The following is a 230,686-nucleotide window of genomic DNA, read 5'->3' as shown; positions in this document are numbered from 1 at the left end:
CGGGAACTCCCACGGGGACCGGTTGCAGCCGGGAGTCGAGCACCAGTTCCGTCACCCCGCGGATCGGGCCGCCGATGGTGATCGGGTTTCCGGGAACCATCGGCTCGCTGATGTTGGACATGATCGTCGTCTCGGTCGGTCCGTACGCGTTGTACAGCCGACGGCCCGGCGCCCAGCGGGCGACGAGTTCGGGTGGGCAGGCCTCGCCGCCGAACACCAGGTCCGTGAGATGCACCAGCCCGGCCGGATCGAGTGACGCCAGCGCAGCGGTGGTGATGAACGCGTGGGTGACGCGCCGGTCGGCCAGCAGCCTCGCGAGTTCCTCACCGCCGAACACGGTGGGCGCCGCGATCACCATCGTCGCGCCGGCACCGAAGGCCTGCAGGTACTCGAACACCGACCCGTCGAAACTCGGCGTGGAGAAGTGCAGAGTCCGGGACTGCGGTGTCGCCCCGAAACGTTCGAGCTGGTCGAGTGCGAAGTTGTCGAGTCCGCGATGGGTGACCACTACGCCCTTGGGCACACCCGTGGATCCCGACGTGTAGACGGCGTACGCGGCGGTGTCCAGCGTGACCGGACCGCTCCGGTCGGCATCGGTCACGGGTGCCCCCGCGCGCTCGGCGCACTCGATCGCGAAGGCGGGTTCGTCGAGCACCAGCCAGTGCGCGGCGCCCGGGAGCCGGTCACGGTGTGCGGTCGTGGTCACGCCGAGGGTGACTCCGGAATCGACGAGCATGTGGGTGATGCGCTCGTCGGGGTAGTTCGGGTCGATCGGCACGAACGCCGCACCGGTCTTCGCCACCGCCCACACCGACAGTATCGAGTCGAGGGACCGCGGTATTCCGATGGCCACGAACGTCTCCGGGCCCGCACCACGGGCGATGAGTGCGCGCGACAGGCGATTCGACCGCTCGTCCAGGTCGCCGTAGCTCACGTCGCCGTCCTCGGAGGACAGTGCGATCGCGCCCGGATCGAGCGCGGCTCCCTCGGCGAGAATCTGGGGCAGCGTGCGTATCGACCCACCCGGACGGCCGCGGACCGGCACCAGGTCGGCGCGCTCCCGGTCGGTCAGCAGCGACAGCGCGGCCAGCGGCCGGTCGGGACGAGTGCAGGCGTCGAGCACCCGCAGCACGCGCCCGGCGATGTCGTCGATGGTGTCCGCGTCGAAGATGTCCGGCAGGTACTCGAATTTCAGGCGAAGACGAGAGTCGACGGATGCCACGAGACTCAGCGGATAATGGGCCGCATCGCGCGCATCCACTCCGGTGACGCGCATTCCGGCGATGTCGGTCTCGGTGGAGAGCCCGGCGCGATCGACGGGGTACGACTCGAACACCGTCAGCGTGTCGAACCCGACCTCCGGCCCGGCGGCACTCTGAATCTCGGCCAACCCGAGGTAGTGGTGATCCAGCAACGCCGCCTGCTCGGCCTGCACGCGCTCCAGCAGGGCACCCACCGTGTCGTCGGGGCGCAGCCTGACCCGGACGGGCAAGGTGTTGATGAACAGTCCGACCATCGTCTCGATGCCGGCCAGTTCGGGAGGCCGCCCCGAGACGGTGGCACCGAACAGCACGTCGTCGCGGGCGGTCAACGTACCCAGCACAATCCCCCACGCGACCTGAACGAGCGTATTGACCGTCAGGCCACGCGACCGCGCGACGTCACGCAGGCGGGTGGTGTGGTCCTCGTCCAGGTCGAAGACGAACTCGTCGGACATCGTGGACAGCCGTCGTCCCGGATCCGAGCGGGCCAGCAACGTCGGTCCGTCCACCCCGGCGAGGGCCCGCCCCCACACCTCCCGGGAGGCGCCGTGATCTCGGCGGCTCATCCACGCCAGGTAGTCGCGGTACCCGCGGACGCGGGGCAGCGGCGACGGGTCCCCGTCGGTGGCGTAGAGCGTCAGCAACTCCCGGACCAGCAACGGCATCGACCAGCCGTCGAGGAGGATGTGGTGGTTGGTCGACACCAGCCGATAACGGTTCGGGGCGGTCGCGATCAGCATGAACCGGATCAGCGGGGCACGTGTCAGGTCGAACGGGCGGACCCGGTCCTCGGCCAGCAGTCGCGCGACCTCGGCCGCCGCGGCGTCCTCGTCCAGAGCCGTGAGTTGGACGTCGCGCCAGGGCGCCTCCACCCGTCGCCGGATCACGTGGACGGCGTTGCCCTGCGCGTCGTGCAGGAAGCCGGCCCGCAGATTGGCGTGCCGGTCCAGCAGCGCATCGGCCGCGCGGCGCAGTCGACGCGGATCCACGGTGCCCTCGAGTTCGAGGCTCACCTGCACCAGGTAGACATCGAGGGAGTCGTCGGCGAGTTCGGAGTGGAACAGCATGCCGGACTGCAGGGGCGACAGCGGCCACACGTCCGTCAGGTCCGGACACACGTGTTCGAGGTCCTCGATCGCATCCTGCCGCAGTTCGACGAGATCGAGATCCGACGGTGTGAACCCGCCGCCGCCCGACTCCGCATGCGCGCCGAGAGCAGCGAGTGCCTGCACCCACAGCTGCGCGAGTTCCTCGACCTCCTCGCGGGTGAGGACGCCCGGCGGGTACGTCCACGTGGAGTTCAGCTGGGGGCCGTCGCCCGAGTCGACGGTCATCGCGTTGACGTCGACGACGGCCGCGACGGGCACCGCCGACTTCTCGCGCAGTCCGGGTTCGTCGACCGGCACCCACCCCTCCGCGGTCGCCGTGGCGGTCGGGCCCATCCTGCCGAGATAGTTGAAACTGACCTGAGGCATCGGCAGCGGCGAAAGAACCTGCGCCGTCTCGTCGTTCAGATACCGGAGAAGCCCGAAACCGATGCCGTGGTCGGGAACGGCGAGGAGTTGCTCCTTCACGGTCTTCACCGCGGCCCCCGCGGACGGGCCCGCGGCGAACGCGTCGTCGAGGTCCACCCCGCTCAGATCGAGTCGCACCGGGAAGATCGTCGTGAACCAGCCGATCGTGCGTGCGAGATCAGCGCCGGGCGCCAACTGCTCCTCGCGACCGTGTCCCTCGAGACTGACCAGCGCGCCGGACAGTTCGATCCCGCGTCGTCGCCGCCAGCTCGTCAGCGCCATGGTCAGCGCCGTCAGCAGCGCATCTCCCACGCTGCCGTGGAAGGCCCGCGGCACGGTCGTCAGGAGCGTCTCGGTCAGCGGGGCCGGAACCCGTACCGCGATGTCCGCGGCCGTCGCGGCGGTGTCCGACGGGGTCACCCGGCGCGATCCCAGCAGCGGGTCGGGCGCGTTCAGCATTCCCTGCCAGAGTTCGACCTCGGCGGTGCGCAGGGGTTCACGCGCGGCGTCGGCGAGTGCGTGCGCCCACCGGCGCATCGACGTCCCCGGTGGCTCCAGCGCCGGTGCCGCGCCGGACTGCAGTTGCGCGCACGCCGCCGCGAGGTCGGGGATCAGGATCCGCCAGGACACACCGTCCGTCACCAGATGATGGACGACGATCAGCACGCGAGCCGGATGTTCGGCCCGGTCCAGCCAGACCGCCTGCATCATCACGCCCGATTCCGGGTCGAGCCGGTGGAGGGCGCTGTCCAGTTCGGCGCCGACATCGTCCATCCGCCCCCGGCGGAGAACGGTCGTCGCCCGCACCGATCCTTCGGCCTGCACCTCCATCGACCAGCCCTCTTCGGTGCGGGACGTGCGGTACAGCCGGGCCCGCAACAGGTCGTGCCGATCCAGCACGGCCTGCAGAGCTTCCGTCAGGGTGCGTTCGTCCACCGTGGCGGGCAGCGTGAACAGTGCGGACTGCGAGTAGCGGCGGAAATCCCCGCCCCGGGCGAGCATCCACCGCACGATCGGGGTCAGCGGAATCTCGCCGATCCCGCCTCCCGGCAGCTCGTCGAGAACCACCGTCCCGTCTTCCGTCCCGGCAGCCGCGGCCAGCCCGGCAACGGTTTTGCGCTCGAACACCTCGCGCGGCGAGATCAGTATCCCGGCGCCCTTGGCGCGGGTGACCAGTTGGATGGACATGATCGAATCCCCGCCGAGGGTGAAGAACGAATCGTCGACCCCCACCGAGTCGAGGCCGAGGACCTCCGCGAACAGGTCGGCGAGGATCCGTTCGGTCTCGGTGACCGGGCCGCGGCCCGCCGTCACCCGCTGTCCGAAGTCCGGTTCGGGCAGGGCTTTCCGATCGAGTTTGCCGTTCACCGTCCGCGGCAGCTCGTCGAGAACCACCACCGCGGCCGGCACCATGTGCGACGCCAATCGCACCGCGGCCGCATCGATGATCGCGGCCGGGTCGATCGCGGCGCCGGTCTCCGGCACCACGTACCCCACCAACCGGTCCCCGCGTGCAGTCACGACCGACTGCGCCACCCCCTCGCACGCGCGCAGCGCCGCTTCCACCTCCCCGAGTTCGATCCGGTAGCCCTTCACCTGCACCTGGAGGTCGTTGCGGCCGAGGTACTCCAGCTGTCCGTGCCCGTTCCACCTGCCCAGGTCGCCGGACCGGTACATGCGGGCCCCGGGAGTGAAGGGGTCGGCGACGAATCGGCCGGACGTGAGGGCGGCCCGGCCCAGGTAGCCGCGCGAAACCTGCGCACCCGAGACGTACATCTCGCCGACCACGCCCGGCGGCACCGGATGGAGTCGTCCGTCGAGCACGTACACGCGCAGTCCGGGCAGTCCCCGGCCGATCACCGATGCGGACTCCTCCGCGACGAGGTCCCGGTGGATCGGCAGGTGGCTGACGTGCACGGTCGTTTCCGTGATGCCGTACATGTTGACCAGGACCGGTGCGGCGTCGCCGCGGCGTGCGTACCAGCGCCGCAACTGGCCGAATTCGAGGGCCTCCCCGCCGAAGATCACGTATCGCAGCGACAGGCCGGGACCACCGGCGAGGCGATCGGCCTCCGCCAATTGGTAGAAGGCGGTGGGGGTCTGATTCACGACCGTGACGGTTTCACCGCGCAGGAGTTCGAGGAACCTCTCGGGTGAGCGCGCCGTGAAATAGTCCACCAGCACCAGCCGGCCACCGTGTGCGAGCGCTCCCCACACTTCCCACACCGAGAAGTCGAACGCGGCGGAATGGAACATGGTCCACACGTCGGCCGGTCCGAATCCGAACAGCGTCTGGGTGTTCGCCAGCAACGTGATCACGTTGCGGTGCGAGACCTGCACGCCCTTCGGCTGCCCGGTGGAACCGGACGTGTAGATCACGTATGCCACCGAGTCCAGGTGCAGTGGAGTACGACGGTCGTCGTCGGTCACCGGCAGCGACGAGAACTGCTGCAGCGCAGTCACGGTCTCGGGGTCGTCCAGCACCACCACCGGGACCCCGGCGCCGCGGAAGGTCTCGGCGTCCGCGGTCGTGGTGAGCACACACTCCGGCCGGGCGTCGCCGAGCACGAATGCCAACCGCTCGGCAGGAGAGGCCACATCCACCGGAAGGTACCCGGCGCCCGCCTTCACCACTGCGAGCAGCGCCACGACGAGGTCGATCGACCGCGTCATCCCCACCGCCACCAGCGTTTCCGCACCTACCCCCTGCGCCACGAGAAGTCGCGCGAGCCGGTTGGCCCGGTCGTCGAGTGCGCGGTACGTCATCGACGCGCCGTCGCAGCGCACCGCGACGGCGTCGCCCGCGGATGCCACCATGCGATCGAACGCGTCCACGAGCGACAGCGGCGGGACGTCGGTCCCCGGCCGATGCGCGGCGGTGAGCACGAGTTCGCGTTCGGGCGCGTGCAGGATGTCGATGTCCCCGACGGGTGTGGCCGGGTCGGTGGTCACGGCCTCGATCACGCGCACGAAGCGCTCCGCGAAACTCTTTACCGACGCACGATCGAACACGTCGGTCGCGTAGCGGAGGCCGGCGCCGATCCCGGCCGGAACCCCCTGCTCGTCGACCCGCTCCACCAGGCTCAGCTGCAGATCGAACTTCGCGACGTCCAGATCGACGTCGAGCGACCGGGCGGTCAACCCGGGCAGTTCCAGGTGGGTGCGGGTGGCGTTCTGGAATTCGAGCAACACCTGGAACAGGGGTGAGTGCGCGGTGGACCGCTCGGGTGCGAGTTGGTCCACCAGACGCTCGAAGGGGAGGTCTGCGTGCTCGAACGCGCCAAGGTCGACCGACCGCACGTCGGTGAGCACGTCGGCGAACGACGCCCCTGGTGCCACCGCTGTGCGAAGCACCAGCGTGTTGACGAACATTCCCACGACGTCGTCGAGTGCCGCGTGGCCCCGGCCCGCGATCGGGGTTCCCACCACCACGTCGTCCGATCCCGATACTCTCTCGAGCAGCACGGCCAGCGCGGCGTGCACCACCATGAACAAAGTCGAATTGTACTGGCGTGCAAGCTCGGTCAGAGCTTTGTGAACGGAGGGCGGGATGTCGAACGGGACGACGTCCCCGAGGAACGACCGCTGGAGGGGTCGTGGCCGATCCAGGGGCAGTGGCAGCACGTCCGGGATGCCCGACAACGTCCGCGCCCAGTAGCCGAGCTGCCCGGACATCATCGAATCGGGCTGCTCTTCGGTGCCCAGAGCCGCTCGCTGCCACAGGCTGTAGTCGGCGTACTGCACGGGCAGCGGCGCCCAGCCGGGTGCCTGCTGCTGTGCGCGGGCGGTGTAGGCGAGCATCACGTCCCGCGCCAGGGGTGCCATGGAGAAGCCGTCGGCCGCGATGTGGTGCGCGACGAGGGCGAGGACGTGCCGCTCGGGAGCGAGTTCCCACAGTCGCACCCGGATCGGAAGGTCCTCGGTGACATCGAATCCCACGCCGAAGAATGCGGTGAGCGAGTCGCGAAGGGCCCCTTCGGCAACCGGGACCGGATCGAGTTCGGGGGTCGCGAGCGCGGAATCGACGATCACCTGCCGGGGTCCGTCGGCGGAACCGGGAAACACGGTCCGCAGCGACTCGTGCCGTTCCATGACGTCGCCGAGTGCCGCTTGTAGCGCAGTCAGGTCCACCGCGCCGTCCAAGTCCAAGGCGACCGGGATGTTGTAGGCCGGTGAGGAGGTGTCGAATTGGTTGACGAACCACATGCGCTGCTGCGCGAGGGAAAGGGGAATCCGTTCGGGCCGCGCCGTCGCGGTGAGTGCCGGGGAGGCGGAACTCGTCCTCACGTCCGAGTCGATCCGGACGGCCAGATCGGACACCACGGGTGCGTCGAACAGCGCGGCGACACCCAGAGCCGTGTCCAGTGCGCTGTTGATGCGTCCGACCGCGCGGGTGGCACTGAGCGAGTCTCCCCCGAGGTCGAAGAAGCTGTCGTCGGCCCCGACGCGATCGACCCCGAGGACGGCGGCGAAGGCCGTGGCGATCGCTTCCTCCGCGGGTGTGGTGGGGGCGCGATATCCGATCGTGCGCGTGCCGAAGTCGGGTTCGGGCAGCGCTTTGCGGTCGAGTTTGCCGTTCACCGTCACCGGCAACTCCGCCAGCACCACCACCACCGACGGCACCATGAACCCCGGCAACGCCACCGCAGCCGACTCCCGCACCACCCGCTCGTCCACCACCGCCCCGGCCACCGGCACCACATACCCCGCCAGATACTCCCCCGACGACCCATCCCCGCGCAGCACCACCACCGCCTGCGCCACATCCTCCCGGCGCAACAACACCGCCTCGATCTCCCCCAACTCGACCCGCTGACCCCGCAACTTCACCTGAAAATCCGTACGCCCCAAATACTCCAACTCACCGGACGGCAACCACCGGACCCGATCCCCCGTCCGATACAACCGCCCCGTACCGAACGGATTCGCCACAAAACGATCCGCCGTCAGGTCTGCTCGCCCCTGATACCCCCGCGCCAACTGCACGCCCCCGAGATACAACTCCCCCGCCACCCCCACCGGCACCACCCGCAACCGCCCGTCCAGCACATAGGTCTGCGTATTCCACACCGGCGCCCCGATCGGGACCACAGTCCGATCCGACCCGGAGACCTCGTGGAACGTCACGTCGACCGCAGCCTCGGTCGGACCGTACAAGTTGTGCAGCTCCGCCCCGCTCACCCCGCGCAGACGTGCCGCAGTTGCCGACGGCAAGGCCTCACCGCTGGTGAACACCCGGCGCAGCGCACCGCACCCCTCCACGTTCGCCCCCGCCAGAAACACCTCGAGCATCGACGGCACGAAATGCACTGTCGTGACCGACTCCTCGCGGATCACCCGTTCGAGGTACGCCGGGTCGCGGTGCCCGTCCGGCTCCGCGATCACCAACCGCGCACCGACGATCAACGGCCAGAACAACTCCCACACCGACACATCGAACGTCACCGGCGTCTTCTGCAACACCACATCATCCGACGCCAACCCATACCGATCCTGCATCCACAACAACCGATTCACGACACCCTCGTGCGGAACCGCCACACCCTTAGGCCGACCCGTCGACCCCGACGTGAAGATCACATACGCCGGATTCTCCGGCCGCACCGGACCCGATCGATCGCCGTCCCCCACCGGACCCGCCGAAAACCCCGACACATCCAGGGTGTCCAACTCCACCACCCGCACACCCGCAGGCACCACCACCCGATCCGCCGACGACGTCAACACCAGCACCGGATCCGCAATCCCCACCACATACCCCACCCGCTCGGCAGGCAGATCCGGATCTATCGGCACATACGCCCCACCCGCCTTCACCACCGCGTAAATCCCCACCAGCATCTCCACCGAACGACGCACGGCCACACCCACCGACGACTCCGGACCCACCCCCGCCGCGATCAAGAACCGCGCCAGCCGATTCACCCGCGCATCGAACTCCCCATACGACAACACCACATCCCCACACACCACCGCCGCAGCACCAGGAGTCCGCCCCACCTGCGCGTCGAGCAGGTCGACGAGGGTGGTGTGCGGCACCGGGTGACCCGTCGCATTCCACGAACCCACCACCAACGCCCGCTCACCCGGCCCCAGAACCTCCACATCACCGACCGCGGTGTCCACATCGCCGGCGATCGTCACGAGAATCCGGACGAGGCGGTCGGCGAGCGCTCCGGCATCGTCCCGGTCGACGGCTCCGGGTTGGTAGCGCAGACTCAATCGCAGCCGTGGTTCGAGGATCGACAGCAGCGTGAGCGGATAGTGCGTGGCGTCGCGGGCATCGAGACCGGTCACCCGCATGCCCCCGATGTCGGTGTTCTCGTCCAGTCCGGACGTGTCGATCGGGAACGACTCGAACACCGACAGCGTGTCGAACAGATTGCCCACACCCACCCGCGACTGAATCTCGCCGAGGCCGAGATGATGGTGGTCGAGTAGGGACGTCTGCTCGTCCTGCAGGCAGACGAGTAGCCGCGCGACGCTCTCGTCCGGGTCCACCCGCACTCGCACGGGCACCGTGTTGATGAACAGTCCCAGCATGTTCTCGACACCGGGCAGCTGCGGTGGACGACCGGACACGGTGGCACCGAAGACCACGTCGTCGCGGGAAAGTAACCGGGACAGCAGCATCCCCCACGCCGCCTGAATCACCGTGTTCACGGTGACGCCGGCGCGCTCCGCCGCCGCCGCGAGTCCGCCCCGCACCGGGGCGGGCAGTTCGACGTCGAGTTCGTGGGGCACACCGTAGAGCGCCGGGGACGCGTGGGGCGCCACCAGCGTCGGCTCCTCGACACCGTCGAGCGCTCGTTCCCAGGCCCGCACCGACGCCTCCGCGTCCCGGGTCGCTACCCAGTCCAGATACGTGCGGTACGAGGGCGGCTCCGGCAGCCCGGCCGGGTCGCCGTCGGCGGCATAGCGAACCAGCAGTTCCCGCACCAGCAGCGGCATCGACCAGCCGTCCAGGATGATGTGATGATTCGTGACCGCCAGCACGAAGCGCTCCGGTGCGGTGTGGAACAGGGTCAGCCGGACTAGCGGCGGCCGGGTGAGGTCGAATCGGGCACTGCGGTCCTCGTCGAGCAGGCGCGCGAGTTCCGTGTCGGGGGCCGGCCCGTCGAGCGTGAGATCCACCTCCCGCCACGGCACGTCGACCGTGTCGACCACCAGTTGTGCGGGCACCCCGTCGTCGTAAACGAACGCGGTCCGCAGGCTGGGATGCCGGGCCAGCAGTCCCGCGGCGGCGGCGCGCAGACGTTCGGCGTCGACCGCGCCCTCGAGGTCGATGCGCAGTTGCGCTGTATAGACGTCCATCGACTCCGCGGCCAGGGAAGCGTGGAACAGCAATCCCGATTGCAGCGGAGACAGCGACCACACGTCCCGCAGCGCCGGGAAACGCTCCTCCCAACGCTCGATCTGCTGCTGGTTCGCCGACACCAGCGGCAGGTCGGACGGTGTCAGCCCGCCCGCATCCGGTCGTGATGCGTGCGCGGCAAGTCCGTCGAGGGCGCGGCGCCACAGATCCACGAACGCCGCGACCTCGGTGTCGCGGAGAACCCCCGCAGGAAAGGCGAACGACGCCCTCAGCCGGGGTCCCTCGGGACTGTCGGCGACGACGGCGTTGATGTCGATCACAGACGCGACCGGCAGGTCGGGGTTGCGCGTGCCGCCGAGCGTGCTCTCCACCGGCAGCCAGTCCTCGGTTCCGTCCGTGGTGGTCACTCGACCGAGATAGTTGAAACTCACCTGCGGAGTGGGGAACCGGCGGAGGGACTCCACCGTCTCGTCGCCCAGGTAGCGCAATAGACCGTAACCGATCCCGTGATCCGGGATCGCCAGCAACTGCTCCTTGACGGCCTTGACTGCTCGCCCTGCCGCGACACCACCTGCCATCGCGTCGTCGACATCGATTCCAGTGAGGTTCAACCGCGCCGGATACACGGTGGTGAACCAGCCGACGGTGCGGGACAGGTCCGCGCCGACGACGATCTGCTGCTCGCGGCCGTGGCCCTCGAGGGTGATCAGAGCGTCCGAGACGGAGACGCCCCGATCCCGTCGCCAGGCGATCAGTGCCAGCGTGACGGCGGCGAGCAGTCCGTCGCCCACACTCCCGTGGAACGCGGCCGGAAGCGTGGTGAGCAGGGCGTCGGTCACCGCCGACGGCACGTCGACCGTGACGGTGCCGACGGCGGCGTCGACATCGATCGCGGGATCCAGTGGCCGCGAACCGATCAGCGGGTCCGGGCCGTCCAGGATCTTCTCCCACGATGCCAGTTCGCCGGCCCGGTGCCGAGCAGCGTCGGACAGGCCGTGCGACCACCGCCGCATCGACGTTCCGACTGCCGGCAGTCCCGGCGGGAGACCGGCCTGGAGTTGGCTGCACGCCGACGCGAGATCCGCGACGAGGATGCGCCACGAGACACCGTCGACCACGAGATGGTGCACCACCACGAGCAGTCGCCCGGCGCCGTCCGGGACGTCGAACCAGACCACCCGCAGCATGCGGGCCGCGGCAGGGTCCAGGTGGTCGACCGCAGCATCGAGTTCTGCGGTCGCGAGTGCGGTGAAGCCGTCGCCCACCACCGTGTCGACCGGCACCCGGTGGACCAGTGCTTCCGCCGGCACCGCGCCCGCAGGCAGCACGTCCATGTCTTCCCCGGACACACGCGCGCGGAGCATGTCGTGCCGGTCCACTACCGCCTCGACGGCGCGGACGAGGACCTCACGGGTGAGACCGGCGGGGGCCGCCAGCAGCAGTGCCTGCGTGAACCTGTCGAGCCGTCCGCCGCTGCGCTCGAACATCCAGCGCGCGACGGGTGTCAGCGGCAGGGGGCCGACACCACCGCCCGACAGCTCGTCGAGAGCCACTGCGCCGTCGCTGTCGAATCGCGCCGACGCGGCGAGACCGGCGACCGTCCGGTGGTCGAACACGTCTCGGGGAGAGAGGATCACACCGGCGGCTCGTGCGCGGGCCACCAACTGGATCGACATGATGCTGTCGCCGCCGAGGGCGAAGAACGAGTCGTCCACGCCCACCGAGTCCAGGCCGAGCACCTCCTCGAACAGTCCGGCGAGAAGCGCCTCGGTCTCGGTTTGCGGCGGCCGACTCTCGGAACCCGAGAAGTCGGGGGCCGGAAGCGCTGTGCGGTCGAGCTTTCCGTGCACCGTCAGCGGAAGCGATTCGAGTATCACGAGCGCCGCCGGCACCATGTACGACGCCAACCGGCCCCCGACGAAGTCGAGGACAGCCCTCGCATCGACCGTCGCACCCGGTTCGGGCACCAGGTAACCGATCAGCCGATCGCCGCCGCCGTCCCCGTTCCATACGCCGGCGACCGCGTGGGCCACGGAGTCGTGGGCGAGCAACGCCGACTCGACCTCGCCGAGTTCGATCCGGAAGCCCCGGATCTTCACCTGGGAATCGGTGCGCCCGAGGTACTCCAGCTGACCGTCGGACAGCCAGCGCGCGCGGTCGCCGGTGCGATACATCCGGCTTCCCGGCGGGCCGAAGGGGTCGGCGACGAATCGTTCGGCGGTCAGCGGGAACCGCCGGCGGTACCCGCGTGCGAGAGCGGGGCCTGCGAGATACAACTCCCCCGCGACACCGGCAGGCACCGGGTGCAGTCGCGAGTCCAGCACGACCTCGGCGAAACCGAGCGTGGGCGTGCCGATCGTGATCGGAGCCCCCGGTACCAGTTCGTCGCTGATACTCGACACGACGGTCGACTCGGTCGGCCCGTACGCGTCGAACATGCGACGGCCCGGCGCCCACCGCGCGACCAGTTCGGGCGGACACGCTTCGCCGCCCGTCACCACACACTCGAGCGCGGTGAGACCTGTGGGGTCGACCGACGCGAGCGCCGCCGGAGTGACGAAGCAGTGCGTGACCCGCTCGGATTCCAGCAACTGCGCCAGTTCGGCACCGCCGTAGACGGACGGCGGTGCGATCACCATCGTGGCTGCCGCGCCGATCGCCAGCAGCAGTTCGAGAACGGACGCGTCGAAGCTCGGTGACGCGAAGTGCAGCGTCCTGGATTCGGGCGTCGTGCCGAACGTCTCCCTCTCCTGGGTGGCGAAGGCGGCGAGACCGCGGTGGGTGGTGACCACGCCCTTGGGCCGGCCGGTGGACCCCGAGGTGTAGATGAGGTAGGCGGGATTGTCGATCCGAATCGCCTCTGTCCGCTCGTCATCGGTGACCGGCGACGACGGATAGTGCGACAGCCGATCGTCCAAGCCTGGGTCATCGAGCACCAGCCACGGCACCGCGTCCGGAAGTGCGCCGCGCTGCGCCGACCCCGTCACGCCCCACACGGCACCGGAGTCGTTGAGCATGAAGTCGATCCGTGCTGCCGGATGGTCCGGATCCACCGGAAGGAAGGCGGCCCCCGACTTGACCACCGCCCAGACGGCCAGGACGGATTCGACGGACCGCGGCACACACACTGCGACGACGGATTCCGGGCCGACACCGCGCTCGATCAACATGCGGGCCAGCTGGTTCGATCGCCTGTCGAGGTCCCCGTAGCGCACGTCGCGTCCGTCGAAGACCAGCGCCGTGGCCTCCGGATCGTTCGCGGCCGCCTCGGCCATCAGATCCGGCAGCGTTCGTGCTTCGACCGCCGCACCGCCCGTTACCGGGGCCAGTACGGCACGCTCCAGTGGTCCGAGAATGTCGATGTCTCCGACCCGGGCGCCGGGGTCGGCCGTGACTGCTTCGAGAATGCGCACGAGCCGTTCCGCGAAGCCGAGCACCGTGTCCTCGTCGAACAGATCGGTCGCGTAACCCAGTCCCGCCGCGATGCCGGTGGGGTTGCCGTCGGCGTCGACGTTCTCGGCCAGGGTCAACTGCAGATCGAAGTTGACGGTGTCGATCTCGAGGTCGATGTTCCGGACCTGCAGATCCGGCAATTCCAGCGTGGGGCGCTCGATGTCCTGGAACTCCAGCATCACCTGGAAGAGCGGCGCGTACGCCGTCACCCGGGAAGGACTCAGGACTTCCACCACCCGTTCGAACGGGACCTCCGCGTGGGTGAAGGCGCCCAGATCGGTTTCTCGAACACCGGCCAGGAACTCGGAGAAGGTGGCGCCGCCGTCGACGTGGGTGCGCAGGACGAGGGTGTTGACGAACATGCCCACCACGTCGTCGAGTTCGCGTTCGCCGCGGCCGGCGATCGGCGTCCCGACGGCGATGTCGTCCGCGCCGCTCACCCGTGCCAGCATGATCGCCAACGCGGCATGCAACGTCATGAACACCGTTGTGGTGTGGTGCCGCGCCAGCCTGACCACACCGGCATGAACTTCCGGATCGATCACGAACTCGACGTGGCCGCCGCGAAGTGACCGCACGGTGGGACGGGGACGGTCGGTGGGCAACTCCAGCACTTCGGGCAGATCCGACAGCGCGGTGGCCCAGTAGGTCAGCTGTCGCGAAATGGGTGAATTCTCGTCGGATTCCGATCCCAGCCACTCGCGCTGCCACAGAGCGTAGTCGGCGTATTGCACCTCGAGCGGGGCCCAGTCCGGGGCCGACCCGTTCACCCGGGACACGTACGCGTCCATGACGTCGCGCGCGAGGGGGGCCATCGAGAAGCCGTCGGCCGCGATGTGGTGCACCACCACCGCCAGCACGTGCACGTCCTCGTCGAGTCTGAACAGTTGTGCGCGCAACGGCACCTGCGTCGTGACGTCGAATCCGGCGGACAGCACTCGCCGCGACTGTTCGCGGAGCTCGGATTCCCCCGACACCGCGATCGGTTGGAGGTCGGGCACCGCGCTCGCCGCGGGCAGGATCACCTGGCGCGGACCGTCGTCGGTGAGCGGGAACAGGGTGCGCACGGCCTCGTGCCGTTCGATGACGTCGGCCACCGCTACCTGGAGCGCATGCAGGTCGAGCCGACCCTCGAGCCTCAACGCGAACGCGACGTTGTATGCGGACGAGGAGGTGTCGAACTGGTTGACGAACCACATCCGCTGCTGGGCCGGCGACACGGGGACTTCGGCGGTACCTTCCCTCGGCTTCAGCGGTGGCCGGGCCTCCAGCCCCTCGTGCGACTCCGCCAGTGCCGCCAAACCTGCCACGGTGGGGGCGTCGAACACGTCGCGAATGCCGATCCGGTCTCCGACGGCGGCATTGATCCGCGCGACCAGCCTGGTGGCGATCAGAGAGTTTCCGCCGAGGGCGAAGAAGTCGTCGTTCATGCCTACCCGCGGGAGGCCGAGCAGGTCGGCGCACACGGCGGCCACTATCCCCTCGATCGGGGATCGGGGAGCGACGAAACCCACCGCGGTGCTGACGAAGTCGGGTTCGGGCAGGGCTTTGCGGTCGAGTTTGCCGTTCACCGTCACCGGCAACTCCGCCAGCACCACCACCACCGACGGCACCATGAACCCCGGCAACGCCACCGCAGCCGACTCCCGCACCACCCGCTCGTCCACCACCGCCCCGGCCACCGGCACCACATACCCCGCCAGATACTCCCCCGACGACCCATCCCCGCGCAGCACCACCACCGCCTGCGCCACATCCTCCCGGCGCAACAACACCGCCTCGATCTCCCCCAACTCGACCCGCTGACCCCGCAACTTCACCTGAAAATCCGTACGCCCCAAATACTCCAACTCACCGGACGGCAACCACCGAACCCGATCCCCCGTCCGATACAACCGCCCCGTACCGAACGGATTCGCCACAAAACGATCCGCCGTCAGGTCTGCTCGCCCCTGATACCCCCGCGCCAACTGCACGCCCCCGAGATACAACTCCCCCGCCACCCCCACCGGCACCACCCGCAACCGCCCGTCCAGCACATAGGTCTGCGTATTCCACACCGGCGCCCCGATCGGGACCACAGTCCGATCCGACCCGGAGACCTCGTGGAACGTCACATCCACCGACGCCTCCGTCGGACCATACAGATTGTGAATCCGGGTGCCGGGCACCAACGCCCGCATCCTCGATGCCGTCTGTGCGGGCAATGCCTCACCCGACGCGAACACCCGCCGCAGGCTCGTGCATCGCGTCACTGCCGGTTCCGCGGCGAACACGGCCAACATCGAAGGAACGAAATGCACTGTCGTGACCGACTCCTCGCGGATCACCCGTTCGAGGTACGCCGGGTCGCGGTGCCCGTCCGGCTCCGCGATCACCAACCGCGCACCGACGATCAACGGCCAGAACAACTCCCACACCGACACATCGAACGTCACCGGCGTCTTCTGCAACACCACATCATCCGACGCCAACCCATACCGATCCTGCATCCACAACAACCGATTCACGACACCCTCGTGCGGAACCGCCACACCCTTAGGCCGACCCGTCGACCCCGACGTGAAGATCACATACGCCGGATTCTCCGGCCGCACCGGACCCGATCGATCGCCGTCCCCCACCGGACCCGCCGAAAACCCCGACACATCCAGGGTGTCCAACTCCACCACCCGCACACCCGCAGGCACCACCACCCGATCCGCCGACGACGTCAACACCAGCACCGGATCCGCAATCCCCACCACATACCCCACCCGCTCGGCAGGCAGATCCGGATCTATCGGCACATACGCCCCACCCGCCTTCACCACCGCGTAAATCCCCACCAGCATCTCCACCGAACGACGCACGGCCACACCCACCGACGACTCCGGACCCACCCCCGCCGCGATCAAGAACCGCGCCAGCCGATTCACCCGCGCATCGAACTCCCCATACGACAACACCACATCCCCACACACCACCGCCGCAGCACCAGGAGTCCGCCCCACCTGCGCGTCGAGCAGGTCGACGAGGGTGGTGTGCGGCACCGGGTGACCCGTCGCATTCCACGAACCCACCACCAACGCCCGCTCACCCGGCCCCAGAACCTCCACATCACCGACCGCGGTGTCCGGATCCGCAACCAGACCCGCCAGAATCCGGAGGAACCGTTCCCCGAATCCCGTGACCGTGTCCGGATCGAACACGTCCGACGCGAACGTGAACGACGCGTCGATACCTGCCGGCGTCCCGGACGCGTCGTAGCGTTCCGCGAGCGTCAACTGCAGATCGAATTTGGACACACCGGAATCGACATCGAGGATCTCCACCGTCAGTCCCGGCAGGTCGAGGTGCGCCGGGGCGGTGTTCTGGAACTCCAGAAGAACCTGGAACAGCGGTGAGTACGCTGTCGAGCGGGTCGGTGCGACCGTGTCCACCACGCTCTCGAACGGCACCTCGGCATGACCGAACGCTGCCAGATCCGCCTCCCGTGCCCGCGACAGCACCTCGGCGAACGTTGCTGCGGGCTCGACGGTCGTCCGCAGGACCAGAGTGTTGACGAGCATCCCCACCACGTCGTCGAGTGCTTCCTCGCCGCGCCCGGCGATCGGCGTCCCGATCGCGATGTCTCCGGAACCACTCAGCCGCGCCGCCAATACCGCCAGCACCGCGTGCATCACCATGAACATCGTGGAGTTGTGCTGCCGCGCAATGCGCAGAAGCGCCCGATGCTGTTCCGCCGACACCGCGAACCGGACGATCCCACCCCGTAATGCTCTGTCCGCGGGTCTCGGTCGATCGAGGGGAAGATCTATCGCGTCGGGGAGGCCGGACAGCGTCTGCTTCCAGTATTCCAACTGCGCCGACATCACGCTGTCGGGGTTCTCGTCACTGCCGAGGGCCGCCCGCTGCCACAGGCTGTAGTCGGCGTACTGCACCGGGAGTGGCCGCCAGTCCGGCGCCTGCTGCTGTATCCGCGCCGAGTAGGCCACCATCAGGTCGTGCGCGAGCGGGGCCAGCGACGCTCCGTCCGCCGAAATGTGGTGCACCACCAGCACGAGGACGTTCTCGTCGTGGCCGGTCCGGAACAGGGCACCACGTACGGGCACCTCGGTGCTCACGTCGAAGCCCCGAGCGGTCAATTCGGCGATCCGCGCGCGCACCGCGTCCTCGTCTTCGCAGACCGTCGGCTCCAGATCCGGAATCACCTCCCCCGGTGGCAGGATCACTTGTTGCGGTCCGTCCACCGACGCCGGATACACCGTGCGCAGCGATTCGTGTCGTTCGAGGACGTCCGCAACCGTGGCCCGGAGCGCCTCCACGTCGAGCGTTCCGGACAGTCGGAGCGCCATCGGAATGTTGTAGGCCGGCGACGAGGTGTCGTACTGATTGACGAACCACATACGTTGCTGGGCGAGCGAAAGCGGGATCCGGTCGGGACGTGTCTGCGCCACCAGGTCCGGGCGGTCGGGGCGCCTCGCGTGAGTACCCTCGATCCGGTCTGCCAGTGCCTCCACCGTCGGTGCCTCGAACAGGGTCCGCACCACGAGGTCGATGCCGAGTGCGGCGTTGACCCGCGCCACCACTTTCGTCGCGACCAGTGAATTTCCGCCGAGGTCGAAGAAGCTGTCGTCGAGCCCGATTCGTTCGACACCCAGCACGTCGGCGAACACTCGCGCGACAGCCCGCTCCACCGGAGTGGCAGGTGCACGGAACTCGGTGGCCGTGGAGAGGAATTCCGGCGCCGGCAGTGCCGCACGATCGAGCTTCCCCACCGGTGTCATCGGGATCTCGTCCAGTACCACGATCGCCGCCGGCACCATGTACGTCGGCAATTGCTCTGCGGCATAGTCGATCAACTCGCGAGTCGCGAGCTGGTGCCCGGCCGCAGGCAGCACGTACGACACGAGCACCGTGTCGCCGGACGGTGCCGTTCGCGGCATCGTCATCGCGGTCCGCACGCGCGGATGGGCGTGGAGGACGGTGTCGATCTCACCGGGCTCGATGCGGAATCCGCGTATCTTCACCTGGAAATCGATGCGGCCCAGGTACTCCAGTGAAAGGTCGGTGCGCCACCGCACCACGTCCCCGGTTCGATACATCCGCTCGCCGGGGCCGCCGAAGGGGTTGGCCACGAACCGTTCGGCCGTCAGCGCTGATTTGCCGTGATACCCGCGGGCGAGGCCGTCACCCGCGACGTACAGCTCCCCGGCGACGCCGGGCGGCACGGGTTGCAACCGCGCGTCGAGGACGACCTCGTGGAACCCGCGGAGCGGACCGCCCACCGTGATGGTGCCGGTCGGTGACATCGGTGCACTGATGTTGGACATCACGGTGGCCTCGCTGGGCCCGTACGCGTTGCTCAATCTGCGACCGGGCGCCCACCGCTCGACGAGTTCCGGCGGGCACGCCTCGCCGCCGAACACCACGTCGCCGAGGTCGGCGAGTCCGTCCGGTTCGACCGTTCCGAGCGCGGCAGTGGTGACGAATCCGTGAGTGACCCGCTCCGACTTCAGGAAGCGGGACAACTCGGCGCCGCCGTAAACCGTGGGCGGCACGATCACCATGGTTGCCGCGGCGGCGAACACGTGCAGGTACTCGGAGACGGACGCGTCGAAACTCGGTGTGGAGAAGTGCAGAATCCGGGATGTCTCCGTCGCCCCGAATCGTGAGCGCTGCTCGGCCGCGAAGTTGTCCAGGCCACCGTGTGTGACCACGACGCCTTTGGGCCTGCCCGTGGAACCGGATGTGTAGATCACGTAGGACGGGTTCTCCACGCGGAGAGGCCGCGCCCGCTCGGCATCGGTCACGACGGATACCGGGTGCGCCGCACAGTGGGTCCGGAATTCGTCGTCGTCGAGTACGAGCCACGGAATCGCGTCCGGAAGCAGGGAACGGACGGCGGACACCGTGATGCCCAGGGCGGCACCCGAATCGCCGAGCATGTGCTCGACCCGTTCGGCCGGGTAGTTCGGGTCCACCGGCACGTAGGCCGCACCCGACTTCGCCACCGCCAGCATCGACAGAACCGACTCGATCGAGCGAGTCGTGCCCAGTGCGACGAAGTTTTCCGGCCCGATGCCGCGTCCGGCGAGGACGCGCGCCAACTGGTTCGAGCGCTCGTCCACTTCGCGGTACGTCACCTCGGTACCGCGATACGAGAGCGCGATACCGTCGGGGTTGGTTCGTGCTGCCGCGGAGAACAATTCGGGCAAGGTGCGGCCCGGTCGCCCCGGACTGCCGGAGACCGGAACGAGTGTGGCCCGTTCGGTATCGGACAGGATGTCGAGGTCGCCGACGACGAGCCCGGGGTCGTCGGCGGTCGTCTCCAGGATTCGGCGGAACCGTTCGCCGAGGCGACGTACCGTGTCGGGGTCGAACAGATCGGTGGCGAACCCGAGAGTCGCCGTGATGCCGGACGGGATGCCGTCGGCGTCGGAGGTCTCGGTCGCGGTCACCCGGAGGTCGAGTCGGCCGATCCCGGACGTCTCCGCCTCGTCACGGCACTCGAGAAGGACCTGGACGATCGGCGAGTACGCGGGCGAATCGCCGAGGGCGAGCGTCCGGACCACCCGTTCGAATGGGACGTCGCGGTGCTCGAACGCCTCCCGGTGGATGTCGCGGACGTGGCCGAGGAGATGCGTGAAGTGCGTGTCCGGTTCGACGCGGGTACGGAGCGCCACGAGGTTCCGGCCGTGGTCCGCCGTGGTCGTGGTTCCGATCATCACGTCCGAGGCCCCCGACAGCCGGCTCAGCAGCACGGTGAACGCTGCGTGCAGAACCGAGAACGCGGTGGTGTCGTGTTCGTGCGCGAGGGCCAGCACCGCGGCATGCGCTTCCGCGCCGATCTGAATTTCGACGCGGTCTTCCCGCCCGGATTGCTCGACGGGCCGGGGCCGATCGGACGGCAAATTCAGCACTTCGGGCATCCCCGACAGCTGATCCGTCCAGTACGCGAGTTGATGCGCCTCGAGGCGTCGTCGCTCGCCGTCGCGGGCCGTGACCTCGTGAATCGTCGCGACCCGGGCCTGCGGGTCGGCCGAGATGAACTCTTCCAGCAGTTCGACGAAGTGCCGGTGGTGCAGGCGCAGCGCCGCGTCCTCGTACCGGTTCGGGTTGGCCCGGAAATCGACGTAGATCTCGGCCGGCGTCCCACTCGGGTACACGTTGACCAGGAGGTCTTCCACCGGACCCGACGTGACGATGTGGTATTCGCCGACCAGTGGGCCCAGCTGCACGTTCTGGTGGAACAGCATGACGTTGACCATCGGTCCGTGGAGATCGGCGCCGCTGCCCGCGCCCACGTCGCGGCGGATGTCCTCGACACTGCACCGCTGATGCCGCAACGCGCCCATCAGCTCACGTCTGACCCGCGACACGAGGTCCGCGACCGTCTCGTCCTCGTCGACCGTGATCGGCAGCGGTGCGACGCTGACCATCATGCCGCCGGAGTTGCGGAGCACCGACGTGGTCCGGCCGGACATCGGAACATTCACGAGGACATCAGTTTTCGCCGTGGTCCGCGACAGGTAGCAGGCGAAGGCGGCGATGATCGTGACTGCCGCGGTGGCGTTTGCCCGACTGTCGGCGCCGTGGATACCGGACACGGCGGCCTCGGACAGCAGGGCACTCTCGACCTTGCTCCTGGCGAGTGCGGGGGCGGGCGCGTCGGCCAGGGTCGATCCGTCGACGGCCTCGACTCGCTTCGCCCAGTACTCCCGGTCGGCCACGAAGCGATCCGACGACCGGTAGCGGGCGTCGACGTCGTACAGCTCGTGCAGGGTCGCGGCGCGACTCGGATCCGGTTCGCGCCCGGCCACCACGGCCGAGTACCGGTGCGCGATGCGGTTGATCACCGTCATGGCGCCGTATCCGTCGAGCGCAACGTGGTGAATGCGGCTGTACCACAGGTAATGCGACTCTCCGACGCAGAGAATCGAGGTCTCGAACAGTCGATCCGCGTCGAGATCGAGGGGGGCCTGGTAGTCCCGGTCCATCCATTCGTGCGCGGCAGCGACCGGGTCGTCCTCACCGCGAAAGTCGATGAAGGCGATGGACGTGTCGGTGGCGTGGTCCACGTACTGCATCGGTCGGCCGTCGACCTCGACGACCTTGAGGAACGGCGACTGGAACTCGCGGGCCACCGCGATGGTCTCCCGGCGCAGCAGGTCGATGTCGAGGTCGCCGTGCAGTTCCACGTAGTGCGCTACCGAGATCGGCACCGCGGGGTCGAGTTGCTGCGCGAACCAGGTGGCACGCTGCGCCGCAGACAGCGGGAACGGCTCCCCTTCCGAATCGTGTGTGGCCGGCTTCCGCGCGTCGACGGGCTTCACGGCGGTTCCTCCCCATAAGGTATCCCCGACCACTCACGGCGTGACCGCGTCCGTATCCTGGCTCGCGAATGCGGGAGGCGGTAACTTTTCGCCGTCCCCCAGAAAATTCGTTCGCCGTCCACAGGGCGCACAGACCCCATCGTTGCACAGCGGCACGGCCCCGTTCAGCGGATTCGGTCGTCGCGGCGCCGGGTGCGACCGGCCTCGAGATACCTAGACAGCACCGGCCCGATGACGGCGAGGGACTGCGGCTCGATCATGTCGTTGTGCCCGCAGTCCACCCGGTGCTCCACGATTCGACCGGTCACGAGCGGCCGCCACTCGTCCGCCGACCGGGCGCGCGTGGTGCCGTCGTCGTCGCCGGTCGCGGGGAAGATCAGCAGTTCGCCGTCGTAGACCTGCGGCTCGAACCGGTGGACGAGGTTTCGCGAATTCTCGTATCCGGCGTTGATGCGCTCGAGGTGTTCTCCGCGCAGTCCGGAGTCACTGCCCCACGATTCGTTCAGCAGTTGCGCCGCGCGTTCGTACGTGAGGTCGCCGTCGGTGGCGACGACGAGCCCCAGGCCGCGGAGCAGATCCCGCATGTCGAGCTTCCCGAACAGCGGATCCTCGCCGTTGTCGGGATAGCTGTCCATGACGGTGAGGGAGGCGACGTCGTCGCCTGCATGCTGGAGTTCGACGGCCATCGCGTGGGCGATGACCCCGCCCAGCGACCAGCCGAGCAGGTCGTACGGTCCCTCCGGCTGGATGGCCTTCATCTCCTCGACGTACCGGTGCGCGAGTTGTTCGATCGACCGGTAGTCGCCGTCTCCGCTGATCGTGGGCAACTGCAGTCCGTACGCGCGGCGGTCGGCGGGCAGATACCGGACGAGGCCCGCATATCCCCAGGAGAGCCCGATTCCCGGGTGGACGCAGAACAGCGGTCGTCCGGTGCCCTCGGTTCGCAGCGGGATGACCACCCCCAGCGCCTCCGTCACCCCGCTCTCTGCCGACGGCACTGCGATCCTGCGAGCGAGGCCGGCCGGGGTGGGATCGAGGAACATCCATTGCAGCGGGATCTTCCGACCGAGCCTCTCCTGCAGGGCGGCGATCACCTTCGTCGCGAGCAGGGAGTTGCCGCTTCTCTCGAAGAAGTTGTCCTCGGCCCCCACCCGGTCGAGCCCGAGCACCTCGGCGAAGACGTCCACGATCGCCGCCTCGAGGTCGTTCGCCGGCAACCGGAAGGCGGCGCCCGACAGGAACTCGGGTGCGGGCAGTGCGGTGCGATCCAGCTTGCCCACCGGCGTCAGCGGAATCTGTTCGAGGACGACGATCGCGGCGGGCACCATGTGGGCGGGCAGACGCTCCCCGACGAGACGGGTGAGTTCCGCGGTGTCGACGTCCGCGCCGCCGATCGGCCGGACATACGAGACGAGCAGCGGTTCCTCGGCGGGCCCTGCACGGCCGATGGTGACGGCGAACCCGACGTCCGGATGATCGGTGAGTACGGCGTCGATCTCGCCGGGTTCGATGCGGAACCCGCGGATCTTCACCTGGAAGTCGCTGCGCCCGACGTACTCGAGGGTGCCGTCCCGGCGCCACCGCACCACGTCTCCCGTGCGGTACATCCGCTCGCCCGGGGGACCCCAGGGGGCGGCCACGAAACGGGACGCCGTCAGACCGGGCCGACGGTGATACCCGGACGCCAGGGCGCGTCCCGACACGTACAGCTCACCGACCACACCGAGCGGCACCGGGCGCAGCCGCGAATCCAGCACGACCTCGGAGACGCCGCGGGTGGGTGCGCCGAGCGTGATCGGCTCGCCGGGCACCAGCGCGTCGCTGATGTTCGACATGATCGTCGTCTCGGTCGGCCCGTAGGCGTTGAACATCCGGCGGCCGGGCGCCCACCGGGCGACGAGTTCGGGTGGACAGGCTTCACCGGCCACGACCAGCGTCCGCAGCGACTCGAAGCCGAGGGGGTCCATCGACGCCAGTGCGGTCGGGGTGACGAATCCGTGGGACACCCGCTCGTCGCTCAGCAGTGCGGCCAGTTCGGTGCCGCCGTAGATCGTCGGCGGGGCGATCACCAGCGTCGCTCCCGCGCAGAATGCCATGACCAGTTCGAACACGGACGCGTCGAAACTCGGCGACGCGAAGTGCAGCACCCGGGCGCCGGGTGTGACGGCGAGGCGGTCGCGCTCCTCCGCGGCGAGGTTCGCCAGCCCACGGTGTGTGACGGCCACTCCCTTGGGGACGCCCGTGGATCCGGACGTGTATATGAGGTACGCGGGATGTGCTTCGTGCAGCGGTGCCGTCCGGTCCGCGTCGGTGACGGGGGCAGGCGACTGCAGCCGGATCCGTTCCTCGTCTTCGGCGTCGTCGAGCACGATCCAGTTCACGGTGCCGGGCAGCTGATCCCGGTGTGCCCGCAGGGTCACCCCGGACACCGCCCCGGAATCGGTGAGCATGTGCTCGATGCGGTCGAGTGGATACCCGGGGTCGACCGGCAGGAACGCGGCGCCCGTCCGAGCGACCGCCCACACCGACAGCACCGATTCGATCGAGCGCGGCAGGCTCAGCGCGACAGTGGTTCCCGGACCCGCACCGTCCTCGATCAGGCGGCGCGCCAGCCGGTTCGACGCCTCGTCCAGTTCGCGGTAGCTGATCGTCCGGCCCCGGTAGGACACCGCGTCGGCGCCCCGGTCTCGTTCGACCGCGGCCGACAGCAGTTCCGGCAGCAGGACATTCGGGGCGTCGGATGCGCCGCGCGCCGGGGTGAGCGCCGCGACTTCGTCGGTGCCGAGGATCTCGATGTCGCCGACCGGAACACCGGGTTCCGCGGTGACGGTGCCGAGGATGCGCACGAACCGTTCCGCGAACCCGCGCACCGTGTCGGCGTCGAACAGGTCGGTCGCGTAGTCGATCGCACCCACCATGCCCGCCGCGCTGCCGTCGGCGGCGAACCGCTCGTCGAGGATCACCTCGAGGTCCACCTTCACGACGGCGAGGTCGGGATCGAGCCCCTCGACGGTCAGCCCCGGCAACCGCAGGGCGGGATTCTCGGTGTTCTGGAATTCGAGGGACACCTGGAACAGCGGCGAGTGGGCGGTCGACCGCACCGGTCCGACGGCGTCCACCACCCGTTCGAAGGGCAGGTCGGCGTGCGCGAAGGCGCCGAGATCGGCGTCGCGGACCCGCGCAAGCAGGTCACGGAACGGCTGTCCCGCCTCCACCGGGGTGCGCAGGGCCAGCGTGCCGACGAACATGCCGACGAGGTCGTCGAGCGCCGCCTCGCCGCGGCCGGCGATCGGGGTGCCGATCGCCACGTCCCCGGTGCCGCCGAGCCGGCCGAGCAGCACGGCGAGTGCCGCGTGCACGATCATGAACTCGGTGGACCGGTGCTCTCGCGCCGCCGTCCGGATCCGCTCGTGCAGGCCCGGGTCGATCGCGAAGCGCACCCGCTCGCCGCGGAACGACTGCTGTGCGGGACGCCGGCGGTCGGCAGGCAGTTCGAGGAGTTCGGGCAGCCCGGCCAGCGCCGACTCCCAGTAGGCCAGTTGCCGCGAGATCAGCGACCCGGGGTCGTCCTCCGAACCCAGCAGCCTGCGTTGCCACAGTGTGTAGTCGGCGTACTGGACCGGCAGCGGCGTCCATCCGGGAGTGCGGCCGTGGACGCGGGATTCGTACGCGACCATCACATCCCGCACCAGCGGTGCCATGGAGAAGCCGTCGGCCGAGATGTGGTGGACCACGACGGCGAGCACGTGGTCCGTCGGGTCCAGGGAGAACAGGGCGACGCGCAGCGGGACGGCTTGGGCGACGTCGAAGCCGGCCGTCACGAGCCGGGTGAGTTCTTCCCGGAGCCGACTGTCGTCCGCGACCGCGGTCGGCGCGAGCATCGGGGCGGTGGGCGCGAGGATCTCCTGGACTGGTTCGCCGTCGCGGAGCGGGAAGCGGGTGCGCAACGACTCGTGCCGGGTCACGACGTCCGTGACGGCGGCGGTCAGCGCATCCACGTCGAGGTCGCCGGTGAGCCGCACCACCATCGGGATGTTGTAGGCGGGCGAACTCGTGTCGAACTGGTTGATGAACCACATGCGTTGCTGGGCGTAGGACAGCGGGATGCGGTCGGGACGGGCTCCGGCGGTGAGGGCGGGGCGGCCGGAGGGACCCGCTCCCGCGTGCTCGATGCGCGCGGCGAATGCCTCGACGGTGGGCGCCTCGAACAACGCCCGCACGCCGATGTCGGTGTCGAGTGCGGCGCGCAGGCGGGCAACGGCACGGGTGGCGCTCAGCGAGTTGCCGCCGAGGTCGAAGAATCCCGCATCCGCGCTCACCCGGGCGAGTCCGAGGACCTCCGCGAAGACCTCGGCCACCGTCTCCTCGACCGGATCGGCGGGTGCCCGGTATTCGCGCGCGCCGACGTCGAATCGTGGTGCGGGCAGGGCTTTGCGGTCGAACTTGCCGACGGCGTTCAGCGGGATCTCGTCCAGCACCGTGATCGAGGACGGCACCATGTGGGAGGGCAGTCTGCCCGCGAGACGGCGGGTGATCGTCTCGGTGTCGAGGGCATGCTCGGGTGCGGGCACGACGTACGACGCGAGGAGTGTGTCCCCGGCCGGACCGCGGTAGGCGACCGTGACCGCGAACCGGACGTCGGGGTCGGCCGTGAGGGTGATGTCGATCTCGCCGAGCTCGATGCGGAACCCGCGCACCTTCACCTGGAAGTCGCTGCGGCCGAGGTACTCGATGGTGCGCTCGGGGGTCCAGCGCACGATGTCGCCGGTGCGGTACATCCGTTGCCCGGCCTCGGCGGGGTCGGCGACGAACCGCTCCGCCGTCAGCCCGGGGCGCCGGTGGTAGCCGCGCGCCAGTCCTGCACCGGCGAGGTACAACTCCCCCGGAACCCCGGCCGGAACGGGCTGCAACCGGGAATCCAGCACCAGCTCCGTGACACCGCGGATCGGTCCGCCGATGGTGATGCGGTCCCCCGGGGTCAGGGGATCGCTGATGTTGGACATGACCGTGGTCTCGGTCGGCCCGTACGCGTTGTACAACCGGCGCCCCGGCGCCCACCGGGACACGAGTTCGGGCGGGCAGGCCTCGCCGCCGACGGCGACGTCGGTGAAGTGATCCAGCCCCGCCGGGTCGAGGGATGCGAGCGCCGCCGTGGTGACGAATGCGTGCGTGACGTGCCGGTCCCGGATCAGCTGGGCGAGTTCGTCGCCGCCGAAGACGGTGGTCGGCACGATCACCATCGTCGCCGCCGCACCGAACGCCTGCAGATATTCGAATACGGATCCGTCGAAGCTCGGTGTCGAGAAGTGCAGCGTCCTGGACCCGGGATCCGCCCCGAAGCGGGCGAGTTGGTCGCGCGCGAAATTGTCGAGACCGCGGTGCGTCACGGTCACGCCCTTCGGCCTGCCGGTGGACCCCGACGTGTAGACGAGATACGCGGCCGTGTCGAGGGTGACCGGTGCCGTGCGGTCGCCGTCGTCGACCGGTGCCGCGGATGCGGCCGCGCACTCGGCGGCGAACGCGGGGTCGTCGAGAACGAGCCAGCCGATGTTCTCGGGCAGACGGGCGCGATGCTCGGACGTCGTGAGCCCGAGTGCGCACTCCGAGTCGGTGAGCATGTGCGTGATGCGCTCGCCCGGATAGTTCGGGTCGACGGGCACGAACACGGCCCCGGTCCTGGCCACCGCCCAGACGCACAGCACCGACTCGATCGAGCGTGGGATACCCACGGCCACCGATGTTTCCGGCCCGAGTCCGCGGGCGATCAGAGCACGGGCGAGCCGGTTGGACCGCTCGTCCAGCTCCCGGTAGGACACCTCGACGTCGCCGGACGACAGGGCGACCGCATCCGGGTCGACCGCGACGGCGTCCGTGAAGATCTGCGGGAGCGTACGGACGGAGCCGGCGGGACCACCGCGGACCGGTACCAGTTCCGCGCGTTCCCGCTCGGTGAGCAGCGACAGCCGGGCCAGCGGCACGTCGGGTCCGGTGCAGGCGTCGAGCACCCGCACCACCCGCTCGGCGATGTCCTCGATCGCGCCGGGGGCGAACAGGTCGGGCACGTACTCGAACTTCAGGTGCAGGCTCGCCGCCGCCGACGCGACGAGACTCAGCGGGTAGTGGGCGGCGTCGCGGGCATCCACGCCGGTCACGCGGAGCCCGGCGATGTCGGTGTCTTCCGACAGCCCCGCCCGGTCCACCGGATACGACTCGAACACGGTGAGGGTGTCGAACCCGACGCCGGGACCCGCGGCGTCCTGGATCTCGGCGAGACCCGTGTAGTGGTGATCGAGCATCGCCGCCTGCTCGGCCTGCACCCGCTCCAGCAACGCGCCGAGTGTCTCCTCCGGGCGCAGCGTGACGCGCACCGGAACGGTGTTGATGAACAGCCCGATCATCGTCTCGATGCCGGAGAGTTCCGGCGGCCGGCCGGAGACGGTGGCGCCGAACACGACGTCGTCGCGTCCGGTGAGCATCGCCAGCACGATGCCCCATGCCGTCTGCAGAATGCTGTTGAGGGTGAGCCCGCGCGCCCGCGCGGATTCGCGGAGCCGGTCGGTCCGGTCCTCGTCGAGGTCGAACACCCACTCCCGCGACACGGTCGACAGCTGCCGAGCCCGGTCGGCAGGCACCAGCAGCGTCGGTTCCTCGACCCCCGCGAGGGCGTCCGCCCAGGCCCGCGCGGACACGTCGGTGTCGCGCCCGCTCATCCACAGCAGGTAGTCGCGGTAGTCCCGCACGCGCGCCAGCGGCGACGGGTCGGCATCCGTGGCGTACAGCGTGAGCAGTTCCCGGATCATCAGCGGCATCGACCAGCCGTCGAGGAGGATGTGGTGGTTCGTCGACACCAGTCGGCAGCGGCCGCCGGCCGTCCGCACCAGCAGGAACCGAATCAGTGGTGCGGTGGCCATGTCGAAGGGGGTGGTCCGGTCTGCGGCCAGCAGTCGCTCGATCTCGGCGGCTGCCGCGTCCTCGTCCAGTCCGCTCAGGTCGGTCTCCCGCCAGGGCACGGCAACCCGGCCCGAGACCACCTGCACGGCCCCGCCCTCGGCGTCGTGACAGAACGCGCTGCGCAGGTTCGGGTGACGGTCGAGGAGTGCGGCGGCGGCCCGGCGCACTCGTGCGGCATCGACGTCGCCGCCGAGGTCGAGAATCAGCTGGACGAGGTAGGCGTCCACCGATTCGTCGGCCAGTTCGGCGTGGAACAGCATGCCCGCCTGCAGCGGCGACAGCGGCCAGACGTCGGTCATCGCCGGGTAGCGGCGCTCGAGGTCGTCGATCGCGCTCTGGCCGAGCCGGACGAGGTTCAGGTCGGACGGGGTGAATCCGCCGCCTCCGGACCGGGCGTGCGCGGTGAGGGCCTCGAGCGCGCCGGCCCACAGGCTGGCCAGTTCGCCGACGTCGTCGGCGGCGATCACCCCGACGGGGAACGACCACGTGGCGGTGAGTGCGGGACCGGCGGCGGTGTCGGTGGTCCTGGCGTTCACGTCGACGACGGCCGCCGCGGGCAGCCCGGAGTGCGCGGCGGCGGCGAGGCCCTCGTCGGAGACCGGCGTCCAGTCGCCGTCCGGAGCGGAACCCGAACCGAGCCTGCCGAGGTAGTTGAAGCTCACCTGCGCGCCCGGCAGGGCCGCGAGTTCGGGAGCTGTCTCGGCGTCGAGGTAACGGAGCAGCCCGAACCCGATGCCGTGGTCGGGGATCGACTGCAACCGCTCCTTCACCGCCTTGACCGCGACCCCGGCAGCGGGGCCGGCTGCGAATGCGTCGTCGATGTCCACGCCGCTCAGGTCGAGGCCCACCGGGAAGATCGTGGTGAACCAGCCGACGGTGCGGGCGAGATCGGCGCCCGGAACCACCTGCTCCTCACGACCGTGCCCCTCGAGATTCACCAACGCGCCGGACGACTCGATGCCCCGCGCCCGGCGCCAGCGGACGAGCGCCAACGCCAGCGCCGTCAGCAGTCCGTCGCCGACACTCCCGTGGAAGGCCTGGGGCAGCGTCGTCAGCAGGGCCTCGGTCACCGCGACGGGAATCCGGACCTCGACGTCGGAGGTCTGGACGTCGGCTGCGGTGAGGGCCCGCGACCCGAGCGGTGGGTCGGGGGTGTCGAGCATCTGCCGCCACAGGTCGAGTTCGGCTGTGCGAGAGGGCTCCTGCGCCACATCCGTGAGGGCGTGCGCCCACCGGCGCATCGACGTGCCGGTGCCGGGCAGGCTCGGCGGCTCACCCGACAGCACCTGGGCGCAGGCGAGGGCGAGGTCGGGGACGAGGATGCGCCACGACACCCCGTCGACCACCACGTGATGGGCGACGATCAGCAGCCGGCCCGGGGCTGCCGGTGTCGCACTGCTCGCGAACCACACCGCCTGCACCATCACACCCGACTCCGGGTCGAGCCGGTCCGCGGCGGCGTCCAGTTCGCGGGACGCGGCCACGGTGAACGAGTCCGCAGGGTCGAGTGACACCGTGCGCACCACCGCGGTCGCCCGCACCCAGCCGGGCGGCGCGACCGCCATCGCCGCACCGCGCTCGGCCCGGTCGCTCCGGTACAGCCGGGCGCGCAGCATGTCGTGCCGGTCCAGGACGGCCTGCAGCGCCGCCGTCAGCGCGTCCTCGTCCAGTGCGGCGGGGGTGGTGATCAGCGCAGCCTGCGAGTACCGGCGGAAATCGCCGTCCCTTCCCAGCATCCAGTGCACGATCGGCGTGAGGGGGAATTCGCCGACGCCGCCGCCGGGCAACTCCTCCAGCGTGACCGCCTGCTCCCCCGCGGTCGCGACCTCCGCGAGTGCGGCAACCGTCTTGCGTTCGAACACGTCCCGCGGGGTGATCACCACCCCGGACGCCTTCGCCCGGGTGACGAGCTGAATCGACATGATGGAGTCGCCGCCGACCGCGAAGAACGAATCGTCGACGCCCACCGATTCGAGGCCGAGCACCTCGGCGAACAGGCCGGCGAGGATCCGCTCCGTTTCCGTCGCCGGTGCGCGGCCGAGCGACACCTGCCGTCCGAAGTCCGGTTCGGGCAGCGCCCTGCGGTCGAGTTTGCCGTTCACGGTGAGAGGCAAGGCGTCGAGCACCACCACGGCCGCGGGCACCATGTGCGCCGCCAGCCGGCCGGCGACCGCGTCGACGATTCCGGCCGGATCCAGCACCCGGCCCGCCTCGGGCACCACGTAGCCCACCAGTCGTTCGCGTCGCGCCAGCACCACCGACTGCGCCACTCCTTCGCAGGCGAGCAGCGCCGACTCCACCTCGCCGAGCTCGATGCGGAAGCCCTTGACCTGAACCTGGAAATCGTTGCGGCCCAGATATTCCAGCTGACCGTCCGCGTTCCACCGGCCGAGGTCGCCGGACCGGTACATCCGCGACCCGGGGGTGTGCGGGTCGGCCACGAACCGGGTCGACGTGAGCGCGAACCGTCCGAGATAGCCCCGGGACACCTGCGCGCCCGACACGTAGAGTTCCCCGACCACTCCCGGCGGCACCGGGTGCAGACGGGAGTCGAGCACGTACACGCGCAGTCCGGGCAGCGCCCGGCCGATCACGGAGGTCGACGCGGACGCGGCGAGTTCCGCGTCCAGCGGCAGGTGGCTGACGTGCACGGTGGTTTCCGTGATGCCGTACATGTTCACCAGCGCCGGGACGGTGTCAACGTGTCGCGCGTACCAGCGGGTGAGCTGCCCCAGGTCGAGGGCCTCGCCGCCGAACACGACGACGCGGAGGGACAGTTCGGTGGCGCCGGCGACCCGGTCCGCCTCGGCAAGCTGGTAGAAGGCGGTGGGGGTCTGATTCAGGACGGTGACGTTCTCGTCCCGCAGCAGTCGCAGGAACATGTCGGGTGAGCGGGTCGTGAAGTAGTCGACCACCACCAGCCGGCCGCCGTGGAGCAGCGCACCCCACAGTTCCCACACGGAGAAGTCGAACGCCGCCGAGTGGAACATGGTCCACACGTCGGAGGCATCGAACCGGAACAGCGGCTGCGTGTTCGCGAACAGGGTGACGACGTTGCGGTGCGCCACCTGAACGCCTTTCGGCTGCCCCGTCGAGCCGGAGGTGTAGATGACGTACGCCACCGAGTCCGGGCGCAGCGGCCCGGTCCGGTCGCCGTCGGTGACCGGCAGCGGCGACGTACGGTCGAGTTCGGCCACCGTCTCCGCGCTGTCCACGAGCAGGAGCGGGACTCCGCTCGCCCGGACCGCGTCGGATTCGGCCTCGGTGGTCAGCACACACACCGGCCGGGCGTCGGCGAACACGAACGCGAGCCGCTCCGCCGGGTACGTCACATCCACGGGCACGTAGCCGGCACCCGACTTCACCACCGCGAGCAGCGCCACCACCAGCTCCACCGACCGCGCGGCGGCGACGGCCACCAGGGTCTCGGGGCCGGCGCCCCGCGCGATCAGCAACCGCGCCAGGCGATTCGCCCGGGTGTCCAGCTCGTCGTAGGTGAGCGAGACGCCTTCGCACACGACGGCCGTCGCGTGGCGGGATCGCTGAGCGGCCCGCTCGAAGAGTTCCGCCAGGGTCGCGTCCGGGGCCGGGGGCTCGGCGAACGGCGGCAGCACCAGGTCCCGCTCCGCGGTGTCCAGGATCTCGATGTCGCCCACGGGAAGCTCCGTGGCCACGGCGACCGACTCGAGCACCCGGAGGAACCGTTCCCCGAATCGGGCTACGGTGTCGCGATCGAGCACGTCCGTCGCGAACCGCAGTCCGGCAGCGAGTCCGGCGGGCGCGCCGTCCCTGTCGATCTGTTCGGCGAGACTCAGTTCCAGGTCGAACTTCGCGACGCCCAGGTCCACGTCGAGCGAATCGACGGTGAGTCCGGGCAGTTCGAGGTGGGTGCCCTCCGCGTTCCGGAACTCGATGAGCACCTGGAACAATGGGGTGTGCGACGTGGATCGTTCGGGGGCGAGATGGTCGACCAGCCGCTCGAACGGGATGTCCGCGTGCTCGAACGCACCGAGGTCCGCGGCCCGCACCGCGGTCAGTACCTCACCGAACGATGCCCGCGGATCCACCACCGTCCGCAGGACGAGCGTGTTGACGAACATGCCCACCACGTCGTCGAGCACCGCCTGCCCGCGACCGGCGACGGGCGTTCCCATCGTGACGTCGTCCGTGCCCGACAACCGGGACAGCAGGACGGCGAATGCCGCGTGGACCGCCATGAACAGTGTCGAATTGTGCTGGGCCGCGATCGTGTTCAACGCACGGTGCAGCCGGGCAGGCACGTCGAACTCGACGACGTCCCCGCGGTAGGACCGCTGGACGGGGCGCGGCCGGTCTACCGGGATCTGCAGCACCTCGGGCGAACCGGACAGGGTGTCCGTCCAGTAGCCCAGTTGCCTCGACAGCACCGAGTCCGGATCGTCCACCGCACCGAGGAAGTCCCGCTGCCACACGCTGTAGTCGGCGTACTGCACCGGCAGCGGGGTCCAGCCGGGCGTCTCCCCCACGGTCCGGGCGGTGTACGCGAGCATGACGTCACGGGCCAGCGGCATCATGGAGAAGCCGTCGGCCGCGATGTGGTGCACGACGATGGCGAGGACGTGCTGCTCGGGTTCCAGCTCGAACAGCCTTACGCGGAACGGGATCTCGTCGCTGACGTTGAAACCGGCGCCGACCAGGGCTGCGAGGGCGTCCCGCAGTGCGCGGTCACCGGCGACGGCCACCGGATCGAGGCGGGGGGTGGCCCGCCCGGCATCGACGATCACCTGGTGCGGTCCGTCGACCGACCCGGGAAACACCGTGCGGAGCGATTCGTGCCGCGCGACGACGTCGCCGACCGCCGCGAGCAGGGCCGCGTGATCGAGGACTCCGGTCAGTCGCAGAGCGATCGGGATGTTGTAGGCGGGCGACGACGTGTCGAACTGGTTGACGAACCACATGCGTTGCTGCGCCAGCGACAACGGGATCCGGTCGGGGCGCGGTCGTGCGGCGAGTGCCACCGACGGGGTGGCCGCCGTCACGGCCGAGTCGATCCGGACTGCGAGATCGGCGACGACCGGCGCGTCGAACAGCGCGGCCACGCCGATCCCGGCGTCGAGGGCGGAGTTGATGCGGGCGACCGCCCGGGTGGCACTGAGCGAGTCGCCGCCCAGTTCGAAGAAGCTGTCGTCCGCACCGACGCGCGGAGCGCCGAGCACGTCGGCGAACACCTGCGCGACAGCCTCCTCGACCGGAGTGGTGGGCGCCCGGTACCCGATGGTCGCCGACGTGAATTCCGGTGCGGGCAGAGCCTTCCGGTCGAGCTTGCCGACGGGGGTCAGCGGAATCTCGTCGAGGACGACCACCGCGGCGGGCACCATGTACTTGGGCAGGATCCGGCCCGCGAACGCGAGCACCTCCGGCGCCGCCACCTCCTCGCCGTCGTGCGGCAGCACGTACGACACCAGCGCCGTGTCCCCCAGCGGTCCCGGCTTGCCGAGAGTCGCGGCGAAGTCGAGGTGCGGGTGGGTGGTGAGAACGGAATCGATCTCGCCCAGTTCGACACGCTGACCGCGGATCTTCACCTGGAAGTCGCTGCGCCCGAGGTACTCGAGGGTGTGGTCACGAGACCACCGCACGACGTCACCCGTGCGGTACATCCGGCCACCGCCGTAGGGGTCGGCGACGAACCGCTCCGCGGTGAGAGCGGGCCGCCGGTGATATCCGCGGGCCAGCGCCGGTCCCGCGATGTACAACTCGCCGGGCACCCCGGCCGGGACGGGCTGCAACCGGGCGTCGAGGACCGACAGCGCGATGCCGCGGACGGGCCCCCCGATCGTGACCGGCTCGCCCGGTCTCATCGGCCGGCTGAAGGTGGTGAGAATGGTGGCCTCGGTGGGGCCGTACCCGTTGAACATCGCCCGATCCGCACCCCACGCGGCGACCAGTTCGTCGCCGACGGCGTCGCCGGCCACGACGAGCGCCTCGAGGTGCTCGATGCCGTCGCGCTCGACGGTGGCCAGGACGGCCGGGGTGATGCAGGCGTGGGTGACGCGTTCGCGCCGCAGCAGCGCCGCCAGTTCCGCCCCGCCGTAGACGTCGGGGGGAGCGATCACGAGCGTCGCCCCGGCGGCACACGACTGGACGAGTTCGAGTATCGCCACGTCGAAACTGGGTGAACAGATGTGCAGGCACCGGGAGTCGGGTGAAACGGTGTAGTGCTCGGTCTGCTCGGTGAGCAGGTTCGCCAGACCGCGGTGGGTGACGACGACGCCCTTCGGCCTGCCGGTGGACCCGGACGTGTAGATCGCGTACGCGGCGTGGTCGACGTCGAGCACCGACCGGCGGTCCAGATCGGTGACGCGGACCGGCGATGCGGCGGCCCACGTGCGGTCGAAGGCAGCATCGTCCAGCACCAGCCACGGCACCGAGCCCGGCAAACGGTGCCGGTGGGCCGACGTCGTCACACCCAGTGCCGCACCGGAATCGGCCAGCATGTGTTCGATGCGATCGGCGGGATAGTTCGGGTCGACGGGCACGAACGCCGCGCCCGCCTTCGCGACCGCCCACACCGCCAGCACCGATTCCCGCGATCGGGGCAACCCGAGCGCCACGAACGTCTCCGGCCCGGCACCGCGTTCGATGAGGACCCGGGCCAGCGCACTCGACCGCTCGTCGAGCTCGCGGTAACTGGTCTCGCGTCCGTCGCAGACGAGCGCGGCCGCCTCCGGCCGGTTCCCCGCCGACGCCGTGAGGATCTCGGGCAGGGTCTTCGGCGGCCCGGCGGGGGCCCCGGACACCGCCGTGTACTCCTGGAGTTCGGCCTCCGACAGCAGGGTGAGGTGGGCGATGGGTGTCTCGATGTCCGACAGCAGGATCTGCACGACGCGCGCGACGCGGGCCGCCACCGACTCCGCGAACTCGCTCCGGAAGACGTTCGGCTGGTACCGCAGTCGCAGGTGCAGTCCGGTGTCGACGTGCGCCATCAGGGTGAACGGATAGTGGGTGGAGTCGATCCCCTCGATCCCGGCGACGTGCATGCCGTCGATGTCGGTGTCTTCCGACAATCCCATGCGGTCCACCGGATAGGACTCGAACACGGTCAGCGTGTCGAAGGCGGCGCCTTCCCCGACGGCGCGCTGGATCTCCGTGAGCCCCACGTAGTGGTGATCGAGCAGGGCCGACTGTTCACGCTGGAAGCGCTGCAGCAGTTCCGCGAGCGTCTCCTCGCGGCGCAGGCGCAGCCGGACGGGCACCGTGTTGATGAACAGCCCCACCATCGACTCGATGCCGGCGACGCCCGGTGGGCGGCCGGACACCGTGGCTCCGAAAACCACGTCCTCGCGCGTGCCGAGTGTGGTCAGCACCAACCCCCACGCCACCTGGACGAGGGTGTTCATCGTCAGTCCGTGCTCCCGTGCAAGTGCCTCGAGCGCCCGGGTCTTCTCCTCGCCCACGTCGAGGCGCACGTCCTCGGGTTCGGCGAAGCTCTGCTCGCCGCGCGCCGCGGGGGCCACGAATGTCGGTTCGTCCGAGCCGGCGAGGGCGGATACCCAGGCGGCCGTGGAGCGTTCGTGGTCCTGCCTGCCGATCCACTGCAGGTAGTCGCGGTAGGACGTGACGCGGGGAAGGGCCGTCGTGTCGCCGTCCGTGGCGTAGAGGATCAGCAGGTCCTTGATGACCAGGGGCGTCGACCATCCGTCGAGGAGGATGTGGTGATGGGTCACGACCAGCCGGTACCGGTCGGGTGCGGTGCGCAGCAACGTGAATCGGAGTAGCGGCGCCTCGGACATCTCGAACGGGACGGCGCGGTCTGCCGCGACGAGTGCCTCCGCCTCCGCGGCGATCCGGGTGTCGGCGAGATCCGACAGGTCGACGTCGGTCCACGGCGCGGTCGCCCCGGCGAGTACCACCTGGACGGGTCCGGCACCGGTGTCGGCGAACGCCACCCGGAGGTTCGCATGCCGGTCGAGCAGGCCCTGTGCGGCGCGGCGGAGCCTGGCGGAGTCGACGGTGCCGCGCAGGTCGAGGACCAGTTGCACCTGATACGCGTCGAGGCGATGTTCGGACAGCTGCGCGTGGAACAGCAGACCGGCCTGCAACGGTGACAGCGGCCAGATGTCGGCGAGGTCCGGGTAGGCGCTCTCGAACCGGTCGATGTCTGCCTGCCCGACGGACACCAGATCGAGATCGGACGGCGTCAGCCCGCCTGCGCCCGGACGGCTCGCGTGCTCGGCCAGGGCTGTGAGTCCCCGAACCCACAGCGCGGACAGCTCTTCCACGTCCTCGGCGGCCAGCACACCGGTGGGGTACGACCACGTCGCCGTGAGTACCGGTGCGCCGTCCCGGACGGTGGTGGCGGCGTTGACGTCCACGACCCAGGCGGCGGGCATGTCGTAGTTCTGGGTTCCGCCGAGGTCCCTGCTGCCCGCGACGGGCAGCCAGGACACGTCGCCCCCGCTCGTCGCCACCCGGCCGAGGTAGTTGAAACTCACCTGCGGTGGCCGGAATCGGCGCAGTGCCTCCGAGCCGACCGGATCCAGGTACCGCAGGATCCCGTAACCGATGCCGTGATCGGGGATGGCGAGGAGTTGTTCCTTGATCGCCTTGATCGCGGTCCCGGCCGCGTCGTCGCCGGCGAGGGCGGCGTCGATGCCGATGCCGGTGAGGTCGAGTCGCGCCGGGAACAGGGTGGTGAACCACCCGACGGTCCGGGACAGGTCGGCGCCGGGCACGACGTGGTCTTCGCGGCCGTGACCCTCGAGGTTGATCAGCACGTCGGCCGTCTCGACCCCGCGGTGCCGCCGCCACCGAATCATCGCCATTGTGAGCGCGGTGAGGAGGCCGTCGCCGACGGTGCCGTGGAACGCGGCGGGCAGTGTGGTGAGGAGTGCCTCGGTGACGGGTGGGGGGACGTCGACGGTGACGCGGCCCGTCGTGGCATCGACGTCGACGGCCGGATCCAGGGGCCGGAAGCCGAGGAGCGGGTCGGGGCCGTCCAGGATCGACTGCCACCGCCCCGCTTCGGTGCGACGGGCCGCCGCGGCATCGGTGAGTCCGTGCGACCACCGCCGCATCGACGTCCCCACGGCAGGCAGCGCGGCGGGCAGACCCTCGGCGGCGCGAGCGTGGGCCGCCGCCAGATCCGCGATCAGGATCCGCCACGACACGCCGTCGACCACGAGATGATGCGCGACCAGCAGCAACCGCCCCTGCCCGCCGGGACCGTCGAACCAGAGCACCTGCACCATGCTGGCCGAGGCCGGGTCCAGGCGGTCCGCCGCCGCGTTCAGTTCCGCTCTCGCCACCGCATCGAAGTCGCCGGCGTCGAACGACGTCACGGGCACGTGATGGATCAGCGCATCGGCAGGCACCGATCCGGTCGGCAGCACCGTCATGGCCCACTGCCCCGACTCGTCGACGGCGAGCCGCGCGCGGAGCATGTCGTGACGGTCCAGCACCGCGTCGACGGCGGCGGCGAGATCGTCGCGGGTGAGCCGGGGCGGCGCGGTGACCAGCACGGCCTGAGAGAACCGGTTCAGCCGGCCGCCGCTGCGCCCCAGCATCCACGCGACGACGGGTGTCAGCGGAACCGGGCCGACGCCGGCGCCGGGCAGTTCCTCCAGCACCACGGCATCCGCGCGCTCGTAGTGGGCCACCTCGGCGAGACCGGCGACGGTCCTGCGCTCGAACACGTCCCGCGGGGAGAGGATCAGACCCGCCGCCTTCGCGCGGGCCACCAGCTGGATCGACATGATGCTGTCGCCGCCCAGCGCGAAGAACGAATCGTCCATACCCACCGACCCGAGTCCCAGCACGTCCCGGAACAGGCCGGCGAGTAACGCCTCCGTCTCGGTGCACGGCGGACGACTGTCGGTGACGACGACACCGAAGTCCGGTTCCGGCAGCGCCTTCCGGTCGAGCTTGCCGTGGACCGTCACCGGGAGCGCCGCGATCACCACGACGGCGGCGGGCACCATGTACGACGCGAGCCGCGTGCCCGCGAACTGCAGGACCTCGCCCGGGTCGATGTCCGCTCCGGGTTCGGGGACGACGTATCCGATCAGCCGGTCGCCCGAGCGTTCGTCCCGGCGCACGTCGGCGACCGCCGCCGCCACGTCGCCGTGTGCGAGCAGCGCCGACTCGACCTCGCCCAGCTCGATCCGGAATCCGCGGATCTTCACCTGGAAGTCGGTGCGCCCGAGGTAGTCGAGTTGCCCGTCCGCCGTCCAGCGCACGAGGTCGCCGGTCCGGTACATCCGGCTGCCCGGCGGCCCGAAGGGGTTGGCCACGAAGCGTTCCGCGGTGAGCGGGTATCGGCCGTGATAGCCGCGCGCGAGCGCCGGTCCTGCGAGGTACAGCTCCCCCGCGACCCCCGCCGGTACGGGATGCAGCCGCTGATCGAGGACCGCCGCGGTGAACCCGAGCGTCGGCGCGCCGATCGTGACCGGTTCGCCCGGTGCCAACGGGGTGCTGATGCTCGACACGACGGTCGACTCGGTCGGACCGTACGCGTCGAACATGGCCCGGCCCGGTGCCCAGCGGGCCACCAGTTCCGGCGGGCACGTCTCGCCGCCGGTCACGACGCACTGCACGCTCTCCAGGCCGGCGGGATCGACCGAGGCGAGCGCCGCCGGGGTGACGAAGCAGTGCGTGACCCGCTCGCGCAGCAGCAGTTCCGCCAGCTCGTCGCCGCCGTAGACGGATGGGGACGCGATCACCATCGTCGCGCCCGGCCCGATCGCCAGCATCAGCTCGAGCACGGAGGCGTCGAAGCTCGGCGACGCGAAGTGCAGGGTCCGGGACGCCGCGGTGGTACCGAACGTGTTCTGCTCCGTCGCAGCGAAATTCGCCAGGCCGCGGTGCGTGGTCACCACACCCTTCGGCCTGCCCGTCGATCCCGACGTGTAGATCACGTACGCGGGGTGGTCCACGTGCAACGCCGACGTTCGGTCGGTGTCGGTCACCGCCGCCGCCGGGAGCAGTGCCAACTCGGCCTCGGTCTCGGGGTCGCCCGGCACCAGCCACGGAATCGACGCGGGAACGGCCGACCGCAGCGCGGCCGTGGTGAGACCGGCGACGGCGCCCGAGTCGCCGAGCATGTACTCGATGCGTTCGGCCGGATGGTTCGGGTCGACCGGCAGGAACGCGGCCCCGGTCTTGGCCACCGACCAGACGGCCAGCACGGATTCGATCGACCGCGGCAGTGCCAGAGCCACCACCTGTTCCGGGCCGACGCCCCGCTCGATCAGGAGCCGGGCGAGCCTGTTCGACCACTCGTCGAGATCACGGTAGGACACCTGACGTCCGTCGGAGACCAGCGCCACGGCGGCCGGGTCCGCGGCTGCGGCGGCCGTCAGCATCTGCGGCAGTGTCCGCGCGGCCACGCCGGGGCCTCCGCTCGCGGACGTCAGTGCGGCCCGCTCGCCGGCGCCGAGGACGTCGACGTCGCCGACCGGGGCGTCCGGCGATTCGGTGACGGCGCTCAGGATCCGGACCAGGCGCTCGGCGAACGCGGTCACCGTGTCCGCATCGAAGATGTCGGTGGCGTACCCCAGCGCCGCGCTGATCCCCGCGGGATGACCGTCGGCGTCGACATTCTCCCGCAGCGTCAGCTGGAGGTCGAAATTGATCGTGTCGAACGCGAGGTCGAGGGGTTCGACATGGAGGCCCGGCAGTTCCAACTCGGGGCGCTCGGTGTTCTGGAATTCCAGCATCACCTGGAACAGCGGTGAGTACGCCGTCGAACGGGAGGGCCGCAGGCTCTCCACGACACGTTCGAACGGGACGTCCGCGTGCGTGAACGCCCCCAGATCGGCCTCGCGGACCTGCGCGAGCAGCTCGGCGAACGTGCGGGCGCCGTCGACGGGGGTGCGGAGCACGAGGGTGTTCACGAACATCCCGACCAGGTCGTCGAGCTCGGCCTCGCCGCGGCCCGCGATGGGTGTGCCCACGGCGATGTCGTCCGACGCACTCAGCCGCGACAGCAGGACCGTCAGCGCGGAGTGCAGTGCCATGAACACGGTCGATCCGTGCCTGCGTGCGAGTTGCACGACGCTCCGGTGGAGGTCCGGGTCGATGTCGAACTCGACGCGGCCCGCGCCAAGGGTGCGGGCGGCCGGGCGGGGCCGGTCCGTCGGCAGTTCCAGCACATCCGGAAGGTCGGCCAGCGTCGAGGTCCAGTAGTCGAGCTGGCGGGCGAGAGGCGAACCGTCGTCGTCTTCGTCGCCGAGCCAGTCTCGTTGCCACAGTGTGTAATCGGCGTACTGCACGGGAAGCGGGGTCCAGTCGGGTGCGGCGCCGCGGCACCGGGCGGTGTACGCCGACAGGACGTCGCGGGCGAGCGGAACCATCGAGAAGCCGTCCGCCGCGACGTGATGGACGACCACGGCCAGCACGTGCTCGTGCTCGTTCACTCCGAACAGCCGGGCCCGCACCGGCGCCTCCGTCGTCACGTCGAACCCGGCGGAGAGCAGGCGGTGGAGTTCCGCGTCGAGGTCCGCCGACGCGACGGCGTGCGGTGTGAGTGGGGGCGCCACCTTCTCTGCCGGGAGGATCACCTGCCGCGGACCGTTGTCGGTGAGGGGAAAGACGGTGCGGAGGGACTCGTGGCGCTCGACGACGTCGGCGACGGCCGCGTCCAGCGCCTGCGTGTCGAGGGTGCCGGAGAGGCGCAGCGCGATTGCGACGTTGTACGCCGCACTGGCCGTGTCGAACTGGTTGATGAACCACATCCGCTGCTGTGCGAGCGAGACGGGGACCTCCCGCGACGGATCCCGCGGCGCCGGCGCCGGCCGGGATTCCGGGCGGGAGTCCCCGGCCTCGGCCCGGGCGGCCAATCCGGCAACGGTCGGGGCGTCGAACACGTCCCGCACGCCCAAACGGTTGCCGACCGCGGCGTTGACGCGGGCGACGAGCCGGGTTGCGGTCAGCGAGTTCCCGCCGAGTGCGAAGAAGCTGTCGTTCGCCCCCACCCGGACGCTGCCGAGCAGATCGGCGAACACGGCGGCGACGATCTCCTCCACCGGGTTGCGCGGGGCGACGAAACCCAGCGTCGACGTGCCGAAGTCCGCTTCGGGCAGGGCTTTCCGGTCGAGCTTGCCGTTCACCGTCAGGGGCAGCGCGTCGATCACCACGACCGCAGCCGGCACCATGTACGACGGAACGCTCTCCCCGACCGCGTCGAGAACCGCCGCCGCGTCGACATCCGCACCCGTCTCCGGGACCACGTAACCCACCAGCCGGTCACCGTCCCGGTCGTCGCCGCGCACCACGACCACCGACTGCGCGACCCCGGCACACGCGGCCAGGGCCGCCTCCACTTCGCCGAGTTCCACCCGGAATCCGCGCAACTGCACCTGGAAGTCGCTGCGCCCCATGTACTCGAGCCGGCCGCCCGCACCCCACTTCACGACGTCGCCCGAGCGGTACATGCGCGCCCCCGCCCGGTGGTGGTCGAACGGGTCGGCGACGAAACGCGTCGAGGTCAGACCCTGCCTGCCGATGTAGCCGCGGGTCACCTGGTCGCCGGACACGTACAGCTCGCCCACCACCCCGGGCGGTACCGGATGCAACCGGCCGTCGAGGACGTAGACCCGTAGACCGGGGAGTCCGCCGCCGATCACCGAGCCCGGCACGGACGCCGCCAGCGCGCGGTCGAGGGCGAGGAAGCTGACGTGCACCGTGGTCTCGGTGATGCCGTACATGTTCACCAGCACGGGGGCCCGGTCGTCGTGCCGGGTGTACCACCGCTCCAGTTGCCCGACGTCGAGGGCTTCGCCGCCGAAGATCACGTGCCGCAACGACAGTGGCGATCCGCCGGCGTCCTCGACGGCGTTCGCCGCGCGATCGGCCTCCGTCAGCTGGTAGAACGCCGTCGGGGTCTGGTTCAGCACCGTCACCCGTTCCCGGCGCAACAGTTCGAGGAACGTGTCCGGCGACCGTGCGGTGAAGTAGTCGACCAGCACCAGCCGGCCACCGTGGACGAGCGCACCCCACAGTTCCCAGACGGAGAAGTCGAAAGCGTACGAGTGGAACAGCGTCCACACGTCGGACGAGTCGAACCCGAACAATTCCCGGGTGTTGGCGAGCAGCGTGACGACGCACCGGTGCGACACCTGGACGCCTTTGGGTCGCCCGGTCGACCCCGACGTGAAGATGACGTACGCGACGGCGTCGGCCCACAGCGGCCGCAACCGATCCGAGTCGGTGACCGGCAACCCGGACAGTTCGGCCATCGCACCGGCCGTCGCCGGATCGTCGATCGCCACCACCGGGATTCCGGCCGGTGCCAGCGACGCGAATTCGGCGCTCACCACGGCGCAGACGGGTCGTGCGTCGTCGAACATCGCCGCCACCCGCTCGGCGGGATAGCTGGTGTCGACCGGCACGTACCCGCCACCGGCGGCGAGCACCGCCAGCAACGTCACCACGAGGGCAGGTGTGCGATCCACCATCACCGCGACCAGCGACTCGGTTCCCACCCCCTCGGCGATCAGCAACCGGGCCAACCGGTTCGCCTGCTCGTCCAGTTCGCCGTAGGTCAGCGTCTCGTCACCGCACACGACCGCGGTGGCGTCCGGGGTCGACGCGGCCACCCGCGCGAACAACTCGACCACGGTCTGCGCGTCGGCGGTGACACCCTCGCGGTTCCACCGGTCCAGCACCAGGTCGCGCTCGACCGCACCGAGAACCGGGATGTCCCCCACCACCGCCGCCGGGTCGTCGACCACCGCCCGCAGTACCCGGACGAAGCGTTCCCCGAACCCCTCCACCGACGTCCGGTCGAACACGTCCGTCGCATACAGGAACGCGGCGGCCATGCCTGCGGCGGTGCCCTTCTCATCGTGGTATTCGGCGAGCGACAGCTGCAGGTCGAACTTGGCGACTCCCGGGTCGACGTCGACCGCCTCGACGGTCAGGCCCGGCAGTTCGAGGTGGGCGCGCACGGTGTTCTGGAATTCGAGCAGCACCTGGAACAGCGGCGAGTGGGACGTCGACCTGCCTGGAGCCAGCTCGTCGACGACGCTCTCGAAGGGAACGTCCGTGTGCCCGAACGCACCCAGGTCCGTGTCGCGGGCCCGGGCCAGTACGTCGGTGAACACCTCACCCGGCTCCACCGGAGTCCGCAGCACCAGCGTGTTGACGAACATCCCGACCAGGTCGTCCAGCGCCGCCTCACCGCGACCGGCGATCGGGGTGCCGATGGCGACGTCACCCGAACCGGACATCCTCGACAGCAGCACGGCCAGCGCCGCGTGCATCACCATGAACAGCGTCGCCTGGTGCTCGCGCGCGAGGAGGAGCAGTTGCCGGTGCAGGCCCGCGTCGATCGCGAACGCCGCGGTCGCACCCTCGAGCGAGCGGGCGGGCGGCCTGTTCCGGTCGAGCGGCAGGGCGCTGACCTCCGGCAGTTCGGCGAGCACACCGCGCCAGTACTGCAGTTGCCGGGACATGAGACTGTCCGCGTCCTCGGCACTGCCGAGAAGGCGACGCTGCCACACGCTGAAGTCGGCGTACTGCACGGGCAGCGGCTCCCAGCTCGGCGGCGTCCCGGACCGGCGCGACGAGTACGCGACCATCAGGTCGCGGGCCAGCGGCGCGAGCGACGCCCCGTCGGCGGCGATGTGATGCACCACGATCACCAGCACGTGTTCGTCGGGGCCGGTCCACAACAGCGCCGCGCGCAGCGGGACCTTCGCGCCCACGTCGAATCCGCCCGCGAGGAGGGTCGCGATCCTCTCGTGCAGCGACTCGTCGCCGTCGACGTGCGGGGTGAGGTCCGGGACGACGTCCGCGGTGTCGACCACCACCTGGTAGGGCCCGTCCGTCGACGCGGGATACACGGTGCGCAACGACTCGTGCCGCTCGATCACATCGCCCACCGCGGCCCGCAGCGTGTCCGCATCCAGCGGTCCGGTGAGGCGCACGGCCATCGGGATGTTGTACGCCACCGACGACGTGTCGAACTGGTTGATGAACCACATCCGTTGCTGCGCCAGCGACAACGGGATCCGCTCGGGCCGCTCCCCGACGACCAGGGGCGGACGGTCCACGAATTCCGTCCCCGCACGCCGAACGTACGCGGCCAGCAGTTCGGCGGTGGGCGCCTCGAACAACGCCCGCACACCCACGTCCGATCCGAGTGCCGCGTTGACGCGCGCGATCACCCGCGTCGCCACGAGAGAATTGCCGCCGAGGTCGAAGAAGCTGTCGTCGACACTGATCCGTTCGACGCCGAGGACCTCGGTGAAGACCTCGGCGATCGACTCCTCGACCGGGTCGGTAGGCGCCTTGAACTCGGCGGCCGCGGACAGGAACCGCGGTTCCGGCAGTGCCGCGCGGTCCAGCTTCCCGACCGGGTTCAGCGGGATCTCGTCGAGCACCACGACGACCGAGGGAACCATGTACGCCGGCAACCGGTTCCGAACCTGTCGCAGCAGTTCCGTCGTCTCGATCGGCCTGCCCGGAGCCGGGACGACGTACGAGACCAGGACGGTGTCCCCGGACGGTCCCGGCCTGCCGATGGTGACGGCCAGTCGCACGTCCGGATGCGTCTGCAGCATCGCGTCGATCTCGCCGAGTTCGATGCGGAAACCCCGCACCTTGACCTGGAAGTCGCTGCGCCGCAAATATTCCAGGGTGTGGTCGGGTCGCCACCGCACCACGTCACCGGTGCGGTACATCCGGCCCCGGCCGTACGGGTCGGCGACGAACCGTGCCGCGGTGAGACCGGGCCGCCGGTGATACCCCCGGGCCACACCGGCGCCGGCGATGTACAGCTCACCCGGGACGCCGACGGGTACCGGACGGAGCCGGGCGTCGAGCACCACTTCCTCGGCGCCCCGGATCGGCCCGCCGAGTGTGATGGGGTCGCCGGGGGTCATCGGTGCGCTGATGTTCGCCATGATGGTGGTTTCGGTGGGACCGTACGCGTTGTGCAGCCTGCGGTCCGGCGCCCACCGGGCCACCAGTTCGGGCGGGCAGGCCTCACCGCCCACCACCACGTCGAGGAAGTCGCCCAGCGAATCCGGCGGGATCGTGCCCAGCGCCGCGGTGGTGACGAAGCCGTGCGTGACGCGTTCCGACCTCAGCAGATCGGCCAGTTCCGAGCCGCCGTACGCGGACGGCGGCACGACCACCATCGTGGCGCCCACCCCGAACGCCTGCAGGTATTCGAACACGGACGCGTCGAAACTCGGGGTCGAGAAGTGCAGCGTCCGGGACGATCTCGTGGCGCCGAACCTCTCCTGCTGGTCGGCAGCGAAGTTGTCGAGCCCGCGGTGGGTGACGGTGACGCCCTTCGGCCGCCCCGTCGAACCGGACGTGTAGATCAGGTACGCGGCATTGTCGAGGTGCAGGGGCTGGATGCGGTCGGAGTCGGTCAGCGGACGGCCGGAGCGGGCGGCGCAGTCAGCCTGGAAATCGGGATCGTCCAGCACGCACCAGGGAATCGAGTCGTGCAGGCGACCGCGCGCCGCCTCCTCCGTCAGGCCCAGCACCACACCCGAATCGGCGAGCATGTAGTCGATCCGATCGGCCGGGTAGTTCGGATCCACGGGAACGAAGGCCGCCCCGGTCTTCGCGACGGCCCACACGGACGCCACCGACCGGAACGAACGCGGGAGCGCCAGCGCGACGAACGATTCCGGCCCCACCCCGCGGTCGATCAGCATGCGCGCGACCTGCGTCGACCACCGGTCCAGCTCGCGGTACGACAACTCCTCGCCCTGCCGCGACAGCGCCGTCGCCGCCGGATCCAGTGCCGCGGCATCCGCGAAGAGGTCGGGCAGGGTGCGCTCGGACCGGCCCGGCCGTCCTCGTACCGGCGTCAGCGCGGAACGTTCGTCTGCGGAGAGGATCTCGATGTCACCGACCGGAACCTCCGGATCGGCCGCCATCGCGTCGAGGATGCGGAGGTACCGCTCGGCGGCCACCCGGATCGTGTGGGCGTCGAACAGGTCTGCGGCGAAACCGAATTCGACGGTGACACCCGCCGGATCGCCCGACTCGTCGGCCGCTTCGGTCACGGTCACGCATAGGTCGAGGCCGGAGACGGCAGAACCCGGGGCGCCGGGTGCGCGGGTGTCGAGCAGCACCTGGACGATCGGTGCGTACGCGTCCGACACCGACACGCCGAGTTCCCGCACCAGACGGTCGAACGGAACACCGGTGTGCGCGGCCGCCTCGGTGGCGACGTCCCGGACGTGCGACAGATAGTCGCGGCACGACACCTCGCTCGCGTACCGTGACCGCACCACCACGACGTCCGTGCGATCGCCCACGTCCACCGCCGTTCCGACGGCGATGTCGCTGCTACCGGTGACCCTGCCCAACAGGATCGACAGGGCCGTCAGGAACACCGTGCGGCCGGTGGTGCCTGCGGCGTCGGCCAGAGCGGCGACGCGGCGGTGCAACTCCCCCGGCACCACCACGGTGACCCGGTCGCTCGCCTGCGACAACCTCGCGGGCCGCGGGTGGTCGGTGGGCAACGGCAGGAGGTCGGGCAACCCGTCCAGCTGCCGGCGCCAGTAGTCGATTTCCGCCGCCTCGCGCAGAAGTCGTTCGCCGGCGCGGGAACTGGTCTCGTGGATGCTGCCCACCCGGGACGCCGGGTCTGCGGTGGCCAGTTCCTCGAGCAGTTCGACGAACTGCCGATGGTGTTCCCGCAGTTCCGCGTCCTCATAGCGGCTGGGGTTCGCGCGGAAGTCCACGAAGATCCTGGTGGGGGTGCCGCTCTGATACACGTTGATCAGCAGGTCCTCGACCGGACCCGATGTGACGATGTGGAAATCGCCGAGGAGCGAACCGAGCGCGACCTCCTGACGGAACAACATCACGTTCACCATCGGCCCGTACAGTGCCGTCGTCGCGGTGTCGCCGGCGTCGCGGCGGATGTCGTCGAGGCTGCACCGCTGGTGTCGCAGTGCGGCGACCAGCTCACGCTGCACCTTCTCGATCAGCTCCGCGACGGTGTCGTCGGCCCGGACGCTGACGGGCATCGGTGCCACGTTGACGAGCATGCCCCCGGAATTGCGCAGCACCGCCGTGGTGCGGGCCGACACCGGAATGGTCACCAGCACATCGGTTCTGCCGGTACGTCGCGACAGGTAGCACGCCGCGGCCGCGATGATCGTCGCCGCCGACAGGCTGTCGCGGGAATCGAGAACGGCCACGACGTCGTCCGAGAGGACGGCACTCTCCACCGTACTGGTGGCCGACACCTGCCCCGCCGTCCGCGCCAGCGTGGTGCCCTCGAGTCCGGCGACCCGGCCCGCCCAGTACTCCCGATCGGTCACGAACCGCTCGGAGGCGCGGTACCGGCTGTCGATGTCGTACAACTGCCGCAGGCTCACCGCCCGGTTCGGATCCGGTTCGCGGCCCGCGACTTTCGCAGAATACCGGTGTGCGATGCGGCGCAGCATCGTCATGGCCCCGTAACCGTCGAGAGCAACGTGGTGAATCCTGCTGTACCACAGGAAGTGCGTGTCACCGGTCTGCAGGATCGACGTCTCGACCAGCCGGTCGGCGTTCAGATCGAGCGGTGTGACGTAATCACGTTCCATCCATGCGTGTGCCGCCGCCACCGGGTCCTCGTCCGCGCGGAAATCGACGTACGCGATGGACGTGTCCGTCCGATGGTCCACGTACTGCAGCGGCCGGCCGTCGACGTCGTACACCTTGAGGAAGGGTGATTCGAATTCGCGGGCCGCTTCCACCGTCTCCTGCCGGAGCAGGTCGATGTCGAGGACACCGTGGAACTCGACGTACTGGGCGATGGAGATCGGGACCTGCGGTTCGAGTTGCTGCGCGAACCACGTGGCCCGCTGGGCCGCCGAGAGCGGAATCGGTTCGCCGCCGTCCGGAACACGGACGTCCGCGGGGCGGCGCGTTTCTCCCGCCCCCGGAACGGGTCCTTCACCTTGTCCAGGGCACACTCGAACTCGACCTCGCCCCGCCCAACCAGGACGGACGCACTCTTTCGAGTATCCGCCCGCGAGGCGCGCCGGGTCCAGGGCACTGCGGGCCCAATGCCGCCGATGGATACTGGGCCCCATGACCGAGCGCGTCGACACACCCGGCATCGATCCCGCGGACTTCCGCGTCCACGTCGTGGCGCAGGCCATCCGGCTGTTCTCCGAGAACGGGTACGAGGCGACGACCGTCGAGCAGATCGCGTCCGCGGCGGGCGTGTCCCGGCGGACGTTCTTCCGCCAGTTCCGCTCCAAGGAGGACGTGATCTTCGCCGATCACGAATCACTGTTGCAGCAGGCAGGCGATTATCTGTCCACGGATTCCGATGACCCGTGGGCCGCGGTCTGCAGGACGGCCGGCCTGGTCTTCGACAGGTTCCGCGAGAACCGGGAGCTGTCGGCTCGCCGGTACCAGGTGGTGCAGCGGGTGCCCGCCCTGCGCGACCGGGAGATCGTCACCGGCTTCCGCTACGAGCGGTTGTTCGTCGACTACCTGCGCGGTGTCGTACCCACCGAGCCGGTCCTGAAGGTCATCGGATTCGCGGCCGCTGTCACCGCGTGCCACAACTTCCTGCTCCGGAACATGATCAAGGGCGATCCCGACGCCACCGCCGAGGAACTCGAGCGGGCCCTCCTCGACGTGCGCCGGACGTTCGGCGTCGCTCCGGGGGCATCGACGCAGGAACAGGACGCCGTGCTGGTGGTGTCGTACCCGCCGGGAACGCCGGTGGACGAGATCACCGGGCGTATCCAGGCCCAGCTGTCCCGGCGCCGGGGCTGAGGCGGCCGGGTGACGACAACCACCCTTGACTGGCACTCAGTGCCGTGGTTGACTGCACTGTAGTGGCAGTAGTTTGCCGACCACGAACATTGCGGCCCACCTGAACGACAACAACCCTGGCACGGAGTGCCTATTCAGACTCGGTGCCGTCGAGACTCAGCAAGGAGCGCCCCATGGCCGGAAATCCGGACTTCGATCTGTTCAAGCTCGGTGAAGAGCACGACGAACTGCGGTCCGCGATCCGCGCGCTCTCCGAGAAGGAGATCGCCCCCTACGCGAAGCAGGTCGACGAGGACGCACGCTTCCCCGAAGAGGCCCGCGTCGCCCTCGTGAACTCCGGGTTCAACGCCATCCACGTCCCCGAGGAATACGACGGCCAGGGCGCCGACTCCGTCGCCACCTGCATCGTCATCGAAGAGGTCGCCCGCGTCTGCGGCTCCTCCTCCCTGATCCCCGCCGTCAACAAGCTCGGCACCATGGGCCTCATCCTCAACGGGTCCGAAGAACTCAAGCAGCAGGTCCTGCCGCAGCTCGCGTCCGGCGAGGCCATGGCGTCCTACGCGCTGTCCGAGCGTGAGGCCGGTTCCGACGCCGCCAGTATGCGCACCCGCGCCAAGGCCGACGGCGACGACTGGATCCTCAACGGCTCCAAGTGCTGGATCACCAACGGTGGCAAGTCCAGCTGGTACACCGTCATGGCCGTCACCGACGCCGACAAGGGCGCCAACGGCATCTCCGCGTTCATGGTCCACGAGAACGACGAGGGCTTCGTCGTCGGACCGAAGGAGAAGAAGCTCGGCATCAAGGGTTCGCCCACCGCGGAGCTCTACTTCGAGAACTGCAAGATCCCCGGCGACCGCATCATCGGCGAGCCCGGCACCGGTTTCAAGACGGCGCTGCAGACCCTCGACCACACCCGTCCCACCATCGGCGCGCAGGCAGTCGGCCTCGCGCAGGGCGCCCTCGACGCCGCCCTCGCCTACACCAAGGACCGCAAGCAGTTCGGCAAGTCGATCAGCGACTTCCAGGCCGTGCAGTTCATGCTCGCCGACATGGCGATGAAGGTCGAGGCCGCACGCCTCATGGTTTACACCTCCGCGGCCCGCGCCGAGCGCGGCGAGAAGAACCTCGGATTCATCTCCGCGGCCGCCAAGTGCTTCGCCTCCGACGTCGCGATGGAGGTCACCACCGACGCCGTCCAGCTGTTCGGTGGCGCCGGCTACACCACCGACTTCCCTGTCGAGCGGATGATGCGTGATGCGAAGATCACTCAGATCTACGAAGGCACGAACCAGATCCAGCGCGTCGTGATGTCGCGTGCACTGTTGAAGTAGGCGGCTACGCCGCCCGTGCGTGGTTAGCGAGTCTCTGGACTCGCTAACCACGCACGGCTACGTGAGGAGAATTTGTGGAACTAGTAGGCGTGATCGGCGGCGGCACCATGGGTGCCGGCATCGCCGAGGTATGTATCAAGGCCGGCAGCTCGGTTCTCATCCTCGAGACCAAGCCGGAATTCGCCGAGGCCGCGCAGGCCCGGATCGAGAAGTCCCTGGCTCGCGGGGTCAAGGCGGGCAAGCTCGACCAGGACGCCGCGGATGCCGCGCTCGCCCGCGTGCGGGTCACCCTCGACATCGAGGAGTTCGCGGACCGCGACCTCGTGATCGAGGCGGCACCGGAGATCGAGTCGCTCAAGGTCGACATCTTCCAGAAGCTCGACAAGATCGTGAAGCCGTCGGGCATCCTGGCGTCCAACACGTCGTCCATCCCGCTGATCAAGATGGCCAACGCCACGCAGCGTCCCGGGCAGGTTGTGGGCGTCCACTTCTTCAACCCGGTGCCGGTGATGCCGCTGGTGGAGATCGTGGTCAGCCTGGTCACGTCGGAGGAGACCGTCCTCGCGGTCACCGACTACGCGAAGAACACGCTGCGCAAGAAGACGGTGCGGGCCGGTGACCGCGCGGGCTTCATCGTGAACGCGCTGCTCATCCCGTACCTCACCTCGGCGGTCCGGATGCTCGAGTCGGGCTACGCCACCGCCGAGGACATCGACGAGGCCATGAAGGGCGGCTGCGGCTACCCGATGGGCCCGCTGACGCTCATCGACACCGTCGGTCTCGACATCACCCTCGCCGCGGCGGAGTCGCTGTACGCGGAGTTCGCCGAGCCGCACTACGCTCCCCCGACGTTGCTCAAGCGCAAGGTCGACGCCGGACAGCTCGGCAAGAAGAGCGGCAAGGGCTTCTACGACTACAGCTGATCACGCCCGTCCGGAAGCCCGTCGCGTCGTCGCGGCGGGCTTTCGCCGTTCTTGACCGCAAATCCCATGTAGGAGATGGCCGTGCTCCGGATCTGCCCGAAGTCGAGCCGGCGACTCAACTCCCCGTAGCTGAGCCGTGTTCCGCCTGCCCGGGCGAGGTCGAGGAGCCGGAGAGGATTCTTCGACCGAGGCCCGAGCCCGACGATCTCGCCGAGCCGCAGACCGTGCCGCTCCATGATCGGCGCCAGCTCGGCTGGACGGATACACATCGACCAGTCGTGGATGGGAGTGTCGAACATCCGGGTCATCCGCCACTCCTGCATGATCTTGATCGCGACGAGCTTGCTGGCGAATGTGCGGTTGATGGTGTCGAACAGGTACAGGCCGCCAGGTTTCAGCACACGGGACGTCTCGGCGATCACTCCGTCGAGATCCGACACGTGCTCGAGGACGTCGCAGCAGTAGGCGACGTCGAACGTGGCATCCGGCACCGGCAGGTGTTCCCCCGACCCGATGCGGTACTCGATGTCGAGTGCCGAGCCGGCCGCGTGACGCCGCGCGGTGTCGACCGATACCGGGGACGGATCGATGCCCGTCACCCGGAAACCGATGCGGGTGAACTCCTCCGCGAGGAACCCGCCGCCCGAACCGACGTCGAGGGCGCGGAGTCCGCGATGGTCACGACCGACCGTTTCGCCGAGCACCTTTCGGAAGTAGGCGAATCGTCCCGGCGTCAGACTTCCGTGCAGCAGGTTGAGTGGATTGTCTTCCTCCCACCACGACTCCCCCACCCGGTTGTAGACGTCGTTGTCGATGACCAAGCGGACCACCCCTTCTCTGCCGCGGGCACAGCACGACCTCCAGCCTTCTCCTGCGCGTCGGTCACTTCAAGGCCGGTGCCCTTACGCGATGCTCGGGGGATGACATTCAGTATCTCGCACGTGTGCCTGCTGCTGGGCGGGTTCGTCGCGGGAATTGCGTTGAGGTCCACCACGTCCAGTGAGTTCGCGTTCGTGGTCGACGGCGACCGCCTGGAAGCGTTGTATGTCGGTCCGGCCGCAGGCGCCTTCCTCGCCGCGATCGTCGCCGTCCTGGTGGCAACGCTGGTTCGTGTCCGCCGGATCCTGTCGACGCTGTCGTTCACCGGCCTGGCGCTGCTGGGTGTCGCTCCGGCGACGGGGCCGTGGGAGTCCGAGGTGTATCTCGGCGGAGTCGGTGCGGGCCTTCTGCTCGGCGGCATCGTCGGACTGTGCGCCACCGCCGACCGGGCGTGGTCGCAGACCGCACTCGCGGCGGGGGTTCTCACCGGACTCCTCCTCGCCGGACCGATCGACCATTTCCGGACGCCGGTTCCCCGGCGCTACGCGGACTACCTTCCGGAACCCTTGTTCGAGCCGGTGATGCTGACCGTCCTCGCGCTCACGGCCGTGGTTCTGGCCGTCACGCTCGCGTCCGGCGACTTCGGTGAGCGGACGCTCGCCGCGGTGAGCGGGCGCGCCCTCGTCGTCGGGATCGTTCTGCCGTTGATCGGGCTGGTGCTGTACTGGTGGTTCGTTCGTCGTGTCTGGGACGTGGGCGCTTACGGTGCGACGCAGGGCCGGTGGATGTTCGGACTCGTCCTCGTCGTGGTGGTGATCGCCGCCTCGCTGTGGCTGGAGGGCCGCACCGGGATCGTGTTGCTTGCCGCGATGGCCTTCGTCGCCGCGGGGGACATCGGCGTGGCGTTCCCGGACTCCTGGCCGTGGCTGCTGGTGCCCGCGGCGCTCGCGTTGACGGGTGCCGTGCTCGGCAGGCGCTTCCCGCAGCCGGTGTTCGGCATCGCGGCACTCGCAGTCGTGGCCGCGGCGGCGCTGTTCGAGCACCCGCCGTGGGACAACTTGCACGCCGGTGCGACGTGGCTCCTCCTTCCGCTCGCGGCGTCGTACACGGTCGCGTCGAGTCTGCCGTCGAGCGAATCGGTCACCGCGATGTCGCTGGCGGTGCCGGCCGCGCTGGCCGTCCCGCTGATCGCCGACTACGGGTGGACGGCGTACGCGCCGCTCGTCGGATCCGAGAGCACGCCGGGGCCGGACTCGTGGGCGTGGACATCGACCGGACTGTCGGTGGTTGCCGTGGTCGCGTGCGGACTCGCCGCCGCCTACCTCGGAAAACGCCCCACCTGAACTCATTGCACGATACATACGTTGTGCACCATGCATACGCTGTGTATGGTGCACAAATTGTGTTTCGCTGAGTTGAGGAGATTCGTGTGGACAGTCCGACGCCCGCCGTCCGACCGGGCGGCCTCGTCGCCGTGCTGGCCTTCACCGGCATCGTCGCCGCGCTCATGCAGACCCTCGTGGTGCCGCTGATCGGCGACCTTCCCCGACTGCTCGACACGACCGCCTCCAACGCGTCCTGGGTGATCACCGCGACGCTGCTCGCCGGCGCCGTGGCGACACCGGTCACCGGACGTCTCGGCGACCTGTACGGCAAGCGGCGGATGATGCTGATCTGCACGGTTCCGCTCGTCCTGGGCTCGGTGGTCTGTGCGGTCGCGACGTCCCTGGCCCCGATGGTGATCGGCCGAGGGCTGCAGGGCATTGGTGTGGGCATGATTCCGCTGGGAATCAGCGCACTGCGGGACCTGCTGCCGCCCGAGCGCCTGCACTCCTCCATCGCCTTGATGAGCTCGTCCATGGGCATCGGCGGCGCCCTCGGTCTGCCGCTCGCCGCAACGGTCGCGGAGAATGCGAGCTGGCGCGTGCTGTTCTGGGGCGCCGCCGGGCTCAGCGCGCTGATCGCCGTGCTGCTCTGGTTCTTCGTGCCTGCCACACCCGTCCACGGACCCAAGGCCCGCTTCGATCCCATCGGCGCAGTCGGACTGGGTGTCGGACTGGTGTCCCTGCTGCTGGCTGTGTCCAAGGGCGCCGACTGGGGCTGGGCGAGCAGCACCACCCTCGGTCTGTTCGCGACCACGGTCGTCGCGTTGACGGCCTGGGGCTGGTGGGAACTCCGCACTCCCGAACCGCTGGTCGACCTGCGGGTGATCGCCGGCCGTCAGGTGCTGCTGACCAACGCCGCGTCCGTCGTCGTCGGCTTCGCCATGTACGCCCAGTCCCTGATCGTTCCACAGCTCCTGCAGTTGCCGGCGTCTACGGGATACGGCCTGGGACAGTCGATGCTGGCCATGGGTCTGTGGATGGCCCCCTCGGGTCTGATGATGATGGCGGTCTCCCCCTTCGGCGCCAAGCTGTCATCCACCCGCGGGCCGAAGGTCACCCTGCTCGTCGGAAGCCTCGTCATCGCGCTCGGCTACGGATCGTCGATGTTCCTGATGGGGTCGACGTGGGGCCTGGTCGTGGTGACCTGTATCTGCGGCTCGGGCGTCGGTCTGGCCTACGGTGCGATGCCCGCCCTGGTGATGAGCGCCGTGCCGCAGTCCGCGACCGCCTCCGCCAACAGCGTCAATTCTCTGATGCGCTCGGTCGGTACCGCGGTGTCCGCTGCCGTCGTCGGTGTGGTTCTCGCCCAGATGAGCGTCCAGGTCGCCGGCCACACCCTGCCCACCGAGGGCGGCTTCCGAACCGGCCTGTTGATCGGTTGCGGTGTCGCACTGGTCGCCGCGGCCATCACGCTGGCCATCCCCACTCGCCGCGTCACCCCCGCAGCGCCGAACTCGATTACCCCCGAACCGCTCGCACCGTCGAAGGTGTAGCCCTGCTGATCGCCTACTTGTGGAGGGCGTACCCCGCCACGGGGTTGCCGTTGATGTAGACGGTGCCCTCGTAGGTGCCGTCGGGCCTCGGGGTGATCCGGTCGGTCAGGAACGGCAGCCCGGAAGGGCTGTAGTCGGTGACGAGGGAACCGCTCGCTTCCGGTGTGGTCATGCCGAAGATGTACGGAAAGAACACACCGAAGTTGTCCATGACCCAGCCGGGCCCGAACGTCTTGCCCTTCCAGATCAGGTCGCCACCGAGAACGTTGGTGGTGCCGAGGTATGTCCCCGCAGGCAACGGGACCGGCATCGGCGCGGGTAGCGGCGGCGGCATGGGCGCCGGCACCGGGTCTGCCGCGGCCGTCCCCGCGGCGAAGAAAGACAGGCCGGCCACCGCGACGGCCCCGACTGCGACCTTGCGCATGATGTCCATGAGTTCTCCGTATATCGAGGTGCGTGGCGGAAAGTGTCGCACGGACCGGGCTGTCACAGGGCGAGTGTGAAGAAGATGCTGTTCGGATCGTTGCCGTAGCTCCCGAACGGGGGGCATTCGGTGAAGCCGTGCTCGGTGTACAGGCGCCTGGCCGGGGCGAAGAAGTCCTCGGTGCCGGTCTCGAGGTTGAGCCGGACGTACCCGCGTGCCCGCGCCTCGTCGACCAGATGCGCGAGGAGCCGGCTGGCCACACCCCGCCCGCGCGCCTCGGTGGCCGTCCGCATCGACTTGATCTCGCCCTCGGCCGGCGAGAGCTCACGCAGAGCCACGGTTCCCAGCACCGTCTCCTCGTCCCAGAGCGTCCACACGGTGACCGACGGGTCCCGCAAGCCGGGCAGATCGAGGGCGTGAACACTGTCGGGCGGCGACGTGGCACGCATGTCCGCCAGGTGCTCGGCCAACAGTCCGTGCACGGCCTCGCGGGACAGGTCGTCGACTTCGATGTACACGTGCAGGCTCTCGACTTTCGGTTTCGACCGGGCAACGATGTCGAGTATGCCGAAGCCCGCGCGAGAAATCGCAACGAGTACCGCGCTGCCTGAACCGCGGCGCACCATGGGGAGATGACCGAGACAGTTCTGCGCCTGAGCACCCGCCAAGGGCGGTGGGTGATCACCGCGACCGTTCTCGGTTCGAGCCTCGCGCTACTGGACGGCACGGTGGTGAACATCGCCCTGCCGCACATCGGCGAGGACCTCGGGTCGGATGTCGCGGGAATGCAGTGGGTACTGAGCGGGTACACCCTCGCCCTGGCGTCGCTGATCCTGCTGGGCGGGGCGCTCGGGGATCGCTGGGGCAGGCGCCGCGTCTTCGTCTGGGGGACGGTCTGGTTCGCGGCGGCGTCACTCCTGTGCGGCATCGCACCCGACATCACGATGCTCGTGATCGCACGGATTCTGCAGGGTGTCGGGGCCGCGATGCTGACCCCCGGCAGCCTCGCTCTGATCTCGGCCTCGATCCACGAGGACGACCGGGGTGCCGCAATCGGACTGTGGTCGGGACTCGGCGGGGTGGCGGGGGCGATCGGCCCTCTCCTGGGCGGCTGGCTGGTGGAGGTGGCCGGCTGGCGGTCGGTGTTCCTGCTCAATCTTCCGTTCGCCGTCGTCGTCGTGTGGGCGTCGATGCGGCACGTCCCGGAGAGCCGCGACCCGCATCCGCCCGATCACCTCGACGTGCTCGGGTCGGTGTGCGCGGTGATCGGCCTCGGCGCGCTCACCTACGGTCTGATCGAGATGAACCTGATCGCCGGGGTGGTCGGGACCGTCGCGCTGATCGCGTTCGTCGTGGTGGAACGGCGTTCACCGAACGCCCTGGTGCCGCCGAGTTTGTTCGCGTCGCGCATGTTCGTGGTGGCAAACCTGGTGACGCTCGCCGTGTACGCCGCACTCGGCGGCGTCTTCTTCCTCCTGGTCCTGCAGTTGCAGTTGGTGGCCGGATACTCGCCGATCGAAGCCGGAGTCGCCACCATCCCGATCACGCTGGCGATGCTGGCGTTCTCCTCCCGCGCCGGCAGCTACGCCCAGACCCACGGCCCACGGCTGCCGATGACCGTCGGGCCCGCACTCGCAGCGATCGGCCTGCTGTTGATGACCCGGATCGGGCCGGGTGCGAACTATTGGACGGTCGTGCTCCCCGGCGTCGTCGTCTTCGGCCTCGGACTGTCCGCCATGGTCGCGCCGCTGACCGCCGCCGTGCTCGGGTCGGTCCCGGTCGACCAGTCCGGCATCGCCTCCGGGGTGAACAACGCCGTCGCGCGCACCAGCCAGCTGCTGGCGGTGGCCGCACTCCCCGGGATCGCCGGGATCGACGCCGAAAGCATGATCGACCCCGGCAGCTTCTCGCAGGGCTTCCGCATCGCGATGTACATCTGCATCGCACTGCTCCTGGTCGGGGCGACCATCGCCGCAGCCCTGATCCGGGCGCCCGCCCCGCCGACTCCCCCCGCGGATTCGGTTGCATGCAAACCACATTGCGACGTCACCGGCCCGGCAGTGCAACCGACCCTCGCCCGGTCGAACCGTACTCCCCCGAACGGGTGACGCGCCCGCAGGCCACACCGTCACGCGCGCTTTCGTATCCTGGTCGGGTGGCGATTTCCGGTACCGATCCCGCGAGCGTCCGGGTCGACAGCTGGACCTGGGCGACCCGGCTGTTCAAAACGCGCTCCGCGGCGGCGGCCGCCTGCAGGTCGGGGCACGTGCGGGTCAACGGCACCACCGCCAAACCGGCGCAGCCGGTCAAGGCCGGTGACGAGGTCCGCATTCGCGCGGCGGGTGTCGAACGCATCGTCGAGGTTGTCCGGCCGATCACCAAACGGGTCGGCGCGGTGGTGGCGGTCGAGTGCTACACCGACAACACACCACCGCCCCCACCGCGCGAAGTCCTCGCGTCGATACCGCAGCGCGACCGCGGCGCCGGCAGGCCCACCAAACGCGAACGCCGCGAGATGGACCGGTTGCGCGGGTTGTGACCGCTCAGGCCGGGGTGTGGCTGAGGATGCGCAGGGCGGCCGGCACCGCCTCGATGGTGACGGGCAGCGGGCCGACCCGGTCGCCGTCCGCGTAGGCCGTGATGCCGTCGCACTGCAATCGCACCGTCCGTGAACGGTAGGTCTGCACGTCGGGGAGATCCACGTGTGTGCCCTTGTAGACCCGGGGGAACAAGCGGACCAGCCTCGACCGGCGACCGTAGTCGACGACCGTGACGTCGAGCAGGCCGTCGGTCTTGTCGGCGCCCGGGCAGATCTGCATGCCGCCGCCGTAGGAGCGTCCGTTGCCCACCGCCACGAGGGTGGCGTCCACCTGGAACCTCTCCTCGTCCAATTCGATGCTGTAGTGCAGCGGGCGGAGCTGCGTCAGTTCGGCGAGCATCGCGAGGTTGTACCGCATCGGACCCTTCGGCCAGGACATCCGGTTGGCGCGGTCCGTGACGAGCGAGTCGAATCCGCTCGCCACGATGGTGCCCGCCCACACCACCGTGCCGTCCGTGAGCGTGATCCTGGCGAGGTCGGACTCCTGCACCTCCCCGTCGGCGATCACGTCGGCCGCGGCGACGGGATCGCCGACGGGGATACCGAATTCGCGCGCGTGGTCGTTGCCGGTGCCGGCCGGGATCAGCCCGACCGGCGTCCCGGACTGCGCCGCCGCCTGCAACCCGATGCTGATGGCGCCGTCCCCGCCGACGACGACGAGCGCGTCGGTGCCGTCGTCGATCGCCCGGCGGGCCAGCATGCGCGCGTGATCGGCATCCGTTCCGATGATCTCGGTGACGGCGACCCCGCGCTCACGCAGGCGGGCCACCCCCTTGCGGCCGGCGACGGGTGCGTGACCGTGACCGGCGAGGGGGTTGACGAGGACGGTGACCTTCTCGATCACCTGCTGGGTGCTCACGGAATCAGCTTGCCGGGGTTGAGGATTCCCACCGGATCGACCGTGTCCTTGACCGCCCGCAGAATCGCGACGCCCAGGTCGCCGATCTCGTCCCGCATCCACGGGCGGTGGTCGACTCCGACCGCGTGGTGGTGCGTGATGGTGCCGCCGGCGGCGACGATCGCATCACCGGCGGCGGTCTTGGCCTTCCGCCACTGTTCGATCGGGTCGTCCGCCTGCGCGGACACGACGGTGAAATACAGCGAGGCGCCGGTCGGGTACGTGTGCGAGATGTGGCAGAGGACGAGCGGCGGGGTGCCCTGCCCGGACAGCGACTCCGTCAGCGCGGTGGTCACGGCCGTGCGGAGCGCAGCGAGGTTGCCCCAGGTGGTCGCGGTTTCCAGCGTCTCACACAGCGCTCCGGCGTCGAGCAGCGAGTCGCGCAGGTACGGTGCGTCGAAACGGCCGTGCTCCCAACCGTTTCCGGGCCCCTCGCCCAGGGACGTGCCGCCATGCGCCACCAGCACGGCACGAGCCTCCGCCGTCCGCTCCGCGGTGTGCTCGGCGGTGCCCTCGAACGTCGTGATCGCCAGGCAGCCGCCGGTGACGGTCTCCTCACCGATCTTGTCGGTGGTCGCGAGGTTCACCGCCGTCTCCGCCTCGTCGGACAGTCGCAGCACGGTCGGGACCGCACCTTCCTGCCGCAACGCACGCAGAGCCGCCGCGCCCGTCTCGAAGTCGGGGAAACTCCACCCTTCCCGGACGGTGGTGTCGGGGACCGCGTGCACCCGCACCCGCACCCGGGTGATCACGCCGAGCGTGCCCTCCGACCCGACGAACAATTCGCCGAGGTCCGGACCCGCCGCGGAGGCCGGGGCGCGCCCCGTGTCGAGGGTCCCGGTGGGGGTCACCACCCGCAGTCCCTGCACCATGTCCTCGAACCGCCCGTACCCCGCGGACGCCTGCCCCGACGACCGGGTGGCCGCGAAGCCGCCGATGGTCGCGAACATGAAGCTCTGCGGGAAGTGCCCGAGCGAGAAGCCGTGCGCGCCGAGCAGTTCCTCGGCGAGCGGACCCGTCACGCCCGCGCCCAGCGTCGCGATGCCGGAGTCGGTGTCGAGGTCGATGAGCGCGTCGAACCGGCGCAGGTCCAGCGAGACGACGGCGTCGAATCGGTCGCGCACGGGGTCGAGTCCACCGACCACGCTCGTTCCGCCCCCGAACGGCACCACCGCGATGCCGTGGTCGGCGCAGTATCGGAGCACGTCGGCGACCTCGGCGTCGGTGCCGGGAGTGATCACGGCGTCGGGTGCGTTCTGCGGTTCGGTGCTGCGGCGACGCAGCAGGTCGAGCGTGCTCTTGCCGCCGGAACGCAGCAGCCGGTCGGAGTGCGCGGTGCTGCAGAACTGTTCTCCGACGATGCCCGCGAGCGCGGCGATCTGCTGGTCTGACAGTGCGCTGGGAGCCAGGACGACGTCGTCGGCCACCCGGTCGGAGGGTTCCGTGATCGTGACGCCGAGGGCCTGCTGGAGCAGTCCTTTGACGCCGTCCGAGAGGACCTTGTGCTTTTCCGGCGCGCCCCAGGCGTCCCACTGCATCGGGGGAGCCGTCAGGACGGCGTGATCTTCCGATCGCTCATTGCTCATGCGTTATAGTGTTACACATCATGTAAGAGTGTAACTAGCCCTTTCAGCGACCGCCCCGCTCCCGCCACACCTGACGAATGGGCCGCAGCACCAATCCCATCTGCCTCCGCGTCTTCCCACGCGTCACCAGAACACCCGTGATCGCCACGATCCAGACCGGGTACTGCACGAGCCAGGCCACCCGGAACGCGTCGAACGAGTACCCGCCCATCGCGTCGAGGATGAGACCCATCGCCTGGATGACCAGCAACGACGCCAGGAAGCCGCCGATGTTGACCATTCCCTGCGCCGTTCCCATGCTGGTGCTGGGATTGAACATGCGGGCGTAGTCGAAGCCGATCATCGAACCGGGGCCGCCCACCGAGATCACCATCACCAGCACGATCAGCAACCAGATCGGCGCCGGACCCGGCAGCGACAGGACGACGGTCCAGATCGCCGCGTTGCTGATCATGATCGCCAGCACCAGATAGGAGCGGCGCATCGGGAACCGGCCGCTGAGGATGCCGATGATCGGCCCGGCCACGATCGCCGAGATCACCGACAGGGTCAGCAGCGAACCGGCCTCCGCCGGCGACAACCCCTGCGCCGACCTCAGGTACGGCACACCCCACAACAGGGCGAACGTGGTCATCGAGAACTGCGTGCCCATGTGGGTGAAGAACCCGAGCCGGGTGCCGGGACGACCCCACACGGCGCGGATCTGCTTGCCCACCTCCCGCAGTCCGGCGGGCGCGGCCACCACCTCCAGACCGGGCGGCGCATTGCGGATGACGGACACGGCGAGCACGAACGACAGCAAACCGAGCGACGCCGCGCTGCCGTACGCGAAACTCCAGCCCGGCCCGTTCAGTAACAGCATCAACGGCAGCGCCGACAGGATCTGACCGATCTGACCGAAGATGCCGGTCAGCTGCGACACGAGCGGGACCCGCCGCGGCGCGAACCACTGCGGCACCAGGCGCAGCACGGAGATGAACGTCATCGCGTCGCCGACGCCGACGAGAACGCGCGCGGCGACCGCCAGCGGCAGCGATTCGGTGAGCGCGAGGAGCATCTGTGCCGAGGCCATGATGAGGGCGCCCGCGGAAATCATGATCCGCGACCCGTACCGGTCGAGGAGCACACCCGCCGGGATCTGCATCCCCGCATACACCACGATCTGGAGTACGACGAAACCCGACAACACACTCGGACTGATCGAAAATCGTTCCGTCGCCGCGAGGCCCGACACACCGAACGAGGTTCGATGCAGGACGGCGACGATATAAGCGACAACCCCGACGCCCCACACCAACCACACTCTGCTCATCGCAGATCAAACTACCCCCCAGCAGGCATTACCCGCTGAGTGAAGTCACTCGCGGCCCAGCGACACCCAGGTCGGATCGGCCGTGCGCTCGCCGACGGTGAGATCCGCGAGCAGGTCCAGGCGCGCGATCTGCCCCTCGGTCAGCGTGACTGCGAGCGCGCCGGCGTTCTCCGTGACGCGCGCCGCGAACCGGGTGCCGGGAATCGACACGGACGGCAACCCGAACTCGCGGCCCTTCGCGTCCAGCCACGCCAGCGACACCTGGGCGGGCGTCGCGTCGAGTTCGGCAGCGACCTCGCGGACGACGTCGAGCACCTTCAGGTTCGCCGGCAGTGCATCGTCGCCGAAACGCGGGAACCGGCGGCGCAGATCCTTGTCGCCCAGCGTGGCCGGGTCGTACGTTCCGGTGAGGAAGCCCCGGCCCACCGGCGAGTACGGCACGAAGCCGATGCCCAGTTCGGCCGCCGCGGGAACGACGTGCTTCTCGACGTCGCGGCTCCAGATGCTCCACTCGCTCTGAATCGCGGCGATGGGGTGCACCTGTGACGCGCGACGCAGTTCGTCGCCGGTCGCCTCCGACAGTCCGATGTTGCGGACCTTGCCTGCCTTCACCTGTTCCGCGATCGCGCCGACGGTGTCCTCGATGGGCACCTCGGGGTCGACGCGGTGCAGGTAGTACAGATCGACGGTGTCGACGCCGAGCCGGGACAGCGATTCGTCGAGGGCCTGCGCCACGTAGTCGGGCTTGCCGTTGATGCTGCGCCGGCCGTTCGCGATGTTGCCGACGAGACCGAACTTGGTGGCCAGCTGCACCTCGTCGCGGCGTTCCTTCAGCACCGTGCCCACCGCGATCTCACTCGCGCCGTCGCCGTACACGTTGGCCGTGTCGATGAACGTCACTCCGATGTCGATGGCGTGGTGGAGGGTCGCGAGCGCCTCCGCGGCATCGACGGGGCCGTACACGGGGGCGACGGACATGGCGCCGTAGCCCTGCGCGCTGACGGTGAGGCCTTCGGACAACTGCACGGTGGGGATGTTGGTCATGCGCACCATCCTTCCCGAGCACCCCGACAGGTGCATCGTTTGGAATCGCGCTGATCGTGACCCGGCTGGCTCTACCCTGAAGACATGGCATTCGACTGGTTCGAACTCGCCCGCATCGCCCACCGCGAGTTCGGTGCACGGGTCGCCGCGATCACCGACTGGTCGGCGCCGACCCCGGACCGCGAATGGGACGTCACCCACCTGGTGCGGCACGTCATCGAGGAACAGCAGTGGGTTCCCCCACTGCTTGCCGGGAAGACGGTCGGCGAAGCGACCCCGGACATCGAGCCCCTGCACGGCGACATGCGGTCGGAATGGCAGCGGTATTCGGACGCGGCCATCCACGCGTGGTCGTCGACCGACCCGCAGACGCAGGTCCACCTGTCCTACGGGACGGTGCCGCTCGAGCCGTATCTGCGGCAGCAGATCGCCGACGTCACCATCCACGCATGGGACCTCGCCAAGGCCACCGGATCCGACGACACACTCGACCCGCACCTCGTCGCCGGCGTCTGGTCGGATCTCGACGGCCAACGCGAGATGCTCTCCGAGAGCGGACTGTTCGCCGACCCCGTCGACGTTCCCGACGACTCGCCGCTGCAGGATCGCCTGATCGCCCTGACCGGTCGCGATCCCCGGCAACGCATTTAACCAACCGCCGCGGAGGGTCCCGCCTACGCTGGGTGACATGAGTACCCCGGATCCCAAACCCCGCAGCCGTGACGTCACCGACGGATTGGAGAAGACCGCAGCGCGCGGAATGCTCCGTGCGGTGGGCATGGGCGACGACGACTGGGGGAAATCCCAGATCGGCGTGGCGTCGTCCTGGAACGAGATCACCCCCTGCAACCTGTCGCTCGACCGGCTCGCGAAGGCCGTCAAGGACGGCGTCCACGCCGCAGGCGGGTATCCCCTCGAGTTCGGCACCATCTCCGTGTCCGACGGCATCTCGATGGGACACGAGGGCATGCACTTCTCCCTCGTCTCCCGTGAGGTGATCGCCGACAGCGTGGAAACGGTGATGCAGGCCGAACGCCTCGACGGGTCGGTGCTCCTCGCCGGTTGCGACAAGTCCCTGCCCGGCATGCTGATGGCCGCGGCCCGCCTCGACCTCGCGAGCGTGTTCCTCTACGCCGGTTCGATCCTGCCCGGTGTCGCAAAAATGTCCGACGGCACCGAACGCGACGTCACCATCATCGACGCGTTCGAGGCGGTCGGCGCCTGTTCGCGCGGACTGATGAGCCGTGAGGACGTCGACGCCATCGAGCGTGCCATCTGTCCCGGCGAGGGCGCGTGCGGCGGAATGTACACCGCGAACACGATGGCCAGTGCCGCCGAGGCGCTCGGCATGTCGCTGCCCGGCAGCGCCTCCCCGCCCGCCACCGACCGTCGTCGCGACGGATTCGCGAGGCGCAGCGGTGAAGCCGTCGTCGAACTGCTCCGCCGCGGCATCACCGCCAGGGACATCCTCACCAAGGAAGCGTTCGAGAACGCCATCGCCGTGGTCATGGCCTTCGGCGGTTCCACCAACGCCGTCCTGCACCTGCTGGCGATCGCGAGCGAAGCGGATGTGGAACTGACCCTCGACGACTTCTCCCGCGTCGGCGCCCGCGTCCCGCACCTCGCGGACGTCAAACCGTTCGGCAAGCACGTGATGAAGGACGTCGACCACATCGGCGGCGTCCCCGTCATCATGAAGGCCCTGCTCGACGCCGGGATGCTGCACGGCGACTGCCTCACCGTCACCGGCAAGACCATGGCCGAGAACCTGTCGGCCATCGCCCCTCCCGACCCGGACGGCAAGGTGCTCCGCGCGATGAGTTCGCCCATCCACCCGACCGGCGGAATCACGATCCTCAAGGGGTCCCTCGCCCCGGGCGGCGCGGTGGTGAAGTCGGCCGGGTTCGACTCCGACGTCTTCACCGGCACCGCCCGCGTCTTCGAACGGGAACGCGCCGCGATGGATGCCCTCGAGGACGGCACCATCACGAACGGCGACGTCGTGGTCATCCGCTACGAGGGCCCCAAGGGCGGTCCCGGCATGCGCGAGATGCTCGCGATCACCGGCGCGATCAAGGGCGCCGGGCTGGGCAAGGACGTCCTCCTGCTCACCGACGGCCGATTCTCCGGCGGCACCACCGGCCTGTGCGTCGGCCACGTGGCACCGGAAGCCGTCGACGGCGGTCCCATCGCGTTCGTCCGCGACGGCGACCAGATCCGACTGGACGTCGGAACGGGCACCCTCGAACTGCTCGTCGACGAAGAGGAACTCGCCGGCCGCAAGAACGGGTGGGAGCCTCTGCCCCCGCGCTACACCCGCGGGGTCCTGGCCAAGTACACGAAGCTCGTCGGTTCCGCCTCGGGCGGCGCCGTCTGCGGGTAGGCGCTTCGCGCCCGTGCGTGGTTGACGAGTCCAGAGACTCGTTAACCACGCACGGGCGCCGGAGGCGCCTAGATGGGCCGGAACCCGGCGCCGGGACCACCGCTCGCGTTCATATCGGCGACGATGGAGTTGAGGTTGGTGCCGATCTCCGGGCCGATGCACGGTGCCGCGAGGTAGGCGTTGACCATGGCCACCAGGGTGGTGCCGACGACCATCGGTGCGCCCGAGTCACCCTCGATCACGCAGGCCTGGGTCCACGTCTCCCCCGTCTGCATGAGGTCGCCGTAGACGATGCCGCAGGTGTTGCCCGTGGTGCGGCCTTCCTTGCACGCCACCTGCGGGAACGCTGCCGGTGCGCCGATTTGGGTGATGGTGACGCCGCCGACCCGGTTGACCGGGACGACCTTCGCCGGGTCGAACTGGATCACCGCGTAGTCGAGAGCGGGATTGGAGACGACGAACTTTCCGACGATGCCACTGTCCTGACTGGCTTCGGGCACCACGTAGGAGCCCGCCTCACCGCAGTGGCCCGCCGTCAGGCCGACGAGCCTGCCCGCGTTGTCGTGGCCGATGGTGGTGAGTGAGCAGACGAGTTCGTCGTTCACCACGATCCCCGAACCGCCCCCCAAGACGGCGGCCGGAGCTGCTGTCGCGGACCCCGCCGCAACGAATCCCAGAATTCCCGCTGTCGCCGCAACAACCGCCGCGAATCGTTTCAACATTTTTCGAACCTTCCCGGATGAGCCCCGACGGCCGCGTGTCTCCCCATAAGAATCCCACCCCGCGCAAGACCTGTGTGGGGGAATGCCGATGTAGAGACCGCGACCCGTTACTCACCCGGGCGCTACTCGACGGCGCCGAGTGCCTCCAGTGCTTTGCGGGCGTCCTCGAGTTGCCGGCTCAGCTCGTCCACCCGGGCCGCCGCGAGGTTGCGTGCCGCCACGATGATCGACTCGACGGCTTCGATCGCCGTCTCCTCGCCGAGTTCCCGGACGGCGCGCTCGACGGCGTCCGGAGAGACGGGGACGGCCTTGCCCGGACGCTTGGCTCCGTGCGCGACGGTGACGCTCCAGTCGTTGTCGGCGCCGGCGTGGATGGTGACGCTGACTCCCGCGGGCACCTTCTTGCTGGTGCGTTTGGCCGGTGCCGCGGCGGGTTTCGGAACCGCGGTGGCGACGGGCGCAGGCGTCGCGACGGTCTTGGCGGCGGGCGTCTTGGAGGCAGGGGGCGGGCCGGGCTCGATCTCCTGGTGCACGACCGGTGTCGCGCGGGCGGCGGGTGCGGGCGCAGGCTTGGGGGCCGGAATTCGTCTCATCAGAAGCTCCTCCGCTTCGAAGGGGAGCTCGTCGTCGACACCCTTGGGGCGGATCAAGAGCGTATTGCCTTGCACCGAGATAGCTTTCGCCGAGGCTCCGGCCTCGAGCCCGAGGCTGGGCATCGCCTCGCGCAGATACACGGTGGCCCGCTTACCTTCCGCGATCGCGGCAGCGAGGGTCTCGAGATTCTCCGCGGTCAGGTGATCCGGTGCGGCGGCACCGGAACGTCTACGGGGCGGCATGCGCTGTCCTTTCTGGCCTGTCTCCTGGTTACGCTCGTGAGCACCGCAACTCTCGCACACCCCACCGACGGTTCCGCATCGGACGGGCTCGCACAGTGGCAGATTGAGGGGGACGGACGCACCGGCGACCATGCGTGCGGATCGAACGTATCGAGAGGAACGACGTGACCTCGGAAGCACCGGAGAACGGCGACGAGACCGCAACGACGACGCAGATCTCACCGACCCTGCTCCGCGACGTCCAGGCCGATCTCGAGGAATCGCTTCTGGGCGGGCCCCGCCGCTACACGCGGGCCGAGATCGCCGACTTCGCGGGGGTGTCCCTCGAACGGGCGGACCGCCTGTGGGTGTCGATGGGTTTCGCGGTCGACACCGATCCGGACGGCGTCATGTTCACCGAGGGGGACGCCGCCGCGTTGCGCACCATCGCCTCGCTCGTCGATCAGGGGATCATCTCGCCGGAACGCGAGGTGGCGGCGGCCCGTGCACTCGGCCAGGCGATGTCGCGGCTCGCCGAATGGCAGGTGTCATTGATCAGCACCCACATCGTCGATCAGCTCGCGGGGTCCGCGGGCAGCGACGAGCAGGCCATCCGGGAGCAGGTGCGCGAACTCACCGCCGAGATCCTCCCGGCGGTCGAGTCGTTGCAGGCATACGTGTGGCGCAGGCACATCGCCTCGACCACCGGTCGCAACGTCGGGAATCCCGGCGAGGAGGTCGCGAGCCGGAAACTGGTGGTCGGCTTCGCGGACATCGTCGGGTACACGTCGCTGACCCGTCAGCTCGGTGCCCGGGAACTGAGCGACCTTCTGGAACGATTCGAGTCGGCGTCGACGTCGGTCATCGGCCGGCATCAGGGATGGGTGGTGAAGACGGTCGGCGACGAGGTGATGTTCGCGGTCGAGTCGCCGGCCGATGCGGCGGAGATCGCCCTGCAGCTGCGGGAGCAGGTTCTGCCGGACGAGACGGACCCCGAACTGCGGGTAGGACTCGCGATGGGTCCGGTGCTCGTCCGGTTCGGCGACCTCTACGGCTCCGTCGTCAACACCGCGGCGCGACTCACCGGTTCGGCGCGTCCCGGCACGGTGCTGATCGACGAGGCGCTCGCCCACGAACTCGCCGACGCTCCCGGTTACTACCTCAAGCAGCTACGCCCACGACGTGTTCGAGGGATTCGACGACTCGAACAGTTCGTGCTGCGCCGAGACCGGGACGCCTAGCGACCGTCAGCTTCCGAAGGGAAGGGTTCCGGGCGGGATGGAGTATCCGCTGCTGCCGGCGGCGACGCCGCCCCAAGCACCGAGGAGCCAGTTGAGTGCATCAGTGATCATCGAGAAACCTTCCCACACCATTCATTCGATACGCGCGGCATCCGGTGCCGCGCGCACGTGCCACGGTAATGACGACGTGCGGAGCTGTCGACGTCACAATGCCTGAGCAGGCGGTATCTCGAGGAGCGCCGGCGTGGCCGGACCGGCGGCGACCTGGGCGGCGCGTGCGGCGAGGAAGTCGTCGACGATCTGCTCACACGCGGTCCGTCCCAGTGGGGTCAGGGTCGCGAGCCGGGTGAAGACGAGTGGTCCGATGAGTTGCGCGAGAGCGAGGTCGTAGTCGAATTCGCCGAGGCGTTCGGCCGCCTCGGGTGTTCCGAAGACCTGGTCGAACGCCGCCCGGTACTGCTCGACGATGGTCTGCCTCAGCGTCCGCAGTTCCGGTTTGTCCGCCTCGACGGCGGCCGCGCTCGAGTAGTCGTCCAATGCCGGACCCATGCCGAGCCAGCACATGGCCGTCACGTTCATGGGGGCACTCTCGATCAGTTTCGCCTGACTGACCATCAACTCGACGAGCCGGTCACGGAGGTCGCCGTCGGCGGGCACTGTCGGCGCGGGTGGGATCAGCCGCCCGAAGGCCGCGGCGACCAGTTCGGTGCCGTTGTCGAAATGGCGGTAGAGCGTGGCCCGAGCGACGTTCGCGAGTTTGGTGACGGCGTCGATCGTCACGGCGTCGGTGCCACCCTTCGCGAGAAGAGTTGTCGCGGCGTCGAGAAGTCTCGCGCGAGAGCGCTGCCTGCGGGGATCCTGCTCGGTCATCTGCACCGCCTGTTCCTGCCACTGCCCGACCTCTTGTGAACTGTCAGTCTACCAACGATACTGACAGTCTCGTTACTTCCACGGAGGGACTACATCGTGCGCTCTCGGGACTCCGCACCACCGCAGGACATCGAACAGAGCAACACCACCGGCTGGACCCTTCGGCAGATCTGGATGCTGACCGTCGCGTGCTGCGCGGTCGCGCTCGTCGTCGCGGCGATGGCCGCGCTGAACACCGCCTTGCCCGACCTCGCGCGTGACACGGGCGCGACCCAGAGCCAGCTGACGTGGATCGTCGACGGCTACACCCTCACCCTGGCCGCCCTCCTGCTTCCGGCGGGCGCGCTCGGCGACCGGTACGGTCGCCGCGGCCTCCTCATGTTCGGACTGCTGATCTTCGGCCTGGGTGCCGCTATTCCGATCCTGAACGACAGCCCGGAGTGGATCATCGGGTCCCGCGCGGTCGCCGGCATCGGCGCAGCCTTCGTGATGCCGGCGACGCTGTCGCTGCTCACCGCAGGTTTCCCGCTGTCCCAGCGCGGCCGGGCCGTCGGCATCTGGTCGGGTGTCGCCGGGTCGGGCGCGATCGCCGGACTGCTGGTCTCGGGACTGCTGCTCGAACAGTGGTCGTGGAAGGCGATCTTCGTGAGCCTCGCCGTGGTGTCCGGCGTCCTCTTCCTCACCGGATTCACCATCGCCTCCTCACGCCAGACCGACCAGGCACCGCTCGACCTTCCCGGCACCGTGACGATCGCGGCGGCGGTGGGCCTGTTCGTACTCGGCACGATCGAGGCGCCGCACCGCGGCTGGCTGGATCCCACCGTCGTCGGGCTCATGGCGGGTGGCGTCGCCGCCGCGGTAGCGTTCGCGCTCGTCGAGCTGCGCCGCGAGCATCCGCTCCTCGACGTGCGGCTCTTCGCCAACCGCGCCTTCGGGTCGGGGTCGATGTCGTTGCTGGTGCAGTTCCTCGCCATCCTCGGGCTCTTCTTCTTCGCGGTGCAGTACCTGCAACTGGTGCTGAGCTACTCGCCGCTGGAGTCGGCGCTCGCGCTCGCCCCCATCGCGGTACCCGTGATGATGCTGTCCGTGGGGATGCCGTTCGTCCTCCCCTATGTCGGCCTCCGCCCGTTGCTCTCCGTCGGCGCCGCGATTCTCGGTGTCGGAATCCTGCTGATGGTCCGGCTCGACGAGTACTCGAGCTACCCCCAGGTGGCTCTGCCGCTGGTCGTGGCCGCGTTCGGCATCGGCCTGTGCACCGCACCCGCCACCACCGCGATCGTGCAGAACACTCCTGACGAGAAACAGGGAGTGGCGTCCGCCGTCAACGACACGGCACGCGAGATCGGGGCGGCGATCGGCGTCGCACTGGCAGGCAGCATCCTGGCCGCGGGCTACGGCAGGCACGTCCAGCCGGCCGTCGACGCCGTCCCCGACGTCGCGAAGGAGCCCGTGTCGAGTTCCCTGGCCGCCGCGCTGCACGTCGCCCAGTCGGCGGGACCGCAGGGTGAGCAGCTCGCGAGCTTCGCCCGGAAAGCGTTCCTCGAGGGAATGGACGAGGCGTCCATCGCCCTGGCCTGCGTGTGCTTTGCATCCGCGGTCGTGCTCGCGGTGTGGGCGCCGGGCCGGAAAGGGTCGTCTCCGGCGCCGTGGAAGGACGAGGAACTGGCCGACGTCGACTGAGCGAACATTGCCCTTGTGACCGCCGTCATTGTATCGTTCAGTATCAGTTACTGAATGTCACAGATAGTTGACCGCCTAGTCACAGATCAAGGGGTAGTGATGACCGCATCGATCGTCGTCTCCGACCGCGAAGAGACCGCCCAGCGCTTGCTGGCGTCGTCGGCACGCAAGTCCTACGACCCGATGGTCGAGGTCGACTGGGAAGCACCGATCCCCGACGACAAGTTCGGTCTCACCCCCGAGTGGAGCACGCTCTACGGCACCGCCCTGTGGGACGAGATGACCGAAGAGCAGAAGATCGAACTCACCAAGCACGAGGCCGCCAGCGTCTCCAGCGTCGGGCTGTGGTTCGAGATCCTGCTCATGCAGATGCTGCTGCGTGACGTGTACGGCCGCGACAAGCACTCGCGCCACGTCCAGTTCGCGCTCACCGAGGTGGCCGACGAATGCCGCCACTCGGTGATGTTCGCCCGCGCCGGTGAACGCCTCAACATGCCGAGCTACGGCCCGCACCCCGCGATCCACAAGCTCGGACGCATCTGGGGCGGCTTCTTCCGGGGCGCCAACGCGTACGCCAGTGTGATGGCCGCCGAGGAGATCCTCGACATGATGCAGCGCGACTTCATGAAGGACGAGCGCGTGCAGCCCGTCACCCGAACGGTGAGCAAGATCCACGTCCTCGAGGAGGCCCGCCACATCCGCTTCGCCCGCGAGGAGGTCGGACGCCGCATCGAGGGTGCCAGCTGGGCACGACTGCAGTTCGAGCGCCTCAACACCGCGGTGGTCGTGTATTTCGTGATGAAGAGCATGATCCGCAAGGACGTGTATGCGAACGCCGGACTCGACCCGGAGCGGGCCGCCGCCGAGGCCAAGAACAACCAGCACTACAAGGACACCGTTCGTACGTCCGGTTCCAAGTTGATGCAGTTCCTCGATGGCGTCGGCCTCGTCGGCGGCCCGTCCAAGCGCCTCTACAAGAGGGTCCATCTCCTCTGAATCATGTGGGGACGTGGTCCAGGTAGGACACACCGGTCGAGGTGATCTCGAGGACGCGCGCGGACGGAATGTCGAAGAACATTCCCGCGACGCGTACTCGGCCCTCGGCCGCCGCCGCGCCGACGAGGGGATGGCGCCCGAGGGTTTGCACCTGGACCGCCACGTTCACCATGCCCAGCTGGTCGACCTCGTCGAATCCGAGTTCGGCCGCTGCCCGCGCCACCGGATGACCGCTGAGGAACGCGTTCCGGCTCGGCTGCGCGAACGTCAGCCACTGTTCGACGGCGTCGCGATCGGATCCGTCGTTCTCGGGCTGCGCATTTGCGAGCACGGCCTTCATCGCGCCACAGCCGGAGTGGCCGCACACGATCACCGAGCTGACCTCGAGTTCGTCGAGGGCGAAGGCCAGTCCGGCCTCGACGGAGACGTCCTGCCTCCCGGTCGGGACGAGGTTGCCCACGTTGCGCACCGTGAACAGGTCTCCCGGACCGCTGCTGGTGATGACGTTCGGCACGATGCGTGAATCGGAGCAGGTGAGGAATAGCGAGTCGGGGCGCTGCCCGTCCCGCAGTTCGTCGAGGTGCGGTTGCAGTTGAGCCGCGTTCCGTCGGTGGTACTCCGACACTCCTGCGAGGACCGGTCGGAGCGCCGCCGGTGTGGTGGTGGATTCCGCGGTGTCGCTGTGCCGCGGCTGCCAGCTCTTCCACGGGGCGAACCCGCGGGGGCTCACCACGCCAATGCCGCGCCGGGGCGGGGACGCGCCGACGGCGTCCATGTCGACGGGGCCGAGCGCATCGATCACGACCGTTCCGCCGTTCCGCTCGTGGTGACGCTTCCAGTCGTCGATCGCCTCGAACATGGCGTGGTCGAGGAAGTCGACCGCCAGTTCCACGGTGACGTGCGCACCCTCGGGCACCTTCGCGAGGAGCCCCGTCAACGCCGGCATGGACAGGAAGCTGCACGACCCCTCGACGGTCACGCGCCACCGCCCGGAATCCTCGGAGCCGACAGGTTCGGCCCGCATCTTGGGGTGGATGACCCGCCACAACAGCAGGACCACCGCGAGTGCGAGACCGATGATCACGCCCTCGAGCAGGTTCAGGAAGACCACGCCGGCCACGGTCACGCCGTACACCCACAGGTCGCCGGTGCGCCGGGCCGTCCGCAGATGAGCCATCTTGACGAGCTGGATGCCGATCACGATGAGGAGGCCGGCCAGCGCTGCCATCGGGATCTGCTCGACGAGTCCGGTGAGGAGCGCGGCGAAGACGAGGATCCACACGCCGTGCAGCACGGCGGACGCCCGGGTGCGCGCCCCGGCGGACACGTTGGTGGAACTGCGCACGATCACACCGGTGACCGGCAGGCCGCCGATGAGACCCGAAATCATGTTGGCCGAGCCCTGACCGACGAGTTCACGATTGAACTCCGAACGCGTGCCGCCGTGCATCTTGTCGACGGCGACCGCGGACAGCAGGCTCTCGACGCTCGCGATCAGCGCGACCGTGAGTACGCCGGTGGCCACTGCGAGCCACGGGCCCTCCGGCATCGAAGGCAGTGCCACGGCGTCGAACAGGGAGCCGTCCAACGTGATTCGATCGATGTCGAGTGGGAAGACAAGGGAGAGAACGGTGGCGGCGACGACGGCGACCAGCGGGCCGGGGAGCACCTGCAGCTTGCCGGGGATCTTCTTCCAGAACAGCAGGACGGCGATGACCACCGATCCCACGAGGACGTCACTGTACCGGGCGGACGTCAGCTGGCCGGGGAGCTGAGTGATGTTCTCGACGGTCGAGCTGTGCGAGCTACCGCCGAGTAGGACGTGAATCTGCTGGAGGGCGATCGTGATTCCGATACCCGCCAGCATGGCGTGGACGACGACCGGCGCGATGGCCAGGGCCGCACGGGCAATTCTACTGAGTCCGAAGATGATTTGAAGGAATCCGGCCGCGACGGTGATCGCGCATGTGGCCTTCCAGCCGAACGTGGCGACCAATTCTGCTACCACCACGGTCAATCCGGCGGCGGGACCACTGACCTGGAGCGGTGAACCTCCGATGGAACCCGCCACCACACCGCCGACGATCGCCGCGATGAGCCCCGCCATGATCGGGGCGTCGGACGCGATCGCGATACCGAGCGACAGTGGTAGTGCGACGAGGAAGACGACGAGCGACGCGGGTAGGTCGTATCGCGCGTTATCTCGCAACCTTTCGCCGAGGGTCGGTCCGGGGGCGGGGGCACCGGATGGGGGTGCTTTCTCGTTCTCGAGGATCGACATGACGACACCTTACGGGCGGAGAACGACGAAACGCCCGAAACGGACGGGATCTTGTGGCATGTGTCACTGTGACAGCGCTTTTCGACCAGTTGAATCGAAAACTATTGGACAACAGTCCATTACATGAAGCTTAAAGTACACAAAGTTCACCGTGCCCACCCTTGCACCGTGAGACGTGCCGGTCACCTCGGGAAACGGTGACCGGCACGGCCGGGCCGGCCTACACGGACGTGGGCACGACGACCAGCGCCCAGACGAACATCGGGGCCGCCAGCACGATCAGACCGCAGTAGGCGAGCATCTTGCGCTGGAAACGACCCTTGTCCTCGACCTGTGCGTTGGCGAGCACCATCACGCCGTTCGTCGAGAACGGGCTGACGTCGACCACCGTCGCGGAGAATGCCAGGGCCGCGACGAATCCCACGGCGCCCACCTCTCCCATCGCGAGCATCGGCGCGGCGAGGGGCAACGCGATGCCGAGGGTACCGATCGACGATCCGAACGCGGAGATGATCGCAACCGCGTAGCAGAGGATCAACGCGGTCAGCAACGGCGATCCGAGAGCCGACGCCGCATCGCCGAGGAAGTCGAGCGTGCCGTTCTGCGTCATGACCGCCATGTAGGTGAGCATCCCGCACACGAGCACCACGGCCGGCCATGCCACGTTGTCGATGACCTTGGGGTGCGACTTGGGCGCCATCAGCAGCAGCACCGCACTGATGCAGATCGAGCTGACGCCGACGTCGATTCCGAACGCGACCGACCCGACGACGAGGAAGCCGATGCCGGCGAGCGTCGCGAACCGGTACCGGTTCATCTTCACCGGCTTCACGCCTTCGTGGATCAGCGCCTCCTCGATGACCTCACGATCGGTGAGGGTCGCGGTGTTCCCGCCCGGGCCGTTGCCCGGAGTCACGCCACCGGACGGCCGACGTGAGAAACCGCCTGATCCTCCGCCGTCGGGTGTCTCCTCGACGGGACGCGGAGTGCGGCGACCGATCAGGTCGAGGCCGTAGATCAGGAACAGCACGATCGCGATGGCCAGGTTGAGCACGAACGGCAGAGCGAACAGGACCAGGGGATTCGCTCCGACGCCGGACGAGTCCATCAGTCCGTTGATGAATGCGCCGTAGAGATTGATGGGCGAGAACGCGCAGGCCAGGGCGCCGTGACTGATGACCATGCCCATCAGGAACGGGTTGATCTTGTTCTTGGCCGCGAGAGGCATCGCGATGGGGGCGAGCATCCCGACCGCGAGGACGGATCCGAGGGCCATCAGCAGTCCGGACAGCAGGAACATCATCCACAGGATCGCCCACCGCCTGCCGCGTACGAGTCGGAGGGAGGCCTCGATGACGAGGTCGATGGTCCCGTTCGTCTTGGCTATGGCGAACAGCAGCGTGATGCCGCCGACGATGATGAACGTGCTGCCGGGGAAGGCGTCGATGATGTCCTCGACCGGGATCCCGGACACCCACCCGCCGATGACGAACGCTCCGGCGAACGCGAGGATGCCCATGTTGATCGGGGTGAGGGTCGCAACTGTGAAGATCGCGATGAGAGCGACGATGGAGATTGCGTAGACCATGGTCGGCCTTTCGGGGTGAGTTCGCAGTTCACACTGCGGTGAGGGGCCGAGCTTGGGCCAGAGCGTGTTTCACGGTGTCGACGGCGAGGCCGAGGGCCTGCTGGTCGATACCCGTGTCGATGTCGTGCGCGTGCAGGTACGCGACCAGTTCCTCGGTGGCGAGGTTGCCGTGGGCGCCCGGCGCGAACGGGCAGCCGCCGTACCCGCCGATGGCGCTGTCGAAGTGCGTGATGCCGAGCTGCCGGTGCGCGGCGATCACGGTGCTCAGGGCCTGACCGTGCGCGTTGTGGAGGTGCAGGCTCAGTTCGACGTCGGGGAGGGCGTCGCGTACCGCCCCGGCCGATGCGAGCACCTGCTCGGTGGTGGCCGTCCCCAGCGTGTCGGCCAGCCCGAGCCGGCGCACACCCATCGCGGCCATCGCGCTCGCCACCCGCACCAGCGCGGCGGGGGCGATGATGCCCTCGAACGGGCAGACGAACGCGGTCGACACACCTCCGAGGAAACTCCGGTCCGGGTACTTCTGCAATGCCTCGGCAAGTCCGTGCAGCGCCTCGTCCGGGTTCCGGCCCGTGTTGGCCGTGCTGTGCCCGGCACTGGCAGACGTCACGACCTGGATCTCGTCGATGCCGGTCGCGATCGCACGGTGCACTCCACGCGGGTTGAGTGCCAGAGCGCTGTACGTGACCGACGGGTCGGTGCGGGGCAGCCGGGCGATGACGTCGTCGGCGTCCGCCATCTGCGGGACACGCGTGGGCGAGACGAACGATGCCGCTTCGATGTGCTTCACACCGGCAGCGACGAGTGCGTCCGCGACGACGATCTTGTGGTCGGTGGAGACGACCACATCCTCGTCCTGCAGTCCGTCTCGTAGCACGACATCCGTTATGGTGACTGACATTTCACTTTCCTCCGATTCAGATGACGTTGCGGGCGCGGTAGTCGTCGAGCTGATCACCCGACAGATTCAGCAATCCGCCGAGGATCTCGTCGGTGTGCTCACCCAGCTCGGGGCCGGCCCAGCGGATCTGCGTGGGTTCGCCGTCGAGCTGCGGGACCACGCCGGGGAAGCGCACCTCTTCGGGTTCCCCGTCGACGGACACCTTCAGGCTCTGGAGCATGCCGCGGGCGTTGTAGTGCTCGTCGTCGGCGATCTGCACCGCGTCGTACACCTCGCCCACGGGCACACCGGCGGCGCCGAGTTCGGCGACGACGTCGCGGGGGCGACGCACCGACGTCCACGACGAGATGGCCTCGTCGAGTTCGGCTTCCCGGCGGAATCGCTGATCCCCGTCGGCGAGTTCGGGATCGTCGGCCAGATCGCCGCGCCCCACGGCCTGCATCAACCGGCCGAACACGCCACTCGAGTTGCCGGCGATCATGACGGAGCCGCCGTCGCACGGATAGACGCCGCTGGGCACCACGCCGGGCAGATTGCCCGCGGTCCGTTCGCGGACCATGCCGTACGCGTCGTAGTCGGGGACGAGGGATTCCATCGCCATGAACACCGATTCGTACAGGGCCACGTCCGCGACGCCCGGGGTCGAGTGATCACCCTGCCTTGCCTTGGCCAGCAACATCATCAGGGCGCCGATCGCACCGTGCAGTCCGGCGAGCGTGTCGGCGATGGGGGCGGCCGCCCGGACCGATTGACGGTCCGGGTAGCCGGTGACGTGCCGCAGTCCGCCGAAGGCCTCGGCGACGCCGCCGAATCCGGTGCGCTCCCGGTACGGGCCCGTCTGCCCGTAGCCGGAGATCCGGACCAGCACGATGTCGGGGTTGGCGGCCGTCAGCTGGCCGGGCCCGATTCCCCACCGCTCGAGCGTTCCGGGACGGAAGTTCTCGATGACGACATCCGACTTCGCGGCGAGGCCGAGAATGATCGCGCGGCCCTCGTCGGTCCGGAGGTCGAGGGTGACGGACCGTTTGTTGCGCGCGATGGTGCGGAACATCATCGACGTCGCGCCACGGCGGCGACGCCAGCCCCGCAGTTCGTCGCCGACGCCCGGTCGCTCGATCTTGACCACCTCGGCGCCGAAGTCGGCGAAGATGCGGCTCGCCATGGGGGCTGCGATGAAGTTGCCGAGTTCCAGCACACGGATGCCGTGCAGTGGGCCGTTCTCTGGGACCTGCATGTGAGAGTTCTCCCTCGTCGATCTGAACTGGATGACGACTGGGCTCCTAACCTGCTAATTCTCATTATTTGGCAGTTGGATTCCCGTCTGATAAGAATGACGGTAGTGGCAGCAGTCACAATTGGCAATGCCCGGAGTCCGCACCACACGACAATGGACGACGGGACGCTGCGCAATGCAGCAGGAATCCGCTGCTCGACAGGAGGAGAACACGGTGAGAGAACCACACGTCGTTGCGATCGATGGACGTTCGCCGCGCGCGGAGAAGAGCACCTGGGTCGCGCCGACGGCCGCGGTGATCGGCGCCACGACGCTCGGCGCGGAGACCAGCGTCTGGTACGGCGCGGTGCTGCGTGCCGATTGCGATTCCATCACCCTCGGCGAGGGCAGCAACATCCAGGACGGGGTGGCCGTTCACGTCGACCCGGGCTTCCCCGTCGTCGTCGGCAGGGACGTCAGTGTGGGGCACAACGCCGTCCTGCACGGCTGCACCGTGGGGGACGGCGCCCTCGTGGGCATGGGGGCCACCGTCCTCAACGGTGCCGTGATCGGCGAGCAGTCGCTGGTCGCGGCCGGCGCACTGGTCCTCGAGGGCACGCGAATTCCGCCGCGCTCACTCGTCGCAGGCGTGCCAGCGAAGGTGCGTCGCGAACTGACCGACGACGAGGTGGCCCACAACGCCGCCAACGCCGCGGTCTACCGTCAACTGGCGCAGCAACATCGATCGGCGGACGTCACCACGTTCGACATCGCCTGAGCGGCTCAGTCGCCCGGAACGGATTTCTCGATCTGCCGCGCGGCAGCGACGACTGCGCGGCCCATCGACGCACCCAGGTTCTTCCCCATCCGCCCCTCGGGACCCGACACGCACACGGCGGCCACGATCTCGCCATGCCTGCGGACCGGCGCACTGATGGACGCGGATCCCGGTGTCCGTTCCGAAACCGACACCCACCAACCCGATTTCACGGCTTCGGGGTCGGCCTCCCAGTCTCCGGACAACACGTGGCCGCTCGACCCCTGCGGTAGCGGGACCAACGTTCCGACGGGCAGTGCCACCCGCAGTTCGTGCTGGGAATCGACGCTCGCGGCGCAGAGACGGGATTCGCCCCGGCGAACCCACAACTGCGCGGATTCCCCTGTCGTTTCACTCAATTCCCGCAGCGCCGGGATCGCGAGGTCGCTCAACGCCGTGGTGACGAATCGCTGACCCAGATAGAAACGGCCTTCCTGATCCTTGCGCAGGAGGCCGTGCTTGACCATGTCGGTGGCCAGCCGGTACGTGGTCGAGAGGGACAGGTCGAGTTCACGGGCGAGGTCGCTCGCGCCCATCGGGCTCGACTCGACGACGTCGAGGATCGCCACCGCACGGGCGAGCACTCCGACGCCGATCTCACTCCGCGCAACCATCGCAGTCCATTTCTATTGCCCCATTGAAGTATTCAGATTGTATAGGAAAGCCGGTGCGCGACCGCCCGCATCCGTCGATGCGGCTAGTTGTCCGGGTGTCGGTTGACGACCGGATCGGGGCCCGGTTACCTCTGTGTCAGGCATTCGCCACTCCCCCGGTGCGCAGTCGCACGCACATCCCCGGTATCCGAAAACCCTTGCACGGAAAGGCACCATCATGACGATCGAGCAGACTCTCACCGACAAGGAACGCCTCGCAGGTCTCGACCTCGGCCAGCTCGAGCAGTTGGTCGGGCTCGTCGAGTACGACGGCACCCGCGACCCGTTCCCGGTCAGCGGCTGGGACGCCGTCGTCTGGGTGGTCGGCAACGCCACCCAGACCGCCCACTACTTCCAGTCCGCGTTCGGGATGACCCTCGTCGCCTACTCCGGACCCACCACCGGCAACCGCGACCACCACAGCTTCGTCCTCGAATCCGGGGCCGTCCGCTTCGTCATCAAAGGCGCCGTGAACCCGGACAGCCCCCTGATCGACCACCACCGCACCCACGGCGACGGCGTCGTCGACATCGCCCTCGCCGTCCCCGACGTCGACAAGTGCATCGCCCACGCCCGCGCCCAGGGCGCCACCGTCCTCGACGAACCCCACGACGTGACCGACGACCACGGCACCGTCCGCCTCGCCGCGATCGCCACCTACGGCGACACCCGCCACACCCTCGTCGACCGCAGCCACTACACCGGCCCCTAACTGCCCGGCTACACCGCCCGCACCTCCGGCCACACCAAACGGGACGGGGCACCCAAGCGCCTGTTCCAGGCCCTCGACCACGTCGTCGGCAACGTCGAACTCGGCAAGATGGACCACTGGGTCGACTTCTACAACCGGGTCATGGGCTTTACGAACATGGCCGAGTTCGTCGGCGAGGACATCGCCACCGACTACTCCGCGCTGATGAGCAAGGTCGTCTCCAACGGCAACCACCGGGTCAAGTTCCCCCTCAACGAACCCGCCCTCGCCAAGAAACGCTCGCAGATCGACGAATACCTCGACTTCTACCGCGGCCCCGGCGCCCAGCACCTGGCCCTGGCCACCAATGACATCCTCACCGCCGTCGACCAGCTCACCGCCGAGGGCGTCGAGTTCCTGGCCACCCCCGACTCCTACTACGAGGACCCCGAACTGCGGGCCCGGATCGGCAACGTCCGCGCCCCCATCGCCGAACTGCAGAAACGCGGCATCCTCGTCGACCGCGACGAAGACGGCTACCTGCTGCAGATCTTCACCAAACCCCTCGTCGACCGGCCCACCGTGTTCTTCGAACTCATCGAACGCCACGGCTCCCTCGGCTTCGGCATCGGCAACTTCAAAGCCCTCTTCGAGGCCATCGAACGCGAACAAGCCGCCCGCGGAAACTTCTGAGCGGGCGGCGTGCAGTGGGCGCGAGGCGGCAGGTCCGTACCTGAGATCAGCGCACCCGCGGGGACTTCCGCGTGCTCACGGCGATGCGATTCCACGCGTTGATCGTGAGCACCAGCGAGATGAGCTGCGCTAGTTCCGTCTCCTCGAAGTACTCCTCCGCCTCCTCGTACACCGAGTCGGGGACGAAGCCGTCGGTCAGCACGGTGATCGCCTCGGCGAGCGCGAACGCCGCACGCTCCTTGTCGGTGTACAGCCCGTGCGCCTCCTCCCACGCGCTCAGCAGGTACAGCTTCTGTTCGCTGATGCCGATCTTGCGGGCGTCGGCGGTGTGCATGTCGATGCACCAGGCACAGTGATTGATCTGGGAGCAACGGGTGACTACCAACTCGACCAGCTCCGGGTCGAGGCCCTGCCGTGCCGCGGCGTCCAGGGCGATCATGGCCTTGTAGACGGCGGGCGCCTTGCGTGCGAGATCGACTCGGGTCTTGCGCTCTGTTGTGGTCATACGAGAACAGTAGTCGCGGAATAGCCCATCTGTATGGTTCAATTCAGTGATGGAAACTTGGGCCAATTCGGGTCTGGGCCGCGACCTCCATCTCGACCTCACCGCGTCCGGGGGCGGACGGGCGCAGGGGGTGCGCGCGAACCTGGTTTCCGCTCTGCGCGAGTCGGTTCGATCGGGACGGCTCGTCGCAGGCACCACTCTCCCGCCGTCCCGCACCCTGGCCCTCGACCTCGGCATCGCCCGCAACACCGTCGCCGAGGCGTACGCCGAACTCGTGGCCGAGGGCTGGCTCACCGCCCGGCAGGGGTCGGGCACCCGGGTCGCCGATCGGGCAGGCGAGCCTGCCCTGCGTCCGCGCACCCGCTCCGCGGCCACGCCCCGACCGGCGTTGAGCCTGATGCCCGGTTCTCCCGACGTCGGGGAGTTTCCTCGTACGGCCTGGATGACGTCGGCCCGCCGCGCATTGACCGCGGCACCCAACGACGCCTTCGGACCGGGTGATCCGCGGGGACGTCCCGAGCTCCGTCACGCTCTCGCCGAATACCTCTCTCGTGCACGAGGAGTGCGCACCGATCCCGACCACATCGTGGTCAGTGCGAGCTCGGGGCACGGACTGTGGTTGCTCGCCCGCGCCGTGAAGGGATCGATCGCCGTCGAAGGGTACGGGCTGCATCTTCATCGCGAACTTCTCGGCGACGCCGGCGTCTCCACCGTCCCCCTGCACCTCGACAACCGCGGAGCGCAAACCCCGGATGCGACAGGCAGGCAACTGTCGGCGGCGTTACTCACCCCGGCTCATCAATTCCCCACCGGCGGGCCACTCCATCCCAGCAGGAGAACGGCTTTCGTCGACTGGGCACGTGTGACGGGGGCGATCGTGATCGAGGACGATTACGACGGGGAGTTCCGGTACGACCGCCAACCCGTCGGCGCCCTGCAGGGCCTGGCCCCGGACGAGGTGGCCTATCTGGGCACGGTGAGCAAGACCCTCTCCCCCGCGATCCGCGTGGGCTGGATGGTGCTGCCGGAACGCCTGATCGACCGCGTCCTGGCAGTCAAGGGCGGATACGAGAGATGGGTCAGCTCGACGGACCAGCTCACCCTGGCAGACTTCATCGAGAGCGGCGCATTCGATCGGCACGTCCGCAGGATGCGCACCCTCTACCGTCGTCGCCGCGACAGCCTCGTCGAAACCCTCGCCGCCCGTGCACCACACGTGCACGTCACCGGCATCGCGGCCGGTCTGCACGCCGTACTCGAACTTCCCGACGGGACCGAGGCGGCCACCCTCGACCGGGCCGCAGCCCTCGGTCTCGCAGTGGAGGGTCTGCGCACGTTCCGTCATCCGGACGGTCCCTCGGACCGGCCCGACGGACTCGTCGTCGGCTACAGCACGCCGTCGTCCGCGCGTTTCTCGGCCACTCTGGACGCCCTGTGCCGCGCGCTGCCCACTCCGTGAACAGAATTTCCTATGGGACTGGTCGGAATGCGTGTCGTGCGGTTACAGTCTGATCCGTGACCGAATCCGGCGTGCTCGACTCAGGTGAACTGCTGACGCGGCGTCGCCATGTCGATTTCGCACTGGTGTGTACCTCGAGGTGTCCGATCTCCTGATCGGACCCGTCCCGGCGTGACGTTTCACGCCGGGTTCTTCCTGCACACCCTCGTTTTCTAAGGATTCGTACTGTCATGACCACTGCATCCGTTTCGCATCTCGCATCGGTCATCGGCGTCACCCGCGACGCCGTGTCCGAGGATTCCGCGAACGCTCACGTCGTCTTCCGCGCCTCCGCACAGGCGCACGACGCCGTCGCGAGCACCGTCACGCTCGGCAAGTACAGCGTCGAGGTGGACGAGCCGCCGGCGCTCGGCGGCGACAATTCGGCGGCCAATCCCGTGGAGTACTACCTCGCGTCGCTGCTCTCCTGCCAGGTGGTCACGTACCGCTTCTGGGCCGAAAAGCTCGGTGTCCGTGTCGACGACATCTCGGCGCGCGCGGAGGGCGACCTCGACGTGCGCGGGTTCTTCGGCTTCGACGACGCCGTCCGTGCCGGGTTCGGCGAAGTGCGCGTCGTCGTGACGCTGACCGGCCCGGAATCGCGGGAGCGCTACCTCGAACTGCAAGAGGCGGTGGATGCGCACTGCCCCGTCCTCGACCTGACCCGAAACCAGACCCCGGTCCACACCGTGGTCGAAACACTCACCGGCGATAACTGATTCACCACATCCACCTCACCGAATCTGGAGCACACCACTCGTGACCGAGAGCATCGATCCCACCGTCAACTGGTCGTTCGAGACCAAGCAGATCCACGCCGGGCAGACGTCCGACGCGACCACCAAGGCGCGGGCGCTGCCGATCTACCAGACCACCTCGTACACGTTCGACAGCACCGATCACGCTGCCGCGCTGTTCGGTCTGGCCGAGCCGGGCAACATCTACACCCGCATCATGAACCCCACCCAGGACGCGGTCGAGCAGCGCATCGCCGCCCTCGAAGGCGGCGTCGCCGCCCTGCTGCTGTCCTCCGGGCAGGCGGCGGAAACCTTTGCGGTGCTGAACCTCGCGGAGGTGGGCGACCACATCGTCTCGAGCCCGTACCTGTACGGCGGCACCTACAACCTCTTCCACTACACGTTGCCCAAGCTCGGCATCGAGGTCTCGTTCGTCGAGGACCCCGACGACCTCGAGCAGTGGCGCAGCGCCGTCCGCCCGAACACGAAGGCGTTCTACGGTGAGACGATCGCCAACCCGAAGAATCACATCCTGGACATCGCGGGAATCTCGAAGGTCGGCCACGACAACGGAATCCCGCTGATCGTCGACAACACGGTGGCCACACCGTATCTGCTGCAGCCACTGAAGCACGGCGCCGACATCGTGGTGCACTCGGCCACCAAGTACCTCGGTGGTCACGGCACGGCGATCGCCGGTGTCATCGTCGACGGCGGCACGTTCGACTGGACCCAGGGCCGCCACGGCAACTTCACCACCCCGGACCCGAGCTACCACGGTGTCGTCTTCGCGGACCTCGGCGCCCCGGCCTACGCGCTGAAGGCGCGCGTTCAGTTGCTGCGCGACCTGGGTTCCGCGGTCGCCCCGTTCAACGCGTTCCTCATCGCGCAGGGCATCGAGACCCTCAGCCTGCGCGTGGAGCGGCACGTCGCCAACGCCCAGAAGGTGGCCGAGTTCCTCGAGGCCCGCCCGGAGGTCACATCCGTGGCCTACGCGGGTCTGCCGTCCTCGCAGTGGCACGAGCGCGCACAGCAGCTCACCCCGAAGGGTCCGGGTGCGATCGTGACATTCGAACTGGCCGGCGGTGTCGATGCCGGCAAGAAGTTCGTCAACGCGCTCACCCTGCACAGCCACGTCGCGAACATCGGCGACGTGCGCTCGCTGGTGATCCACCCGGCGTCCACGACGCACTCGCAGCTCACCCCGGAGGAGCAGCTCGCCGCCGGTGTGACGCCCGGACTGGTCCGGCTGGCCGTCGGCATCGAGGGTATCGACGACATCCTCACCGACCTCGAGACCGGATTCGCCGCAGCCGCAGTCTGATCCGATGCCGGGAGGCCGAGGCGCGCGCCTCGGCCTCCCGGCGCTTTCAGATCATGGCGCGCATCATCCCCTGCGGTTCGCCGCCGAGCTGGGTGAGCGCGCTCGCGTGGTTGGTGGGGCCGGGAACGTGAACCGCGTGGGCCAGGCCGGCGTGCGCGTCCCGCCAGAACCGTTGCATCGGAGTCTTGTAGTGCAACGCGCCACCGCCGGCGCGCGCGAAGATCTCGTCCGCGGCACGCACCGCACGCCAGGCCGCGGCAATCTGGGTGCGGCGTCCGATCGCCCGCTCCTCGAACGTGATCTCCTTGCCCGCGTCTACCTTGTCGTAGAACCGGTCGGCGGTCTCGATGAGGGACACCCGCGACGCATTGATCTCGGCGGCGGATTCTCCTATCGCACTGAGCACGTAGGGATCCTCCTTGATCTTCTGGCCCGTGATGGCGACGCGGTCCTTCTGCACCGCGATGTGACAGGCCAGCGCGCCCTCGGTGATGCCGATGACGGCGGCGGTGATGCCGAGCGGGAACATGCAGGAGTACGGCATGTTGAACAACGGCTCCGGCCTGCCCGCCTCCTTCTGCGCACGCCCGTCCATCACCTTCGCCGCGTTCAACGTCCGGTATCCCGGGACGAATGCACCGTCGACGATCAGGTCCTTGCTTCCCGTTCCGCGCAGGCCGATGACGTCCCACGTGTCCTCGACGATCTGATAGTCGGTGCGCGGCAGAATCACGTGCAGCGACGAGGGCGGCATCGCGATGCCACCCTCGCCGTCGCCGACCATCGCCCCGAGGAAGGCCCACTGACAGTGGTCGGTTCCGGACGAGAACGACCATCGTCCCTTCAGTACGTACCCGCCGTCGACCGGTGTCGCGACACCCATGGGCGCATACGGCGACGCCATCCACGTGTCGTTGTCCTCGCCCCAGATCTCCTCCTGCACCTGCGGGTCGGCGAACGCCAGTTCCCACGGGTGCACGCCGACGATCCCGGTGACCCATCCGCTCGCACCGTCGAGTGCGGCGACTCCCATGACGGTCTCGGCGAACTCGCGGGGGTGCACCTCGTAGCCGCCGTAGAGCCTGGGCTGCAGCAACCGGATCGCCCCGGAGTCGCGCAGGAGGCCTGCGGCGGCGTCGGTGAGCCGGCAGTCCGCCTCCGACTGGACCGCCTGCCCGCGAATCTCCTCGGCGACGACTTCGATTCTGTCGAGAACCCGACCCATCGGGACTCCCTTCCACCGCGAGTAGAACACGTTCTAGTCAATATAGCGCCGGGGTGGCATTTCCGAGCCGATCCGCACCCCACGCTTGAAAGTTCGCCATACCTAAATCTATAGTGCGGAGATACGAATCAGCAGGTAGATCGACAGACCAGGACCAGGAGCTCCGTGAGCATCGAGGCACCCCGCCCTCTCCTCCCGCGCCGCACGCCCCGCAAGGGCAGTATCCGAACGGTCGCGCTCCTCGGGCCCGCCTTCGTGGCGGCCATCGCGTACGTCGACCCCGGAAACGTGGCCGCCAACCTCACCGCGGGCGCGAAGTACGGGTACCTGCTCGTCTGGGTCCTCGTGCTCGCCAACGCCATGGCCGTGCTGGTGCAGTACCTCTCCGCGAAACTCGGGCTGGTCACCGGCAAATCACTGCCCGAAATGCTGGGGACCCGCCTGAGGACCGGTAACCGTCGCGCGTTCTGGCTGCAGGCGGAGGCGATGGCCGTCGCCACCGACCTCGCCGAGGTGATCGGCGGCGCGATCGCACTCAATCTCCTGTTCGGCGTTCCCCTCTTCGCCGGAGGCCTGATCACGGGCGTCGTATCGATGGGCATCCTGTCGATCCAGAGTCGCCGCGGTCAGCGGACGTTCGAGTTCGTCGTGATGGGACTCCTGACGATCATCACCGTCGGGTTCCTCACCGGGCTCGCGTTCACCGACGTGTCGGGCACGGACGCGCTCGCCGGACTCGTGCCGCGTTTCGAGGGCACCGAGACGGTCCTGCTCGCCGCGAGTATGCTCGGCGCCACCGTGATGCCGCACGCGATCTACCTGCACTCCGCCCTCGCCCGCGACCGGCACGGGAACGACCTGGAAGGACCACGCCTCGCGCGGCTGCTACGGGTGACGAAGTGGGACGTGGTCGGTGCGCTGATCGTGGCGGGCGCAGTGAACATCGGCATGCTGCTGCTCGCCGCCTCGGCCCTGCGCGGCATCCCCGGCACCGATTCGATCGACGGCGCGCACGCCGCGATCCAGAGTTCGCTCGGCCCCACCGTCGCCGTCATCTTCGCCGTCGGACTGCTGGCTTCCGGCCTGGCGTCCACGTCGATCGGCTGCGCCGCCGGCTCCGAGATCATGTACGGCCTGCTGTCGATGCGCATCCCGCTGCTGCTACGCCGGGTGGTCACCCTGATTCCCGCACTGGTCGTGCTGGCGGTCGGCGTGGATCCCACGTTCGCGCTCGTCCTCAGTCAGGTGGTGCTCAGCCTGTGCATCCCGTTCGCGGTGATTCCACTCGTGCGGATGACGTCGAGCCACGACCTGATGGGCGTCCACCGCAACGCGACGGCCACCACGGTCGCCGCCTGGGTGGCGGCGTCGCTGATCGTCGTGCTCAACGTGTCGCTGCTGTGGCTGACGTTCACGGGCTCGGCCTGATCACTCGTGTCGCGGCGCACCGGAGACGACGCGATGCAGCGCCTGCAGGTCCTCGGACAGCATCCGGAACATCCAGTAGGCTCCGACGAACGCGACGACACTGCCGACGCACAGGACGCGGAGCGCGACGATCACCCGGGGCAGGTCCTCCGGGGGAATGAACGTGGCCCCCGCGATTCCGAGCAACGGCACGGCGGCCGCCGCGGCGAGGAAGAACGTGCTGCGCCGCCCGAGCCGCCGCAGCATCCGGGCGTCCGAGGCACTGATCTCGCCGTGCCGCAGAAAGACCGGGTACAGGCAGCGCACGGCGAAGAAGTTCACGAAGAAGAACGGATAAACCACGGCGATCGCCCCGCAGACCAGTTGTGACGCGGTGAAGTGGACGACGGTGTTCCACGGAACCTCACTGCCGCTCACCTCCAGCGTGATCGGCACGATGATGCCGGTGACCACCCACAACCCCAGACACAGCAGCGCACACCGCTGGCCGAGCAGCAGGGTGTCCCGGCGGGCGCGGGCGAGTTGGGCGCCGGAGTACACCCTCCCCCGGCGCAGACCGCCGGCCACCACCGTCAGGTAGAGCACCATCGACAGCGTGCCCACGGTCCCGATCAGGAATGCAATCGTGTAGTCGATCCGGGTGATTCGCTCGAAGCTCTCCTGCGCGTCGGGCGGCAGCTTGCTGATGATCAGGGTGGTGTTGTGGTGGTAGCTGTAGAGGATGGCCAGCAGATTGGGAACTGCGATGGCCAGGAACATGATCGGGTGCGTCCACCGGCGCATCCGCAGGTTCCAGCTCCCCGGCGGCGGATCGACCAGATCGCGGGCGTGCGCGTCGAGGCAGACGTCGAGTTGCTGGGCGAGTTCGGCACCGGAGGAGAACCGATCCTTCGGTTCCGGCGCCAGCGATTTCAGCAGCACTCGCCGCAGCGCGTTCGGGCAGTCGGCGGGCAGTTCGTCGGCGGCCGGTTCGGCGTCCCCCCGCCGCCGCGCGAGCATCGCGTCGAGGGTGGTGCGGTCGCCGGGCGGATGGGAGTGGAGCTCGGCGTCACTGTCGTCGAAAGGCCTTCTGCCGGTCAGCAACTCCCACAGGACGACGGCGAGCGAGTACAGGTCGCTGCGGGTGTCGAGATCGCCGGGTGTGCCCGGCCGGTCCGGGTGGATCGCCTCGAGCTGTTCCGGTGACATGTAGGCCAGCGAGCCGCCGAAGTACGCGACCGGGCTCGCACCCGCGATGTTCCCGCTGAAACTGATGTTGAAGTCGGCGAGCTTGGGGACACCCTCGGCCGTCAGCAACACGTTTGCCGGTTTCACGTCGCGGTGGAGGACGCCGTGCCTGCCGGCGTAATCGAGCGCCTGCGCCAGCCGGCGGCCGAGCCAGGACACCGCCTCCGGCCAGCTCAGCGTCGCGATCTCCTGACGCACGCCGGATTCGCTGGGCCGGATCTCGCCCCTGCCCACCAGCGCCCGGTCGATCGCGTCCAGCAGCACGGCGCCGCTGCGCGAGTCCGGCGGAGTCTCACGGACCCGCCCGACCACGTCGAGCAGGGTTCCCCCCGGCACGTACTGCATGTACAGCAGTCGCAGGTCGCGGCCCGCGAGGAGTCGTTGATCGAAGACCCGGACGATGTAGTCGTGGTCGAACTGGGCCAGGGTCTGCGGCTCGGTGCCGTGATCCTGGGAGATCTTCACCGCGACCAGCCTCTGCAGCGACCGCTGCCGGGCGAGGAACACCCGCGCGAACTCGCCCCGGCCGAGACCGGTCATCAGGTCGAAGTCGTCGATCCGCTGACCCACCTCGAGATCGTCGAGGGTGCCTGCGCTTCCCGCAGACACCGTCAAGGCCTTCTCCCCGTGGTGGAGCGAGGTGCTCTGGTACTCGCCGGTGCCGAGCAGTTCGTCGAGCTGACCGGCCTGACCCGGAAAATTCTGCGTGTATTCGCTCGCCTCGACCGACTCCCCGCTGCGCCGCCGGATATGGAATTCCTCGTACAGCAGGTCCGGTGGCAGCGGCCACCGCCGCAGTTCGGGCAGCTCCTCACAGTATTGGGCGAGCCGTTTCGGGTGGTCGCCGCGCAGCCAGCGGTTCTCCAGGTCGACCTTGACCAGTTCGATGAGCGTGACCCGGCGGAGAGCGGGGGACGCCGGCAGGTAGGCGACCAGATCGGGCGCGGACGACGAGGACTCCCAGGCACTCGCGAAGCGCGCGACGGCGCCGCCGACCGCCGTGTCCGACACCCAGGCCTGCTCGGAAGCGGCCGGTGAACCTCGCCGGGAGGGCATGAAAGCCATGGTAGCTGGCCAGGCCCAGCGGACTACTGCAGTTCCGACACCGGGGTCGACGGGTCGATGGTGACGCCGATCCGCGCCAGATTGCCGTGCAGCACTTGCCAGATCGACACCTCGAGGAACTCGGCCAGCTCGTCGCTGCCGAGCGCCGACTGCGGGTTGCTCAGCCACCGGTTGACGCTGGCATCCACGAGTCCCACCAACCCGAAGGCCAGCGACTCGGCGAGATCCGAATTGCCGGCCACCGAGTCGAGGACCGTCGCGAGCAGACCCGACAGCTGAAGTGCGATCGCGGTCTTCGTTCCGGTCACCACACGCGAGCCGGTCGTGCGCCTGCTCGGCGATCCGGTGCCGAGGAATTGGTGGAGCCGTGGATATTCCACGATCCACCGCAGGTACGTCTCGACCGCGCGGGCGATCGCCTCGCCCACGGTCCCCTCCGGTGTCAACGTGGGCGCGAGGTCCGTCATCAGTCGTTCGATGATACGTCCGCGCAGCTGCTCGTCGAGGTCGCCGCGATCGGTGAAGATCCGGTAGACCACCGACCGCGGCACGTCGGCGCGGTTGGCGATCTGCTGGACGCCCACGTCGGGGCCGTCCTCGTTGATGGCGTCCATCGCGGCTTCGAGAATCCGGCTTCGGCGTTCCGCCTTGTGGTCCTCCCAGCGCGTGGCGCGGCCGTCGCCCTGGGGCGACGCGGCGGTTTCCACTTTGTCCGGCATCACGCACACGTTACCCATCCGACTGTTGACTGGACATACTGTCTCACATACTTTGGTGGGACAGGGTGTCACACACACATTTCTCCGGACTCTAGGGAGCCGCAATGGGTAACAGGGTGTTCGTCGTCGGCGTCGGGATGACGAAGTTCGAGAAACCGGGTGCACGCGAGTGGGACTACCCCGACATGGCGCGCGAGGCCGGCGGCAGGGCACTCGCGGACGCCGGAATCGAGTACGGGCTCGTGGAGCAGGCGTACGTCGGATATGTGTACGGCGAATCGACGTCGGGACAGCGGGCCGTCTACGAACTCGGCCTCACCGGCATTCCCATCGTGAACGTCAACAACAACTGTTCGACGGGGTCGACCGCGCTCTTCCTCGCCACGCAGGCCGTCCGGAGCGGTCAGGTCGACTGCGCGCTCGCGCTGGGCTTCGAGAAGATGCAGGCCGGTTCGCTCGGGTCCACGTACGACGACCGGGAACAGCCGATGATGCGCCATCTCCTCGCGCTCGCCGAACTTCAGGAGTTCGCGATGCCGCCTGCCCCTTACATGTTCGGCGCCGCGGGCAAGGAACACATGGAACGCTTCGGGACCACGGCGAAACAGTTCGCCAAGATCGGCGTGAAGAACCATCGCCACTCACAGAACAACCCGTACGCCCAGTTCCAGGACGAGTACACGCTCGACGAGATCCTCGGCTCGAAGCCGATCTACGGGCCCCTCACCAAACTGCAGTGCTCCCCCACCTCCGACGGCTCCGGTGCCGTCGTCGTCGTGAGCGAGGAGTTCGTCGACAAGCACGACCTCGCCGGGCAGGCCGTGGAGATCGTCGGCCAGTCCATGGTCACCGACCTCCCGAGCACGTTCGAAAACCGGAGCGCGATCAGCCTGGTCGGCGCGGACATGACCCGCACGGCCGCGGCCCGCGTGTACGAACAGGCGGGCATCGGACCGGACGACATCGACGTCATCGAACTCCACGACTGCTTCTCCACCAACGAACTGCTGACCTACGAGGCGCTCGGCCTGTGCGGCGAGGGCGAGGGCGGCAAACTCGTCGACAACGACGACACCACGTACGGCGGGCGCTGGGTGGTCAACCCGTCCGGTGGTCTCATCTCCAAGGGGCACCCGCTCGGCGCCACTGGACTCGCCCAGTGCAGCGAACTCACCTGGCAACTCCGCGGCACGGCCGACAAGCGCCAGGTCGACGGCGCCGCGGTCGCCCTCCAGCACAACATCGGCCTCGGTGGCGCCGTCGTCGTCACCGCCTACCGCGCACTCTGATTCTTCTCTCCCACAATTCCTTTCACGTCGAGCACCAGGAGTACACCATGGCTTCCGTTTCCGTCGCAGCGTCCCTGCCCGCCTCCCCCGACAAGGCGTGGGACGCGCTCTCCAACCTGTCCCGCTGGGAGGAGTGGCTCACCATCCACCAGTCGTGGAAGAGCGAGATCCCCGCCGAGGTGGCACTCGGATCGAAGTTCACCGAGGTCGTCTCCGTGATGGGCATGGCCAACAAGATCGAGTGGACCGTCACCGAGGTGCAGGTGCCCGAGATGGTGAAGATCTCCGGCACCGGCATGGCGGGGGTCACCGTCGAATTCACGCTGAAGGTCGAGCCGGACGGCGCCGGATCCACGGCGATCATCGACGCGAGCTTCACCGGCACGATGATCGTCGGCCCCATCGGCAAGGCCGTCGCCAAGAACGCCAAGGCGGATCTGGAGGCGTCCCTGGCGGGGTTCGCCGACATGGTGGGCTGATCCGCATGACCACCCCCACAGTCGAATTCGACACGGGAGGCCTCGGCGAGTGGACCGATCCGCAGCGGTTCGAGGTCACCGCCGAGCGCATCGCCGACTATGCCGCGGCCACCAACGATCCCATCGCACGCCACCTCGCCGGCGAGGTGGCGCCACCGGTGTTCGCCGTGGTCCCCGCGTTCACGTCGATGGCACCGGCGGCACTGTCCGTCGCCCCGGTCGAACTGCTCATGAAACTCGTGCACGGGGAGCAGGATTTCCACTTCCACCGTCCGATCCGTCCCGGCGACGCCCTCGTGGTTCGCGCGAAGCCGATCGGATTCGAGGGCCGGGAGAACGGCTCCACCGTCGTCGTCTACGTCGAAACCACCACGGACGACGGCGAACTGGTCAACGAGCAGTGGATGACCGCGTTCTTCCGGAAGGTCGACGCGGGAGCCGGACTCGGCGAGCGGGCACCCGCGCACCGGTTCGACGAGTCCCTGCGCGGACAGGCCCCGGTCGCGTCGATCACCCAGCACATCGACGACGACCAGACGTTCCGGTACTCGCCCGCCTCCGGTGATCCGATGCCGATCCACCTGGACGACGAGATCGCCCGGATGTCCGGACTTCCCGGAATCATCAACCACGGCCTGTGCACCATGGCGTTCACGTCGTGGGCGGCGCTCACCGAACTCGCCGACGGCAGGGTCGAACGGCTCCGCCGGCTCGCGGTGCGGTTCGCGAAACCCGTTCTGCCCGGTCAGGACATCGCCACGCAGTTCCGGCAGGTCGCCGAGTCCACGGGCGGGGCGACGTCGTACGCCTACGAGACCACCGTCGGCGACGCACTCGTCATCAAGGACGGCCTCGCCGTCATCGCGGACACAGAAACCTAGGAGTACACACATGGGAACACTCGACGGACGGGTGGCCATCGTCACCGGCGCCGGACGCGGAATCGGCCGGGAGCACGCACTGCTCTTCGCGCGTGAGGGCGCTGCCGTGGTCGTCAACGACCTCGGCGGCGCGAACGACGGCACCGGCGAGGACGCGGGCCCGGCGCAGCAGGTCGTCGACGAGATCGTCGCCGCGGGCGGCAGGGCAGTCGCGAACACCGACAACGTCGCGTCCTGGGACGGCGCCGAAGGACTCGTCGACCAAGCGGTGAGCGAATTCGGCCGCCTCGACGTCCTCGTCAACAACGCGGGCATCCTGCGGGACGCCTTCATCGCGGGCATGACCGAAAGCCAGTGGGACGCCGTCATCGCCGTGCACCTCAAGGGACACGCCGCCACTCTCCGCCACGCGGCGGCGTACTGGAAGGCCCAGACCAAGGCGGGTGAGACCGTGAACGCGTCCGTGATCAACACTGCGTCGGCGTCGGGCACGTTCATGCCCAATGCGGGCCAGGGCAACTACGGCGCCGCGAAGGCCGGCATCGCCGCACTCACCCTGGTCGCCGCGGACGAGCTCGAACGCTACGGCGTCCGGGTCAACGCGATCGCCCCGATCGCCCGCACCCGGCTCACCCTGGCCACCCCGGGTATGGGCGCGCTGTTCGCCGAGGAGGTGCCGGAGGGCGAGTTCGACGCGTTCAGCCCCGCCAACATCTCTCCGCTCGTCGCGCGTCTCGCCGACGCGAACTGCAAGATCACCGGCAAGGTGTTCGCCGTGCAGGGCGGTGCCATCTCCGAGCTCGCCGGCTGGCACGACGTCACGACCATCGAGAGCGACGGCCCGTGGACCGTCGCCGACCTCGCCGACCGGCTCGGCTGAAGGGCCCCGACATGGCCAAGAACACGTACGAGCTCGGGCTCGGGCTGACCGAGGAACACCGGGCCCTCGCCGACTCGGTCCGCGCTTTCGCCGAACGCACCATCACCTCCGATCATGTCCGGACCGCGGTCGAGTCCACCAGCGAGGACAAGTTCCCGCCGTTCTGGGATGCACTCGTCAGTCAGGACCTGCTGGGACTGCACATCCCCGAGGACAAGGGCGGTCACGGCGCCGGGCTCCTCACGTTGGCGGTGGCTCTCGAAGCGCTGGGCCGGACGGCCGCTCCGGGTCCGTTCGTCCCGACCGCGCTGTCCGCCGCGCTCGTGGCGGCCGCGGATTCCAAGGTCGGCATCGAGGTGATGCCGGGTCTTCTCGACGGATCACACACCGCCGCAGTCGCGTTGGGCCGCCCACTCGATGCGTCGGCGCGCGAAGGCGGATACCGCGTCACCGGGGTCGCGGACGCGGTTCTCGGCGGCGAACACGCCGACATCCTGCTACTCCCGATCACCGTCGGCGACGACGTCCGCTGGGCCGTCGTCGATTCGGCGGACGTCACCGTGACGGTGCAGGACGGCATCGACGTGCTCCGCGGTTCGGCACGGATCACGGTCGACGCCGTGCACGTGGGCGCCGACCGGATCCTCGACGGTCTGAGCGCGCAGCGCGTCCGGTCCGTCGCCACCGTCGTTCTCGGTGCGGAGGCGATCGGTGTGATGTCGTGGTGCGTGTCCACCGCATCCGAGTACGCGAAGACGCGGGTGCAGTTCGGGCGTCCGATCGGCCAGTTCCAGGGCGTCAAGCACAAGTGCGCCCACATGGGCATCGCACTGGAGAAGGCGCGCGCGGTGCTGTGGGATGCCGCCTCCGCTCTCGACAACGGCGACGACACCGCCGATTTCGCCGCGGACATCGCCGCCGTCGTCGTTCCCGACGCCGCGGTGCAGTGCGCACAGGACTGCATCCAGGTCCACGGCGGCATCGGATTCACCTGGGAGCACGACGCGCACCTGTTCTACCGCCGGGCGCTGGCCATCCGGGGGCTCCTCGGCACCCGGGAGGAGCGGGCCACTCGGGTTGCCGACCAGTCCCTCGCAGGCATCGCCCGCACCTCCGAACTGGAACTGCCGGGCGAAGCCGAGGCGATCCGCGCCGAGGTGCGGGCGGAACTCGCCACGCTGGTGGGCCTCGACGAGGACGACCAGCTGATCGCACTCGGCGACGGCGGATGGGTGCAGCCGCACCTGCCGAAGCCATACGGGCGCAGCGCGTCCCCGCTCGAGCAGATCGTCATCGCCCAGGAGATCAAGGCCGCCGGAATCCCGATGCCGCAGCTGCTGATGGGCGGCTGGGCGGTGCAGGCCGTCGTCGCCCACGGCACGGACGCGCAGAAGCGGGATCTCGCCGTCCCCACGCTGCGCGGAGATCTCGTGTGGTGCCAGCTGTTCAGCGAACCGGGGGCTGGTTCCGACCTGGCGTCGCTGACGACGAAGGCCGAGAAGGTCGACGGCGGCTGGACGGTGACCGGCCAGAAGATCTGGACCACGGTGGCACAGTTCTCCGACTGGGCGATGCTGATCGCCCGCACCGACCAGTCCAGGCCGAAACACGAGGGCATCACGTACTTCGTGCTGGACATGTCCACGCCGGGGGTGACCGTCCGGCCGCTGCGCGAGATGACCGGGTCGGCCCTGTTCAACGAGGTCTTCCTCGACGACGTGTTCATCCCGGACGAGAACGTGGTCGGGAACGTGAACGACGGCTGGAACGTGGCCCGCACGACCCTCGCGGGCGAGCGGGTGGCCCTGAGCCAGAAGATGGAGGCCTACGCCACCGACAAGGATCTGCTGCAGTTCGCCCGCGGCCGCGACCTCGGCCCGCTGGCACGCTTCCGCGTCGGCGAACTGGTTGCCGAGAGCCAGGCAATCGATCTGATCGGCGCACGGATCGTGCTGAAGCAACTGTCGGGGGCGGACGTGAGCACCACGTCCAGCGTCGGGAAGCTGCTGGGCATGGGGCTCGGACAGTCGATCGCCGAGTTCGTCGTCGCCGAACTGGGGGCGGCGGGCGCCGTCAGCATTCCCGGGGAGCCGAGCGACAAGGCGATGGAGCAGTTGATCGCCGGCCGCGCCACCACCATCTACGGCGGCACCACCGAGGTGCAGCTCAACGTGATCGGGGAACGCATGCTCGGACTGCCCCGCGACGCGCAGGGGGTGTCGTGACCGGCGGACCGCTGAGCGGGCTGACCGTCGTCGAGATTGCGAGCCTCGCGCCCGCCCCGTTCGGGTGCATGATCCTCGCCGACCTCGGCGCGGACGTGATCCGCGTCGAGCGGGCGGGTGACGGCGGCAGCGGGCTGATGGCGCCGTCGGGTGTACTCGACCGCGGACGACGATCGATCGCCGTGAACCTGCGGACTCCGGAGGGGCTGGAGGCCGTCCTGACACTCGTCGAAGCAGCCGACATCCTCGTCGAGGGTTTCCGTCCCGGCGTCGCGGAACGCCTGGGCATCGGCCCCGACGACTGCCTGTCCCGCAACCCCGGACTGATCTACGGGCGCATGACCGGCTGGGGCCAGGAAGGACCCCTCGCACCGCGGGCCGGGCACGACATCAACTACATCGCGCTCGCGGGCGCGCTCGAACCCGTCGGGCGCGCCGGCGAGCGGCCGGTGCCGCCGCTGAACCTGTTGGGCGACTTCGGCGGTGGCGGCCTGATGTTGACGATGGGGATCCTGGCCGCGCTGCACGAGCGTTCCCGGTCGGGCCGCGGACAGGTGGTGGACGCGTCGATGGTCGACGGCGCGGCCCTGCTGACGGCGTTCGTCCACGGCATGAACGCCGCCGGTCTGTGGCAGGAGGGTCGGGAGCGGAACGTCCTCGACGGGGCCGCCGCGTTCTACGACACCTACGAGTGCGCCGACGGTCTGCACGTGGCGGTCGGGTGCGTCGAACCGCACTTCTACGGTGAACTCCTCGACGTGCTGGGGTTGAGCGGCGAGGATCTGCCGTTGCAGTACGACCTCGATGCGGCACCGGAACTGAAGAAGCGCCTCGCCGAGGTGTTCGCGACCCGGCCGCGGGACGACTGGGCGGCACTCTTCGCCGATTCCGACGCGTGCGTGTCGCCCGTCCTGTCGCCGTGGGAGGCGCACGAGCACCCCCACAACAAGGAACGGGAGACGTTCGTCGAGGTGGGTGGCATCCGCCAGCCCGCACCGGCACCGCGCTTCAGCCGCACCCCGGCGCCCGTTCCCCGGCCGGCCCCGCGGCCCGGGCAGGACACCGATGCGATCCTCGCGCAGGCCGGTTACGACCCGTCGCGCATCGAGCAGCTGCGCTCGGCGGGTGCCGTCGAGTAGGTGACGGGGACCTATCCGCGATCGGCGTCCGGCGGGAAGCCACCGGTCGCGATGGGTCCCCACTCGTCGATGGTGATCCGGATGAGGCTCTTGTTCTGCTTCCGCATGGCGTCCCGGTACTCGTCCCAGTCGGGATGCTCACCGGAGATGCCGCGGAAGTACTCCACCAGCGGCTCGAGTGCGTCGGGCATGTCCAGTACCTCGGCCGTTCCGTCGATCTGCACGTAAGCGCCGTTGAACTCGTCGGAGAGCACGCAGACGCTCACGGCGGGGTCGTGTCGCACGTTCGCGGCCTTGGCGCGCTGCGGGTAGGTGGAGACGACGATCCGCCCTTCCGAGTCGAGTCCCGACGTGACCGGGGAGATCTGCAGGCCGCCGGAGCGCTTCCGGGTGATCAGCACGCTGCGATGGCGGGGCCGGACGAAGTCGAGCAACTCTTCCCGCGTGACACGGTCTGCGGTGGCGATGGCCATGGTGCACCTCTCCTCTGCTGCGTTGGTTCTCTCCGGTTCACCATAGGCTCCACCACAGTCCTCAGACGTCTGAGGACTGTGCTAGCGTCGCCGAATGGCCGGACGTCACACCCTCCGCAGCGGACCGCTGGTACCCCAGCTCGAGGAACTCCTCACCGCCTGGATCCGTGACGGCAAGTGGGCCCTCGGCAGCCGCATCCCCAGCGAGGCCGAACTGGCCACCGAACTCGGTGTCGGCCGCTCCTCCGTGCGCGAGGCGGTCCGGCTGCTCGCCCGCGACGGCCTGCTCGACGTGCGGCACGGCGTCGGCACGTTCGTCGCGAAACCACCCACGGGCGGTGCGGGACTCGGGAAGCTGCTGCGCCGCGCCCGCCTGCTCGAGGTCTACGAGGTGCGGCGAGCCCTCGAGATCGAGGCCGCCCGACTCGCCGCGGAACGCGCACGCCCCGAGGATCTGCGGCGACTGCGAGAGCAGCTGTCGGCCCGGCACGACAGCACCACCGAGTCGACCGCCGTCTTCGTCGCGGCCGACCTCGACTTCCACGCCGCGATCCTGGAGATCGCAGGCAACTCGATCCTGTCCGCCCTGTTCGATTCGATCCGGCCGCTGCTCGTCGACGCGCTCGCCGAACTCGTCGACCACGAACCGGGCAGACCCGACACCAGCTGCGCGCACGACGACCTGGTGCGCGCGCTGGAAGCAGGCGATGCCGGGGCGGCTGTCGCCGCCACCGCCGCCAACCTCGATCCGACCATGTCGATTCTGCGGAAAGGCGAACATCAGTGACCACCCCCAACTCGGTCGTCAGCACCGACCACGTCGACCTCGTGCGGAGCGGGCGATATCTGCTCAGCGACATCACCCTCCACATCGAACGCGGACAGCACTGGGTGCTGCTCGGCGCGAACGGTGCGGGCAAGAGCACGCTGCTGAGCATGCTCGGCGCCTTTGCTCATCCGACCCACGGCAGCGTCCACGTCCTCGGCCATCAGCTGGGCCGGGTCGACATGCGGGAGTTGCGCGCCCACATCGGGCACGTGAACCCGCGACACCGGATCGACGCGCCGCTGACGGTGCGCGACGTCGTGCTCACCGGTCTCACCAACACACCCGAGTTCGTGCCGAGGTGGGCACCGACCGCCGGCCAGGTCGCCCGCGCCGACGAACTCATCGCGTCCCTCGGCATGCAGAAGCACGCGGACGCCCTGTGGCCCAACCTGTCCCAGGGCGAACGCGGACGCGCCCTGATCGCGCGAGCCCTCATGGCCGAGCCGCAACTCCTCCTGCTCGACGAGCCCGCCACCGGCCTGGATCTGGCTGCGCGAGAACAACTCCTCACGGCACTCGACGAATTGCGCGAAACGTACCCGAGCCTCGCCAGCATCCTCGTCACCCACCACCTCGAGGAAATCCCGACCACCACCACCCACGCCGTCCTCATCCGCGACGGCCGGGTGATCGCACAGGGCCCCGTCACGGACGTCCTCACCACCGACACCATCAGCGAATGCTTCGACCACCCGATCGAGATCACCCGGCAACGCGGGCGGTGGGTCGCGCAGACGCGGGTGCCCGAGACGGTCGGATAACCGCCGACGCGGTGCACACTGGTGGGTATGGCACGAGGCGACCACCCTCAGCGCACCCCGTTCTACGGTGTGGTGCTCATCGTCGTCGCACTGGCGGCGGCGATGATCGTGAACCGCACCGCACCCGTCTGGGTGCAGGTGCCGGTCTACGTCCTGGCCGTGCTCGCCGCCATGGCCGGCTTCGTCATGACGTTCCGCGACCGGTCGTGAGTGGGTAGCGCTCGGCGCGCCACAGCCGCACGGCCATTGGCCCGGTTCCCACGCAATTGCCTGTGACTCCGGCAAATCCGCCGGCAAACCGCGCGAGAACCGCTACGACCCCGCCCGCTCACACGAGCCGACGGGATGCGCGGCCATCAGATCCTTCGCGCGGCTGCGTGCCGCGTTGTACTCGTACCATTGCGACTCTCCCCTCACCTGCCGGTCGAGTCGGTACAGGGCGCACGACCGTTCCGGTTCGGGCAGCCGATCCAGAGCGGGGACGGCGTCGACGGACAGCGAATCGAGGTAGCTCACGTCGATCCGCCCGGTCTCGCCGAACCGCTCCACGTTCTTCCTGGCGACGTACGCGTCCGGATCGATCGCGGCGAGCAGGAGCACCCCACCCACCGCGGATGCCAGGACGGCACGCGGCAACCACCGCCCCGACAACCGGACGCCTGCCGCGATCAGCAACACGAACACCAACCCCAGCCACAGTTCCGTCACCGTCACGGTCACCCGCAGCCGCGTGTACCCGTACTGGTTCTCGTACAGCGACATCCGGTGGATCGCCGAGGCCACGATGACGAGCGTCAACACGCAGAGCAATCCCAGCAGCACGCGCACGAGGATGCGATCCACCACCTCCACTCGCGCCGCCTTCCGGACCGCGACGGCGATCACCACCAGTGTCAGCGCGGTCACCGCCAGCAACTGCCAGAAGCCCTGTCGCGCGTACTCGGCGTACGTCAGGTCTGCCGTGGTCAGCACGTGCGTGCTCCCACCGAACAGCACCGTCAACTGCACCGCGACGAACCCGAGGAACAACAGATCCAGCAGTGCGAGCGGAAACGCCCACTCCCACCGGGCAACCGGACGCCCCGGCCCGGGGGCGAGTGCGTCGACGCGGGGCGTCCGCCTCAGCAGGTACGCGGCCCCCAGCGTTCCCCCGCACACCAGGACGCCGAGCACGAACCGCCCGACCGGATTCGACACGTGGACGGTCGGTGCGGCTCTGCCGAGCAAGTCGGCGAAACCCGCGTCCGCGCCGACGAACAGCGAACCGAAGACCAGGAGCAGCACGGCCGTCACGGCCGCGACACCGAGAGCCCTACCCACCGGCACCTTCCCGCTCGAATGCCACCGCCTCACACCTCGACGCGTCCACCGCGCCACCCGCAGCGGTGTGAACCACAACGCGAACGACCCGGCCGCCAACCCCGTCCACGTGCGTCCGCCGACGAGGGCGAACGACCCGACCACCCAGCTCAGCGCCACACAGACCGCGGCCAGCCACCCCGCACCGCGGACGCTGAGCACGGCCAGCAGGGCGAGGGCACCGAGGATCGCGACGGACTGAACAGCCGTCGGCATCGTCCTGCGCGTCGCGAACACCGCGACGGCAACCGCGGCGCCGGTGACGACGTAGCCGAGGCCGACCACCGTGACCTGCAGCGTCAACGCCGCGACCACGCCTGCCGCCAAGGCCGCGAGGACTATCGGCCGTGGAGCCATCGACGTCCGGTCGCGGCGCCAGGCACGTCTCGGCCAGAAGTCGCCCGACGGGGGCGCGGCGGGTTGTGGGGGTGCGATGGTCATGGTTCCCTCCCTGGTTGTCGCTGCCGGATGAAGGCAGGCGTCATCGCGGGACGTCGCGTCCCGGTTGTGGATCGGTAGTCAGGCGGCGGGCAGACTCACCCGGATACAGCAGCCTTCGGCCGTGTCGACGACCTCGATGCGGCCGTCGTGGAGATCCACCGCCCAGCGGGCGATGGCGAGTCCGAGGCCGGTCCCACCGTCGGTGGAGCCGCCGCGGGTGAACCGCTCGAACACCCGCGACCGCTCGCCGGGCGCGATACCGGGGCCGTCGTCCTCCACCTCGATGATCACGCCGCCCGCGTCCGGTCTGGCACGGACGACCACCCGGGTGCGCGCCGGGCCGTGCCGAAACGCGTTGTCCACGAGATTCGTCACCACCTGATGCAAGCGTGCGGTGTCCGCGTCGGCGCGCAGGTGCGGCGGCTGCACGTCGACGATCACCTGCCGCGGTCGCCGCGGGTCCTCCGACTGCCGCACCACGTCCTCGAGGAACTCACGGACCGGAAAGTTCTCCCGTTCGAGTTGCACCGCACCGCCTTCCACCCTCGACAGGTCCAGCAACTCGGCGACGAGGCGGCCGAGCCGCTCGGTCTGGTCGAGCGCCACCCGCATCCGGGCGGGGTCGGGTTCCTCCACCCCGTCGACGATGTTCTCGAGGAGTGCCTGCAGAGCGGAGATCGGTGTACGGAGTTCGTGTGAGACGTTGCCGATGAGTTCGCGGCGATACCGGTCGGCGGCCTCGAGGTCCTCCGCCATCTGGTTGAACGCGCGAGCCAGCTCGCCGATCTCGTCCCGCGACGTCGACCGCACCCGGCGTGAATAGTCGCCGGTCGCCATCGCGCGGGCCGCGGCGGTCATCGCGCGGAGCGGAGACGTCATGCCGTGCGCGAGGATCTGGGTCACGGCCAACGACACCAGCAACGCCAGGACCAGCGCGTATCGGAACGGCCAGCGAGCGGTCACCCAGAACGTCAGCGAAGCGAAGAACAACGCGGCCACGACGAGAAGACCGGTCTTCACCTTGAACGATCGCAGCGGGTCGAGAGGTCGGGGCATCCTGTCCAGGATCCGGCCCGCGCTCACCGCTGCACGTCCAGGGCATAGCCGACGCCGTGCACGGTGCGGATCAGGTCGCCGCCGAGTTTTCGGCGCAACGCCTTCACGTGACTGTCGACGGTCCGGCTACCCGCCCCGTCACCCCACCCCCACACCTCCGCGAGGAGCGACTCCCGCGCGATCGCCGCGCGCGGCCGGGAGGCGAAGTACGCAAGCAGGTCGAATTCGGTTCGCGTCAGATGAATTTCGTCGACGCCGCGCCGGACACGACGCTCCACGAGGTCCACCTCGATGTCGCCGACGGACAGTCCGTCCCGCTCGGCCGGCACGGTCTCCTGGGCACGATCGGCCCGCCGCAGCAGCGCGTGCACCCGCGCCACCAGCACCCGCATGCTGAACGGCTTGCTCAGGTAGTCGTCGGCACCCACGCCGAGACCGATCAGCATGTCCGTTTCGTCGGCGCGCGCGGTGAGCATCAGCACCGGCACCGGCCGCGACGCCTGGACGCGCCGGCACACCTCTAGGCCGTCGTATCCCGGCAGCATCACGTCCAGTACCAGAACGTCGGGCGACGAGGCCTCGCACTCAGCGACGGCGGAGGGACCGTCCGACGCCGTCACGACGTCGAAGCCTTCCGCCCGCAACCGCGCCGCGACCGCCTCGCGGATCGTCGCCTCGTCGTCGACGACGAGCACTCTTCGCTGGCCCATTCCCCGACTGTATTGGGCGCACGTGCGGATCCCCGTCAGAGCTTGTGAAGATTCTGTGCAGGTTTGCCCGCGGTTCCGCCGCGGGGTGGGAGATGCGCACCCTGGGGTGCCTGTCGAAAGGCTCGCGCCCGGCGCAAGCTTGGTCTATCAGCCCAGCTAGACACCCCAAACCACCGGAGGCATCCCATCGTCCACACCGCAACTCGCATCGCGATCGGCGCAACCGCCGCCCTCACGTTCTCCCTCGCAGGAGCCGCAGTGATCGTTCTTGCCGGTGGACATACCGACGGGGCTCCGACCCCGAGTTCGGAGGGGGCCGTCTCGCAGCAGCAGCCGGCTCCGGCGATCGCGCCGGCCCCGAGTCGGATCGTCGTCGCAGACCCCGGCTACTCGGTGAATCCCGGGTACTCGGCGCCCGGCTACCCGGCAGACACCGAAACGGTTGCGCCGGGACCGGGTGTCGTTCCGCCCGTCGTGGCGGCACCGCCCATCGTCCGAGCACCGATCGCCCAGCCGCCGGTTGTCCCGCAGCCCATCGCCCAGCCGCCCATCGCCCAGCCTCCCGTCGTGGTGGACCCGCCCGTCGTCGTCGACCCGCCCGTCGTCGTCGACCCTGTTCACCCGCCGAAGGGTCCGTTCGAAGGACCGGGCCAGGTCGAGCCGGGCGTTCTCGAACCCGAAACCAATCCGTTCCCCGTCGGCGGCGGCCCGAAGCCTGCCCCGCCCGCGGCCCCGCAGTCGCCCGGCGGAGTCGGCCCCGTCGACGGCGGAACCGTCGTCGGCCCCTGATCACCGGAGGAAATCCACACCATGTCCCACACCAAGACCCGTATCGCGATCGGCGGGGGCGCGGCCTTCGTCCTCTCGGTCGTCGGAGCCGCCGGGATCGCCGTCGCCGGCGGCACGGCGTCACCGACCGCCGAGGTGAGTGTCTCCGAGCGGCACCAGGACGAGGACACGACGTCCGCGCCCCTACCGGTCTTCACACCCCCGGCGCTGCACACCCCGACACAGGAACCGCCCGGGTCATTCGACACCGCGTCGGCCGGCCCATTCGAACCAGCCCCCTGGCGGTAACTCGAGTTCCGGCGGCTGCTGTCGACCGTCCGGTGCCTCGACGAGCGCGTGAACCGGTTCCGGCCACAGTGTCTCCACCCGCTCGGCGGCTTCGGCGAAGACGGCGGAATCGAGGTCGGTCCGAGATTCCGGAACCCCGAAGTAGGGCCACGCCGTGATCATCGACCAGCGTTTCGGCGGCGGGAGCGGCTGGAGAAAATACGTCTTGTCCGCGGTGAGCGGTCCGCCGCGCCCTGCCCCGCCGTGCAGGCCGTCGGTCATGCGAGCGCCGGGAAGGTTCGTGAACACACTGCCGTCCGCGTACTCGATTCCGAACAGAAACGGCCCGCTGCTCTTCGCCGACGCGGGTTTGCCGAAGCCGAACATGTCGAGCAGCACCGTGGACTCGGGTCTGCGTGCCTGGATCGTGAATTCGACACCACAGCTGTACACGTGAACGTCGGTCAGCCACAGCACGAGCGACTCGGTGCGGGCCAGCACGGTGCCGACCGGCACGGAGACGGGGATCTCGTTCTCCGGGGTCGACTGGAATCGGATACCGGTCATCACGAGACCTCCACTTCGACGTCCTCGGGTGCCTTGTCGTCCCTGAGCCCACGCCAGCTGGGGTGCCGCAGTCTCTTCGAGCCGGTCCAATCCATGAACCGCACCTCCGCCACCAGTGTCGGGGTGACCCACACGGCCCCCTTGCGGTCGGCGGTGGGCAGGTCTTCGACGAACGGACTGGTGTCTGTTTCCAGCGGCCCCAGGGTAGATGCGAGTTCCTGCAGATCCCGTTCGGTGAAGCCGGTTCCGACGCGCCCGATGTAGCGCAGCCCACCGTCCTCGGGAACGCCGAGCAGGACCGACCCGATTCCCGTGGACCGCCCGCCCTGACCCCGGCGCCACCCGCCGATCACGGCTTCCTGTGTGCGCCAGTTCTTCACCTTGATCCAGCTCGACCCCCGCTTGCCCGGCAAGTACACGGACTCGCGGCGTTTGGCCACGACACCTTCCCAGCCCTTGCCGCGGCTCTCGTCCAGAGCGTCCTGCGCGGACCCGTGCAGTTGCGGCGGAACGACCAGGTCGTCCACCTTGGCCGCCAGGGCTTCGAGGACGCGGCGCCGGTCGGTGTACTTCTTGCGTAACAACGACACTCCGTCGAGATACAGCACGTCGAACGCGAGGAAGTGCGGCTCGTTGCCCTGCTGCAGGAGGCCGAAGTTCGCGACACCCCGGTCGTCGAACGCGACCACTTCACCGTCGAGGACCACCTCGTGGTCGCCGAGAGCGTCTGCCAGCCAACCCAATCGGGCGTAGTCGCGAGTCTTGTCGTTGCCCGCCCGGCTCGTCAGCTTCAGCTCGCCGCCACTGATCTCGGCGATCACCCTGATCCCGTCCCACTTTCCTTCGAACGCCCACTCGTCGGCGTCCAGTCCGTCGAGGGTGCCGGGGCTCGCGAGCATCGGCGACAGTCCCCGCGGCAGTTCGGACGTGTGCGACCCACCCGGGGTCTGATCCTTCATCAGATGCATCAGCCACTGGTCGCCCTTCGTGCGGATCAGCGCGAACCGGCCCTCCACCTGCTCGCCGTGCAACTGGACGATCACCTCGTCGTCCCGCCACTTCTCGGTGTCATACGTTCCCGTGTCCCAGATGGCCATCTCGCCGCCGCCGTACTCGCCCTTCGGGATGGTCCCGGAGAACGTGAGGTATTCGAGCGGGTGATCCTCGGTGTGCACCGCGAGCCGGTTCTCCCCCGTCGTCGTCGGCACGTTCTTCGGCACCGCCCACGACACGAGCACCCCCTCGCGTTCGAGCCGCAGATCGTAGTGGAGACGCCGGGCGTGATGTTCCTGGATGACGAAGCTGTTGCCCTCCCCTGGCTGCACCGTGTCCGGCATCGGCTCGGGTGTCCGTCCGGGATCACGCTTGCGGCGGTACTCGGCGAGGGTGGCGTCGTTCTCGATCGGCGGATCGAGTCCGGCGAGCAGGTCGCCGTCCGACTCCCACCGTTCGAGCACTTCCTCGAACCGCAGCTGCCGTAGGTCGGGGTCGTCGAGTTCGTCCCAGCTCCGCGGCGCCGCGACATACGGCTGGGCGCGCCCCCGCAGCGAATACGGCGCGATGGTGGTCTTGGACGGATTGTTCTGGCTCCAGTCGACGAAGACCTTTCCCGCGCGCACCGCCTTGGCCATGGTGGCGGTGACGAGTTCGGGCCGCAGCTTCTCCAGTCCCGTCGCCACCTGCTTCGCGACGGTCGACGCGCCCGAACCGTCCAGCTTCCGGTCGAGCGGCACGTACAGATGAATACCCTTGCTGCCGCTGGTGACCGGGTACGCGGTCCAGCCGAGGTTCGCGACCAGGTCGCGCACGGCCCGTGCCACCTCCGCGCATTCGACCAGGCCCACACCGGGACCGGGGTCGAGGTCGAAGACGATCCGGGTGGCGGGACCCCGATGTGGTCCGTCGAACCGCCACTGCGGCACGTGCAGTTCGAGTGCGGCCTGCTGCCCCGCCCACGCCAGGGCCGCGACCGAGTTCAGGAGCGGATAGTGCACCGACCGATCCGAGTGCTCGAGTGCACGGCGCTCCAACCACGCCGGTGCGGAGGCCGCGAGGTTCTTCTCGAAGAACGGCTCGCTGTCCACCCCGTTGGGCCAGCGTTTACGGGTGGCGGGGCGGTCGACGACGTGCGGGAGCATGGCGGGGGCGATCCGCGTGTAATAGTCGATGACCTCGCCCTTCGTCGTTTCCGATTCCGGGTAGAGGACCTTGCCGAGATTGGTCAGGGACAGGCGATGTCCGTCGACCGTCAGTTGCCGGGTTCCCGCAGTGGCCACACGCGCCTCCCTCCGCCGATACATACATATTGTGCGCCGCGCGGCCGCTTCGCTGGCCGGATCGCCACCCGCCAGGCAAGATGGCGTGGTGCACCGAGGTCCCAAGACAGCCGTCGCCGCGATATCCGCTGCACTGACATTGCTCGCCGGATCCTGCTCCACCGACACCGCGTCGGAGGTCGACGCCCAGGCCGAAGCCTCGACGATTCCCGAAGCGTTCACCAAACTTCCGTCCACCCGCGCGGTCGGCGACTGCGCCCCCGGTAGCGGCGTCACCGCGCGGGACGGCGTGGTCACCATCGCCACCGACAGTCCGTCGTACCAGCCGTGGTTCGTCGACGGTGACCCGTCCAACGGCAAGGGCTACGAGGGCGCCGTCGCCCGGGAAGTGGTCGAGAAGCTGGGATACGGTCCGGACCAGGTGCAATTCGAGACCGTCGCATTCAACGACGCGCTGGCGCCCGGCGAGAAGAACTTCGATTTCGCCATCGACCAGTTCACGATCGTCGACACCCGGCGCGAGACGGTCGATTTCAGTTCGCCCTATTACGCCGTCACGCAGTCGGTGCTGGCGCTGAAGAACTCTCCCGCTGCGCGAGCCAAGTCGCTCGCCGACCTCGCGCCGTTCCGTCTCGGGGCGCAGGTGGGGTCCACCAGTTTCGACGCCATCACCCAGACCGTGCAGCCCCGCCAGACACCGGTCAGTTTCACCACCACCGACGACGCCAAGGCAGCCCTGGCCGCGGGCGACATCGACGCACTGGTGGTCGACATCCCGACCGGATTTCAGATCACCGCCAACGAGGTGAAGGACAGTGTCCTCGTCGGGCAGTTCCCGCGCCCCAACGCCGTCACCGAATTCTTCGGCCTCGTGCTGGAGAAGAACAGTCCGCTCACCGCGTGCGTCTCGGCGGCCGTCGATTCGCTCTACGCCGACGGGACGCTGGACGCCCTTGCCGCCGAGTGGATCACCGACACCGGCGGCGCGCACGTCCTCGACTGATCAGGCGTATAGCTCGACGAACGTCTTCAGGGACTTCTCGATGTCGCCCTTCAGCGCCTTCGCGACACCTGAGCCGATGGGCCCGAACAGCGGTGCGCCACCGAGTTCGATGGTGAACGCCACCTCGGACGCATCACCCTTCGCCTTGACGTCGAGCACCATTCCGAGCTTCACGCCGCCCTTGCCGTCACCCTCGAGAACGATGCGGTTCGGGGCGTCGTACTCCTTGATCGTCCACTTCACGCGATTGCGGAGTCCCTTGACCGTCACGACGGAACTGATCTCGGTTCCGGCCGTGAGGGTCTCGGGAAGTTCGCCGCGCCAGCCGTCGTGGACCACGAACCACTTGTCGAAGTCCTGCAGATTCGAGGCCTTGTCCCAGGTGTCCTGGGGGCTGAGGGGAACATCGGTCTTGACCGTGAGTTTCGCCATTGGTGCAGCCTAACGGCCTGTGAGTACTTATTAACCGCGGGCGGTTGATAAGTACTCACAGGCCGAAGGCATCAGTGGGAGACGGCCTTCTCCACACCGACACCGGTGAGAGAGCGGACCTCCATCTCGGCCTGCTTGGCGGGATCCTCCGCCTTGCCGCGGCCGATATAGGTGCCGACGATGCCGAGAACGAACGCCAGCGGGATGGAGACGATGCCCGGGTTGGCGAGCGGGAAGTAGTCGAAGTCGGCGTTCGGGAACATCGACGACGGCTTGCCGGACACGGCCGGGGAGAACGCGATCAGAAGGAGGCAGCTGACGAGGCCGCCGTAGATGCTGAACAGGGCGCCGGTGGTGTTGAACTTCTTCCAGAACAGCGAGTACAGCAGCGTCGGCAGGTTGGCCGAGGCGGCCACCGCGAAGGCGAGCGCCACCAGGAACGCGATGTTCTGGCCCATGGCCAAGATGCCGAGGACGATCGACACGAGACCGATCACGACGACGGTGATCCGGGAAACCCGCACCTGGGACTCTTCCGACGCGTGTCCGCGCTTGATGACGCTGGCGTAGATGTCGTGGGCGAACGACGCGGACGCCGTGATCGCCAGCCCCGCCACGACCGCGAGGATCGTTGCGAACGCGACCGCGGAGATGATCGCCAGGAAGATGGTGCCGCCCAGTTCGAACGCGAGCAGCGGCGCCGCCGCGTTCTCCTTGCCGGGTGCTGCGAGGATGACGTCGGGGCCGACCATCTTGGCGGCACCGTAGCCGAGGACGAGCGTGAACAGGTAGAACGCGCCGATCAGTCCGATCGCCCAGGTGACCGAGCGGCGGGCTTCCTTGGCGGTGGGGACGGTGTAGAACCGCATCAGCACGTGCGGCAGGCCCGCCGTGCCGAGGACGAGTGCGATGCCGAGCGAGATGAAGTCGAGCTTGCTCATCGAGCTGATGCCGTACTTGGCGCCGGGAGCGAGGATGTCGCGGCCCGCGATGGCCTCGTTCGTGGAAGTGCTGACCGTCGCCTGGGCGTCGGCGAGCAGCTGGGAGAAGTTGCCGCGCACCGCGAACAGCACGAGGAAGAACATGATGCCGGCTCCGGCGACCAGCAGCACCGCCTTGACCATCTGCACGTAGGTGGTCCCCTTCATACCGCCGACGAGCACGTACACGATCATCAACACGCCGACGACCGCGACGACGACGCCCTGACCGACCTTGCCGTCGATGTTCAACAGCAGGGCGACGAGTCCGCCGGCTCCTGCCATCTGCGCGAGCAGGTAGAACAGCGAGACCACCAGCGTGGACAGTGCCGCGGCCATCCGCACGGGACGCTGCTTGAGGCGGAAGCTCAGCACGTCCGCCATCGTGAACCGGCCGGTGTTACGGAGCAGTTCCGCGACAAGCAGCAGGGCCACCAGCCAGGCGACGAGGAAGCCGACCGAGTACAGGAATCCGTCGTAGCCGTAGACGGCGATGGCGCCGGCGATGCCGAGGAACGAGGCGGCCGACAGGTAGTCGCCGGCGATGGCGAAACCGTTCTGCGGTCCGGAGAACTGACCGCCGCCGGTGTAGAAGTCCGAGGCCTTCTTGGTGGTGCGGCTCGCCCGGATCACGATGGTCATCGTGATCACGACGAATGCCACGAAGATGGCGATGTTGAGGAGCGGGTTGCCGACGTCGGTGCCGACTGCGAGCGTGGTGATCACTTGAGGGGTCCTTCCAGCTCGTCGCGGATCGCGGCGGAGCGCGGGTCGAGTTCCCGGTTGGCGAACTTGACGTACAGCGCGGTGATCACGAACGTGGTCACGAACTGGCCGAGACCGAGGATGATGCCGAGGTTGATGTTGCCGATCACCTTGGTGGCCATGAACTCGGCCGCGTAGGTGGCCAGCAGGACGTACGCCGCGTACCAGGCGAGGAAGAACGCCGTCATCGGGAAGACGAAACTACGCAGGCGGTGTCGCAACTCCTGGAACTCCGGGCTCGCCTGCATGTCTACGAAGGCTTGCGCATCAGGAGCGCGCCGCTTCTGCGGTGCGCCCTCACTGAGATCGGCTGTGGTCACTGCAGACTCCTTGGTCGTGTGAAGTGAACTGGCTACCGACGTTAGTGAGAGTTGAGTCACAGAAACAGGTTGTGGCATCTGTCACACGGCGAGCTGCGGGACTGTGCGCCGAACGGTCACCCGACCGCGACAAGCGGCTCCGCCACCCGTGCGTGCTCGAGGAGTGCAGGGACTCGTCGAGCACTCACGGGGAGCGGAGCTCCCTCTCGCGGTCGGAGCCCACGTCGAGGCGTTCGGGGGCGTGCATGCGGGTGAAGATCCGGCTGACGTCGGCGGGAATCTGACGCTTGGTCACCTTGCTGACCAGCACCATCGTGACGAAGGCCAGCGGAACGCTGACGGCGGCCGGATACGCGACCATCGCCGCGGGCCAGCCGTTCCAGACGTCGACGGTGAAGCCGCCGAGCACCGAGATCCCGGCGGCACAGCCGGCGACGAGCCCGCCTGCGACCATCCCGGCACCCGCCCCGGCGGCGGTCAGACCACGCCACCAGATGCCGAGCACGAGCAGCGGGCAGAGGGTCGACGCCGCGACCGCGAACACCAGCCCCACCGTGCGCGACAGGTCCAGCGACGTCACCGCCAGCGACAGCACCAGCGGCACCGCCCCGGCCAGGACTGCGGCGATCCGGAAGTCCCGGACCCGTCCGCGCAGGACGTCGGTGCTGAGCACCCCGGCGATGCTGACGAGCAGACCGGACGACGTGGACAGGAACGCCGCGATGGCCCCGGACGCCACGAGCGCGGCGAGGAGTTGCCCGGCCCACCCGGAGATCACGGAGCCGGGCAGCAGCAGGACCGCGGCGTCGGACGTGCCGGTGATGAGCAGTTGCGGCACGTACAGCCGCGCGAACACCCCGAGCAGCGTCGGGAACAGGTAGAACACTCCGAGCAGCCCGACGACGGCCAGCGACGTCAGCCGTGCGGCCCGCCCGTCGGGGTTGGTGTAGAACCGGACGAGCACGTGCGGCAGCCCGATCGTGCCGAGGAACGTGGCGAGGATCAGCGAGTACACCTGGTACATCGGGTGGTCGCCGCCGAACCCCCAGCCGGGGGCGATCCAGTCGGAGTTGTCGGCGGGAGCGCCCGCGACCACGGGTACCGGTGCGCCCGCCTCGAGGGTCATCGAAGTGCCCTCGCCGAGATGGTGCTCGCCCGGCTCGAGGCGAACGTCCCCGCTGGCCGGGACCCCGTCGATCGTCCCCGACCCGCCGACCGTCACCGGTTCGGACACCTGCACGACGACGTCGGTGGTGATGTCGACGGTGGTCTGCTCGCTCACGGTGGGTGGTGCGGCGGCGCCCAGCTCGTGGTGGTCGCCGAAGAAGTACACCGACAGCACGAGCGCCGGGATCGCGACCGCGGTGAGTTTCAGCCAGTACTGGAAGGCCTGGACGAACGTGATGGACCGCATGCCGCCGCCCACCACGTTGGCGATGACGATGAGCCCGACGACGACGGCGCCGACCCAGCTCGGCACCCCGAGCAGGATGTTCAGGGTCAGTCCCGCGCCCTGGAGTTGCGGGACGAGGTACAGCGCGCAGACGGCGGCGACGACGAGCATCGCCAGGGTGCGGAGCCGGCGGGAGCCGAGCCGGAACTCGGCGAAGTCGGGCACCGTGTACGCGCCGGAGCGTCGCAGCGGTGCGGCGACGAACAGCAGCAGCCCGAGGTAGCCGGCCGTGAACCCGATCGGGTACCAGAGGGCGTCCGCACCGTATTTCGCGATCAGGCCGGCGACGCCGAGAAAGGATGCGGCCGAGAGGTACTCGCCGGAGATGGCGGCGGCGTTCCACCGCGGTCCGACGCTGCGGGACGCGACGAGGAAGTCGGAGGTGGTGCGCGCCAACCGCACTCCGTAGATACCGATGGCCACCGTCGCGATGGCGGCGGCGGCGAGCCCGGCCAGGGTCAGCCAGGGAATGGGTTGGTCGGGGGTCACGGGAGGCTCAGTCGTCCACCAGGTCGGCGAATTCCTGTTCGTTGCGCTCGGCCTGCCGCACGTAGATCCAGCCGGTGGTCAGGAGCACCGGGTACACGAGCGCCCCGAGCACCACCCACGGCAGCCGGATCCCCAGCACCGCCACGTCGGACAACGCCGGGAACAGGAACATCACGAGCGGCACCGCGCACAGCAGGCACGCCGCGAGGAGCGCGAGCCGGATGGCCAGCACGAGCTGGGTGCGCACGAGCCCCCGGATCATCGCGTCCCCGACCGCGGTCTGTTCCTGCACCTCGACGCGGGTGCGGACGATCCGAGCACCGCGGCGCTGGGCGAGGACGACCCGCACCCGCTCGGGCGAACTCATCGCGCGGTCCACGTTTGCTTCGGCGCCCGGACCAGCCGGTCCTTGAGCATCCGGGTGTGCCTGCGGCTGACGGGCAGTTCGACGGGCGGGTGGTCGCCGTGCGCGCGGAGGCACACGACGAGACCGTTGCCGACGGTTCGGATTCCGGTGACCCGCGGCAACGCGACGAGGTACGAGCGGTGGACCCGCAGGAACCCGGCGTCCGCCCAGCGCGTCTCCAGCGCCGAGATGGGGATGCGGACGAGGTGGGAGCCGTCCGCGGTGTGCAGGCGGGCGTAGTCGCCGTCCGCTTCGACCCACTCGACGGAGGACCGGTGGACGAGCGTGGTGATGCCGCCGAGTTCGACCGGGATCACCTCGTCGGTGGGGGCGGCCGGTCCGGCGTCGACCCGCCTGCGGCGCCCCTCGACGATGCGGCGCACGGATTCCGCCAGCCGTTCCTCGCGCAGGGGTTTGAGGAGATAGTCGACGGCGCCGAGGTCGAATGCGGCGACGGCCCGGTCGTCGTGGGCGGTCACGAACACCACCTGCGGCGGGGACGCGAAGTTCGCGAGGATCCCGGCCAGTTCGAGACCGTCGAGTCCGGGCATGTTGATGTCGAGGAAGACGGCGTCGATCTCCCCGTCCCGGAGGATGCGCAGCGCCGTGGTGGCATCGCCCGCGGTCCGGATGTCCCCGACCGCGTCCTGGGCGCGCAGCAGGAACGCCAGCTCGTCGAGGGCGGGTTTCTCGTCGTCGACGGCCAGCACGGTGAGGGGTGCGTCCGGAGACTTGTCGTCAGTGTGGTTCACAACGAGAGCAATCGTCGCACGGACCCTCCCCGTTCATGTCGAGATCCCCCGCCGGAACTTCGGGACGCGCATGCTCACCTTGGTGCCCGCACCGGGCGCGGTCTCCACCACGAGTCCGTAGTCGTTGCCGAACGCGGCGCGCAGGCGGTCGTCGACGTTGGCGAGCCCGACGTGCGCCGCCTCCTTCACCCCCGACGTCTCGGCGACCGAGTCCAGCGACCCCGACCGCAGCAGTTCGGGATCCATGCCGACGCCGTCGTCCTCGACGCTGATCACGCAGTCGGTGCCCTCGTCGGCGGCGACGATGCTGACGGTGCCGCCGTCCGGTTTGGCGGCGATCCCGTGCCGCACCGCGTTCTCGACCAGCGGTTGCAGCGCGAGGAACGGCAGCACCACGTTCAGCACCTCCGGCGCCACCTGCAATTTCACCGCGAGGGCGTCGCCGAACCGGGCGCGCTCGAGAGTGAGGTACCGGTCGATGTTGCGCAGTTCGTCGGCGAGCAGGGTGAACTCCCCCGCCGAACGGAACGAGTACCGCGTGAAGTCGGCGAACTCGAGGATCAGTTCCCGGGCGCGATCGGGGTCGGTGCGGACGAACGACGCCACCGTGTTCAGCGCGTTGTAGATGAAATGGGGGCTGATCTGTGCGCGCAGCGCCCGGACCTCGGCGCGGTCGAGTCGGGCGCGGGACGCGTCGAGGTCGGCGAGTTCGATCTGGCTGCATGCGTACCGGGCGACCTCCGTGACGGCGCCGAGCATGCCCGGACCGGGGTCTTCCGTGGTGACGATGCCGAGAACCCCGACCACGCCGATGGCCTCGATGAGCAGGGGCTGGGCGATCAACCCTCGCACCGCGTCGTCGCCTGCGCCCCGGACGAGGCCGCCGTAGGCGACGAGCACCCGGCGCTCCCCGTCGACGGCGCGGGCGGCCGCGTCGTGCAGTTGTTCGGTCATGGCCTCGTGGGGTCCGCTCCACGCGAGGAGGTCACCGGCGGCGTCGAAAACGCCCAGCGCCTGCGCGCCGGTCAGCTGGCGCAAGTGCGGCGCGGCCTCCTCCGCCGACATCTCGTCCAGCCCCCGCCGCAACGGCCGCGCCGCCAGCGACGCCGTGTGGAGGGTCGTGTGAACGGCCCGTTCGGTGGGTGTCGTCAGCTCGCGCCGGGCGCGCAGCCACACGGCAGTGAACGCGACGACGGGAACGAGGACGAGCAACGCGACGACGGCGACGACGGTTCCCGTCATTCGCCGTCGTCCAGTCGGGCGATCAGGGTTTTCGGGGCGACGGCGCGGTAGGCGTCCTCGACGATGTCGGCGACGTCGTCCCAGTCCTGCGGGACGTCGAGATAGACGCCGATCCACCCGCGTCCCCCGACGTACGGCGGGACGAAGAACCTGCCGGGGTCACGCTGCACCCAATCCTGCTGCGCGCCCGGCGGAGCCGCCGCCCAGAACGCCACCCGGTCGTCGTGGTGGCGGTCGGCGAGTGACGCGAACTGCGGCGCCTTGCGGACGAACCACGCCGGTTCGCCGTGGCTGACCCGTTCCGTCGCCTCGGGCAGGGCGAGGCACAGGGTCCGCAGCCGTTCGAGGTCGGCTTTCTTCACGGTGTTCCTCCCTCGGGACACGTGTCGGGGGCGGGCACGTCGGCGAAGCGGTCGGCGAGCCACTGCATCGCGGCGGGGACGGAGCGCCCGTCGGCGTGCCCTTCCCCGGGCCGGGAGTCGAACTCGACGACGTCGCCGAGTGTGCACGCGCGGTCGACGGCCTGCGAAGTCCATTGCGGCAGAATGAGGTTGTCCCGCTCCCCCACCACGACGAGCATCGGCCCGCCCGCGCCGTTCTTCGGCAGGGCGACGTCCTCGAGCCATCCTCGCATGCGCTCGGCGTCGGCCTCCGTCCGTGGTCCCGTGTCGGCCGGGGCGAGTTGGGTTGCCACCGTCCACTTCTCGGGGAGTTTCGCGGCGACGCACGACAGCGTGACGTCGGGCGTGGCGGCGAGGGCGCCGCGCATGTAATCGTCCGGATTCAGCTCGGGGTGCACCACCTTCAGTCCCTCGAGGAGGTAGGGAAGGAACATCTTCTGCGGCAACGACAATGGTTCGACGGTCCCGTCGGCGACGATCCCCGACAGATCGGCCGCGGGTGAGAGATTCGCCGAGCCGACGAACTCGAGCCCGTCGCCGTAGTTCTCGGCGTGCTCGGCCGCGGACCACGACGCCTGACCACCCTGCGAGACCCCGATCGCCGCCCAGCGCGTCGACGCCTCCGGCACCACATTGCGCGCCGCCCGGACCGCGTCGATCAGGTCGTAGGCGGCGGTGTCGGGTTCGAGGTAGGGATGCGGGCCGTCGGTGCCGAGTCCCTGGTAGTCGGTGACGGTCACGACGTAGCCCCGTTGCAGCAGCGGGCGGACGAGGTTCGTCGTGCCCAGCAGGGTCGGTGACGACGAGGGAGCGCACTCGTCGGTGACACCCGTGGTGCCGTGCCCGACCGTGACGACGGGCCTGCCGCCGTCCGGTGCGGGGCCGGCCGGAGTGAACACGGTGCCCACGACCTCCGCGCCGCCGCCGTCGACACCGGACGTCGACCGGTAGACGACGCGGGTGGCGGTCGCGCCGAGGGCGGTAATCGCCGGATCGATGTCGGGCACCGGCTCCCGGCTGGTGAGCGCGCCACGCTGATCGCCGGTCGGCGCCGGAGAGCCGACAGGACCGGAATCAGCGGCCACCGAGCTCGTAGGAGACGGACTCGGGGACGCCTCGTCCGTGGTGCAGGCGGTCAGCGCCACGACAGCGACAAGGGCGACCACGGCGGTTCGCACCGGACGCACACCCACCTCACACCTCATTCGCGACGTCTCCGCACCCGCTCCTCGGCTGCTGCCTCCTCCACATCGAGGCCTTCCAACACGCTACGCATCACCTCGTCGTCGAGCGTTCCCGCGTCGCGGGCGGCGATGATCGCCTCGCGCTGCGCGCGCAGGGCGGCGCGACGGTAGTGGTCGAACAGTGCGCCTGCCCGCTGCTTCTCCGCGCCGTCCTCCGCCTCCTCGGCCTGGAGCCTGGCCCGCATCGACCGCCGCACCCGATCGAGGATGTCGGTCAGGTCGGCTCGGTCGATTCCCTCCGGCGGGTGTTCGGTGAATTCGACGAGCGCCCGTTCGCCGGCGTCGCGGGAGATCGCGCGCGCCAGTTTCACCTGTTCCTCCTCGCGCTCGCGTTCGCCGGGATCCGCCAGGTCGAGTTTCCGGATCAGCAGCGGCATGGTGGCACCTTGGATCAGTAGCGTGCCGACGGCCACGACGAACGCGATCGCCTGGATCACCTCGCGTCCCGGAAACGGCTGTCCGCTCGCGATCACCACGGGCACACCGGACGCGGCGGCGAGTGTGACGACCCCGCGCATCCCCGCCCAGGACACGACGAGGCTTTCCCGCCACCCGAGTTCCACCGAGCCTCCCGGCGGCTCGATTGCCAGCCCGACTCGACGGCGGAGCCAGTGCAGCAGGATCCACGCCGGCCGTATCGCCATGACCACGGCGAGGACCGCGAAGCCGTAGAAGAAGACGTGGTGAACCGGTAGGCCCTGGTCGCGGACGTCGTCGATGACGAACTTCAGTTGCAGTCCCATGTAGGCGAACACGAACATCTCGAGCAGGAGATCGACGCTCTCCCACAGCGACCGCTCCTGGATGCGGGTGGCCACGGAGGCGTCGGTGGCCTTGTGCCCCATCAGGAACCCCGCGGCGACCACCGACAGCACGCCGGACGCGTGCACCTCCTCGGCGGCGAGGTACGCGACGAACGGGAGCATCAGCCCCAGTACCGTTTCCAGCGGGGAATCGTACATGCGATGGCGCACCCACTCGACGATCTTCGCGAGCACCAGTCCGATCAGGACCCCGCCGACCACCTCGTAGCCGAAGAACACGACGGGATGGACCGGGATCGCGGCCCCGACGACGGCGGAGACGGCGACGGTGAACAGGGTCAGCGCGGTGGCGTCGTTGACGAGTCCCTCGCCGGTGAGGATTGCGATCACCCGGTTCGGCAGGCCGAGCCTGCGGCCGACCGCGACGGCACTGACCGCGTCCGTCGGCGCGACGACGGCGCCGAGGACCAGCGCGGCGCCGAGGGTGAATTCGGGGACCAGCCAGTTGGCGAAGAAGGCCACCCCGATGGCGGTCGCCAGGACGGTGAAGATCCCCAGCCGGAGAATCGGTGCGAGGTGACGCCGGAACGTGGCCACCGAGAACTTGAGCGCCGCGGAGTACAGCAGCGGCGGCAGCACCACACCGAGGATGGCGTCCGGGTCCAATTCGAGCCGCGGCATCCCGGGGATGAACGACGCCACCGACCCGATGGTCACGAGCACCAGCGGCGCCTGGAGGTCGCGGCGCTTCGCGAAACTCGTCACGGCAATGGCCGCGATGATGACGAGGAGCACGAGGACGCCGTTCACGACACCGATTCTGCCGCGCCTGCCCGCCGTGTGCGGGTCATCTCCGAAGACGCGTGTGGGCCCCGGTCCGAGAACCGGGGCCCAGGCGCGTCAGTGTGTGAGAAGAGTTCACTCCTTCGGAGGAACAGCCTTCTTCGCCGCGTCGGCGGCCTTGTCGATCTTGTCGCTGTACTTGCCGCCGGTCTTGCTGTCCGCGACGTCGGCGGCCTTGTCGATGGCGCCGTGAACCTTGTCCGCGTTCTGCGAAGCGGCTTCCCTCCCCTTGCCCAGCAGGCCCTTCAGTGTGTCGACGAAACTCATCGTTCTTCCTCCTCCGGTGCATGCGCACGCATTCCGACCGAGTTCGATCACTCGCCGTACACCCAGTCTCACAGCATTGGCTCGGCGACGCCAACCGTTCGAATCGTCGCGAGCGGTATTCGCGTCAGTGCACGCCCGGCAGGTCTTCCGGCGCAGCGAACAGGCGGCGATGCTCACCGTGCAGGCGGCCCGTCACCCACCAACCGATTTCGACGAGAACCACTCCCACGAGCCCGCACACGAGAGCGGAGGTCGTGGCTCCGATGTCGGTCGGATCGAGCTTGAAGAACTCCCGTGTGAACGGCAACGCGAACAGGATGAGATATCCCGCTACGGATCCGAAGATCAGCACCAGTTTCCACCACACGTACGGCCGCGCGACCACGGCCAGCACCCACAGCGCGATCATGATGAGCGTGATCAGCGCCGACGTGCCCGCCTGGACCTTCTCTGTCTCCGTCTGATCCGGTCCCGCGTACACGAGAAGATACGAAATGAACGTCGTGACACCGATGATCACACCCGACGGCACGGCGAGACGCATCACGCGCGGCACGAACCCGGAGCGCGCCCGCTCGTTGTTCGGGGCCAGCGACAGGATGAACGCGGGAATGCCGATGGTGAACCAGGCGGCGATCGTCACGTGCCGCGGCAGGAACGGATACGGCACGGGCTCGAAGTGGAAGATCTGCGACAGCACACCGGTAATGCCGATGAGGAACGCCAGCAACACCGAGTACACGGTCTTGGTGAGGAACAGGTTCGAGACGCGTTCGATGTTGCCGATCACCCGGCGGCCCTCACCCACCACGTAGGGCAGGGTGGCGAACTTGTTGTCCAGCAACACGATCTGCGCCACCGCGCGGGTGGCGGGGCTGCCCGAGCCCATCGACACCCCGATGTCGGCGTCCTTGAGGGCCAACACGTCGTTGACACCGTCGCCCGTCATCGCGACCGTGTGCCCGCGAGACTGCAAAGCCCCCACCATCTCCCGCTTCTGATCGGGGCGCACGCGGCCGAACGTGGTGGACGTTTCCAGGGTCTCGGCGAGGGCGTCGCGGTCGTCGGGCAGTTCGCGGGCGTCGACGGGACGGTCGCCGCCGGGCAGTCCGAGCGATCCGGCCACCGCACCGACCGACACGGCGTTGTCCCCCGAGATGACCTTCACCGTGACGTTCTGGCTCGCGAAGTACTCGAGGGTCCCGCGGGCGTCGGGACGCACCCGCTGCTCCAGGATCACCAGCGCGCGCGGGGTGATCGCACCCGGCGCCGCGGGGTGGTCGACCGGGACGTCGCAACTGCCGAGCAGGAGCACCCGCAGTCCCGAGGACCCCACTGCCTCGGCCTGCCGGGCCATGTCGCTGCCGGGGTCGAGCAGCACGTCCGGCGCACCGAGGACCCAGTTGCCGTGGGCGCCGTACGACTGCCCGCTCCACTTCCTGGCAGACGAGAACGGCGCCTCCGCCGTGGCGTCACCCCACCCGGGGTCGTCGGGAAACGCCTCCTTGATCGCGAGGACGCTGGCGTTCGGCCGCGGGTCGGACGCCGCCATCGCGGCGAGGGCCGCACGGGACGGTGCGGTGTCGGCGCTGTCGGCGCAGCGCAGTTCGGACAGCCGCATGCCGTTCTCGGTGAGCGTTCCGGTCTTGTCGGCGCACACCACGTCGACGCGCGCGAGACCTTCGATGGCGGGCAGCTCCTGCACGAGGCACTGCCGCTGACCGAGCCGGACCACCCCGACCGCGAACGCGATCGACGTCATCAGCACCAGTCCCTCGGGGACCATCGGGACCAGCGCGGCCACCATCCCGCTCAGCGCAGGCCGGATCGACTCGCCGCTGGAGAACAACTGGTTGTAGATGATCAGCAGTCCCGCCGGAATCATCAGATACGTGATGAATTTCAGGATCTTGTCGATGCCGCTGCGCAATTCCGAGTGCACCAGCGTGAACTTGCTGGCCTCGTCCGCGAGTTTGGCGGCGTACGCGTCGCTTCCGACCTTCGTGGCGCGGTAACAGCCGCTGCCGGACGCGACGAAACTTCCCGACAGCACCTGCTGGCCGGCGTCCTTGTGCACGGGGTCGGCTTCACCGGTGAGGAGGGATTCGTCGACGTCGAGGGACATCGCCTCCACCACCACACCGTCGACGACGATCTGGTCGCCGGCGCCGAGCTCGATGATGTCGTCGAGCACGACCTCCCGGGGTGCCATCGCGACCGCGGCACCGTCGCGGCGCACCACCGGTTTGGTCTGGCTGACGATCGCGAGCTTGTCGAGGGTCCGCTTGGCTCGCACTTCCTGGATGATGCCGATCCCGCTGTTCGCGAGGATCAGCAGGCCGAACATGCCGTCGATGATCGAACCGGTGGCCAGCACGATGATCAGGAGGACACCGAGGATCGCGTTGATCCGGGTGAACACGTTGGCGCGCACGATGTCGCGTACCGATCGGCTGGCCCGATCGGGAACGTCGTTGGTCTTGCCGGCCGCCACCCGCTCCGCCACCTGGGCGGCCGTCAGCCCCTCCACTGCGACGACTGCAACGCTGTCGGTGCCCGTTTCGTCGTATGCCATGGTCAAAGGCTACGCAACGAGTCTTCGCTGCGAGGGGATGCGCGCCGGACTCAGCCGAGCGCGGACCACCACGGTGTCTGGGCCGTCGGCTTCAACGCGTCGACCCGCTGTCCGGGCATCGGCACGGCCACCGGGGTGCCCTTCTCCTGCGCGGCGGCGAGCAACCGGACGATCGGCTCGGACCACGAATGGAACGCGAGATTGAACGTGGCCCAGTGCACCGGAACCAGCAGTCCGCGGCGGGCGTCGCCGGCGTTGAGGTCGGCGTGGGTCTGCACCGCCTCCTCCGGGTTCATGTGGATGTCGGCCCACCGCGTGTCGTAGGCGCCGACGGGCAGGAGTGTGAGATCGAACGGACCGTATCGGCGGCCCAGGTCGGCGAACCGCGGCGTGTACCCGCTGTCGCCGCCGAAGAACACCTTCCGGTTCGGTCCGGCGAGCACCCACGACGCCCACTGGGTGGTGTTCCGCACCAGCCCGCGGCCGGAGAAGTGCCGGGCCTCGGTGCACGTGAGCGTGAGGTCGCCGAGTGTGGTCGACTCGTCCCAGTCGAGTTCCACGATCCGCTCCTCCGGCACCCGCCACTGCCGCAGGTGCGCACCGAGCCCGACCGGAACGACGAACGGCGCCTTCTGGGTGGCGGCGAGTTGCTGCACGGTGGCCATGTCGAGGTGGTCGTAGTGGTCGTGCGAGATGACGATGGCATCCAGAACGGGCAGGTCGGCCAGCGGCACCGGGGTCGGGTGCATGCGGGACGGGCCGAGAATCGCGGACGGCGACACCCGATCACTCCACACCGGGTCGGCCAGCACCCGGTACCCGTCGACCTCGACGAGCACGCTCGAATGGCCGTACCAGGTGACGGCGACGTCGGCGGCCTCGACGGGCGCGAGGGGTGTCGCGAGCGGGATCGGCCTGCGCGGGCGGCCCGCGGCGCCCCGCGTGATCAGTGCCTTGACGATCCCGGTCTCCGATCCGGGCATCATCGTGCTGCTCGGATCGGTGTTGTGGAACTGCCGGTCGCGGTACCGCGGCGACGTCGCGGCGTACGGGCGCACCTTGGCCCGCGACGCACCGATCTGAGACGGAAGCCCCCACGCGGCCCGCGTCAGCCACCCGAGGGCGGCGGTGGCCAGAACTGTCGTCACAGCGTTCTTCGCTTTCACCCCGACAACTGTAACCACGCGTGCGGGAAAGGTGCGGCGAGCGGCTACTGACCCCGGAACACCGGCGGACGCTTCTCGGCGCGTGCCGCGCGCGCTTCCTGCGCGTCGTAGCTCTTCCACGCCGCATGCAACGCAGCGAGCTGCTCGGGCGGCGGCGGGCTCTGGGTGCCGTCGTCGTTGAGCACCATTTTGAGGTGTTGCAGCGACAGCGGCGCCAGACGCGCGATCGAGTGCGCCCACTGCTGCGCGACGGCGAGGTCGCCACGCTTGTTGGCGAGGCCGTGCGCGAGCGCCTCGTCGGCCCCGACCTCTTCCGCGCCGAGCAGGATCGTTCGCGCCGGTCCGCCGCCGATCAGGGCGGCCAGACGGTGCACCGTCCACCGGTCCACGGAGATGCCGAGCTTGGCGGCCGGGATGGCGAAGCGCGCCTCGGGAGCGACCACACGCAGATCCGCGGCGAGCGCCAGCTGGCTGCCCGCACCGATCGCGGGGCCGTTGATCGCGGCGATGACGGGGACGGGCACCGAGTCGATGGTGTGGAGCATCTCGAGCAGGGTGTCCGTGAATCCGTCGGCGTACACGTCGCCCGACAGGTCGGCGCCGGCGCAGAACGCGCTGCCCTGCCCTGTGAGGACGATCACCCGCGCGCCGTCGGTGACGGACTTCTCGGTTTCCTCCCGCAGGAGTTCGCAGATCTCGGTGTTCAACGCATTGCGACGGTCGGGGCGTTGCAGTTCGAGGGTGAAGACGTCGCCGTCACGACTCGTCCCGATCATGTCCACTCGCTTTCTTCGTGATTGCTGTCCACTGACAATTTTCCCCCGCCCACCCGACTGGACACCTGTCAGCCAACCACATTCGAATCGGCCGGAACACACGAGCCTCTCCGGTAGTTGTGAGGGTGGAGGTGAGGACCGACATGAACAGCGAAGTGGACGTGGCCGTGATCGGCGCGGGGCAGGCGGGGTTGTCTGCCGCCTACTATCTGCGCAGGTTCGGGGTGGAACCGGAGTCCGGTTTCGTGGTGCTCGATCACGCCCCGGGGCCCGGCGGCGCGTGGCAGTTCCGGTGGCCGTCATTGACACTCAGCACCGTCAACGGTGTCCACGACCTTCCCGGGCTCGGCTTCGCCGACACGATCGGCGTGGACCCGAACGACCCGGAGGCCGCGCTGGTGCATGCGGCGAGCGCGGTTCCCCAGTACTTCGCGACATACGAGAAGCAGTTCGAACTGCCGGTGCACCGTCCCGTGCACACGCGGGTGGTGTGTGCCCGCGACGAGCGGCTGCGGATCGAGACCGACCGCGGCGTCGTGTCGGCCCGCGGTCTGATCAACGCGACGGGTACGTGGGAACGTCCCTTCATTCCCCGGTACCCCGGCGCCGAGTCGTTCACCGGCCGCCAGGTGCACACCAAGGACTACTCCTCGGCGCAGGACTTCGCAGGACAGCACGTCCTCGTCGTGGGCGGCGGCATCTCGGCGGTGCAGTTGCTGGACGAGATCTCCCGCGTCACGACCACCACGTGGGTGACGCGCCGCCCACCGGAGTTCCGGGACGAGCCGTTCACGCCCGAGATCGGCCGCGCCGCCGTCGCTCTCGTCGAGGACCGGGTCCGTCGCGGGCTGCCGCCGGGCTCGGTGGTGTCGGTGACGGGACTGCCCGTGACGCCTGCGATCCGCGCCGCCCGCGAACGCGGGGTGCTGGCGCGGCAACCGATGTTCGGTGAGATCACCGCGGACGGCGTCCGCTGGCCCGACGGCCGCGAACTGAAGGTCGATGTCATCTTGTGGTGCACCGGTTTTCGCAGTTCACTCGATCACCTCGCCCCGCTGCGGCTGCGCGGGCCGGGCGGTGGGATCACGATGACCGGACGCCTGGCCACCCAGGTGGCGTCGGATCCGCGGATTCATCTCGTGGGCTACGGCCCGTCGTCGTCGACGATCGGCGCGAACCGGGCCGGGCAGGCCGCGGCCCGCGAACTCACCCGGCACCTCGGCCTGTCGGCCGGATCAGCGCGCCCTACCTGATCAGGGAGGCGACGAACGCCGCCTGGTCGGGGCCGGCCTGGTACATGCTGCCGAAGTGACCACCCGAGTACACCCGGTAATCGAGATTCGTTCCCGCACTGTGCATCTCGAAGACGAGCTTCTCCGTCAGCGGGATCGGCACCGACGCGTCGGTGACCCCCTGCACGAGCAGCAGCGGACGGTCGTACCCCGCGACCGGGACCGCGAGGTATTCCCGCAACGCGTCCTGCAGCGCCGGGACGTCGAGTGCCCGCGACAACATCTGCGCCACCGACACGTTCCGGGTCATGGCCGCGAACTGCCGGAACGGCACTTCGGGCGCGGCGTCGACGAACTGCTTCCCGACCGGGGTCAGGTAGCTGTCGATGTCCAGCTCCGGATACGCGTCACGGACCCCGGCGATCAGGTACGAGATGTACACGGTGAGTCCGGCGAGACCCTGCGGCGGAAATGAGGGACCGCTCCAGTTCGCCACCATCTCGATGTTCGACGGCACCCCGTTCGCGACTGCCCCGCGGTAGTCGAGTTCCGGCGCGTACGTCGTGGCGGCGTGTGCGGCGAACACCGCGGCCTGCCCGCCCTGGGACAGCCCGACCGCCATCCACGTGGCGGAAAGATCGGCGTCGACCTCGCGGGCGGCGCGCACGGAGTCCACGACGCTGCGCCCGGCCACCTTCCCGTCGAGGTAGGGCGGCACCCCGGGGGTACCCAGGCCCACGTAATCGGTGGCGGCCACGGCGTAACCGAGTTGCAGCCAACTGCTCACGTAGTCGGAGGATTCCTTGTCGACCCCGGTCGCGGAGGGTGCGTCGGCGTCGGAGTCCCCGACCGTTCCGTGCGCCCACGCGATGACGGGCCAGCCCCCGGCGGGCGGTGCACCGGGCGGCACGAACACCATCCCGGTGCACGGGGTGATGCCGTGCCGGTCGGTGGTCAGGTACGTCATCCGGTAGGCACTGCCGGTTCCGCGGAGCCAGAGCTCCGCCGGCAATTCGGACGAGGCGACGACCGTGCCGGGGCTCGATCCGGCCCGCAGCGGATCCGCACCGACAGTTGGTGCCCACAGCACGCTGACCAGTGCGAGCAACGCCACGATGCGCCACCACCTCCGCACCTCTCAACGGTAGCTGTGTGGGGGTGGCGCAGTACTGTGAATCGGCCACCCGCAGGGGGGCGGACGAACGCGACGGGGAGAACCGAAAAGACATGAGCGACGACGGCACGATCCTGACTCCCGGCGACACGTGCTGGCAGGTTGCCCACGCCGATCGTCTCGCGTGCATCGTCGATGCGGCGGACTACTTCCGCCATGCCAAGTCCGCGATGCTGCAGGCTCGCAGGCGCATCATCCTCATCGGCTGGGACTTCGACACGAGGATCAAGTTCGAGCCGGACGAGAAGACGCTCGACGGCCCCAACCAGCTCGGCCGGTTCCTGGCCTGGCTGACGCGGGAACGCCCGGATCTCGACATCTACCTGCTCAAATGGAACATCGGGGCCTTCACCGCGATCGGTCGCGGCATGACACCGATCTTCGTGGTCAACTGGGTGACCGACCGCCGCCTGCACTTCGAACTCGACGCCGCCCACCCGGTCGGCTCGGCCCACCACCAGAAGATCGTCGTCATCGACGACACGCTCGCGTTCTGCGGCGGCATAGACATGACCGTCGACCGGTGGGACACCCCGGAACATCGGGATCGCAACCATTACCGGACGCAGCCGAACGGCAAGCGGTACGGGCCGTGGCACGACGCGACGACCGCCGTCGACGGGGACGCGGCGAAGGCCATCGGCGAGCTCGCCCGCACCCGATGGAAGGCGGCCACGGGACAGGATCTGGCGCCCGTCGACGAGGTCGCGGGCACGACGCCGTGGCCGGAGGGGCTGAAGCCGGCGATGCGCTCCGTGGACGTGGGCATCGCACGCACGCTGCCGGAGCTCGCCGACCGGGACGAGGTCCGGGAGATCGAGGCCCTGTATCTCGCTGCGATCGCGGGCGCCGAGCGGTCGCTGTACATCGAGAGTCAGTACCTGGCCTCCCGCACCCTCGCCGAGGCGATCGCCGAGCGACTACGCGAACCGGACGGGCCGGAGATCGTGCTGGTGCTGCCGCGCAACGCCGACGGCTGGCTCGAGCAGAAGGCCATGGACGGCGCCCGCCGCCGGTTGCTGCACCTGCTGTGGCGGGCCGATACCGGGAACCGGCTGGGCGTCTACTACCCCGTCACGGCGGGCGGTGAGCCGATCTACGTCCACGCCAAGGTGCTGGTGATGGACGACCGTCTCCTGCGCGTGGGTTCGTCGAACCTCAACAACCGGTCGATGGGGTTCGACACCGAGTGCGACCTGGCTGTCGAGGTCACCGCCGACACCGCGAACGGTGACGAGCTGCGGCAGACCATTCTCGGCATTCGCCGTCAGCTCGTCTGCGAGCACCTCGGTGTCCCGGCGACACTGTTCGAGGACACGCTGGCACAGACGTCGTCGTTCGTGGGCACCGTGGAGGCGTTGCGCGGTGGCGGCCGGACGCTCGAGAAGTTCGAACCGGAGACGGTCGAGGACGAGGACAGTCCGCTTGCCGAGAACGAACTGATGGATCCCGAACGCACACCGCCGAGCCTCTGGGAGCGGACCAGCCGCGGCCGGTTGCGACGCAGGGTGATCCGGCGTCAGAAGGCGGCCGGTTCGGTGCGGTAGATCCGCCGGTAGTCCTTGCGGAATGCCCGGCGGCCCAGGATCGACCACGCCATTCTGGCCGCGAAGGGCATCTCGGACAGGAACATTCGGCGTTCCTCGGGGGTCGCACCCTGGAGGATGAAGCCGAGGAACACCAGGAGCCGGTCCTTGGGGATCGACGCGCGGCCGCGGTCGCCCATCTCCTGCCACTCGGTGAGGGTCATGAACTGCTCCGCCATCGGGAGGATGCGCTGTTCCTCCTCGCCGAGGTGCTCGTCGAGCGCGGCGGACAGGGCGGTCAGTGTCTTCGCCAGCGGTTCGCCGTCCACCGCATCCGCCGTGAACGCGGCGCCCTGCGACTGCGCCCGCGACAGCAGTTCGGAGAGGCGTTCGTGCTGTTCCTCCATCCGCAGCACCAGCGCCGCGTCGGTGGGCGCGCGGTCGAGCAGCTTCGGCCACAGCAGGTCGTCCTCACTCGTGTGATGGTGGTGGAGGGCGGTGGCGAGTTCCTCGAAGAACGTCACCACCTCCCCGGCGCGGGCGGTGTCTCCGGCGGGAACATCCCGGACGAGTGCGGGCAGCGCGGCGAACTGTCGACGGAAGCAGTTGTGGACCACCACCATCTCGCGGGTGTCGGGACGGACTGTGTGAGCAGTTGACGTAGTCATGCACTCAGGGTCGGTTCGGCGTCTTGGAGAGGACTTGGAGGCCACTAGTGCTTACGCTGGCTGAACGATGCTGCGTATTCGAGTACTCGGAACGCTCGAGGCGGAGGACGAATCGGGGACGGTGGACCTCGGCGGCCCCCGCCAGCGCGCCGTGCTCGCGCTACTGCTCGTCGCGCACGGCGAGGTGGTGCCGGTGGATCGGCTCATCGACGACCTCTGGCACGGCGCTCCCCCACCGCGAGCGGTCGGCGCACTTCAGGCATACATTTCGAATCTGCGGCGCGCGCTGGAGCCGCACCGCGCGCCCCGGGCGGACTCCACCGTCCTGGTGAGCCGGGCCCCGGGTTACGCGCTCATCCTGCCCCCGTCCGGTGTGGATGCGTGGGAATTCGAGACCCTGATCCGGTCGGCCGCCGATACCGGGCGCGCAGATCTCGAACACGCGCTGAGCCTGTGGCGGGGGCCGGCGTTCGCCGAGGTGGCCGGTGAGCACTGGGCACTCGCCGAGATCGCCCGGCTCGAGGAACTGCGGGTGGTCGCGCGCGAACGTCTGGTGGCGGCGGCCGTCGCGAGCGGGGATGCGGCCGGCGCCGTGCTCGACGCGCAGGCCCTCACCCGGGACCACCCGCTCCGGGAAGAGGGGTGGCGATTGCTCGCCCTGGCCTTGCACCGCAGTGGGAGACAGGCCGACGCCCTGGCCGCGTTGCGCGAGGCCCGCGGCCCGCTGGCGAACGAACTCGGCCTCGACCCCGGTGCCGCCCTGACCGAACTCGAACGACAGATCCTCACCGGCACGGTCCCGTCTCCACCCGCACCCGCCCCCGCAGCCGGGCGGGTCGACACGACGCCGGAAACCTGGTTCCTCGGCCGCACCGAGGAATTGGCGAGCCTGACCGACCTGATGACCGACGCCGGCACCCCCGTCGTCCTCCTCGGGGGCGACGCCGGATCGGGGAAGTCGTCCCTGCTGCGCCGGTTCCGTCGAACACTGCACGCCGCGGGGTGGCAGGTGGCGGTGGGTCGCTGCCCCGAAGTGGACGGCGCCCCACCCGCCTGGGCGTGGGTGGAGATCCTGCGCGCGCTGCGCGAGACGGTCGACCCCGGCGCCGAGACCGACGCGCTGGCACCCCTGCTCTCCGACGACCGTTCGCGCGCGGCGCGGCCGGACGATCCGAGCGGACGGTTCCTGCTGCACCGCGCCGTCGCCGACTACATCGGCACCGTCCGCGATCACGGCCCTCTCGCCGTCGTCCTCGACGACGTCCACCGCGCCGACGAGGACACCCTGTCGATCCTCGTGCGGCTCGCGCAGCAGCGGCACCCGATCCTGCTGCTCCTCGCATTCCGCCCGGACGAGGTGGACCCGAACCTGGAGAGCTGCTTCGCCGATCTCGCATCGCTACAACCGACCCGCATCCGCCTCGGCGGACTCGGCCCCGACGATTCGGCTGAGCTGATCCGGCATGTGGCGGGACGCGACCCCGATCCCGGCACCCTCCGCGCGCTCGCCGACCGGACCGGTGGAAACCCGTTCTACCTGCAGGAGAGCGCCCGACTCCTGGCCAGTGAGGGCGAGCTGGTGGCCACGTCGGAGGTGCCCGAGGGGGTCCGGGACGTCCTGCGCAGGCGGATCGCCCGTCTCCCCGAACTCGCCGTGTCCGTCCTGCGGCTGGCCGCGGTCGTGGGCCGCGAATCCGACATCGACGTCCTCACCCGCGCCGCCGAGGTCGACGAGGACACCGTGTTCGACGCCCTCGAGTCGGGCGTGATCGCCGGTCTTCTCGGCGAGCCGCGCGCCGGGACGGTCCGGTTCACGCACGCCCTCGTCCGCGACACGCTCTACTCCGACCTCACCCGGCTGCGCAGGAGCCGCTGGCATGCCCGGGTCGGGACGGCACTCGAGGAGTTGCGGCCGCACGATGTCGCGGCACTCGCCCACCATTTCACCGAGGCGCTGTCGGCCGCCACCGCACGGCAGGCCCTCGACCACAATGTCGCGGCCGCGGCGCAGGCCGCCGACCGCTACGCCCACGACGCGGAGATCGGCTTCCTCGACAACGCCCTTCGAGCGGCCGACCGGTTGCCGCCGGACGCGGCGGCGTCCGTGGACGAGCGCGTCGAAATCCTCACCGAGCTCAGTCGCACGCAACTCGCCGCCGGCATCGGGCTGGCGGGATCCCGCTCACGGAACCGGGCGCTCGCCCTCGCCCGGGACGCGGGCCGCACCGACCTTGCGATCCGGGCGCTCGCGTTCGTCGACACCCCGACGCCGTGGATCAATCGGCGATACGGCGAAGTGGACGCGGCCGTCGTCGATCAGATCGAGGCGTTGCTGCGGGACGAGGTACTGGAACCTGCGGTGCGGTGCCGGCTGCTGGTCACCCTCGTCCACGAGATCGGGGCGGAGGATCACGAGCGCACCGGTTCCGCGGTCCGGGAGGCCGAGGCTCTCGCCCGTGACCTGGACGATCCGGTGCTGCTCGGGCTGGTGCTCTGCGCCGTCCATGCAGGCACCGGTTCCCCGACCAGCACGCTCGGCCACCACGTCATCGGCGACGAGCTGCTCCAGATCGGTGACCGGACACAGCTCCCCGTGTTCACCATGCTCGGCCACCACCTGCTGGCCGAGATCGCGTCCGGCAACGGTGACATCCCGGCGATCGAACATCACATGGGCATCCAGTCGGAGCTGGCGGACCGGTATCAGTTCCAGCAGGCGCAGGCCACCCGGGAGATGAGCCGCGCGATGGTCGCACACCTCACCGGCGATCTGGCCACGGCGGAACGACACTACGTGCGCGGCCACGAGCTGATGACCAGGGCGGGCCTCGACGCGGACAGCGTCTTCGCGCTCGCGCTGTTCACGCTCCGGCTCACCGAGGGACGCGCCGGAGAACTCGAGGCGGTGATCGAGACCGTCGACAGTGCGGCGATGGACGTGATCGCCGATCTGCACGCCCTCGCACTCCTCGGCAACGGCAAACCGGACCGGGCGCGGGAGGTCCGGCGTCACCTCCGCCCTGTCCGCCGCGACTTCTTCCATTCCCTGATGATGTCGCTGCGGGGCATCGTCGTCGCGGGTCTGGGTGAGCGGGACGAGGCGCCTTCGGTGCACGCGGAGCTGAGCCCGTACAGCGGCCAGATCGGCGGCGGCGACACGGCGGCGTTCGCGGTCGGCCCCGTCGACACCATTCTCGGCGACCTCGAGATGCTCCTCCGCCGCCCCGACGACGCCCGCAGGCACTACGCGGCGGCACTCGAACTGGCCGAACGCTGCGGTTGCCCGGCGTGGGTGGAGGCCGCGCGCACCCGGGTGACGACCCGCCCAAGCGAGTTCCAAGTGGGCCACTAGCCGCCGGGCGCAGAGTCGGAGGCGACAGAACCAACCGGCTTTCCTGGAGGCTCCCCATGAGTTCCCTGCTCGCGCGCCTCGGCTCGGCTGCCGCCACCCGTCCCTGGCGGGTGATCGCCACGTGGCTGACGCTGCTCGTCCTGGTGCTCGCCGCCGCGTCCGCGTTCGGCGGAACCAACCACGACGACTACAACGTGCCCGGTCTGCCGTCGCAGCAGGGGACGAATCTGCTGACCGAGCGATTCCCGGAGATGTCGGGAGCGGACGCGCGGGTGGTCGTGCACTCGGACAGCGGCCCGCTCGCCCCCGCGGTCCTCACCGATCTCGGCACCAGGCTGGCGGAGGTGAACGGCGTGAGTTCCGTGTCGCCGCCCCGCCTGTCCCAGGATTCCGACACCGCGGTGATCAGCCTCAACTACCGCATCCCGGTCACCGACTTCCACGGCAGCGAAGGGGTCGACGCCCTCGACGCCGCGGTCGCCGACACCCAGGCGCAGGGACTGCAGGTGGAATTGGGCGGGCAGGTCCCGGAGAACATCTCCACACCGTCGGGCACCGCCGAGGCGGTCGGCATGGTCCTGGCGTTGATCATCCTGGTGTTCGCGTTCGGATCCGTGGTGGCCGCCGGACTGCCCCTGGCCGTCGCGCTCGTCGGCGTCGGCATCGGGTCGGGCCTCATCACGATCATGGCCGGGTTCACCAGCATCAGCACCATCGCCCCGACCATCGCCACGATGGTCGGCATCGGCGTCGGCATCGACTACGCGTTGCTGCTCGTCACCCGGTACACCGAGGGCCTGCGATCCGGGATGTCGGTCCGGGACGCCGTCGCCGCGGCCAACTCCACGGCCGGGACGTCGGTGATCTTCGCCGGAACCACCGTCCTCGTCTCCCTGTTCGGACTGCGGCTGTCCGGGCTGCCGATGTACGCGTCGTTCGGCTACGCCACGTTCGCGATGGTCGGCATCGTCATGCTCACCTCGGTCACGCTGGTGCCCGCACTGTGCGGACTGGCGGGCACGCGGGTGCTCGGCAAGCGGTCCCGTGCCCGGGCCGAACGTCGCACGACGTCGCCGCTGACGGAACGGTGGGCGATCAGGGTGAGCCGTCGCCCGTGGCTGTGGGCCCTGACGGCGCTCGGGGTGCTGCTGCTCCTGGCCGCTCCGGTTCTGGGCATGCGGACGTGGCCGCAGGACGCGGGCAGCGCGCCGGCCGCCAACACGATCCGTCAGGCGTACGACCTGATCGACACCGAGTTCGGACCCGGCGCCAACGGACCCCTGATGGTGGCGGTCGACCTGAACACGGTTCCGGCAGCCGAACTTCCGGCGATCGCGCGTGAACTCGCAGCCGAACCCGGGGCGGCGTCGGTGACGCCCGTCCTGACGAACGCCGACGCGACGGCCGCGCTGATCTCCGTGCAGCCGACCACCGGTCCCAGCGACCCCCGCAGCACCGAACTGCTGGAGCGGATCCGCTCCGACGCCGCCGACGGCGTCCACGTCACCGGACTCACCGCGACGTTCGCCGACATCTCCGCCCGCCTCGCCGAACGGCTGTGGCTCGTGATCGCGTTCGTCGTCGCGCTGTCCGTCGTGCTGCTCACGTTCGTGTTCCGCGCGCCGGTGGTCGCGGTGAAGGCGGCCGTGATGAACCTGCTGTCGGTGGCCGCCGCCTACGGCGTGATGGTGATGGTGTTCCAATGGGGTTGGGGCGCGGAGCTACTCGGCCTTCCTCATGCACTTCCCGTGTCGAGCTGGGTACCGATCCTGATGTTCACCATCCTGTTCGGACTGTCGATGGACTACGAGGTGTTCCTGCTCTCCCGGATACGGGAGCGCTGGCTCGACACGGGCGACTCGCACCGGAGCGTCGTCGAGGGACTGGCATCCACGGGCCGGGTGATCACGAGCGCGGCGGCGATCATGGTGGCGGTGTTCGCCGGGTTCGCACTCGACGGCGACGTGACCGTGAAGATGATGGGCGTCGGCCTCGCGACGGCGGTCCTCATCGACGCGACGATCGTGCGGATGGTGCTGGTGCCCGCGACGATGTATCTGCTGGGCAACGCCAACTGGTGGCGGCCGGGCGGACGCCGGGATGCGGCACCGGACGGGGATGCTACCTCCGCAGGCGTTCCACTTCCGCTTCGAGCGCGATGACCCGCCGGTACAGGGCCTGAATGCTTGCCATGCACACCCCGTTCGCATCGACCATCGCGATCCGGCGGTCGTTGGAACCGAGACCGAATGCGGTGGCGAAATCCTGCGCCATCGGGCCCAGGTGCCGCACCGACTCGTGATCGAAACCGTAGGTCCAGACGCTGAGCGGCAGGTCGACGAGGCGTTCGAGCACCTCACCGGCACTGGCAGGCGGAGTCTGGACGGCAACACCGCGTTTGCGGGTCAGAACCGAGTGAAACCACGCCAGCGGGTGGCGGGTACGGGCCGCTGTTCGCGCCCGCACCCGCCCCCGACGGGTGTCGACCCACATGGAGTCAGTCGGGGAGTTCGCCGACATCGTGCTTGATCGTCGCGTCACTGAGAAGGAGTCCGACCCCGAGGGCCATGACGCCGATTCCGAGTCCGATTGCGGCTCCGCCGAGTCCGAGCATGATTCCGAGCATGTTGTCTCCTGTTCGTCGCTGGTGTGCGGGATTCGTGCCCCCGCTTTCTGAACACCTACGACTCTCGCGGCTCCGGCCGTCCGAGATAAGACACCCCAGGGGTGGTGCGACCACACCCCCGGACGCGGCGCCGGGCGGCAGAATGGCGGCCATGACGGAATTACCGGAATGGGCCCGAACCCTCGACCTCGCCCCGCACCCCGAAGGCGGCTGGTACCGCGAGACGTGGCGCAGCGACGTCACGATCCCGAAGAGGAGCCTGCCCGGCGACTACCCGGGACCGAGGGCGGCCGGTACCGCGATCCTGTTCCTGCTGATGCCCGGCCAGCAGTCGGAGTGGCACAGCGTGCGCAGCGCCGAGATCTGGCTGTACCACCGGGGCAGCCCCCTGCGGCTCGAACTCGGCGGGGACGGAAGCGAACCCGCGAATCCGGACGCGCAGATCCTCGGCGCAGACGTCGCGGCGGGCCAGCAACCACAGCTGCTGGTCCCGCCGCGACACTGGCAGCGAGCGAAGCCCGAGGGCGACGAACCGACTCTCGTCAGTTGCGTCGTCACCCCGGGCTTCGACTTCGCGGACTTCCGGCTCTAGGCCCTACGCGCCCAGCGTGTCCGGGTCGGGGCCGATGCGTCCGTCGGCCCGGGTCAGCGACCCGACCGTGTTGATCTCGTCGGGGGTCAGCTCGAAGTCGAAGACGTCGAAGTTGGCGGCGATGCGCTCCGGCGTCACCGACTTGGGGATCACCACGTTCCCGATCTGCAGGTGCCAGCGAATGATCACCTGTGCGGTCGTCTTACCGTGCGCTGCAGCGATCTTCGCGATGGACTCGTCCTCGAGGACGGTGCCCTGACCGAGCGGGCTCCACGCCTCGGTCGCGATGCCCTTGCCGGTGTGGAAGGCGCGCAGGTCGGCCTGGTTGAACCGCGGGTGCAGCTCGACCTGGTTGATTGCGGGCACCTCGCCCGTCTCGGCGATCAGTCGGTCGAGGGTCTCCGGGGTGAAGTTGGAGACACCGATCGACCGCGCACGCCCGTCGGCCTTGATCTTCTGGAAGGCCTTGAACGTGTCCACGTAGCGGTCCGCGGACGGCACGGGCCAGTGGATGAGGTAGAGGTCGACGTAGTCGAGCCCGAGGCGGTTCAGGCTGGCGTCGAATGCGCGGAGCGTGGAGTCGTACCCCTGGTCCTCGTTCCACAGCTTGGTGGTGACGAACAGCTCGTCGCGGGCAATTCCGGAGTCCGCGAGCGCGCGGCCCACTCCGGTTTCGTTCTCGTAGATCTTGGCGGTGTCGATGCTGCGGTAGCCGGCCTTCAGCGCCTCGGTGACCGCGGCATGGCTCTCGTCGTCCGGCACCTGCCACACGCCGAAGCCGAGGGCAGGAATGCTGTTCCCGTCGTTGAGCGTGACCGTAGGTACAGGACTCTGTGCATTGTTGAAACCCATGAGACTGTCCAACCGGGGACCCGGACCAGATGTTCCCCGCTGTCTCAGAATGTGGACTTTCGCGTGTCGTTTCGGTACGACCGGGTAATCCGACGGCATCGGCGTTCAGGTGGTGACGCGCCCGGTGGAAGGGGCGGACATGGGCCTCGGATACACATTGGCCTATCGGTTCAAGATCACGCCCTGGGTGAAAGCGGGCCGCGTCTTCGGAAGTCAGATCGACACGTTGCTCGATCCCTTCGACGCACCACCGGGAGAGGTCCTCGACATCGGATGCGGCACCGGTGACCATGCCATCGAGATGGCCCGGCGGGGGTGGCAGGTGACGGGGATCGACACCGTCCAACTGGCCCTCGACAAGGCGCGGTCCAAGGCCCGGAAGGCGGGCGTCGACGTGCGTTTCATGCACGCGGACGCCACCGACCTCGAGCACGCCGTCGGTCGCGGGTACCACTTGATCCTGGATGTGGGGTGCTATCACGGGCTCAGCGACCACGACCGGGTCGCGTACGCCGAGAACGTCACGACCGTGAGCGAACCGCACGCCACCCTGCTGATGTTCGCGTTCGGGCCGGGGCACCGCGGCCCCCTGCCGCGCGGGGTCTCCCGCTCCGACGTGGAGCGGACGTTCGAGAAGTGGAAACTCGTGTCGGACGTCGACGCGGACACGACCGGTATGCCGGGACCGCTCAAGAAGGCCGACCCCCGCTGGTTCCGCCTCGTCAAGCGCTGAGTGGATAATCGCCTGGTGACTGCAACACTGCGCATCAGCGGACTGTCGGCTTCGCGCGGGGAGCGCACCCTATTCTCCGGCCTCGACCTGACTGTCGCCCCGGGCGACGTGACCGGACTCGTGGGGGCGAACGGTGCCGGCAAGTCGACGCTGCTGACCGCGCTCGCGGGGGTCGGCTCGGCGGACGTCGAGGGCAGTATCGTGCTGAGCCCGCCCGACGCGGCCGTCGGCTACCTCGCCCAGGAACCCGACCGGATCGCCGGCGAGACGGTGCTCGACTTCCTCGGCCGCAGGACCGGCGTCACCGAGGCCGAGCACACCATGAACGCGGCCGCGGAAACGCTCGGCGAGTCGGACGAGGATCTCTACTCCCCCGCCCTCGAACGCTGGCTGGCGCTGGGCGGCGCCGACCTCGCCGAGCGCGCGGAGAAGGTCGTGAGCGAACTCGGGCTGGGAGTGCCGCTCGACGCGCACATGACGTCGCTGTCCGGTGGGCAGGCCGCGCGCGCCGGATTGGCGTCGCTGCTGCTGTCCCGGTACGACGTGCTGCTGCTCGACGAGCCGACCAACGACCTCGACCTCGTGGGGCTCGAGCAGCTCGAGCGTTTCGTCGCCGAGAGCCGGGCCGCGATGGTGGTGGTGAGTCACGATCGAGAATTCCTGGCGCGCACCGTGACCGGAATCGTGGAACTCGACCTGGTACAGCAGCAGATCGCGGTCTACGACGGCAGCTACGACTCGTATCTCGCCGAGCGGGAGATCGCGCGTAGGCATGTGCGGGAGGCGTACGAGGAGTACGCCGGGACCCGTTCGGACCTCGAGGACCGCGCGCAGATGCAGCGGAACTGGATGGAGCACGGCGTCCGGAACGCGCGTCGTAAGGCGAAGGACAACGACAAGATCGGCAAGGGTCTGCGCACCGAGTCCACCGAGAAGCAGGCCGCGAAGGCCCGGCAGACTCAACGCCGGATCGAGCGGCTCGAGGTGGTGGAGGAGCCGCGCAAGGAGTGGGAACTGCGGATGGAGATCGCCACCGCCCCGCGCAGCGGATCGGTCGTGGCGACGGCGAACGGCGCCACCGTCGCATGGGGCGGGGACCGCGAATTCACGTTCGGTCCGGTCACCACTCAGGTGGACTGGGGTGACCGGATCCTCATCACCGGCGCCAACGGTTCCGGCAAGACGACCCTGCTGAACGTGCTGCTCGGCAAGATCGCCCTGGATGCGGGCACCGCCGCACTCGGTTCGGGTGTGGCGATCGGCGAGATCGATCAGGCCCGCGGCCTGTTCGAGGGCGGCGAGAAGGTGGCCGACGCGTTCGCGGCGCAGGTCCCGGACTGGCCGGACGCCGACGTGCGGACACTGCTCGCGAAGTTCGGGCTCAAGGGACACCACGTGCTGCGGCCGGCGGCGTCGCTGTCACCCGGCGAACGCACCCGCGCCGCCCTGGCCCTGCTGCAGGCGCGGGGCGTCAACCTGCTGGTGCTCGACGAGCCCACCAACCACCTGGACCTCCCCGCGATCGAACAGCTCGAGCAGGCCATGGAGAACTTCGACGGCACGCTGCTGCTCGTCACCCACGACCGGCGGATGCTGGATTCGACGCGCAGCACGCGCCGGTGGCGGATGGACGGCGGCCGGCTGTCCGAGGAGTAGTCAGTCGCCTTCGGCCATCGGCGGCAACGCCTTGACGAACGGCGGGTCGTAGTCGACCTTGCCCAGCTTCGCCGCGCCGCCGGGGGAACCGAGGTCGTCGAAGAAGTCGGCGTTCGCCTTGGTGTACTCCACCCACTGGTCCGGGACGTCGTCCTCGTAGAAGATCGCCTCGACGGGGCAGACCGGCTCACAGGCGCCGCAGTCGACGCATTCGTCGGGGTGGATGTAGAGCATCCGACCGCCCTCGTAAATGCAGTCGACAGGACATTCTTCGATGCATGCCTTGTCCAGAACGTCGACACAAGGCTCTGCGATGGTATAGGTCACGTCAGTAATCCTGTCCTTTCCTGCCGTCCCGCGCGAATCGCCTCCACTCTGCCACTCAATTTCCCGAGGTCAACCTGTCGGCGTGCGGCCCGGCGGCGAGGAGGTCGACGGCGGTCTGCGACACCCACTCCGTTGTATCCCATTGACAAACTGTTGGGTTTTCACAACACTTTGTTGCATGAGCCCAGTGCGGCGGGGGGACGCCCTCCCCATCTACAACCGCATCGGCGTCCTTCGCGCCGAACGCGGGATGAGCCGGGCTCAGCTGGCGGGACTCATCGACGTCAATCCCCAGACCGTCGGCGCGCTCGAACGGGGCGACCACTACCCCAGCCTCGACCTGGCGTTCCGTATCTCGTGGGTGTTCGAACTGCCCGTGGAGGCCATCTTCTCCCGCACCGAGTTCGGACCCCTGTCCACCGAGCTGTACCGCACCGACCGACCGCCGTCCACGACAGGAAACGGGGAGAGTTCCGATGCCTGAGACCAATCTGATCGAGCGGTACCAGGGGTTCCGGACGCGCAGATTCCTCCAGAACGAACGCCGGTACCGGACGTGGCTACCGGCGTGGCGGACGCGCAGCCGCAGACGATTCCTGGTGATCGCCCTCGCGGTGACGTTCGTGTTCATGACCGCCGTCGGCATCGTGTGCCATTTCGACATGGTCGTCGGGCCGCTGCTGTGGTTGCCCGCGTGCCTGCTGTTCTTCCCGCTGTGGACGATGCTCCAGATCGTGTCCGGGCGGCAGGGCGACGCTCCGCGCGACGCCCTCGACGAGTGGGAGATCCAGCAGCGCAACAGTGCCCGGTCGATCGGACTCACGGTCACCCAGCTACTGACGCTCGTTCCCGCGCTCTACCTGATCTTCGTCGGCGCGCTGGACGGCGATCACGGCAACGTGCCGTACGCCGCGGGACTGCTCGTCGTCACCGCGCTGATGGTCGGGGGGTGCACGCCCGCCATGATCCTCGGCTGGACGCAACCCGATCCCGACCCCGACGACCTCGCTTCGTAGGAACACCCGCACTCGAGAACGGGAAGGACCCATGTCTCACACCCTCACGATCGACGGCATCTCCAAACGGTACGGCGAGGTCGTCGCGCTCGACGACCTGTCCTTCGAGGTCCGCCCCGGTGAGATCTTCGGTTTCGTCGGCAGCAACGGTGCCGGCAAGACCACCACCATGCGCATCGCGCTGGGCGTCCTGTCCGCCGATTCCGGCGAGGTCCGGCTCGGCGGCAAGCCGGTGGACCTGGATGTGCGGCGCACCATCGGGTACATGCCGGAGGAACGCGGGCTGTACCCGAAGATGAAGGTGGGCAAGCAACTCGAATACCTCGCCGAGCTGCACGGTATTTCCCGCTCGGCGGCGCGGGAGGCGGTCGGCCGCTGGACCGAACGCCTCGGCATCGCGGACCGTGTCGGCGACACCGTCGACGCACTCTCGCTCGGCAACCAGCAACGCGTCCAGCTGGCCGCCGCGCTCGTCCACGATCCGGCGGTGCTGGTTCTCGACGAACCCTTCTCCGGGCTCGACCCCGTCGCGGTGGACGTCATGAGCGACGTGCTGGTGGAGAAGGCGAACACCGGAGTGCCGGTGATCTTCTCGAGCCATCAGCTCGAACTCGTCCAGCGCCTGTGCCACCGCGTCGGCATCATCAGCCACGGCCGGATGCGTGCCGTCGGCACCGTCGACGAACTCCGCGGCGGCGGCAACGCCCAACTCGAAGTCCACGCTCCGGAGGCGCCGGTCGGCTGGGCCCATCATCTCGAGGGCGTCACCACGATCAGTCACCTCGACGGCCGGACCCTGCTGTCGCTCGACGCCCACGTGGACGACCAGCTGATCCTGCACACCGCCCTGAAGACCGGACCGGTGCACGAATTCTCGCTGCACCGGCCCACCCTGACCGATCTGTTCCGAGAGGTGGTCACGGCATGAGTGCCCCACTGAGCCCCGCCCGCGCGATCGGCCTCGTGGCCCGCCGCGAATTCCTGACACAGGTGGCGAAGAAGAGCTTCGTCATCAGCAACGTGATCATCCTGCTGGCCATCGTGGGCGGCATCGTCGCGTACTCGCTGTTCTCGGGCGGCGACGACGAACGCGCCACCATCGGACTCGTCGGCGACCAGTCGCTCGCGCCTGCTCTCGTCGCCACCGGTGACGCGGTCGGGACGCCGGTCGACGTCGTCCCGACCACGGACGAACAGGCCGCACGGGACGAGGTGGGGAACGGTGACCTCGACGTCGCCCTGATTCCCGGCATCGACGGATCCGTCACGGCCGTCACCGAATCCGAGATCGGTTCCGGGCTTCGCACCGTGATCGACGCGGCCGTGGTGCAGCAGGCTCAGGCCGGCGCGCTCGCCGCGCAGGGCGTGGATCCCGCGCAACTCGCCGAAGCGACCGGCCGGGCGGTGGTCACCGTCGACGCACTCGATCCGCCCGACCCGGAGAAGGGCCAGCGCGTGGCCCTCTCCATCGCCGTGGTCGTCCTGCTGTACATGCAGATCATGATGTTCGGCATGTACGTGGCGATGGGTGTGGTGGAGGAGAAGTCGAGCCGCGTCGTGGAACTGCTCCTGTCGACCCTCCGCCCGCTGCAACTGCTCTGGGGCAAGGTGATCGGCATCGGCGCGGTGGGTCTCGTCCAGTTGACCGCCTACGGTGTGGCCGGTGTCGCGGCCGGACTCGCGACGGGGGTGCTCACCGTGACGGGGACGGCGATCGGAGTGTTGGCCGGAACGCTCGGCTGGTTCGTGCTCGGATTCGCATTCTTCGCCGTCCTCTACGCCGCGGCAGGGTCGATGGTGTCGCGGCAGGAGGACGTCAACGCCACCGCGTCGCCGCTGATGGTGCTGATCGTCATCATGTTCTTCAGCGCCTTCTCCTCGGTGAGCAACCCGGACGGCACCCTCAGCAACGTCCTCAGCTGGATTCCGCCGTTCTCGGAGATCCTGATGCCGCTGCGCATCGCCGCCGGGGTGGCGTCCCCGGTCCAGGTGGTCGTCACGGTGGCCCTGATGCTCGCGGTGACCGCCGCACTCAGCGTGCTGGCCGCGAAGATCTACCAGCGCTCGATCCTGCGGATCGGCAAGGTCGTGTCGTGGAAGGAGGCGCTCGGGAGGTAGAGAATTCCCAGCGCACGGCCAAGTTCCCTGTGTAGTCTTCGAATCGTCGATCGATGCTGCTCAGCTGCCGACGTGGAACGGGGAACACCCATGGTCGTCCGTCGCAGGAAGCCGATCGTCGCCATCGCCGTCGCCGTGGTCGCCTCCATGACGTTGATGCTGACGGCCTGCACGTCCGACGAGCCGGCCACTGCGCGCGGTGGCAACGCCGGCCCCGACGGCACCCCGGTCGCCTACGAGGAGCCGGTGAAGCTGTCGAGCGAGAACGGGGTGCTGGAGGTTCGGCTGTCGGCCCACCAGGGCACGGTCGACCTCGACACCGTCTCGGAACCGGTGTCGGGCTTCCTGGTCTTCGGATACGAGGTTCTGCAGGGCACGAGTTCGGACGGCTCGACGACGGGCGACGACGTCTACCCGGCACCGACGTTGCGCGTCGATCCGGGTGAGCGCCTGATCATCCACTACGACAACGATCTCCGGAACCTGACGATCGAGGACTTCTACGACCCCGCGTTCACGCCGGCGGGCGGGGAGGTCCCGATTTACCCCCCGGCCCTCGACTCGGCGCCGCTGAACCTGCACACCCACGGTCTGCACGTGAGCCCGGACGGCAACGCCGACAACGTGCTGCTCGACATCCCCGCCGGGATGGGCAACGTCTACGACTATGCGGTGCCGAAGGACATGCCGAACGGGCTGTACTGGTACCACAGCCACCGTCACACGATGACGGCGCAACAGACGTACGCGGGGCTCGCGGGACTGCTGGAGATCGGCAGGCCCGACGGCAACCTTCCGCTGGTGACGCAGAACGACGTTCCCATCCGAGACATGGCGCTGCAGTACAACTTCGTCTTCGACCGTAAAGGCAAGGGCCACCAGCTGAACGACCCGAACTGGCCACAGTTCGTGAGCACACTGAAGCCGCCGGAGGGGACCCAGCTCGCCGACGGAACGTACCAGCCGAGTCTGGCGCCCGTGAATTTCTCGGAGACCACGGAGGGCTCCCAGTACGTCACCAACTGGTATTCCGGGCCGCTGTCGCCGGCGAATCATCGCGGGCAGAACCAGTTCGTGCCGGGCAATCTCCAGAGCTTCAGCAGTGATTCGACGAAGATTCCCGCCGACCCGTCGCTGCCGGACAACGAACGCGACGTGCAGTACACCGTCAACGGGCAGTTCCAGCCGGAGCTGAAACTGAAGCCGGGCCAGACGGAGATCTGGTCGCTGGCGAACATCAGCGATTTCGCCTACATGCCGCTCAGACTCACCGAGACCGCGACGGGCAACCACCCGACGTTCTCCGTCGTCGGCCAGGACGGAAACCCCTTCACCCAGGTGCAGTTGCCCGTCGGTGGTGACGGCACCCGGCTCGTCATCCCGCCGGGGTCGCGGTACGCGATCGCCGTGACGATGCCGGACACCGGCGATCTGGTGCTCGACATGCCACCGCTGGAAGGGGCGAAACCCATCACCAATCCCGGCGTGCTCTACACCGACAACGGCACCGACAATCCGCCGGCCGAGCTGGGCACGGTGACGGTCGACCCGTCGGTGATCAGTTACGCCGACGGCTTCTTCACCTTCCCCACCCAGACCCTCCTCCACGTCACACCCGACAGCGGTGAAGGGCGGACCACGCCGTTCGAGCCCGGCCAGAACCTCGACGCGTACACGTCTTTCGTGGACACGTCGGTGATGACACCCGACGTGAAGCGCACCCTCACGGTCTCGGGCGGATTCGGCAACGAGAAGGCCAGCAACAGCGACCCGAAGGCCTTCACCTACGAGTTCGACGACAACACGTTCCCGAACATCCCGCTGATCCAGCCGCGCCTCAATTCGGTCGAGGAATGGCTGATCACGAACCTCAACAACGACGAACATCCGATGCACATCCACGTCAACGACTTCCAGGTGATGGAGATCGTCGACCCGATCGCGGGCACCCGGACCGGGGTGCAACCGTGGGGTGAGGACAACGTGAACGTGCCGGCGCCCGTCACCGACGCGAACGAGAACCCGCTCGTGCCCGCATCGGTGACGCTGCGCACGAAATTCACGGAGTACACGGGCACTTTCGTGATCCACTGCCATCGCCTCAACCACGAGGACAACGGACTGATGGCCACCGTCAACGTGATTCCCGAGGTGTCGACGTACGCGGTGGCGGTGCCGGGTTCTGCGGGCACCCCCGCGACCGTGCAGGTCCACGACGGCAACGGCGACAAGGTGATCGCCGCGGTCACACCGTTCCCGTCGTTCGAGGGCACCCCGACGGTGGCGATGGCCGACGTCAACGGCGACATGATCCTCGACCTCGTCGCCGGGACCGGTGCGGGCGTGGCACCGGAGGTCGCCGCGTACGACGGCAACGATGTCGGCTCCGGCCCGTTCACCGCCGAGCTGACCCGGTTCGCCCCGTTCGCCGACGGCTTCCGCGGAGGCGTGAACGTCGCGGGTGCGGACATCGACGGAAACGCGCTGGCCGACAACATCATCGCCGGCACGGGCCCCGGCACCGAATCGCAGGTGAAGGTGTTCTCGTCCAGCCTGCCCACGGAGAAGGGCACACCCGAGGTCTTCTCGAGTTTCACCCCCTACCCCGGGTCGCAGTCCGGGGTCACGGTCGCGACGGGCCTGGTCGACGCCGCCTCGGGCCGGGCAAGCATCGTCACCGCCCCGGGGCCGGGAGAAGCGCCTCGTGTGAAGACGTTCCGCTACGACCTGTTCGAGCCGACCGCCGCCGCGACTGCCGACGGCACCGCGGACGAGCACGCCGGCCACACCGACGGACCGAGGACGACGTCGGAGTTCCTGGCCTTCGACGAGAGCTACCTCGGCGGTGTCTCACTCTCGACGGGGTGGGTGGCCGGCGCCGAAGGCGGAGCGAAGAGCATCGTCACCGGCATGCTGGGCGGCGACGGCACTGTTCGCGTGTGGTCGAGTGGGTCACGCCTCGACGGTGAGCCGAGGATGTATCTCGAGAGCCCGAACCACCACTCCGCCGACGTCGTGTTCACTCAGATCGCGTCGTTCGCACCGTTCGCCGGCGGCCCTGCCGGCAGCGGGGTTCAGGTGGCCACCACCAGCACCACCACCGGCGCCGACCTGCTCGTCAGCGGTCCGAGGCCGGGCGGCACGGAGGTGCGCAAGTTCGGGCTCGGCCGCGCCGAACCCCGATCGACCACACTGGTGCCGCTGCCGTTGGGCACGCTCCCCGCGCTCCCCTCAGCGCAAGGGTCCGTGCCACTCGGTGGCAGATAGGTGCAGGGGGTCAGCCGGCCCGCTTCTCGGCGGCGTCGGCGATGTCGTCGAGATCGCGCCGGATCGCCTTGGTGGTGGCCTTCAGTGCGAAGGAACCGAACACTTTCATCATGAACCTCGACACTGCGCCGAGCCCACTTGCTTCCGCTGAGAAGTGGAAGGTCAGGGTGGTGCCGTCACCGGCAGGCTCCAGGGTGAACACCGTCGTGTAGTCCGCGCCGTGAGACGACGCCTTCACCACGGTGCGCTTCTCCGGGTCGATCTCCGTGACCCACATTTCCTCGGTCGACGATTTGCCGAACAGCACCCGGGTCTCGCGCCACCGCGTGCCGACTTCGTACTCCGTCGAGTCCAGCCTCTCGAGCTTCTCCACACCGCTCAGCACCGATTCTGCGTTGTCCAGGTCGGTGATGACCGCCCAGACCGCGCCGACGGGCGCATCGATCGTTCGGCTCACACGGATCTCCGAGGCTGACATGAGGCACCCTTTTCTTTCTTCTCAGGGCAGGGTCCAGAACTGGCGGGTCACCAGGTAGAAGACGATGACCCAGAACACCATAACCCCGGCGACGATCGCGATCCCTCGACGGTTCGTCGTCGCTTCCGGGACGTCCGGTGGCGGCCGCAGCCAGCGCCCGAGAACCCGGTTCACGTAGTACGGCATCGTCACGAAGCTCATGATGAAGCTGGACAGCAGGTTTCCGACGAGCAGACCGAGCCACAGCGGCATCTTCAGCGGCGACAACGCGAGGGTGAGAATCACGACGGTGGGATAGAGACCGACCCACACCGCGATCGACGTCTTGGTTTCGGACGGCGGCGGCGCCTCGTTGCCGTTCTCGTCGAACGCGAACCAGCTCCCGAAGGAGTTGTCGATGGTGCGCAATTCGAAGTCGTGGAACTTCTCCCCCTCGGCGAGGAGTTCCTGACGCTTCGCCGAGGTGAGCCACCTGTCGAGGTCGGCGGCGTTGTCGTAGCGGTACAGCGCGGTCCACTCGTCCTGGATTCCCTCGATGGGCCGGAAGAGTTCGCTGCCGCGGAAGCCGTCGAACTTGCTCTCTTCCAATCGCAGTCGATCCTGCCACGCGAGGAAATCGTCGACGTGCTCCGGACCGACACGGTGCGTCACGACGACCGTCACGAGCGGATCCGACTCGCGTGTGCCCCCGCTGATGACCTGCTGGGTCGCGGGGCCGTCGAAGTACTGCTGTCCCTCGTCCAGCCGCTGCTGCCGGGTGGCGCTGTTGATCCAGGCCTGCACGTGGGCGACGGAATCGAAGCGGTAGACCACGACCCAGTCGGGTTGCACGGCGGTGGGCGCGGAGATCTCGGCGCCCAGGAACCCGGGGTAGTGGGACGCGGCGGTGTTCATGTCCTGCTGCCAGGCCTCGAACGCCTCCTCGGATCCGGCGCGCACCTTCTGGCCGATGATGACCGTCGCGGCGTTGCCGGTGGATTTCTCGGTGGGCTTCTCGGTGTCCATCGCCCTCTCCTCACGGCTCAGGTCGTCGGAACCGATCGGTTCTCGCCGATTCGGTGGTAGATCCGCTCGGGGGTGAGCGGCAACTCGCGAAAACGCACACCGGTCGCGTTTTCCAGGGCGTTGGCCAGCGCGGGCGCCACCGGGTTGATGCAGCACTCCGCCATTCCCTTCGCCCGCATCGGCCCGACGGAGTCATTCGACTCGACCAGCAGCACTTCGGTGCGGGGAATGTCGGCGTAGGTGGGGATGCGGTAGTTGCGCAGGCTGGGGTTGATCATCACGCCGTTGTCGTCGACGTGGAAGTTCTCGGTCAGCGCGAAGCCGATTCCCTGGGCGACGCCGCCCTCGATCTGGCCGCGCACCTGCACCGGGTTGATGACGACCCCGACGTCCGCGGCCTGAACGCTGTAGAGGATTCGGATCTCGCCCGTGACCCGGTGGACGGCGATGCGGAAACCGTGGGTGTTGGAGACGACGCTGCGCGGCGACCCGTACGCCTTGCGCGCCTCGGTGAACCGGATGCCCCGGCGACGGGCCGCGGCGACGAGGTCGGTCAACGGCACTCGGGTGCCCCCGCAGAGCACCCCGTCGTCGTCCATCGAGCACTCGGTCACGTCGACTCCGGTGTGCACGGCGGCGAACGCCAGGATGCGGTCGCGCAGGGCGACGGAGGCGTTCGACACGGCGTTGCCCGCGACGAAGAGGCCGGCGCTGGCGAAGGCTCCCGTGTCGAAACCCGTACGGTCGGTGTCGGACTGCACGAGACGGATCCGTGCGGGTGTGGTGCCGAGATGGGTGGCCGCGATCTGCACGTGCGCAGTCGACGTCCCCTCACCGAATTCGACGGTGCCGACGGCGAGTTCGTACACACAATCGTCGCCGAGCGTCGCCCACGCCTCGGAGATGTGTTCGGTCGGGGGCGCGGTCTCGTGCAGAGAACTCGCGGTGCCCTCGCCGACGAGCCAGTCGACGCCCAGCACCTGCCCGTTCGCGGTCCGCCGCAATGCGTCGTCGACGAGGTCGATGCACTGCCCGAGTCCGTCCTCCCCGAACCCGACGTCGTCGGGGACGTCGTCGATCGCCACGAGTGAGTCACCGGGGCGGACGATGTTGCGGCGCCGCAACTCGAGCGGGTCGATATCGAGGGCGACCGCCAGCTCGTGCATCGCGGACTCCACCGCGAAAGCGGGCTGGGTCATCCCGTAGCCCCGCAGCGCTCCGCTGGGCACGCTGTTCGTGTAGACGGCATACGCATCGAACTTCTTGTTGAGACACCGGTACGCCGAGATGGCGGCACCGGCCGCGAACAACGTCTCACCCCCGTGATTCCCGTACGCCCCCGTGTTCGACACGTTGCGCACCTGGAACGCGGTGAGCGTGCCGTCCGACCGGGCGCCGAGCGTGATGGTCAGCTTCATCGGATGCCGCGGCGACGCCGTCGTGAATTCTTCCTCCCGGGTGAACTCGAAGCAGACCGGCCTGCCCGTGTCGAGGGTCGCGAGCGCGACGAGATCCTCCGAGAACACCTCCTGCTTGCCGCCGAAAGCGCCACCGACACGCTTGCAGAACACGCGCAGCTGGTCGGGGCGCAGGTCGAACAGGTGAGCCAACTTGACCTTGGCGATCGACGGCGACTGCGAACTCGTGCGCACGTGCAGGCGGCCGTCCTCCATCCAGGCGATCGACCCGTGCGTCTCGAGATGAGCGTGCTGCACGCGCGGGGTGAAGTAGGTGCCCTCGTGGATCACGTCGGCCTCGGCGAACCCCGCCTCGATGTCGCCCACCTCCCCGTGGAGCTCGAGCAGGATGTTGTGCACGGGATCGCGGACGAACGGGTCGTCCGAACCGTGCAACTGCGGTGCGCCGTCGGCCATCGCCTCCTCCGGGTCGAACACCGCAGGCAACACGTCGTATTCGACGACCACCTCGCGGCAGCCCTCCTCCGCGGCGCCGACCGTGTCGGCCAGCACCGCGACCACCCGCTGACCGGCGAAGCGGACCGTGTCGTCGAGGATGTACGTGTCGTCGGGGTCGACGAGATGATCGGTGTGGATGGCGGTCGTGAACCGCTTCCGGGGCACGTCCTCCCACGTGTACACACGGTGCACGCCGGGGACGGCGAGCGCCGCCGTCGTGTCGATCGACACGATGCGGGCGTGCGCATGCGGAGAATGCAGCACCTCGAGGTGCAGCATGCCCTCGATCTCGGTGTCCATGGTGAACTCGGCTCGACCGGTCACCACATCGGTGGCCGCGGGTGCCCCGACGCTGGTCCCGACCGCGCGGCCCGGCTCGGCGACCTCCACCGCGGCGACACCGTTCACGGCATCCTCGATGGCCCGATAGCCGGTGCAGCGGCAGAGATTGCCCTTCAGCGCGCGTGGCAGGTCTGCCTTCTGGGCGTCGGTGAACGTCGCCGACGTCATGATCATGCCCGCGGTGCAGAATCCGCACTGGAACCCGGGGGCGTCACGGAACTGCCGCTGCAGCGGATGCAGGTCGTCCGGCGAACCGAGGCCCTCGATGGTGGTCACCTCCCGCCCCTCCGCGCGGAACGCGGGCGTGATGCAACTGTGCACGGGATCGCCGTCGAGCCACACCGTGCAGGCTCCGCAATCGCCTGCATCGCAACCTTTCTTCACGCCGTGATGACCGAGCGACCGCACGAACGTGCGCAGACACTGCCCTGGATTCGGTTCCTCGTCGAACGCCCTGCCGTTCACGATGTACGTCATTGCCGGTCTCCTGCGGTGAACTCGGTCCGGATCTCCTCGGCGAAATGCTTCGTCAGGTGGCGACGGTGGTCGGGGGTGCCGTTGGGATCGTCGAACCACACGTCGTCGGGTATCGCGTCGATGGTCTGCTGGAGCGAGTCGGCGTCGGGTACGGCGTCGAAGGCCAGCCGGATCGGACGGGTGGTGCCCGCCGTGATCGTGAGCAGCAGGTCGTCGCCGCCGGGCGCCTGGGTGCCGATCATGAACACCGTCGAACGGCCGAGGCGTGTGAGGGTGAAGCGGCGATGCGTGTGACGCTTACGGAGGGCACCGACCGGAATGTCGATGCGGCGCAGGATCTCACCCGGTGTGAGCACGTTCTCGCGGTTGCCCGTCACGAAGTCGGCGGCGTCGACGGTGCGCTCGGACCCGTCGGCGGCCCACAGCGTGTACGTCGCCTCGAGCGCGACCGTCAGCGTGATCATCGGACCCGCGGGAAGCGACATACAGATGTTGCCGCCCACCGTCGCCGAGTTCCAGACCTTGAACGACGCCAGGAAGGCCTCGCAACTCGTTCCGAACAGCGAGGCGACTCTCCAGTCGTCCGGCGGCGCAAGCGCATACAGCTCACGGACCGTGCACGTCGCGCCGATCTCGAGGCCCGCGTCGCTCGGCACCAGGGTGTCCCAGCCGAGCGTCGTGAGATCGACGAGACGGCGCAGGTCGGGCTGCGGCTCGGAGAACAGCCACGTTCCCCCGGCCAGCCACGCGTCGCCTTCCCGCCACGCCGCACCCGGACGGTCGGCTGGACGCCGAACGACATCGGTGATGGTGTTGAGGTCCATATGACTGCTCCACTCGGGAAAAGTGTCGTCGTTCTCGTACCCGGCCTGCGTCAACTCACCTGACTTTAGACACCGTGGCGGCGGTCTCGGTGTTAATTGCCGGGTTCCACCCGGGCGCTGTGTGCCGTGTTCCGGCCGCGTGGGCGACCGTCACCCGCCGTAGCAGACATCTGCAGCCCCGGCCCGACCGCTACTCTCAGGGCCATGCCCGCCAAGATCTCCGCCCACGACGTGCTCGAGTTGGTACTGGACGCAGGCAGCTTCGTCTCCTGGGACACCACACCCGTCGATGCGCGGCCGAACGAGAAGTACCGCGCCGACCTGCAGAAGGCCGCCGAGAAGTCGGGCGTCGACGAATCGGTGATCACCGGCGTCGGCACGGTTCGCGGGCGCCCGGTCGCGGTGATCGCCTGCGAGTTCGCGTTCCTGGCCGGTTCTATCGGTGTGGCCGCCGCCGAGCGGATCGTCTCCGCCATCGAACGCGCCACCCGTGAGGGTCTGCCCCTGCTCGCCTCGCCCACGTCGGGGGGCACGCGCATGCAGGAGGGCACCGTCGCCTTCGTGCAGATGGTGAAGATCGCGGCGGCCGTCGCCACCCACAAGGCCGCCCATCTCCCCTACCTGGTGTATCTGCGGAACCCGACCACCGGCGGAGTGTTCGCGTCCTGGGGTTCCCTCGGGCACATCACGGTGGCCGAACCCGGTGCGCTCGTGGGGTTCCTCGGACCCCGCGTCTACGAGGCCCTGTACGGCGAGAAGTTCCCCGAGGGCGTGCAGACGTCCGAGAACCTGTACCGCAACGGCGTCATCGACGGCGTCGTCCCCGCCACCCGCTTGCGCCGGCTCGTCCATCGGGCGTTGCGGGTGCTGATCGATCCGCCGACGCCGACCGCCACCGTCACCGAACCGGCGCCGGAGGCCGACATCCCCGACGTGCCCGCGTGGCAGTCGGTGATGCTGTCGCGGCGCGCCGACAGGCCCGGCATCCGGCACCTGCTACGGCACGCGGCCACCGAGCAGGTGCCCCTCAGCGGTACCGGTCAGGGCGAAACCGAGGGGACGGTGCTGCTGTCGCTGGCTCGTTTCCGGGGCGCACCGTGTGTGTTGCTGGGCCAGGACCGCGCCGGGCAGTCGGCGCTGAACACGATGGGGCCCGCCGCCCTCCGCGAGGCACGCCGCGGCATGCGGTTGGCGGAGGAACTGCAGATCCCTCTGGTCCTGGTGATCGACACCCTCGGTGCAGCACTGTCTCAGGAGGCGGAGGAACGCGGCCTGGCCCCCGAGATCGCCCGCTGCATCTCCGACCTCGTGACGTTGAAGACGCCGACCGTGTCCGTTCTGCTCGGTCAGGGCACGGGCGGCGGGGCGCTCGCCTTCCTCCCCGCCGACCGGGTGCTCGCCGCGCAGAACGGGTGGCTGGCCCCGCTTCCTCCCGAAGGCGCCAGCGCGATCGTCCACCGCGACACCTCGCACGCCCCCGAGATGGCGGCCGCCCAGGGCATCCGTTCGCTCGACCTGCTGCGCGACGGCGTCATCGACGCCATCATCCCCGAGCATCCGGACGCCGCCGACGAGGCCGTCGACTTCTCCAAGCGGGTCGGCGAGGCCATCTCCCGGGAACTCCGTGCCCTGACCGGGGTTCCCGAAAGCGAACGCTTCGCGGCCCGGCTCGCCCGCTACCGGAACCTCGGCCTACCTAAGACAGTTTGATCGTCGGGTTGTACATGTCCATCCACAGCGCGAGGTCGAGCGTGCGCTCGAGTCCGCGCCGCGACACCTGACTGATCTGTGGGGTGTCGACGGACACCGCCCGGGACAGCCAGTCCGCACTGACCAGGCCGAACACCGGGTGCGAGGGGTCGCTGAGCAGGTCCTTGCCGTGCTGCTGCAACGCCACCGCATACTTCGGGTCCTGGGTGGACGGGTACGGCGACTTCACCCGGTCGATCACCGACTGCGGCAGCACGTCCCTGGTCGCCGCCCGCAGCAACGATTTCTCCTTGCCGTCGAACGTCTTCAGCGACCACGGCGTGTTGTAGACGTACTCCACCAACCGGTGATCGCAGAACGGCACCCGGACCTCGAGTCCGACGGCCATGCTCGCGCGGTCCTTGCGGTCGAGCAGGACCCGGACGAACCGCGTCAGATGGAGGTAGCAGATCTTGCGCATCCGCCACTCGAAGTCGGATTCGCCGTCCAGCCGGTCGATCCCGGACACCGCTGCGTCGTACGAGTCCTGCACGTAGTCGTCCATGTTCAGCCCCGCCGTGACCTCCGGGGTGAAGATGTTGCTCTCGTCGCCGAAGTGCTCGGCGAACTGCACGAGCCACGGGAAGGTGTTCGCCTGCTGCGCCTTCGGGTCGAAGAACTGTTTGTATCCGCCGAACACCTCGTCGGCCGACTCACCGGACAGCGCCACCGTGGAGTGCTGACGGATCGCCTTGAACAGCAGATACAGCGACGCGTCCATGTCGCCGAGGCCCATGGGGATGTCACGTGCCCGGATGACCTTCGCGCGCACGGCGGGGTCCGCCAGTGCGTCGGAGTCGAGGACGATGTCCTGGTGCGCGGTCCGGGATCGCCGGGCCACGTCGTGCACGTACGGAGTGTCCGGGGTGCCCCGCAGTTCGTCGGCTACGAAATGTTCGGTCTGACCGACGAAGTCGACGGCGAACGTGCGAACAGTCTCACCCACCTCGGCGAGCTGCTCGGCGGCGATGCCGGTCATCGCGGACGAGTCGAGACCACCGGACAGCAGGGTGCAGCGCGGCACGTCGGCGACCAGTTGCCTCCGCACGATGTCGTCGAGGAGTTCGCGGACGTGCGCGACGGAGGTGTCCCGGTCGTCGGTGTGCGGGCGGGTCTGCAGGGTCCAGTACCGGTGCGTTCGCAGTCCGGTGCGCGAGACGGTGACCACCGTGCCCGGTTCCACCTCACGCATGCCGTCCCACACGGCGTGTCCCGGTGTCTTCACGAACGCGAACAGCTCCCGGATCCCGTCCATTGTGACGGTCGACTCGGCGATCGGATTGGCAAGGATCGCCTTGGGTTCCGAACCGAACAGGACGCCGTCTCGGGTCTCGTAGTAGTAGAACGGCTTGATGCCCATCCGGTCGCGGATCATCACGAGTGTGTCGGTCCGCGAATCCCAGATGGCGAACGCATACATGCCGTTGAGCCGCTCCGCGACGGCCTCTCCCCACTCCAGGTATCCGTGGAGCACCACCTCGGTGTCGGAGTAGGTGGCGAACCGGTGACCGCGCCGGTACAACTCCTCGCGCAGTTCACCGAAGTTGTACACCTCACCGGAGTAGACCATCGCAACGGTCCCACCGGGGGTGTCCACGCTCATCGGCTGATGCCCACCCGGCAGATCGATGATCGCGAGCCTTCGATGCCCGAGCGCGGCGTGTTCGACGACCCAGGTACCGCGATCGTCCGGTCCCCGGCAGTTCATCGTCTCGGCCATGGCATCCACGGTGGACTGTTCGACGCGTAGATCGCGTTCGAACGAGATCCATCCGGCGATTCCGCACATGTGTTCCTCCGGCTGTCGCTGGCGCTCTTCCTTCAGCGCGTGGTCAGTTGCGAGGTGGCGAACCGAGTCGGAACCGTAGCAATCACATTGACTGTTCTTTACTCTTGCTAACCACCTGTATTCCACGGTAACCCTTTTCGGCGCGCAGGAGGTGGGCCCGGAAACACCGCCGGTCGGAACGGCGCGGGTTCGTCGGTCGCGTAGGCCTCGGATGCGCGTGCACCGGGCGACCGGTGCCGCACCGCATCCAGGTGCGCCGGCCGTCGGCGGCGCTCCGCCCGAATCCGGGCAGCGGTGTTCTCCGCACGGGTGCGGCGGCGGGCCGCGGCCGCGGCATGGTCACTTCCGGCGGCGCGGTCGCTTCCGCCACCGTGGTCGCTTCCGCCGGCATCGCTCCGTCCGGCACCCAGGAGCCCCGACGACCGCGGTCGGTATCGGTGACCGGTGGGCGCGACCGACTCGAATCCACCGCCAGCGGACACCCTCCAGTGACCGGAATGTTTGAGCCGGTGATGATTTCGACAATAGGCAGTGCAACCACTCGCACCCGCCGGCCCGCACCCGCATCCAGGTGTCGAGCACGGTGCCGGGACGGTACGTCGGGACGACAGAACCGGTGCCCGCACCGCTTCGACATCCGCGTCGGCTGCGATCTCGCGCGCGTGCGCCGCGTCGACGATTCCGTAGCCGTCGAGGTAGGCCGGTTCGTCGCCGCCCGAAAGTGTGGAGTCGAGCACGATCAGGTGCACGAGGGGCTTGCGCGCGGTCGTCGCGATGCGGGAGCTCTTGCCGCAATCGACTCGCCCGCATTCACAGTGCACGAACCCGACCCCGTCGATGAGCGCGGACAATCCGTCGGCCCGTCTCAGCTCGTACGTTCGAAGATCCTTCGGGCACAAGGTATTTGCCGGTTCACGCAATCTCGCGTCGAATGCGCGACCCTGCGCCGCAGGGATGGGACCGAGGATTCGGCACATGCCGTCCTCTGCCGCGCTGACTCCGACGAAGCTGTCCGCCTGCGCCTTCTCCCGCTTGGCCCGCACCCCTGCCGGGTCGAGCCTTGCGATGATGCGGTTGGCGGCATTCGTCAGCCTGCGGCCGGTCAACCCAGTTCCACCGGAGCGAAGTGGGGCCAGAACCTGTTCGAGGAGTTGATGTTCGACCTCGCCGATCCGGTCATCGCTGACGTTTGCCGTCGCGTCGTCGATCAGGCGCACCCGGTACATGTCGAGATCACCGCGCGCCATGGCCTCGCGTGTGGTGTGCAATCGGGTACGTAACGATATGCCCAGGCCGATCAGCCGACCCGCCGCCGCTCGCCCCATGGTGAGCGCGGCACCGATCTCGGCCTCGACCACTTCGTGTGCGGTCGACGTCCACGCCCCGTCGGACTCGACCTCGGCAGTGCGGCGTACGAAGAGCTGGGCGATCACCGCCAGCTTCCGTTCGGCCACCACCGACTCACTGCGATGCAGGTCGGTCATCAACTCGACCAGACCCACATCGGATTCCCCGTCGACGAGACAGCAGACCGTCTCGCGAACCCCCCGATCGAATACCCCCGTATCGAACATGTGTTCTACGCTAGCGAAATCCCCTGCGCTCCACAAGACCCGAATCGGAGCCCGCCCGCCTACCCACTCCCCGCGACGATGGCGGGCACGGTGGCGGCCACGATGATCGCGGCGTTGACGGCCTCGACGGATTTGCGTACGGTCTTGCCGGCCCAGTCGCCTTCGGCGATCTCCTTCGCCCGTTTCTTCACGGCGCGACGATCGGCGTCCGGGAACAGCTTCGGGGCCGCGTCGACGGCGGACAGCAGCGAGACGAGCGCGGCGGTGCGCGGAGTGGGGGTGATCCCGTCGAGGAGTGCGGCGCCCAGTGCGGACCGCAGCGCGCGTTCGTGGCTGCCGTCGACCTCCGGCCACCGGGTGGTGGGGAAGATGCCCAGCACCTTGCCCTTCTCCTCGCGGACCCATCCCGCGTCGACGATGCGCTTCGCGAGTTCGTCGCGCAGGTTCTTGGCGAGCTTCTCGATGGCTGCTTCCGGTTTCATCGGCTTGGACGTACCGATGAGGTCGACGGCCCGGGCGAGCAGCGGATCCTGCGGCCGCACTCCGTCCCGGACGACGAGACGCCCCTTCTTGACATCCTCGCCGGGTTCGGCCGGGGTGACGACGTCGCCGAGGGCAAGTTCCAGAAGGACTGCGCCGGCGAGGACGCGCGGCATCCGGGTCCCGTCGACGACGGGCTTTCCCGAAGTGTCGTCGAGCAGCAGCAACAGCAGGTCTTCGGCGAGCAGCGTCATGCTTCCACGATAGGGCGGGCGTCGCGGCGAAGTCCGGTGTCCGTTCAGCCGCCCCGGGGAATGTTTGCCGGTTACCGTGAAGGGGCAATGTTCTGAGTATTCACCGGACGGTTGTCGGGCACCGCAGTCAAAGCACGAGGAGCGGCTATGAGCGCGATCGGACACTGTCGGGCACTCCTGGCGGTCGCCGTCGTTGCGTCGTCGGCCATGTTCGGTCAGGTGGCAGCGGCGTCGGCGGACGAGTGGCGGGCCCTTCCCGCCGACAAGCCGGCGTCGGCAGACGGATCCGTCCTCGACCACATCGAGGAGATCGACGACCGCCAACTGAACATGTTCGTCTACTCGGCAGCGATGGAGAAAGTGATTCTCCTCGAGGTGATCCGCCCCGCCGACACGAGCGTGCCCCGGCCGACTCTGTACCTGCTCAACGGTGCCGGTGGCGGCGAGGATTCGGCAACCTGGCAGGCGAGGACCGATGTGGTCGACTTCTTCGCCGACAAGAACGTCAACGTCGTCACTCCCGTCGGCGGGGCGTACAGCTACTACACCGACTGGGAGAAGCCCGATCCCGTCCTCGGCGTGAACAAGTGGACCACCTTCCTCACCGAGGAACTTCCGCCGATCGTCGACGCCACACTCGGAACGAACGGTGAAAATGCCATCGCGGGTCTGTCGATGTCGGGCACATCCGTCCTGAGCCTGGCCGAGGCGGCCCCGTCGCTGTATCGCGCAGTCGGCGCGTTCAGCGGGTGCGCCGAGACGAGCACCAAACCGGGCCGGGACTACGTCACCTTCGTCGTCAGCTTCCGAGGCGGCGACGTCGAGAACATGTGGGGACCGCCCGACGACCCCGCTTGGGTGGCCAACGACCCCGTCGTCAATGCCGAGAAGCTGCGCGGCATCGACCTGTACATCAGCAACGCCACCGGGCTGCCCGGCATCCACGAGAACCTCAACGGCCCGGACATCAACGGAGACGTCGGCGTGCTGGCCAACCAGGTGATCATCGGCGGCATCATCGAGGCCGGAACCAACGAGTGCACCCATCGGCTGGCCGACAGGCTGAACGCTCTGGGAATCCCGGCCACGTACGACTTCCGGCCCACCGGCACCCACTCGTGGGGCTACTGGCAGGACGACCTGCACAACTCCTGGCCGATGATCGCCGGTTCCCTCGGCCTCTGACCGATTCACGACGCGATTCCGCTGGGCGACGAAAAACCACCGCCCAGCGCAGGCGTCCGCCCCGCCCGTCCGGACGGTGTCCCGGACACCCGACGTCGCATAGGGTGTTGCGGGTCACACGACGACGAGAGGACGTGCATCGATGAGCTCCCCGGGAACTCCGCCTTCGAGCGACGACCATGGCCAGAGCTACGCCGAGGTGTACCGCCGGAGCACCGACAGTCCCGAGGACTTCTGGCTCGCCGCCGCCGAGGCCGTGGAATGGGTGAAGCCGCCGACGCGGGCGCTCGACGATTCCGCCGCCCCGATGTACCGGTGGTTTCCGGACGCGTCGCTGAACACCTGCTTCAACGCCCTCGACCGGCACGTCCGGGACGGCAAGGGGGATCGGGCTGCGTTGATCTACGACTCGGCGATGGCCCCCGCTGCGTCCCGCACCTACACCTACGCAGAACTTCTGGACGAGGTGTCCCGGTTCGCCGGCGTCCTGAAGGACCAGGGCGTGGTGGCCGGTGACCGGGTGATCGTCTACATGCCGATGATCCCCGAAGCGGCGATCGCGATGCTGGCCTGCGCCCGCATCGGCGCCGTGCACTCGGTGGTGTTCGGTGGTTTCGCCGCGAAGGAACTCGCCACCCGCATCGACGACGCCGGACCGGTGGTCCTGGTGACTGCGTCGGGCGGCCTCGAGCCGGGGCGCACCGTCGACTACCTGCCGATGGTGGCGAAGGCGCTGGAGTTGTCCGGCACCCCTCCGCACACGGTGATCGTCAAGGACCGGGAGCAGGTCCCCGGTTCGGCCGCCGACTACCAGGGTGACGGGGCGGCGTGGTTCGACTGGGACGCGCTGATGGCGGATGCGTCACCCGCGGAGCCGGTTCCGGTGGCCGCGACGGACCCGCTGTACATCCTCTACACGTCCGGCACCACCGGGAAGCCGAAGGGCGTGATCCGCGACAACGGTGGGCATGCCGTCGCGCTCACGTGGTCGATGCGCAACATCTACGACATCGGCGCGGGCGACGTGTGGTGGACCGCGTCCGACGTGGGCTGGGTGGTCGGGCACTCGTACATCGTCTACGGGCCGCTCCTGGCCGGTGCCACGTCCGTGCTCTACGAGGGCAAGCCGGTCGGGACCCCGGATGCGGGCGCGTTCTGGCGGGTGATCTCCGATCACGGTGTGTCGGCGCTGTTCACCGCCCCGACCGCGATCCGCGCCGTCCGCAAGGCCGATCCCGACGCGAAGGAGATCGAGAAGTACGACATCTCCTCACTGAAGACGCTGTTCGCGGCAGGCGAGCGCCTCGACCCCGACACGTACGCGTGGGCCACCCGCGTCCTCGGCCGTCCCGTCGTCGACCACTGGTGGCAGACCGAGACCGGCTGGGCGATCTGCTCCAACCTGCGCGGGCTCGAACCGATGCCGCTGAAGGCCGGCTCCCCCACCGTCCCGGTGCCCGGGTACCGGGTCCAGGTGGTCGACGCCGAAGGGAACACGGTTCCCGCCGGGGCCGAGGGCAACATCGTGATCGGACTGCCGCTGCCCCCGGGCACCCTGGCCGGGTTGTGGCGTGACCCGGAGCGGTACGTGAGGTCGTATCTCGCCACGTTCGACGGCTACTACCTGACCGGCGACTCCGGTTACATCGACGAGGACGGGTACGTGTTCGTCCTCGGCCGCAGCGACGACGTCATCAACGTTGCCGGACATCGGCTTTCGACGGGCAGCATGGAGGCGGTGGTCGCGGGGCACCCCGCGGTGGCCGAGTGCGCGGTGGTCGGGATCCGCGACGAACTCAAGGGCCAGCGGCCCAGCGGTTACGTGGTGCTCAAGGCCGGGGTCGAGATCGACCCGGACACGCTCCGCAACGAACTGGTCGCGATGGTGCGCGAGCAGATCGGCGCCGTCGCCACGTTCCGCGACGTGACGGTCGTGCAGGCACTGCCCAAGACCCGCTCGGGCAAGATCCTGCGCAAGACGATGCGGCAGATCGCCGACCACGAGGAGTACACGGTGCCCTCCACCATCGAGGACGTCGCCGTACTCGACGCGCTGAAGAAGCAGCTGGGCGGCTGACCTCTCAGACCCGGACGGCCGCGTCGAGTGCGTGAACCACCAGTTCCTCGACGCGGTCCGCTTCGAGGGGGTCGAGGTCGAACAGGATGCGGTAGATGATCGGCGCCACGACGTGGTCGATCACGTGCTCGACCACACCCTGCACGGGTTCGCCGCGTCCGAGGATCGTCTCGATCTGGGTGCGGCAGAACGTCGCGCACTTGAACTGATTGGTGCCGTCCTCGGACCTGAGGGTGTCGGCGCTCATCACGACGTCGCGCAGTGCCGCCCGCCCCACCGGCGAGGACATCTCCTCGAGGTAGTCCTGCGCCCAGGCGACGAGGTCGCCTCGCACACTGCCGGTTTCACGCGGGGGCGCGTCGGGATGCAGACGCTCGAGCGCGACGTCCGCGAACAATTCGGTGATGTCCCCCCAGCGCCGGTAGATGGTCGACGGGGTGACCCCGGCGTCGGCGGCGATCATCGGGACGGTGATGTCCGCTCGGTCGCGCTCGTCGAGAAGTTTGCGCGTGGACGCGTGCACCGCCTGCTGGATGCGGGCGCTGCGACCACCGGGGCGTGGACCTGGAGCCGGACTCATGCCCCCATGCTAACGCAAAGACGTTGCATTAAGAATGGTGGCGGCGTAGCGTCCATTAACGCAAACCTTTTGCATTAATGTTTCCGGGAGTACGCCATGACGACGCTTGCCGCGCCCGAAGCACCACCGACGTCTCGACCCGCACTGCGCCGCGGAGCCGCCTTCACGCTCGTCGCGGTCGTGATCGCCACCCTGCTCGGCGCGTCTGCCGCACCCACACCGCTGTACGAGGTGTACCAGTCGAACTGGGGTTTCTCGTCGCTGCAGTCGACGCTGGTCTTCGGCATCTACGCCGTGAGCCTGCTGCTGGCGCTGCTCACCGTCGGGTCGCTCTCGGACTACGTCGGCCGCCGGCCCGTGCTGATCACGGCACTCGTGGTCGAAGCCGCCTCGATGATCATGTTCGCGACAGCCGAAGGCATCGGCCTCCTGCTGTTCGCCCGCGTCGTGCAGGGTTTCGCCACCGGCGCCGCGATCAGCGCACTCGGTTCCACACTCCTCGACCTCGAACGCACGCCCGGACGCGGCGCCATCGTCAACAGCATCGCGCCCACCGTCGGCCTCGCACTGGGCGCCATCGGATCGAGCCTGATCAGCGAGCACCTTCCCCGGCCCACCAGCACCGTGTTCCTGGTGTTCTTCGCGCTGTTCCTCCTCGAAATCCTCGGCATCTGGGCGGCACCCGAGACGGCGGTCCGGCAGAAGGGGGCTCTGGCCTCGATGCGTCCGACACTCGCGGTCCCGCCCACCGCACAGGGCATGCTCGTCCTCACCGGACCCTGCCTGGTAGCCGTGTGGGCGCTGGGCGGCTTCTACCTGTCACTCGGACCGTCGCTCGCCCGCAACGCGCTCGACGTCCACACGTCGCTGATCGGCGCCGTCATGGTCGCGACACTCACCGGGACCGGTGCATCCGCGGTGTTCCTGCTGCGCAACGTGGCGGCACGCCCCATCCTGTACGTCGGAGCGTCCGCCCTCGTCGCCGGGGTCGCCATCACCCTGGTCGGCGCCGAAACGTCCTCGGCGCTGTGGATTCTCGCGGGAACCGCGGTGGCGGGCGTCGGGTTCGGCGCCGGCTTCCAGGGCACCATCCGCACCGTCATGCCGCTCGCCGAACCGCACGAGCGCGCGGGACTGCTGTCGAGCATCTACGTGATCGCCTACCTCGCCAACAGCGTTCCGGCACTGATCGCCGGATACCTCGTCGGGAAGGTCGGGCTCGTCGACACCACCCGCATCTACGGCGGACTCGTCATCGTCCTCGCCGCGGCAGCCTTCCTCGGGCTTCTCATGCGCAAAGCGCCCGTGAGTACTTATTAACCGCCCGCGGTTAACAAGTACTCACAGGGCCTTGATCTCGCCGTAGCGGGCAAGGGCCTCCTGCCGTTCGTGGGCGTGGTCGACGATCGGTGGCGGATAGTCCTCGGGGCGACCGTCTTTCAGAGCGTGGACGGCCTTGCCGGGGATGCCGCGCAGTTCGGGCACCCACCGCCGCACGTACTCGCCGTCGGGGTCGAACTTCTCCCCCTGCGTCGTCGGGTTGAACACCCGGAAGTACGGCGACGCGTCCGTCCCCGATCCCGCGGTCCACTGCCAGCCGTGCTGATTGTTCGCGAGATCCCCGTCGACGAGCTGGTTCATGAAGTAGCGGGCACCCCGCCACCACGGCAGGTGCAGATCCTTGACGAAGAACGACGCGACGATCATCCGCACCCGATTGTGCATCCAGGCTTCGGCTTTCAGCTGACGCATCCCGGCGTCGACGATCGGGAACCCCGTGCGGCCCTCGCACCACGCCGTGTACGCCTCCTCGGCGTCGGAACCGCTGTCGTAGCGGATGTGGTCGAAGCGACGGTCATAGTTCCCGCGGGCGCTGTCGGGGCGCTGGAAGAGGATGTCGGCGTAGAAGTCCCGCCACGCGAGCTGCCGCCGGTACTGTTCGGCGCTCGTGCTGCGGCGGCGCGCGAGATCGCGGAGCATCGTCCGCGGATGAATGTTGCCGTACTTCAGGTAGACGGACATCCGGCTCGTCGCGTCGAGACCGGGACGATCCCGCGCATCCTCGTAGCCGGCGAGGTCGTCGTCGCAGAACTCCGCCCACCGCTGCAGCGCCGCCGCCTCACCCGCGGGGCACCCGTCGGATTCCGGTTCGGGGATCGCCACCCGCCGCGCCTTCACGTCGTTCGGGTCCAGCCACTCCACCGTCGCAGACCCGGTGTCGATCGGCGCGCGCCACCCGTGTTCGAGCCACTGCCGGAAGTACGGGGTGAACACGCGGTACGGCTCCCCGTCCGTCTTCGTCATTCGGCCCGGCGCCACGGCATACGGCGAACCGGTGGCCACCAGATCGACGTGCTCCGCGACGGCGGCATCGCGCTCGCGACCGTAGGGCCCGTAGTCCGCGCTCACGTGCACTTCTTCGGCCGATACCTTCTTCGCGACCCTCGGAACCACGTCGACGGGATCGCCCTTCACCACCAGCAACCGGCCGTCGAGTTGGTCGTCCAATGCGGCGAGACTGCGGAACAGGAAGTCCCGGCGAGCACCGCCCGATGTTGTCAGCAGCCGGTCGTCGAGGACGAACAGCCCGAGCGCCCGCGCCCCCGACTCGGACACCGTGTGAAGCGTCGGCAGATCACCGAGCCGGAGGTCGCGCCGGAACCAGACGAGTGCGGTGTCCATACCTGCCACGGTAACGAAGCGCGGGCCGATCAGTTGGTGGAGCGAGCCGACGACAGCACCGACAGGTACGGCGCGTCGATGTCGTAGTGCTCGAACGCCGACAGCGCCGCGCGGGCAAACGTCCGCTGCACCGCCCACTGCCTGCCGGGCTTGGTCCGCGCGGTGATCCGCAGTGTGACCGATTCCGCGGTCACCGAGTTGACGCCCAGCAGTTCCGGGGGCTCGAGTACGTCGGCCGCGATCGCGTCGCCCTTCGCCGCCTCGGTGACGGCCTCCAGTGCCACCTCGCACGCCCGCTGCACGTTGGCGGCGTGCGCGATCGGCAGATCGACCACCGCGACCGCGTAACCCTGGCTCATGTTGCCGACGCGGACGATCTCACCGTTGCGGCAGTACCAGAGGGTGCCGTTGACGTCGCGGATCGTGGTGACCCGCAGACCCACCGTCTCGACCGTGCCCACGGCCTCGCCGAGGTCCACGACGTCCCCGACCCCGTACTGGTCCTCGAGCAGCATGAAGATGCCCGACAGGAAGTCCCGGACGAGGTTCTGCGCACCGAATCCGAGTGCGACACCGATCACTCCGGCGGACGCGATGAACGGCGCCACGTTGACGCCGAGGACGGCGAGGACCTGGAGCACCACCCAGATGAGCACCACGATCGACACGGTCGATTTGAGGACGGACCCGATCGTCCGGGCGCGTTGCGCGCGGCGCTCGTAGACCATTGCCTCCTTGACGCCGCGCGGGGCGCGTTCCCGCAGGGGACGGAGCATGGCCGGTTTGTCGGAAGGCTCCCGGGGCCGCGTCATCCGGTCGATCATCCGGTGCAACGCGAAACGCAGCACGAGCGCCAGGACGACGTAGGTCGCGATCTCGGCCGGGCGGTGAATCAGCCAGTCACGGTTGGTTTCGGTCAGTTCGAATGCCTGCAGCGAAGAAAACATCTCCAACGAGTGTACGGACGAGACACGCTCCCACAACTGCCATCCGCACGCTCAGTGGTCGCGCTCACGGCACAATGCAGGAGTGACCGTCACCGACTCAGCCAGTGTCCTCGTGGTCGACGACGACGAGGACGTGCGGACGTCCCTCGAACGCGGCCTGCGCCTGTCCGGATTCACCGTCCTCACGGCCGTCGACGGCGCCGACGCGCTCCGGGTGGTCAGCGAACGACGTCCGGACGCGATGGTGCTCGACATGAACATGCCGGTCATCGACGGCACCGGTGTGGTGACCGCCCTGCGCGCGATGAACAACGACATCCCGATCTGCGTGCTCAGCGCCCGCGACACCGTCGACGACCGCATCTCCGGCCTCGAATCGGGCGCCGACGACTACCTGGTCAAGCCGTTCGTCCTCGCCGAACTGATCGCTCGGATCCGGGCGATGCTGCGGCGGCACGGAACGACGGCAGCCGCGCCGGCCGGTTCGCCCGCGACCCCACCGATCCGCGTCGGCGCCCTGGAGATCCGGACATCCGCACGCAGGGTCTTCATGGCGGGCGAGGAGGTCACGCTGACCAAACGGGAATTCGAACTCCTCGAGGTGCTCGCCCGCAACGTCGGCATCGTCCTGAGCCGTGAACGGCTCCTCGAACTGGTGTGGGGGTACGACTTCGTCGCCGACACCAACGTCGTGGACGTGTTCGTCGGCTACCTGCGTCGCAAGTTCGAAGTCGGTGGTCAACCGCGCATCCTGCACACGGTCCGCGGAGTCGGGTTCGTGCTCCGGGAACCGTCGTGAAACGGTCGTTCTCCCTCCGGACCCGCGTGGCCGCCGCGACCGCGCTGGGGGCGACGATCATCGTCGTGGCGCTCGGCATCCTGGTGTCGCTGGCGATCAACCGGAACAACCTGTCGCAACTCGACCGGCGGCTGGAGACGGCGTCGGACGTCCTGGTTCCCAACGCGGCCACCGCGGGACTGTTCCTCGGGGCACTGGGCGACAAGGGTGCGTTCGCCATCACGATCCGTTCGGCCGACGGCGACACCGTGCTCGTGAGCACCCCCACCCAGCTGCCCGAACTCGACCCGGGCCAGCAGACCGTCGAGGTCGGTGACACGAAGTACCGGGCGTACACCGCGACCGTGCCGCTCCTCGGCACCCGGATCTCCCTGGCCGTGCCGTACGCCGAAGCCCAGGACGTGACGTCGGAGCAGCAACGGCAGGTGGCGCTCGTCGGAGTGCTCGCCATCGCCGCGGCCAGCGGTCTCGGCTGGTTGTTCGGCGGTCGGGCCGTGCGACCGCTGGTCGACTTGACCGGCCGCATCGTGCGCCGCGAACCGAAGCTGACGCCCACGACCTCCGGTGTACGGGAGGCGGACGAACTGGCCTCCGCCGCGGAGTCGATGCTGCGCGACGTCGCGGAGGCACAGGACGCGACCACCGCCGCGCTCGCCACCGCACGCGACTTCGCGGCCGTCTCGGCACACGAACTCCGGACCCCGCTCACCGCGATGCGCACCGACCTCGAGGTCCTCACCACTCTCGACCTGACGCCGGAACAGCAGCACGAGATCCTCCGCGACCTCGCCCGCTCACAAGGCCGGGTGGAATCGACGCTGTCCGATCTCGAACGCCTCGCCCGCGGCGAACTGTCCACCGACAAGGACTTCGTGGACTGCGACCTCGTCGACATCAGCGACCTCGCCGCCGAGGAGGCGATGCGTCACAATCCGGGACTGCAGGTGACCGTCGACGCGACCCCGGTGACGGTTCGCGGCATGCCCGGTGGGCTGCGCCTCACCCTGGACAACGCCATCAAGAACGCGGTCCGGCACGGCGGCGCCACCGCGGTGACGATCACGCTGAGAGCGGCCGACGGCATCACCACCGTCGTCGTCGACGACAACGGATCGGGGGTGCCCGAGACCGAACGGGCCGTGGTGTTCGAACGGTTCCACCGCGGTTCCAACGCGACGAAGAGCGGGTCGGGTCTCGGCCTCGCGCTCGTCGCGCAGCAGGCGGCACTGCACAACGGCAGCGCACGTTTCGAAGTCAGCCCGCTCGGTGGCGCCCGGCTCGTCGTCGAACTCCACACCGACACCCCACACCAGCCCCCGAAAGCGGAAGCACGGAAAGCGGAAAGCCCCGCGTCACCGTGAGGTGATGCGGGGCTTTCGGTGCTGGGGAGACTATTCCTTCACGTCCAGCAGGTCGATCATGAAGACCAGCGTCTTGCCGGACAGCTGATGTCCGGCGCCGGCGGGACCGTAGGCCAGCTCCGGCGGGATCGTGAGCTGACGACGTCCGCCCACCTTCATGCCGGGGATGCCGTCCTGCCAGCCCTTGATGAGGCCGCGCAGCGGGAACTGGATGGACTCGCCGCGGCTCCAGGAGGAGTCGAACTCCTCGCCGGACTCGAACTCGACGCCGACGTAGTGCACCTCGACGGTGCCCCCGGGAACGGCCTCGGCGCCGTCTCCGACCACCACGTCCTTGATGACCAGGTCGGTCGGGGCGGGTCCGTCTTGGAATTCGATCTCGGGCTTGGTCATATGTCCTCCTCGGTGAGGGCTCTATGGTTCGGCACAGGTATTCGCGATCAGCGACCTGTGACGTCCTTGTAGTCACGCTCGGTGTAACCGGTGTAGATCTGGCGCGGACGGCCGATCTTCGTAGCGGGATCTTCGTGCATCTCGCGCCAGTGTGCAATCCACCCGGGCAAGCGGCCCATGGCGAACAGAACGGTGAACATGCGCGTGGGGAAACCCATCGCGCGGTAGATCAGACCCGTGTAGAAGTCGACGTTCGGGTACAGCTTGCGCTCGACGAAGTAGTCGTCGGTGAGCGCCGCCTCTTCGAGCGCCATCGCGATGTCGAGCAGCTCGTCGTCGCCGCCGAGCTTCTCGAGGATGGTGTGAGCCGTCTTCTTGACGATCGCCGCGCGCGGGTCGTAGTTGCGGTAGACACGGTGTCCGAAGCCCATGAGCTTCACACCGTCTTCCTTGTTCTTGACCTTGCGGACGAAGTCGTCCGCGTTGCTGCCGCTGGCCTTGATCTCGTCGAGCATCTCCAGCACGGCCTGGTTGGCGCCGCCGTGCAGCGGGCCCCAGAGTGCGTTGATGCCACCGGAGATCGAGGTGAACAGGTTGGCGTCGGACGAGCCGACCAGCCGCACCGTCGACGTCGAGCAGTTCTGCTCGTGGTCGGCGTGCAGGATCAGAAGCATGTCGAGAGCCTTGGCGATCTCGGGATCGATCTCGTAGGGCTCCGCGGGGAAGCCGAACGTCATCCGGAGGAAGTTCTCGACCAGGTTCAGGGAGTTGTCCGGGTACAGGAACGGCTGCCCGACGGACTTCTTGTACGCGTAGGCCGCGATGGTCGGCAGCTTCGCGAGAAGACGGATGGTCGACAGCTCGACCTGTTCCGGGTCGGCCGGGTCCAGGGAATCCTGGTAGTACGCGGACAGCGCGTTGACGGCGCTGGACAGGACCGGCATCGGGTGTGCGTTCCGCGGGAATCCGTCGAAGAACCTCTTGAGGTCCTCGTGCAGCAGCGTGTGGCGCCGGATCCGGTCGGTGAACGACTCGAGCTGCGCCGTGGTGGGCAGCTCACCGTAGATCAGCAGATAGCTGACCTCGATGAAGGTCGACTTCTCGGCCAGCTGTTCGATCGGGTACCCGCGGTAGCGGAGAATCCCGTGCTCACCGTCGATGTAGGTGATCGCGGAGCTGGTGGAGGCGGTATTGACGAAACCCGGGTCCAGGGTGGTGTACCCGGTGCTGGCGAGCAGCTTGCCCAGTTCGATACCGTCATTGCCCTCGGTTGCCCTGGCAATGGACATCGTGTGCTCACCACCAGGGTAGGTAAGCGTGGGCTTTGTGTCATTGTCAGGCACGAAGCATCCCTCTCAAGCTCAAACCAATGAGTAACAACTTCATTCAGGTAGAAACTAGTCCCACTCTGGCCTGCGTGCCGAAGGCGGGTCCGCTCAGAGCCCGCGATCCGGGTCCGCCGCGGATGCGCGGCGACCACCGGGAAGGGTCGCCGAACGGGATCGGCGAGTGTCCGATTTGCCCGCACGGCGCGGGAGCGGAATCGGTGAGGGCCAGTTACCTGAGACTGGACTGGCCGCGTTACCTGCACAGATGCCGAAGTCGGTGGAGAACGCACACCGCGGTGCCCGAAGCGGTGAGGGAAGAACAGAGGGTGACACAAAGCGCCGCAGCCGCGACAGAAGAACCCCCGCCCGACGTATCGGCCGGACCGCGACCGGTGTTACACCGTCTCACCAAGTGGGCACTCGATGCTCGAAAGTTGAACCGCTACGACCCCAACGCGGACATGCCCCACGCACCCGTCCACTGCTGCCCCGGAGCGAGCACCAACTGATCGATCCCGGAGTTGAACGCGTCCGGCGGGCACGTCATCGGTTCGAGCGCCAGCGCCCGCCCGCGGCCCGGGTACGACTTCCCGGCGTCGGGATCCGCGACGAACGCCTGCAGCCAGCCGAACTCACGAGCCGCCCACAGGATCGTTCCGGTGCCGTCCGGCGCACGCAATTCGTGCCGCGACCTGCCGTCCGCGTCGACGTCCAGTGCACTGAACGGGGTGTCGAGCGCGACGCCCGCCAAGGTGCGCGGGCTGGTGAAGTCGTATTCGGTGCCTGCCACGGGCTGCGAACCCCCACTCGGCAGCATGCGCTCGTCGAGCGGCAGCCGGGTGCCGGCGGACAGTCGCAGCGTGCACTCGTCGAGCGGGAAGTCGCCGGCGCGGACGTAGGAGTGGAAGCCCATCCCGAACGGTGCCGGGATGGCTCCCGTGTTGGTGGCTGTGTGCGTCACGGTGAGGCCGTCGTCGCCAACGACGTAGGCAACGGTGAGCCGCAGCGGGTACGGCCACCCCTTGTGGAGGCCGACGTCGATAGACAACTCGATGCGGTCGTCGGCGTGATTCATGACACGCCAGTCCCGGCGGCGGACGAATCCGTGACTGGCATTGCCGAATGTCGGTTCCGTGATCTCGAGCTGATGGTCGATGCCGTCGAAGACGAACTGGCCGTCGCGGATCCGGTTCGGCCACGGCGCGAGGATCAGACCGGCCGACAACGGTGGCCGGGTTCCGATGTCCCACGTCTCGGTGAGCGCCGTCGGCCCGTCCGGACCGTCCCATTCGAGTAGCCGGAGTCCGGCGCCGGTGGCCGCGATACCGGCCCGGTAGACGCCTCCCCGGATCTCGAATCCGGCCGTGGCAGGCCTGTCCGTCTTCGAAGACTGCGGTTCACCCATGCACTTCAGTGTGCCCGAGATGGGCGCGAGATATGTGATGGCGCACAGGAACCTAGCGGGTGACCTTGTACCGCACCAGTGCCGGGAACGCGAGCGCGGCGATCACCACACCGACGACGACGAGGACGCCGCCGCCCGCGGCCGCCACGCTCGTCCCGACCGCAGCCGCTGCCACGCCGTGCACGACGTCACCGATCCGCGGGCCCCCGGCCACGACGACGATGAAGACGCCCTGGAGTCGTCCGCGCATCTCGTCCGTGGCGACCTGCTGGAGCATGGTGCTGCGGAACGCGGCGGAGACCATGTCGACGGCACCACCGAATGCGAGGAACGCGAGAGCGATCCACAACAGGACCGGACTGTCGCCGGGTGACGCGATCCCCACCACCACGCCGAAACCGACCATCGCCAGACCCCACAGCACGATGCACACGATCACGGCGAGGCCCTGGCGCCGGACCCTCGGCAGCCAGCCGGAGAACACCCCACCGGCCACCGCGCCGAAGGACATCGCTGCGAACAGCAGGCCCAGCGCCACACCGCCCGATGCCGGGTCGCCGAACGTGTCGTGCGCGATCTGCGGGAACAACGCCCGCGGCATGCCGAACACCATGGCGATGATGTCGACGACGAACGACGCGAGCAGCACCTTCTGCGTCGCGAGGTAGGCGAACCCGTCGAACACCTCACGCAGCCCGGCCCGGCGCGACTCCCCCGTCGGCGGGATGGCAGGCAGCCGGAGCACCGCCCACAGTGTGGCCAGTAGGGCGATCGAATCGACGAGATACAGCGTCGACAGCCCGACCGTCGGAATCATCACGCCGGCGAGCAGCGGTCCGGCAATGGCGCCGAACTGCATGACCGTCATGTTGAGCGAGTTGGCGGCGGCCAGCTGTTCCGCCGGGATGAGCCGCGGGATGATAGCGCTTCGGGTGGGCTGGTTGACCGCGAAGAACGCCTGTTGCAACCCCAGCAGTCCGAGCACCAGCCACACGTTGTCCAGGCCCAGCGCCGCCTGCACCCAGAACAGCACGGACGTCACACCGAGTCCGACGGTGGTGATCGTCAGCAGTTTCCGCCGGTCCATGACGTCGGCCAGCGCGCCGCCCCACAACCCGAACACGATCAGCGGTACCAGCGCGAAGACACCGGTCAGACCCACGTACGCCGAGCTTCGGGTGATCTCGTACACCTGCTGCGGCACCGCGACGACACTGAGCTGCCCGCCGATCACCGTCACGATCCCGGCCGCCCACAGTCGGCGGTAGTCCCGGTTCTGCAGCGGCGCCGTGTCGGCGAGCAGCCGCCGCTTCTTCTTCTCGGTGACGGTGTCGCTCATTTTTCCCTTAGCTCGTTTCCCATGCTCACTATTCCCCGGCAGTCACGGCTGCAGTCGCTCCACCGTCCACGAGCCGTCGACCAGCGACGTCCGGATGCGGTTGTGCATCCGGTTCGCGCGGCCCTGCCAGAACTCCACGACCGCGGGGCGAATCAGGATTCCGCCCCAGTCCGGCCGGACCGGGATGTCGACGTCGACGGGAAAGCGCTCCGCCGCGTGCAGCAGCGCGGCGTCCAATTCGGCCCGCGAACCGATCGGCTTCGACTGCTCGGAGGCCCATGCCCCCAGCCGGGATCCGCGGGGCCTGCTGTGCCAGTACTCGTCCGTGACCTCGGCACTCACGCGCTCGACGGGACCGCGGACGGTGATCTGCCGGGCGACGGGCACCCAGGTGAACGTCACCGACGCGTAGGGCACCGCCTCCAGCTGGCGGCCCTTGTCCGAGTCGTAGTTGGTGAAGAACAGCACACCGTCGGTACTCAATCCCTTGCAGAGGACGGTGCGGGTGCACGGATGTCCGTGCTCGTCGACGGTTCCGAGCGTCATCGCGTTGGGTTCGGGAACCCCGGCCTCGACGGCGTCCTCGAGCCACAGGCGCATCAGGGGAAGCCAGCCGCCGCTCAGCTGGTCGGCGTCCAGATCGGAGTCGACGTACCGACCGTCAGCGCCCTGGTGTGCGTACCCGACGCGCATGGCCGCGAGGTCCTTGTTCACCGTTTTCGGCTGTTCTGCATCTGGAGACACAGCCGAGAACGCTACTCCCGGGTATGCACTGATCAACTCTCCGGTGACACCGGCTAAAGTTTTGGGGACCGAACCCGTCCCCTCGGATTGCAGCCGCGATCGTGCGATGCCCGGGGAAGGGAAGTCGATTGCGCGGACGAAGGTGCCTGCCCATCCCGCATGCACGCCCAGCGCAATTGTCGAACGCCGAGACAGTGCCGCTCTGACCGGGGGCACTCGAACGAGGAGAGTCCACGAGCTATGTCAGCTAGCGCGGCAATACCGGACGATTTCGTCAGCGGACTGGAAGGCGTGGTCGCGTTCACCAGCGACATCGCCGAACCCGACAAGGACGGCGGCGCCCTGCGCTACCGCGGCGTCGACATCGAAGAACTGGTCTCCAAGCACGTCACGTTCGGCAACGTGTGGGCCCTGCTCGTCGACGGCCGCTTCGGCCCCGGACTGCCCCCGGCCGAACCGTTCCCCCTGCCCGTGCACACCGGCGACGTCCGCGTCGACGTCCAGGCCGGCCTCGCCATGCTCGCCCCCATCTGGGGATACCAGCCCCTCCTCGACATCGACGACGACACCGCCCGCGAACAACTCGCCCGCGCCTCCGTCATGGCCCTGTCCTACGTCGCCCAATCCGCCCGCGGCATCTACCAGCCCGCCGTCCCGCAGAAACGGATCGACGAAGCCAAGACCGTCACCGAACGGTTCATGGTCCGCTGGAAGGGCGACCCCGATCCCGCCCACGTCGCCGCCATCGACGCCTACTGGGTCTCCGCCGCCGAACATGGCATGAACGCCTCCACCTTCACCGCCCGCGTCATCGCTTCCACCGGCGCCGACGTCGCCGCGTCCCTGTCCGGGGCGATCGGCGCGATGTCCGGCCCGCTGCACGGCGGCGCCCCCGCCCGCGTCCTGCCGATGATCGAGGACACCGAAAAGACCGGCGACGCCCGCGCCCTGGTCAAGGGCATCCTCGACCGCAAGGAAAAGCTGATGGGCTTCGGGCACCGCGTCTACCGCGCCGAAGACCCCCGCGCCCGGGTGCTGCGCGCCACCGCGAAACGCCTGAACGCCCCCCGCTACGAGGCCGCCGCCGCCCTCGAACAGGCCGCCCTCGCCGAACTGCGCGAGCGCCGCCCCGACCGGGCCATCGAAACCAACGTCGAATTCTGGGCCGCGGTCATCCTCGACTTCGCCGAGGTCCCCGCGCACATGATGCCCGCGATGTTCACCTGCGGCCGCACCGCCGGCTGGTGCGCCCACATCCTCGAGCAGAAGCGTCTCGGCAAGCTCGTCCGCCCCGCCGCCATCTACACCGGACCCGCGCCCCGCACCCCCGAGTCCGTCGAGGGCTGGGACCAGATCGCCCACACCAGCTGACCGTCTCCCCCGCCAGAACCAGTAAGGAACAGAAAGTAGCGATGACCTCCACACCGATCATCCCCGCAGACCTCCTGCCCGCCGACGGACGTTTCGGCTGCGGACCGTCCAAGGTTCGGCCCGAACAGCTGCAGTCGCTGGTCGAGGTGGGCTCCTCGGTGTTCGGCACCAGCCACCGCCAGAAGCCTGTCAAGGACGTCGTCGCCAGCGTGCGGTCCGGCCTCGCCGATCTGTTCTCCCTGCCCGAGGGCTACGAGGTGGTGCTCGGCAACGGCGGCACCACCGCGTTCTGGGATGCGGCCGCGTTCGGCCTGATCCGGGAGAAGTCGCTGCACCTCACGAACGGTGAGTTCAGCTCCAAGTTCGCGTCGGTCGCGAAGAACAACCCGTTCATCGGCGACCCGATCGTCGTCTCCGCCGACCCGGGCAGTGCGCCCGAGCCGGTCTCCGATCCGTCCGTCGACCTCATCGGCTGGGCGCACAACGAGACGTCCACCGGTGTCGCGATCCCCGTCTCGCGTCCCGCGGGCTCGGAGAATGCGCTCATCGCCATCGACGCCACGTCCGGCGCCGGCGGCCTGCCGGTGAACGTCGCCGACGCCGACGTGTACTACTTCGCCCCGCAGAAGTGCTTCGCCGCCGACGGTGGCCTGTGGATCGCACTGATGAGCCCTAAGGCGCTCGAGCGCGTCGCGGAAATCAAGGACTCGGGCCGCTGGACCCCCGACTTCCTGTCGCTGCCCATCGCCGTGGACAACAGCTCCAAGGACCAGACGTACAACACCCCGGCGCTCGCGACGCTGCTGCTGCTCGCCAACCAGATCGACTGGCTGAACGGCAAGGGCGGCCTCGACTGGGCCACCTCGCGTACCGCCGATTCGTCCTCGCGCCTGTACCAGTGGGCCGAGGCCAGCGAATACGCCACCCCGTTCGTCACCGATCCCGCTCACCGCTCGCAGGTGGTCGGCACCATCGACTTCGACGACAAGATCGACGCGGCCCAGGTGGCGAAGATCCTGCGCGCCAACGGCGTCGTCGACACCGAGCCGTACCGCAAGCTGGGCCGCAACCAGCTGCGTGTCGGCATGTTCCCGGCGATCGATCCCGAGGACGTCTCGCAGCTCACCAAGAGCATCGACTGGGTCGTCTCGCAGCTCGGCTGAGTCCCGGCACACACGTCCGTCAGCCCCCGGCACCTCCGTGCCGGGGGCTGACGGCGTTCGAGGGTCAGTCCGTGTCGAGGAAGCGGTGGAACGGTGCGAGCGCCTCGTCGCCGAGATGCGGTCCGCTGACCTCGATCTCGACGCTCGCGGATTCGAGTACGTCGGAGCAGCCCAGAGTGAACCGTGGACCGTCCGGGAGTATCCGGGAGAAGTCCGCGGACGACGCCGCGTAGACCACCCGCGTGATGCCGGCCCACACCATCGCCGCACTGCACATCGGGCACGGCTCGCCGCTGGCGTACATGGTGGCGCCGACGAGGTCGCCGGTTCGTCCCTCACCGCAGGCGGTGGTGATCGCGTCGAGTTCCGCATGCTCGGTGACGTCGGCGGACGTCGCGACGGAGTTGGCGCCCTCGCTGATCACGTGACCGTCGGCCCCGACCGCCACCGCACCGAACGGTCTGTTGCCCGCGTCGCCCGTCTCGTCGGCGAGTTCGATGGCTCGCCGCAGGTGCGCTAGGTCCACGTCGTCGACATCGCTTTGGCTCATCGACTCAGATCCACTTCTGTTCCGACGCCCCGTTCCCGGGCTCTGTCGATCAGTATGCGCGCCGCGGCGAGGTCCTGGAGGCCGATCCCGACGGAGTTGTACAGCGTGATGTCCCGATCGGATGTGCGGGCGACGGTGCGGCCCGCGATGACGTCGCCCAACTCCACGGCGACGTCGTCCTCGATGATCGCGCCCTCGGCGAGCGCCAGCAGCGTCTCCCCCGATTTGGTCATCGTGGTGGCCACCGAGTCGACGACCACGCGGGCACGCCGCATGCCCTCGCCGTCGACCTCCCGGTGGTCCGCGCGCGGCGGCGCGCCCACGGCGTTGACGTGCAAGCCTTCGCCGAACCAGGCTCCCCGCACGATCGGGTCCCTCGACGGTGTGAGTGTGCAGAGAACGTCGGAAGACCGGGTGACCGCCTCGGGCGAGTCCATCGGCTTGACCGAGATTCCGAGATCCTCTGTCCGGCTGCGGAATTCCTCGACCGTTGCGTCCGAGCGCGACCACACCAGCACCGTCTCGACGTCCGACACCCGGGTGATCGCCCGGGCGTGTTCGACGGCGAGGGTCCCGGCGCCCACCAATCCCAGCACCCGGCTGCCTCGGCGCGCGAGGTGTTGCGTGGCCACGGCGCTGGCGGCGGCGGTGCGCACGGCGGTGATCAGGCGACCGTCGAGGAGCGCCTCGCACTCGCCGGTGTCCGCGGACGTCACGAGCACGGCCGAACGTTGCACGGGCAGACCGCGGGCGGCGTTGCCGGGAAGATCGACGAGCATCTTCACCGCGGCCGCGCCGGCCGAGGTCGCCGCCGCGACCATCGGGATGAACGCCGCGGACTGCAGGGTCATAGCGGGTGGGGCGGGTGCAAACGCCGTGCCCGCGTCCAGGTCGGCGTGCGCCCGTTCCACCGCGGCGAACACCTCGGCGCGGTCGATGAGGCCGGCCACGTCGGAGTGGGAAAGGATCAGTGTCACAAGAGTTTCCTCGCTGAGAGATCGATCAGGACGTGCGCGCGAACGCGACGGTCAGGTTTGCGGGTGAGCGGCTGTTGCGGAGGAATCCACTGACCGCGACGATCGCGATCACGTAGGGCAACATGACGAGCAGGGCGAACGGCACGCTGACACCGAGGGCGGGCAACGCGAACTGGAGCGCCTGCGCGATCCCGAAGAACACGGACGCCCAGATCACGCCGAGTGCGCGCCACCTGCCCGCGATCACGGCCACGACGGCCAGGTATCCGATTCCGGCGGTCATGTTGTCGCTGAACGACCGCACCTCGGACAGCGCGAGCTGCGCCCCGGCCAAGCCCGCCGTCAGTCCCGCGACGAGCACGCACAGGTAGCGGACCTTCCGCACCGGCAGTCCACTCCAGTCGGCCGACTTGGCGTCTTCCCCGACCGCGTCGACGACGAGACCGGCGCGCGTCCGGCGCGACAGGGTGACGGCCAGCAGCCCGACCACGGCGATGCAGAGGTAGCCGAGTGCCGTCTGGGAGAAGAGAGCCGGTCCGAGGATCGGGATCCGGTGCAACAGCGGGATCTCGAGTGCCGCGAATCCCGGGGCGTTCTGCCCCTTGCCGTCCGCGAGCAGCAGCCGGGCGCCGTAGGTGGTGACACCGAGCGCGAGGGCGTTGCTCGCGATGCCCACCACGATCTGGTCGGCCCGCAACGTGACGCTCAGCAATGCCTGCAGCAGCCCGAACAGCAACCCGGCCGCCAGTCCGGCCGCGAGACCGCCCACCGCGGATCCGGTGGTGACGGCGCCGAGCACGCTGGCGAACGCCCCGGTCAGCATCATGCCCTCGAGGCTGAGGTTCAGCACGCCTGCCCGCTCGCTCACCAGTTCCCCGCTCGCGGCCACCAGGATCGGGAGTGCGAATCCCACGCCGCTGACGGCGATGTCCGACACCGTGTCGATCATTTCTTCGCTCCTGCCAGGTCGGGGACGTCGTGGGTCTTCGCCGTCGGCGCGGCCGCGGATCTCGATCTCCGGCCCGTCGCGGTCCACAGCACCGCTCCCGCGATCAGGATGATCATGAGCGATTCCACGATCGAGACGGTCGATGCCGGAACACCGGCTGCGAGTTGCAAATTGATTCCGCCGGACACGAGGAATCCGAGGAGCAGCGACACGGCGCCGACGGCGAGCATGGAACCGCGCGCCAGGAGTCCGACGACCAGCCCGGAGAACCCATAGCCGGAGGAGAATCCTTCGACGAGCACGAACGGTGCCGTCGCGACGAGGATCCCGCCCGCGAGCCCGGAGAACGCGCCTGCCGAAGACAGGCTGAGGAAGCGCAGCCGCCCGACCTGCAGTCCCAGCCGCGCCGACGCGTCCGGGTTCAGGCCGACCGAGCGCAGTCGCACGCCGACCGCCGTCCGGCGCAGGACCACGCCCACGATCAGCACCGCGACCACGGCGATCCACAGCGCGATCGTTCCCGGCGAACGCTCGATCCCCAGCAACGGCAGGTGCGCGGACTCGATCAGCGGCGCGGACTGCGGCAGTGTCTCCGAGGACGTGACGGGCTGACGAAGGAGGCTGGGCTCGTGCACCATCAGCAGCACCAGCGCGAGGCCGACGAAGTTCAGCAGCAGCGTCGTGATGATCTCGCTCGTGCCCCGGCGGACCCTCAGGTACGCGGCGATCGCAGCCCATGCCCACCCGGCACCGGCCGCGGCGAGGAGAACCGCGGTGACGGCGATCGGCGCGGGGGTGCCCGCCCCCAGCGTGGTGCCGACCGCGGTCGCGGCGATGCCCCCGACGCACAGCTGGCCCTCGCCACCGACGTTCACCAGTCCGGCCCGGTGCGCGACGGTGAATCCGGCCGCGACGAGAGCCAGCACCGCAGCAGTGTTGAGCGAGACTCCGATCGCGTAGCTGCTGCCGAACATCCCCTCGGACAGCGCTTCGGCGGTCTCGGTCACGGTGGCACCCGCGGCCGCGGCGAGGAGCACTCCGACGAGTCCCGCGAGGGCGATCGCGGCGATCGCCACCGGAAGTGGGTGATGTGCCCAGGTTCGAAGTCGAGTCATGCCGCCGTTCCCGTCATCAGTTCACCGATCTGCTGCCCCGCAGAGGCCGCCGCCGTGTCGACGGGCCCCAGCAGGGCCCCGCGGTAGCTGACGAAGATGCGGTCGCACAGCGCGAGCAGTTCGGAGATCTCGCTGGACACGACCAGGACTGCGTTTCCCGAGGAGGCGCAGCCGCGGAGTTGGTTCAGGACGTACTCGACCGCCCCGATGTCGAGTCCGCGGGTGGGCTGCGCCGCGACCAGACACTGCAGCTTCTCCGCGGACAGTTCGCGGGCCAGGACGACCTTCTGCTGATTGCCTCCCGACAGCGCACCCATGGAGGTTCCCGGTCCGGGTGTCCGTACCGAGAACTGCTCGATCAGGTCGCGGGCCGCGGCATCCATCCGACTTCGGTCGAGCAGGCCCATCCGGCGGAAGCGGTGCAGGCGGCCGAGGAAGAGGTTCTCCGACAGGGACAGTTCCGCCACCATCGCCTCCCGGTGGCGGTCCTCCGGCACCACCCCGAGACCGAGGCGGGTGCGTTCGGCCGGGGATGCCGACGTGATGTCGGCGTCGCCGAGCGTGACCGTGCCCGACTCGGGTCGGGTGGCACCGGAGAGCACGGCGACCAGTTCGCTCTGCCCGTTCCCCTCGACGCCCGCGATTCCGACGATCTCGCCGGCCCGCACCTCGAGCCCCACGCCGGACAGGGCGACACTGCCGTCCACCCGGGTGGCGCGGACGCCGCGGAGCCCGAGGACGACGGGGCCGGTCGCCCGCCGCTCGGGCATCGCGCCGCTGTCGCTCTCCGTACCGACGCCCGCGGCGAGCGCCGGACCGAGTTCGGACATCGGTCTTCCGACCATCGCCGTCGTCAGCTGGGGGATCGTCAGCTCCGACATGCGGCCCCCACCTGCGACCTCACCTCCGCGCAGCACGGTCGCGGCGTCCGCGACCCGGGCCACCTCACCGAGTTTGTGGGTGACGAGGACGACCGCCTTGCCCGCCGCCGCGACCGCCTGGCACGTCTCGATCAGGGCGTCGATCTCGCCGGGATCGAGTACCCCGGTCGGCTCGTCCAGCAGGATCAGCGCGGGGTCGGCGAGCAGGGCCTTCACGATCTCGACCTTCTGCCGCGCACCGATCGGCATGGCGGAGACCAGCGCGTCCGGATCGATCCTCAGGTGATAGTCGTCGGCGAGTCGATCGAGGCGGGTCCGTAGTTCCGCGCGGCACAGTCGCAGTCCCCGTCCGGTGAGCAGCAGGTTCTCGGCGACGGTCATCGTGCCGATGAGACTGAAGTGCTGGTGCACCATCGCCACGCCGTCCGCCATCGCGGCCGCGGGCGAACCGGGCGCGTATCGGCGACCGGCCAGGGTCATCGTTCCGGTGTCCGGCCGCAGACCGCCGTACACCACGTTGCAGAGCGTCGACTTCCCGGCCCCGTTCTCCCCGAGGATGCAGTGCACCGTGCCGGGTTGCACCGAGAGGTCGACACCGCGGAGGGCCCGGACGTCGCCGAAGCTCTTCCCGATTCCGTTGAGCTGCAGTGCTGGTGTGCTCATGTCAGCCCGCTCGGTAGGGCTCGACGGCACCGGTGGCCAGGGCGGTCTTCGCCTTGCCGAGTGCGTCGGCGACGGCGGGGTCGGCGCTGCAGAGCACGAAGTCGGTGCCGCCGTTCGGTGACGTCAGGCCGAACGCCACGTTCTCGGCCTTCCACGTTCCGTCCAGGGTGGACTGGACGGCGTATTCCACTTCCTTGCCGATGTCGGTGTGCACGTAGCCGACGTAGGCGGGGTTCGAGCAGTCGCCGGGAATCGGGCCGCCCACCATCAGCGCGCCCGACTGCGCGGCGGCCTGTTCCAGCCCGGACTTGCCGAGGTTCACGATCTGCCCCACCGCGCCCGCGCCGGCGCCGTAGTTGGCGAGCGCGGCCTGCTTCGCCTTGGCCGGGTCGTTGAAGTCGCCCAGGTACTGCGGGGTGAGCACCTGGGTGCCGGGCCGCGCGAACTCGGCGCCGTTGCCGAAGGCCTTCGCGGCGTTCACGATGGCGGGCAGTTCGACGCCGCCGACGAACGATACGGACGGGGTCTTGGACGCCGTCGCCGCGACCGCTCCGCTGAGGAACTCGGCCTCCGCCTGCTGCGGGTCGTAGTAGGCGAGATTCGGCAGCGGGGACGCGTCGGCGGGTCCGCCGATCTCGACGAATTTCACGTCGGGGAACTGGGGTGCGACCTTGCGGACGTCGGCGTCCGTCTGACCGCCGAGCGAGACGACGAGGTCGTTCGCCGTCGCGAAGCGCACCAGGGCCTGCTGGTAGTCGGCGGCGGCGACCTGCTCGACGTAACTCAGCTCCACCCGGTCACCGAGGGTTTCCTCGAGACGCTGGTAGCCGAGATACCCCGATTCCATGAAGCCCGTGTCGGAGACGGAGCCGGGGAAGAACACCCCGACGCGGAGGGTGTCACCGGAGGCGGTGCCTGCGTCCGACGACCCGCAGGCCGTCAGGGTAGCTGCGAGAGTCGCGGCCGCGCACAGCGCGGGGACGAGGGTTCGGGCTCGGGCGGAGAGGGTCGTGTTCACGCGCTGGACTCCTTGACTCAGGAACCGCCACAGTTAGCGGTATACCGTTATTTGAATCTTGGGGGCGCGTCATTTCCGCCGTGTTACACAGACGTAAGGACCCGCATCCACCCGAGGGCGGCGCGCTTGTGCGCTCTACGGTGGCTGACGTGGCCACCACGACGACAGGAGACCGCGTGAACGGTGCAACCGACGCGTCGGCGCCGAAGTCACTGCGCGAGACCGCGTACGAAGAACTGGCCAGGCGCATCGTCAACCTGCAGCTCGCGCCGGGCCAGCGCCTGATCGAACGCGACCTCGCCGCGGAACTGCAGGTGTCCCGGATCCCGCTGCGCGAGGCCCTGCAACAGCTCCAGACCGACGGACTCGTCGTGATCGTCCCGCGGCGCGGAGCGATCGTCGCCCCGTTCGGCGTCGACGAGGTCCGCGACCTCTTCGACGTCCGCGAAAGCCTCGAGGTGCTCGCGGCCCGGCTCGCCGCGCAGCGAGCGGACGACTCCCACCTCACGGCACTGCGCGACCAACTCACCGCGGCGCGTTCGGCCACAGCGCGCGACGACAAGCCCGCCATCGCCGCCGCGAACGCCGCATTCCACGCCGTCATCGTGGAGATGTCCGGCAGTCCGCTGCTGCAGTCGATGCTGCAACCTCTCGCGACGCGCGTGCAGTGGTTGTTCCACCTCACCAAGGAACGCGATCCCGGTCAGCAATGTGACGAGCACGCCGAGTTGTACGAGGCCATTGCTGCGGGCGACGCCGACCGCGCCGCCGAGATCGCGTACCGGCACGTCGCGTCGGGCCGCGAACCCAGCCTCGCGCTGGCCGAACACTGGTCTGCACCGGCGATCGACCCGGTCGAAGCCACCCGCACGAGGCAGCGCACACCCCGCAGGAAGGGCCGATCACGAAACGACGAAGCCTAGCGCGGCCGCGACGCCGGGACGGGATTTACCCGCGCGTGTCCTGCCGCGCGGGCTGTCACGAATGAATTACAGTTGCCCAGGTGCAAAGTCGCGAGCCGGCGCGATAAGGAGGTCAACGTGCGAGAGCTTCGAGTGATCGGTCTCGAGCCAGATGGATCGCACGTCGTGTGCGCAGATGCCAGTACCGGCGAAAAATTCCGGCTTCCCGCCGATGACAAACTCCGCGCCGCATCCCGCGGGGACATCGCTCGACTCGGCCAGATTGAGATCGAAATGGACAGTCAGCTCAGGCCCCGTGAAATCCAGGCCCGCATCCGTGCCGGCGCCTCCGTCGAACAGGTGGCCGACGAGGCCGGCATCCCCCTGGCGAAGGTGGAGCGTTTCGCGTATCCGGTTCTGCTCGAACGCTCCCGTGCGGCCGAGATGGCGCAGGGCGGACACCCGGTCCGCGACAACGGCCCCGCCGTTCCCACTCTCGCCGAGATCGTCACGCAGGCGTTCCGCGCTCGGGGGCACAACATCGACGACGCCACCTGGGACGCGTGGCGCGACGAGGACAATCACTGGGTCGCCCAGCTGCAGTGGCAGGCCGGGCGGACCACCAACGCGGCGCACTGGCGGTACCAGCCGGACGCGCACGGTGGCACCATCGTCGCGCTCGACGACACCGCGTTCGACCTGATCGATCCCGACTTCGGCCGTCCGCTCCGCGGATTGGCGCCGGTGGCGTCCGACGAGCCGGAGCAACTCGAACTCGCCGAGTTCCCCACCGAGGTGGAGGTGCCGACAATCGAGCCCGAGGAGATCATCGAGGCCGACGTCACCGAGGAACCCGAGGACGAGCCCGCCCCGTCCGAAGAGCCCGCCGCACCCAAGATCGCCCCGCACCAGACGAACAACAAGGACAAGCGCGGCAAACCCGCCCTCCCGTCCTGGGACGACGTCCTGCTCGGTGTCCGCAGCAGCGGACGCTGACCGTTTGCGCGGTGAGCAGGCCGGGAACACGGTCGAGGTCGTACTCTTTCAGGAAGACACCGGAAGAGAGGGATGACCGTGGGGGCCAAGGTATCAACGATCTGGTACGTCGACGTCCCCGACCCTGCGGCTGTGCTGCGCGGCCACCCGGAGCCTGATCCGGGCGCAGCGCAGCAACTCGCCTCCCGTCTCTATCCCGACCTGGTGGCCACCCCCACCGGCCCGGTTCCGCTGGCCGAGGCCGCACGGCTCGACTCCGGCGGGACCGTGCACATCGGTTCCTACCCCGGCGTCACCGTCGTATGCGGACCCGATCTGGCCGTCCCCCGGCCGTCGACTCTGCCCGAAACACGCGTCCGGCCCACCGAATTCGCAAAGACGTACTACGTGGCGTCCAAGCCGGACATCGCGTGGGGCTCGTTCGCGATGTGGGAGGACGGGCACCTGACGCGGTCGTTCAGCGCGACGCCGGTTCACATCCACGAGGACCTCGGCCTCCCCCTGGTGTGGGAGAGGCCGTTCTGGGCGGGCGACTTTCCGCTGAAACATCCGGCGGGTGTCCTGCCCGACCCGCAGTCGCTGCCGTTCCACCCGCAGCAGTTCGCCGAGGGCGCCAACCGGGAATGGCTGGGCTTCCGGTACACGGGCGCCCCCGAGGGCACCGAGACCGACCCGAAGGCGCTCATCGTGCTCGGCTTCACCGTTCACCCGCCCGGCGAGGGTCCCGAGGTCGAGCCTCCCGCCGAGGTGGAACATGCAGAGGTGGAACAACCCGCCCCCGCACCCGGCCCGGTGGCCGCGCCCGCTCCGCCGACGGCCCGCAAAGGCGGACTCCTCCGCCGCTACTTCGGGTTCTGACGACTCCGGCCCGAAGCAAGGCGCAGTCAGGCGACGCCGACGAGCAGCGCCGTCCAGCCGGCGACAACTCCGGCGGCGGCCCCGTACACCAGCCACCGCCAGACCGGCGTCCGGCGCAGTCGCCACACCGACGGTGCGACCCCGGCGACCACGACGAGTTCGAGGACCACCGCCAGGGTGAGGTGGATCCGGGCGAGCTGCGAGCCGAAGGCCATGATCGCGACCGCCACCACTACCGCGGCGAACCCCGCCACGAGAAGTCCCGTGAACCACGGTGTTCCCGTCGGCTGCGGATACGGGGAATGAGGGTGCAGCATTCTCACCGACCCGTGCGGACGCGCTCGTAGAACGCCATCGCCGCCGCCGTCGCGACATTGAGCGAGTCCGTTCCGGGTGCCATCGGGATGCGGGCACGAATGTCCGTGGCCCGCATGGCGTGTTCGGTGAGTCCGGGGCCTTCCGCGCCCAGCAGCAACGCCACCTTCTCCCCTGTCATCGCCTCGGCGAGCGTCACCGCCTCGGGGTTCGGGGTCAGCGAGATCAGCTGGAAACCCCGCTCCCGCAAGGCGTCCAGGTCGTGTGGCCACTTCGTGACGTGCGCGAACGGGACCCGGAGCACGTGCCCCATCGACACCCGGACCGCCCGGCGGTACAGCGGGTCGGCGCAGCCCTTGCCGAACACCACGGCGTCGACGCCGAGCCCTGCCGCGTTACGGAACATCGAGCCCAGGTTCTCGTGATCGTTGACGCCCTCGAGCACCGCGACCGTCCGGGCGTGCTCGAGCACGTCCGGCAGTTCGAGCGGCGCGGGGCGACGCGCCGCCGCGAGCACGCCCCGATTGAGGTGGAACCCGACGACCTCGGCCATGACATCCGCCGTCGTCCGGTAGAACGGCACGTCCACGTCTGCGAGGTCGTCCGTGAGTTCCTCCAGCCGCCGATCGACGCCGAGCAGCGCGATCGGGTCGAACCGGGACGTGAGCAGGCGCTGCGCCACCAGCACGCCTTCCGCGATCACCAGGCCCTTGCCCTCGGGGAGGTCGGGACGCCGGTCCGAGGAATTGAGATCGCGGAAGTCGTCCAGCCTGGTGTCGGCCGGATCTGTTATGTCGATGACGTGAACCACCGGTCCATCGTGCCGTATGCGGGGCGTCACAGCGTTGACTCCCCTCCACCGAGCGCGAAAGCTCGGAGGAATGAAGCAACTGCAGGGACGCACGGCTCTGGTGACCGGCGCCTCCGGCGGTCTCGGCCGCGTCGTCGCCCGGGCCCTCGCCCGGGAGGGCGTCGCCGTCGCGGTGTCCGGGCGGCGTGAGGACCGACTCGCGGAAGTCGTCGGAGAATTGCGTGCGCTCGGTGTGCGCGCCGAGGCCGTGCCCGCGGACCTGAACCGACTCGGTCAGCTCGATTCGCTGGTCGAACGCGCCGAGGCGGCGGTCGGTCCCCTCGACCTCCTCGTGAACAATGCCGGCGTGGAGAACGTCTCGGCCTTCACCCGACTCGAGCCCGGCGAACTCACCGCGATGGTCGACGTGAATCTCACCGCGCCACTGCTTCTCACGCGCCGAGTGGTGCCCGGGATGCTGGGCCGCGGTCGCGGTCACGTGGTGTTCATCTCGTCGCTGGCGGCGAAGATCGGTCCGGCGTACTGCGCGCCGTATGCGGCGACGAAGGCCGGGCTGATCGGTCTCACCCAGTCGCTGCGCGCGGAGTACGCGGGCTCGCCCGTCGGCTTCTCCGTCGTGTGTCCCGGATTCATCGCGGGCGACGGCATGTACCAGCGGATGACGGAACGCGGAATCAGGGCCGGCCGGATCACGGGCGAGACCAGCACCGACAAGGTCGCGGCCGCCGTGATCCGGGCAATCCAGCGTGACCGGCCCGAGATCGTGGAGAGCGGAGCACCGATCCGCCCGCTGCTCGCGCTGGCGCAGATCGCGCCGGGACTCGTCGAACGGGCGGCCGCGAGATTCGGTGCCACCGCAATGTTCCGGCGGTTGAGCGAGGACCGCGGCAGGGTGGAGCCGGAGGGTTGACCACAGGCGGGGTTGTCCGAGTCGCGTATCCGGGGCCGGGCACTCACCTAGGCTCGCGGGCGTGAGTGATTCCACGCCGACGGTCGGTTCGCCTGCGGAACTGGCGCGGGCGCTCGACGCCACCGGATACCTCGCCGACGACGGCGTCGCGATGGCCGCGTTCCTCGCCATACGCATGGGACGTCCGCTGTTCTGCGAGGGCGAACCCGGCACCGGCAAGACGTCGCTCGCAGCCGCATTGTCGGAGGCGTTCGGACTGCCGCTGATCCGCCTGCAATGCCATGAGGGCATCGACGCCGCGCAGGCGCTCTACGACTGGGACTTCCCGCGACAGTTGCTGCACCTGCGGACGCTGGAGGCGGCGAGCGACGGCCTGCTCGAGGCCGACACGGTCGAACGTTCGCTGTACACCGAGCGGTTCCTGCTGGCGCGCCCCTTGCTGCGGGCCCTCACCGAAGCGCCGTGTGTGCTGCTCGTCGACGAGATCGACCGCGCCGACGACGAGTTCGAGGCATTCCTGCTGCAGGTGCTCGACGAGAATGCCGTCACCATCCCCGAACTCGGCGAGGTGCGGGCGGCGACACCGCCGCTGGTGGTGCTCACCTCCAACCGCACCCGTGAGGTGCACGACGCCCTCAAACGCCGCTGCCTGTACCACTGGCTCGAACACCCCGATCTGGCGCGGGAGGTCGCGATCCTGCGCCGCCGCATCCCCGGCATCGGGGCCGAACTCGCCGGTCAGGTCGCCCGGGCCGTCCACTCCCTGCGTGAGATGGAACTGCTCAAGCCGCCGGGAGTGGCCGAGTCGCTGGACTGGGCCCGCGCACTGCGGGAACTCGATCGGGACGTGCTGGACGCGGAGACCGCCGCCGCGACGCTCGGCGCGGTCCTCAAGTACCGCGAGGACCTCGAACGGGTGGCCCGTGCCGGACTGGACCGGCTCCTGGCGGGATGAGAGGCACGTCCACGACCCCGGACATCGGCGACCCGCTCGTGGGCATCGCCGGGTTCGCGCACGCCCTCGCGGCGGCGGGACTGTCGGTCGCGTCGGACGCCGTCGCCGCGTTCACGCGGGCCCTCCGCCAGGTGGATGTGGGCGATCCGAGTCAGGTGTACTGGGCGGGTCGCGCGACGCTGTGCCGTGGTCCCGACGACATCCCGCGGTACGACTCGGCGTTCGCGGGCTGGTTCGGCGGCAGCGTCCCGGCGCGCACGCCGCGGTCCGGGGAACAGCCTCGCCGCGCCACGGCAGCCGCTCTGACCACGGCCGACGGCGGCGACACCGGTGGGAACGCGCCGCATCTGCGGGTCGCCGCGGACGACACCGAGGTGTTGCGCCACCGGGACATCGCCGACCTCACCGCGGCCGAACGCGCGCACCTCGCCGAACTGATCGCCGCCCTGCGCCCGCGGCCCCCGACCCGCCCGGCCATCCGGATGCGGCCGGCCCGCCGGGGTGCCGTTGACCCGCGGCGCACGGTGCGGGGCATGCTCGCGGCGGGCGGCGAACCGGTGCGGCCGAGCCACCACCGCAAGGCCACCCGGCCGCGCCGGATGGTGCTGCTGATCGACGTGTCCGGATCGATGAGCCCGTACGCCGACGCGCTGCTGCGCTTCGCGCACGTCGTCGCCCGCGGCAACCCCGCAGGCACCGAGGTGTTCTCACTGGGCACCCGGCTGACGCGGCTCTCCCGGGCGCTGCGGGTCCGCGACCCGGAAGTGGCGCTCGCCGCCGCGGGCCGGGCCGTGCCCGACTGGGCGGGCGGCACCCGCCTCGGCGAGACGCTACGCGCGTTCCTGAACCGCTGGGGCAGGCGCGGTGTGGCCCGCGGCGCGGTCGTGATGATCTTCTCCGACGGCTGGGAGCGCGGTGACCCGGCCCTGCTCGCGGACCAGATGGCTCAGCTGCGCCGGCTCGCGCGCACCGTGCTGTGGGTGAACCCGCACGCCGGTGCCGACGGCTACGAGCCGGTGCAGTCGGGGATCGCGGCCGCCCTGCCGTTCGTCGATCGTCTGCTCGCCGGCCACAGTCTCGCGACACTGCAGGAACTGCTCGAGGTTGCGCGCCGAACGTGACCGATCCGGAACCGGTTCCACGATTTCGGGTGTTGTTCGCGCTCCGTCGGCGCAGAGTAGGACGTATCACCTGAGGCTCCCGGCTTTGGAGGCGCAATGCGCATCACTGTCACCGTCGACGGAACGGCATACACGGACGAGGTGGAACCGCGACTACTCCTCGTCCACTATCTTCGGGACCGGCTCGGCAAGGTCGGCACCGTCATCGGCTGCGACACCGGAAACTGCGGGGCGTGCACCGTTCATCTGAACGGTCACAGCGTCAAGTCCTGCTCGGTGCTCGCCGTGCAGGCCGACGGCGGCGACGTCCTCACCGTCGAGGGCCTGTCCCGGGATGGGACGTTGCACCCCGTGCAGCAGGCGTTCCGCGACAACCACGCCCTGCAGTGCGGTTACTGCACCCCCGGCATGATCATGCAGACCCTCGACCTGCTCGCCGAGGAACCCGATCCGGACGAGCGGACGGTGCGGCTGGGGTTGGAAGGCAACCTGTGCCGCTGCACCGGGTACCAGAACATCGTCAGCGCGGTGCAGGATGCGGCGCAGCGGTTGCGCGGCGGCGGCACCACCGAAACACCGGCGACGGCGGATGCACCGAAGACCGACACCGCGCAGGGAGGTGTGCGATGACCGCCACCGCGGAACCGGAAATCGGGAAGGCCCGCAAGCGCAAGGAAGACGAGCATCTGGTCACGGGCCGCACCCGCTGGACCGACAACCTGGTGCTGCCGGGCATGCAGCACCTGGCGATCCTGCGCAGCCCGTTCGCGCACGCCCGCATCACCGGTGTCGACGCCTCCGCCGCCCGTGGGATGCCCGGTGTCGTCGCGGTCCTCACCGGCGCCGATCTCGCCGACGAGCAGGGCAGCCTGCCGTGTGCCTGGCCGATCACACCGGACATGAAGTCGCCGCCCGCCCCGTCCCTCGCGGTCGACGCCGTCAATTTTGCAGGCGAGGCCGTCGCGGTCGTGGTGGCGCGCAGCGCCTACGAGGCGCACGACGCACTCGAGGCGATCGACGTCGAGTACGACGACCTGCCGGTCGTGCTCGATCTCGCGGCCGCGGCTGCCGACGGCGCCGACCTCGTGCACCCGGATCTCGGGACGAACGTCAGCGCCACCTGGACCTTCGACTCCGCGGAGGCCGGCACCGGCGGCGACGTCGAGCAGGCCATCCGCGACGCCGAGGTACTCGTCGAGCGCACCTTCCGCCAGCAGCGGCTGATCCCGGCGTTCATGGAACCCCGCTCGGTGGTGGTCGACCCGACCGGCGCCCAGATCACGATGTGGTCGGCCACGCAGATCCCCCACATCCTGCGGCTGATGCTGGCGATGACGCTCGGCATCCCGGAGCACAAACTGCGCGTCGTCGCCCCGGACGTCGGCGGCGGTTTCGGCGGCAAGCTTCAGGTGACGCCGGAGGAAGTCATCGCGCTGCTCGTCGCGCGGCGACTCGGCAAGCCCGTCAAATACACCGAGTCCCGCAGCGAATCGATGGTCGCGGCGCATCACGGACGCGACCAGATCCAGAAACTGACACTGGCCGCCCGCCGCGACGGCACCGTCACCGGGATGAAGGTGGAACTGCTCGCCGACATGGGCGCGTACCTGCGGCTGGTCACCTCGGGGGTGCCGATCCTGGGCGCGTTCATGTTCAACGGCATCTACAAGTTCCCGGCGTATCACTTCACGTGCACCAACGTGTTCACCAACAAGGTGCCCACCGACGCGTATCGCGGGGCGGGCCGCCCGGAGGCGACGTTCGCGATCGAGCGGATGATGGACGAACTCGCGACCGAGCTGTCGCTGGATCCGCTGGAATTGCGGGCGAAGAACTGGATCACCCACGAGGAGTTCCCGTTCGACACCGTCGCGGGCCTGACGTACGACTCCGGCAATTACGAGGCCGCCACCGCGCATGCGCGGGAGCTGTTCGACTACGACGGGCTCCGGCGCGAACAGGCGGAGCGCCGCGAGCGGAAGGACCCGGTGCAACTCGGCATCGGGGTGTCCACGTTCACCGAGATGTGCGGTCTGGCGCCGTCGCGCACCCTCGGCGCCCTGGCCTACGGTGCCGGCGGGTGGGAACACGCGGCGATCCGGATGCTGCCCACCGGCAAGGTCGAGGTGGTCACCGGTTCCTCGGCGCACGGCCAGGGGCACGAGACCGCGTGGAGCCAGGTGGTCGCGGATCAGCTCGGGGTGCCGTTCGAGGACGTCGAGGTGCTGCACGGCGACACCCAGACGTCGCCGCGGGGCATGGACACGTACGGTTCCCGGTCTCTGGCGGTCGGGGCGATCGCGGTGGTGAAGGCCGCCGAGAAGGTGATCGCGAAGGCCAGGCCCATCGCGGCGCACCTGATGGAGTGCGCCGAGGACGATCTCGAGTTCACCGAGGGCCGGTTCCGGGTGAAGGGCACCGAGAAGGCGGTCGGGATCGCCGACGTCGCGCTCGCCGTGTTCGCCGCGCACGACCTGCCCGAGGGTGTGGAGCCGAATCTGGACTCCGAGGCCGCGTACGACCCGGAGAACTTTTCGTTCCCGCACGGCACGCACCTGTGCGCGGTGGAGGTGGACACCGAGACCGGGAAGGTGGGCATCCGCTCGTACGTGTGTGTCGACGACATCGGGCACGTGGTCAACCCGCTGATCGTGGAGGGTCAGGTGCACGGCGGACTCGCCCAGGGCATCGCGCAGGCCCTGTACGAGGAGGCGGTGTACGACGAGTCGGGCACCCTCCTGTCGGGTTCCTTCGCCGAGTATCACGTACCGTCGGCGGCGGATCTGCCGACGTTCACCACGGGCCGCACCGAGACTCCCGCCACCGGTAATCCGCTCGGCGTCAAGGGGGTCGGTGAAGCGGGGACGATCGCGTCCACCCCGGCCGTCGTCAATGCCGTGCTCGACGCCGTTCGCCAGTTCGGGGTACGTGACGTCGAGATGCCGTGTACGCCGATGCGGGTCTGGCATGCCATCCACACCGCTCAGGGAGGTGCCCAGTGATTCCGTCGAGCTTCGACTACGTGTCCCCGACCTCCGTCGAACAGGCGGTGGCCGCGCTCGCCGAGGCCGGGGAGGACGCCAAGATACTCGCGGGCGGTCAGAGCCTGCTGCCGGTGCTGCGGCTGCGGTTGTCTTCGCCGAGCACCCTCGTCGACCTGGGCCGGATCGGTGAGTTGCGCGGGGTCCGCGACGACGGGGACAGCATCGTGATCGGTGCGATGACCACGTACTACGACGTGATCCGCGACCCGCTCGTCCACGAGCACGCACTGCTGCTCGTCGAGGCCACCCGCACCGTCGCCGATCCGCAGATCCGGCACCGCGGCACGCTGGGTGGTGCTCTGGCGCATGCCGATCCGGCCGGTGACCTGTGCGCGCCCGCGCTGGCACTCGACGCCACCCTGACCGCCGTGGGTACCGCGGGCAGGCGGAGCATCCCGGTCGCGGACTTCTTCGAGGGCTACTACACGACCACGCTCCGCCCGGACGAGATCCTCGTGGACGTCCGGTTTCCCAAGCACACCGGCTGGGAGGCGCGGTACGAGAAGTTCAACACGGTCGCGGAAGCGTGGTCGATCGTGGGGGTGGCCGCGACGATCCAGGTCGACGGCGGCATCATCCGGCAGGCCCGGGTGGCGCTGACCAACATGGGGGCCGTGCCGGTGCGGGCTCGCGGCGTCGAGGACGCGCTCGTCGGCAATGCCGCCGATCCCGAGCTGATCCGGGCGGCGGCCGAGCACGCCGCCGAGGGCACCGACCCGGTCACCGACGGCAACGCCGACGCCGAGTACCGCAGCCACCTCGCGAAAGTGCTGACCCGGCGGGCCGTGGCGACGGCGGTCGGCGTCTGAACGGTTCCGGCAGCCGTCAGGGCCGCGGGTCGCGGCTCGCTTCCACGGCCTGCTCGGTGGCGTCGCAGACCACCACGGGGTGCGGTTCGAGAACGTTGTGCAGTTCGATCACCGGGAGATAGTTGCCGGCATCCGGCCTGCGCACCGTCACCCGCACGCGCTGGTGCCGCATCAGGTACAGGGCCGCGCCGATCCCGCTCACCAGCGAGATCGCGCCTCCGATCACGAGCGGGGCGCGGGGGTCGAGGACGTCGGCCAGCCATCCCAGAACGGGACTGCCCAGCGGGGTGCCGCCGAGGAAACAGAGCATGTAGATGCCCATCACCCGGCCGCGCATCTCGGACGGCACGGACATCTGCAGGATGTTCATCGCCGCCGTCGTGAACGTCAGCGTCAGCGCGCCGGTCGGGACGAGCATGATCGCGACCAGCACGTAGGTGGGCATGAGTCCCACCAGGATCTCGAAGGCCCCGAATGCGGCCGCGGCCCCGAGGAACGTGCGCAGCCGCGGCGGGGTCTTGCGTCTCGCGGCGATCGTGGCGCCGGCGAGCGTGCCTACGGCGAGGGTGGTCGACAACAGTCCGTAGGCGTCCGCACCGCGATCGAACGTGTTGCGGGCGAGAACGGCGAGACTGATCGGGAAATTCAGCCCGAACGTCGACACCATGAACACCGCCACCATCAGCACCCGCAGATCGGTGCGTCCCCACACGTACCGGAAACCCTCGCGGACCTGCCCTTTCCCGCGTTCCGCCTGGGGCGCCGTGAACAGTTCGCGGGTGTTCATCATCAGCAGGGCGATCAGCACGCCGGTGAACGTGCCCACGTTGAGCAGGAACACCCACCCCGTGCCGATAAGGGTGATCAGCACACCGGAGATCGCCGGACCGATGATGCGAGCGGTGTTGAACGTCATGGAATTCAGGGCGATGGCATTGGGCAGCGACTCCTTGCCGACCATCTCGATCGTGAACGACTGCCGCGCCGGCGCGTCGATCGCCGACGCGCAGCCGAGCAGAAACGCGATGAGGTAGACGTGCCACAGGGCCACCAGCCCGCCGACGTCCAGCAGCCCGAGCACCAGTGCGCACAACGCCATCGACACCTGCGTCGCGATCAGGATGCGCCGCTTGTCGTACCGGTCGGCGAGCACCCCGCCCCACACGGACAGGAACAGGGTCGGACCGAACTGCAGTGCCATCACGATGCCGACCGCGAGCGCGTTGCCGTTCGACAACGTCAGGACGAGCCAGTCCTGCGCCACCCGCTGCATCCAGGTTCCGACGAGGGAGACGATCTGCCCCGACGCCCACAACCGGTAGTTCCGGGTGCGGAGAGCGGCGAACATGCCGGTCTTCGGCTGGGCTGAGGCGGTGGTCTCGGATTCGGGCGGCACACATCCATCTTGCTCCCGGACCCGGCGCACCATCGACCGGCCCTGGGGAGAGATCACTCCGGATGCCGGCTACGTTCTCCGGCAACGGGTTCCCTGCACCTCGGGGTGCGGGCAGTCGAATGACGTTGTACGGGTGGGGACTGCAGGCAGCCTTCGGGCTACTCCGAGTCCGCGACGATGGACGTGATGATGCCGACCGCGTCGCGGAGGGTCTTCAGCTGAGCCTCGTCGAGCCCGGACAGCCGCTCGTTCATCCATGCCTCGCGGGCGTGGGTCTCGTCGGCGATCAGCGCGTGACCGGCATCCGACAGCGTGACGATGATCTGCCGTCCGTCGGTGGGATGCGGTGCCCGCTCGACCAGGCCCAGTTCGACCAGCGACGCGATGACCCGGGTCATCGACGGCGGCTGCACCTTCTCCCGAGCGGCGAGATTGCCCGGCGTCATGGCGCCGTCGCGGGCAAGGGTGGCCAGAGCCGACAGCTGGGTCAGCGATACCTGGGCGTCGACGCGGCGCCCACGCAGGTGACGCGTGAGGCGCACGACAGCCAGAGAAAGGTCACTGGCGAGTGCTCGCGTATCCGTGGTCACGGGAATGACAATACGGGACCGGTCGGCCGCCGTTTACGTTACTGCGTCGGTGATCGGACCGACCGCGAAGTAGGCCACGAAGAGAAGCGCCACCACCCACATCAACGGGTGAATCTTCTTGATACCACCGCTCGCAGCATTGAGGACGACCCACGACACGAATCCGACGCCGATGCCGTTGGCGATCGAGTACGTGAACGGCATGACGACGATGGTGAGGAACGCGGGCAGCGCGATCGAGAACTGGGTGAAATCGATGTCGCGGACCTGACCGATCATCATCGCGCCCACGACGACCAGTGCCGGCGCGGCCGCCTCGATCGGCACCACCGAATACAGCGGGGTCAGGAACATCGCGGCCAGGAACAGCAGTCCCGTCACCACATTCGCGAGTCCGGTGCGGGCGCCCTCGGCGATACCCGAAGCGGATTCCACGAACACCGTGTTGGACGACGCCGACGCGCCGCCACCGACGATGGCGCCGGTGCCCTCGACGACCAGGGCCCGTCCGATGTTGGGCAGGTTGCCGTCCTCGTCGGTGAGACCGGCCTCCTTGCCGAGCCCGGTCATCGTGCCCATGGCGTCGAAGAAGTTGGCGAGTACGAGCGTGAACACCAGCAGGCTGGCGGCGAGTACCCCGATGCGGGTGAACGCGCCGAAGATGCTGACGTCGCCGACGAGGCTGAGATCCGGAAGTTCCGCCAGCACATCGGGAGCGGCCGGGACGCTGAGGTTCCAGCCCTGAGGGTTCACGCCCAGCGACGGTCCGACACCGGCGACGGCCTCGATGATCGCGGCCAGCACGGTGGTGACGACGATGCCGATCAGCAGACCGCCGCGCACCTTGCGCACCACCAGGACACCCATCAGCAGCACACCGAACACGAACGTCACGGTCGGCCAGGAGGAGATCGATCCGTTGATGCCCAGGCCGACGGGGACGGTGGTGCCCGCGGCGTCCGGGATGCGCCGCACGAACCCGGCGTCGACGAGACCGATGAACGCGATGAACATGCCGATACCGGCGGCGATGGCGGATTTGAGCTCGGCCGGAATGGCATTGAAGACGGCCGTCCGGAAACCGGTGAGCGCCAACACGACGATGATGACACCGTCGATCACCACGAGGCCCATCGCCTCGGGCCAGGTGACCTGCGGTGCGATGGTGACGGCGAGAAGACTGTTGATGCCGAGGCCCGCCGCGATCGCGAAGGGATAGTTCGCGACGACCCCGAACACGATGCTCATCAGTCCCGCCACCAGAGCTGTGACCGCCGCCACCTGGTTGACGGGGAGGATGTTGCCGAGGACGTCGGTCTTCGCGACGGCGTCGTCGGCGGAGAAGCTGCCGAGGATGAGCGGGTTCAGCACCACGATGTATGCCATTGCGACGAACGTCACCACTCCGCCGCGGATCTCCGCGCCTACCGTCGAACCACGCTCGGTGATCTTGAAGTAGTTGTCGAGCAGTTTCGGAGCAGCACCCATTGTTCAGTCCCCATCGCCAGAAGTCGCGCGTCGCCCTTGGAGATTAGGGCACCACGGCGAGGGTAGCGTTCATTCGGTGAACGAATCCGCAGATCGCCCACCCCTCACTCAGCGCCTCGCCGACCCGCGACCTGCGCTGATACTGGGAACACTGGCGTGGGCGGTCGCGATCGTCGTGGTGATCGTCACGGGCGACCGGTGGTCGGATGCGCTTCCGACGTGTATAGCGGGGGTCGTCGTCGGATTCCTGGGCTACGGACTGTTCGCGTTGCAGCGGCGGGCGGCCCGGCGCGGCAGCCGCGGGGCACAGCAGGGTCTGCTCTAGTGATGCAGCAGGGTCTGCTCTAGTGATGCAGCAGGGACTGCTCTAGCTCTAGATCTCGCTCGAGGTCACGGCGCGGCGGGGCCGGGTGCGGGTCAGCAGAATCCAGAACGCCGCCCACAGCGCACCGAACGCCCACCCGGCGAGGACGTCGGTCATCCAATGCGCGGCGAGGTAGACGCGCGACAGCCCCACTGCCAGCGTGTACAGCACCAACAGGAAGACCAGCGCGATCCGGACGTGCCCCACCAGCACCACCCGGAGGGTCACGGCGACGAGAACGCTCGCGAGGATCGCGGTCATCATCGCGTGACCGGACGGGAACGAGAACGACGAGATCTCCACCAGCCGATCCGGCAGCGGCGGGCGCTGCCGCTCGAACAGATTCTTGAGCGTGGTCATCACGGCCAGACCCGACAGCATGGCGCCGGCCACGAGGACGGCCTCGCGCCGACGGCCCTGGAGCAGGAGGGCCGTTGTCAGGACGGTGGACACGATCCAGGCCGCGACCGTTCCGCCGCTTTGCGTGACGACGGTGACGACGTCGATCAACCACGGTGCGCGGTCCCCGACGGCGCTGTCGAGAACGCTCTGGTCAAACGACACCGGCGCCCCACGTGCCTTCGGCCCACGACTCGGAGCAATGGGTGGTCCCCTGCTCGTCCACCCACCACGGGACCGCGATCTCGGTGTCGACCGCGCCCGTGAGCTTCACCGTGAGCCGGGGATGGACGACGACGGGCCCGTGCGGCAGGTCGCGACCGAGTGCGGCGAAGGCGAGCACCGCGGCAGGTTCGCGATCCCATGAGGATTCACGGCCGGAACCGGTGACGGTGCCGCGGATCGCCGCGGACGCGAGGGGGAGGTCCAGCAGATCGGCGAGAGCCTCGGCGGTGTCCAGGCTCCCGACCACCAGCCGCTCACGCGGCACCGCGGCGGCCAGCCACGGTGCGTCCAGCACGAGGGCGTCGCCGGGATCGACGAGGGCGCCCGTCAGGCCGCGCACGTGTTCGGGCAGGTGAAGGTCCTCGAGGTCGAGAAGATGTGCGGCGGCAGCGGCCGCGAGCAGGCTGTGTGCCCGCGCGATCACCGCCGGGCTCGGTTCGCGATCCGGGTCGGCCAGTCGATCCAGGAGTAGCTGTGCGAGTTCGGGAGAGTCGACCGTCGACGGCGCGAGGGCCGCCGCGAACACGGCGGACTCCGAGTGCTCGACGGGGTCGAGGAGTCCGGCGAACGTCGCGTCGGCGGGATCGCGGAGCAGACCGAGCACCTGACCGTCCAACTCTGCGTTGTGACGCAGCCACCAGGCCGTGTACCCGGCGCGGTCGGCGAGCAGCGGACGTGTCGACTGGTCGCGGGCGAGCATCGTCAGCGCCTGCGGCCAGCGGTCCTCGTCCACCAGGTCCAGGTCGCGCACCGCCCCGATCTCGTCGGGGTCGTCGTCGAGTGTGTCCCACCAGCGGTCCTCGTCGTCGAGGTCGTGATCGGGACCGGTGGGGAGTTCGGCGCGGAGCACGGTGAAACCCCAGCCGACGCCCACGGCGCGGAGGGCGTCCTCCCCCACCCGCTCGGCGAACGCGGCGTCCACGGACGTGAACGGTGAGTCGTCCACCAGGACGTCGGCGAGAGGCGCACCGGGCAACAGCAATTCGTCCGCACCACGCAACTCCCCATCGACATCCGGGAGGGGCAGCTGTCCGAGCCACGACGGCAAAGTGCCGGGGTCGACGCGCCCGGCGAGTGCGAGCACCGCGGTCGACAGTTCTTCGGCCGCCGCCGCGTCGTCGGGGTCGAGGTCCTCGATCTCGGCCCGCAACGCCGGATCCGAGAGCAGGTCTACGGCGGTGGCGGTCTTCGCACCGAGCCGTGACAGCAGCGGGTGCGCGGCATCCGGGTGGACGAGCCGCGTCCAGTCGACCCCCAGGACACCGTCGATGTCGTGGCCCAGCAACACCGTTCGCGGACCGGTCACCGTGCGGCCGTCGGACAGCGGAACCGGGATCGACGCCAGTTCCTCCGCCGCGAGGGCGTCGACGGCCAGTGGTTCGAGCGCCGCATACAGGCGCTGCCACCAGGACGGTGTCCGTTCGATGCCACTGAGAAGTTCGGTGAGGCGCGCCAGGCCGAGGCGGTGGGCGTCGACGGCGGCCAGGGCGGGCGCCCAGCGTGGCCCGGACAGATCCGGAACGACCAGGCCGTCGACGATCTCGGCGAGGAGTTCGGCGAGTTCGTCGGTGAGCCCGGGGACCACCGACGCCCGAACCGGGGCCTTGTTCGTGCCGCCGACGGTCGGCAGCCAGGGCTGCTCCCGGAGTTGGGTGACGAGATGGTCACGCAACGCCGAGTCCACCTCGCTGCGCGCGAAAGCGGGAACGGGAACCAGCGTCAGTCGCTGCTCGGGCGGCACCGCGGCCACGAACTCGGCGTAGCCGGATGCCAACTCGGCGATCGCGGCGCCCGGCAGGATGCGCCTGCGGTCGGGCTGCATGGCGATGTCCGCGACGAGGATCGCGGGTATCGACAGTTCCTCGTCCGACCGGGTGGGCGCGCGCAGGACGTCTTCCGTCACGGGTGAGACGACGCCGTCGCGGACCGGGACGAGCCAGCGTGCGCGCCCGGACTCGTACTGCCACCAGCGGTCGTCGCCGATCGCGACCTCGGTCAATCCGGAATCGAGTGGCCGCTCACGGCGGCGGAACTGCTTGCCGCCCACGGTGATCGAGACGAGCGCCGGCAGTTCGAGCAGAAGGTCGGGCGCCTCGCGGGCCATGTAGGCGAGCAGCGATTCACCGTCCACGTCCTCGCGCAGCGTCAACACGACTTCCGACGCCGCACCTGCGGCCGGGCGGGTGTCCGTCGGCCACGCCAGCCGCAGGGCAGGCACGTCCGCTCCCGGGTCCGCACCGTCGAGTTCCCGCAGCTCCGACCTCGTCCGTTCCGCGGAGAACAGCACCGAACCGGACGTCGACCGCAGTTCGACCTCGTCGCTCACCGACAGCACCGCCGTGAAACCGACACCGTAGCGGCCGACGGTCGTGCCGGACTTGTTCGACGCCCGCAACGCGACCAGCGCCTGGACTCCCGGCTCGTCCAGCGGCGTGCCCGTGTTGGACACGCTCAGCACGCGGCCGTCGAGTTGCACGGACAGCTCGCCGGGCACTTCGGCGCGGGCGGCGGCGTCGGCCGCGTTCTGCGCCAGCTCGGTGAGGAGCCGGTCGCGGTAGCCGGCGCGGGCCAGATCGGATTCGGCCGCCGCATCCTCCCGCAGACGGGTCGGGGACGTTCGCCACGCCAGAAGCGTCGAATCCCTCAGGGCGGCGGTGCCGAAAGGATCGGCTAGCTGGTCGATGCGGATTCCTCGGCCTCGGTGACCTCGGCAGCAGCTTCGGGTTCGTTCTCCGTTTCGGCGACGGCCCGCTCGACGACCTCGACGGCGCCGTCGTCGTAGGCGTCGAATTGCGGGGAACCGGCACCCGTCGGCAGCAGGGTGTCGGAGTGGGCGCCGCAACCGTAGGTCGCGTCGACCACATGCCCGTCGGCGGCCATCTCGTTGCCGCACACCCCGAACGACGCGTGCAGCGAACCGGCGAGCGGGAGGTAGAAGCCGCACAGCCCGCACGTCGACGGCGCGGCCTTGGCCATCTCGGAATCGGGGCCGTAGTCGCCGTCGTGCCAGCGTTCGGCAGCGTCGACGCGACCTTCGAGGCTCATCACCTGCTTGCGGCCCAAGCCGAGTTCGAGGGCGACCTCGTCGATCTCGGGGTCACCCGTCGCCACATAGCCAGGGACGAGGCGGGGGTCACCGGCCGGCGGTGCCAGCAGATCGCCCGCGGACAGATCGCCGGGGCGAATGCGCTGGTCCCACGGAATCCACTCCGGTGCGACCAGCGCATCGGGTCCGGGGAGGAGGGCGAGTTCGCTGACGGTGGCATGGTCCGCTTCGGGATCGGCAGCCACCACCACCGCCCATTGCCAGCCCCGGTAGCCCGGAAGGTCCGCAACGAAACGGTGAGTCGCGGCGCACGCGTCCTCGGCCGTGACGCCCAGGTAGTCGCCGACTCCCCCTTCCTGCAGTTCGACCAAGGCGGTTCGGGCGAGCTCGACGGCGTCGGTCAGTACGGGACGCGCCACTGCGCGCTCGTCGGAAGAAGCAACACTCACACCACCAGTTTGCCGCACCACCGCAAGTGCGTGCCCACCTGGGCTGTCATGCTGGTCCGATGACCGGCCGGAGGCACCTCGTCCCAGCCCTGCTCGCGGTGGCGTGGCTGGTCACCGCGTGCTCCCCGCAGAGTCCCGTGGCGGCGGGCGCGTCCGGCGCGGACCTTCGCGTGGAGATCCTCCGCACCCTCGACCACGACCCGAATGCGTTCACCCAGGGACTCGAGATCGACGGCACCGAGTTGCTCGAGGGCACCGGCCGCCCCGGTGAGTCCTGGGTGCAGGCCACCGACCTCGCCAGCGGCACCGTCCGGGCGCGCGCGGACCTGCCGTCGCCCCTGTTCGGCGAGGGCATCACGGTGAGCGGCGACACGGTCTGGCAGCTGACGTGGCGCGACGGGGTCGCCGTCGCCCGGGATCGCGCGACACTCGCCGAACAGCGGCGGGTCCCGTTCGACGGCGAAGGGTGGGGCATCTGCGCATTGCCCGACGCACTGGTCACGAGCGACGGCTCACCCACCCTCACGTTCCGCGACCCGGTCACGTTCGAACCACGGCGCACCGTGCAGGCGGTGCGGGACGGAAACCCCCTGGGCCGCCTCAACGAACTCGAATGCGCGGACGACGGCGCGGTCTACGCGAACGTCTGGACCACCGACACCTTCGTCCGCATCGATCCCTCGGACGGGCGGGTCACCGCGGAGATCGACGCCATGGCCCTCCGCGACGCGCTCCCGCCCGGCCCGCGGGACGTCGACGTCCTCAACGGCATCGCGCAGATCCCGGGAACGGACCGCTTCCTCGTCACCGGAAAGTACTGGCCGCGCATGTTCGAGGTGCGGTTCGTTCCCTGACAGGCCGATCTGACCAGCATTGGCCGGGGTTGCTGTGGTCGCATGTCTCCCGACTAGGACAGAATTAGGGAGTGACCGGACCGCGCGAACCCTACGAGCCTGACGGCGGTCGGGCTCCTGACGAGAATTCCGGGCCCCCCGTTCATCCCGGCTACGACAAATACCCGCCCGCCGCCCGGTCGGGAGGTCGACGCACACCGCTCCCTCCCCTCCATCCGGTCGGCGGCGGGCAGCGTCCCCGTTCCGACGAGGAACGGGCCGACGCCCCCAAGGCGCCGCCGATGCCGCGCAAGCTCACCGTCACCCGGGTCGCGGCGATGCGCAGCCGGGAACTCACCAACAAGGGCATCGCGACGTTCCATCGCGCGGCCAAGGCGGACGGTGCGGACAAGTCGGGGCTCACCGCACTGACCTACGCGGTGATGGCCAACAACGCGACCGACGCGGCCATCGCCGTCGCCCTGGCGAACACCCTGTTCTTCTCGGCCGCGACGGGCGAGGACAAGACGAAGGTCGCGCTGTACCTCTTGATCACCATCGCCCCGTTCGCCGTCATCGCTCCGCTGATCGGTCCGATGCTCGACCGGCTTCAGCACGGCCGTCGCGTCGCACTGGCCACGTCGTTCGGTCTCCGGACGATCCTGGCGATCGTTCTCGTCTTCAACTTCGACAGCTGGGTGCTGTATCCGGCCGCGCTCGGAATGATGGTGCTCAGCAAGTCGTTCTCGGTGCTCAAGAGTGCGGTCACTCCACGTGTGCTGCCACCGGAGATCGACCTGGTGCGGGTCAACTCCCGGCTCACCGTGTTCGGACTTCTCGGCGGAACCATCGGCGCAGGCGCCCTCGCGGGTGGTCTCGCCATGGCCACCGGGTCCGTCGGCGCGCTGTGGCTGGCGGCGGTCATCACCGCCCTGGGCGCGTACCTCAGCATGCGGATCCCGTCGTGGGTCGAGGTCACCGAGGGCGAGGTACCCGCCACTCTCACGTACCACGGCGACGAGCACCCGACCGAGGCGCTGGGACGCACCCGGGTGCTGCAGGCCGAAGCCGCGGCCACCGCGAAATCCGGTAGACGCCGGCAGCCGCTGGGCCGCGCGGTCATCACCGGGTTGTGGGGAAACAGCACGATCCGCGTGCTCACCGGGTTCCTCACGCTGTACATCGCGTTCGTCGCGAAGTCGAAGACCGACCACGAGCCGCTGGTGCAGGCCGCCATGCTCGGCCTGGTCGGCGCGGCCGCCGGTATCGGCAACTTCGCAGGCAACGCCGCGGGCGCCCGGATCAAACTCGGCCGCCCCGCCCTCATCGTGCTGCGCTGCACGGGTGCCGTGTGGATCATCGCCGTCCTGGCCGCGATCACCGACAATCTGCTGACCGCCGCCCTGGCCACCCTCGTCGCGTCGGCGGCCAGCGCCCTGGCGAAGGTGTCGCTGGACGCGTCGCTGCAGCACGACCTGCCCGAGGAATCGATCGCGTCCGGATTCGGTAGGTCGGAGACGGTCCTCCAGCTGAGCTGGGTGGTGGGCGGCGCGCTGGGCGTCCTCCTGCCCACCGAATACTGGATCGGGTTCTCCGTGGTCTCTGCCGTCATGACCATCGGGCTCGTCCAGACCGTCCTCACCTACCGCGGGAGCACCCTCCTGCCCGGGCTCGGCGGAAAACGTCCCGACCTGGCCGAACAAGAAGTGACCGAGCCCCACTCGACCCACCGGGCCGACCGATCGACAGGAAATGTGACGTAAGTGAGAATGCAGGCGCGAACCAAGAAGATCCTGGCACTGATTGCGGTGGGGCTGATGGTGGTCCTGGTGGCCTTCGTCGGAGTCCTGTACGCACTGGTCCGCAACTCCTCGCCCCGCCTGCCCGAGATCACGGCCTTCGCCCACAACCGGGCCGAGCAGATCCCCCCGCTCGCGTACTGCAACCTGTATCTCGAGGACTGCACAACCGGTGACCTCGCCGAACTCGACGTGCCCCCCGGCTCGTCGCTGCAGCTGTCGCTGCCGCAGGAGATCGTCGACGCGCCGTGGCGCATGCTCGTCGTCTACCAGGACGCATCGGGACAGGTCGTCGTCCAGGAACAGGCCCACCGCGCCGGTGAGACCCGCGCCGTGACCGTGCCCTCCTCGGACGACCTGCAACTGGCAGGCGTCGAGATCCAGCTGCCGTCCGCCGTCATCGACGAGCAGGGGCTCACGAAGGCCCGGGCAGCCTGGTCGATCAAGACCGCCTAGCACGACACACGAAGAAGGCCCCTGCGCCGGAACGCAGGGGCCTTTTCGTTGTCCGTCGAATCAGCTGTCGAGCTCGCGCGCGACGGCGCGGACCACCTCGGAGATGCGCTGGGCGGTCTTGCGGTCGGGGTACTTGCCCTTGCGCAGATCGGGCTGGACCTTCGCCTCGAGCAGCGTGATCATGTCCTCGACCATGCCGTGGAGTTCGTCCGGCGTGTGCTTCTTGGCGGACGGCTCCTTGCGCGCGGCGTTCTGACGCAGCGACGGCGCCGGGTCGAGCACCTTCAGGCTCAGAGCCTGGGGGCCGCGTCGACCGGCGGCCATGCCGAACTCGACGCGCTGGCCGGCCTTGAGGCCCTCGACGCCCTCGGGAAGAGCGGACGAACGCACGTAGACGTCCTCCCCCTCCTCCTGCGACAGAAAGCCGAAGCCCTTTTCGACGTCGTACCACTTCACCTTGCCGGTCGGCACCGCGTTCACCCGCTCATCACTTGGAGTGCAGTTGGTTGCACTTGGTATGCAAAACAGCGCGCCCCACCTCTGGTGCGGGACGCGCAGTGCCCACAGTCTACCTTGCAGAGACCCCCTCCGGCATCCGGGTTTCCAGGCACTATCGTTGCTGGTGTGGCCCACGAACCGACTCCTTCGAGCACTCCTCACACACCCCGGAGGAGCGACGGACTCCTGCGCGTCGCACTCACCCTCTTCGCGATCGGCTTCGTCGCGATCGTGGCGATCTTCCTGACCCCGGTGCTCTCCGATTCCGAACCGGGCCTCGTTCTCTATCTCATCGCCCTCGCGTGCCCGATCGGCTTCCTCCTCGGAATCGTCGCGGCGCTCAGACAGGGCAGACGCTCGCGCTGACACACCCGACCACCGACCGATGGGACGATCATGAGAATTCTGCTCAACATCATCTGGCTGATCTTCGGCGGTCTGTGGCTGGCGCTGGGGTACTTCGTCGCCGGAATCCTGTGCTGCATCCTGATCATCACGATCCCGTTCGGCATCGCGTCGTTCCGGGTCGGCGTCTACGCGCTGTGGCCGTTCGGGAAGACCGTCATCGACAAGCCGACGGCCGGTGTCGCCTCGCTGATCGGCAACGTCATCTGGTTCGTCATCGCCGGTCTGTGGCTCGCGATCGGGCACGTCGTGACGGCAATCGCCATGGCGATCACGATCATCGGGATTCCGCTCGCGGTCGCAAATCTCAAGATGATCCCCATCTCGCTCATGCCCCTCGGCAAGGACATCGTCGACGCTCCCCAGTGATGTGAGCTTCCTCACATAACGGCCCGGTAACGGAAGGGCAACGGCTCGGCGATACGCACGTCTCGTCGCCACTAGCTGGGAAGAGTCCCTGCGCGCCCAATGAGGCCCCGCAACAGGCGAAGACACTCCGCGTTATCAAATGGTGACACTGCGGCCTCGGCCCGTTACCGTCGTCACCGGCCGAGGAAACATCGGTCACATCCGGCCCGCCGCGCCAAACCTCGTCCCGCGGGTACCGGAGTCCCGACGAAGCATTCCAGGGACGAGGACGGGGGACCCAAAGTCCTCCAGGGAACGCAAGTTCTCAGACGGACACCGGCCCGAATGTGCTTCGCACACTCGGATCTTGGGGTGAAGCCAGACCCTCTCCAGCCAGGAGAGGCGAGGCCGGGCGACCTCTCAGCCCGAACCCGACAGCTGACCTCGCAGGCGCGTGTGGAGAGGATCTCGACCACTATGAGCGGACGCCATCGCAAGCCCACCAACACCGGCCGCACCGTCGCCAAGGTCGCCGTCACCGGCGCCATCATGGGCGTCGCCGGAGCAGCCTTCTCGGGCACCGCGAACGCGGCACCCGACTCCGACTGGGACCGCCTCGCGCAGTGCGAGTCCGGCGGAAACTGGGGAATCAACACCGGAAACGGCTTCCAGGGCGGACTCCAGTTCTCCCCGAGCACCTGGAACGCACACGGTGGAACCCAGTACGCGGCCACCGCCAACCAGGCCTCGCGTGAAGAGCAGATCGTCGTCGCCGAGAAGGTCCTCGACTCCCAGGGCTGGGGCGCATGGCCGTCCTGCTCCTCGAGCCTCGGCCTGAGCAGCGCACCCACCCAGCGCACCGCCCCCGCAACCGTGCCCGAGGCCCCCGCGGCGCCGGCACTCCCCGACCTCACGGGCGGCGTCCCCAGCACCAACGGGACGTCGCAGTACGCCGGTGCCGTCGACAACGCGATCGAGGCCGTCAAGGCTCAGGGCATCGCGATCGATCCCCAGATCCTGCAGCTCATCGACGCGAACAAGGGACTGCTCCCGCAGTAATCTCCCGCGACTCACAGAAGAGGGGCCCTGCACCGATCCGGTGCAGGGCCCCTCTTGTGTCGTCGGGTCAGCGGTTGATCACGGTGTGCGGATGCGCGTACGGCAGCGAGTCCGCCGGCAGCGGGAACTCGGTGTCCTCGCCGAACGGGGACAATCCGCCCGCACGGCTCGACGACAGTTCGGTCACGGCGCTATCTCCATCGGCGGTTTCGGGCCACCCTGGATCCACGTACTGCTTCTTCGAATTGTTAGCCACGGTGCCATTTTGACAGGAGCATTCGGCGACGTACAGCCCAGGTCTCTAATCTGATAGTCGATGACCGACACCGACGACGCCACCGCGAGCACCAACGGCACCGCTGCCTCCCCGCGCGGCGCCGCGACCCTCGCGGACTGGCTGGCCGCGCGCAGCGACGCCGAACTGACGGATCTGCTCCGCAAGCGCCCCGACCTGGCGGTTCCACCGCCGGCCACGATCGTCGTCCTCGCCGGCCGCGCCGAACAGCGGGCATCGGTGGCCCGCGCGGCCGACAACCTGACGTCGCTGGACTTCGGCATCCTCGAACTCCTGGCGCTCGAACGGGCCGACGAGGTCGCCGTGCCGCGGGCCACGCTGCAGGACGCAGTGGGGTCGCGGGCGACGAAGAAGACCGTCGACGCCACGCTGGACGGCCTGCGGTCCGTGGGGATCGTCTGGGGGGACAAGACGTCGCTGCGCATCGTTCCCGCTGTCGTGGCCACCATCCCGTGGCGGGTCGGACGCAGCGCCGAACCCGACGAGACGCTGGACGAACCCGGCATCACGGCCGCGCTGGCCGGACTGCAGAGCGTCGAGCGGGACATCCTGGAGACCCTGTCGAAGTCGAGTTCGATCGGACGCACCCGGGACGCGGCCCCCGGAACACCCCCCGACCGTCCCGTGCAGCGACTCCTCGCCGCCGGGCTGCTGCGGTGGATCGACGACGAAACCGTCGAACTGCCCTATCAGGTGCGGCAGGTCCTGCGCGGGGAGGCCGTCTTCGACCCCACGTCGCTGGCCGCTCCCACCGTCACGGGCCGCAAGCACAAGCCGGCCGACATCAACGCCGCCGCGGCAGGTGAGGCGCTGGAACTGGTTCGCCACTGCGAGGACGTCGTCAAGGCTCTCGGCGAGATCCCGGCGCCCGCCCTGCGGGCAGGTGGGCTCGGTGTCCGCGAACTGCGCCGGATCGCCAAGACGTCCGGCATCGACGAGAACCGGCTGAGCCTGCTCGTCGAACTGCTCTCCGCTGCGGGACTGATCGCGAGCGGCACCCCGGATCCGGCGCCGACGTCCGACAGCGGGGAGAACTACTGGGCCCCGACCACCGCGGTCGACAACTGGCTCACCGCGCCGGTCGCCCGGCGGTGGCACGCTCTGGCCGCCGCGTGGCTGGAACTACCGCGCATGGCGTGGTTCATCGGCATGCGCGATGCCAACGACAAACCGGTCGCCGCGCTGTCCGAGGAGGTGCGCGCGCCGTCCGCGCCGCGCGACCGGCAGGCGATCCTGGGACTGCTGGCGGAACTGGGCAGCGGCCACTCGGCGGATCCGGCGGAGGTCAGCCGACTGCTGGCGTGGCGCCGCCCCCGCTGGGGTGCCCGGTTGCGGGTCCACGCGGTCGAACGCACCCTCGACGAGGCCGCGACGCTCGGACTCGTCGCCCGCGGAGCGCTCAGCTCACCCGGACGCGCACTGCTCCACGGCGGCGACGCCGAGGCCGAGATGCACGCGTCGCTGCCCGAACCCGTCGACCACGTCCTCGTCCAGGCCGACCTCACCGTCGTCGCCCCCGGCCCGCTGACTCCGGACCTGCTGGAGCAGATCACCCTGGTCGCGGACATCGAGTCCGCCGGTGCGGCGTCGATGTACCGGATCAGCGAAGACAGCGTCCGGCGTGCCCTCGACGTCGGGATGACGGCGGCCGAACTGCACAGCCTCTTCGCGACCCGGTCGCGCACACCCGTCCCGCAGTCGCTGTCGTATCTGATCGACGACGTCGCGAGGCGGCACGGGCGGCTCCGGGCGGGGGTCGCGGCGTCGTTCGTCCGCTGCGAGGACCCCACCCTGCTCGCGGAGGTCCTGGCGTCGCCGGTGGCTGCAACTTTGGCCCTGCGCGCGTTGGCTCCGACGGTTGCGGTGTCGCAGGCACCGCTGCGGGAAGTTCTGGGCGAACTGCGGGCGGCCGGTTTCGCGCCCGCAGGCGAGGACTCGTCCGGAGCCCTGGTCGACCTGCGTCCCCGCGGCGCCCGGGTCGTGACCCGGCGCAAGGCTCCCGCCGGCCGCACCCCGGCCGTCGCCACGGACGCCCAACTCGACGCGGTCGTCCGGACCCTCCGCGCGGGCGACCTGGCCGCGTCGGCCCGGGGATCCGGCAGCATCCGCTCCGACGGGTCGCGGGCCAGCAGCGCCGCGACCATCGCCCTGCTCAACGCGGCGGCGCGGGAACGCACCAGCGTGACCATCGGTTATGTCGACGCGCAGGGCGTGGCGACGCACCGCATCGTCGATCCCGTGAGCGTCGGCGGCGGTCAACTCGACGCGTTCGACCCGGCGAGCGGCGCGGTCCGGCGGTTCACCCTTCACCGCATCACGTCCGTCGCCCGCGTCGACTGACCCGTGAGTACTTGTTAACCACGGGCGGTTAACAACTACTCACGGGTCAGATAACGATTCTGCGCAAACGCCGAGGAATTTCGGGGCGCGCAATAACGTGATGCTGATATGTACCTGGCCGGGGACGACTACCAGGAGGCAGAACCGTGATTGTCACAGCAACGAAGCCGTCACAAAGTTGGATAAAAGGCGTCGTCCGGCTCATGATTGCCGTGGTGATCCTGCCGCTGGCGTTCGTCCTCGTCGGCGGCGGGACGGCCTCCGCGGACCCGTACAGCCGTCTGCGTGAGCACTGGGTCGACGCACCCGGCGGGGTCGGGCAGATCAAGGTGCGGATGTGGCTCGCGAACAACGGCAGCAACAAGGCCCTCTATCTCCTCGACGGCCTCCGCGCGACCAACGACGTCAGCGGGTGGGAGCACGAGACCAACGCCGCGTGGCTGTCCGACCACGGGATCACCGTCGTCGAACCGGTCGGCGGACAGTCCAGCTTCTACACGGACTGGTACGCGCCCAGCAACACCAACGGTCAGCCCTACACGTACAAGTGGGAGTCGTTCCTCACCCAGAACCTGCCCGACTTCCTGGCGAACAATTACGGCATCAGCCGCACCAGCAACGCGATCGCCGGACTGTCGATGGGCGGCAACGCGGCGTTGATCCTCGCCGCCTACCACCGGAACCAGTTCACGTTCGCCGGGTCGATGTCGGGGTATCTGAACCTGTCGGCGCCGGGCATGCGTGAGGCGATCCGGTTGGCGATGCTCGACTCCGGCGGCTACAACTCCGACTGCATGTGGGGTCCGCCGTGGGATCCGGCGTGGCTCCGCAACGATCCGTTCGTCGCCGCCCCGCTGCTCCGCGGGCTTCCGATGTGGATCTCGGCGGGCGCAGGCCTCCCCGGCCCGCACGATCAGCCGCAGTCCGCCATCGACGTCTTCAACGTCGGAACCGGCATGGGCCTCGAGGCGATCGCGCTGGCCCAGAACCGTGCCTTCCAGGTGCGGCTCGACACCCTCGGCATCGGCGCGCACTACGACTTTCCGGCGACGGGAACCCACAGCTGGGGCTACTGGCAGGACCAGCTGTGGGCCATGCTGCCGATGATGAAGGCGTCGATCGGCGCCTGAGCATGGCCTCCGGCCCCGTGAGTACTTATTAACGTCCGGCGGTTTGTGCTGTCTACGTAGATGTGAGACACGGGTGTCTACGTAGATGTGAGACAGATTTTAGGCGGGGCGGAGTTTGCCTTGGTAGCGCTTGGTGTGGTCGAGGTGTAGGTGGCCGATCACGTTGCCGTCGGTGGTGTAGGCGGTGACGTGGTCGTCGTCGCGCAGCAGGGTGACGGTTTGCCCGGCCATCTTTCGGCCGACGCTCAGGCGGGCGCGGGAGTCGACGCACACGGTGCCGACGGAGGAGACGACCAGGGCGTGCACGGTGGCGTCGTGTTGGATCGGAAGGTGCTGCGGCCCACCGAGGATCGCCGCATGCCGCCAGGCCTGCAGTGGTGGCATCTTGACGGCACTGTGCGGGCGTTCGGTGTTGTAGAACCGCTGGTACGTCTCGCACAGTTGCTGCAGTTCGGCGATGGTGGCCGCGGTGGTGGGCCGTGCGGCCAACCATTGCTTGAAGGTGCGGTGGTGGCGTTCGACCTTCCCGCAGGTCTGCGGGTGATACGGGGTGGAGTGGATCAGCCGCGCCCCGGCCTGCTCCACGACCCGGGTGAAGCCGGAGATGCCGCCCTTGGTGCGGCGGGAGGTGAACGCGCTGCCGTTGTCGGCGAGCACCAACGCCGGGACCCCGAAGCCGGTGAACGCGGCGGTGATCGCCGCGATCGCCCCGGCGGCGGTCTCGGCGTCCGCGACCCGGGTGGCGACCAGGGTGCGGGTGCAGTCGTCGAGGACCTCGAAGACGACGACCTTCTCGCCGGTGGCCAACCGGACCTGGGTGGCGTCGATCTGGTAGCAGTCGCGGGGGTTGCGGTAGCAGAACCGGCGGTACGACGATTTCGGGCGTTTCTTCGGCGCCGGGATCACCAGGTCGTAGCGGGTGAGGATCGTGTTGATCGTGGCCCGGGACGGGATGGTCCAGCCCTCGGCGGCCCAGTTGTGTTTCTCGGCGACGGCCTGCAGGTGGTAGGCGATGGTGTCGGCGCCGCGCTCGTGGTGGGGCAGGTCCAGGCGAAGCCGCACGATTTCGATCTCGACCGCCAGTGGGGTTGCGTGTGGGCAGGAGGTGGGCCGGCGGGACCGGGTGGTCCACCGGCCCTCCTCCTCGATCCGTTTCTTGTGTCGGTAGGCGGTGGCACGGGGGATCCCGTGGTCGGCGCACCAGCGGGCGAAGTTCCCGCCGAACATGTCGGCGCCGGTGTTGTGGGCGAGCACCAGCAGGGCGTGTAGCAGGTCCATGACGGCATCCGTTCCGGTCATGAACCAAGTTCACGACCAGTCAGGTGCCTCACACCTCGTCGACGGCAGCGTGTCTCACATCTGGGTAGACATCATTTGTCTCACATGTCCCCAGACTCAACAAACGTCCGGCGGTTAATAAGTACTCACGGGCGGCGAAGCCGCATAGGCGTCCCAGAGTTCCCGGTAGACACCACCCCGGTCGAGCAGCTCGTCGTGTGTTCCGACTTCCGCGACCTGCCCGCCGTCGAGGACCACCACCCGGTCGGCTCGCGCCGCGGTGGTCAATCGGTGCGCCACGACGACGGTGGTGCGCCGCCGGGACAGGTTCTCGGTCGCGAGCCGGACGCGGTCCTCGGTGGCCAGGTCCAGTGACGCCGTGGCCTCGTCCAGCAGCAGGATGTCGGGGTCCACCAGTTCGGCGCGGGCGAGTGCCAGCAACTGGCGTTGTCCGGCCGACAGGTTGCGCCCGTGCTCCCCGATCGGCTGCAGGTATCCGAGGGCGAGCCCGGACACCATCTCGTGGGCACCGACAGCGCGGCTGGCGGCCTCGACCTCCGCGTCGGTCGCGTCCGGGCGCCCGTAGGCGACGGCGTCGCGGACGGTGGCGCCGAACAGGTGCGGCTCCTGCGGAACGTCACCGAGTCGCTGCCGGAACGACGCGAGGTCGAGCGACCGGGTGTCGATGCCGTCGACGCGTACCGCACCCTGCGTGGGGTCGTAGAACCGGGCGAGCAGCTTGAGCACGGTCGACTTGCCCGCGCCGGTCTGACCGACGAGGGCGACCGTCTCGCCCGGTTCGATGCGAAGCGCGACCCCCCGCAGCGCCTCTCCCTTGCCGGATTCGTACGCGAAGTGGACCTCGTCGAACACGATGCCGCCCTGGAGGCGGTCGAGGACCATCGGATCGCCTGCCTGCGGCGTGGTGGTCGGCGTCCTCATCAGCCCCCGCAGTCGACCGAGTCCGATCACGGCCTGCTGGTAGCCGTCGAACACCTGTGAAAGCTGTTGTACGGGAGCGAAGAACAGTTCGACGTAGAGCACGAAGGCGATCAGGGTGCCGACGGTGAGGGTTCCGCCGTGGATCCGCGCCGTCCCTGCCGCGAGCACCAGCCCGGTCGCGACCACCGACAGGAACTCGACGAACGGAAAGTACAGGGCCATGTACCGCTGAGCCCGTAGCCGCGACTCACGGAAGTCCCAGGCCCGACGGGCGAACTGGGCCGCGTTGTAGTTCTCGCGCCGAAATGCCTGGGTGACGCGGATATTCGTCACGTTCTCCTGCAGGTAGGCGTTGACGATCCCGACGCGATCGCGGGCCTCGGCATAGGCGGGCACGGACTTTCGGCGGAACACCACCGTGGCCGCGACGAGGACGGGCACCACGAGGACCAGCACGAGGGCCAGTTCCGCGTCGATCACCAGGAGTGCCACCAGCACACCGGAGATCGTCAGCGCGCTCACCACCGCCGTCGCCAGACCTGTCTGCAGGAAGTTGGACAGGCTGTCGACATCGGTGGTCATGCGTGTCATGATCCGGCCTGCCAGTTCTCGCTCGTAATACTGCAACCCGAGCCGCTGCAGCTGCGCGAACGTCTTGACCCGCAACGTGTACAGCAGCCGTTCGCCTGTCCGCCCGGTCACCCGCGCCTGGGCGATGTTGACGGCCCAGTCCAGCAGCACCACCAGAATGGTCGCGGCCGCCGCGAGCAGCAGCAGGTCGCGGGCGCCTTGCAGCACTCCCCGATCCACCCCGGTACGGACGAGGACCGGCACCGCGATCTGCGCGACGGCGTCCAGCCCGACGAGCGCCAAGCCGGCGACCAGTGGCAGGAGGAGCGGCCGCAGCAGTGAGCGGAGTCCGAACGCCGGGTCGGCGGCCCGGGCCTCGTCCGCGGCGACGTCGGGGTCTCCCGTGAGTGGCGGCAGGTCGTCGAGCCGAGCCATGACTTCGGGGCTGGGCGGCGCCGACGAGAGGATTCCGCCCGACGCGCCTCCGCGTGACGGCCCACTGGCACCCGCGGCCGCGGTCGCGAAAGCCGCTGCGGCTCTGGCATCGAACACCCCGGATGCCTCGTCGCCGTCCTCCCGGCGCCACAGTTCGGCGGTGACACCGTCGACGTCCGGCGGCTCGTTCGACGTGTCCGGAGCGGTCACGTCGTCCGCGCTCGACAGCAGCGCGCGGAACAGGGGGCACCTTTCGTCGAGTTCGGCACTCGTGCCCACATCGACGATGCGCCCGTGCGCCAGGACCGCGATGCGGTCGGCCAACGCGAGCGTCGACCGGCGATGCGCAATGATCAGCGTGGTCCGCTCGCTGGTCGCGACGCTCAGTTCGTGGTGGATGGCGGCCTCGACGCGGGCGTCGACCGCCGATGTCGCGTCGTCGAGCACCAGGATCCGCGGATCGGTCACCAATGCCCGGGCGAGGGCGATCCGCTGCCGCTGCCCACCCGACAACGTCACCCCCTGCTCCCCCACGACGGTGTCGAGGCCGTCCGGCAGAGCGTCGACGAATTCCTCCGCCTGCACCACGCGGAGCGCCTCACGCACCAGTGCCTCGTCGGCATCCGGCCGGCCGTAGGACACGTTGGCGCGGATGGTTTCGGACATGAGGTAGCTGTCTTCGAAGACGACGCCGAGCGCGGAGCGCAGCGAGCCGAGCGACAGCCGACGGGTGTCGATCCCCCCGACGGTGACCGCACCCGCGTCGACGTCGTACAACCGCGGAACGAGCATGGCCAGAGTCGATTTCCCCGATCCGGCGGCGCCGACCACCGCCACCGTCTCCCCGGGTGCGATCCGCAGGGACAGTCCGTCGAGGAGGCGATTCGACGGGTCGTATCCGAACGCCACGTCGTCGAACACCACTTCGAGGGGCCCGCCCGGCAAGTCCACGGCGCCGGGTGGGGTCGTGACGGCCGGGGCGTTGTCGATCACCTCGCGGACACGCTCGACGCTGGCCCGGCCCTGTTGGCTCACGGTCAGCAGCGTGGCGAGCTGACGCACGGGCGAGGCGAACGACGCCAGATACGTGGTGAAGGCGACGAACGTGCCGAGCGACAGCGTGCCGTGCAGCGCCAGCCATCCTCCGAGTGCCAGGACGAGTGCCTGCCCGAGCATCGGGACCGCCTGCAGTGCAGGGTTGTACCGGCTGGTCAGCCGTGCGACGCGCAGCCGGGAACGGAAGAGGTCCCCTGCCCGCTTCTCGAGGTCTTCGAGTTCGCGGCCTTCCTGGCCGAATCCCTTGACGACGCGCACCCCCGTGACGGCGGCTTCGACTCCCCCGGCCACGATCGCCGCCTGTTCCTGGGCATGCCAGTTGGCGGGGAACAGGTCGACGCGGCTGCGCATCGAGATGAACCACAACGCAGGCAGGACGACGAGAGCGACCACGGTGAGGATCGGCGACAGCACGGCCATCACGGCCAGGGAGATCGCGAACATCAGCAGGTTCCCTGCCATGTGCGGCAGCAACTGCAGGAGCATCTGGATCAGCGTGATATCCGAGATCGACCGGCTGACCACCTGCCCGGTCTGCAGTCCGTCCTGCTTGACGCCGTCCAGCCGCAGCAGGGACCGGAAGGCGTCGCCCCGCAGGTCGTACTGCACTCCGAGGGACAGCTGCCCGGAGCGGTACCGACGCGTGTACGCGGCGGCGAAACGGAGCGATGCGAGGGCGATGAGCACCGCGATCCACGGCGCCAGTGCATGATTCGTGTCAACCGCGGCGTTGTCGATCACGTGCCGGACGGCCAGCGGGATGGTGGCGGTGGCCGCGGCCGCCACCGCCGCCGCCCCGTACGCGAGAACGAGATTGCGGCGTTGGCGCAGACAGTACCCGAACAGGTACCGCAGCCAGCCGACGTTCTCCCCCGAAACTTCCGTCGTCACTGCACAGACACCAGCGTGGAATCCTTCTCGACCGCAAACTGATTGGCGGGCCGCGGCAATCCGTAGTGCCCGCGCAGTGTGGACTCGGTGTAGTCGGTGCGGAAGAGTCCGCGTTCCTGCAGAATCGGAACCACGGAGTCGACGAACTTCTCCAGCCCGGACGGAAGGACCGCGGGCATGATGTTGAATCCGTCGGCGGCGCCGTTTTTGAACCAGTATTCGATCGTGTCGGCCACCTGGAGCGGGGTGCCCGCGAACGTGCGGTGACCGCGACCACCACCGAGTCGCCCGATCAGCTGCCGGACGGTGAGCTTCTCGCGGCGGGCGAGGTCCACGATCAGCGTGTACCGGCTCTTCGCACCCTCGATCTCGTCCTCGGACGGCAAGTCCTCGGGAAGTTCCTCGTCGAGCGGGAGCTGCTCCGGTTCGAGATTGAACCGCTGCGCCAGCTGCTTGCGGGCGTATTCCGGCGAGATCAACCTCTCCAGTTCCGCCTCGAGTTCGCGGGCCTCCTCTTCGGTGTCAGCGATGACCGGCACGATGCCGGGCAGGATCAGCACCTGCTCGGGGTCCCGGCCCACTTTCGCGACACGATCCTTGACGTCCGCGTAGAACGCCTTCCCCTCGTCGAGGGTGGGTTGGGCGGTGAAGATGGCCTCCGAGTACCTGGCGGCGAAATCCTTCCCGTCCTCGGACGACCCGGCCTGCACGAGCAGCGGATATCCCTGCGGCGACCGCGGCACGTTGAGGGGTCCCCGCACCTTGAAGAACCGGCCCTCGTGTTCGATGACGTGCACCTTGGCGGAGTCGGCATGGATCGCGACGTCCTTGTCCGCGACGATGGCGTCGTCCTCCCAGCTGTCCCACAGCTTGGTGGACACCTCCACGAATTCCGCTGCCCGCTCGTACCGGCTCCGGTGCGCGGGGGTGTCGTCGAGACCGAAGTTCTGTGCCGCATCGGCGCCGGCCGTGGTGACGATGTTCCAGCCGGCGCGTCCACCGCTGACGAAGTCGAGGGACGCGAACCGCCGCGCCAGGTTGTACGGCTCGTTGTAGCTGGTCGACGCGGTCGCGATCAGGCCGATCTTCTCGGTGGCCGCGGAGATCGCCGTCAGGATGATCGTCGGCTCCAGCTTGCCGCTCGGCCTGCGTTCCGGATTGCTGAACAGCACCGGGCTGTCGGCGAGGAACACCGAGTCGAACTTTCCGCGTTCGGCGGTCTGCGCCAACGAAATGTAGTGCTTGATATCGAGATTGGCGTTCGGATCGCTCTCGGGTAGGCGCCAGGCGGCCTCGTGGTGTCCGATCGCCATCAGGAATGCGTTGAGATGCAGCCGGCGCTGGGGTGACGAACTCATGGTGAAACTCCCTTACTGTGCCGCTACCTCGACGCCGAGGGCGCCGAGGGACGTGGTGCGAAACTCGTGGAACTTGCTGTCGCCGAGCGCTCTCGGCTTCGGGATGTCGATGATCTCGTCGACGACGATCTGCCCGCGATCGAGAACGAGTACCCGGTCGGCGAGCGCGATCGCTTCGTCGACGTCGTGTGTGACGAGCAGGACGGTCGGGCGGTGGCGACGGATCAACTCCTGCAGGAGGGCGTGCATCTTGATCCGGGTCAGCGCGTCGAGAGCGCCGAAGGGCTCGTCGGCCAGGAACAGTCGGGGCTCGCGGACCAACGCTCGGGCCAGCGCCACCCGTTGCTGTTCACCGCCGGACAGTTCGCTGGGCCACGCCTTCTCCCGGCCCGCGAGCCCGACCTCCGCGAGCGCCGCCGCTCCCCTGCTCGTGCCGGTGCGGCCCAGTCCGAGCGTCACGTTGTCCAGCACCTTCAGCCACGGCAGCAGCCGTGAGTCCTGGAATGCCACCGACACCTCCTCGGGCACGGTGAGGGTTCCGCCGCGGCCCTCGACGTCGTAGTCGAGGCCGGCGAGCGCGCGGAGCAGCGTGCTCTTGCCGGACCCGCTCTTTCCGAGCAAGGCCACGAACTGGCCTTCGGGAATGTCGAGGTCCAGGCGGTCGAGGACGGTCTTGTCGCCGAATCCGCGGACGAGGGATCGCACCTGCACGGCGGCGGGTTCTAGCCGGCGAGCGTCTTGCGCCATGACAGGGACCGCCTTTCGATGTAGCGGAGGACGGAGTCGGACAGGAGACCGAAGATGCCGTAGACCGCGAGCCCCACGAGAATCACGTCGGACTGTCCGTAGTTCTGCGCGTTGTACATCATCTTTCCCAAACCGGTCACCGCGTTGATTCCCTCGACGACGATGAGCGTGAGCCAGGCACCGGTGACCGAGAGGCGCAGTCCCAGAAAGAATCCCGGCATCGCACCCGGCAGTACGACCTTGCGGATGAACGTGGCCCGGGACAACCCGAGGACCTCGGCGAGTTCGACGTACCGGTTGTCGATCGACGTCAACGAATTGTGCGTCTGGATGTACATGTGGACGACGACACCGAGCGCGATGATCACGATCTTGAACGTCTCGCCGATGCCGAGCCAGAGGATCAGCAGCGGGATGAGGCCGAGCGTCGGGATGGCGCGTTTGAGCTGGATCGGCCCGTCGATCAGGGCGTCACCGGAACGCGTCAGACCGGCGACGACGGCCAGGGCCGTCCCGATCACCACGCCGAACGCGAAACCGATGGCGGCACGGCTCAACGATGCGAGGACGTGTTCCTGCAGGATGCCGGTGGAGATCAGCTCGACGGCCGTGGTGACCACGGTCCACGGCGCGGACAGCTTTCGTGCGTCGATGAAGCCGGTGAGACTTCCCACTGCCCACACCGCGAGGAGGAGCAGGACACCGGCCAGCCGGGAGAACGGAAACGCCTTGCGCAGCCCGAGTCGGCGGATCTGCCGATCGGCGACGCCGAGCCTCGGGGCCTCGGGGGCGACACTGCGTGCCGGTGCGGGCGCGGAGAGAGTGCTGGTCATCGCTGCACACCGCCCCGGTACTCGGCCGGAACAGCGTCGGCGGCGATCGTCTCGAATCGTCGGTCGAACAACTCGTCGGCATCGAACTCACTGAAGTACCCTGCATCGGACAGCAATTGGACGGTGTCCTGCGTCCATTCGACGGCGGCGTCCCAGTTGGCCGGGTAGACCGGACGCTGCCCGACGGAGGCGACGATGCGCTTACCGTCCTCGGCCGATACCTGTTCGCTCTCCACGTAGTACTTCTGGATCCAGGCGTCCTGGTTCTCCCACGCCCAGACCTCCCCGCGAGCCCAGAACGGAATGAACGCCTTGATCGCCGCGGCCTTGGCCGGGTCCTGGAGGACTTCCACCGGTGCCCAGAGCACGGTGAGCGCGTCCACGGCGTCGGTGGCCAGCGCCTTGGCTCCGTCCGGCCCGTACTGGTTCAGGTACTTCGTCACCGTCGGCTCCGACAGCGGCGCGATGTCCACTTGCTTCGACTGCAGCGCGGTGAGGAACTGCGGGCTGGGGAGCTCGACGAGCTGGACGTCCTTGGTGGTCAGACCCTGCGCCTTCAGCGTTCGCAGGATCACGACACCCTGCGCCTGCCCGGGTGAGAACGCGATCTTTTTGCCCCGCAGGTCCGGCAGTTCCGTGATGTCCGAGCCGGGAGCGGTGGCCAGCAGGTACTGCGGCTGTTCCTTCTCCCGCACCGCGACGATCTTCGCGTCGAGCCCGGTGGCGTGCGCCTGGATCGGCGGGATCGCGGCGTTGGTGGCCAGATCGACCGCGTTGCCCCGGAAGGCCTGGATCACGTCGGGACCGGCACTGACGTCCGGCCAGTCCGACACGGTGAACGGGAGGTCCGCGAGCTGGTCGGTCGCCTCGAGTTGAAGCCGGGTTGTCTTTATCGACACGCTGAGCGAGGTTCCGTCCGGAACCTGATCGGGTACAGCATCATCGAGAGACAACCCGCCGGAGGGACCGGACGAGCAGGACGCGAGCCCGAGCGCCACGACGCCGGCGAAGGCGGCGCGCGTGAGGCGCCGATACCCGGCGGAAGACACGAGTGAACTGGACATGATTGATCCTTCGAAGGATGTGATCTCCGGTCGGGCACATCGGACAGTTCGTCGAGTGCCACAGAGGAGCGAGAAAGGAAGAACAGAAAGGTATTTCGAGCGTCCGCCGAAGTCAGCGCGGAGACGTCAGATGCGACCCGGTCGCGTGCGGCGACAACAGGACTCGGAGCGACACGAGGTTGTACGCACACTGTCCGCCATGGTGGTGTTCACACCAATATCCTTGCGATCCAGCGTAATAGACGTCAACATTGCTTCCCACCGAATTAACTCCGGATGTGTGATACATGTCACGATATGCCGGCCAACGGCCGCACGAAGCTGGTGAGAGGCGCCCGGTAGAGCTCCGCGAGGATCACGGAACCGGCGGATACCGGCAGTGCCCGCCCGGGGAAACTGGTGGACAACACCGACTGCGACGGGTCGTCACACGTCGCCGACGACTCCCCGACTGCTCGCCGAACCGTGTCGAGAGTACCCGGAATCTGGCTCACGCCTTGGTCGCAGACGATCAGGACCTCCGGATTGAACAGATCGAGCAGCCGGGCTGCCACCACCCCGACGCCGTGCGCCCGTTCCTCGAACAGTGCCAGTGCCGCCGGCTGCCGACGTCGACCCGCGTCGAGAAGGTCGCCGAAGATCGGCCGCTCGATGGTGCCGAGCTGCATCGCCCTGCGCACCAGCACCCGATCCGACAGGGTGGCCTGCACGCATCCGGTACGCCCGCAGGCGCACTCCTCGACACTGTTCTCGACGGGCACGTGCGCCACCGCGCCTGCCGCCGCGCGCGGGCCGTGGTGGACCACGCCTCCGGTCGCGAACGCGGCGTCCACCACGTTCCCGACGAAGAGCTGCACCACACTGTCTCGCGCCCTCGGCTCCCCGAACAACACCTCCGCGTCGATGAGGGCCCGCGCGTGCGAATCCATCCGGACGTCCAGACCCGTGCGGTGCTCGAGATCCGCCCGGACCGGGTATCCGTTCCACCCGGGGATCGGATGCTCACGCACCACACCCGATTCCGAGTCGATCCAGCCGCCGGCCGCGAAACCGACGCCGATCGGGACAGACACGTCACCGTGCCGGGCGGCCAGCGCCTCGAGGGTCGTCACGGCGTTCCGCAGGATCTCGGCCGGTCCGAGCCCGAAATGTGGATCACGGGATCGGGCCACCACCTGCCCACGCAGGTCGAGCAACGCGGTGGTCACGTGGGTCATCGCCAGGTGGATGCCGTAGACGACGAAGCGGGTGTCGTCGAGGTCCACCGGGACGTGTGGCCGTCCCAGACCGGTGGGACCCGAGATCTCCGGCAGTTCCCGCAGCAGGCCGCGTTCGACGAGTTGCGCACTGGCGGTGGTCACCGTCGCGGGTGAGAGCCCGGTGACCCGCGCGATCGTGCTGCGCGCGATCGGCCCACGGTCGAGGACGGTGCGCAGCACCGTGCCCGCGCTGGCGCCGGAACGGCCGGCACCACGCCGGGTGTCGGGCTGGGTTCGCGCCATCGTTCCCACCTTCCCCGCGCGCAGTGATTTCGATTGATCTCGAACGCTAACGAAGGGGAACGTGCAGTTCAACGGACTCGATTCCCGTGAATTTAACTCCCCGTGAGTACTTGTTGATGTCCCGCGGTTAATAAGTACTCACTGGGGCTAGCCGCCCAGATTGACCTCGATGCAGTACGTGCGCTCGGGTTCGGAGAACGCGATGGGGAATGCGCTGTCGAACTCGTTGCACAGGGTTTCGTCGTTCTCGCCGTCCGCACGTCTGACGACCTTCACGGTCTGCGCCTCGGTGCAGTCGGACGGCACGATCCGGCCGTCGTCCTCGAGCAGGTAGCAGGAGTCCTCGAGCATGTTCGGAACGAGGCAGAGCGTGGTCTGCACGTCTTCGTCCTCGCTCACGAGGGTGTACGAGAAGTAGTCCTCCGCGCACTGGACGTCGCCGTCGTTCTTCTGCGCCACCTCGTACGTGGCCTCGCTGTCGGAGCAGTCCCGCTTCTCGTGCGAGGTGTCGGCCGCGGTCGTCGACGCGGACTCGAAGAAGAGGCAGTCGCCGACGTCGAGAGCATTCTTGTCGGCGCTCTTCACGGCGAACACAGCGAACGCGGCGATAGCGGCGAGGATCACGACGGCGACGACACCGAGGGTGATGAACAGCCCCTTCCGCGATTTCTTCGGCGGCGGCGGGTACTGGCCGGGCGGGTACTGGCCGGGCTGCTGCCCGTACTGGCCGGGCGGGTACTGGCCGGGTTGCTGGGCGTACTGCCCCTGCGGGTACGGCTGCTGGGGGTACTGGCCCTGCTGGTACGGCTGCTGCGGCCCGCCCTGCGGGTACGGTTGCTGCGGGTTGTTCGGCGGTTCGCCGGGGATGTTCGGATCGGGACGGTTGGGGTCGTCGGGGGGCTGGGTCATCGCGAGCCTCGTCTCTGGGTCGATCCATCCGGCTGTCCCTCAATTTAGGCCCCGACCGCCCCGGATGTGCAGGTATCGGGCCGCGTCGGAGGCCGCGACGTGGCGCGGTGTCGCTCAGATCAGGACAATGGACAGGCTGGCTACATCCGGCACCGCATTTTCGAGGAGGCTTCCGTGACCGACGGACCGTTGATCGTCCAATCCGACAAGACCCTGCTGTTGGAGGTCGATCATGAACGCGCGAATGACGCCCGCCAGGCGATCGCGCCGTTCGCGGAACTCGAGCGCGCGCCCGAACACGTCCACACCTACCGGATCACCCCGCTGGCCCTGTGGAACGCGCGCGCCGCCGGACACGACGCCGAGCAGGTGGTCGATGCGCTGGTCAACTTCTCCCGGTACGCGGTGCCTCAGCCGTTGCTGGTCGACATCGTCGACACGATGGCCCGGTACGGGCGCCTGCAGCTGGTGAAGAACCCGGCCCATGGTCTGACGCTGGTCAGCCTGGACCGCGCGGTCCTCACCGAGGTGACCCGGCACAAGAAGATCGCCCCGATGCTCGGTGCGCGCGTCGACGACGACACGGTCGTGGTCCACCCGAGCGAGCGCGGCCGTCTCAAGCAGTTGCTGCTCAAGGTCGGCTGGCCGGCGGAGGACCTCGCCGGGTACGTGGACGGCGAGGCGCACGCCATCGACCTGGACTTCGACGGCACGTCCCCCGGGTCCGCGGACGGCACGTGGCACCTGCGCGACTATCAGGAGATGGCCGCCGACTCGTTCTGGGCGGGCGGGTCCGGTGTCGTCGTCCTGCCCTGTGGTGCGGGTAAGACGATGGTCGGTGCGGCGGCGATGGCCAAGGCGAAGGCCACCACGTTGATCCTGGTGACGAACACGGTCGCGGGACGGCAGTGGAAGCGTGAGCTGATCGCGCGCACGTCGCTCACCGAGGAGGAGATCGGCGAGTACTCGGGCGAGCGCAAGGAGATCCGTCCGGTCACGATCGCCACGTACCAGGTGATCACCCGGCGCACCAAGGGCGAATACAAGCATCTGGAGCTCTTCGATTCCCGCGACTGGGGTCTTGTGATCTACGACGAGGTGCACCTCCTGCCCGCCCCGGTGTTCCGCATGACCGCCGACCTGCAGTCCCGTCGACGCCTCGGCCTCACCGCCACCCTGGTGCGCGAGGACGGCCGTGAGGGCGACGTGTTCTCGCTGATCGGACCCAAGCGGTACGACGCACCGTGGAAGGACATCGAGGCGCAGGGGTGGATCGCGCCCGCCGACTGCGTCGAGGTGCGGGTGACGCTGACGGACGCCGAACGGATGTCGTACGCCGTCGCCGAACCCGACGAGCGGTACAAGCTGTGTTCCACCGCGCACACCAAGATCGCGGTGGTGAAGTCGATCCTGGAACGGCATACCGACGCACCGACGTTGATCATCGGCGCGTACCTCGACCAGCTCGACGAACTGGGTGAGGCGTTGAACGCCCCGGTCATCAAGGGGTCGACCAAGAACAAGGAGCGCGAGGAACTGTTCGACCGTTTCCGGGCGGGCGAGATCCAGACGCTGGTCGTCAGCAAGGTCGCGAACTTCTCGATCGACCTGCCGGAAGCGTCTGTCGCCGTCCAGGTTTCGGGCACGTTCGGTTCCCGCCAGGAGGAGGCTCAGCGACTGGGCCGCCTGCTGCGACCCAAGCACGACGGCGGCCAGGCCCACTTCTACTCGGTGGTGGCACGCGACACGCTCGACGCCGAGTACGCCGCCCACCGGCAGCGCTTCCTCGCCGAGCAGGGGTACGCGTACCGGATCACCGACGCGGACGATCTGCTGGGCCCGGCCATCGGGTGACCGCCTGCCACCGGACCGGGAGCTCTAAGCTGGGGCCGTGCGACATTTCGAGTTCACCGTCGACCGGGCCTACGCGAAGTCTGTCAACCAGACGTTCGCCGACATGCGACGCCTGCAGGTGTCGGCGATCGTGGTGGCGCTGCTGTTCGCGGCCGCCGCTGCCGGTCTGATCCTGCTCGCCCACCCCTGGTCGATCATCCTCGGTGTCGTCGTGGCGATCGCCGCGCTGACGTCGGTGTGGGTGGCGTTCTGGGTGCCGAAGAAAGTCGGCAGCATCGAGGAGTTGTACGCGAAGAGCCCGCTGGTGCCTGCGGTCGTCTCGGAGGTCCATCCCCGCGCGGTCACCCTGCTGTCGCTGATCGACGTCGCGAAGCCCTCCGCGGGCCGGGCGTCGTACGCCCTCGTCACCCGCAACGTTCCGATCCGGACCGGTCAGAAGCAGCGGGTGGGCGACAGGGTGCCGTCCGTCGCACTCCTGAACGACCGCAGCACCCACAACGACGCCGACACGTGGGAGATGGTCAGCCCGATGCCGATCGCGTGGGGCACCCGCGACGCGACGGTGCGTTCCCGCGCGGAGGACGCCATCGATCAGGTCGAGTGGGATTTCCTGCAGAGCCGGATCCCCGAGTCCGAGCACATCCGGACCAGCCCCGACCAGCGGGTCGCGGTGTCCGAGCACGACCTTCCGGAGGGCCTGCGCTGATCGGCCGCTAGGGCCAGCCTTCGGCCTGCTGCCGGGGGTCGCCGGCGAGCAGGGCGGCCACCCACGAATCACGCCGGACGCCGCGCTGCACGAGTCCGGCGCGCTGGACGCCCTCGAACCGGAAGCCGACCCGGCGGGCGACCGCCGCCGAGTCGACGTTGCCGACGAACGCGCGCCATTCGATGCGTTCGAGCCCCATGCCGTCCGGCCGAAACGCGAAATCGCACACCAGGTTCACCGCGGTCGTCATGAGGCCCCGCGACCGTGCCGCCGGCGACAGCCAGTATCCGATCTCCGCCGCCGTCACGTCCCGCGCCATCAGACCGATCATCCCCAGCACGGGACCGTCCTCGCGTTCGCGCAGCGCCCAGGTGGGACTGCGATCGGCCCACCCGGAGGGCACCGTCTGCCGCACGAACTGCTCGGCGTCCGAGCTTGTGTACGGCGCGGGCATCGTCGTCCACTCCGCGATCGACGCGTCGCTGCACGCCGCGCAGATCTCGTCGACGTCGGTGACGACCGGCGGGCTCAGCCACAGTGTGTCGGCGGCGAGGGTGACGACGAACATGCCCGCCACTCTATGCCCGGTGAGGCGGCCTGCTGATCAACGCAGCGCGGGCAGAACTTCCTTCTCGAACAGTTCGATGCCCGACGTGTCGTACGCGGCTTCCGGGAAGTAGAAGATGCCGTAGGACATGCCCTGCGCCTTCAGCGCCGACAGTTTCTCGACGATCTGCTCCGGCGTTCCCACACCGGGCATTCCGCGGAAGGCTCCCAGGGCACCCTCGGCGGCGTCGGCACCGACGTGGGGGGTGAGGCGGTCCTTCAGGGTGAGCAACCGCTGCTCGACCTCCGCCTCGGTGGTGCCGATCGCGACGTTGTAGTTGGCCGAGCGGGTGATGGCGTCGAAGTCGGTACCGACGGTGTCGCAGTGCTTCCGCAGGATCTCGGACTTCTGCGCGAAGCCCTCGGGTGTGCCGTCGAAGTTGGTGTACTGCGCGTACTTTGCCGCGATCTTCAGCGTCACCTTCTCGCCGCCACCGGCGATCCACAGCGGGATGCCGCCTTCCTGCAACGGAAGTGGGCGGACGATGGCCCCGTCGACCTGGTAGTGCTTGCCTTCGAGGGTCGCGATGCCGTTGGTCCAGGCCTGACGCATGATCTGCACGCCCTCGTCGAGGCGGCCGAGACGCACACCGGCAGAGGGGAATCCGTATCCGTACGCCTGCCACTCGTGCTCGTACCAGCCGCCGCCGATACCCATCTCGACGCGTCCACCCGAGATGAGGTCGGTGGTGGCGGCGACCTTCGCGAGGTAGGCCGGGTTGCGGTAGCTCATCGCCGTACACATCTGGCCGAGACGCACCCGTGAGGTGACCGCCGCGAACGCGGACATGAGGGTCCACGCCTCGTGCGTGGCCTCCTCGGTCGGTGCCGGGACGGTGTGGAAGTGGTCGTAGACCCACAGCGAATCCCAGGACGAACCCTGATCGGCGCGCAACGCGAAGTCGCGCATCACCGACCACTGATCCGAGGGATCGATTCCGACGAGATCCAGACGCCAACCTTGAGGAACGAACAATCCGAAGCGCATGAAACGAATGTACCTATGCTTCCTGTTTTTCGAGCGGTGAGGACCCGGGCTCCGACGCGGTCGGCGGTGGCCACGGGGAATAGACCGGGATGAACCGGAACAGGAGACCTGCGCCGACCAGCGCCGCTCCCCCGATCGCGGCGACGGCAGCCCCGAGCGGGACCACCGCGGCGAGCGCGCCGACGCCGAAGGGTCCGGCGAACATGCCGGTGTCGTGGGTGAGCCGCCAGGCAGCGAGGAATTCGGCGCGCGTCGCCGGTGGGGCGATGTCGGCGCCGAGCGTCATGATGACGCCGTTGCCGAGCCCGTTGCCGATGCCCATCACGACGGCGACGACCCCGATCGACAGGAGGTCGTGCGAGAACGGCAACGCCAGGTAGGACGCCCCGATCACCACAAGCGAGGGCACCGCGATGAACCGGCGTCCGTACCGGTCCATGAAGTGTCCGGCCGGATACGAGCACAGCAGATCGACGGCCGCTCCGACTCCGAAGACGAGGCTGACCTGGGCGGCGTCGAGTCCGAGGTGGGCAGCCCACAGCGGCAGCACCGCCTCCCGCGAGGCGCGGGCCGCACCCATGAGGAGCGACCCGGCGCCGAGCGTGGCCAGCAGCTTCCGGTGCCGGCGCAGAATCGACGGCAGCGTCGCGTGGGTACCGGCGGTGCCTGCGTGGCGCCTCGGCGGGTCGGGGACCCTCGACATCAGCCACCCGGACAGCACGACGCCGACGAACTGCACCATGAATCCGCCCCGGGCGCCGACCACCAGGATCACGGCGGCGCCGAGCAGCGGTCCCACGAAGAAGCCGAGCCGCCACATCGCCGCGAACGACGACATCGCCCGGGCACGCAGCCCGATCGGCACGGCGTCGGCCAGGTAGCTCTGGCGGGCCAGCCCCCACACGGCGTTCGCGAGCCCGGTCAGCAGTGCCCCCACGCCCAGCATCCAGGGTGTCTGCGCGAGCAGACAGACCAGCACTCCGGCGGCGCCGACGGTACTGCCGCCGATGATGGACCGCCGCTCCCCGAACCTGGCGACGATCCGGCCTGCGGGCAGGTCGCCGAGGACGGCGCCGAGCCCGACGACCGCGACGATCAGCCCGGACACGGCCACGGACGCGCCCAGTTCGCGGGCTGTCAGTGCCATGACCGGGGCTGCGGCCCCCTGGCCGATGCCGAAGATCGCGGCGGGGACGAAGACGGTGGTGACGAGAGGTTTCAGACCGGTCTCGCCGCTCATGCGCTCGCTTCGTCGACCGCGCCCGCGAACCGGTTACCGACGTCCGTGAGACCGTAGTGACCGCGCAGGGTGGTCGCGGTGTACTCCGTCCGGAACAGTCCGCGCTGCTGCAGGATCGGGACGACACGGTCGACGAAGTCGTCCAGTCCGCCGGGCAGGTAGGGCGGCATGATGTTGAAACCGTCGGCCGCGCCCTGCTCGAACCACGTCTGCAGCTCGTCGGCCACCTGTTCGGGGGTTCCGGCGAACGTGCGGTGCCCGCGCCCGCCGCCGAGCAGCCCGATCAGTTGCCGGACGGTCAGCGAACCGTCCGCCGCGAGATCCTTCACCAGCTGGTAGCGGCTCTTGTTGCCCTGGATCTCGTCCAGCGGAGGAAGCGGCGGAAGCGGGGCATCCAGGGAATGCTTGGTGAGGTCGACACCGAGCATCGTGGACAGCTGCCGCAGCGAGTACTCGGGCGAGATCAGGTCGGTGAACGACTGCTCGAGCGCCTTCGCCTCTTCCTCGGTGTCCGCGATGAACGGCACGATGCCGGGCAGCACCTTCAGGTCGCCGGCATTGCGGCCGTGCTTGACGACACGCGCCTCGAGGTCGCGGTAGAACTCCTGCCCCTGTTCCAGGGTGCGCTGCGCGGTGAACACGGCCTCGGCGTACCGGGCGGCGAACTCCTTGCCGCTCTCGGACGATCCGGCCTGCACCAGCAGCGGCCGCCCCTGGGCGGAGCGCGGCGAGTTGAGCGGGCCCTTGACCCGGAACCGTGGTCCGTCGTGGTCGATGGTGTGAACCTTGCCGGGGTCGGCGAACACGCCGGTCTCCGGGTCGAGCACCACCGCGCCGTCCTCCCAGCTGTCCCACAGGGCGAGCGTGACGTCGACGAATTCCTCTGCGCGCTCGTACCGTCCGCTGTGTGCGGGGATGCCGTCGACGCCGAAGTTCGCAGCCTCGTCCGCACCGGCCGAGGTCACGATGTTCCACCCCGCCCGGCCGCCGCTGATGTGGTCGAGCGACGTGAACTTGCGTGCCAGGTTGTACGGGTCGGAGTAACTCGTGGACGCCGTGGCGATCAGCCCCACGTGTTCGGTGGCGACGGCGATCGCCGACAGCAACGTGACGGGCTCGAAGATCGCCTGTGTGTTGTGCTTGATCCGCGGTCCGACGGCGAGGCCGTCGGCGAAGAACACCGAGTCGAGCTTGCCCCGCTCCGCGATCCGGCCGAGTTCCTGGAAGTGGGCGACGTCCAGAACGCGGTGCGCCTCGGTACGAGGATGGCGCCACGCCGCCTCGTGATGTCCCACACCCATGAGAAACGCGTTGAGGTGGAACTGGGAATCCTGTGACATGTGGAGTTTCTTTTCCGGTAAGTGACTAGACCCGCCAGCGGGACAGCCTGCGTTCGATCAGTACGAGAACGGCGTTGAGCGTCAGCCCGAGAACCGAGATGGCGACGATGCCCGCATACATGTTGGGGATCTGGAAGTTGAACTGGGAGGCCGTGATCAGGTAGCCGAGGCCGGCCTTGGCCCCGACCATCTCGGCGGCGATCAGCACGAGGATCGACGACGCCGCCGCCATGCGGATGCCGGTGAAGATGGTTGGAACGGCGGCGGGCAGCACGACTTTCTGGAACAGGCGCACGGGCGACAGTCCCAGCGAGGACGCCGACTTGATCAGCAGCGGATCGACGGTCCGCACACCGGAGATCGTGTTCAGCAGGATCGGGAAGGTGCACGCGTAGATCACCAGGGCGATCTTGGACTCCTCACCGATGCCGAGGATCAGGATGAACACGGGGAGCAACGCCAGCGCCGCCGTGTTGCGGAACAGCTCCAGGATCGGGTTCAGGAAATCCGACACCGGCCGGTACCAGGCGATCGCGATGCCCAGCGGGATCGCGATCACGACCGCCACGAAGAACCCGATCAGGGCCCGGGAGAGGCTGGCGGACACGTGCTGCCACAGCTCACCGCTCTTGACCAGATCGAAGAACGCCTCGACCACCGTGCTGAACGGGGGCAGGAACACCTCGTCGACGAGACCGGCCCGGGGAGCGATCTCCCAGAGTGCCAGGAAGGCGACGATCGCGACGGACGGCTTGAGGATCCGCCAGGCGATCGGACGCAGTGCCGCGCCGGCACGCTGGACGGCACCCGGCTGCGGTGGGGTGGAAGCGGGCGACGGAGCCGAGGTCCCGGGTGGATCGATTGCGACGGGAGCTTCCGGTGACGCGAGTGCGCTAGACATGTGCTTCCTCCTTCTCGATTACCTGTGCACGCTCCACTTCGCCGTGCAGCAGCGTCCAGATGCGGTGGCGGTAGTGCCGGAACTGCTCGTTGGACCGGACGTCCTCGCCGCTGCGGTCGATGTCGATGTCCACGAACGTCTTCACCCGGCCGGGCCGCGACGTCAGGACGGCGACCCGCTGCCCGAGGTAGATGGCCTCGTCGATGCCGTGCGTGATGAACAGGATGGTCTTGCCGGTGGCCTTCCAGATGCGCAGCAGTTCGTCCTGCAGCGACTCACGGGTCTGCGCGTCGAGCGCGGCGAACGGCTCGTCCATCAGCAGCACCTCGGGATCGAACGCGAGGCTGCGGGCGATCGCGACGCGCTGCTTCATGCCGCCCGACAGCTCGTGCGGGTACCGGTCGCCGAAGCCCTTCAGGCCGACGAGCTCGAGGTAGTGCTCGGCGAGTTCGCGCCGTTCCTTCTTGGGCAGTCCCTTGGCCTCGAGCCCGAATTCGATGTTGTGCCGAGCCGTCCGCCACGGCAGGAGTGCGTACTGCTGGAAGACGATTCCGCGGTCGAGACCCGGCCCGGTCACCGGCTGCCCGTCGAGCAGGATCCGGCCCGACGTGGGGGTGCTGAGCCCGCCGAGCAGGTCGAGCAGCGTGGACTTCCCGCAACCACTCGGACCGACGAGGACGAGGAACTCGCCGTCCGCGAGATCGATGTCGATGTCCTCGATCGCGGTGAACTTGTCCTTGGACCCGCGCACGTCGAACTGTTTGGTGACGTGCTCGAGGCGGAGCTTGGGCGTCTGAACCCGATCGGGGTTCGAGGCGGTGATGCTCATTTCTGTCCTTCCAGTACTTCTCCGTCGGGCCCGCTCTCGGGCTGGAACGTGCCGTTGGCGTACGGGTTGAATTCGTTGGTGTAGAGGTCGGTTGCGGTCAACTTGCCCTCGTCGAGCTCACCGTTGCGGACGAGCCAGTCGATCCAGGTCTGCAGCTCCTTCTCCTGGATCACGGCCCCGGCGACGGGAATACCGGAGCTGCGCCAGTAGTCGATGGCCTCGTCGCTCTCGTTGCGGCCACGCTTGTCGATGATGCTCTTGAACCGTGCGACGACCTCCTCACGCGGAGTCACCTGGGTCCATCGGATGGCCCGGGCCGTGCCCTGCACGAAGTCCGCGACGGCGTCCTTGTTCTTCGCCAGGAAGTCGTCGCGCACCACGTAGGTGCCGTAACTGAAGGCGCCGAACAGATCCCGGTCCGTGAACAGCGGCCGGATACCCCCACGCTCCTGGGCTGTTTCGCGGAAGATGCCGTTGATGGCCGCCACGTCGATCTGACCTTCGCGCAGGGCCGTTTCGTTGTTCACCGGCGGGACGACGGTCAGCTCCACCTGCTTGATCTCGTCCTGGGTCAACCCCTGCTGGGCCAGCCACTCCCGGACCAGGAACTCGTGGTGCGCACCGAGCGTGTTCATCCCGACCTTCTTGCCGATCAGGTCACGCGCCGAGCGAATGGGGCTGCCGTCGAGGACGAAGTATCCCGTGTACTCACCGGCATCGGCGCCGTAGGAACTCAGCACCGACGTGATCGGTGCACCCGCGGCATTGAGCTTGACGACGGCTCCGTTGAAGGCCGAGCCGAACTCGATGTCACCCGTGGCCGCCGACTGGATGTCCTGCGGGCCGCTGGTGGTGTCGCCGACCCATTCGAGCTTGATCTTGTCGTAATACCCCAGGTCCTCGGCGAGTTCGTGGAAGCCCACGTCCCCGGACCACCCCTGGTAGCGCAGGACCGTCTTTCCGTCCTCGGTGGTGGCGGTATCCGACGAGCCGGCACACCCCGCCACTCCCGAGGCCAGCGTGAACAGTGCTGCGGTCGCCGCGAGGGCGCGCACGGCGCCGCGCCGGAACCGGGAGTGGGACATCGACGTCACTTTCTTCTCGTGGGGACCTGGGGTGGAGTTCACTTGGCGGCCAGTGCTTGTCCGTCGGGGCCGCTGTCGGCGGGGTACGTGCCGTTGGCATACGGGTTGTACTCGTTGGTGTAGACGTCGGCCGGCGTGAGCTTGCCGTCCTCGAGTTCACCGTTGCGGACGAGCCAGTCGATCCAGGTCTGGATCTCCTTGTCGGTGATCACGCCACCGGGACCCGCCACACCCGGCGTCTTCCAGTAGCCCACGAGGTCGGTGGTCTCGTTGCGGCCGCGCTTGGTGATGATGTCCCTGAACTTCGCGATCACGTCGTCGCGCGGAGTCGTCTGGGTCCATCGGATGGCGCGGGCCGTGCCCTGCACGAAGTCAGCGACGGCGTCCTTGTTCTTCGCGATGAAGTCGTCGCGGAACAGCAGCGAACCGTAGGTGAAGGAACCGAAGATGGACTCGTCGGTGAACAGGGGGCGGATGCCGCCGCGTTCGACTGCCTTGTCGCGGAACACGCTTCCGAGCGTGCCGACGTCGATCTGACCCTGCCGCAGCGCCTGTTCGGTGTTCACCGGCGGCACCACGGTCAGCTCGACCTGCTTGATCTCGTCCGGGGTCAGCCCTTCCCGCGCCAGCCACTCCCGCACGAGGAACTCGTGATGTGCGCCGAGCGTGTTCATGCCGACCTTCTTGCCGATCAGGTCACGTGCCGACGTGATCGGGCTTCCGTCGAGCACGTAGTACCCGTTGAAGGTCTCCTTGTCGGAGCCGTAGTAGCCGATGACGGACGTGATCGGCGAGTCGGCCGCGGCCAGCTTCAACACCGCACCGTTGAACGCGCCACCGAAGTCGGTCTGCCCCGTGGCGGCATTCTGAATGCTCTGCGGCCCACTGGTGGTGTCGCCGATCCAGTTCAGTTCGACCTTTTGGTAGTAGCCCAGGTCGGCCGCGAGTTCCGGGAACGAGACCTGTCCCGTGGTCCCCTCGTAGCGAAGTACCGTCTTCCCGTCGGCTGTCGTGGTCGTCTCCGAACCGGAGCACGCGACAGCAAGGCTGGTGAACGTGAGAAGGGCGGCCGCTGCGGCCAGAGTCCGCGCGAAACGTGGACGAATCATCGAAGGTCTTCCTAGTGTGTGATGCCCGCACACGACGAAGCGGCGGGTCGTGCGAGCGCACTCGGCGAACCCCGACCGGCGGTCGCCGGACGGGTCAGCAGGACGTGCAGAAGAAAAGGGGTGCGAAAAAGCCAGGTCAGCTACGACAGCCGAAACACTGGAACATGGCAGACTCCCTGGAGGTGGTGTGGTCGCCACACCATACGTCCGGACCCACCACCAGGGTCAACGGTTACGCACACGACGGATTTTATGTCTGGACCGCACGTAGGATATCGGCATGCCCACTGCGACGCTGGTAGACGAATTCGAGTCCCACCGGCCGCATCTGCTCTCCGTAGCGTACCGGCTGACGGGAAGCGTCAGCGACGCGGAGGACGCCGTGCAGGAGTCGTGGCTACGACTCGACGACGCGGACGCCGCGAATATCCGCGACCTCCGGCCGTGGCTCACGACGGTGGTCGGGCGGATCTGCCTCGACCGGTTGCGGTCGGCGGCGGTGCGGAGGGAACAGTATGTCGGCCAATGGCTTCCGGAACCCATCGTCACCGGACTGTCACCGTCGGCCGAGCCGGACCCGCTGGAAGCGGTCGTCCGGGACGAGGACAACCGCCTCGCCGCGCTGATCGTGCTCGACACGCTCACCCCTGCGCAACGGGTCGCTTTCGTGCTGCACGACGGTTTCGGGGTCCCGTTCGACGAGGTGGCCGGGATTCTCGGCATCGAGACGCCCGCGGCACGTCAGCTCGCGTCGCGGGCCCGCAAGGCCGCTGCCGCAACCACACCCGCCGTTCCCGACGACGAGCATGCCGTCGCCGTGCAGCGACTGCTCGAGGCACTCGCCGCCGGCGACCTCGACGCGGTGATCGCGGCGCTGCACCCGGACGCCCTCGTCATCGGCGACGCCAACGGCACCACGAGCACCGCCGTCAACGTCATCCACGGCGCGGACAAGTTCGCCCGCTTCTTCCTCGGCCTCATCAAGCGGTACGGGCCGGCGGTGTTCACCGTCATGCAGCCGGTCCTGGTCAACGGCCAGCTGGGCTTCTTCAGTGCCGCACTCACCGGCGACGATGCCCACCGCAGCTCGCCGCCGCGAGTGGGTGGGTTCACCGTCCGGGACGGACTCGTCTACGCGGCGTACGACATCGCCAATCCGGAGAAGTTCGGCGGGATCAGGCTCCCGGACCTTTCTTCGTGACCGCGGCGTCGTCGGCCCACGGCACCCGGCACGAATCGGTGCCGAAACCCTGTTCCGTGATGCCCAGCGCCGAGTACATCCGGGCGCGCATGTTCTCGATGCCGATCTGATAGGACAGTTCGACGACACCGGCTCGGCCGAACCGGCGCTCGAGGTCCGCCACCTGTTCGTCGGTGACCGTGGTGGGCGTCGCCGTCATCGCGTCGGCGTATGCGATGGCCGCGCGCTCGTCCTCGCTGTACGCGGGCGAGTCGGCGTAGTCGACGATGTGCTGGAGCCGCTCCACGTCCAGGCCGTCGAGGCGTTGCAGCATCGTGCCGAAGTCCACGCACCACGAACAGCCGATCGTCCACGCCACGCGGTAGACGGCGATCTCCCGCACGTTCGCGGGAAGCACGGTCGACGCCTTCTGCACCGCCAGCTCGTGGCGGGCCGACGCGACGAACAGCTTGCGGTGATGGGCGAGCACGGTGAACGGCTCGGGCACCTCGTCGAACTTGTGGGCAGCATATTTGTAGGCGACCTTCACCAGCGGGCTCGCGTCCGCCGGGGCCACTGCGGGAATGCGGGGCATTGCGTCCTCCATCGTCACCGGGCGCCCTTCGCGCGCCGTCTACAGAGAAGACGAGACAGCCCTGCAGAACGTGACGCGGCCGTGTGCAACCCTCGCCGTCACACCGACTACGCTGCAGTAATGCCCGCAACGCCGCGCAACCGCACCGTCCAGCGCTTGCAGCCGTTCGCGTCCACCATCTTTGCCGAGATGACCGCGCTCGCCGTGCGCCACGACGCCATCAACCTCGGTCAGGGTTTCCCCGACACCGACGGTCCCGCGTCCATGCTCGACACCGCGCGCCGAGCTATTGCGGACGGGCTCAACCAGTACCCGCCCGGCCCCGGCATGCCCGTGCTCCGCCAG

166 protein-coding genes, 1 pseudogene and 1 riboswitch (2 of these 168 cut by a window edge) are annotated in these 230,686 nt (G+C 68.8%); of the genes and pseudogenes, 72 read left to right on the top strand and 95 right to left on the bottom strand.

All coding sequences use genetic code 11. The features are described from left to right. Both PSR88_RS25980 and PSR88_RS25975 read right to left on the bottom strand, forming a co-directional pair. On the bottom strand, positions 1-21,862 hold the 5' portion of the coding sequence (locus PSR88_RS25980; RefSeq protein WP_342338527.1) for a non-ribosomal peptide synthase/polyketide synthase. Its footprint begins 4,703 nt before the window's first position; the window shows 21,862 of its 26,565 coding nt (coding positions 1-21,862); its start codon is at positions 21,860-21,862; its stop codon lies beyond the left edge, outside the window. Positions 21,863-22,026: 164 nt separating this feature from the next. Continuing rightward, positions 22,027-48,726 (bottom strand): non-ribosomal peptide synthase/polyketide synthase, encoded by a 26,700-nt coding sequence (locus tag PSR88_RS25975; RefSeq protein ID WP_016883841.1) that lies wholly within the window; start codon positions 48,724-48,726, stop codon positions 22,027-22,029. Positions 48,727-48,844: 118 nt separating this feature from the next. Here PSR88_RS25975 and PSR88_RS25970 point away from each other — a divergent pair, with 118 nt between their 5' ends. The 3 genes from PSR88_RS25970 to PSR88_RS25960 all read left to right on the top strand — a co-directional run bounded on the left by PSR88_RS25970 (position 48,845) and on the right by PSR88_RS25960 (position 51,800). Then, positions 48,845-49,543, top strand: coding sequence for a TetR family transcriptional regulator (locus PSR88_RS25970; protein WP_009478134.1), 699 nt, complete (start codon positions 48,845-48,847; stop codon positions 49,541-49,543). A gap of 173 nt (positions 49,544-49,716) precedes the next feature. After that, a complete protein-coding gene (locus PSR88_RS25965) occupies positions 49,717-50,877 on the top strand; it encodes an acyl-CoA dehydrogenase (protein ID WP_009478133.1) in 1,161 nt (386 codons plus the stop codon). 74 nt (positions 50,878-50,951) lie between these two features. After that, positions 50,952-51,800, top strand: a complete 849-nt coding sequence (locus tag PSR88_RS25960) for a 3-hydroxybutyryl-CoA dehydrogenase (RefSeq protein WP_005561875.1) — start codon at positions 50,952-50,954, stop codon at positions 51,798-51,800. Here the strand turns inward: PSR88_RS25960 and ubiG are convergent. Next, a complete protein-coding gene (gene ubiG, locus PSR88_RS25955) occupies positions 51,791-52,630 on the bottom strand; it encodes a bifunctional 2-polyprenyl-6-hydroxyphenol methylase/3-demethylubiquinol 3-O-methyltransferase UbiG (protein WP_011597336.1) in 840 nt (279 codons plus the stop codon). The two genes, PSR88_RS25960 and ubiG, sit on opposite strands and share 10 nt — an antisense overlap. A 90-nt stretch (positions 52,631-52,720) precedes the next feature. On the opposite strand from ubiG, the gene PSR88_RS25950 reads away from it, so the two are divergent. Both PSR88_RS25950 and PSR88_RS25945 read left to right on the top strand, forming a co-directional pair. Then, the gene (locus PSR88_RS25950) at positions 52,721-53,962 is read left to right on the top strand and encodes a membrane protein (protein WP_016883842.1); all 1,242 of its coding nucleotides are present in this window, start codon (positions 52,721-52,723) and stop codon (positions 53,960-53,962) included. Positions 53,963-54,048: 86 nt separating this feature from the next. After that, on the top strand, positions 54,049-55,497 hold the full coding sequence (locus PSR88_RS25945; protein ID WP_009478130.1) for an MFS transporter: 1,449 nt from the start codon (positions 54,049-54,051) through the stop codon (positions 55,495-55,497). A gap of 13 nt (positions 55,498-55,510) precedes the next feature. On the opposite strand, the gene PSR88_RS25940 is transcribed toward PSR88_RS25945, so the two are convergent. Both PSR88_RS25940 and PSR88_RS25935 read right to left on the bottom strand, forming a co-directional pair. Further along, positions 55,511-55,930, bottom strand: a complete 420-nt coding sequence (locus PSR88_RS25940) for a hypothetical protein (protein WP_005561883.1) — start codon at positions 55,928-55,930, stop codon at positions 55,511-55,513. A 53-nt stretch (positions 55,931-55,983) separates the two neighbouring features. Next, on the bottom strand, positions 55,984-56,547 hold the full coding sequence (locus PSR88_RS25935; RefSeq protein ID WP_009478129.1) for a GNAT family N-acetyltransferase: 564 nt from the start codon (positions 56,545-56,547) through the stop codon (positions 55,984-55,986). Positions 56,548-56,553: 6 nt separating this feature from the next. On the opposite strand from PSR88_RS25935, the gene PSR88_RS25930 reads away from it, so the two are divergent. Beyond that, a complete protein-coding gene (locus PSR88_RS25930) occupies positions 56,554-58,029 on the top strand; it encodes an MFS transporter (protein WP_016883843.1) in 1,476 nt (491 codons plus the stop codon). Between the two features lie 47 nt (positions 58,030-58,076). Further along, positions 58,077-58,460: an RNA-binding S4 domain-containing protein gene (locus PSR88_RS25925; RefSeq protein ID WP_029539575.1), complete on the top strand. Its 384-nt coding sequence runs from the start codon at positions 58,077-58,079 to the stop codon at positions 58,458-58,460. Between the two features lie 4 nt (positions 58,461-58,464). Here the strand turns inward: PSR88_RS25925 and PSR88_RS25920 are convergent, their stop codons facing one another. The 4 genes from PSR88_RS25920 to PSR88_RS25905 all read right to left on the bottom strand — a co-directional run bounded on the left by PSR88_RS25920 (position 58,465) and on the right by PSR88_RS25905 (position 63,360). Beyond that, the gene (locus PSR88_RS25920; protein ID WP_009478126.1) at positions 58,465-59,379 is read right to left on the bottom strand and encodes a diacylglycerol kinase; all 915 of its coding nucleotides are present in this window, start codon (positions 59,377-59,379) and stop codon (positions 58,465-58,467) included. Beyond that, positions 59,376-60,956 (bottom strand): FAD-binding oxidoreductase, encoded by a 1,581-nt coding sequence (locus tag PSR88_RS25915; RefSeq protein WP_029539576.1) that lies wholly within the window; start codon positions 60,954-60,956, stop codon positions 59,376-59,378. The genes PSR88_RS25920 and PSR88_RS25915 overlap by 4 nt, the downstream gene beginning before the upstream one ends. A 91-nt stretch (positions 60,957-61,047) precedes the next feature. Continuing rightward, the gene (locus tag PSR88_RS25910) at positions 61,048-62,316 is read right to left on the bottom strand and encodes an MFS transporter (RefSeq protein WP_037197583.1); all 1,269 of its coding nucleotides are present in this window, start codon (positions 62,314-62,316) and stop codon (positions 61,048-61,050) included. 45 nt (positions 62,317-62,361) lie between these two features. Continuing rightward, entirely contained in the window at positions 62,362-63,360 is a 999-nt protein-coding gene (locus PSR88_RS25905) for an aldo/keto reductase (protein ID WP_009478123.1), read from the bottom strand. 84 nt (positions 63,361-63,444) lie between these two features. Here PSR88_RS25905 and PSR88_RS25900 point away from each other — a divergent pair, with 84 nt between their 5' ends. Both PSR88_RS25900 and ilvD read left to right on the top strand, forming a co-directional pair. Further along, positions 63,445-64,011: a TIGR03086 family metal-binding protein gene (locus PSR88_RS25900; protein ID WP_009478122.1), complete on the top strand. Its 567-nt coding sequence runs from the start codon at positions 63,445-63,447 to the stop codon at positions 64,009-64,011. Between the two features lie 37 nt (positions 64,012-64,048). Continuing rightward, the gene (ilvD, locus tag PSR88_RS25895; RefSeq protein WP_009478121.1) at positions 64,049-65,743 is read left to right on the top strand and encodes a dihydroxy-acid dehydratase; all 1,695 of its coding nucleotides are present in this window, start codon (positions 64,049-64,051) and stop codon (positions 65,741-65,743) included. A gap of 68 nt (positions 65,744-65,811) precedes the next feature. Here ilvD and PSR88_RS25890 read toward each other — a convergent pair whose 3' ends face one another. Beyond that, positions 65,812-66,465 carry a S1 family peptidase gene (locus tag PSR88_RS25890; RefSeq protein WP_009478120.1) on the bottom strand — a complete coding sequence of 218 codons (654 nt, stop codon included), beginning with the start codon at positions 66,463-66,465 and terminating at the stop codon, positions 65,812-65,814. Between the two features lie 122 nt (positions 66,466-66,587). After that, entirely contained in the window at positions 66,588-67,301 is a 714-nt protein-coding gene (locus tag PSR88_RS25885) for a DUF6319 family protein (RefSeq protein WP_011597328.1), read from the bottom strand. A 164-nt stretch (positions 67,302-67,465) separates the two neighbouring features. On the opposite strand from PSR88_RS25885, the gene PSR88_RS25880 reads away from it, so the two are divergent. After that, positions 67,466-68,521: an adenylate/guanylate cyclase domain-containing protein gene (locus tag PSR88_RS25880; RefSeq protein WP_029539578.1), complete on the top strand. Its 1,056-nt coding sequence runs from the start codon at positions 67,466-67,468 to the stop codon at positions 68,519-68,521. A 204-nt stretch (positions 68,522-68,725) separates the two neighbouring features. On the opposite strand, the gene PSR88_RS25875 is transcribed toward PSR88_RS25880, so the two are convergent. Beyond that, the gene (locus tag PSR88_RS25875; RefSeq protein ID WP_009478117.1) at positions 68,726-69,397 is read right to left on the bottom strand and encodes a TetR/AcrR family transcriptional regulator; all 672 of its coding nucleotides are present in this window, start codon (positions 69,395-69,397) and stop codon (positions 68,726-68,728) included. Positions 69,398-69,487: 90 nt separating this feature from the next. Here PSR88_RS25875 and PSR88_RS25870 point away from each other — a divergent pair, with 90 nt between their 5' ends. After that, positions 69,488-71,071 carry an MFS transporter gene (locus tag PSR88_RS25870; protein WP_009478116.1) on the top strand — a complete coding sequence of 528 codons (1,584 nt, stop codon included), beginning with the start codon at positions 69,488-69,490 and terminating at the stop codon, positions 71,069-71,071. Positions 71,072-71,170: 99 nt separating this feature from the next. Then, on the top strand, positions 71,171-72,067 hold the full coding sequence (locus PSR88_RS25865) for an AurF N-oxygenase family protein (protein ID WP_005255915.1): 897 nt from the start codon (positions 71,171-71,173) through the stop codon (positions 72,065-72,067). A gap of 1 nt (position 72,068) precedes the next feature. Here PSR88_RS25865 and PSR88_RS25860 read toward each other — a convergent pair whose 3' ends face one another. The 4 genes from PSR88_RS25860 to PSR88_RS25845 form a co-directional block, all read right to left on the bottom strand. Further along, a complete protein-coding gene (locus PSR88_RS25860) occupies positions 72,069-74,348 on the bottom strand; it encodes a SulP family inorganic anion transporter (protein WP_016883849.1) in 2,280 nt (759 codons plus the stop codon). Positions 74,349-74,568: 220 nt separating this feature from the next. Further along, positions 74,569-75,936: an SLC13 family permease gene (locus tag PSR88_RS25855; RefSeq protein WP_011597324.1), complete on the bottom strand. Its 1,368-nt coding sequence runs from the start codon at positions 75,934-75,936 to the stop codon at positions 74,569-74,571. Between the two features lie 28 nt (positions 75,937-75,964). Next, a complete protein-coding gene (locus tag PSR88_RS25850; protein ID WP_011597323.1) occupies positions 75,965-76,834 on the bottom strand; it encodes a hydroxymethylglutaryl-CoA lyase in 870 nt (289 codons plus the stop codon). A gap of 16 nt (positions 76,835-76,850) precedes the next feature. Then, complete coding sequence (locus PSR88_RS25845; RefSeq protein ID WP_016883850.1) at positions 76,851-78,068, bottom strand: CaiB/BaiF CoA transferase family protein; 1,218 nt, start codon at positions 78,066-78,068, stop codon at positions 76,851-76,853. Between the two features lie 214 nt (positions 78,069-78,282). On the opposite strand from PSR88_RS25845, the gene PSR88_RS25840 reads away from it, so the two are divergent. After that, complete coding sequence (locus PSR88_RS25840) at positions 78,283-78,825, top strand: gamma carbonic anhydrase family protein (protein WP_192815088.1); 543 nt, start codon at positions 78,283-78,285, stop codon at positions 78,823-78,825. Between the two features lie 5 nt (positions 78,826-78,830). Here PSR88_RS25840 and PSR88_RS25835 read toward each other — a convergent pair whose 3' ends face one another. Beyond that, positions 78,831-79,478, bottom strand: a complete 648-nt coding sequence (locus PSR88_RS25835; protein ID WP_009478110.1) for an IclR family transcriptional regulator — start codon at positions 79,476-79,478, stop codon at positions 78,831-78,833. 217 nt (positions 79,479-79,695) lie between these two features. Between PSR88_RS25835 and hppD the strand changes: the two are divergent. Further along, a pseudogene (gene hppD / locus PSR88_RS25830) lies at positions 79,696-80,901 on the top strand (4-hydroxyphenylpyruvate dioxygenase). Positions 80,902-80,947: 46 nt separating this feature from the next. Here the strand turns inward: hppD and PSR88_RS25825 are convergent. After that, positions 80,948-81,406 (bottom strand): carboxymuconolactone decarboxylase family protein, encoded by a 459-nt coding sequence (locus PSR88_RS25825; RefSeq protein WP_009478108.1) that lies wholly within the window; start codon positions 81,404-81,406, stop codon positions 80,948-80,950. A gap of 49 nt (positions 81,407-81,455) precedes the next feature. On the opposite strand from PSR88_RS25825, the gene PSR88_RS25820 reads away from it, so the two are divergent. From PSR88_RS25820 to PSR88_RS25810, 3 genes are all read left to right on the top strand, one after another. Continuing rightward, positions 81,456-82,865 carry a PLP-dependent aminotransferase family protein gene (locus PSR88_RS25820; RefSeq protein WP_016881077.1) on the top strand — a complete coding sequence of 470 codons (1,410 nt, stop codon included), beginning with the start codon at positions 81,456-81,458 and terminating at the stop codon, positions 82,863-82,865. Positions 82,866-83,095: 230 nt separating this feature from the next. Next, on the top strand, positions 83,096-83,623 hold the full coding sequence (locus PSR88_RS25815; protein ID WP_009478106.1) for an OsmC family protein: 528 nt from the start codon (positions 83,096-83,098) through the stop codon (positions 83,621-83,623). Between the two features lie 40 nt (positions 83,624-83,663). After that, the gene (locus tag PSR88_RS25810) at positions 83,664-84,965 is read left to right on the top strand and encodes a bifunctional o-acetylhomoserine/o-acetylserine sulfhydrylase (protein WP_009478105.1); all 1,302 of its coding nucleotides are present in this window, start codon (positions 83,664-83,666) and stop codon (positions 84,963-84,965) included. A gap of 46 nt (positions 84,966-85,011) precedes the next feature. Here PSR88_RS25810 and PSR88_RS25805 read toward each other — a convergent pair whose 3' ends face one another. Further along, positions 85,012-86,190 (bottom strand): acyl-CoA dehydrogenase family protein, encoded by a 1,179-nt coding sequence (locus PSR88_RS25805; RefSeq protein ID WP_016881075.1) that lies wholly within the window; start codon positions 86,188-86,190, stop codon positions 85,012-85,014. Between the two features lie 165 nt (positions 86,191-86,355). On the opposite strand from PSR88_RS25805, the gene PSR88_RS25800 reads away from it, so the two are divergent. Continuing rightward, complete coding sequence (locus PSR88_RS25800) at positions 86,356-87,618, top strand: Nramp family divalent metal transporter (protein WP_009478103.1); 1,263 nt, start codon at positions 86,356-86,358, stop codon at positions 87,616-87,618. Here the strand turns inward: PSR88_RS25800 and PSR88_RS25795 are convergent, their stop codons facing one another. Together PSR88_RS25795 and PSR88_RS25790 are read right to left on the bottom strand one after the other, a co-directional pair. Further along, complete coding sequence (locus tag PSR88_RS25795) at positions 87,619-89,910, bottom strand: serine/threonine-protein kinase (RefSeq protein WP_237723900.1); 2,292 nt, start codon at positions 89,908-89,910, stop codon at positions 87,619-87,621. A gap of 23 nt (positions 89,911-89,933) precedes the next feature. Then, positions 89,934-90,629, bottom strand: coding sequence for a TetR/AcrR family transcriptional regulator (locus PSR88_RS25790; protein WP_029538415.1), 696 nt, complete (start codon positions 90,627-90,629; stop codon positions 89,934-89,936). A gap of 104 nt (positions 90,630-90,733) precedes the next feature. Between PSR88_RS25790 and PSR88_RS25785 the strand changes: the two genes are divergently transcribed. The 6 genes from PSR88_RS25785 to PSR88_RS25760 are packed head-to-tail and all read left to right on the top strand — an operon-like array spanning position 90,734 to position 97,522. Further along, positions 90,734-91,918, top strand: a complete 1,185-nt coding sequence (locus PSR88_RS25785; RefSeq protein ID WP_011597311.1) for a lipid-transfer protein — start codon at positions 90,734-90,736, stop codon at positions 91,916-91,918. 47 nt (positions 91,919-91,965) lie between these two features. Next, entirely contained in the window at positions 91,966-92,397 is a 432-nt protein-coding gene (locus tag PSR88_RS25780; protein WP_005243970.1) for an SRPBCC family protein, read from the top strand. 5 nt (positions 92,398-92,402) lie between these two features. Next, a complete protein-coding gene (locus PSR88_RS25775) occupies positions 92,403-93,278 on the top strand; it encodes a MaoC/PaaZ C-terminal domain-containing protein (protein WP_016881072.1) in 876 nt (291 codons plus the stop codon). A gap of 10 nt (positions 93,279-93,288) precedes the next feature. After that, the gene (locus PSR88_RS25770; RefSeq protein WP_009478098.1) at positions 93,289-94,158 is read left to right on the top strand and encodes an SDR family oxidoreductase; all 870 of its coding nucleotides are present in this window, start codon (positions 93,289-93,291) and stop codon (positions 94,156-94,158) included. 11 nt (positions 94,159-94,169) lie between these two features. Then, positions 94,170-96,383, top strand: coding sequence for an acyl-CoA dehydrogenase (locus PSR88_RS25765; protein WP_029538414.1), 2,214 nt, complete (start codon positions 94,170-94,172; stop codon positions 96,381-96,383). Continuing rightward, a complete protein-coding gene (locus tag PSR88_RS25760; protein WP_016881070.1) occupies positions 96,380-97,522 on the top strand; it encodes a CaiB/BaiF CoA transferase family protein in 1,143 nt (380 codons plus the stop codon). Before PSR88_RS25765 ends, PSR88_RS25760 begins: the two co-directional genes overlap by 4 nt. A gap of 11 nt (positions 97,523-97,533) precedes the next feature. Here PSR88_RS25760 and PSR88_RS25755 read toward each other — a convergent pair whose 3' ends face one another. Beyond that, positions 97,534-97,995, bottom strand: a complete 462-nt coding sequence (locus PSR88_RS25755; RefSeq protein ID WP_009478095.1) for a PPOX class F420-dependent oxidoreductase — start codon at positions 97,993-97,995, stop codon at positions 97,534-97,536. 94 nt (positions 97,996-98,089) lie between these two features. Here PSR88_RS25755 and PSR88_RS25750 point away from each other — a divergent pair, with 94 nt between their 5' ends. The 3 genes from PSR88_RS25750 to PSR88_RS25740 are packed head-to-tail and all read left to right on the top strand — an operon-like array spanning position 98,090 to position 99,795. After that, positions 98,090-98,782, top strand: coding sequence for a FadR/GntR family transcriptional regulator (locus PSR88_RS25750; RefSeq protein ID WP_011597307.1), 693 nt, complete (start codon positions 98,090-98,092; stop codon positions 98,780-98,782). Then, on the top strand, positions 98,779-99,585 hold the full coding sequence (locus tag PSR88_RS25745; protein WP_016881069.1) for an ABC transporter ATP-binding protein: 807 nt from the start codon (positions 98,779-98,781) through the stop codon (positions 99,583-99,585). The genes PSR88_RS25750 and PSR88_RS25745 overlap by 4 nt, the downstream gene beginning before the upstream one ends. Before the next feature lie 27 nt (positions 99,586-99,612). Beyond that, a complete protein-coding gene (locus tag PSR88_RS25740) occupies positions 99,613-99,795 on the top strand; it encodes a hypothetical protein (RefSeq protein WP_025431930.1) in 183 nt (60 codons plus the stop codon). Positions 99,796-99,897: 102 nt separating this feature from the next. Here the strand turns inward: PSR88_RS25740 and PSR88_RS25735 are convergent, their stop codons facing one another. The 3 genes from PSR88_RS25735 to PSR88_RS25725 all read right to left on the bottom strand — a co-directional run bounded on the left by PSR88_RS25735 (position 99,898) and on the right by PSR88_RS25725 (position 103,151). After that, positions 99,898-101,385, bottom strand: coding sequence for a DUF4153 domain-containing protein (locus PSR88_RS25735; protein WP_029538408.1), 1,488 nt, complete (start codon positions 101,383-101,385; stop codon positions 99,898-99,900). A gap of 78 nt (positions 101,386-101,463) precedes the next feature. After that, the gene (locus tag PSR88_RS25730) at positions 101,464-102,441 is read right to left on the bottom strand and encodes a sensor histidine kinase (protein ID WP_011597305.1); all 978 of its coding nucleotides are present in this window, start codon (positions 102,439-102,441) and stop codon (positions 101,464-101,466) included. 23 nt (positions 102,442-102,464) lie between these two features. Continuing rightward, positions 102,465-103,151, bottom strand: coding sequence for a response regulator transcription factor (locus PSR88_RS25725; protein WP_011597304.1), 687 nt, complete (start codon positions 103,149-103,151; stop codon positions 102,465-102,467). Between the two features lie 258 nt (positions 103,152-103,409). Between PSR88_RS25725 and PSR88_RS25720 the strand changes: the two genes are divergently transcribed. Continuing rightward, positions 103,410-103,940, top strand: a complete 531-nt coding sequence (locus PSR88_RS25720; protein WP_009478088.1) for a hypothetical protein — start codon at positions 103,410-103,412, stop codon at positions 103,938-103,940. A gap of 21 nt (positions 103,941-103,961) precedes the next feature. After that, the gene (locus PSR88_RS25715) at positions 103,962-104,228 is read left to right on the top strand and encodes a hypothetical protein (protein ID WP_011597302.1); all 267 of its coding nucleotides are present in this window, start codon (positions 103,962-103,964) and stop codon (positions 104,226-104,228) included. Here the strand turns inward: PSR88_RS25715 and PSR88_RS25710 are convergent. Continuing rightward, positions 104,178-104,774, bottom strand: a complete 597-nt coding sequence (locus PSR88_RS25710) for a hypothetical protein (protein WP_011597301.1) — start codon at positions 104,772-104,774, stop codon at positions 104,178-104,180. The genes PSR88_RS25715 and PSR88_RS25710 overlap by 51 nt on opposite strands. After that, positions 104,774-107,074, bottom strand: a complete 2,301-nt coding sequence (locus PSR88_RS25705) for an ATP-dependent DNA ligase (RefSeq protein ID WP_016881067.1) — start codon at positions 107,072-107,074, stop codon at positions 104,774-104,776. Before PSR88_RS25705 ends, PSR88_RS25710 begins: the two co-directional genes overlap by 1 nt. A gap of 64 nt (positions 107,075-107,138) precedes the next feature. On the opposite strand from PSR88_RS25705, the gene PSR88_RS25700 reads away from it, so the two are divergent. After that, entirely contained in the window at positions 107,139-108,053 is a 915-nt protein-coding gene (locus PSR88_RS25700; RefSeq protein ID WP_029538401.1) for a transporter substrate-binding domain-containing protein, read from the top strand. Here PSR88_RS25700 and PSR88_RS25695 read toward each other — a convergent pair whose 3' ends face one another. The 14 genes from PSR88_RS25695 to PSR88_RS25630 all read right to left on the bottom strand — a co-directional run bounded on the left by PSR88_RS25695 (position 108,054) and on the right by PSR88_RS25630 (position 122,928). Next, positions 108,054-108,485 (bottom strand): SRPBCC family protein, encoded by a 432-nt coding sequence (locus tag PSR88_RS25695; RefSeq protein WP_016881066.1) that lies wholly within the window; start codon positions 108,483-108,485, stop codon positions 108,054-108,056. Positions 108,486-108,556: 71 nt separating this feature from the next. Then, positions 108,557-110,191, bottom strand: coding sequence for a cation acetate symporter (locus PSR88_RS25690; RefSeq protein WP_011597298.1), 1,635 nt, complete (start codon positions 110,189-110,191; stop codon positions 108,557-108,559). Continuing rightward, positions 110,188-110,550 carry a DUF485 domain-containing protein gene (locus PSR88_RS25685; protein ID WP_009478082.1) on the bottom strand — a complete coding sequence of 121 codons (363 nt, stop codon included), beginning with the start codon at positions 110,548-110,550 and terminating at the stop codon, positions 110,188-110,190. The genes PSR88_RS25690 and PSR88_RS25685 overlap by 4 nt, the downstream gene beginning before the upstream one ends. 184 nt (positions 110,551-110,734) lie before the next feature. After that, positions 110,735-112,492: a cation acetate symporter gene (locus PSR88_RS25680; protein WP_016881065.1), complete on the bottom strand. Its 1,758-nt coding sequence runs from the start codon at positions 112,490-112,492 to the stop codon at positions 110,735-110,737. A gap of 7 nt (positions 112,493-112,499) precedes the next feature. Next, positions 112,500-112,859 (bottom strand): hypothetical protein, encoded by a 360-nt coding sequence (locus PSR88_RS25675; protein WP_011597296.1) that lies wholly within the window; start codon positions 112,857-112,859, stop codon positions 112,500-112,502. After that, entirely contained in the window at positions 112,856-113,650 is a 795-nt protein-coding gene (locus PSR88_RS25670) for a LytR/AlgR family response regulator transcription factor (protein ID WP_005244000.1), read from the bottom strand. The genes PSR88_RS25675 and PSR88_RS25670 overlap by 4 nt, the downstream gene beginning before the upstream one ends. A 33-nt stretch (positions 113,651-113,683) precedes the next feature. After that, positions 113,684-114,892 (bottom strand): sensor histidine kinase, encoded by a 1,209-nt coding sequence (locus PSR88_RS25665; protein ID WP_009478080.1) that lies wholly within the window; start codon positions 114,890-114,892, stop codon positions 113,684-113,686. Then, positions 114,889-115,254, bottom strand: coding sequence for an MmcQ/YjbR family DNA-binding protein (locus tag PSR88_RS25660; protein ID WP_016881064.1), 366 nt, complete (start codon positions 115,252-115,254; stop codon positions 114,889-114,891). Before PSR88_RS25660 ends, PSR88_RS25665 begins: the two co-directional genes overlap by 4 nt. Further along, on the bottom strand, positions 115,251-116,498 hold the full coding sequence (locus PSR88_RS25655; protein WP_016881063.1) for a lipase family protein: 1,248 nt from the start codon (positions 116,496-116,498) through the stop codon (positions 115,251-115,253). Before PSR88_RS25655 ends, PSR88_RS25660 begins: the two co-directional genes overlap by 4 nt. After that, the gene (locus tag PSR88_RS25650; protein WP_016881062.1) at positions 116,495-118,111 is read right to left on the bottom strand and encodes a Na+/H+ antiporter; all 1,617 of its coding nucleotides are present in this window, start codon (positions 118,109-118,111) and stop codon (positions 116,495-116,497) included. The genes PSR88_RS25655 and PSR88_RS25650 overlap by 4 nt, the downstream gene beginning before the upstream one ends. 108 nt (positions 118,112-118,219) lie before the next feature. Beyond that, complete coding sequence (locus PSR88_RS25645) at positions 118,220-118,411, bottom strand: antitoxin (RefSeq protein ID WP_005244012.1); 192 nt, start codon at positions 118,409-118,411, stop codon at positions 118,220-118,222. Positions 118,412-118,535: 124 nt separating this feature from the next. Next, the gene (locus PSR88_RS25640) at positions 118,536-120,986 is read right to left on the bottom strand and encodes a cation-translocating P-type ATPase (RefSeq protein WP_011597292.1); all 2,451 of its coding nucleotides are present in this window, start codon (positions 120,984-120,986) and stop codon (positions 118,536-118,538) included. Between the two features lie 50 nt (positions 120,987-121,036). Continuing rightward, positions 121,037-122,152 carry an MBL fold metallo-hydrolase gene (locus PSR88_RS25635; RefSeq protein ID WP_192815050.1) on the bottom strand — a complete coding sequence of 372 codons (1,116 nt, stop codon included), beginning with the start codon at positions 122,150-122,152 and terminating at the stop codon, positions 121,037-121,039. 44 nt (positions 122,153-122,196) lie between these two features. Continuing rightward, positions 122,197-122,928 carry an enoyl-CoA hydratase gene (locus PSR88_RS25630; protein ID WP_005244016.1) on the bottom strand — a complete coding sequence of 244 codons (732 nt, stop codon included), beginning with the start codon at positions 122,926-122,928 and terminating at the stop codon, positions 122,197-122,199. A gap of 143 nt (positions 122,929-123,071) precedes the next feature. Here PSR88_RS25630 and PSR88_RS25625 point away from each other — a divergent pair, with 143 nt between their 5' ends. Beyond that, positions 123,072-124,181 carry an NAD(P)-binding domain-containing protein gene (locus tag PSR88_RS25625; protein WP_011597290.1) on the top strand — a complete coding sequence of 370 codons (1,110 nt, stop codon included), beginning with the start codon at positions 123,072-123,074 and terminating at the stop codon, positions 124,179-124,181. Here PSR88_RS25625 and PSR88_RS25620 read toward each other — a convergent pair. Continuing rightward, positions 124,174-125,274, bottom strand: coding sequence for a lipase family protein (locus tag PSR88_RS25620; protein ID WP_009478072.1), 1,101 nt, complete (start codon positions 125,272-125,274; stop codon positions 124,174-124,176). The two genes, PSR88_RS25625 and PSR88_RS25620, sit on opposite strands and share 8 nt — an antisense overlap. 113 nt (positions 125,275-125,387) lie before the next feature. Here PSR88_RS25620 and PSR88_RS25615 point away from each other — a divergent pair, with 113 nt between their 5' ends. Beyond that, the gene (locus PSR88_RS25615; RefSeq protein ID WP_011597289.1) at positions 125,388-126,881 is read left to right on the top strand and encodes a phospholipase D-like domain-containing protein; all 1,494 of its coding nucleotides are present in this window, start codon (positions 125,388-125,390) and stop codon (positions 126,879-126,881) included. Here PSR88_RS25615 and PSR88_RS25610 read toward each other — a convergent pair. After that, the gene (locus tag PSR88_RS25610; protein WP_011597288.1) at positions 126,854-127,528 is read right to left on the bottom strand and encodes a hemerythrin domain-containing protein; all 675 of its coding nucleotides are present in this window, start codon (positions 127,526-127,528) and stop codon (positions 126,854-126,856) included. The genes PSR88_RS25615 and PSR88_RS25610 overlap by 28 nt on opposite strands. Positions 127,529-127,595: 67 nt before the next feature. Between PSR88_RS25610 and PSR88_RS25605 the strand changes: the two genes are divergently transcribed. Continuing rightward, positions 127,596-130,880 (top strand): BTAD domain-containing putative transcriptional regulator, encoded by a 3,285-nt coding sequence (locus PSR88_RS25605; protein ID WP_016881060.1) that lies wholly within the window; start codon positions 127,596-127,598, stop codon positions 130,878-130,880. A gap of 56 nt (positions 130,881-130,936) precedes the next feature. Beyond that, positions 130,937-133,042 carry an MMPL family transporter gene (locus tag PSR88_RS25600; protein WP_016881058.1) on the top strand — a complete coding sequence of 702 codons (2,106 nt, stop codon included), beginning with the start codon at positions 130,937-130,939 and terminating at the stop codon, positions 133,040-133,042. Here PSR88_RS25600 and PSR88_RS25595 read toward each other — a convergent pair. Then, a complete protein-coding gene (locus PSR88_RS25595) occupies positions 133,002-133,373 on the bottom strand; it encodes a hypothetical protein (RefSeq protein WP_009478067.1) in 372 nt (123 codons plus the stop codon). The two genes, PSR88_RS25600 and PSR88_RS25595, sit on opposite strands and share 41 nt — an antisense overlap. Positions 133,374-133,377: 4 nt before the next feature. Further along, entirely contained in the window at positions 133,378-133,506 is a 129-nt protein-coding gene (locus PSR88_RS25590; RefSeq protein WP_009478066.1) for a hypothetical protein, read from the bottom strand. Positions 133,507-133,657: 151 nt separating this feature from the next. On the opposite strand from PSR88_RS25590, the gene PSR88_RS25585 reads away from it, so the two are divergent. Beyond that, positions 133,658-134,098: a cupin domain-containing protein gene (locus PSR88_RS25585; protein WP_029538390.1), complete on the top strand. Its 441-nt coding sequence runs from the start codon at positions 133,658-133,660 to the stop codon at positions 134,096-134,098. Positions 134,099-134,101: 3 nt separating this feature from the next. Here PSR88_RS25585 and PSR88_RS25580 read toward each other — a convergent pair whose 3' ends face one another. Then, positions 134,102-134,950 carry an aldo/keto reductase gene (locus PSR88_RS25580; protein WP_009478064.1) on the bottom strand — a complete coding sequence of 283 codons (849 nt, stop codon included), beginning with the start codon at positions 134,948-134,950 and terminating at the stop codon, positions 134,102-134,104. Positions 134,951-135,089: 139 nt separating this feature from the next. Between PSR88_RS25580 and PSR88_RS25575 the strand changes: the two genes are divergently transcribed. Both PSR88_RS25575 and PSR88_RS25570 read left to right on the top strand, forming a co-directional pair. Continuing rightward, positions 135,090-135,683, top strand: coding sequence for a class I SAM-dependent methyltransferase (locus PSR88_RS25575; RefSeq protein ID WP_009478063.1), 594 nt, complete (start codon positions 135,090-135,092; stop codon positions 135,681-135,683). A 15-nt stretch (positions 135,684-135,698) separates the two neighbouring features. Next, on the top strand, positions 135,699-137,339 hold the full coding sequence (locus tag PSR88_RS25570; RefSeq protein WP_029538388.1) for an ABC-F family ATP-binding cassette domain-containing protein: 1,641 nt from the start codon (positions 135,699-135,701) through the stop codon (positions 137,337-137,339). Here PSR88_RS25570 and fdxA read toward each other — a convergent pair whose 3' ends face one another. Beyond that, positions 137,340-137,666 carry a ferredoxin gene (gene fdxA, locus PSR88_RS25565; RefSeq protein ID WP_005244047.1) on the bottom strand — a complete coding sequence of 109 codons (327 nt, stop codon included), beginning with the start codon at positions 137,664-137,666 and terminating at the stop codon, positions 137,340-137,342. It abuts the gene before it with no gap. A 178-nt stretch (positions 137,667-137,844) separates the two neighbouring features. Here fdxA and PSR88_RS25560 point away from each other — a divergent pair, with 178 nt between their 5' ends. From PSR88_RS25560 to PSR88_RS25540, 5 genes are all read left to right on the top strand, one after another. Next, entirely contained in the window at positions 137,845-138,150 is a 306-nt protein-coding gene (locus tag PSR88_RS25560; RefSeq protein WP_037196307.1) for a helix-turn-helix transcriptional regulator, read from the top strand. Beyond that, complete coding sequence (locus tag PSR88_RS25555; protein ID WP_007298196.1) at positions 138,143-138,682, top strand: hypothetical protein; 540 nt, start codon at positions 138,143-138,145, stop codon at positions 138,680-138,682. Before PSR88_RS25560 ends, PSR88_RS25555 begins: the two co-directional genes overlap by 8 nt. A gap of 31 nt (positions 138,683-138,713) precedes the next feature. Continuing rightward, complete coding sequence (locus PSR88_RS25550) at positions 138,714-139,610, top strand: ABC transporter ATP-binding protein (protein ID WP_009478059.1); 897 nt, start codon at positions 138,714-138,716, stop codon at positions 139,608-139,610. After that, a complete protein-coding gene (locus PSR88_RS25545) occupies positions 139,607-140,800 on the top strand; it encodes an ABC transporter permease (protein ID WP_016881054.1) in 1,194 nt (397 codons plus the stop codon). The genes PSR88_RS25550 and PSR88_RS25545 overlap by 4 nt, the downstream gene beginning before the upstream one ends. Before the next feature lie 90 nt (positions 140,801-140,890). Further along, entirely contained in the window at positions 140,891-144,067 is a 3,177-nt protein-coding gene (locus PSR88_RS25540) for a multicopper oxidase family protein (RefSeq protein WP_016881053.1), read from the top strand. A gap of 10 nt (positions 144,068-144,077) precedes the next feature. Here PSR88_RS25540 and PSR88_RS25535 read toward each other — a convergent pair whose 3' ends face one another. The 4 genes from PSR88_RS25535 to PSR88_RS25520 are packed head-to-tail and all read right to left on the bottom strand — an operon-like array spanning position 144,078 to position 149,109. Then, positions 144,078-144,545 carry an SRPBCC family protein gene (locus PSR88_RS25535; RefSeq protein ID WP_007298200.1) on the bottom strand — a complete coding sequence of 156 codons (468 nt, stop codon included), beginning with the start codon at positions 144,543-144,545 and terminating at the stop codon, positions 144,078-144,080. A gap of 21 nt (positions 144,546-144,566) precedes the next feature. After that, positions 144,567-145,550 (bottom strand): antibiotic biosynthesis monooxygenase, encoded by a 984-nt coding sequence (locus PSR88_RS25530; RefSeq protein WP_009478055.1) that lies wholly within the window; start codon positions 145,548-145,550, stop codon positions 144,567-144,569. Between the two features lie 17 nt (positions 145,551-145,567). Then, complete coding sequence (locus tag PSR88_RS25525) at positions 145,568-148,285, bottom strand: molybdopterin-dependent oxidoreductase (RefSeq protein WP_016881052.1); 2,718 nt, start codon at positions 148,283-148,285, stop codon at positions 145,568-145,570. After that, on the bottom strand, positions 148,282-149,109 hold the full coding sequence (locus PSR88_RS25520; RefSeq protein WP_016881051.1) for an FAD binding domain-containing protein: 828 nt from the start codon (positions 149,107-149,109) through the stop codon (positions 148,282-148,284). Before PSR88_RS25520 ends, PSR88_RS25525 begins: the two co-directional genes overlap by 4 nt. A gap of 204 nt (positions 149,110-149,313) precedes the next feature. On the opposite strand from PSR88_RS25520, the gene PSR88_RS25515 reads away from it, so the two are divergent. Then, positions 149,314-150,819, top strand: coding sequence for an acetyl-coenzyme A carboxylase carboxyl transferase subunits beta/alpha (locus PSR88_RS25515; RefSeq protein WP_016881050.1), 1,506 nt, complete (start codon positions 149,314-149,316; stop codon positions 150,817-150,819). Here PSR88_RS25515 and asnB read toward each other — a convergent pair. From asnB to PSR88_RS25500, 3 genes are all read right to left on the bottom strand, one after another. Further along, positions 150,806-152,647 carry an asparagine synthase (glutamine-hydrolyzing) gene (gene asnB, locus PSR88_RS25510; RefSeq protein ID WP_016881049.1) on the bottom strand — a complete coding sequence of 614 codons (1,842 nt, stop codon included), beginning with the start codon at positions 152,645-152,647 and terminating at the stop codon, positions 150,806-150,808. The genes PSR88_RS25515 and asnB overlap by 14 nt on opposite strands. A gap of 107 nt (positions 152,648-152,754) precedes the next feature. Continuing rightward, positions 152,755-154,221: a DUF222 domain-containing protein gene (locus PSR88_RS25505; protein ID WP_237723899.1), complete on the bottom strand. Its 1,467-nt coding sequence runs from the start codon at positions 154,219-154,221 to the stop codon at positions 152,755-152,757. Positions 154,222-154,280: 59 nt separating this feature from the next. After that, the gene (locus tag PSR88_RS25500) at positions 154,281-154,955 is read right to left on the bottom strand and encodes a GOLPH3/VPS74 family protein (RefSeq protein ID WP_016881048.1); all 675 of its coding nucleotides are present in this window, start codon (positions 154,953-154,955) and stop codon (positions 154,281-154,283) included. Between the two features lie 147 nt (positions 154,956-155,102). Here PSR88_RS25500 and PSR88_RS25495 point away from each other — a divergent pair, with 147 nt between their 5' ends. Both PSR88_RS25495 and PSR88_RS25490 read left to right on the top strand, forming a co-directional pair. Beyond that, positions 155,103-156,140, top strand: coding sequence for an alpha/beta hydrolase (locus PSR88_RS25495; RefSeq protein ID WP_009478049.1), 1,038 nt, complete (start codon positions 155,103-155,105; stop codon positions 156,138-156,140). A 142-nt stretch (positions 156,141-156,282) separates the two neighbouring features. Further along, positions 156,283-158,217: a propionyl-CoA synthetase gene (locus PSR88_RS25490; RefSeq protein ID WP_016881047.1), complete on the top strand. Its 1,935-nt coding sequence runs from the start codon at positions 156,283-156,285 to the stop codon at positions 158,215-158,217. Positions 158,218-158,221: 4 nt separating this feature from the next. On the opposite strand, the gene PSR88_RS25485 is transcribed toward PSR88_RS25490, so the two are convergent. Then, a complete protein-coding gene (locus PSR88_RS25485; RefSeq protein ID WP_011597271.1) occupies positions 158,222-158,797 on the bottom strand; it encodes a TetR/AcrR family transcriptional regulator in 576 nt (191 codons plus the stop codon). A gap of 96 nt (positions 158,798-158,893) precedes the next feature. On the opposite strand from PSR88_RS25485, the gene PSR88_RS25480 reads away from it, so the two are divergent. After that, positions 158,894-160,117, top strand: coding sequence for an MFS transporter (locus tag PSR88_RS25480; protein WP_016881046.1), 1,224 nt, complete (start codon positions 158,894-158,896; stop codon positions 160,115-160,117). Positions 160,118-160,138: 21 nt separating this feature from the next. Here the strand turns inward: PSR88_RS25480 and PSR88_RS25475 are convergent, their stop codons facing one another. Continuing rightward, positions 160,139-161,479 (bottom strand): cryptochrome/photolyase family protein, encoded by a 1,341-nt coding sequence (locus tag PSR88_RS25475; protein ID WP_016881045.1) that lies wholly within the window; start codon positions 161,477-161,479, stop codon positions 160,139-160,141. Positions 161,480-161,508: 29 nt separating this feature from the next. Then, entirely contained in the window at positions 161,509-162,426 is a 918-nt protein-coding gene (locus PSR88_RS25470) for a mechanosensitive ion channel family protein (RefSeq protein ID WP_029538381.1), read from the bottom strand. Between the two features lie 82 nt (positions 162,427-162,508). Between PSR88_RS25470 and PSR88_RS25465 the strand changes: the two genes are divergently transcribed. Continuing rightward, complete coding sequence (locus tag PSR88_RS25465; protein WP_016881043.1) at positions 162,509-163,225, top strand: response regulator transcription factor; 717 nt, start codon at positions 162,509-162,511, stop codon at positions 163,223-163,225. Next, on the top strand, positions 163,222-164,586 hold the full coding sequence (locus PSR88_RS25460) for a sensor histidine kinase (RefSeq protein ID WP_011597266.1): 1,365 nt from the start codon (positions 163,222-163,224) through the stop codon (positions 164,584-164,586). The genes PSR88_RS25465 and PSR88_RS25460 overlap by 4 nt, the downstream gene beginning before the upstream one ends. A 30-nt stretch (positions 164,587-164,616) precedes the next feature. On the opposite strand, the gene PSR88_RS25455 is transcribed toward PSR88_RS25460, so the two are convergent. From PSR88_RS25455 to pdxH, 5 genes are all read right to left on the bottom strand, one after another. Beyond that, positions 164,617-164,979, bottom strand: a complete 363-nt coding sequence (locus tag PSR88_RS25455) for an FKBP-type peptidyl-prolyl cis-trans isomerase (RefSeq protein ID WP_005244090.1) — start codon at positions 164,977-164,979, stop codon at positions 164,617-164,619. Between the two features lie 47 nt (positions 164,980-165,026). After that, entirely contained in the window at positions 165,027-166,322 is a 1,296-nt protein-coding gene (locus PSR88_RS25450; protein ID WP_005263314.1) for a citrate synthase, read from the bottom strand. A gap of 427 nt (positions 166,323-166,749) precedes the next feature. Then, on the bottom strand, positions 166,750-167,712 hold the full coding sequence (locus PSR88_RS25445; protein ID WP_016881042.1) for an aldose 1-epimerase family protein: 963 nt from the start codon (positions 167,710-167,712) through the stop codon (positions 166,750-166,752). A gap of 52 nt (positions 167,713-167,764) precedes the next feature. Beyond that, complete coding sequence (locus PSR88_RS25440; RefSeq protein WP_009478039.1) at positions 167,765-169,051, bottom strand: MFS transporter; 1,287 nt, start codon at positions 169,049-169,051, stop codon at positions 167,765-167,767. A 42-nt stretch (positions 169,052-169,093) separates the two neighbouring features. Continuing rightward, positions 169,094-169,765: a pyridoxamine 5'-phosphate oxidase gene (gene pdxH, locus PSR88_RS25435; protein ID WP_029538366.1), complete on the bottom strand. Its 672-nt coding sequence runs from the start codon at positions 169,763-169,765 to the stop codon at positions 169,094-169,096. 270 nt (positions 169,766-170,035) lie between these two features. On the opposite strand from pdxH, the gene PSR88_RS25430 reads away from it, so the two are divergent. Together PSR88_RS25430 and serC are read left to right on the top strand one after the other, a co-directional pair. Continuing rightward, positions 170,036-171,166 (top strand): citrate synthase 2, encoded by a 1,131-nt coding sequence (locus PSR88_RS25430; protein ID WP_011597263.1) that lies wholly within the window; start codon positions 170,036-170,038, stop codon positions 171,164-171,166. Positions 171,167-171,207: 41 nt separating this feature from the next. Further along, positions 171,208-172,329 (top strand): phosphoserine transaminase, encoded by a 1,122-nt coding sequence (gene serC / locus PSR88_RS25425; RefSeq protein ID WP_009478036.1) that lies wholly within the window; start codon positions 171,208-171,210, stop codon positions 172,327-172,329. A gap of 64 nt (positions 172,330-172,393) precedes the next feature. Here the strand turns inward: serC and PSR88_RS25420 are convergent, their stop codons facing one another. The 6 genes from PSR88_RS25420 to PSR88_RS25395 are packed head-to-tail and all read right to left on the bottom strand — an operon-like array spanning position 172,394 to position 178,482. After that, positions 172,394-172,879, bottom strand: a complete 486-nt coding sequence (locus tag PSR88_RS25420) for a nucleoside deaminase (RefSeq protein ID WP_005255312.1) — start codon at positions 172,877-172,879, stop codon at positions 172,394-172,396. Continuing rightward, positions 172,876-173,856 (bottom strand): ornithine cyclodeaminase family protein, encoded by a 981-nt coding sequence (locus PSR88_RS25415; protein ID WP_016881087.1) that lies wholly within the window; start codon positions 173,854-173,856, stop codon positions 172,876-172,878. The genes PSR88_RS25420 and PSR88_RS25415 overlap by 4 nt, the downstream gene beginning before the upstream one ends. 25 nt (positions 173,857-173,881) lie before the next feature. Further along, positions 173,882-174,805, bottom strand: a complete 924-nt coding sequence (locus PSR88_RS25410; RefSeq protein ID WP_016881086.1) for an ABC transporter permease — start codon at positions 174,803-174,805, stop codon at positions 173,882-173,884. Further along, complete coding sequence (locus PSR88_RS25405; protein WP_011597261.1) at positions 174,802-175,920, bottom strand: ABC transporter permease; 1,119 nt, start codon at positions 175,918-175,920, stop codon at positions 174,802-174,804. Before PSR88_RS25405 ends, PSR88_RS25410 begins: the two co-directional genes overlap by 4 nt. Further along, positions 175,917-177,464: an ABC transporter ATP-binding protein gene (locus PSR88_RS25400; RefSeq protein ID WP_016881084.1), complete on the bottom strand. Its 1,548-nt coding sequence runs from the start codon at positions 177,462-177,464 to the stop codon at positions 175,917-175,919. Before PSR88_RS25400 ends, PSR88_RS25405 begins: the two co-directional genes overlap by 4 nt. Before the next feature lies 1 nt (position 177,465). Then, positions 177,466-178,482 carry a BMP family protein gene (locus PSR88_RS25395; protein ID WP_011597259.1) on the bottom strand — a complete coding sequence of 339 codons (1,017 nt, stop codon included), beginning with the start codon at positions 178,480-178,482 and terminating at the stop codon, positions 177,466-177,468. Between the two features lie 176 nt (positions 178,483-178,658). Between PSR88_RS25395 and PSR88_RS25390 the strand changes: the two genes are divergently transcribed. The 3 genes from PSR88_RS25390 to PSR88_RS25380 all read left to right on the top strand — a co-directional run bounded on the left by PSR88_RS25390 (position 178,659) and on the right by PSR88_RS25380 (position 181,238). Beyond that, on the top strand, positions 178,659-179,405 hold the full coding sequence (locus PSR88_RS25390) for a GntR family transcriptional regulator (protein WP_016881083.1): 747 nt from the start codon (positions 178,659-178,661) through the stop codon (positions 179,403-179,405). Between the two features lie 117 nt (positions 179,406-179,522). Beyond that, a complete protein-coding gene (gene sepH / locus PSR88_RS25385) occupies positions 179,523-180,380 on the top strand; it encodes a septation protein SepH (protein WP_009478031.1) in 858 nt (285 codons plus the stop codon). 72 nt (positions 180,381-180,452) lie between these two features. Continuing rightward, on the top strand, positions 180,453-181,238 hold the full coding sequence (locus PSR88_RS25380; RefSeq protein WP_016881082.1) for a DUF6928 family protein: 786 nt from the start codon (positions 180,453-180,455) through the stop codon (positions 181,236-181,238). A 26-nt stretch (positions 181,239-181,264) separates the two neighbouring features. Here PSR88_RS25380 and PSR88_RS25375 read toward each other — a convergent pair whose 3' ends face one another. Both PSR88_RS25375 and PSR88_RS25370 read right to left on the bottom strand, forming a co-directional pair. Beyond that, a complete protein-coding gene (locus tag PSR88_RS25375; protein WP_016881081.1) occupies positions 181,265-181,555 on the bottom strand; it encodes a DUF2537 domain-containing protein in 291 nt (96 codons plus the stop codon). A 2-nt stretch (positions 181,556-181,557) separates the two neighbouring features. Beyond that, complete coding sequence (locus PSR88_RS25370; RefSeq protein WP_007301148.1) at positions 181,558-182,364, bottom strand: TrmH family RNA methyltransferase; 807 nt, start codon at positions 182,362-182,364, stop codon at positions 181,558-181,560. Between the two features lie 70 nt (positions 182,365-182,434). On the opposite strand from PSR88_RS25370, the gene PSR88_RS25365 reads away from it, so the two are divergent. The 6 genes from PSR88_RS25365 to PSR88_RS25340 all read left to right on the top strand — a co-directional run bounded on the left by PSR88_RS25365 (position 182,435) and on the right by PSR88_RS25340 (position 189,203). Next, a complete protein-coding gene (locus tag PSR88_RS25365) occupies positions 182,435-183,274 on the top strand; it encodes an SDR family NAD(P)-dependent oxidoreductase (RefSeq protein WP_029538447.1) in 840 nt (279 codons plus the stop codon). Between the two features lie 61 nt (positions 183,275-183,335). Next, positions 183,336-184,229 (top strand): AAA family ATPase, encoded by an 894-nt coding sequence (locus PSR88_RS25360; protein ID WP_009478027.1) that lies wholly within the window; start codon positions 183,336-183,338, stop codon positions 184,227-184,229. Next, on the top strand, positions 184,226-185,350 hold the full coding sequence (locus PSR88_RS25355) for a vWA domain-containing protein (RefSeq protein WP_342338511.1): 1,125 nt from the start codon (positions 184,226-184,228) through the stop codon (positions 185,348-185,350). Before PSR88_RS25360 ends, PSR88_RS25355 begins: the two co-directional genes overlap by 4 nt. A gap of 96 nt (positions 185,351-185,446) precedes the next feature. Then, on the top strand, positions 185,447-185,980 hold the full coding sequence (locus PSR88_RS25350) for a (2Fe-2S)-binding protein (protein WP_009478025.1): 534 nt from the start codon (positions 185,447-185,449) through the stop codon (positions 185,978-185,980). Further along, positions 185,977-188,352, top strand: coding sequence for a xanthine dehydrogenase family protein molybdopterin-binding subunit (locus PSR88_RS25345; protein ID WP_016883853.1), 2,376 nt, complete (start codon positions 185,977-185,979; stop codon positions 188,350-188,352). Before PSR88_RS25350 ends, PSR88_RS25345 begins: the two co-directional genes overlap by 4 nt. Then, the gene (locus tag PSR88_RS25340) at positions 188,349-189,203 is read left to right on the top strand and encodes an FAD binding domain-containing protein (RefSeq protein ID WP_011597249.1); all 855 of its coding nucleotides are present in this window, start codon (positions 188,349-188,351) and stop codon (positions 189,201-189,203) included. Before PSR88_RS25345 ends, PSR88_RS25340 begins: the two co-directional genes overlap by 4 nt. Positions 189,204-189,219: 16 nt before the next feature. Here PSR88_RS25340 and PSR88_RS25335 read toward each other — a convergent pair whose 3' ends face one another. The 3 genes from PSR88_RS25335 to PSR88_RS25325 form a co-directional block, all read right to left on the bottom strand. Continuing rightward, positions 189,220-190,551, bottom strand: coding sequence for an MFS transporter (locus PSR88_RS25335; RefSeq protein ID WP_029539580.1), 1,332 nt, complete (start codon positions 190,549-190,551; stop codon positions 189,220-189,222). Positions 190,552-190,757: 206 nt separating this feature from the next. Continuing rightward, on the bottom strand, positions 190,758-191,189 hold the full coding sequence (locus PSR88_RS25330; RefSeq protein WP_005244136.1) for a MarR family winged helix-turn-helix transcriptional regulator: 432 nt from the start codon (positions 191,187-191,189) through the stop codon (positions 190,758-190,760). A gap of 33 nt (positions 191,190-191,222) precedes the next feature. Next, positions 191,223-192,677, bottom strand: coding sequence for an NCS2 family permease (locus PSR88_RS25325; RefSeq protein ID WP_009478021.1), 1,455 nt, complete (start codon positions 192,675-192,677; stop codon positions 191,223-191,225). Positions 192,678-192,753: 76 nt separating this feature from the next. Between PSR88_RS25325 and PSR88_RS25320 the strand changes: the two genes are divergently transcribed. Continuing rightward, positions 192,754-193,002: a DUF2530 domain-containing protein gene (locus PSR88_RS25320; protein WP_009478020.1), complete on the top strand. Its 249-nt coding sequence runs from the start codon at positions 192,754-192,756 to the stop codon at positions 193,000-193,002. 48 nt (positions 193,003-193,050) lie between these two features. Here PSR88_RS25320 and PSR88_RS25315 read toward each other — a convergent pair whose 3' ends face one another. From PSR88_RS25315 to PSR88_RS25305, 3 genes are all read right to left on the bottom strand, one after another. Continuing rightward, complete coding sequence (locus PSR88_RS25315; protein ID WP_016883854.1) at positions 193,051-193,605, bottom strand: phosphatase PAP2 family protein; 555 nt, start codon at positions 193,603-193,605, stop codon at positions 193,051-193,053. Further along, complete coding sequence (locus tag PSR88_RS25310; protein ID WP_016883855.1) at positions 193,595-196,159, bottom strand: hypothetical protein; 2,565 nt, start codon at positions 196,157-196,159, stop codon at positions 193,595-193,597. Before PSR88_RS25310 ends, PSR88_RS25315 begins: the two co-directional genes overlap by 11 nt. A gap of 176 nt (positions 196,160-196,335) precedes the next feature. Then, positions 196,336-197,181 (bottom strand): DUF3027 domain-containing protein, encoded by an 846-nt coding sequence (locus tag PSR88_RS25305; protein ID WP_016883856.1) that lies wholly within the window; start codon positions 197,179-197,181, stop codon positions 196,336-196,338. Between the two features lie 38 nt (positions 197,182-197,219). On the opposite strand from PSR88_RS25305, the gene PSR88_RS25300 reads away from it, so the two are divergent. The 3 genes from PSR88_RS25300 to PSR88_RS25290 all read left to right on the top strand — a co-directional run bounded on the left by PSR88_RS25300 (position 197,220) and on the right by PSR88_RS25290 (position 200,248). Beyond that, on the top strand, positions 197,220-198,014 hold the full coding sequence (locus PSR88_RS25300) for a glutaminyl-peptide cyclotransferase (protein ID WP_016883857.1): 795 nt from the start codon (positions 197,220-197,222) through the stop codon (positions 198,012-198,014). A gap of 71 nt (positions 198,015-198,085) precedes the next feature. After that, positions 198,086-199,756 carry an MFS transporter gene (locus tag PSR88_RS25295; protein ID WP_011597242.1) on the top strand — a complete coding sequence of 557 codons (1,671 nt, stop codon included), beginning with the start codon at positions 198,086-198,088 and terminating at the stop codon, positions 199,754-199,756. Between the two features lie 6 nt (positions 199,757-199,762). Further along, complete coding sequence (locus tag PSR88_RS25290; RefSeq protein WP_020476840.1) at positions 199,763-200,248, top strand: DUF2771 domain-containing protein; 486 nt, start codon at positions 199,763-199,765, stop codon at positions 200,246-200,248. Positions 200,249-200,308: 60 nt separating this feature from the next. Here the strand turns inward: PSR88_RS25290 and PSR88_RS25285 are convergent, their stop codons facing one another. Next, complete coding sequence (locus PSR88_RS25285) at positions 200,309-200,719, bottom strand: cold-shock protein (RefSeq protein WP_005255275.1); 411 nt, start codon at positions 200,717-200,719, stop codon at positions 200,309-200,311. A gap of 153 nt (positions 200,720-200,872) precedes the next feature. On the opposite strand from PSR88_RS25285, the gene PSR88_RS25280 reads away from it, so the two are divergent. The 3 genes from PSR88_RS25280 to PSR88_RS25270 all read left to right on the top strand — a co-directional run bounded on the left by PSR88_RS25280 (position 200,873) and on the right by PSR88_RS25270 (position 202,558). After that, positions 200,873-201,112 (top strand): hypothetical protein, encoded by a 240-nt coding sequence (locus PSR88_RS25280; RefSeq protein WP_016883859.1) that lies wholly within the window; start codon positions 200,873-200,875, stop codon positions 201,110-201,112. A 30-nt stretch (positions 201,113-201,142) separates the two neighbouring features. Then, the gene (locus PSR88_RS25275; protein ID WP_009478010.1) at positions 201,143-201,520 is read left to right on the top strand and encodes a YccF domain-containing protein; all 378 of its coding nucleotides are present in this window, start codon (positions 201,143-201,145) and stop codon (positions 201,518-201,520) included. A gap of 234 nt (positions 201,521-201,754) precedes the next feature. After that, a riboswitch (cyclic di-AMP (ydaO/yuaA leader) is annotated at positions 201,755-201,968 on the top strand. Positions 201,969-201,976: 8 nt separating this feature from the next. Then, positions 201,977-202,558: a transglycosylase family protein gene (locus PSR88_RS25270; RefSeq protein ID WP_009478009.1), complete on the top strand. Its 582-nt coding sequence runs from the start codon at positions 201,977-201,979 to the stop codon at positions 202,556-202,558. Between the two features lie 67 nt (positions 202,559-202,625). Here the strand turns inward: PSR88_RS25270 and PSR88_RS25265 are convergent, their stop codons facing one another. Beyond that, a complete protein-coding gene (locus PSR88_RS25265) occupies positions 202,626-202,814 on the bottom strand; it encodes a hypothetical protein (protein WP_025431899.1) in 189 nt (62 codons plus the stop codon). Between the two features lie 60 nt (positions 202,815-202,874). Here PSR88_RS25265 and PSR88_RS25260 point away from each other — a divergent pair, with 60 nt between their 5' ends. Beyond that, positions 202,875-205,193, top strand: a complete 2,319-nt coding sequence (locus PSR88_RS25260) for a helicase-associated domain-containing protein (protein ID WP_016883860.1) — start codon at positions 202,875-202,877, stop codon at positions 205,191-205,193. 146 nt (positions 205,194-205,339) lie between these two features. Beyond that, entirely contained in the window at positions 205,340-206,323 is a 984-nt protein-coding gene (locus PSR88_RS25255; RefSeq protein WP_011597239.1) for an alpha/beta hydrolase, read from the top strand. 99 nt (positions 206,324-206,422) lie between these two features. Here the strand turns inward: PSR88_RS25255 and PSR88_RS25250 are convergent, their stop codons facing one another. From PSR88_RS25250 to PSR88_RS25215, 8 genes are all read right to left on the bottom strand, one after another. Next, on the bottom strand, positions 206,423-207,622 hold the full coding sequence (locus PSR88_RS25250) for a DDE-type integrase/transposase/recombinase (protein ID WP_342338508.1): 1,200 nt from the start codon (positions 207,620-207,622) through the stop codon (positions 206,423-206,425). Between the two features lie 114 nt (positions 207,623-207,736). Beyond that, a complete protein-coding gene (locus PSR88_RS25245) occupies positions 207,737-211,495 on the bottom strand; it encodes an ABC transporter ATP-binding protein (protein WP_016883862.1) in 3,759 nt (1,252 codons plus the stop codon). Further along, positions 211,492-212,853, bottom strand: a complete 1,362-nt coding sequence (locus tag PSR88_RS25240) for an LLM class flavin-dependent oxidoreductase (protein ID WP_016883863.1) — start codon at positions 212,851-212,853, stop codon at positions 211,492-211,494. The genes PSR88_RS25245 and PSR88_RS25240 overlap by 4 nt, the downstream gene beginning before the upstream one ends. Before the next feature lie 12 nt (positions 212,854-212,865). Beyond that, positions 212,866-213,600: an ABC transporter ATP-binding protein gene (locus tag PSR88_RS25235; RefSeq protein WP_016883864.1), complete on the bottom strand. Its 735-nt coding sequence runs from the start codon at positions 213,598-213,600 to the stop codon at positions 212,866-212,868. Next, positions 213,576-214,433: an ABC transporter permease gene (locus PSR88_RS25230; RefSeq protein WP_009478003.1), complete on the bottom strand. Its 858-nt coding sequence runs from the start codon at positions 214,431-214,433 to the stop codon at positions 213,576-213,578. Before PSR88_RS25230 ends, PSR88_RS25235 begins: the two co-directional genes overlap by 25 nt. Continuing rightward, complete coding sequence (locus PSR88_RS25225; protein ID WP_009478002.1) at positions 214,430-215,497, bottom strand: ABC transporter substrate-binding protein; 1,068 nt, start codon at positions 215,495-215,497, stop codon at positions 214,430-214,432. Before PSR88_RS25225 ends, PSR88_RS25230 begins: the two co-directional genes overlap by 4 nt. A 290-nt stretch (positions 215,498-215,787) precedes the next feature. Beyond that, the gene (locus PSR88_RS25220; RefSeq protein ID WP_009478001.1) at positions 215,788-216,999 is read right to left on the bottom strand and encodes an ROK family transcriptional regulator; all 1,212 of its coding nucleotides are present in this window, start codon (positions 216,997-216,999) and stop codon (positions 215,788-215,790) included. 147 nt (positions 217,000-217,146) lie between these two features. Next, a complete protein-coding gene (locus PSR88_RS25215) occupies positions 217,147-217,908 on the bottom strand; it encodes a hypothetical protein (protein ID WP_009478000.1) in 762 nt (253 codons plus the stop codon). 174 nt (positions 217,909-218,082) lie between these two features. Between PSR88_RS25215 and PSR88_RS25210 the strand changes: the two genes are divergently transcribed. Further along, on the top strand, positions 218,083-219,762 hold the full coding sequence (locus PSR88_RS25210) for a DNA repair helicase XPB (RefSeq protein WP_009477999.1): 1,680 nt from the start codon (positions 218,083-218,085) through the stop codon (positions 219,760-219,762). Positions 219,763-219,799: 37 nt separating this feature from the next. Continuing rightward, the gene (locus PSR88_RS25205; protein ID WP_009477998.1) at positions 219,800-220,468 is read left to right on the top strand and encodes a DUF3239 domain-containing protein; all 669 of its coding nucleotides are present in this window, start codon (positions 219,800-219,802) and stop codon (positions 220,466-220,468) included. Positions 220,469-220,475: 7 nt separating this feature from the next. Here PSR88_RS25205 and PSR88_RS25200 read toward each other — a convergent pair whose 3' ends face one another. Genes PSR88_RS25200 through PSR88_RS25165 form a run of 8 tightly spaced genes read right to left on the bottom strand, consistent with a single transcriptional unit; the run spans position 220,476 to position 228,566 of the window. Continuing rightward, positions 220,476-221,036 (bottom strand): GNAT family N-acetyltransferase, encoded by a 561-nt coding sequence (locus tag PSR88_RS25200; protein WP_011597232.1) that lies wholly within the window; start codon positions 221,034-221,036, stop codon positions 220,476-220,478. 36 nt (positions 221,037-221,072) lie between these two features. Beyond that, positions 221,073-222,062 carry an LLM class F420-dependent oxidoreductase gene (locus PSR88_RS25195; protein WP_009477996.1) on the bottom strand — a complete coding sequence of 330 codons (990 nt, stop codon included), beginning with the start codon at positions 222,060-222,062 and terminating at the stop codon, positions 221,073-221,075. A gap of 13 nt (positions 222,063-222,075) precedes the next feature. Continuing rightward, positions 222,076-223,302: an MFS transporter gene (locus PSR88_RS25190; protein ID WP_016883866.1), complete on the bottom strand. Its 1,227-nt coding sequence runs from the start codon at positions 223,300-223,302 to the stop codon at positions 222,076-222,078. Next, positions 223,299-224,642 carry an LLM class flavin-dependent oxidoreductase gene (locus PSR88_RS25185; RefSeq protein ID WP_005561798.1) on the bottom strand — a complete coding sequence of 448 codons (1,344 nt, stop codon included), beginning with the start codon at positions 224,640-224,642 and terminating at the stop codon, positions 223,299-223,301. Before PSR88_RS25185 ends, PSR88_RS25190 begins: the two co-directional genes overlap by 4 nt. Before the next feature lie 25 nt (positions 224,643-224,667). After that, complete coding sequence (locus PSR88_RS25180; RefSeq protein WP_009477993.1) at positions 224,668-225,543, bottom strand: ABC transporter permease; 876 nt, start codon at positions 225,541-225,543, stop codon at positions 224,668-224,670. Beyond that, positions 225,536-226,372, bottom strand: coding sequence for an ABC transporter ATP-binding protein (locus PSR88_RS25175; protein ID WP_016883867.1), 837 nt, complete (start codon positions 226,370-226,372; stop codon positions 225,536-225,538). The genes PSR88_RS25180 and PSR88_RS25175 overlap by 8 nt, the downstream gene beginning before the upstream one ends. Beyond that, entirely contained in the window at positions 226,369-227,457 is a 1,089-nt protein-coding gene (locus PSR88_RS25170; protein ID WP_029539584.1) for an ABC transporter substrate-binding protein, read from the bottom strand. The genes PSR88_RS25175 and PSR88_RS25170 overlap by 4 nt, the downstream gene beginning before the upstream one ends. Before the next feature lie 38 nt (positions 227,458-227,495). Further along, positions 227,496-228,566, bottom strand: coding sequence for an ABC transporter substrate-binding protein (locus PSR88_RS25165; RefSeq protein WP_016883869.1), 1,071 nt, complete (start codon positions 228,564-228,566; stop codon positions 227,496-227,498). A 280-nt stretch (positions 228,567-228,846) separates the two neighbouring features. On the opposite strand from PSR88_RS25165, the gene PSR88_RS25160 reads away from it, so the two are divergent. Next, positions 228,847-229,767 (top strand): sigma-70 family RNA polymerase sigma factor, encoded by a 921-nt coding sequence (locus PSR88_RS25160; RefSeq protein WP_016883870.1) that lies wholly within the window; start codon positions 228,847-228,849, stop codon positions 229,765-229,767. On the opposite strand, the gene PSR88_RS25155 is transcribed toward PSR88_RS25160, so the two are convergent. Next, complete coding sequence (locus PSR88_RS25155) at positions 229,742-230,341, bottom strand: carboxymuconolactone decarboxylase family protein (RefSeq protein WP_029539585.1); 600 nt, start codon at positions 230,339-230,341, stop codon at positions 229,742-229,744. The two genes, PSR88_RS25160 and PSR88_RS25155, sit on opposite strands and share 26 nt — an antisense overlap. Positions 230,342-230,461: 120 nt before the next feature. Between PSR88_RS25155 and PSR88_RS25150 the strand changes: the two genes are divergently transcribed. Next, on the top strand, positions 230,462-230,686 hold the 5' portion of the coding sequence (locus PSR88_RS25150; RefSeq protein WP_016883872.1) for a pyridoxal phosphate-dependent aminotransferase. It continues 963 nt past the right edge of the window; only the first 225 of its 1,188 coding nucleotides appear in the window; the start codon lies at positions 230,462-230,464; the stop codon falls past the right edge of the window.

It is taken from the genome of Rhodococcus sp. DK176 (genome assembly GCF_038447315.2).
Taxonomy (GTDB): domain Bacteria; phylum Actinomycetota; class Actinomycetes; order Mycobacteriales; family Mycobacteriaceae; genus Rhodococcus_F; species Rhodococcus_F jostii_A.
This window is presented reverse-complemented; position numbering and strand designations above follow the sequence as displayed.

What these genes read in the sequence shown, in the direction of transcription:
- PSR88_RS25445 (WP_016881042.1), bottom strand. Translation starts at nt 167,712, where the DNA reads ATGGGTGAACCGCAGTCTTCGAAGACGGACAGGCCTGCCACGGCCGGA.
- PSR88_RS25950 (WP_016883842.1), top strand. Translation starts at nt 52,721, where the DNA reads ATGACATTCAGTATCTCGCACGTGTGCCTGCTGCTGGGCGGGTTCGTC.
- PSR88_RS25605 (WP_016881060.1), top strand. Translation starts at nt 127,596, where the DNA reads ATGCTGCGTATTCGAGTACTCGGAACGCTCGAGGCGGAGGACGAATCG.
- PSR88_RS25170 (WP_029539584.1), bottom strand. Translation starts at nt 227,457, where the DNA reads ATGTCCCACTCCCGGTTCCGGCGCGGCGCCGTGCGCGCCCTCGCGGCG.
- PSR88_RS25780 (WP_005243970.1), top strand. Translation starts at nt 91,966, where the DNA reads ATGGCTTCCGTTTCCGTCGCAGCGTCCCTGCCCGCCTCCCCCGACAAG.
- PSR88_RS25560 (WP_037196307.1), top strand. Translation starts at nt 137,845, where the DNA reads ATGAGCCCAGTGCGGCGGGGGGACGCCCTCCCCATCTACAACCGCATC.
- asnB (WP_016881049.1), bottom strand. Translation starts at nt 152,647, where the DNA reads ATGTGCGGAATCGCCGGATGGATCTCGTTCGAACGCGATCTACGCGTC.
- PSR88_RS25935 (WP_009478129.1), bottom strand. Translation starts at nt 56,547, where the DNA reads ATGGTGCGCCGCGGTTCAGGCAGCGCGGTACTCGTTGCGATTTCTCGC.
- PSR88_RS25930 (WP_016883843.1), top strand. Translation starts at nt 56,554, where the DNA reads ATGACCGAGACAGTTCTGCGCCTGAGCACCCGCCAAGGGCGGTGGGTG.
- PSR88_RS25815 (WP_009478106.1), top strand. Translation starts at nt 83,096, where the DNA reads ATGACCACTGCATCCGTTTCGCATCTCGCATCGGTCATCGGCGTCACC.
- PSR88_RS25675 (WP_011597296.1), bottom strand. Translation starts at nt 112,859, where the DNA reads ATGAGTTCGCCCGAGCGGGTGCGGGTCGTCCTCGCCCAGCGCCGCGGT.
- PSR88_RS25890 (WP_009478120.1), bottom strand. Translation starts at nt 66,465, where the DNA reads ATGTTGAAACGATTCGCGGCGGTTGTTGCGGCGACAGCGGGAATTCTG.
- PSR88_RS25405 (WP_011597261.1), bottom strand. Translation starts at nt 175,920, where the DNA reads ATGACTCGACTTCGAACCTGGGCACATCACCCACTTCCGGTGGCGATC.
- PSR88_RS25500 (WP_016881048.1), bottom strand. Translation starts at nt 154,955, where the DNA reads ATGACGCTGCTCGCCGAAGACCTGCTGTTGCTGCTGCTCGACGACACT.
- PSR88_RS25350 (WP_009478025.1), top strand. Translation starts at nt 185,447, where the DNA reads ATGCGCATCACTGTCACCGTCGACGGAACGGCATACACGGACGAGGTG.
- PSR88_RS25530 (WP_009478055.1), bottom strand. Translation starts at nt 145,550, where the DNA reads ATGGACACCGAGAAGCCCACCGAGAAATCCACCGGCAACGCCGCGACG.
- PSR88_RS25910 (WP_037197583.1), bottom strand. Translation starts at nt 62,316, where the DNA reads ATGAGCAGAGTGTGGTTGGTGTGGGGCGTCGGGGTTGTCGCTTATATC.
- PSR88_RS25325 (WP_009478021.1), bottom strand. Translation starts at nt 192,677, where the DNA reads ATGGGTGCTGCTCCGAAACTGCTCGACAACTACTTCAAGATCACCGAG.
- PSR88_RS25430 (WP_011597263.1), top strand. Translation starts at nt 170,036, where the DNA reads ATGTCAGCTAGCGCGGCAATACCGGACGATTTCGTCAGCGGACTGGAA.
- PSR88_RS25860 (WP_016883849.1), bottom strand. Translation starts at nt 74,348, where the DNA reads ATGTCGATCCTCGAGAACGAGAAAGCACCCCCATCCGGTGCCCCCGCC.
- PSR88_RS25710 (WP_011597301.1), bottom strand. Translation starts at nt 104,774, where the DNA reads ATGACCGGTATCCGATTCCAGTCGACCCCGGAGAACGAGATCCCCGTC.
- PSR88_RS25440 (WP_009478039.1), bottom strand. Translation starts at nt 169,051, where the DNA reads ATGAGCGACACCGTCACCGAGAAGAAGAAGCGGCGGCTGCTCGCCGAC.
- PSR88_RS25230 (WP_009478003.1), bottom strand. Translation starts at nt 214,433, where the DNA reads ATGACCAGCACTCTCTCCGCGCCCGCACCGGCACGCAGTGTCGCCCCC.
- PSR88_RS25835 (WP_009478110.1), bottom strand. Translation starts at nt 79,478, where the DNA reads ATGGTTGCGCGGAGTGAGATCGGCGTCGGAGTGCTCGCCCGTGCGGTG.
- ilvD (WP_009478121.1), top strand. Translation starts at nt 64,049, where the DNA reads ATGAGTACCCCGGATCCCAAACCCCGCAGCCGTGACGTCACCGACGGA.
- PSR88_RS25970 (WP_009478134.1), top strand. Translation starts at nt 48,845, where the DNA reads ATGACCGAGCGCGTCGACACACCCGGCATCGATCCCGCGGACTTCCGC.
- PSR88_RS25855 (WP_011597324.1), bottom strand. Translation starts at nt 75,936, where the DNA reads ATGGTCTACGCAATCTCCATCGTCGCTCTCATCGCGATCTTCACAGTT.
- PSR88_RS25765 (WP_029538414.1), top strand. Translation starts at nt 94,170, where the DNA reads ATGGCCAAGAACACGTACGAGCTCGGGCTCGGGCTGACCGAGGAACAC.
- PSR88_RS25335 (WP_029539580.1), bottom strand. Translation starts at nt 190,551, where the DNA reads ATGTTCGCCGCTCTCCGCACCCGGAACTACCGGTTGTGGGCGTCGGGG.
- PSR88_RS25740 (WP_025431930.1), top strand. Translation starts at nt 99,613, where the DNA reads ATGGCACGAGGCGACCACCCTCAGCGCACCCCGTTCTACGGTGTGGTG.
- PSR88_RS25820 (WP_016881077.1), top strand. Translation starts at nt 81,456, where the DNA reads ATGGAAACTTGGGCCAATTCGGGTCTGGGCCGCGACCTCCATCTCGAC.
- PSR88_RS25355 (WP_342338511.1), top strand. Translation starts at nt 184,226, where the DNA reads ATGAGAGGCACGTCCACGACCCCGGACATCGGCGACCCGCTCGTGGGC.
- PSR88_RS25475 (WP_016881045.1), bottom strand. Translation starts at nt 161,479, where the DNA reads ATGGACACCGCACTCGTCTGGTTCCGGCGCGACCTCCGGCTCGGTGAT.
- PSR88_RS25735 (WP_029538408.1), bottom strand. Translation starts at nt 101,385, where the DNA reads ATGACCATCGCACCCCCACAACCCGCCGCGCCCCCGTCGGGCGACTTC.
- PSR88_RS25220 (WP_009478001.1), bottom strand. Translation starts at nt 216,999, where the DNA reads ATGGCGCGAACCCAGCCCGACACCCGGCGTGGTGCCGGCCGTTCCGGC.
- PSR88_RS25380 (WP_016881082.1), top strand. Translation starts at nt 180,453, where the DNA reads ATGACCGTGGGGGCCAAGGTATCAACGATCTGGTACGTCGACGTCCCC.
- PSR88_RS25200 (WP_011597232.1), bottom strand. Translation starts at nt 221,036, where the DNA reads ATGTTCGTCGTCACCCTCGCCGCCGACACACTGTGGCTGAGCCCGCCG.
- PSR88_RS25615 (WP_011597289.1), top strand. Translation starts at nt 125,388, where the DNA reads ATGAGCGACGACGGCACGATCCTGACTCCCGGCGACACGTGCTGGCAG.
- PSR88_RS25155 (WP_029539585.1), bottom strand. Translation starts at nt 230,341, where the DNA reads ATGCCCCGCATTCCCGCAGTGGCCCCGGCGGACGCGAGCCCGCTGGTG.
- PSR88_RS25755 (WP_009478095.1), bottom strand. Translation starts at nt 97,995, where the DNA reads ATGGCCATCGCCACCGCAGACCGTGTCACGCGGGAAGAGTTGCTCGAC.
- PSR88_RS25535 (WP_007298200.1), bottom strand. Translation starts at nt 144,545, where the DNA reads ATGTCAGCCTCGGAGATCCGTGTGAGCCGAACGATCGATGCGCCCGTC.
- PSR88_RS25600 (WP_016881058.1), top strand. Translation starts at nt 130,937, where the DNA reads ATGAGTTCCCTGCTCGCGCGCCTCGGCTCGGCTGCCGCCACCCGTCCC.
- PSR88_RS25695 (WP_016881066.1), bottom strand. Translation starts at nt 108,485, where the DNA reads ATGGCGAAACTCACGGTCAAGACCGATGTTCCCCTCAGCCCCCAGGAC.
- PSR88_RS25490 (WP_016881047.1), top strand. Translation starts at nt 156,283, where the DNA reads ATGAGCTCCCCGGGAACTCCGCCTTCGAGCGACGACCATGGCCAGAGC.
- PSR88_RS25795 (WP_237723900.1), bottom strand. Translation starts at nt 89,910, where the DNA reads ATGGCTTTCATGCCCTCCCGGCGAGGTTCACCGGCCGCTTCCGAGCAG.
- PSR88_RS25725 (WP_011597304.1), bottom strand. Translation starts at nt 103,151, where the DNA reads ATGGGCCAGCGAAGAGTGCTCGTCGTCGACGACGAGGCGACGATCCGC.
- PSR88_RS25585 (WP_029538390.1), top strand. Translation starts at nt 133,658, where the DNA reads ATGACGGAATTACCGGAATGGGCCCGAACCCTCGACCTCGCCCCGCAC.
- PSR88_RS25965 (WP_009478133.1), top strand. Translation starts at nt 49,717, where the DNA reads ATGGCCGGAAATCCGGACTTCGATCTGTTCAAGCTCGGTGAAGAGCAC.
- PSR88_RS25845 (WP_016883850.1), bottom strand. Translation starts at nt 78,068, where the DNA reads ATGCAGGTCCCAGAGAACGGCCCACTGCACGGCATCCGTGTGCTGGAA.
- PSR88_RS25270 (WP_009478009.1), top strand. Translation starts at nt 201,977, where the DNA reads ATGAGCGGACGCCATCGCAAGCCCACCAACACCGGCCGCACCGTCGCC.
- PSR88_RS25375 (WP_016881081.1), bottom strand. Translation starts at nt 181,555, where the DNA reads ATGCTGCACCCTCATTCCCCGTATCCGCAGCCGACGGGAACACCGTGG.
- PSR88_RS25905 (WP_009478123.1), bottom strand. Translation starts at nt 63,360, where the DNA reads ATGACCAACATCCCCACCGTGCAGTTGTCCGAAGGCCTCACCGTCAGC.
- PSR88_RS25885 (WP_011597328.1), bottom strand. Translation starts at nt 67,301, where the DNA reads ATGCCGCCCCGTAGACGTTCCGGTGCCGCCGCACCGGATCACCTGACC.
- PSR88_RS25185 (WP_005561798.1), bottom strand. Translation starts at nt 224,642, where the DNA reads ATGTCACAGGATTCCCAGTTCCACCTCAACGCGTTTCTCATGGGTGTG.
- PSR88_RS25195 (WP_009477996.1), bottom strand. Translation starts at nt 222,062, where the DNA reads ATGCGCTTCGGATTGTTCGTTCCTCAAGGTTGGCGTCTGGATCTCGTC.
- PSR88_RS25275 (WP_009478010.1), top strand. Translation starts at nt 201,143, where the DNA reads ATGAGAATTCTGCTCAACATCATCTGGCTGATCTTCGGCGGTCTGTGG.
- PSR88_RS25595 (WP_009478067.1), bottom strand. Translation starts at nt 133,373, where the DNA reads ATGTGGGTCGACACCCGTCGGGGGCGGGTGCGGGCGCGAACAGCGGCC.
- PSR88_RS25790 (WP_029538415.1), bottom strand. Translation starts at nt 90,629, where the DNA reads ATGCCGGACAAAGTGGAAACCGCCGCGTCGCCCCAGGGCGACGGCCGC.
- PSR88_RS25805 (WP_016881075.1), bottom strand. Translation starts at nt 86,190, where the DNA reads ATGGGTCGGGTTCTCGACAGAATCGAAGTCGTCGCCGAGGAGATTCGC.
- PSR88_RS25575 (WP_009478063.1), top strand. Translation starts at nt 135,090, where the DNA reads ATGGGCCTCGGATACACATTGGCCTATCGGTTCAAGATCACGCCCTGG.
- PSR88_RS25785 (WP_011597311.1), top strand. Translation starts at nt 90,734, where the DNA reads ATGGGTAACAGGGTGTTCGTCGTCGGCGTCGGGATGACGAAGTTCGAG.
- PSR88_RS25240 (WP_016883863.1), bottom strand. Translation starts at nt 212,853, where the DNA reads ATGAGTTCGTCACCCCAGCGCCGGCTGCATCTCAACGCATTCCTGATG.
- PSR88_RS25345 (WP_016883853.1), top strand. Translation starts at nt 185,977, where the DNA reads ATGACCGCCACCGCGGAACCGGAAATCGGGAAGGCCCGCAAGCGCAAG.
- PSR88_RS25665 (WP_009478080.1), bottom strand. Translation starts at nt 114,892, where the DNA reads ATGACGGGAACCGTCGTCGCCGTCGTCGCGTTGCTCGTCCTCGTTCCC.
- PSR88_RS25365 (WP_029538447.1), top strand. Translation starts at nt 182,435, where the DNA reads ATGAAGCAACTGCAGGGACGCACGGCTCTGGTGACCGGCGCCTCCGGC.
- PSR88_RS25730 (WP_011597305.1), bottom strand. Translation starts at nt 102,441, where the DNA reads ATGCCCCGACCTCTCGACCCGCTGCGATCGTTCAAGGTGAAGACCGGT.
- PSR88_RS25705 (WP_016881067.1), bottom strand. Translation starts at nt 107,074, where the DNA reads ATGTATCGGCGGAGGGAGGCGCGTGTGGCCACTGCGGGAACCCGGCAA.
- PSR88_RS25940 (WP_005561883.1), bottom strand. Translation starts at nt 55,930, where the DNA reads ATGGACATCATGCGCAAGGTCGCAGTCGGGGCCGTCGCGGTGGCCGGC.
- PSR88_RS25410 (WP_016881086.1), bottom strand. Translation starts at nt 174,805, where the DNA reads ATGATCGACACGGTGTCGGACATCGCCGTCAGCGGCGTGGGATTCGCA.
- PSR88_RS25290 (WP_020476840.1), top strand. Translation starts at nt 199,763, where the DNA reads ATGCAGGCGCGAACCAAGAAGATCCTGGCACTGATTGCGGTGGGGCTG.
- PSR88_RS25520 (WP_016881051.1), bottom strand. Translation starts at nt 149,109, where the DNA reads ATGGACCTCAACACCATCACCGATGTCGTTCGGCGTCCAGCCGACCGT.
- PSR88_RS25250 (WP_342338508.1), bottom strand. Translation starts at nt 207,622, where the DNA reads ATGACCGGAACGGATGCCGTCATGGACCTGCTACACGCCCTGCTGGTG.
- PSR88_RS25715 (WP_011597302.1), top strand. Translation starts at nt 103,962, where the DNA reads ATGTCCCACACCAAGACCCGTATCGCGATCGGCGGGGGCGCGGCCTTC.
- PSR88_RS25625 (WP_011597290.1), top strand. Translation starts at nt 123,072, where the DNA reads ATGAACAGCGAAGTGGACGTGGCCGTGATCGGCGCGGGGCAGGCGGGG.
- PSR88_RS25590 (WP_009478066.1), bottom strand. Translation starts at nt 133,506, where the DNA reads ATGCTCGGAATCATGCTCGGACTCGGCGGAGCCGCAATCGGACTCGGA.
- PSR88_RS25480 (WP_016881046.1), top strand. Translation starts at nt 158,894, where the DNA reads ATGACGACGCTTGCCGCGCCCGAAGCACCACCGACGTCTCGACCCGCA.
- PSR88_RS25470 (WP_029538381.1), bottom strand. Translation starts at nt 162,426, where the DNA reads ATGTTTTCTTCGCTGCAGGCATTCGAACTGACCGAAACCAACCGTGAC.
- PSR88_RS25225 (WP_009478002.1), bottom strand. Translation starts at nt 215,497, where the DNA reads ATGTCCAGTTCACTCGTGTCTTCCGCCGGGTATCGGCGCCTCACGCGC.
- PSR88_RS25540 (WP_016881053.1), top strand. Translation starts at nt 140,891, where the DNA reads ATGGTCGTCCGTCGCAGGAAGCCGATCGTCGCCATCGCCGTCGCCGTG.
- PSR88_RS25485 (WP_011597271.1), bottom strand. Translation starts at nt 158,797, where the DNA reads ATGAGTCCGGCTCCAGGTCCACGCCCCGGTGGTCGCAGCGCCCGCATC.
- PSR88_RS25750 (WP_011597307.1), top strand. Translation starts at nt 98,090, where the DNA reads ATGGCCGGACGTCACACCCTCCGCAGCGGACCGCTGGTACCCCAGCTC.
- PSR88_RS25640 (WP_011597292.1), bottom strand. Translation starts at nt 120,986, where the DNA reads ATGGCATACGACGAAACGGGCACCGACAGCGTTGCAGTCGTCGCAGTG.
- PSR88_RS25865 (WP_005255915.1), top strand. Translation starts at nt 71,171, where the DNA reads ATGACCGCATCGATCGTCGTCTCCGACCGCGAAGAGACCGCCCAGCGC.
- PSR88_RS25180 (WP_009477993.1), bottom strand. Translation starts at nt 225,543, where the DNA reads ATGTCTAGCGCACTCGCGTCACCGGAAGCTCCCGTCGCAATCGATCCA.
- PSR88_RS25400 (WP_016881084.1), bottom strand. Translation starts at nt 177,464, where the DNA reads ATGAGCACACCAGCACTGCAGCTCAACGGAATCGGGAAGAGCTTCGGC.
- PSR88_RS25645 (WP_005244012.1), bottom strand. Translation starts at nt 118,411, where the DNA reads ATGAGTTTCGTCGACACACTGAAGGGCCTGCTGGGCAAGGGGAGGGAA.
- PSR88_RS25555 (WP_007298196.1), top strand. Translation starts at nt 138,143, where the DNA reads ATGCCTGAGACCAATCTGATCGAGCGGTACCAGGGGTTCCGGACGCGC.
- PSR88_RS25420 (WP_005255312.1), bottom strand. Translation starts at nt 172,879, where the DNA reads ATGAGCCAAAGCGATGTCGACGACGTGGACCTAGCGCACCTGCGGCGA.
- PSR88_RS25235 (WP_016883864.1), bottom strand. Translation starts at nt 213,600, where the DNA reads ATGGCGCAAGACGCTCGCCGGCTAGAACCCGCCGCCGTGCAGGTGCGA.
- PSR88_RS25515 (WP_016881050.1), top strand. Translation starts at nt 149,314, where the DNA reads ATGCCCGCCAAGATCTCCGCCCACGACGTGCTCGAGTTGGTACTGGAC.
- PSR88_RS25850 (WP_011597323.1), bottom strand. Translation starts at nt 76,834, where the DNA reads ATGTCAGTCACCATAACGGATGTCGTGCTACGAGACGGACTGCAGGAC.
- PSR88_RS25770 (WP_009478098.1), top strand. Translation starts at nt 93,289, where the DNA reads ATGGGAACACTCGACGGACGGGTGGCCATCGTCACCGGCGCCGGACGC.
- PSR88_RS25775 (WP_016881072.1), top strand. Translation starts at nt 92,403, where the DNA reads ATGACCACCCCCACAGTCGAATTCGACACGGGAGGCCTCGGCGAGTGG.
- PSR88_RS25505 (WP_237723899.1), bottom strand. Translation starts at nt 154,221, where the DNA reads ATGTTCGATACGGGGGTATTCGATCGGGGGGTTCGCGAGACGGTCTGC.
- PSR88_RS25550 (WP_009478059.1), top strand. Translation starts at nt 138,714, where the DNA reads ATGTCTCACACCCTCACGATCGACGGCATCTCCAAACGGTACGGCGAG.
- PSR88_RS25495 (WP_009478049.1), top strand. Translation starts at nt 155,103, where the DNA reads ATGAGCGCGATCGGACACTGTCGGGCACTCCTGGCGGTCGCCGTCGTT.
- PSR88_RS25525 (WP_016881052.1), bottom strand. Translation starts at nt 148,285, where the DNA reads ATGACGTACATCGTGAACGGCAGGGCGTTCGACGAGGAACCGAATCCA.
- PSR88_RS25900 (WP_009478122.1), top strand. Translation starts at nt 63,445, where the DNA reads ATGGCATTCGACTGGTTCGAACTCGCCCGCATCGCCCACCGCGAGTTC.
- PSR88_RS25260 (WP_016883860.1), top strand. Translation starts at nt 202,875, where the DNA reads ATGACCGACACCGACGACGCCACCGCGAGCACCAACGGCACCGCTGCC.
- PSR88_RS25175 (WP_016883867.1), bottom strand. Translation starts at nt 226,372, where the DNA reads ATGAGCATCACCGCCTCGAACCCCGATCGGGTTCAGACGCCCAAGCTC.
- PSR88_RS25190 (WP_016883866.1), bottom strand. Translation starts at nt 223,302, where the DNA reads ATGAGCGGCGAGACCGGTCTGAAACCTCTCGTCACCACCGTCTTCGTC.
- PSR88_RS25915 (WP_029539576.1), bottom strand. Translation starts at nt 60,956, where the DNA reads ATGCAGTGGGACGCCTGGGGCGCGCCGGAAAAGCACAAGGTCCTCTCG.
- PSR88_RS25160 (WP_016883870.1), top strand. Translation starts at nt 228,847, where the DNA reads ATGCCCACTGCGACGCTGGTAGACGAATTCGAGTCCCACCGGCCGCAT.
- PSR88_RS25610 (WP_011597288.1), bottom strand. Translation starts at nt 127,528, where the DNA reads ATGACTACGTCAACTGCTCACACAGTCCGTCCCGACACCCGCGAGATG.
- PSR88_RS25165 (WP_016883869.1), bottom strand. Translation starts at nt 228,566, where the DNA reads ATGATTCGTCCACGTTTCGCGCGGACTCTGGCCGCAGCGGCCGCCCTT.
- serC (WP_009478036.1), top strand. Translation starts at nt 171,208, where the DNA reads ATGACCTCCACACCGATCATCCCCGCAGACCTCCTGCCCGCCGACGGA.
- PSR88_RS25215 (WP_009478000.1), bottom strand. Translation starts at nt 217,908, where the DNA reads ATGACCCAGCCCCCCGACGACCCCAACCGTCCCGATCCGAACATCCCC.
- PSR88_RS25580 (WP_009478064.1), bottom strand. Translation starts at nt 134,950, where the DNA reads ATGGGTTTCAACAATGCACAGAGTCCTGTACCTACGGTCACGCTCAAC.
- PSR88_RS25825 (WP_009478108.1), bottom strand. Translation starts at nt 81,406, where the DNA reads ATGACCACAACAGAGCGCAAGACCCGAGTCGATCTCGCACGCAAGGCG.
- PSR88_RS25655 (WP_016881063.1), bottom strand. Translation starts at nt 116,498, where the DNA reads ATGAGGTGTGAGGTGGGTGTGCGTCCGGTGCGAACCGCCGTGGTCGCC.
- PSR88_RS25455 (WP_005244090.1), bottom strand. Translation starts at nt 164,979, where the DNA reads ATGACCAAGCCCGAGATCGAATTCCAAGACGGACCCGCCCCGACCGAC.
- PSR88_RS25300 (WP_016883857.1), top strand. Translation starts at nt 197,220, where the DNA reads ATGACCGGCCGGAGGCACCTCGTCCCAGCCCTGCTCGCGGTGGCGTGG.
- PSR88_RS25630 (WP_005244016.1), bottom strand. Translation starts at nt 122,928, where the DNA reads ATGATCGGGACGAGTCGTGACGGCGACGTCTTCACCCTCGAACTGCAA.
- PSR88_RS25545 (WP_016881054.1), top strand. Translation starts at nt 139,607, where the DNA reads ATGAGTGCCCCACTGAGCCCCGCCCGCGCGATCGGCCTCGTGGCCCGC.